This window comes from Geobacillus sp. C56-T3 (assembly GCF_000092445.1).
GTDB lineage: Bacteria > Bacillota > Bacilli > Bacillales > Anoxybacillaceae > Geobacillus > Geobacillus thermoleovorans.
Window position 1 is genome coordinate 2620865 of sequence record NC_014206.1, and the last position, 229255, is coordinate 2850119.

The following is a 229255-nucleotide window of genomic DNA, read 5'->3' on the forward strand; positions in this document are numbered from 1 at the left end:
TCCTGCTTGATTTCCTCGACCGGATGAAGCTCATAAAACGGGCGGATATGGGCAAACAAATACGCTATCACATTCGCCCGCCCCATCCGCACCGTCGTAAGCATAAACGTTCCCTTATCACGGTCGCCGTTTTCCACGTGAACGAGCGGCTTTAAACTTTGCGCGCTTCCCGGCATCGTCACATAATACGGCAGCTTCATAAAAATGAGCAGAAAGGTGAGGGCGGCGCCAAAGAAAAACAGGGCAATATACGTCCGTTTCTTCATTCGTGTGATGGCTCCTTCCACTGTTCGATCGCTTGACGGATCGCTCCCACTTGCTTCCGCGCTTCCTCTTCCCCGCGAGCGATGATTTCCTCAATATCCGTGAACGCCCGCGAGCTATACTGTTCGACTCGCGGCCGGATCATAACGTCTGAGGCGAGCTGACGGTGAGCTACCAGTTCCGCTTGCAAAATATCGAGGCTCTGCCAAATGACATCGGCGATCGACGCAATTTCCGCCTTTGTGTTGAGCGGAGAGACATCGACGGCGATGACAATATCCGCTCCCATCGCTCGGACGACCGACACTGGCACCCGGTCGACGACGCCGCCGTCGACAAGCAGTCTGCCATTCACCTCCGCCGGCACAAAAATGCCGGGAATCGAGATGCTCGCCCGCACCGCCTGGGCTGCTTCCCCTTGCCGAAACACGACTTTCTCCCCTGTCTGCAAATCAGCGGCGACAACAGCCACAGGCGGGGACATCTCCTCGATTCGTTTCCCTTTCGTCAACAAGCGAATAAACTGCGTGATGCGCTCGCCAGCGATCAGCCCCATTTTCGGCACCGTCCAGTCAAGAAAATCGTTGCGTCGAAACGATTGAGCCAACCGATAGAGACGATGGAGGCCATGGCCGCTTGCGTAAAGGACGGCGACGAGCGCGCCGATGCTGCTGCCGGCCAAATAGGAAATCGGAATATGCTCCTCCTCAAGCACTTTCAATACCCCAAGATGGGCGAACCCGCGCGCTCCTCCCGACCCGAGCGCCAATCCGACTTTTGGCGGCACGCCTCCTCCCCCCTTTGTCGCACGCTATCCGCTTTCATCTTATGGTCTAAAACGCCCCCCTATGCTCGTATATTAGGTTATATGAGGTTGTACTACAAGAAACCGCACGGCAAAAAAAGGGGGGGGAAAAGTGAAACAAAATTGGGGGGCGAAATGGAAAACCGTATTGCTCGCTTCCGCCGCCACCTTGTTTGCGTTTTCGCTCATTTGCTATCCAAAACAGTCGCTTGAAGCGTCCATTCGCGGTTTAAATATGTGGTGGGAGGTCGTCTTTCCATCGCTTTTGCCGTTTTTCATCGTCTCGGAGCTGCTCATCAGCTTCGGCGTCGTCAGCTTCCTTGGCGTCTTGCTCGAGCCGCTCATGCGCCCGTTGTTTCGCGTCCCGGGCGTCGGCGGATTCGCCTGGGCCATGGGAATGGCGTCCGGCTACCCGTCTGGAGCCAAGCTGACCGCCCGCCTGTACCAGGAAAAACAGCTGACGACGATTGAAGCCGAACGGCTCTCGTCGTTCACCAATTCATCCAACCCACTTTTTATTTTTGGAGCTGTATCAGCGGGGTTTTTCAACAACCCGCAACTCGGCCTTGTGCTGGCCGTTTCCCACTATTTAGGAAACATTAGCGTTGGGCTGATCATGCGCTTTCACGGCATCCGAAAAGAACAGAGACAATCGAAGCGGCAGCCACGCTCATTTTCGCTCCCGTATGCGCTGCGCACACTGCACCGCACGCGACTGAAAAACGAACAGCCGCTTGGCAAACTTCTTGGCGACGCCGTGCGCTCTTCTGTCCAAACACTGTTAATGATCGGCGGTTTTATTATTCTCTTTTCGGTTATGAATAAACTTCTGTATATGATGCATTTGACCGAACAGCTTGCTCCATTGCTGCGCCATCTGCTCCGCCTTGCCCAGCTGCCGGAGCAGCTTGACATCCCAGTGTTTTCCGGCTTGTTTGAAATTACACTCGGCAGCCAAATGATCAGTCAGACCGATGAGGCGATGCTGATGGAAAAAGCAGTAGCAACAAGCTTCGTCCTCGCTTTCGGCGGTTTTTCCGTCCAAGCGCAAGTCGCCAGCATTCTCGCCGAAGCGAACATCCGCTTTCAGCCGTTTTTCATCGCGCGCTTGCTGCATGGAGTGTTTGCCGCTTCCTTTACATACTTGCTTTGGAAACCGTTGTACATCAAAACAGCCGGCGGGATGCCGACCCACATCCCAGCGTTTCTTCACGCCGCCAAAGACGGCGCTTGGAATGAAGGCTGGCGGTTGCTGCAGCAATACGGGCCGCTCCTGACACTGTTGTTCCTTTGCCTTTATATATGGCTCGTCATCAAGGCGGCCAGTGAATCGCGCGGGCGCTCATAAGACGCTTGAGCGCCCAGCTTTTTGGCAGCAAAAAGCCATCGGGGCGGTTCGCGTCGTCTCGGCCGTGAGCCGCCCTTGACGGCAAAACCGGGCCGGCGCCGACTGCAACGTTCGCTTAAGCGGCTTTCATAAGGAAGCGTCAATCAGCGGCCGTGGACGCAAATTTCCGCTTCAGCGCCTGCTCAACAACCGGGGGCACGAGCTCGGAAATATCGCCGTTGTATTTCGCCACTTCTTTGACGATGCTCGAGCTTAAAAACGCATACTGGCTGTTCGTCATCATAAAAAACGTTTCAATGTTTTCATCAAGAACGCGGTTCATCGACGTAATTTGCATTTCGTATTCGAAATCGGACACAGCGCGCAAGCCGCGCAAAATGGCATTCGCTTTTTTGTTGCGGGCGTAATCAACAAGCAGGCCGTGAAACGCTTCGACATGGACGTTCGGAAGCGTCCGCGTCACCTCACGAAGCAGCTCGATCCGCTCCTCGACAGTAAACAGCGGCTTTTTCGACGAGTTGTTCAACACCGCCACATACACTTGATCAAACACTTTCGCCCCTCGTTTAATAATATCCAAATGCCCGTACGTCACAGGGTCAAAGCTCCCGGGGCAAACCGCAATGCTCGCCATCGCTTCCATCCCCTTCCCATCTATAAATCGTCACACCGGTGATACCGTATGTTTCCCGCTTCCATCGTGTCAGGCCGCCGACCTCCTCCGGCAGCTCCGCCTCCGCCGAGTGTTCAGCGACGACGACGCCGTGCGGTTCCAGCAACTGACGCTCGACGATCGACGACAGCAACGTCGGCCACTGTTTCTCTTTGTACGGCGGATCAAGGAAAATAACCGCAAAGCGGAGGCCGCGCTTCGCTACCGCCTTCAGCGCCCGCTCAGCGTCGTTGCAGTAAATTTCCGCCCGCTTCTCAAGCCCGCAGGCCGCCACGTTTTTTCGGACCGTCTGCACCGCTTTCCTGTCATGATCGACGAAAATGACGCGCTCGATTCCTCGGCTGAGCGCCTCGATGCCCAAGCCGCCGCTGCCAGCAAACAAATCAAGACCGTTGCCGCCTGAGAAATATGGCCCGATCATATTAAATATCGCTTCTTTGACTTTATCGGTCGTCGGCCGCGTCGACATCCCTGGAACCGCTTGCAGACGCCGTCCTTTGCATGTCCCGGAAATGACTCTCATCATCTTCACCCAATTCACCGTTTCAAGGTGCCTTGTCATCCATTTGATTCGTTGTTTTCATGGTAATCTTACCATAAAGTTGATGATCGTCAAACTACGGAATTTTTTCGCCATTCATGTATAGAAATCGGCAAACGGTCCATAATGAGTAATGGCAACACGCTTGACGCGTTGTTGCCAGTGACGGAGAAGACTTACGTTTCCCCATAAGTTCTTCCTCCGGTTTCTCCTCTCCCTTTTCTTTATTCTTTCCGATCCTTGTTCCGCCCTGCGCGGAGGCAAGGAACTGGAAAGGGCCTTGCGGGTTCATTTCCGCAAGGTTTTTTTTGATTGCAATTCGCGAAGACGGCCGGTAAAGTTAAGGGTGGACGATGCTTGCAAGGGGGAACGATTCATGATCCAACGATTTATCGAACTTGGCGAAGGATATTCCGATATATATGAGCTGATTGCATTGGCGAAGGCCAACCGCCATCGTTTATCCGGATTCTTTGTCTTCCATACGGTGAAAAAAGGCCAGGCGGTCGTCTCCTTGGCCGTTGTCCTTCATCCGACGGACCCCGGCGATTTCCAACCACTTTACATTTGCCGTGAAGGCATTCCCGATCCGTCCGTCAAGCCAAACAAACGGTACGAACTATTTATGGAAACCGCAAAGGAGCTGGGCATGGACGTCATTCACCTTGATGTTAAGCCATCGACGATGTTCGCTGAACTCGATTTATATTACCAACATTTGATCGGCATTATGCGGATGAATCGCTTCATCCCGCCGCTGCAGTAAACAAAGAAACAGCGGGCCGAAAAGCCGGTGCCGGCTTTTTTTCGACCCGCTGTTTTCCTTTATCCAAGCGGATACGGGGAGTCTTTTTCCTTCTCCCCTTTCGATTCAAATTCCAGTTTTAAAAATGGGCGGTACGACGGCTCGACCCGCTTGACGAACGGAAGCGAGGCGAGCTTTTTCATTACATGGTCGACTTGCTCCATATCACAATACAGAACAGCATACTTCAGCCGTTTGGAAATGTAATGAATGTTGCCGAACTTGCGCAACTGTTTCCCATATTTCAGCGAATGAAGCCAAACGATAATCCCTTGCCGTTTTGGAAACATAGTCCCTTCCCCTTTTTTATGTGCGGCAGCCGCAGCTTCCGCCCGCCCCGCAGCCACCGGAACAGCCCGCCGACAAAAAGTACGGATTTCCGGTCGGCACTTTCACATGTTCGGACACCGCTTTGCCGATCAGCACGCTGATCTCATCAAGCAACTCTTGCATCACCTTCTCCGCCTCCTTAAAGGCGGCGACCGTCTCATGCAAATCGAGCTCCCGCTTCGCTTCGCGCACTTCTTTCATCACGTCGCGGTAATCAGGATGGTATTTTCCGAAGCGCTGCACTTCTTCGTAGCGCTCCTTCAGCTTGACAAAGCGAGCGATCAGCTGCTGGGCGCGGCGGTCTTGCTTCAGCCGCCAAAAGGCGCGGCGGTATTCGTCCGCCACGTCCGACTCGACAATCATTTTGGCCAACGCTTCTGCTTTATCTAAAATCTCGATGCGCTCGAGAGTCGCAATCTTCACCAAATGGCACCTCCATTATCCATCATACCATGAACGAAAAGAAAATGAAAAGGAAAGAGATAGCAAAGAAGCAAACAAAAAAGGCGATCCAGACTGTGCCGAATCGCCTCTGTCCGCCTTTTAAACGATCGTCGTCATCTCTATCGGATGGCGACGTCAAATTCGTGCGTCATGCCGGTTGCTTTCCCATCATTGTAGACGAGCTCAAGACGGATGGTATGTTTCCCGCTCGGCAAACCGCGCACGATAAAGGCGGCCGTGTATACTTCCGTCATTTTTTGCCCGTTGACATAGACATTAATGTGTCCGCCGCCGCTCCCTTTGCGGAACGGAAAGTGGACGGCAACACATTCAATGAATACGTCACTTCCTTTCACTTCATGCTTCACCTGAAGCGGACCGCCCACTGCTTCGGCGTGAGCGGAGGACGACGGCGCCGGCTCAAAGAAGGCATACGCCGCAAGCAATATGACAACCGCAAACCATGCGAACCACTTTGGCAAAGACATCACTCCCTTTCGAAACTAGTCTTTGCCATTGGCCGCCCGATTAGTCGCGCATGGCTTTAAACATTTGCCACATAAGCGACGCCATTTGCAACGATTGGGAGATTTTTTCCACTTTGTCAGGGATCGTCAGCTCATAGTGACGCAAGGCGGCCAATTGGAACGTCGACAGTTCATGCGGACGGCGGGCAAGGAGCCGGTACCAGCGCGGCTGTTCGCGCAAAAACGCGCGCAACATCGGTGTTCCTTGCACATATTGCCATACATCTTTCCTCATCGCCACCACCCTTTAATCTTTGCGGAACGAAAACGGATGCGCTTCTTTGTTTCTTTGTTCTTGACCGGCCCCTTGAAATTCGGAAAGAATGCTTTGGATCGCCGCGATCGCCTGCTGGACATTCGCCAAATGTTTTTGCACATCGGCTGCATCGATCTGTCCAAGCATAGCCGCGAGCTTATCGAGCCATTTGTTCGTTCCTTTTTCCTCCTCTTTTGCCGCACCGTTTGTTTCCCGATACGGCTCCCATATGTCATCGTCTTCCCCGAACAAATACCAATCCTCATACACTTGTTTCCACGTCTTTTTGCCACTGCGCACCTCTTGGATGATTTTTGGATGTTTTTTCACAAACTGTTTAAACTGTTCAACGGAAGGATGCAGAGGCTTGACCATGGCGGTTCTCATCCCTTTCGTCCACTCATGCCTATCTGCCATATCATATCGCATCCAACAAAGAGAGGTGCGCCCAATTTTTAGAGCGGCGTAAAGAAGTTTTGCGTATAGTAATCGGCGTAGACGCCAACGCCCAAGCGGGTGAACTCTTCGTTCAACATAATGTTCCGATGGTTTTGGCTGTTCAGCCATCCGATGGTCGCCTCAACGCCATCGACTTGATGGGCGGCGATATTTTCCCCGGCAAGCTGGAACGGAATGTGAAGCGCGCCAAGCCGCTTCGATAAATCGCCATACTGCGGCGACTCGTGGGAGAAAAACCGGTGATCATGCATATCTCGGCTATGTTTTTCCGCGGCGGCAGCGGCCTTGTCATCCCACATGAGAGAGGAAAGCCCATGGCGACGGCGGATCAAATTCGTCCAGTCAAAAATTTGCTTCGCGTTGGCCGCATCAACAGCCTGTCGCTTTTCTTCCGACAGCGGCGCGGCCGCCGGCAGGCTGCCGCGGTAAACGAGCTCGTACGGCCGCAACTTGACGAACGTTTCTGCATCCATCAGGCGGATCGCCGCCACCTCGCCGGTAAAGCGGTCAACATACAGCTGAGCGTAGACGCTGCCAACTTTGACAACCGGCCTTGATGAGTAATCTTGTTCAGACAGCTCAAACCGGTATGTCCCGCTGCCTAGCTTAATCTCAATGTTCGATAGCACCGGCATCGTTTGAAAAATCGTCTGCAACCGCTGGCCGACCGCAAACGGTTCAACGTTCACCTTCTCTCCGCCGACAAGGGCGGTGACGACGCGACCGCGCAAGATGCCAATCTGCACGTACGACTCGGGTCGACGGCTGTACACCCACCAGTCATATCCGTAAGCTGACGGGTCGATTCGGTCTGGAGCGCCAAGCAGTTTTTTCGCCTCTTGCGCCGATTGCCCGATCAACGCAACGATGCCGGCCGTCGCCTTCGGCTCTTTCAACATGTATCGATTCGTCTCTGGCTGCTCCGGGGGGCTCGGGGGCGGCGGACTCGGCACAAAATAATACAATCCAATCAAGAAAAACAAAAAAAGGAAAAACCATTTCACACGGCAACTCCCGCTTTCTGCGCAATCTCCTTATTGCCATTATAGCCGTTTTTTAGAGGCAAAAAAAAGAGGACACCCAAAAAGAGCGCTCCTCCTCGAAAGAAGCCGTGTCCGTTGCGTTTGTCAATGGATGGCGTCTTGTTCGGAAATCTCGCTTAACGCACGACCCCCGCGTTCATCAGAATAGCGGTTCGTCGCCAAATCGCCGAGCGAGATGATGCCGACCAAACGCCCGTTTTCTACGACCGGGAGGCGGCGAATTTGGTGACGTGCCATCATATCTGCTGCCTTTTGCACCGAATCGTCCGGGGAAAGCGTGACGAGATCGCGGCTCATCACTTCCGTCACCGCAGTCGAACCGGGACGTTTTTCAGCCATGCCGCGCACGACAATATCGCGGTCGGTAATCATTCCGACAAGGCGGCCGTCATCGACAATCGGAATCGCCCCGACGTTGAAATCGCGCATTTTTACCGCCACTTCGTAGAGATTGTCAAGGGGGGTGCAATATTGCACATCCGTTGACATGACGTCCCGTACCGTTTGCATTCTTCGTCTCTCCTTTCTACCCGTATTGTGCGCCGGATCACACAAAAAAATGCGAGCGAAACGGAAACAATGGCAAACAATTCGTTGAAAAGCAAACCGTTTTCGTACTATTATAAATGAGGGGATGATTTCCTGTTTGGCGCTTTTACATATCTGTGTTGTTAGGAGGAAGAAAGATGAAGTTTGAAAATACCGGACTGGAAAATCAGACGGTCGAACTGTCCCACCTTGATGACATTATGGAGCGCCTCGGCTTTGTCCGCGCGGCGCAATGGGATTATGAACGGGTCACATACGATCGGAAATACGTCGTGAAAGAAGGCACCTACTATTTGCGCGTTCAAGGATACGCCATTGAGGGAGATGTCGATTCGCGCTATGCACTCATTAAGCTGCTCACGCCGATTTTAGGGAAACATTACTATCCACACGGCGTCGAATACGGCGATGATGAACATTTTCCGTCCTCTCTTGTCAGCCAATGCCAAAACGTGTTGGCGCAGGTCAAAAGCGAGCTTGAAAAAATCAAAGAATAATTAAAAAACGCATGAGAGCGCGGTTCTCATGCGTTTTTTTCCGGCATGACAAGCCGTTTGACAACAATGTCGACCGCCTCGGCGACATATGGCGTCATCGCGGCGATCTCCTCGGCAATATGCTGTTGCAGCTGGCGGCAAACTTCCATCACCGGCGCCCCATATCGAATGGACATCTTGACCGTGACGCGGCACCGCTCGCCTTGAGCAACGGTGAGGAACACCTCACAATCGTCAAGAGCGACCTCCGTCTGGCCGCGCACACACATCATGACAATTGTCAACAGCGTCGCCTCTACGGCGCTCCGTTTCCGATAGCGAAACGTGTTCACCGCCTTCTCCTCCCGCTGCACAAAATCACGTCTATACAGGCACGTTGTATTCTATATAGATGCAATTTAAAGCTTTAACATTTTTCGTTTTTACCGGTCATTGCATCCGACTGCCGAGTGACCGAACAACACCGCTTTCAGCCCCATGTATGGGTCTGAGAAGCGGGGGTTTGTTCGGTCGTCCGTCACGCCTTGGCGTGACGGGGGCAAGCCTGCGGCTTGCCCTCGACAGTCGAAACATCGATAAGTGGCTTTTCTATCCAAGATATGTTAAACGTTTTGGTTGCATCTATATATATGCAGCCATCCCTGCCCTTGCTCCTTGCCCGCCGGTTAAAAACCGAGCACCGCCTTGATGAGCGACGTCGTTTGGCCCCCTGGATAGAGGACATAAAGCAGCCAGTAGACGACGACCCCGGTTGAGGCGCTGCCAAACCAAATGATGCTGGTGATCGGCCCAAGCCGACGATGGCGGGCCCTCTTGTCTTTCAATCCCGTCCAAATCGTGACAAGGCCAAATACGGCGCCAACTGTCGCCAGCACAATATGGAAAATAAGAAACAGCGTATAGTACACTTTGACGTTCTCCGGTCCGCCAAAGCTCGTATTGCCGATAAACAACGTCCGCGACATGTAAATGGTGAAAAACAGCAAAGCAAACACCGCTGCCGTCAGCATCACCTTTTTATGCGCTTCGATCCGCCTGCGGCTGATCAAATACCACCCATAAGCAACAAGCAAAGCGCTGATCACGATGCAGCTCGTGCTGATTGTCGGTAAAACGGCCATCGCTTCTCTCCCTTTCTTCTTTGTTCATCGTTTAGCGGCCAACCGCGCTTTACAGTTTGGTCGGCCGCAGCTCCATATCCATGCTTGGCTCTTTCTCCCGCTCCTTCCGATACCATTCGGTGAAGATGAAGAACAGCATCGTCCCGTACACGATTTCCTGGATGATTTTCATCAACACTCCGCCGAGCTGCTGGTCATGGAGCGGGGACATCGATAAAAACATTTGCGGCCCGGTCAAATCAAGCGAAGCCAGCGTCCCTTGAGGAACGCATAGAGCCAGCGCGGCCATCCATGCTTTCGGGTCCGTATACGTCGCATAAAGCGGCGTATCGGTAAAAATGATGAGCGCGCAAGCCGGGGTCAACAGCATGCCGTCAGCGAAAATGTAACCCATTTTTTTTAAGCCGGACAATGTTTGCCACTCAGGAAGTTTATTAACAAGCGGCCACCACATGCAAAACGCGGCAACGAAAATGACCGAGGTAACAAAGGCATGCAGCCACATATTCATTTTTACGGCGTCAAAAATGAATGGAACATGATAAAGCGAAAACAAACCGTTAAACAGCAGCAGCGCCACAATCGGCTTTGTCAACAGCCGAAACACGCGGCGCACCGCTGCGATGCGGAACGCTCGCTCATAAAGCGGCGACGGAATGCCTAAAATAAAGCATTGCGGCACGATCAAATACAGCACTGCCATTTGCACCATATGGGCGGTGAACGTCAAATGGCCCATCAAATCCAACGGAGACCCTTTGCATATATAAAGAAGCGCCATCCCGGTCAAAAAATATGCTTTCTGCTTCCCCGAAACGGCATCACCGAGGCCGAAACGCTGCCGCCATGGCCCGGTGATCCCAATGTACAGCAATGCAACCGCCGCTAACACAAGCAAAAAAAACGGACTCCAAAGGGCGACGGGGCCAAACATTTGCAGCGATTGAAACATACGAATCCCCTCCTGATTGGTCCTTTCCCATTATACTACACGACGCCGCGCCAAGGCTATTGAAAAAAAGGGGAAACCGGCGCAAAACCGATTCCCCCTTTTCTTACCACCAAATGACTGTTGTAAACGCCCAAACAAGTAGAAGCATAACCGCCACACCGCCATAAATAAACATCGCCGGGAATTCGTGGCCTTTATGGCTCATATGCATGAAATAATAAAGCTGGAATGCGACCTGCACGGCGGCTAAAAGCAAAATAAACGGAACGACAAACCAATGGGAAAACTCTTCGTAACCAACGGCGGCGAAGGCAATGAGCGTCAACAAAATCATCAAAACGAATGCAATCATTTGATGGCGCATCTCTTCCGCGTTTTTCCGCCGGCGATACGCCAAATCGACGCGTTCATTTCCTGAATTCGTTTGATTCGCCATACGTTCACCCCACCATTCCCATCAAGTATACAACGGTAAAAATGAACACCCAGACGACGTCGATGAAGTGCCAATACAGGCTTGCGACGTAAAATTTCGGGGCGTTGTATAAATTCAACCCACGCTTAGCGTTGCGAATCATGAGCGTCAAAATCCAAAGCAATCCGAACGCGACGTGGCTTCCGTGCGTGCCAACGAGCGTGTAGAACGCTGAAGCGAAGGCGCTCGTCGTAAACTTATGGCCTTCATGCACATATTCATTGAACTCGTAAATTTCCAAGCCCAAAAAGCCGGCGCCAAGCAAAACGGTAATGCCAAACCAGAGCTGCATCTTTTTAAAGTCAAAGTTTTTCATATGATAAATGGCATACACGCTCGTCAAGCTGCTGGTTAGCAGCAGCATCGTTGCCATGAACACAACCGGCATTTGGAACAGTTCTTCCGCCGAAGGGCCGCCGTTCGTTTTATCTTTCAGCGCCAAATAGGTGGCGAAGAGAGAGGCGAACAGCACCGTCTCTCCGCCTAAAAAGAGCCAGAAGCCGAGAAACTTATTTTTCCCCTCAAGGGTGGCGCGTTCCGGCGCGGCCGGAAACGTCTCGGCCGTCAATTTTTCCTCTGCATGCATCAGGCGTTCGCCCCCTTCTTCTCAAGTTCAAGCACTTCTTCTTTGTGGATGTGGAAGCCGTGATCATCGATCACCGAGCGCAAGAACATCGAACCGAGCGTAATGAGCAGGCCAAGAATGCCGACCGGCAAGCCCCATCCGGCGTCGTTATGATACGTAAAGCCGAAGGCGGCGACAAACAGGCCGAACGCAATGACAAACGGCAAAAACGACGAATTCGGCATATGGATGTCGCCAAGCGGTTCAGCTGGCGTCAATTCTTTTTTGCCTTCCATTTTTTCGAGCCAGAAAGCATCCAAGCCGCGGACAAGCGGTGTTTGCGCAAAGTTGTACACCGGCGGCGGCGAAGCGATCGCCCATTCGAGCGTGCGGCCGTCGCCCCATGCATCGCCCGGCACTTTTTCGCCTTTTGCTGTCGTTACCACAATGTTAATAAGTAAAATAATCGTGGCAACCGCCATAAAGAACGCACCGACCGTACTGACGAAGTTCCCTGTCTCCCATCCTTGGTTTGGCAAGTATGTGAAGACGCGGCGCGGCATTCCTGTTAAACCAAGGAAATGTTGGATAAAGAACGTTAAATGGAAACCGATAAAGAACAGCCAGAATGTCATTTTGCCAAGCGTTTCGTTCAACATGCGGCCAAACATTTTCGGCCACCAGTAATGCGTGCCGGCAAGCAAAGCAAACACAACCCCGCCGACGATGACGTAATGGAAGTGTGCAACGACGAAATAGCTGTCATGGTATTGGTAGTCCGCCGCCGCCGCCGACAGCATAACCCCAGTCACCCCGCCCATGACGAACGACGGGATGAAGGCGACGGCATAATGCATCGGCGTTGTAAACTTGATGCTTCCGCCCCACATCGTAAACAGCCAGTTGAAAATCTTGATACCCGTTGGAACGGCGATCGCCATCGTCGCGACGGCAAAGATGGCGTTCGCAATCGGCCCCATCCCGACCGTGAACATATGGTGCGCCCATACCATGAATCCAAAAAATGCAATCAAAACCGTTGCAAACACCATCGAAGAATAACCAAATAAGCGTTTGCGTGAAAACGTTGCAAAAATTTCCGAGAAAATCCCGAAACAAGGCAAAATGAGAATATACACTTCAGGATGTCCGAAAATCCAGAACAAATGCTCCCATATGATTGTATTGCCGCCGGCCGCTGGGTTAAAGAAGTTGCCGCCAAACAGCCGGTCCATCATCATGAAAATCAAACCGACCGTCAGCGGTGGAAATGCAAACAAGATGAGCGCCGACGTCACAAACGTCGCCCATGTGAACATCGGCATGCGCATAAACGTCATGCCCGGAGCGCGCATGTTGATGATCGTCACCAGAAAGTTAATGGCACCCATGATCGTTCCGAAGCCGGAAATTTGCAGCCCGAGTGTATAAAAGTCGATGCCATGATGCGCTTTTGAGTCAAGCGACAGCGACGCATACGACGTCCAACCAGCGTCCGGTGCGCCGCCTAAAAACCATGAACAGTTCAAAAACAAACCGCCGAAGAAAAACATCCAGAATCCAAGAGCGTTCAAAAACGGGAACGCGACGTCGCGCGCGCCGATCTGCAGCGGCACAACTGCGTTCATAAAGGCGAAAATAAGCGGCATCGCAGCCAAGAAAATCATCGTCGTCCCATGCATCGTCAACACTTCGTTATACAACCCGCCGACAAGGAAATCGTTGTTCGGCTTGGCGAGCTGAATGCGGATGAACAACGCCTCGAGACCGCCGAGCAGGAAGAAAAACCCGCCGGCAATCAAGTACAGATGGGCGATTTTTTTATGGTCGACCGTTGTCAAGTAATCCCACAAAACGGCGCCAACACCCTTTTTGCGCGCGATCGTACTCACGGTGAAACCTCCTTCTCATGCTTTATTCCACTTTTAAGCTCATCAAATATTTCGTCAATGCATCAATTTGCTCTTCCGTCAAGTGGCCATATGTACCCGCCATTTTATTTCCAGGCTTCACGCTGTTCGGGTCTCTCAGCCATTTTTTCAGATTTTCTTCGTTATGCTCCAAAATGCCGGCGATTCGTTCGCGATCGCCAAAGTTCGCCAAGTTCGGCGCCGTGCGCGCTTGCACCGGACGCTTGTCCACAGGCGTCACCGCATGGCAGCCAATACAGCTTTTATTGAAAATCGCTTCCCCTTCTTTGGCGACCGGATCGGTGACAACCGGTTTTTTCGCATTTTGCATCTTTTTCACCCAGGCGTCAAATTGGTCGCGCGGCAACGGCCGAACTTTAAAATCCATCAGCGCATGGGACGGACCGCAAAGTTCCGCACATTTGCCGTAAAAGACGCCGCCGGCTTTATCGGTCGCCTTTTGGTCAAAAACAAGCCAAAATTGGTTTTTGTTGTCGGTGTTCGTATCCATTTTGCCGCCGACCGCCGGAATCCAGAACGAATGTTTGACATCCGACGCAATCAAGTTGAAATACACTTTTTCATTCGTCGGCACGACCAAGTCTTGGCTCGTGATAATGCCGTAATCCGGATATTCAAACTCCCACCAGTATTGGTTGGCGCGAACATTGACGACAACTGTATCCTTATCGCGTTTTTTGTCATTCATCGCCTTCACATCAGCCAGTTTAAACGTTGTCAATACCGTTGGCACCGCCAAAATGAGCAGGAGGATGATCGGAATGACAGTCCAGATAATTTCTAGTTTATGGTTCCCTTCCACTTGCTTCGGGATTTTATTTTCTTCCCCCTTGCGCCGCCGGAAGCGGATGACAACGTAAACGAAGATGATCGCCACGACGACAATGACGAGCACCATGATCGATGTGCTCAACAACATGAGCGAATACTGCATGTCCGCTACTTCACCGGCGGGCTGGAGCGTCGATAAAAACGGCTTGCCGCAGCCGGCGAGCAACAGCGCCATCATCCCGAACAGGGAAAATAAGCGCCAGTTACAGAGCCCCTTGTTCATAGCCTAATCAAACCCCTCTTTCTTTCTTTGATGTGATGGATATATATAAATTCTTTCACTAAAGAAAGAATTTTATCTTAATTCACCAAAGCGTCGCGATGACCATCGCCACGAACAAAATCGTCAAGTAGTTGAGCGAATAGACGAACATCCACTTCGCCCATTTGATGTCATCTTTCATTTTCAAACCCGCCAATCCCAGCAGCAGCCAGCCGACATTGAGCAGCGTGGCCACGACTAAAAATGGAACGCCAAGCGAGAACAAGTAAAACGGCAACGGCAGCAAACATGCCACCCAAACGATGATTTGCCGCTTCGTCATGGCGAATCCATGGACGACCGGCAGCATCGGGATGCCGGCTGCACGGTATTCTTCGCATCGCTTCATCGCCAACGCCAAAAAGTGCGGCGGCTGCCACAAAAACATGATTAAAAACAGGATGAGCGGAACAATATGAAACTCCGGATCGACCGCCGTCCAGCCGATGACCGGCGGCACCGCGCCGGAAATGCTGCCGACAACGGTGTTGATCGTGTAATGGCGCTTCGTCCAAAGCGTGTATAAAAAGACGTATGTCACCATACCGATCAATCCAACGACGGCAGCCGTAACCGTTGTCATAAGCAAGCTCATCTCGCCGATTGCGACAAGACCAATCCCAAGCCAAAGCACCCGCCGCGGATCCATCGTCCCGGTGACGGTCGGGCGTGCTTTCGTTCGCTCCATATATTGATCAATGTCGCGGTCAATGTAGTTGTTGATGGCGCATGAACCCGCAATGACAAGCGCTGCTCCAAACAGTGTGAAAAAGACAAGATGCAGGTTCTCCAAAAAGTGTTCCCCAGTAAAATAAAACGCCAGCCACATTCCGGCGAACGTCGTAATCAAATTGGAATTGACGATTCCGATTTTCACAACAGACGACAACTCTCTCCAAACTGCCTTAACGCTCACATGCGAGCGATGACCGGCATCGGCCGCATCCTGGTGCACCGCTTTCAATTCGGCCATGTCTCCTGTTCCTCCTCGCTGCGCCGCTCCTTGCCCGGCCGGCGCCGTGATGTTGCCTGAAATTCTTTCCAACGCCAAATAGCAAAAACGGGCTGTTTCCTCTTTATATTAAATCACATTTTTTCCTCATCATGTGAACTTTTTTTGAATAATTTGTGTCAAATTTTTGAATGCGCGCACCCAAAACGGCTCATTCGCTTGTCCCATTAATATTTCTAGCAAACTTAATCGACTTATTCAATATGCAAACGTCATTTTGTGTTTCCGGCCGCCATCGTGTAAAATAGATTTGGCTTGGCAGCACGGTTGGCTGCAATAAAATCCATCACTTTACTAATATGGACAAAATCACAGTTTCTCAATACAAGAAGGTGAAGATTTTGCAACGTTCACTCAAATGGTTTGCCTCGGCAACCACGTTGGCAATGTTGTTTGTTTTAATTGGCGGAGCGCTTGTGACCAAAACCGGATCCGGCATGGGGTGCGGCCGATCATGGCCGCTGTGCAACGGCCAATGGGTGCCGGATCACATTACGCCTGAGCTCATCATCGAGCTGAGCCATCGACTCGTTTCCGGCCTTGCCGGCATCATGGTGCTCATCCTTTCCATCTGGTCGTGGAGAGCCATTGGCCATGTGCGGGAGACGAAGTTTTTAGCTGTCATATCGTTTGTCTTTCTCGTCTTGCAAGGGCTGATCGGCGCCGCCGCGGTCGTGTGGGGGCAGTCCGATTTCGTCCTCGCCTTGCATTTCGGCATTTCGCTCATTTCGTTTGCCGCTGTGTTGCTGTTGACGCTATTGATTTTTGAAATCGACAAAACGTTTTCCGCCGCTTCCCTTTCGCTTGACGGCAAAATGCGGTTTCATATTTACGGCATCACCATATACTCATACATCGTCGTCTACACCGGGGCGCTCGTGCGCCATACGAACGCCAGCCTTGCTTGTCCGAGCTGGCCGCTTTGCGCGAAAACGCGCCTCCTCCCGGTTCAGTTTCATGAATGGGTGCAGATGGGTCATCGATTGGCCGCTCTTGTCATCATCATTTGGATCGCTGCTGCCGCCATACACGCCGTGCGCCATTATCGCGAACAGCCGGTCATCTACTACGGATGGCTCATCGCTCTTTTGCTCGTGCTCGCGCAAATGACAACCGGAGCGCTTGTCGTTTTTACGCAGCTGAATTTATACATTGCCTTGGCGCATGCCTTTTTCATTTCCTGCCTGTTCGGTGTGCTCAGCTATTTATTGCTTTTGGCGCTCCGCACCCGCCGCGCGCCGGTAAAAGCCGCCGACCATTCAGCTGGGGAAGCGGCGCCGGCCACGTTGAAATGACGGCCATCCATCCGCAAACAAAAAGGGATGCCCGCAAAAACGTGGGCACCCCTTTTTTTGTTCGGTACAGACCGTTTCATTTGGACAGCTCGATCAGCAAATCACCCGCTTGAATGGCATCGCCGCTTTTGACGTAAATGTCTTTGACAATGCCGGCAAACGGCGCCTGCACCGTCGTTTCCATCTTCATCGCTTCCGTAACCATCAAATGGTCGCCTTTGTCGACTTTTTCCCCTTTCTCCACGAGCACTTTCACAACCGTGCCCGGCATCGTGGCGGCAATGTGGTTCGGATTCGTCCGATCGGCCTTGATGCGCTCAGCGACAGCGGCTTTGATGCTTTCATCGCGGATGATGACTTCGCGCGGCTGGCCGTTCAGCTCGAAGTAAACGACGCGTGTGCCGTCCGCCTGAGGCTGGCCGATGGAGACGAGTTTGACGATGAGCGTTTTCCCGCGCTCAATCTCCACTTCAATTTCCTCGCCGAGGCGCATGCCGTACAGGAACGTCGGTGTATCGAGCACTGAAATATCGCCGTATTTTTCGACCGTTTCGGCATATTCCAAAAACACTTTCGGATAAAGCGCATAGGCAATGGCGTCAAAGTCGGTCACTTCGCGGCCGAGCTTGTCATACAGCTCCCGCTTGATTTGCTCGAAATCAACCGGCTCAAGCAGCTCGCCCGGACGAACGGTGATCGGTTCGCGCCCTTTCAAAATAATGCGCTGCAACTCTTTCGGGAACCCGCCATGCGGCTGGCCTAAATAGCCTTCGAAAAACTCCACGACCGAGTCTGGGAAATTGAGCGTTTCGCCGCGTTCAAAAATGTCTTGCTCCGTCAAATTGTTTTGCACCATGTAAAGCGCCATGTCGCCGACAACTTTCGATGATGGCGTCACTTTGACGATGTCGCCGAACAAGTCGTTGACGCGGCGATACATTTCTTTCACTTCATCCCACCGATCGCCGAGGCCGACCGCTTTTGCCTGCTGCTGCAGGTTGCTGTACTGGCCGCCTGGCATCTCATGCATGTATACTTCCGTATGCGGCGCGTTCATGCCGCTTTCAAACTCCTGATAAAATTTGCGCACGTCTTCCCAATAGCGGGCTAACTGCTCAAGGCCGTAAATATCAACCTCCGGCGCCCGCTCCGTTCCTTCAAGGGCATAGTAGAGCGTATTGGCGCTCGGCTGCGACGTCAAGCCGGCCATCGAGCTGACGGCGACATCGACGATATCGACGCCGGCTTCGATCGCTTTGGCGTACGTGTAAATACCGTTGCCGCTCGTATCGTGCGTATGCAAATGGATCGGAATGCTGACCGTCTCCTTAAGCGCGGAAATGAGCACGTACGCCGCCTGCGGCTTCAACAGACCAGCCATATCCTTAATGCCTAAAATGTGCGCTCCGGCTTGCTCGAGCTCTTTCGCCAAGGCTTTGTAATAATCCAAATTGTACTTCGGCCGATTCGGGTCTAAAATATCGCCCGTATAGCAAATAGCCGCCTCGGCGATTTTGCCGCTTTGCCGGACGGCATCGATCGCCACCGTCATCCCTTTCACCCAGTTTAGGCTGTCGAAAATGCGGAACACATCAATGCCGGCTTGCGCTGATTTGTCGACGAACTCGCGGATGACGTTGTCGGGATAGTTTTTATACCCCACGGCGTTGGCCGACCGAAGCAGCATCTGGAACAGCACGTTTGGAATGCGCTCGCGCAGCTTCAGGAGGCGGTCCCACGGATCTTCTTTCAAAAAGCGGTACGCCACATCAAACGTCGCCCCGCCCCACATCTCAAGCGAGAATAAGTTGGGCAGCAAACGCGCCGTCGGCTCAGCGATCCGCAACAAGTCGATCGTGCGGACGCGGGTCGCCAACAACGACTGATGAGCGTCACGGAACGTCGTATCGGTCAAGAGCACGCGCGGCTGCTCTTGGATCCAGCGAACAAGCCCTTCAGGTCCGCGTTCATCCAAAATTTGCTTCGTTCCCGCTGGGATCGGTTCCGTTTGGCTCACCTTCGGCACGCGCGGTTTGTCAAACACCGGCTTTTTCTTTTTGCCGATGCCAGGGAAGCCGTTGACCGTCACGGTGCCGATGTACGTAAGCATTTTCGTCCCGCGGTCTTTTCGGCGCGGGAATACAAACAATTCCGGCGTCGTATCGATAAATGACGTATCGTATTCCCCCGACAAAAATTTCGGATGCTGAACGACGTTTTCCAAAAACGGAATGTTCGTTTTAATGCCGCGGATGCGGAATTCGCGCAAGTTGCGCAGCATTTTTCTTGCCGCCTGCTCAAACGTCAACGCCCATGTCGACACTTTCACGAGCAGCGAATCGTAATACGGCGTAATGACCGCCCCTTGGAAGCCATTGCCGGCGTCCAAGCGCACGCCAAAACCGCCGCCGGAACGGTACGCCATAATTTTTCCCGTATCCGGCATAAAGTTGTTGAGCGGGTCTTCCGTCGTCACCCGCGACTGAATGGCGTAGCCGTTGATGCGGATGTCTTCCTGCTTTGGAATGCCGACTTCCGGGCTGTGGAGCGAAAATCCGTCGGCGATTAAAATTTGCGACTGGACGATGTCAATCCCGGTGATCATTTCGGTGATCGTATGCTCAACTTGAATGCGCGGATTGACTTCGATGAAATAAAACTCATCTCCGGAGACGAGAAACTCAACCGTGCCAGCGTTGACGTAGCCGACGCTTCTCATGAGCCGGACCGCCGCCTCGCAAATGCGCTTGCGCAGCTCGTCCGACAACGAGACGCTCGGCGCGACTTCCACGACTTTTTGATGGCGGCGCTGCACCGAGCAGTCGCGTTCATAAAGGTGAACGATGTTTCCTTCGTGGTCGCCCAAAATTTGCACTTCAATATGCTTCGGCTTTTCGATCAGCTTTTCAACATAAACGTCATCGCTGCCAAACGCCGCTTTCGCTTCCGACTTGGCCCGCTCAAACGCTTCCTTCACTTCCGACTTCGAGCGGACGATGCGCATGCCCCGGCCGCCGCCGCCAAGCGCCGCTTTAATGATGATCGGGTATCCGTGCGTCTCAGCAAAACGGACGACGTCTTCAAGGCCGCCGACCGGTCCATCGCTGCCCGGGATGACCGGAATGCCCGCCTTCATGGCCGCATGGCGCGCTTTCACTTTATCGCCGAACATATCCAAATGTTCTTCGTTCGGGCCGATGAAAATAATCCCCTCTTCGCGGCACCGTTTGGCAAATTGAATGTTTTCCGACAAAAACCCATAACCCGGGTGGATGGCATCGACATCGTGGGCTTTGGCGATCTCAATGATGCCTTCGATGTCCAAGTAGGCTTCGATCGGCTTTTTCCCTTCCCCGACTAAATACGCCTCATCCGCTTTGTAGCGGTGGTACGATCCGGCGTCTTCCTTCGAATAAATCGCCACGGTGCGGATATCAAGCTCCGTGCAGGCGCGGAAAACGCGAATGGCGATCTCTCCACGGTTGGCTGCCAGCACTTTGCGAATTCGTCTTGTCCTCATTCTGTCCCTCCTCCTTTATTTAATAAAAGTATAAAAGTTTTGCCGATTTGTAAATACACTTTCTAAAAAGTCAGACCTCTTTTCTGTTTGCTGACCATCGTTTTTTCCGCTTTTTTATACCGTTGTTCGTACTTTGCAAACATAGAAATGTTCACCAAAAGACCGAGCGAAGCCATGGTCAGGACAAGCGACGTTCCCCCATAGCTGACGAGCGGCAGCGGCACCCCTGTAATCGGAATAAGGCCAACGACCCCACCAACGTTAATGAACGTTTGAAAGCCGATCATGACGGAGATGCCGATCGCAAGCAGGCTCCCAAACGCATCGTGGGAGCGGCGGGCAATCCAAAGCCCGCGCAGCACGATAAACGCCAATAACCCAAGCGTGAACGCTACACCAAATAAGCCGAGCTCTTCGGCGATGACCGCCATAATAAAATCGGTGTGCGACTCTGGCAGGTAGCCGTATTTTTGAATTCCTTTGCCAAGCCCCACTCCTTTCAGCCCGCCAAGCCCAATCGCCAAATACGAATTCACGAGCTGGTAGCCATCGCCGTTTGCGTATTGAAAGGGGTCCAAAAAACTGTAAAGACGCGATACCCGTTCAGGAGAAAAAATTTTTTTGCCCGCAACCGGGAGCCAAAACGGTGACAGCACCGTCCCGATCAATGTAAAAAAAAGCAGCTGCTTTAGAAGCAACACGAGGCGCAAACCGGACGAAACAATGATGCACATCGCGATGGCAAACACGATCGCCGCCGTTCCGAAGTCAGGCTGTATGGCAATCAGGAAACAAATCACCAATGTATAATAAATGGGGAACAAATTGCTTTTCACCGGCTCAGCCAGCCGCTTTCGCTTGTTGGCGAACGCTGCGGCCAAGTATAAAATCAGACCGAGCTTCGCGAGCTCCGCCGGTTGGATCGAAAGCGTCCCGACGCGAAACCAGCTTGTTGCGTTGTTGGCCGTATGGCCGAGAAAAGCGACGGCGATCAGCATCAATGGAGAAGCAAAAAAGACGAGTTTCACCCATCGCTCCGCCCGCCACACTTTATACGGAATCGCCATCATGATGGCGAACGCGATGAATCCGGCAATCAGCCACAGTTTTTGCCGCTCGTAAAAATAGTCGCTTGGCACTTCAAAGCGGATGACAGCGGTGACCATGCTCGAGCTGTACACCATAATCAATCCGAACAACGACAGCATGATGACCGCGGCGATCAGCGGATAATCATAGCACTTCAATACTTTTTTCCATAATTGTCGTTCCATCGTTCCTCTTCCCTGTGAACATGTATGTACTTAAAATCATTCGCAGCGGCGCGCTGTTTTCCTGCCGAAAAACAGAAAAACTCAAACGATGGTGTGCCAATCGTTTGAGTTGCCTTATATTTTTATCGTACGCGCTTTTTGGCCACGGCCTCGTGCAACGCGGAAAGTTCGCGCTCAAGCCGGTCAAGGAGCGCCTTTCCGTCTTTCGCCTCCACAAGCCCGAGGCGCACCGCAAAATCAATTTCCCGTGACAACCCGAACATTTGCGTGTCAAGCACTTCTTCATACACCGGACATTGCGGCATCGTCAAATGGTCCATTTGCACGCGGATGAGTTGGATGATTTTCTCTGCATCCGCTTGTAAAAGCGCGTACGCCTTCTCCCGATAGCTCATCGATTCGTCCGTCACATCGATCCCTCCGTTCTCTCCCCTATCCTTCTTTACATCTTAACGTGAAACAAGCCATTTTGCAAGTTGAAACCGTTGACAGCAACCGGGCCTGGAACATGACAAGCTCTTTCATTATTATTATACTAAAAACGGTGGGAACATGCAGAGGAGAGGTGTTTCATGAACGATATTATTGTGCTGACAGGAAAGGTGAAGTTTACGATCACGCTTGACCCCGGCGTCTGGATTTTCGACGACCGGAAAGTGGATATGGATGCGTATTTTTCGGAGCCGGCTCCACAGCCGACGGAAGCGGAGCAAGAGGACGAGGAAATCAAAAAGCTGTCGGCATTTTGGGACCGGGAAATTCAAGAGGGCGCGGTTTTTCCGCCGACGTTGAAAACGGAGCGGCGCTTTTTGAAGGAGAAAATCATCACCGGCTCGTTCGGCATGCCGTTCGCCCCATTTTTGCGAAACGCTGAGCCGCATGAAGACGCGTCTGAACTTGTCATTGAGACGGAACATGGAGAAACCGTGATCCCTCTGGAAAAGGCGTACGACCTGATTTTCGCTTTTTCCCAAAACGGAAAACCGTTGCGCGACGACGGTCCGGTGCACATTTATTTTGGCGACGGCTCCAACCGTGAGGCGCCGATTACTCATGTGCGTCGGCTCGTCGTCCGATGACCGGGCGCCCCATGAAGGGGCGGCCCGGTGTTTGAGGTTTTGACGCCTTCAACCGCCTCAAGCGCTTGGAACCTAGATGTTTTCCACAGCGCCCCAGGCGGCGGGCGCCTTTCGAAACGTTCGCGGCGTCGGGCCGCGCGCCTGGCACCCGTTCTTTAACGGCGGATGCTCTGAGGAACGCCTAGCTACAGCAAATCAGCGGCAAGCTGGGCGAGCGCCGAACGCTCCCCTTTGACGAGCCGGATATGACCGGCGATTTTTTGGTCTTTAAACTTTTCGACGACGTACGTCAACCCGTTGTTATATTCATCCAAATACGGATGGTCGATCTGTTCCGGATCGCCCATTAAAATGATTTTGCTTTTCTCCCCGACGCGCGTCAAAATCGTCTTCACTTCATGCTTCGTTAAATTTTGCGCCTCATCAATGATGATAAACTGCTCCGGCAGGCTCCGGCCGCGGATGTACGTGAGCGCCTCCACTTCAATCGAGCTCATGCCGGCTAAAATCGCATCGAGCTCCCCCGGTTTTTTCGTGTTGAACAAGTATTCCAAGTTGTCAAAAATCGGCTGCATCCACGGGCGCAGCTTTTCTTCCTTTTCCCCCGGCAGAAAGCCGAGATCTTTCCCCATCGGCACAATCGGCCGAGCGACGAGCAATTTTTTGTATGTGCGCAAATCTTCCGTTTGCATCAACCCCGCGGCAAGGGCAAGCAACGTCTTGCCCGTTCCGGCTTTGCCGATTAGCGTCACAAGCGGAATGTCGTCGCGCATGAGAAGCTCAAACGCCATCGTCTGCTGCACGTTGCGCGGGCGAATGCCCCATATATGTTCGTGATGGAAGATGAGCTTTTTCACTTTTTTGCCGTTTTGGTCGACAATGCCAATCGCTGACGCCGAGCTGCCAAACGCGTCTTTCATAATAATGAACTGGTTCGGATAAAACGGGTGGTCGGCGATATCGGCGAGCACGAGCTCCCCTTTGTCGTAAAACCGCTGCAGGTGGTCCTTTCCTATGTACAGCTCCAAAAATCCGCTGTAAATATGGTCGACATCAACGACACGGTCGCTTAAAAAGTCTTCTGCCTGCAGCCCGATGGCATCCGCTTTGACGCGCACGAGCGCATCTTTGCTCACCAAAATGACGGAGCGTCCATCTTCCTTCGCCTGCTCTTCAAGCGATAAATTTTTCGCCACCGCCAGAATGCGGTTGTCATTTGTTTTTTCGACAAAAATTTCTTGCAGTTGATGAAACGAACGATGGTTCAACTCAATGCGCAGCGCCCCTCCGTTTTCAAGCGGAATTTTTTCATGCAGCTTGCCGTTTTCGCGCAGACGATCGATGAGCTTTGACACTTGGCGGGCATTTCTACCAATTTCATCCATATACCGCTTTTTCGAATCCACTTCCTCAAGCACGACCGCTGGAATGACGACCTCATTATCCTCAAACGCGAAAATCGAATACGGATCTTGCAACAGCACGTTCGTATCGAGCACGTAAATTTTTTTCCCAAATTCCGCTTCCCCCCATGTGAGTTTTTCACGTTTTTCCGTTGGATGGGAATGGCTGTAATACAACATATGAAAACATGTATAAAGATAGAAGGACATTTGCAAACTAAAGAAAAAAAGTCGAGGTGGCCCATTATGAAGAGAAACTGCTGGCTCGCCGTTTTCTTCCTTCCCCTTTTGATTTTCAGCGGCTGCACGTTTGGAAACGATCATGAAGCGAACGAGCCCAATCGTTCACTCGTGCGCGTCAAAAATACGGTCGATGAACGCGTCGAGAACAAATCCGGGCAAGAGATCGCCCGCCGGCTTGCAGAAATCGCCGACCGTGTTCCAAACGTTCACAATGCCGCCGCGATCGTCGTCGGCAAATATGCCATCGTCGGCATTGACGTCGGCGCCAATATGGATGCCTCTCGCGTCGGCACCATCAAATATTCCGTCGCCGAAGCATTGCAAAAAGATCCGTACGGTGCGAACGCTATTATTGTCGCTGACCCAGATCTTTACACCCGCGTGCGCAACATCGGCCGGCAAATCGATGAGGGGAGGCCGGTGCAAGCGTTCATGAACGAAATCGCCGACATCGTCGGACGAGTGATGCCGGAAGTGCCAAGCGACCTATTTGAAACGACGCCGAAGCCGACCGAAGAAAATGACGGACAGCTGAACGAACGGGAGGAGCGGCAACTGAACGAACAGCAAAACAAGCAATCGAATGAACATTTAAATCGATAAACGGTTTCTGTGTGGGTTATAATGGAACAGAAAGCGCGGCTCATTTCCGAGGAAAGCGGGAGTGAAATGCATTTGAATCAACAAACAATGGCGGGAAATGTGGTATAATGGGAACGAAAGAACACTCTACCATTTCTCGTTTGGATGTATTGAGGTGAACAATGAGAGTCAAATGCGTGCTTTGCGACCAAATCGATACGATCGACGATGAATCGCCGCTCGCCAAGCGGCTGCGCAACCGTCCGATCCACACGTACATGTGCCGCGAATGCCACGACCGCATCACAGAAAAAACGAAACAGCGGCTGGCAACAGGAAAGTTCCGCTTCTATCGCGGCCGCCGCGCAGACGATGATTGGTGATCCCGCAAAAAAAAAAAAAACGGTGCGGAAGAGCGATCGCTTTTCCGCGCCTTTTTGGTTGTCATCATCCATACTTTTCCGGTTCGGCTTCGATCTGCCGCCACATCGCCTCAGCCAGCTCAAGCGGGAAACACGCCGCCCTTGTTTCCCCGCCGCGCACATATTCGACGATGTATTGCCCATTCGTTTCATCTTTGACGGCGTCTACGGCCGTCACACCAAAGTCGTTTTCCAAGATGGCGCGGAAAAACGAGGCCGTATCGCGCGCCGCCGCATCGTGCGGACGGGCTTTGGCGACGATGTGGATCGTCAGCCAGTTATAAAGGGCATCCTGCACGGATTTCATGACTTTTCTCCCTCTTTCGCCTGCTTCAGGCGCACTTTATAAACGATTAATACGAGGGCGGCGACGGCCAATCCTTCTGCCACCGGCAAAAAGACAGCAAAAAAGGTCAAAACCGTGCAGCCAAGCGCCAGCAAAACGTAAATGATGACGTTTTTCAACAGCGGCAGGCGGCGGGCAAAACCGAGTCGATACACAAGTGCGGCAAGCAACAACACTGTCACATACAATAGCCACATACCGCGCTCGGGATGATCGTGCACCTTATAAAGCGAGGCGAAAAACGTGAGCCGTTCGAGCACATTCACACCATTCCCCTCCCGTTCATCCTAATAGCGCCCTTCTCCAAGGCGTTTTCGATTGTTCGCAAACCAAAGACGCGCGCATGGCGCTTCCGGCTATTTCGCCTGCTCAACCGCTTTCTTTTTCTTCTCCGCCTTTTCACGCTCGCTTTTATTCAAGATTTTTTTGCGCAACCGGATCGAGGCTGGCGTCACTTCACAATATTCATCATCATTCAAATACTCGAGCGCTTCTTCAAGCGTCAACAGACGCGGCTTTTTCATCGTCACCGTCTGTTCTTTCGTCGATGAACGCATGTTGGTGACATGTTTTTCGCGGCAAATGTTGACGACCAGGTCGTTTTCGCGGTTATGCTCGCCGACGATCATCCCTTCGTACACCTCAGTGCCCGGCTCAACAAAAATGGTGCCGCGATCCTCAAGTTGCATAATGCTGTAAGCCGTCGCCTTTCCGGTTTCCATCGAGACGAGCACCCCTTGGCGGCGGCCGCCGATTGCGCCAGGCTGCACGGGGGCATAATGGTCAAACGAATGGTTTAAAATTCCATATCCGCGCGTCAACGACATAAATTCACTCCGATAGCCGATCAAGCCACGCGACGGCACAAGGAAGACGAGACGCACTTGCCCGTTGTCGCCGTGCACCATATCGACGAGCTCGCCCTTGCGGCTGCCGAGCGACTCCATGATCGCTCCCGTATATTCCTCCGGGATGTCCATGACGACCCGCTCGATCGGCTCGCACGTGACACCGTCAATCTCTTTTAGAATGACTTCCGGCTTCGATACTTGCAGTTCGTATCCTTCGCGGCGCATGCTTTCAATCAAAATCGCCAAATGAAGCTCCCCGCGGCCGGAGACAATCCACGCATCCGGCGACTCGGTCGGCTCAACGCGCAGACTGACATCCGTCTCCAGCTGGGTGCGAAGCCGCTCCTCCAGCTTTCTCGCCGTCACGTATTTGCCTTCGCGCCCCGCAAACGGGCTGTTGTTGACGAGAAACGTCATTTTGAGCGTCGGCTCATCGATGCGAAGCGGCGGCAGCGGCTCTTGATGATCGGGCGGGCAAACCGTTTCACCGACATTGATGTCCTCCATCCCGGCGACCGCGACGATGTCGCCAGCGTGCGCTTCTTCAATCTCAATCCGCTTCAACCCAATAAAACCAAACAGCTTCGTGACACGAAACATCTTGACGGCACCGTCGCGCTTTAAAAGAGCGACTTGCTGGCCTGTTTTCATCGTGCCGCGGAAAATGCGGCCGATGCCGATGCGTCCGACATATTCATTATAGTCGAGCAACGCCACTTGAAACTGCAACGGTTCGTTGCGGTTGTCCGCCGGCGCCGGAATATGCTCGATGATCGTCTCAAACAAGGCGGTCATGTCACCGTCCTGGCGATCCGGATCGAGGCTTGCCGTCCCGCGCAGCGCCGATGTGTACACGACTGGAAACTCGAGCTGCTCCTCAGAAGCACCAAGTTCGATAAACAGGTCGAGCACCTCATCAACGACTTCCGCCGGCCGAGCAAATTCGCGGTCGATTTTGTTGACGACGACGATCGGCACAAGCTGCTGCTCAAGCGCCTTTTTCAGCACAAACCGCGTCTGCGGCATGCAGCCTTCATACGCATCGACGACAAGCAAGACGCCGTCGACAAGGCGCATGATCCGCTCCACTTCCCCCCCGAAATCAGCGTGTCCCGGCGTATCCAAAATGTTGATGCGCGTTCCTTTATACAAGACAGCCGTGTTTTTGGCCAAAATCGTAATGCCGCGCTCCCGCTCCAGATCGTTGCGGTCAAGCGCCCGCTCCGCGACTTGTTCGTTTTCGCGGAACGTCCCTGACTGCCGAAGCAGCTGATCAACGAGCGTCGTTTTCCCATGGTCGACGTGAGCGATGATCGCGATATTGCGGAGATCGATTCGTTTGTTCGTCAATGTCGGTCACTCCTGTTCGGCAAACTGCTTGTCTATTATATCACAACCGATAGAAAATCGGCATGTTTTCCTGTACACTAGAAAAAGACGCCCACTTTGCCAGAAAGGAGTCAACCCAGTCAACTACCCCCACTTAGCTAACGCTTGAAGTGGGGGCTTGCCACTCCCCAGAAGTGCAAACGGACTTCGTCCTCCTTCCTTGACTTGGGGTTGCATCAGGGGGCAGGTTGACGACTACCCAACGACGCAGGTCATGCCTGCATCGTTACCGATTCTCTCGGTGTGTCTGTTGGCAGTACTTGGCTTCCACACACAACAGACGGACCTACGCTCGATGTTTTACGTTGCAACGTTTCCTGCAACCAACTCCATACATCGAGTAGCAGCTATTGGAGTGCCTTTATTGAACGGTTTTCTCCACGCCTTTATTCTATCATATACAAAAGAAAGGGGGAACGCGCATTCCTCTCCCACTTACTCCCTTTGGTCGTTGAAGTGGGAGTCTCCTGCGCGAAATAGGATGAAACGGATCGAGCCTGTACCGCTGTTGCTCGCCATTCTTGCCGTCGCCGCCATCATGGCGATCGGCGTCTTCATCGCCGAGCAAAGTTTGATCGGCATCGCCGCTTCCACGCTCATCTTTATCGCCGCCATGGGCGCCGGGTTCGCCCATAAAAAACGGACGCGTTGAAAAACGGGACAAGCTGGATGCTTGTCCCGTTTTCGCGATTTCGCGCCTCATCAATCGTGAAGATAGCGCCGCAAAATTTCTTCGTGCACCCCAGGTTTCGCAGCAAGCACCGAATTGCGGCCAAGCAGATCCAGCGGCTTCCCGTCAAGGGTCGTCACCATTCCGCCCGCTTCTTCAATCAAAATCATCCCGCCGGCGAAATCCCACGGCGACAGGCGCGGCGAAATGTAGGCGTCCAAACGGCCGGCGGCAACATACGCGAGCTCAAGCGCCGCTGAACCATACGAGCGCGTGCCGCGCGCCTCTTTCGCCAGCCTCATGAGCGGGCGATGGTCGAGGCGCTTGTTTTCCATGAGCCATGTCCCGTTGATGGCGATGATCGACTCCGCCACTGGCGCGGGCTGCAGGAGGCCGAGCGGCTCCCCGTTCAAAAACACCCCCCGCCCTTTTTGCGCCGCATACAGTTCGTCAAACACGACGTCATACACGTAGCCGAGCTGCCCGATGCCATCTTCAAAAATGCCGATCGATACAGCAAAATGGCGCCGCTGATGAACGAAATTCATCGTGCCGTCGATCGGGTCAATCACCCAAACAACGCCGTCCAAGGCAGCGATCCGGTCGCCAAATCCTTCTTCCCCCAACAGGCGGTGGCTAGGGAACTGGCGGCGGATGTGCTCGGCGAAAAACTGCTCAATGGCGCGGTCAACGTTCGTCACTAAGTCGTTCGGGTTCTCTTTCGCTTCCACCGTCAGCTGTTTGGCAAACGAGGCGCGGATGCGCTTTCCTGCTTCGTCGATCCATTGCCGGGCGTATCGGTCGATTTCTTCCCATTTTTCTGCCATATTGATTCCTCCTGCCTTCGGTTATGTATAGATCGCAACCGGAACGGGGGCGGACACCGCTCAAGAAAAAAACGAACCGGAAAGATGGTTCGCCTTGAATCAGAATCATACTTGAAGGCGCATCAGTTCTTGGCGCAGCTTTTCAAGCCGCCGTTTGCACTCTTTTTTCTTTTCTTCATCGTTTTCCATCATGGCCTCGTACAGCGTCGCTAATTCGTAATCGAGTTCGAGCCGCAACACCGCCATGCGTTTATCTCCATCTGGCCGCTTCAGCGAATTGGCGGTTTTTTTCATATTCGTCCGCACCCCTTTCTCGATCATCCGCTAAACTTCCGGCGCCCGTCACGAATGTGCTGCTTCATTTTGTTTTATATTATATTATGTGGAAAAAGGGGTGTATGCAACTAATTTGTGCGTTTACCCACCGCGCTTCCGTTGTGGCTCGAATTATACCACAGCGATAATCCCAGAGGAACTATGACCATCAATGATTTCTTGTGTTGACCAGTCGTAGGAAAATGGATAGGAATAACCCATTGTTCCACCTCCACCGTTAGTTTGCCCAACGGCGCCGAATTTGTTCCGCCTCTTCCATCATGCGGGCAAACAACTCAGCGACGGACGGAACGTCGTGAATGAGCCCGATCGCCTGCCCGGCCCAAGCGAATCCTTCGTCCACCTTTCCTTCGTAAATGAAGCGCCGGTTCGCTTCTCCGCTAATATATTCTTTTAAATCATCATACGTACCGCCTTGGCGCTCGATTTCCAATATTTTTTCCGCCCAGGCGTTGGCCAGCACCCGCCCTGGCGCCCCGAGCGACCGTTTAATGATGACCGTATCGTTTTCGGTGGCGTTGAGAATCATTTCTTTATATGCGGGATGAGCATGAACGCATTCTTTCGTGGCGATAAACCGCGTTCCCATCTCAATCCCTTCCGCTCCAAGCGCCAATGCCGCCATCAACCCGCGTCCATCGGCGATGCCGCCCGAGGCGATGACCGGAATCGATACGGAGTCAACGACTTTCGGAATGAGGACGAACGTGCCAGTATCGTATTTGCCGAGATGCCCGCCCCCTTCCTGACCGACGACCATCACCGCATCAGCACCGAGCTCCTCTGCTTTCACTGCCTGGCGGACGGCGGCAACGAGCACGAGCTTTTTCACGTTCGTTCCTTTCAATTGTTCAAAAAACGGCGCCGGATTGCCGCCGGTGACCGAAACGACCGGCACCCCCTCATCAAGCGCTGCTTCAAGCATATGAGCAAACGGACGGCCGTGCTGGCCAATGGCGAAATTGACGCCGAACGGCCGATCGGTTTTTTCCTTCACCTTGCGGATTTCCTCGCGCAGTTGCTCCGGTCCATTGAGCGACATCGCCGTAATTTGTCCGAGCCCACCGGCGTTCGAGACCGCTGCGGCCAAATCAGCGTACGCCAAGTAAGCGAGTCCCCCTTGAATGATCGGATATGTAATGCCGAGCAGCTCTGTCACCCTCGTTCTCCATTTCATTTCGATAACGCCCCCTTTTTGTTTTGTCTTTCTTTTATTTCTCTCTTGAACCGCTGTTTTCCTTTTTCAGCGTCCATTCATTTCTTCTTTGCAAACGGAAAAATCCATGCTATAATGCACTTGTTTTATCCTCGAGATAAAGAGGTGTGAAAAACCATTGTCGCAACTCGAGACACCATTGTTTACCGGTTTGTTGGAGCATATGAAAAAAAATCCGGTTCAATTTCACATTCCCGGCCATAAAAAAGGGGCCGGCATGGATCCGGAGTTTCGCGCTTTCATCGGAGACAACGCCTTGGCGATTGATTTAATCAACATCAGCCCGCTCGATGACTTGCACCATCCAAAAGGGATGATCAAACGGGCGCAGGAGCTCGCTGCCGAAGCGTTCGGCGCCGATTATACGTTTTTTTCCGTGCAAGGAACGAGCGGCGCCATCATGACGATGGTCATGTCGGTCGCCGGGCCGGGCGATAAAATCATCGTGCCGCGCAACGTCCATAAATCGGTCATGTCGGCCATTGTCTTTTCTGGAGCGACGCCGATTTTCATTCATCCCGAAATCGACAAGGAGCTTGGCATTTCCCATGGCATTACGCCGCAAGCAGTGGAAAAAGCGCTCCGCCAGCACCCGGACGCCAAAGGGGTGCTCGTCATCAACCCGACGTACTTTGGCATTGCCGGCGATTTGAAAAAAATCGTCGATATCGCCCACTCGTACAACGTTCCGGTGCTTGTCGACGAAGCGCACGGCGTGCACATTCATTTTCATGAGGACTTGCCGCTCTCAGCGATGCAAGCGGGCGCCGATATGGCGGCGACAAGCGTCCATAAGCTCGGCGGATCGCTGACGCAAAGCTCGATTTTGAATGTGCGCGAAGGACTCGTCTCCGCGAAACACGTGCAGGCGATTTTAAGCATGCTGACGACGACTTCAACGTCGTACTTGTTGCTCGCTTCGCTTGATGTCGCCCGCAAACAGTTGGCGACGAAAGGGCGTGAACTCATCGACAAAGCCATTCGACTCGCCGACTGGACGCGCCGGCAAATCAACGAGATTCCATATTTGTACTGCGTCGGCGAAGAGATTTTAGGCACGGAAGCAACGTACGACTACGATCCGACAAAGCTCATCATTTCGGTTAAAGAGCTCGGGCTGACCGGCCATGACGTCGAACGGTGGCTGCGCGAAACGTACAACATTGAAGTCGAGCTTTCCGATTTATACAACATTTTGTGCATCATCACCCCGGGCGATACCGAACGGGAGGCGAGCCTGCTCGTTGAAGCGCTCCGCCGCTTGTCGAAGCAGTTCAGCCATCAGGCAGAGAAAGGGATCAAGCCGAAAGTGCTCCTTCCGGACATCCCTGCCTTGGCCTTGACGCCGCGCGATGCGTTTTACGCCGAAACGGAAGTCGTGCCGTTTCACGAATCGGCCGGCCGAATCATCGCCGAATTTGTGATGGTGTATCCGCCTGGCATTCCAATTTTTATTCCAGGCGAAATCATCACGGAAGAAAACTTGAAGTATATTGAGACGAACTTGGCTGCCGGCCTCCCTGTCCAAGGGCCGGAAGACGACACGCTGCAGACGTTGCGTGTCATTAAGGAATATAAACCGATCCGCTGACCGCACAAGCCGGTTTGCCTGGCTTGTGCTTGTTTGCCAAAAATAAACGGCGCGCATGTGACTTGTCGACATGCGCGCCTCTATCCGTTCCTTTCCCCCATCGGTTTGACCGTTTTATTCTTTTTCTCCGCCCTCATTGTCATGCTCGCAGCAATCACATTTCCCATAAAGCGTTGTCACTTTTTCATCTTCGAAATACGCAATCGTCGCATCACACGTTTGACATACGATCGTGCCCATCCCCAAAACCCCTTTGTGATGATAAATTCGCTTGTTGATTTCATAATAATATATCACATTTCAATTGTCAATCCTAATTTGTATATCACATTTAATAAAAAAGAACTTTTTTGAAACCGTTCTTTTTCCATTTATTGTCCGCCAACATATGGTACAATAAGGATAAAGACGCAATGGAAATGGTGGGAGGGGAAGGAATGATGAACACCGATCTAAAGCTGCCTGCGGGGAAAACGATGACCATCGAGGACGTCAAACAGCTGCTCGAGCGCTACCAGATGGCGCTCAAAAAGACAGGGGAACAGCTTGGTTGGGCGTACGAACAGGCCGCTTTCCCGTATACGGTCCGCATACACGAATCCGTTCTCTACTTGCAAGGCGACGGCCGTTTGTACAAAGGGATGGCGATTTCCGTGCGAACAGCTGGAGAAGAGACATTCATTGACATCGCACTGCCGCCGGGGGCGACGCATGGGGATAAAGGGAAGGCCAATGAATTCAGCAAATGGCTGGCGAAAACGCTCGGCGGTGAACTGCACTTGTTCAGCGGCCGGACGATGGTGTTTGGCAGCGCGTAAACAGCGGGCATTCGACCGCTGTTTTTTATTGAACGGCCTGCCAAATGACATGCTGACCGGCAAAGTACACCGCCGCCGTCCCAATCGTCGTCAGCGCCGCCTTGCGCGTCGCCAAGCCGAGCTGGCGGGCCAGCAAAAACGCGATGTACATAAAGATGCACAGCATCAGCCCGCGGAAAAACAGGCGGTCTCTTCCTGACAGCCACTCGATCAATGAGAAACTGCTCCAAATCATCATCTGCATCAAAAATGCAACGTAAGCTTTCATTTCAACTCCATCTCCCGCTTGTTCTTTACCATAACGATATGAAGCGAGAGCGGAAAATAGTATGGGAAATTGGACAAGAAATGGACCAGGCCGCTTCTTTGGACAAAAGACTGTCGACCGAGCGCAGCAACAGGCGAACATACAGCTGCCGCCGCAGATTCATTTCTTTTCTGCCAATCATCTTGCTTCTGGATGATGTTCCCTGCTTATTGCACCGCAGGAAAAAGGTGCCCCGCTGTGTTTGGGGCACCTTCGTTTTCCGTTACTTCGCAATGATATGAATCGGCGTGCCAAGCGCCACTTCCGCCGCTTCCATGGCGATTTCGCCAAGCGTCGGATGGGCGTGAATCGTCAAGGCGATATCTTCCGCCGTCATGCCGGCTTCAATGGCCAGCCCAAGCTCGGCGATCATATCCGAGGCGTTCGGGCCGATGATTTGCGCTCCAATCACAACGCCGTCTTCTTTGCGGACGACAAGCTTCAGGAAACCGTCCGTATCGTTGAGCGACAGAGCGCGGCCGTTGGCGGCAAACGGGAATTTCGCCGTAATGACGTCGATGCCTTCCTCTTTCGCCTGTTGTTCAAAGTAGCCGACCGAGGCGCATTCCGGATCGGAGAAGACCACAGCCGGAATGGCGATGTAATCCACTACCGACGGATGGCCGGCGATGGCTTCCGCCGCCACTTTCCCTTCATACGACGCTTTATGAGCAAGCGCCGGGCCTGGAACGATGTCGCCGATGGCGAAAATGTTCGGCACGCTTGTCCGGCATTGTTGGTCCACTTCAATCAAGCCGCGGTTCGTCATTTTGATGCCGATTTGTTCAAGACCAAGTTCATCTGTATTCGGTCGGCGGCCGACCGTCACCAACACATAGTCGGCGTCGATCGTTTTCGTTTCGCCGTTCGCCTCATACGTGACCGTCACGCCGTCTGCACGCTCTTCGGCTCCTTTTGCGAGCGCATTCGTCACAACTTCGACCCCTTTGTTCTTCAGACGGCGCTTAATGATGGACACCATTTGCTTTTCAAAGCCGGATAAAATCTCACCGGCCCCTTCAAGAATCGTCACTTTCGCACCAAAATTGGCGTAAGCCGTACCGAGTTCGATGCCGATGTAGCCGCCGCCGATGACAACGAGCGATTTCGGGATTTCCCCGAGGTTGAGCGCACCGGTCGAGTCGAGAATGCGGCCGGAAAACTTGAAGTTCGGCAGCTCGATCGGACGCGAACCGGTGGCCAGAATCGCGTTTTTAAACGTATACGTCTGCGCGCTGTCGCCGTTGACCACGCGCACCGTATTGGCGTCGACGAAGTACGCTTCCCCTTTGACAATGTCAACTTTGTTGCCTTTGAGAAGTCCTTCGACGCCGCCCGTCAATTTTTTGACGATGCTGGCTTTCCATTCTTGCACTTTCGAGAAATCAACCGTGACGTTTTCCGCCTTGATGCCCATCTCGTCGGAATGTTTCGCCTGCTCGTAGCGATGGCTTGCCGAGATGAGCGCCTTGGACGGGATGCAGCCGACGTTTAAGCAGACGCCGCCCAAATTTCCTTTTTCCACAATCGTCACTTTTTGGCCGAGCTGTGCGGCGCGGATGGCGGCGACATAGCCGCCAGGGCCGGCGCCAACGACGAGCGTTTCTGTTTCAATTGCAAAATCGCCAACTACCATCGTTTTACGCCTCCATTAATAATAATTCTGGATCGCTTAACAGCTGCTTGATATGGTTGAGCGCTTTTTGCGCTGTCGCTCCGTCGATCATCCGATGGTCAAAGCTGAGCGAGAGCGCCAAGACCGGAGCAGCGACAATTTCACCGTCGCGGACGATCGGTTTTTCGGCAATGCGGCCGATGCCAAGAATCGCCACTTCTGGATGGTTGATGACCGGCGTAAACCATTGCCCGCCGGCTGAGCCGATGTTCGTGATCGTGCACGATGCGCCTTTCATTTCGTTTGGCATCAGTTTGCCTTCGCGCGCTTTTTCAGCGAGTTCGTTGATTTCCTTCGCCAGCGCGAAAATCGGCTTCCGGTCGGCATGTTTAATGACCGGCACGAGCAACCCTCGATCCGTATCAGCGGCGATGCCGATGTTGTAGTAATGCTTATGAATAATTTCCTCCGTCGCATCGTCGATCGACGTATTCAGCACCGGATATTCACGCAGCGCGGAAACAAGCGCTTTGACGACATACGGCAAGAACGTCAGCTTGATGCCTTTTTCCGCCGCAATGGCCTTGAATTTTTTTCGGTGAGCAACAAGCTTCGTCACATCGGCTTCGTCCATCAGCGTCACGTGCGGGGCCGTATGTTTCGAATGCACCATGGCCTTGGCGATCGCCCGACGGATGCCGCTCATTTTCTCGCGCGTTTCCGGGAATTCGCCTTCCGGCACAACCGGTTTCGCCGCTGGCGCTTGCGGCGCTGCCTTCTCTTCCGCCGCTTGCGGCGTCGGCTCAGCCGCGGCTTTCGCGCCGCCGGCGAGGAAGGCATCAATATCTTCTTTCAAAATGCGGCCGTTTTTCCCCGTGCCTTGGACGAGGCGGATATCGACGCCTTTTTCACGCGCATATTTGCGCACAGACGGCATCGCGATGACGCGGCGGTTCGGGTCGGCTTCCGCTTCGGCCGCCGGTGCGCTCGGAGCAGCGGTCTCAACCATTTCCTTTTTCGACACCGTTTCCGCTTTTTCCTCTTTTTTCACTTCTTCGTGTTCTTGTCCTTTAAACGTCATGTTTTCATAGCCCGGCGCATCGAGCGTAATGAGCGTTTGCCCAACCGTCGCCACCGTTCCTTCCGGGACGAGAATCTCAAGCACTTTCCCCTTGACAGGAGATGGGATCTCGACGACCGCTTTGTCGTTTTGCACTTCGCACAACACGTCGTCTTCGTTCACTTCATCGCCCGGCTTGACGAACCATTTGACGATCTCGCCTTCGTGAATGCCTTCGCCAATGTCCGGCAGCTTAAATTCAAATGCCACTGTAGGTCGACCTCCTATCGTTTGCCGAAAATGAGCGGGGGAAGGCGCTTCGCTCCCCCGGACTTGTCCACATTAGAAGTTGATCACTTTTTTCGCCGTCTCGATCACGTCTTTAAAGTTCGGCAGCCACACCGATTCTGCTTGAGCGAACGGATAGACTGTATCCGGCGCGGCGACGCGCAATACAGGCGCCTCAAGGCTTAAAATCGCGCGCTCGTTAATTTCAGCAACGACGTTGGCGGCGATGCCGGCTTGCCGTTGCGCTTCTTGAACGACGATGGCGCGGCCCGTTTTTTCGACCGAACCAATGATCGTCTCAATATCGAGCGGCTGCACGGTGCGCAAGTCGACGACTTCGGCAGAAATGCCTTCTTTCTCTAATTCTGCCGCCGCCTTTAACGATTCATGCACCATGGCCCCGTACGCGATAATCGTAATGTCTTTTCCTTCACGCTTAATGTCTGCTTTGCCGATCGGAATTGTGTACTCTCCTTCCGGCACCTCTTGTCGGAACGAACGGTACAGTTTCAAATGCTCAAGGAAAATAACCGGGTCGTTGTCGCGGATCGCCGAGATGAGCAATCCTTTCGCATCATACGGCGTCGACGGGATGACGACTTTCAAGCCCGGCTGTTGGGCGACGAGTCCTTCTAAGCTGTCTGAGTGCAATTCTGGCGTATGGACGCCGCCGCCAAACGGCGAACGAATCGTAATCGGAACATGGTAGCGGCCGCCAGTGCGGTAGCGGATGCGCGCCATTTGTCCGCAAATCGCATCCATCGCCTCATAGACGAACCCGAAAAACTGAATTTCCGGCACCGGGCGAAACCCTTGCAAAGCCAAGCCGATCGCCAAACCGCCGATCCCCGATTCGGCCAGCGGCGTATCAAACACGCGTTCTTCGCCAAACTCAGCTTGCAGCCCTTCGGTCACCCGGAATACGCCGCCGTTGACCCCAACGTCTTCGCCAAACACCAGCACGTTCGGATCGTTTCTCATCTCGATGCGCAGCGCATCGGTGATCGCTTGAACCATTGTCATTTGCGCCATGGCTTACTTCGACTCCTTCTCTTTATAAATTTCATACTGCTCTTTTAAGTTCGCCGGCAGCTCTTCGAACATGATGCTGATTAAGTCGGTCACTTTTTGTTTCGGCGTTTCGTCCGCTTTTTTGATCGCTTCCTTGATGTCCTCTTTCGCCTGCTCGATGACGCGGTTTTCTTCCTCTTCGCTCCATAAACCTTTCGCTTCTAAAAACTTGCGGAAGCGGACAAGCGGGTCTTTTTTCGCCCATTCGTTTTCGAGTTCTTTCGAACGATAGCGCGTCGGATCGTCGCCGGACATCGTGTGCGGACCGTAGCGGAAGCAAAGCGTTTCGATGAGCGTCGGCCCTTCGCCGTTAATGGCGCGTTCGCGGGCTGCTTTCACCGCGGCGTAGACCGCAAGCGGATCCATGCCGTCGACTTGAATGCCCGGAATGCCGGCAGCGACCGCTTTTTGCGCCAATGTTTTGGCGACCGTTTGCTTCTCCACTGGCGTCGAGATGGCAAAGCGGTTGTTTTGCACAACAAAGATGGCCGGTGCCTTAAACGCCCCCGCGAAGTTGATCCCTTCATAAAAGTCGCCTTGCGATGTGCCCCCATCGCCGGTATATGTAATGGCCACCGCCTTTTTGCCCCGCATTTTCAAACCGAGCGCCACGCCGGCCGCTTGAATGTATTGAGCCCCGATAATAATTTGCGGCGGCAAGACGTTGACGCCTTCAGGAATTTGATTGCCATGAAAGTGGCCGCGCGAGAACAAAAACGCTTGATAAAGCGGAAGCCCGTGCCAAATGATTTGCGGAACGTCGCGATATCCCGGCAAAATGAAATCTTCTTTCTCAAGCGCAAAATGGCTGGCGATTTGGCTCGCTTCTTGCCCGGCGGTCGGCGCGTAAAACCCGAGTCGGCCTTGGCGGTTCAACGAAATGGAGCGCTGGTCGAGGATGCGCGTATACACCATGCGGCGCATCAGCTCTTTCAGCTGCTCATTGCTTAACTGCGGCATCGCCTCTTCGTTGACGATTTCGCCTTCTTCATTCAAAATTTGAAACGTCGGGAACTGCTCGGCTACTTTCTCGAGCTGCTCCGCAAATCGAAACTGGGAGGTTTTCACACCCATGTTATTCACCTCTGCCTTTCATTAGAAATTTTAGAAATGAGAATACATTCGCCCATATACTATTAATGTACCCAAAATGAAAGAGAAATAAAAAACGGCCGCCATCCGGCGCCAACGCAAGCAACAAAGGCGCCGAAATCTGTTTCACTATTTTTCAAGATTGAATTAGTACAATACGCATTTGCAAGTTTTAGTTTACACGTTCTTGGATCAACCGTCAACGACTTTGATTTCTCATGTTTTTTCGCTTTATCTTTTGGGTGAAATTGGAATTTGTAATATTCCGCCCACAAACTGTTATATTACATTCCTCACCATCTGTACGAGTCCTGTATTATATTTTCACAAAATACAAAACACACAGTGGCTTGACAAGATAATGAAAACGTTTTCTCGAATTTGTCTTATTGTCTTCCTTATACTCGAATAATATATTCGTGCGGTTGCGTTTTTATTTACGATCGATGCTCATTTTGTTAGACTAAACGATAGACAGCGATGCCAAACGTAGGGAGTGAACGAAGCGAATGATCACGATGAAGGACATCATCAAAGAGGGGCATCCGACATTGCGGAAAATCGCCGAACCCGTTCCGTTGCCGCCTTCAGAGGAAGATAAGCGCATTTTGCAAAGCTTGCTTGACTACGTGAAAATGAGCCAAGACCCGGAGCTGGCAGCGAAATACGGCCTGCGGCCCGGCATTGGCCTTGCCGCCCCGCAAATCAACGTCTCAAAGCGGATGATCGCCGTCCATGTCACCGATGAAAACGGGACGCTGTACAGCTACGCCTTGTTCAATCCGAAAATCGTCAGCCATTCCGTCCAGCAATGTTACTTGACGACCGGGGAAGGCTGCCTGTCGGTCGACCGCGACGTGCCGGGGTATGTGCCGCGCTATGCCCGCATCACGGTCACCGGAACGACAATCGACGGCGAAGAAGTCACACTGCGCTTGAAAGGGTTGCCGGCCATCGTCTTCCAACATGAAATCGATCATTTAAACGGCATTATGTTCTATGACCGCATCAACCCCGATGACCCGTTTCAAGTGCCGGACGGAGCGATTCCAATCGGGCGCTAAAAAGCCCGCTGTCAATGGCGAGCGGCCTCGCCGAAAAGGCCAAGGCCGCTTTTTATCGGATGAGCTGCAGCTGTTTCAATCCGTACCAAATGCCTTCCTTATCGACCGGCTTCGTAACGAAGTCGGCGACCCTTTTCACTTCCTCATGGGCGTTGCCCATCGCCACCCCGGTTCCGACGAACGAGAGCATTTCAATATCATTCAATCCATCGCCGAACGCGTACACATCCTTCTTATCGATCCCGAGCTTTTCGATCATCATGCGGATGCCTTCCGCCTTCGAGCCCCCTGCCGGCAGCACATCCGTCGAGACGTCGTGCCAACGGACGAAGCGAAATTCGGGATAGTTGCGCACATACGGTTCTTCTTCCTCGGCGCGGCAAAACAGAAGCGCTTGGTAAATGTCTTTGTTCTCATAATAAAGAGGGTCGACAGGCGGGTGGGCGAATTTTAGGCTCGCCATGCTGACGTGGATGTGCGGATGGTCGCTGATGCTCGCTCTCATTTTCTCCGCATCCATAAAGACGAGCGGATGGCCGTTTTTGTGGGCTTCCTCCGTCAGCGCCCTGACTTTCTCGCGCCGGAGCGGCTGCTTGTATAGCACATTCCCTTCAAAAACGACGTATTGGCCGTTGAAACTGACGAACGAATCGATGCCAAGCTGTTTGCGCACATGCTCAAACATAAACGGAGCGCGTCCGGTGGCGATGGCGACATAAACGCCCGACTGCTTCAGGCGGCGAACCGCTTCGATCGTTGACAGCGGCAGCTGCTTTTGCTCATCAAGAAGCGTGCCGTCGATGTCGAAAAAGACGATTTTTCTGCCCACGTTCACTTCCCCTTGTAAAAAAATTGTTCATTGTTTACCGTACTGAAAAACGCCCGGAATGTCAACCAAGAGGCACGATCTGTTCCATTTTTACCCATGAAAAACAAACCTCCGCCTACATATCATATATAATAGAACATTTACTTTCGCCGCAAAATGAGTACAATAAAAGGTAAGGAGTGATGAAACATGTTGAAAAAGCTGAAAAAAAAGCTGCTTCAACAGTGGAAAGACCTGCTCCGGAAAAAATTGATCGCCTGACCGTTACAACAACAGCCCTTCCATTCGAAGGGCTTCTTTCCCACTTTGGCGAATAAAGCGGGCAACATTCGTCAAAGATGATGCATATCGTCGGCACATCTCACGCCTGTTTTTTGCTTTTGGCAACAAAATACATGAAAAGAACGTTACATTCTTATATAATAGATAGAGCAACCATTGTACGATAAGGAGAGATTTCACGATGATTTTCAAAGTGTTTTACCAAGAAAACGCAGACGAGGTGCCCGTGAGAGAAAAAACGAAAACACTCTACATCGAAGCAGAATCAGAGCGGGATGTACGCCGAAAACTCGAAGGCCGTCCGATCAATATTGAGTATATTCAGCCGTTAGAGGGAGCGCATCTAGAATACGAAAAGAAAAGCCCGAACTTTCAAGTATTGGAGATTTCATCATGAAGCTGTTGACAGACCAGCAAGTTGGCGTTTTTGCCCTCGGCGGACTGGGTGAAATCGGAAAAAATACATACGGCGTACAATTCCAAGACGAAATCATTGTCATTGACGCAGGCATTAAGTTTCCGGAAGATGAGCTGCTTGGGATCGACTATGTCATTCCAGACTACTCCTATTTAGTGAAGCACGCGGACAAAGTGAAAGGACTGTTCATCACCCACGGGCACGAAGACCATATCGGCGGCATTCCGTATTTGCTCCGGCAGGTGAACATCCCGATTTACGGCGGCAAATTAGCGCTTGGGCTGATTCGCAATAAGCTTGAGGAACATGGATTGTTGCGCCAAGCGAAACTCATTGAGATTCGCGAAGACGATGTCATCCGCTTCCAAAAAACGGCCGTCACCTTTTTCCGGACGACACACAGCATTCCGGACAGCTACGGTATTGTTGTGAAAACGCCAGTCGGGCAAATCGTTCACACTGGGGATTTTAAATTCGACTTTACGCCGGTCGGCGAGCCGGCCAATTTGACAAAAATGGCCGAAATTGGGAAAGAAGGAGTTCTTTGCCTGCTGTCGGACAGCACGAACAGCGAGATCCCGCATTTTACGATGTCGGAGCGGCGCGTCGGTGAAAGCATTCACGACATTTTCCGCAAGGTGGAAGGACGCATCATTTTCGCCACATTTGCATCAAACATCCACCGTCTCCAACAGGTGACGGAAGCAGCCGTCGCCAACAACCGAAAAATCGCTGTCTTCGGTCGAAGCATGGAAGCGGCGATTGAGATCGGACAAGACCTCGGCTATATCAAATGTCCGAAAGGCACGTTCGTCGACGCGAACGAAATCAACCGCCTGCCGGCCAACCGGGTGACGATTTTATGCACCGGCAGCCAAGGGGAGCCGATGGCCGCCTTGTCGCGCATCGCCAACGGCACGCACCGGCAAATTCAAATCATCCCAGGCGACACGGTCGTCTTTTCCTCATCGCCGATTCCGGGCAACACGGTGAGCGTCAACCGGACAATCAACATGCTGTACCGCGCCGGCGCAGAAGTCATCCATGGCCCGCTCAACGACATCCATACGTCCGGCCACGGTGGGCAGGAAGAACAAAAATTGATGATCCGGCTGATGAAGCCGAAATATTTCATGCCGATCCACGGCGAATACCGCATGCAAAAAATGCACGCCAAGCTCGCCATCGACTGCGGCGTGCCGGAGGAAAACTGCTTTATTATGGACAACGGCGAAGTGCTTGGCATCAGCGACAAAGAAGCGCGCATCGTCGGCAAGATCCCGTCCGGCTCCGTCTACATCGACGGCAGCGGTGTCGGCGACATCGGCAACATCGTCTTGCGCGACCGCCGCATTTTGTCTGAGGAAGGGCTCGTGATTGTCGTCGTCAGCATCAACATGAAAGAGTTCAAAATCGCCGCCGGCCCGGACATTATTTCTCGCGGCTTCGTCTATATGCGTGAGTCAGGTGACTTAATCAGCGAAGCGCAAGTGTTGATCTCCAAGCATCTCGAAAAAGTGCTGGAACGGAAAACGAACCAATGGTCGGAGATCAAAAACGAAATTACGGAAACGCTCGCTCCGTTCTTGTACGAGCGGACGAAACGGCGGCCAATGATTTTGCCGATCATCATGGAAATCTAAAGAAAAAAGGGCGTCCTTGCAAAAGGATGCCCTTTTTCCGTCATCATCATGCACAGGCCGCCTGCCAGCCGTCAACCGACCACTTTTTCCTCAAACCGGTCAATGTCGCTGTCAGCGCCGATGACGACCAACACGTCGCCTTTGCGGATGATTTCCGAAGCGAGCGGGGAGACGATGACGCTTGCTCCACGCTTGATGGCGACGATGTTGATGCCATAGCGGGCGCGGATGTCAAGCTCCAAAAGCGAATGGCCGTCAAGCCGCTCGCTTGCCACGATTTCGACAATGCTGTATTTGTCCGACAGCTCCAGATAATCTAGGACGTTGTTGGAAATCAAATTGTGAGCGATCCGCTCGCCCATGTCGCGCTCTGGATGCACGATTTGATCAGCGCCGATTTTTTTCAGCACTTTCTCATGGTAATCGTTCGTTGCCTTGACCGTAATATGGTTGACGCCGAGCTCTTTTAAAATCAGGGTCGTCAAAATGCTCGCCTGGATGTTGTCGCCGATCGCGACAATGACATGGTCGAAGTTGCGGATGCCTAAACTTTTCAGCACGTTTTCATCGGTCGTGTCGCCGACGACGGCGTGCGAAGCGATCGACGCAAATTCGTTTACCCGGTCTTCATCAATATCAATGGCCAATACTTCCATCCCTTGTTCGCTCAGCGTCCGGCAGATGCTGCCGCCAAAGCGCCCGAGGCCGATGACGGCGAACTGTTTCTTTTTCATTGACACTCCTCCATCGTTGATCAAGCATTGTTTCTTCCCCTTATTTTAGCAAAAAAGAAAAAGGAACGAAAACGTTCTTCGTTCCTTTTCCACCATTCCCTCACGCTATGCACTTTCGCCATTTCGCCAAAAACGGGCTGCCAGCGCACACAGCCCGAACGTTCGTCATCAGCGAAGTTTTTCTTCGACTTTTTGGCAAATCTCTTCTGCGGTGAGCCCGCTCGCTTCAATGACCGGACCGGACGTCACGATGTTGTGAATGCCGGCGATATTGGCGTCCAGGCCGGTAATGACGCAGCAGTCGCAGCCTCTTGCGTCTTGCTCCCCGCGGAGCGGCACAACGTCATATCCTCGCTCTTTCAACGCTTCCTGTACGTCCGTCAACGATGGCTCAACACCAATTTTCGCCATCACAATCCACCTCCTCACACTCATTAATGTGTGTTGCTAGAGGCGGAACTATACTTCATTCTGCGTTTCCTTTCCATGAAAAATAGTCGATTAAAAACGCGATGGCGCGGTCGATCGCTTCCTCGTTCGGAACCAGTTTTGCATGGTGCAGCCCATATGGCGAATCAACACCGAGCCAAAACATAAATCCAGGAATTTCCGCCAACATATAGCCGAAATCTTCGCCAGTCATCGCTTCTTTGCAACGGATCACATTCACGCCGCCGTGCGCCTTGGCAAACTTCATAAATTCCGCTGTCAGATCCGGATCATTGTACACTTCATGGTACATGGCACCGTAATCGATGGATGCTTCACATTCGTACGCGACTTCAATGCCATGCACGATCGCTTCAATCCGCCGCTTCACCTTCTGCATCGTTGCAGTCGACAGCGTTCGAATCGTTCCTTCGAGCCGGGCGTGCTCCGCAATGACGTTTTGCACCGTCCCGCCGGCAATTTTTCCGATCGTAATGACCGCGCTGTCAAGCGGATCGACGTTGCGGGCGACGATCGACTGCAGCTGCGTCACCAATGCGCAGGCGGCGACGACCATGTCATTCGCTAAATGCGGAAACGCCGCGTGGCCACCTCTTCCCTTCAAATCAATAAACAGCTCGGACGTATTGGCAAACAGCAACCCTTCTTTCGTTGCAATCGTACCGACTGGATATTCCGGCGCAATATGCAAGGCGACGATCATATCCGGCTTCCATTCCCGCATGATGTCGCTTTCTAACATTGGCTTTGCTCCGCCCGGTCCTTCCTCGGCCGGCTGGAACACAAACAGCAAATCATCTTCCAATGGATGATGAGCAAAATGGGTGAGCACGCCAAGAGCGATGCTCATATGCACATCGTGGCCGCACGCGTGCATGTGCCCTTCATGTTTCGACCGATACGGCAAGCCGGTCTCCTCACGAATCGGCAGCCCGTCCATATCGGCGCGGTAGCCGATCGTTTTGCGCGGCGATGTTCCGTTGACTTTGACGAAAATCCCGGTTTTCCACGTCCGGACGTCAAGCCGCTCTTGCGGCAGGGACTGGATATAGCGAAGCAAATATTGCTGCGTCTTAAACTCCTGAAACCCAAGCTCCGGAATTTGATGCAAGTCGCGGCGAATGGCGACAAATGGGCTGATCGCAGACATCGTCTCTCCTCCATGGGTAAAAAAGCTGTCCTCGTGTGAAGGGACAGCTTTTATGATGATTATAATTGGCGAAGCTCCTGCTTAATCTCCGTTTTCGCCCGCGTTTGCTCGTCGATCTGCTTAATGACGCGCGCCGGCACGCCGGCCACGACCGTATACGGCGGCACGTCTTCGACAACAACGGCGCCGGCAGCCACAACCGCTCCTTTGCCGACCGTGACGCCTTCCAAAATAACGGCATTCGCCCCGACGAGCACATCGTCTTCAATGACGACCGGCTTGGCTGATGGCGGCTCGATCACGCCTGCCAACACCGCGCCGGCGCCGATATGGCAGTTTTTCCCGACCGTCGCCCGGCCGCCGAGCACCGCGTTCATGTCGATCATCGTTCCTTCGCCGACGACGGCGCCGATATTGATGACCGCTCCCATCATAATGACGGCGTTGTCGCCGATTTCGACATGGTCGCGGATGATAGCGCCCGGCTCAATGCGCGCCTTGATGCCTTTCAAATCCAAAAGCGGAATGGCCGAGTTGCGGCGGTCGTTCTCGACGACATAGTCCTCGATTTTGTCTTGATTCGCTTCGATTGCCGCTTGAATGTCTTGCCATTCGCCAAACACGACGCCGACGTTGCCGGTAATAAACGTTTTCGCGCTTGAGCCGAAATCGATGCCTTCGAGATCCCCTTTTATGTATACTTTGACTGGTGTCGATTTTTTGCTGTTTTGAATAAACGAAATGATTTCATTGGCGTCCATCATCTTCATGGGCGATATCCTCCTTTACACCTGTATTCTTTTTTACTTTAGCAAAACAGAGATCATTGTGACAAGCACAAATTCATCGAGCAAAATGCTGTAAATATCTTCTCGAAGGCTTGTACTTGCGGAAGTTGCCACGCAGCTTCCGAACTGATCAGCCAAAGCCAGCTGCTCTTGTTATTGCACACGATTACCTTTCTGCTCATTGTTCAGCTTCTTTTCGGCCTAGCTTCCGGCCGCCATTAGGCCTGTGCAGCTGTTTATTCAGTTGCTTCAGTACTTCCCGTCGAGTGAAAATGCCTGCAAAATAGCCGTCGTCATTTTCCACACACACGAACGGATGGTTGACAATAAGCCCCACTGCCTTCATCAGGCTGTCGTCAAGCCGCAGGCGCGGAATGTTTCGGTTCATCACTTCTTCGACCTTCATCGTCTCGAGACGTTCAAATTCGATGCGCTCCAATCCTAAAATTGCATCCATCATCATCGTCATGCTGATGAGCCCGTGAAGCTTATAAGATGTGTCCAATACCGGAATCGCCGAATAGCCGGTTTTCGTCAGGACGAGCAGCGCATGATCCAAATAATTTCCCGGCTGCACATGCGCCACTTTATCCGCCGGAATCAGAAATGGCTTGACAGTCATTTGCATGAATTCATTGTGTTCCCATGTCATGCCGATGTTCCGCCTTTCTTCTGCATCTTCTCCTCTCCACACTGTTATCATACCATAAAAAAGACTATCGCTTCCTGCGATAGCGATAGTGCACAACAATTTTTATCCTTCCTCTTCCTCTGTCAACAGGCGGTCGTATAAACGCAACAGCTGCCGGTACCGGTGTTCATCGACCTCCTTGTCTCCGTTTTCGATATCCGCCAGCTCGGAGCGGATGAGCTCGAGTGCATATTGCTGGCTGAACAAAACGTCAAGCAATAACGCCGCTTCCTCGCCCGACAGCCTTGTCGGCAGCCGCTTCGTCATCTCCATTCCCCCTTTGCCTCTTCCGCTTCCATATATATTCGCCGGCAAAGGAAAAAAGTCATGGAAAAAAACGTCATTTCCAAGCGACCAAAAAACGGTTTTCTCTCCTTAAAGCAGACAGATGCGTGATATTTTGTGCATGGCGGCCATCAAAAAAGGTGTCCCGCCTTGTTGGGACACCTTCCGTTCAATAATATCGAAGCGCCAAATAACCGATGGCAAACACAGCAAGCAAGACGGCGAGCACATACGCAAGCAATATCGGGTTGCGCAAATAGGCATGCTCCTCGACCGTTTTCGGGATCGGCCCGTCAAGCTCTCCTTGCCAGCGCTGCTGGCGGCCGAGACGGACCGTATAGATAAATCCAATCACCGCAATCAATACAGAAAGGACAGATAATACGAAAGTCAGCTGTGCCATACGTTTCACCTCATGCTTACTTTGCCGCAATGAGGCGATTTTATGCAGTCAATAATGGGCGTCATGCTCAAACAAATAGCTGTACGACAAGTCAATAAACAAGTAATGGCGCTCATCGATCGGATACGAATACGTCCGGATCGTTTCCCCTGTTTCAATATCCGTGTATAAATCGGACAAAATCCCTCTTCGGCGCGAGCGCATGCGAATAATGTTTTCCAAAAAATATGGGCGCCAGCTCCAGTTTTTCATATAATATTGCGGCTGAAGCTCCCACCGGCCGCCGCGCTTGAACATATTGCCCGACTGCTGGAAGCCGTCCTCATCACAAACATAAATGCGGAAGCAAACATCGTCGAGCTCGCCGGCCAACAGGGAAATGAGCTCGTTAAAATCGGCGGCTTTTTTGTATTTGCCAAGCAGCGCGCTGATCCGCTGCTGAAACTGCTCAGCAATTTGATACAGCGTTTCAAGCTTTTTCTTTTCCTGCTGGATGAAGCGATGGCACTCTTGGCGGAGCAAGTCTTTCAACAAATCGCGCGGCACAACCTCAGGCGCCGGCTTGGCCAAATAATACCCTTGATAATAGCGGCCGCCATGCCGCCAAGCATACTGAAGCTGAAATGACGTTTCGATGTCCTCATACAGGAGCGTCGCTCCGATTTTGCGCGCCAACAGCGAAATCGAGTGAACGATTTCCTGGTATGCTTGATGAACGGACGTTTTCCGCAATTCACGCAAATCGATTTTTAAAATGTCAGGCGACAAGACGCCGATTCGCTCAAGATGAATGCTATGTTCGGCGATGTTGTCGACCGCCACTTTAACGCCGTATGTACGAAGATATGTCAATAAATGGCTGAGCTGATCGACGTCTCCCTTGAAATGCTGCTCGTTGATTTCCAAAACGATGCGGCTTAGCGCCAACCCTTTCGCTTCGTAGGTGAGAAGCAGCTGCAAAAACGACTCGCCGCGGTCAAGCATCAGCAAGTTGGCATCACGGTTTAAAAAAATGAGCAGCGTTTGATCATCAAGCGACAGAAAATAGTCGAGCGCTTTTTTCGTGATCACATCATCCACTTCGATGCGAAATTCTTCTGGAATGGTTTCATCGTGAAAAAACGGTCCAAGGCTGACCGGCCCTGTTTCCGTTTGAAACCGACCGAGCACTTCATAGCCGACGACCCCATGCTCATCGGCGCTGAAAATCGGTTGATAGTGCGGAATCACTTGCGGCAAGTTGGCCATAACGTCTAATGCATCCATCGTGCCCACCTCATTCCCATCGACCATCTTTGCCTTTATTATAGCATAATTGTCCAATCGTTCCTGACGTAAAAAAGCGGCTCCCCTGACAGCAGGGAATCCGCTTGTGAGAAAAGCCGTTACGTGCAATGAGCCGGTTGCCCGCGATAAATGAAGAAATACCGCCTGCAATCCCTTTTGGGTGAGGACCATCTTGCTTTACGGCAAATTTGATTAAAACGGCCGCCGGTTCAGCCATTGGCCGCCGTCGACTGTGATGCAAGCGCCGTTAATGTAAGCGGCTTCATCCGAAAGCAAAAACGAGGCGACCGCCGCGATTTCTTCCGGCGTCCCGAGCCGCCCGAGCGGCACGCTTTCCAACGTCATCCGCTCTGCTTCCTCTGATTCCCAAAGCCGCTCCGCCCCGCCGGTCCGTTCGATCGGTCCGGGAGCGATCGCATTGACGCGGAAGCCGTACTTTTTCCCCCATTCCACAGCAAGCGTGCGCGTCATTGCCAGCACTCCAGCCTTGGCGCTCGCTGAATGAATGACCCCGGCGCCGGCATGCCAGGCATATGTCGCAACGATGTTGATAATGTTCCCTTTCAAGCCGCGCTGAATCCAGTAGTTGCCGACTTCCCGGCTGCAGTAAAACGTGCCGTTTAACACAATGTTAATGACGCTGTTCCAGCCGTTGATCGACAACTTTTCCGCCGGGCAAATGAAATTGCCCGCCGCATTGTTGATGAGGGCATCGATGCGGCCGAATTCCGCATCAGTCCGCTCCACCATGTGCGCCACTTGTTCCGGGTTGCGCACATCCATCGGGATCGTAAGCACTTTCCCTCCATCCGGCGCGGCGATTTCCCGCTTGGCCTCTTCGAGCGCCTCGGCCCGCCTTCCCGTAATGACGACGTTGGCCCCCTCAGCGACAAACCGCTTCGCCATATATTTCCCCATTCCGCTCGACCCGCCGGTCACAATGATCACTTTTCCGTTCATCCATTTCTCCTCCTATGACTGATTACTCATTCATTTCTATCATATCATAAAATAATGGAATATTCGAACATCATTGTTCTCCTATTGTCCTTCTCCCTCTCTTTTCGTTATAATAAAGCTGCTTGTGAAAGGACGGCGAAACGATGCACCATATCGAAACAACCAAACTAAGCCGGCGCGCCTTTTTGAAAAAGCTGGCGCGCACAAGTTTCAGCGCAGCGCTGATGATGGCGGCCGCCTCTGGCTACGCCCGCTGGATTGAGCCAGCCGAGCTGACCGTGACGCACCATGCGCTGTCGCATCCGCTGATCCCAAAGTCGTTTGCCGGCGTCAAGCTGCTGCAGTTCAGTGATCTCCATCTCGGCCATTATTACGGCTTGGAACGCTTTTACCGCATCATGGGCCGCATCAACGAACTCGGGCCCGATCTCGTCGTATTCACAGGCGATCTGCTCCATGAGGCGAACCGGTATCCGCACGTCGACGCGGTCGCTGAGGCGTTGGCCGGCGTCCGCGCTCCTCTTGGGAAATTTTGCATTTACGGAAACCATGATCACGGCGGCTATGGAACAGATATTTACCGTCGATTGATGGAACGAGCCGGGTTCCGCGTTCTCGTCAATGAGCATGCACTCGTCCGGCGCGGCCACGGGGCGATCGCGATCGCCGGCAGCGACGATATGATGCTCGGACGCCCGGACTGGTCGAAAATGACGAACGGCATTCCGCGGGCGACATATACGATCGCCCTCGTTCATGAGCCGGACGGTGCCATTGAGGCTCGCCGCTTCCCTATTCACGTTCAACTGTCTGGCCATAGCCACGGCGGGCAAATTCAGTTGCCGTTTATCGGACCACTCATTACGCCGCCGTTGTCCGAGCGGTATTATGAAGGGTTTTACCACGTCGGCGGACTCTTGTTGTACGTCAACCGCGGCCTTGGCACGACGCGGGTGCCGCTTCGCTTCTTTGCTCCGCCGGAGTTGACCGTTTTTTCTCTTGCTCCCGGCTAGAAGTAGGACAAACCGGCCAACAACGCTGCTTCCTATGTTATAATAGAAAGAAAAAAGGAGACATGCCGATGAAACCGTTGCAATTGACGGTCGACAATATTGCCAAAGCGATTTTTACCGTCAACCGCCATGCCAAAACAGCATTGAACCCTTCGTTTCTTTATCTTCTGAAGAAAAAAGCGATCGAGAAGCTGCTTGAGGAGGGCAAGGCGAAAAAAGTGGGCCTCCATTTTTCCCGCAATCCGAGATACAGCCAACAACAATCCGACGTGCTTGTCGCCGTCGGCGACTACTACTTCCACATCCCACCGACAAAACAAGATTTCGCCGCCCTTCCACACCTTGGCTCTCTCAACGATTCATACCGCAACCCTCCAGCTCGGATGCCGCTGTCAGAGGCAAAAGCCATTCTCATCGCCTACACCGGACTGAGGGAAAAGCCGGAACAAAAGCCGAAACGGCTGACAAGACCCGTATTTAAACGGCTCGGCGACCGCTATTAAGCGGACGCCGAACCGTGTCCCGGCTTTTCGCTTTGAATTCATCATGTTTTCGTGAATATTCCTCATTTTGTTCGACCACGATCGCTTGGGGAGACATGCACTGATTCGTCAGGCCGAGGCGCAGCCTTTTCGCTCTATTCTCTACCTATGTTTACGCCGACACTCCTTTTCGCTTGATGCTCCCCCATTGCTTTTTCCGGCGAACGGCGTCGATCACCCCTTCACACCGCCACCAGGCTGTAAGCGGCCGGTACCAAAGCGTCTCCGTCAATGAGAAGAAGAAAAGCCGCACTAAATCAGAGACGTTGGGGAACTTCCGCTCCGTCCATTCTTCAAGCAAAACGGCTGCGGCTGACAACAGCGAACCGTACAAAACCGAAACCGTCAGCAAAAGAAGAGCGAATTCGACGTACAAATTTCCGAGGAACAAGGAGCAAACAACGACCATATAGCCGACCAGCTCCACGACCGGGCCAAGCAGTTCAATGAACCAAAAATACGGCAGCGAAAGAAGGCCGATAGAGCCGTACTTCGGATTGAACAGCAACGACCGATGGCGCCATAAACTCTCAAGCAGCCCGCGATGCCAGCGCCGCCGCTGCCTCCGCAAATCCCCATACGTTTCCGGCGCTTCCGTCCAGCAAACCGGGTCGGGGATGTAGATGATTTTTTTCGTCTCGTTTTTTTCCCGCGCCAGTCGATGCAGGCGCACAACGAGTTCCATATCCTCGCCAGCGGTATCGGCATATCCCCCGGCTTCCATCACCCACGGTTTAGAAAAGACGCCGAACGCCCCGGAGACAATCAGCAGCAAGTTGTGTCGGCTTAAGCCGAGACGGCCGAGCAAAAACGCGCGCAAATATTCAATCGTTTGCATAATAACGAGCGGCCGCCGCGACAAACCGACCTTGACGATTTCACCGCGTTCAATCCGACAGCCATTGGCGATGCGAACACTTCCTCCAGAAGCAATGACTTCTCCGTCGGATTCAAGCATCGGTTTCATCACCTTCAAAAACGCGCGCCGCTCCAAAACCGAATCGCCGTCAATCGAGCAAATGTACGGGTAACGGGCGGCGTTGATCCCCGCGTTCAACGCATCCGCTTTCCCGCCGTTTTCTTTATCCAGCACAAACAAATGCGGGTAATCGGGCGACTGGTAAACCGCCTTGATTTCCTTTGCCGCCAGCTGGCGGCGAATGACGCGATAGACCGGCTTCAGATGGAAATGATCGATCAACCGTTCAAGCGTCTTGTCAGTCGACCCATCATTAATGACAATGACTTCATACTGCGGGTATTCGATGGCTAGCAGTGAGCGAACCGAACCAACGATGCCCGCTTCCTCATTATAAGCTGGAACGAGGATCGATATCGGTTTTGCGTAGCTGGCATCGAGCAATTCTTCATACGGCTCCCAATCGTCAAGGCGACGAGTGCGGCGCAAGTGGATGAAGGCGACAACAAGCAAAAACGTATAAAAAATGAGAACAATCGTCATATAAACGAGCACAACATGCCCGACCGTCAAGAGGACCCCCCGCCATGCTTCCACTATCCTCCCTCCCCTTGAAGCCATTGCTTGGCCATGTCGCGAGCGTAACGGTCCGCTGCTGTGCGCGCCGCTGTGCGCAACACGGCCCGACCGCCTGGCAGACGGGCGATGGCCGCCGCTGCTTCAGAACGAACGACAAAGGAACGATCACCTAGCCGCTCATAGAGCAAGGGAAGGAGCCGCTCTTCACGGCATTTTCCCGCAAGACGGGCGGCCATCAGCCGCTCTTGCCAATGGGGCGAGCACAAGTGACGCTCGAGCCTCGCCGCCTCAAGCGGCATGCCGATTTCCGCCATCGCCTTAAGCGCGCGAACACGAAGCTCCAACTCATCTGATGTCAACAACTCCAGCAAAAACGATCGCTCCCTTCGTCGACGGATGCCGATCATATCGATGAACGCGCATTTCCCCGCCCGCGGCAGCTCATCAAATCGCTGTTCCACCTGTCGAAGCAGCCGCTCGCTCATATGGCCAAAAATGACCCGGTACGTAAATTCCGTCAATTCGTACTTCGGCTCGAGCACGTAGGCCACAACTGGGCTATGGTCAAATTGGGCGAAGATAGCCAACAGTTTTGCTTCTTCCCCTCTCGTCACCCGATCGGTGCGGTACAGCCGCTCCATCTCCGGCAGCATCGCCTTCACCTGCAAATCCTCGATCAAAAACAGCGCGTTCATCCGCTCGCTCCAATGACGGCTTGACAGCCTTCGACGCAGCCATCCTTGAAAATGCATCTCCGCCAATGTTCGAATTCGCTCCTGCACTTGCTCCCCTTTCAAGAGTAAAGCAAAATGGTCAAGGAGCTCCATCATCGCTTCACGCTCAAGCGGCGAAGACAGCAAAGGCAACTGCTCCTCTTCACCGAGCAAATAACGAAGCAACGGTAGATGATACCGTTCCTTCAGAGCGCACAGCTGAGCGTGGCGCCGGTTTTCCCGCCGCTTTTGCACAACCAAATAGAGAAACAAGCTTACCAACAGTGCAAGGAAAACGGCCGTTGCAGCCAAGGCGAAAAGCAGCGCCATCATGCATCCAGCTCCTTTAACAGCCGACGCAGCCTCGCTTCAAGTTCAAGCCATTTAAACGGCTTCGTCACATATTCATCCGCTCCTTGTTCAAGCGCATGCACGATATCTCGCTCATCTTGGCGCGACGTCAGCATCATCACCTTGTATGGCTTTCGCTCTTGACGGAGGCGGTTCAACACCTCAAGGCCGTCCATTTTTGGCATCACCCGATCCAAAATGACGACAGATTGCCGCCCGCTTTGATAAAACGGAGATTCGAGAAACGAAAGGCCGTCGCCAAACTCGTAAATGTCTGCTTTCCTCCCCTGCTCATTGACGAGCTTGCGGACAAGATCAGCAATCATCATCCGCACGAGTTCATCGTCGTCTACGATGGCAATCGCCCATCGCCGCCGATCTGTTGATGCTTGGCTTGGGGCCTCATCCGAAAAACCGCTTTTCTCACGCGCCGCCTCTTCGATCCGATTGCCGCCGCCTCGTTTCGCCGCATACAGCGCCTTGTCGGCCAGACGCAGCCAATAGTCAAGCGGCCGATCCGGTTCATCGCACTCAACCAGGCCGGCGGAAAACGTACATGATAGAAGTGCGCCATCCGCCTCGACTTTTTCGGCGGCGAACTGGCGTTGCAGCCGCTCAAGCACTGCACGAGCCTCGCTTTTGGACGTTTTGGCCAGCCAAACGACAAACTCTTCGCCCCCCAAGCGAACGACCGTATCCACTCCACGTGTATGTTGGCGCAAAAAGGCAGCCAGCTTTTGCAATACCGCATCGCCTGCAAGGTGGCCGAAACGGTCATTGACTTGTTTGAAATGGTCCAAATCAAGCAACGCCAAACAGCTTGGCGCTCCGTAACGCTCGAGGTCGCTCCGAAGGCGGGCGTATACCCGCGGCAAATACTTCCGGTTGTACACACCTGTCAATTCGTCAATGAGCACAAGGTCATCGATTTTTCGTTTTTTTTCAATGAGCCGGCGAACGCGAACGAACAGCTCATCTGCCGCTGGGGTGGTGATGACATCATCCGCGCCAAGCTCATAACCTTTCAACCGCCCCTCTTTGCCCTCGTCTCTCCTTACAATGACAACAGGAAGATAGGGGCGCTGTCCGGCGCGCTCAAGCAAAACCGTCAAGTCCGGATTCTCCCACTCTCCCTCCTTCACGCTGACGATGATGCAATCCGGGCTGAGACGAAACATCGACGCGGCCGCCTGCTCAAGGGAGGGAGTCGTCGTGAAACACCATGGCACGGTTTGCAGGGCGCCGCGGACGTAAGCAAAAAACAGGGGATCATTTCCACAGAGGAGAATCGCTGCTTTCGGCCCTTGGCGGTGCGAAGAGGGAATGGTGGCAAAAGCCGCTTCCCCGGCTTCATAGAAGCAGCGAAGGAGAGGAACCATCTCCATCAGCGCCTCCTCCGCTGTCCATTGCCGTTTTGTTTGGCCGTTCAACCGATGAATGAGCCGCTCTGCTTCAGCAGCGATGTCGCTGCGACCAATCACCGCCGCCGTCCGGCCGACAGCATTGAAAAATCGGGCCAATTCCGCACCGTCAAGCGGCGGTCCCGTCCTCCATCGTTCGTATTGTTCATGGATGCGATCCAACAGCGAGGCGACAGATCGATCCATATTCCCTCTCCTTTCGATCATCGTTCCGTTTTCCCCCAGCCGACTGACATCCTCCTTTTTTCCTATTACTAATATAATCGATCCAAGCAAAAAAATTAAAAGAAAAGACGCGCAACAGCCAACAATTTCCCAGCCCCATAAAAAAGCCGCTGCCTTTTTGCAACGGCTTTGTTCAATACAAAAAGTCCAATAGGCGTCGGTCAGCTAAATTCGTGTCAACCGGGCAAACTTCTGCATCACGCCCGTACTGCCACACCCAGACATTCGCGCTGCAAGGCGGGGCAGCCGGCTGATAGCGCGGCGCTTTCTGCTCTTTCGTCGTTCCCGGCCTTGGTGCGGCGCTCCAAATGACCGCCTGCACCGCCACTTGGTTGTTCCGGCTGACCGCCTCGCAATAGGCAGCGGCGAAATCCCCTTTCGTCGGGTCCGCGTACAGCCCCGGCCGGTATCCGGTCGGATAGAGCGTTTCCACCCAAGCAGCGATCCAAGCGGCATCCACAGCGAAAAAGTCTTCGATGTTGGCAAACAGCAGTTTATTTTTCGGAATGCCGAGCCGCCGCGCATGGAACACCGCGTTGCGCGCCGCCACCTGACCGTTCGCATAGCCGACCGCTTCGCGGAAGGCGTTATAAATCGGCAGCACCTTCACGCCATAGTTGCGGATGCGGGCGATCTCGTCGCGTGTCAACCCTTCGGACACGTTCGGCACTTCCGACAAATAACGGCCCCAAAATTTCGGATAGCCAAGCTCCGTCCGCACGCATTGAAACAGCTGATCCGTTACGACTTGCGCCGAGTCGACGCCCCAAATTCCTCTTGCCATCGGTTCCCCTCCTTCGCGCTTACGCTGCCGTCATTATGTAATTATGTATATGAGGGGAACAGCCCGTTTTATACGGCTACTGGCGGCGCTCTCGCTCCTCCTTCGCCCAGTCGCCTTTCAACAACTGAAACCAGCCGTTGCGCTTAAACCAGACGAACATCGTCATGCCGATCACCGCCATGGCGGCCAATACAACAAAGTATCCGTACTTCCAGTGCAATTCAGGCATATAATCAAAGTTCATCCCATAAATGCCGGCAATAAAGGAGAGCGGCATGAAAATGGTCGTAATGGCTGTAAATGTCATCATAATATTGTTCATTCGATTCGAGTTGAGCGATAAATAGCTGTCGCGGATATCCGCGGTAATTTCTCGGTTTGTCTCAATCATTTCCGACAGCTTCAGCAAATGATCATAAATGTCATGAAAGTACAGCTGCCGTTCTTTCATGCGCTGCAGCCGGTCGGAATGGATGATGCGGTACAACAAGTCGCGCATCGGCACGATCGTTCGGCGCAGCTTCGATAAATCGCCGCGGATGTCAAACACTTTTTCAATAATGTCGTGAATCGGTTCATTGTTCGTATTCTCCTCTAAATCGTTCAGCACGTCTTCAATATGGTAAAGCGGTGGAAAATAATCATCCACAAGCTTGTCGATCAGCCGGTACATGACGTGAAACGGCCCCTGCTGAACATCTTCTTCATGCTTCAATCGCTCCCACACCTCGTCGACGGCATGAATCGGCGACTTATGAAACGAAACGATGAAGTTTTGCCCGACAAACAAATCGACTTCCTCAGCCTCCAGCGTCATCCCGGCAATGGCATGAAGCACAACAAACAAGTAGCGGTCATAAAAATCGAGCTTCGGCCGCTGCACATATTCGAGACAGTCTTCAATCGCCAGTGGGTGAAAACGGAAAAAGGAGGCGAGCAGCGCCGATTCCTCATCCGTCGGCTCATGAAAGTCAACCCAATACCATGAGACATCCGGGCTGTTGACAAGCGTTAAGTCAACATCATACAAAATCTCAAATTCTTTTGTCACGACACACGTGCGAATCATCGCCATCACCTTTGCCTTGTTCTCCTCTTATCATAACCGAAAAACTGTTAAGTCCCAACAAAAAACGGGTATAAAAATCATGTAGAGAAAAAATTGACAAAAAATATTTATCTAAATTTTCTTTACATTAGCATCAAAAACGACGATAATATAAGAAAGGGAACTGTTTCGTTCCCATATGGGAGGGACTGAATCATGTACGAAAAACAATACCCGAATGAAGGCGCCGTTTTGTTCAACCAGCCGGAAGAAAAAAGCAGCTACGGGCCGATGGCCGAACAAGTGCTGAAAGAAGCGATCTTCCAGTTTCAAAGAAAAAAACTGATGGAACAAATTGATGAAGCGCTCGCGGCCGGCAACAAGCCGTTGTTTTTCAAGCTTTCCGCCCAATATAACGACCTGTTGAAAAAATACGGCGCGTAAAAGGAGCGAACGAAGTTGGAAAGTGAATCGTCGATGACCAAGTGAGCCCCATTTCCGTTTGTGGGAACCATCCGGACGGAAAGGGGCTCATTTTTGTTTTTTCGTTTTCCTCGCCAATGGTACAATAGAAACAAAAAAGAAAGGTGGACAACCGTGAAACACCTCATTCAACCACGTGTTCAAGCCATTCAGTTATCAGGCATCCGCCAATTTTTCAACCTTGTCGCCGACCGGCCGGGACTTGTTTCCCTGACGATCGGCCAGCCTGATTTCCCAACGCCCGATCATGTCAAAGCAGCCGCTCAGGAGGCGATCGCCGCCGATTTCACGACGTATACAGCGAACGCCGGCCTGCTGGAACTGCGCCAGGCGGCTTGCCAATTCGTCGCTGACAAGTACGGCCTTCGCTACACGCCGGACGAAGTCATCGCCACCGTCGGCGCCAGCCAAGCGCTTGATATCGCATTTCGCACGATTTTGGAGGAAGGGACGGAAGTGCTTCTTCCCGCACCAGTCTATCCCGGCTATGAACCGCTCATCCGCCTGTGCGGAGCGAAACCGGTGTACATCGACACAAGGCCAAACGGTTTCCGTCTGTCGGCTGAGCTCATTGCGCCTTATTTGACGGAAAAGACGCGCTGCCTCGTTCTTCCATACCCATCAAATCCAACCGGGACGGCGCTGTCAGCCGAAGAGCTTGAGAACATCGCTTCCCTTTTGAAAGGACGGCCGATTTGGATCGTTTCCGATGAAATTTACAGCGAGCTCGTTTACCACGGACGCCATCACTCGATCGCCGAGTGGCTGCCGGAGCAGACGATCGTCATCAACGGTTTAAGCAAATCGCACTCCATGACCGGTTGGCGCATCGGGTTTGTCTTCGCTCCAGCGTTCGCCGTTGAACAAATGGTGAAAGTGCACCAATACAGCGTCTCGTGCACGTCATCGATCAGCCAAAAAGCGGCGGTGGAGGCGCTGACCGCCGGCAAAAACGACGCCGAGGTGATGCGCGCCGCCTACGCCGAGCGGCTTGAGTATGCCTACAGTCGTCTCACCGCCATGGGGCTGCCGGTTGAGAAGCCGGATGGAGCCTTTTACTTGTTTCCGTCAATCGCCGCCTTTGGCATGTCTTCGTTTGATTTTGCCCTCGATGTCGTCGAAAACGCCGGCGTCGCCCTCGTTCCCGGCAGCGCCTTTTCTGAATACGGTGAAGGCCATGTCCGCCTGTCGTACGCTTATTCGCTCGATGTGCTCAAAGAAGGGCTTGACCGGCTCGAGCGGTATATCCAAACGAAGCGCCGCAGACCGTAACGGTTTTCAAAAATCGTATCGGTTTAGGCCGCCATGCCCCCATAAGAAAAAGGCTGCTTTTCTTTCGACTTTTGTTCACCATTGGCTTTAGGGGAATATGCAAGAAAAGGGTGTCCCAAAAGGATCGGGACACCCTCTTTCGTCTCTATATATACGCACTGACCGATTCTTCCGCACTATATTTTGTGTCTACCCTGAAGGCAGACAGCCTTTTGGGTCAGCCCCCTCTTCTTTACTTATGGCACAAGCAATAGCTTGCCATGCGTTTTCCGCCCCTGCAGCAGCCGATGCACTTCAGAAGCCTGCTCAAGCGGGTAGACGCCGCCGATCATCAGCTTCAGGCTTCCTTCCTGCACCCACGCGAGCAATTCCCGCAAACTTTGTTCGTACAACGCCCGCTTTTTCATGATTTGCGGCAAGAAAAAGCCGATCACCGACCAGTTTTTCGCCATCAGCCGGACTGGATTGAGACGCGTCATTTCCCCGCTCGCCGCCCCATATACGACCAGGCGGCCGAACGGAGCGAGGCAATCGAGCGTCTGATGAAAGACATCGCCGCCCGCCATTTCCAAAGCGACATCGACGCCGCGCCCACCGGTCGCCTCCATCACGGCCGCAGCCCAGCTGTCTTTTGTATAATCAATGGTGACATCAGCGCCAAGCTGTTTGGCGAGCGCTCGTTTTTCCTCCGTGCTTGCCGTGGCGATGACCATTTTGGCGTCGAACCGTTTCGCCAATTGGACGGCAATCGTCCCAACGCCGCCGGCTGCGGCATGAACGAGCACCGTCTCCCCTTCTTCCAAGCGGCCCATCGTTTTGAGAATATGGTAGGCGCTTAGCCCTTGCACCGGCAAGGCCGCCGCCTGCCGGGCATCCATTCCATCCGGAAGCGGCACGACCGCCCGTTCATCGACGGCGACAAACTCAGCGTAGCCGCCGGATTCGATCAACGCGACGACGCGTTGCCCCGGGAGTACCGTTTGCACCTCCGGACCAACTTCACGGACAACGCCGGCCACTTCCGTCCCAGGTATGAACGGAAGCGGCGTCGGCACAACATAGCGGCCTTCCCGTCGGGCTGTATCCGCATAGTTGACGCCGATCGCTTCAGCTTCAATCACGACTTGCCGCCCCGTGGGTTTCGGACGTTCGCCTTCGCAAACACGCAAGACATCCGGTCCACCGTATTCAACGAATTGGACAAATTTCATGGCGATATCCCCTCTTTCGTTACTTTTGTCGACGCCATATCGCGCAGTTCCGGGCCGAACGGCCCCAGCTCAAGTTTTGGAACGGCAGAAAGCGACCCGTGCCGGTTGATGTAGTCGATTTCTTTTTCCAAGCCGTACGCCGTCATCCAACGGCCGACGCGCGAGGCAGACAACACTTCTTTCGCCTTTCCTTCATCCGAATATTGCCGGTAAAAGAGCCATGCGGCCGTCGCGCTGTCGGACAGCTCCGCCGCGTTGATCCCTTGCTCGATCAAGCAGTGCACAAAGTAGCCGGCGCCATAAAAGTCTTCTAGGCAAAAACGGCCCGACGAGCCGGAACAAATCACAATGATCGTCTCTTCCTGATGTAAACGGCAAATATGCTCGCTGACCGCCGGGCTGTTCAGTAAGCTCGCCGCGTACACCGCACGGGCTGGCTGAGCTCTGCGAATCGCCACCGTGCCATTGGTCGTCGATAGCACGACTGTTTTCCCTGGACAAACCGTTTGCAAAAACAGCGGCGCCGGCGGATGAAAACTGGCGATCGTCCGCCCTTCGTATTCGCCGACGAGCTCATAGCTGCCCTTTGGCAAGCGAAGCGCGATCTCCTTGGCCTCCTCGGCATCGCGCACCGGGATCACCGAACGAGCGCCGGCAGCGAGAACTGCTGTAATCGACGAGGTGGCAAGCAAAACATCGAACACGACAGCCACCTTTCGATCAGCAAGCGCCATCTCATCAATGTCTTCTTTGCGCAGCACGACATGCACTTTTGTCATCACGCCGCCTCACCGTCCTGTCGCCAGCTGCCATGCATGCTCAATGAGCGCTTCGACAAACTGGCCAAAATGGCAAAACCGCTCATCGTTCGTCTGTCCGCGGCGGTAGCGGTAATAAATTTGCTGGCAAATGACCGCTAATTTAAAGTAGGCAAACGTTAAATAAACGTGTATATCGGACACATCACGGCCGCTTTTTTTGGCATATGCCTCAATAAACTGTTCGCGCGTATAAAAACCGGGACGGACGGTGACCGGCGCGCGGCCAAACCCACTTTTAATGAGTGGAGGATCGTCTTCCTCAATCCAATAACTCATGGCCACCGCCAAATCGGCAAGCGGATCCCCGACCGTCGACATCTCCCAATCAAACAGCCCAACCATTTTGGTGATGTCGTCTTTGGCAAACAAAGCGTTATTCAGCTTAAAATCGTAATGGATTACGGTTGCTTCGCGCTGCGGTGGAATATGAGAAGCGAGCCACTTCATCAGCGCCTCGGCTTCCGGAATATCATCCGTCTTGGCCCGCTCATAGCGCTGGATCCATCCGTGCACTTGCCGTTCCATAAACCCATCCGGCTTTACCATCTGAACGAGGCGTGTGTTCGTATAATCAATTTGATGGATACGGACAAGCGTCTCGACCATCGTCTCGGAGATGCCACGGCAAACGTCTTCTGTCGGGATGACGCCATCGGGAAAATCACTGTCAATCACGACGCCATGCCGCCGCTCCATGACGAAAAACGGACTGCCGATCACCGATTCGTCTTCACAAAAATAGAATGGTTTCGGCGCCAACGGGAACAGCGGATGGATTTCAGAAAGCCACGTGCTCTCCCGCTTCATATCGTGCGCTTTCGGCGGCACCGGGCCAAACGGCGGCCGGCGCAGCACCGCCTCCCACTCCCCACAGCGGAGCAAATACGTCAAATTCGACCGACCAGCGGAAAATTGCTGGATCTCGAGCTCCCCATCCGGCATGTCCGGCAGCACCGTGCGCAAAAACTTGGCCAGCTTCCCTGCCGGCAGTTCTTCCCCCTTGCGCACTGGAATAATCGCTGTCATCTCCCTCTCCCCCTTGGTCAACAATTCAAGCGCGCCATTGCCGCCGCACGGACAGCATCCATCGACACACCTCAAACTTGTTTGTCTCTCTTTTCACTCGGCTTTCGAGGCAGACGGCGCGCTCATGCCATCAAGCAGGATCTCCACCATCTGCTTCGCCACCTCGGCATCGGTCAGCTCGCCGTCCGGACGAAACCATTGGTAGCTCCAATTGGCTGCGCCAAGCACCGTCAGCGTCGCGATCGATGGCGACAAATCGCAGCGCAGTTCACCGCTTTTCATTCCTTCCTCAATCAACGACTGCAGCCGATAGCGGAACAAATCGCGCTTTTCTTTTACTTTCTGTAAATGCTCCTCATTCAAATGCTTCATTTCACGAAAAAAAATGCGAGCTTCCCTTCCTTGCCGTTCGACATTATGGATGAGCATGAAGATAATATCATACAGCTTTTCCCGCACCGAGCGCCGTTTGTCGCTTATAATCCGCTCCTCTTCGTCAAGCAGCCTTTCAATGTAGCGAAGGTGAATATCCATCAACAGTTCTTCTTTGCTTGTAAAATAGTAATAAAACGTCCCTTTTGTCACCCCGAGGGCGTCAACGATGTCTTGGATCGATGTTTCGCTGAACCCATTTTGTTCAAACAGCTCAATGCTGGCAGCCATAATTTTCTCCTTCACGTTTTTACACCTCTTGCCTAAAATGTAGTCGCTGCCAGCTATTGTACCATAAAACGGCCAAGCCTGCTTCGGACTTGGCCGAAAGCCGCGCCGTTATTGCGAGCGGGATGCTTCTTCACGCAAGGCGCGGCGCAAAATTTTCCCGACGTTCGTCTTCGGCAGTTCGGCACGGAACTCGACAATGCGCGGCACTTTGTACGCCGCTAAGTTTTTTCGGCAATGGGCAAGAATTTCTTCTTCGCTTGCCTGCATTCCATCTTTTAAAACGATAATCGCCTTCACCGTTTCGCCGCGATACGGATCAGGCACACCAACTGCCGCCGCCTCTTTCACCGCTGGATGTTCGTACAGCACTTCTTCGATTTCACGCGGATAAATGTTATAGCCGCCGGCGATGATCAGATCTTTTTTCCGGTCGACAATCGTCACATACCCTTCCTCGTCAATCGAAGCCAAATCGCCAGTGTACAGCCAGCCGTCGCGCAGCACCGCCGCCGTTTCTTCCGGCATGTTCCAATAGCCTTTCATCACTTGCGGTCCACGGATAATCAGCTCGCCGACTTCGCCTGGCGGCAACTCTTGCGTGCCAGTCGCCACATCGACGACTTTGTACTCGGTCAGCGGCATGCCGATGCCGACCGTGCCCGGCTTGCGCGCCGCAAACGGCGGATTGCAATGCGTCACTGGCGAGGCTTCGGACAAGCCGTATCCTTCAAGGACAACCGCTCCCGTTTTCGCTTCGAAGTCGCGCATCAACTCAAGCGGCATCGGCGCGCTGCCGCTGTTGCACGTTTTGATGCTGTTGATGCCGTATTGCTCGACTCCAGGTGTGTTTGTAATGGCGACATACATGGTCGGCACGCCCGGAAACACCGTTGGCTGTTTATCGCGAATCGTCTCCAACACTTCTTTCAGCTCAAAGCGCGGCAGCAAAATGTTTTCCGCTCCTTGGTAAATGGCCAAGTTCATTCCCGACGTCATCGCGAACACGTGGAACAACGGGATGACAGTTAAATATCGCTCTTTCCCGAACTCAAATGTCCCTTTGAAAAATTCGGCGCATTGCAAGACGTTGGCGAAAATGTTGCGGTGGGTGAGCATCGCTCCTTTTGAGCGCCCTGTCGTCCCGCCAGTATATTGCAGCACAGCGACGTCATGCGTTGGTTCGATCGGCACCGGGCGCACAGCTCCGCTTCCTGCGGCAAGAAATTCGTCAAATGTGACATCTCCTTCAGCCAGCGCAACGGATGGCGGCGCTCCGAAGCTGACGGTGATCGCTTGTTTGACGGCTGTCTCCCCTCTGACCGCGGCAAGGCGCGGATAAAGCGGTTCATAAATGACGATCATCTCCGCTCCGGAATCGTTCAGCAAATACGAGAGTTCACGTTCGACAAGCATCGGATTCACTTGGGTGACGATGGCGCCCGCCTGCAAAATGCCATAGTAAGCGATGACATATTGCGGACAGTTCGGCAGCATAATCGCGACCCGATCCCCTTTTTGCACCCCAAGCGCCTGCAGGCTCGAGGTGAAACGGTTGACTGCTGCAGCGAGCTCGGCATAGGTGATCGTTTGGTCATAAAACGTCAGCGCCGGCTGAGCGCCAAATTCCGCCGCCCGTTCATGCAGTACATCGCATACCGTTTTGTCGGGAATATCCATATAGAACGAAATGTGTTCCGGATAAAGAGACAACGCCCGTTTTTCGCTCATTTGCGTTTCCCCCTTTTTTTATTGTTAAATTCCGGTTGCATGGCTGCCGCCGTCAACGACGAGAAGCGCGCCCGTGACAAAGGCGGACGCCGGGGAAGCGAGAAACAAGACGGCCCCTTTCAAATCATTCTCTCCGCCAAAGCGGCCGAGCGGCGTATGCTCGAGCACTTTTTTCCCAACGCGTTCAAGAACGACTTTTGACATTTTCGTGGGGAAAAAGCCCGGCGCCACCGCGTTGACGCGAATGCCGTGCTTCCCCCATTTGGCTGCTAGGTCCCTCGTAAACGTAATAACCGCCCCTTTGCTCGTGTTGTAGCCGATCGTATTTAAAATGTCCGGGTGCGTGCCGCCAAGGCCAGCGACGGAAGCGATATTGATGATGGAACCGCCGGTTTGTTTGGCGATCATCACCTTGCCGACCGCCTGGCTCATGAGAAACGTGCCGGTAACGTTGACGTTGATCACCTTTTGCCATGCCTCAAGCGGCATTTCCTCGACCGGCGCTCCCCACGTTGCTCCGCTGTTGTTGACTAAAATGTCGATGCCGCCAAACTCTTTGACGGTCGTTTCGACGACATGTTTGACCTCCTCCGGATTCGTCACATCGCACCGCAGCGCCAGCGAACGGACGCCGAGCTGTTCCAGCTTTTCTTTCACTTGCTCGCACGCTTCCACTTTCCGCGAACAAACGACGACGTTCGCCCCGGCTTCGGCAAGACCGACGGCAATTTGCTCGCCGAGCCCGCGCCCACCGCCAGTGACAATGGCGGTTTTCCCCTCGATTTTAAATAAGTCCAACACATGCATATGACCACTTCCTCTCCCTTATTGTTGATATTGCCGCAATTCAAGCTTGGCCACTTGCTCTTTATGCACTTCGTCCGGCCCATCGGCCAGACGGAGCGTGCGCGAGTTCGCCCACATGGCGGCAAGCGGAAAATCGTTGCTCACCCCAGCGGCGCCAAACGCCTGAATGGCACGGTCGATGACCTTCAAAGCGACATTGGGCGCCACCACTTTAATCATCGCAATTTCTTTGCGCGCTGCTTTGTTGCCGACCGTATCCATCATGTACGCCGCCTTTAGCGTCAGCAAGCGCGCCTGCTCGATCTCAATGCGCGACTGGGCGATCCACTCGCGGATCACGCCGTGTTCAGCGAGCGGCTTGCCGAACGCCACCCGCGACTGTACGCGCCGGCACATGAGTTCAAGCGCTCGCTCCGCCGCTCCGATGAGGCGCATGCAATGGTGGATCCGTCCCGGGCCAAGCCGACCTTGAGCGATGGCGAACCCTTTTCCTTCGCCCCAAATGATGTTTTCTTTCGGCACGCGCACATGGTCATACGTAATTTCGGCATGCCCGTGCGGCGCATGGTCAAAGCCGAACACCGGCAGCATCCGTTCGATTTTCACTCCCGGCGTATCGAGCGGAACGATGATCATCGACTGTTGCTCATGTTTTGGCGCATCGGGGTTCGTTTTTCCCATCACGATGGCGACTTTGCAGCGCGGGTCGCCGGCGCCAGACGACCACCATTTCCGCCCGGTGATGACATACTCATCGCCGTCGCGGACGATGGAGGCGCGAATGTTCGTCGCATCACTCGACGCGACATCCGGCTCCGTCATCGAAAAGCAGGAGCGGATTTCCCCGTTCAAGAGCGGGATCAGCCATTTTTTCTTTTGCTCCTCTGTGCCATAGCGGACGAGCACTTCCATATTGCCGGTATCCGGCGCATTGCAGTTGAACACTTCCGGAGCGATGAGCGAACGGCCCATAATTTCGCAAAGCGGCGCGTATTCGACATTCGTTAATCCCGCGCCGTATTCGCTGTCTGGCAAAAACAAATTCCACAGTCCTTCTTTTTTCGCCTTTTCCTTCAATTCTTCCATGATTGGCGGCACGCCCGACCATCTCGACTCTTGTGCGTTCAGCTGCTCCTCATACACCCTCTCGTTCGGATAAATGTAATCCTCCATGAAAGCGCTTAATTTTTTAATCAACTCTTTCACTTTTGGCGAATAAGAAAAGTCCATATGCTCCCCTCCCCTTTATACTAACCGGTTGGTATGTTGTTTCTACTTTTACTATACCTCCACAAGAACAAATATTCAATATTTTTCGATAAATATATCCGAATTTACGCTTTCCATCTCCCCTGCTTCGCTGAGAAGACAGAGAGGATAAAAAAGGGGCGAACAACCGCCCTGCTTACGCCTTAACATACCGCTTGTATAGCGCTTGCGTGCCGCTGTTTTCCTCACCGGCTTGCGCCAACTCTTCGTACAGTTGTTTGGCGAGCGCCAGGCCCGGAAGCGGCAAGTTCATCCGCTCGGCTTCCTCAAGCGCAATTTTCATATCTTTAATGAAATGCTTGACGTAAAACCCAGGAGCAAAATCTCCTGACAACATGCGCGGCGCCAAGTTGCTCAGCGACCAGCTGCCGGCCGCCCCTTTGGCGATGCTTTCAAGCACTTTGAATGGATCAAGACCAGCCCGCTTCGCATACGCCATTGCCTCGCACACCCCAATCATGTTCGTCGCGATGGCAATTTGGTTGCACATTTTCGTATGCTGGCCGGCTCCAGCTCCTCCTTGCCGCACGATGTTCGTACCAAGCCGCTCGAGAATCGGCTTGCACGCCAAAAAGACGTCCTCATCACCGCCGACCATAATCGTCAACGTTCCTTCGCGCGCGCCGATGTCGCCGCCGGACACCGGGGCGTCCAAAGCATGGATGCCCTTTTGCTTGGCCGCCTCGTAAATCGATTGCGCGAGCGTCGGCGTTGACGTCGTCATATCGATGACATATGTTCCCGGCCGCGCATTCTCCAAAATGCCGCCCTCGCCGAAATACACTTGCTCGACATCGCGCGGATCGCCAACCATCGTCATGACGACATCCGCCTCCCGCGCCAAATCAGCAACCGTTTCCTTCCAAACCGCTCCTTCTTGAAGCAAGCCTTCCGCCTTTTCTTTTGTGCGCGTATAGACGAGAAGCGGATAGCCCGCCTTCAGCAAGTGGCGCGCCATGCTTTTCCCCATGACGCCAAGGCCGATGAATCCGATCGTTTTCATCCGGTCTCCCCTCCTGTCGGTTTGCCTTAAATCGCCTTCACCATGCCGCCATCGACAATGAACGCTTGACCAGTAACGTACGAATTCGCTTCGGACAGCAAGAAGACGACGACATTGGCAAACTCTTCCGGGGTTCCGTAGCGGCCGAGCGGAATGGCGCTTTTCATGCGCGCTTCCATTTCTTCTTTCGTAATGCCGAGTTTCTCGGCATTCACTTTGTCCAAAAAGGCGACGCGCTCCGTCGCGATCCGACCAGGAGCCACCGTATTGATTAAAATGCCATCCGGAGCCAGCTCAACAGCAAGCGTTTTCGTCAGCCCAACGATGCCAGTGCGGAACGTGTTGGATAAAATAAGTCCCGGAATCGGCTCTTTAATCGATGATGAGGCGATGTTGACAATTTTTCCTCCCTTTTTCTTTAAGTAAGGGAGCGCTTCGCGAATGAGGCGAATATAGCTCAACAAATTGAGCTCAAACGCATATTGCCAGTCTTCGTCGCTCACCGTTTCAAACGTTCCCGCCGGAGGGCCGCCGGCGTTGTTGACGAGCAAATCGATCGTCCCAAACGTCTCGACCGTTTTGGCGACAAGCTGGCGGATGTCGTCAGCGTTGGTGACATCTGTGCGCGTATAAGCGACGCGTCCCTTATGTAAACTGTTCAATTCTTCCGCCACTTCGTGCAACTTTTCTTCGTTTCGGCTCGTGATCATCACGTTTGCTCCTTCAAGCACAAGCGCCCGGGCGATCGCCTTGCCAAGCCCTTGGCTCGAGGCAGCGACAAGCGCCGTTTTTCCCGCCAATCCAAGTTCCATCGTCATCCCTCCAACAAAAGAATGGTGTTACGTAACCATATTCGCGCTCATTCGTCATTTTCCTTCTTTCGATCAGCGAAAAAAGTGATCCGCTGGGCGGATCACCTCTCTTCGAAAAGCGACTGAAACCGTTTCATCCCTTCCTCGACGTCAAGGCGATCAACGTAAAACGAATTCGGATTGGCAGCCTTCATCGGATCAGCATCAGTCCGCACCCCAATCGCCTCGGCGCCGTCGGCGGTCGAATCGTTGATGACGCTTTCGCGGGCGCCGTCGCGGTAAAACATGTGCGGGTAATCGTTTCGTCCACGCTCTGGCATCAAATTCCCCCCTTTTTTCCGGTAGTGTTCCGTAAGACATGGAAAATCATTCACCGATCAAGGAAAGGCGGAGAAAAAGAAAGAGCCCGCGCATCGCAGGCTCCCCTTTTCCTTCCTAATCAGCTTTCAAGCAGCAAATCTTCCGGATTTTCGATCAAGTCTTTCACCGTTTTTAAGAATCCTACGGCCTCTTTGCCATCGATGATGCGGTGGTCGTATGACAAGGCGACGTACATCATGGGACGGTTTTCGATCCGCTCTTCATCGACGGCGACCGGACGCAATTTGATCGAATGCATCCCTAAAATGCCGACTTGCGGCCCGTTGAGAAGCGGGGTCGACAACAGTGAACCGAACACGCCGCCGTTGGTGATCGTAAACGTACCGCCTTGCAAATCGGCAAGCGACAACTTATTGCTGCGCGCTTTCGTCGCCAATTCGGCAATGTCGCGCTCAATTTCAGCGAAGTTTTTCCGGTCGCAGTCGCGCACAACCGGAACGACAAGCCCTTCGTCCGTCGACACGGCGACGCCGATATCATAATATTTTTTCAACAAAATTTCATCGCCTTGAATTTCCGCGTTGACGTACGGATATTTTTTCAGCGCCGCGACAGCCGCTTTGACGAAAAATGACATAAAGCCAAGGCGGACGTCATGCTCTTCGAAAAATTTATCTTTTTTCCGCTTGCGCAGATCGATGACCGCCGACATGTCAATTTCGTTGAACGTCGTCAACATCGCGGTCGTTTGCGTCACTTCAAGCAGCCGTTTGGCGATCGTTTGCCGACGGCGCGACATTTTTTCGCGGATGACCGGCTTGCCGGCCTCAGCGGCTGGAACGGCAGCCGGCGTCGGCGAGGCTTGCGGAGCCGGCTGCGGGGCGGCGGCCGGTTGTGCGGCAAACGAAGCGACGTCTTGTTTGCGCACGCGCCCAAGCGGATCAGCCGTTGGCACTTGCGTCAAGTCGATTCCTTTTTCACGCGCCATTTTCCGGGCGGCCGGAGAGGCGATTGGCCGCTGGCTCGGCGCCTGGGCAACCGCGACTGGCTGCGGCGCTGGCTGTTCATTGCTGTCGGCCGGCGCGACCGTTTCCGTTTCATCGGCTGTCTGCGGAGCAGCTTGCAAAGCGGCAGTCGGTGCTGCCGCTCCTTCGCCGATAATGGCGATCGCTTGGCCAACCGCAACCGTATCGCCTTCATTGGCAAGCAGCTGTTGCAAAACACCCGACTCTTCCGCCATAATTTCCACGTTCACTTTATCCGTTTCAAGCTCGCAAATCGATTCTCCTTTTTCCACGTAGTCGCCCGGTTTTTTCAGCCATTGGGCGATCGTTCCCTCCGTGATGGATTCTGCTAACTCTGGGACTTTGATCTCAGCCACGTTGATGCCCTCCTCAAATGTTCCGTAGTCATCATTCATGCTTCGTCAATGCACAGCGGATGATGCGCTCTTGCTCTTTTCGGTGGACGACCGGATCGCCTTCCGCCGGGCTGGCCCGCCGGCGCCGCCCAATGTAACTGACATCAACACCCTCTGGAGCCAACGCCCGCAGGCGCGGTTCCATATACAGCCATGCCCCCATGTTTTTCGGTTCTTCTTGCACCCAGACGAGCTCTTTGACGTTCGGATAGCGGGCGATGATGTCTTTCACCGCTTCTTCCGGGAATGGATACAGCTCTTCAATGCGCACGATATGCAGCCAGTCAAGACCTTCCATTTTGCCGATTTGTTCCGCCAAATCGATCATCAATTTTCCGGTGCCAAACACGATGCGTTCCACTTTGCCAGCGTCAGCGCCCAATCCCGGCTGTTCGAGCACCGGCGAGAACGCACCGTCAACGAACGCTTCCGCATCCGACGCTGCCAGCGGATGGCGGAGCAAGCTTTTTGGCGTCATAATGATGAGCGGACGCACTTCTTCTCTTGTCAACAGCGCCGCCTGCCGCCGCAAAATATGGAAATATTGCGCGGCCGTCGATAAGTTGGCAACCGTCCAGTTGTTTTCCGCCGCCAGCTGCAAAAAGCGCTCGACGCGGCCGCTTGAATGTTCAGGGCCTTGCCCTTCGTAGCCGTGCGGCAATAGCATGACAAGCCCGGATTTTTGCCCCCATTTCGCCCGGCCGGATGAAATGAATTGATCAAACATCACTTGCGCCATGTTGGCGAAGTCGCCAAATTGCGCTTCCCAAAGCACGAGCGTCTCCGGCGCGTAAACGTTGTAGCCGTATTCATAGCCGAGCACAGCGGCTTCCGTCAGCGGGCTGTTGTACACGACAAACGACGCTTTGGCGCCGCTGATGTGGTGAAGCGGCACATACTCTTCTCCGGTTTTCACGTCATGGAGCACCAAATGGCGCTGCGCAAACGTGCCGCGCTGCGAATCTTGCCCAGTCAAGCGGATCGGCACGCCGTCTTGCAAAATCGTGGCAAACGCTAAAATTTCCGCGTGCGCCCAATCGACTTTGCCGTTTTGCGCAAACACGCCGCTTCGCCGTTTTAAAATGCGCTCAAGCTTGTTAAAGACGTTGAATCCGTCCGGAAACTGCAGCAATTCTTCGTTCACACGATGGAGCACGTCTTTCGCCACGCCCGTTTTCACTTCCGGCAGCCGATCGACGACCGGTTTGGGCGGATCCATGATGAAATCGAGTTCGTCTTCGTTTTTCGGCACCCGCTCGTAGGCGATTTTCAGCCGTTCGGCCACCTCTTGCTCCATTTCGTCGACTTCCCGCTCGGTGATGATCCCTTTTTCCATCAATTTTTGCGCATACAGCTGGCGTACGGTCGGATGTTGGTTGATGATCGCGTACATCGTCGGGTTCGTCGCCATCGGCTCATCCATTTCATTATGACCGAAGCGGCGGTAACCGATTAGGTCAATGACAAAGTCTTTTTTAAACCGCTGGCGGTAGGCAAACGCCAAGCATGCGGCCGCCAAACAAGCCTCCGGGTCGTCGGCATTGACGTGCACAATCGGCACCTCAAACCCTTTCGCCATATCGGAAGCATACGTCGTCGAGCGTGAATCGTAACTCTCCGTCGTAAAGCCGATCATGTTATTGGCGATGATATGGATCGTCCCGCCGGTCGTATAGCCGCGCAGCTGGCTTAAGTTGAGCGTTTCCGCGACGATCCCTTGTCCCGGGAACGCGGCATCGCCGTGAATCAAGATGGCAAACGACGCATCAGTATTTTGCACCGGCACTCCTGGTTTTGTCCGATCTTCTTGCGCGGCGCGCGTGTAGCCAAGCACAACCGGATTGACCACTTCGAGATGGCTTGGGTTGTTAGCGAGCGTAATCCGCATCGTATGCGCGCTTTTATTGCGAAGGCGGCGCGCCGCCCCTAAGTGGTATTTGACATCGCCCGTCCACCCGTACGTGATCGCCACTGACCCTTCAGACGGAATGAAATTTTTGCTTTCCGCATGCTGAAACTCGGCGAAAATCATTTCGTACGGCTTGCCGAGCACGTGAGCCAGCACGTTCAACCGGCCGCGGTGCGCCATGCCGATGTTGACGGCGTCGATTTCATGTTCGATCGCTTGGCGGACGAGCTCATCCAAAAGCGGCACCATGGAATCAAGCCCTTCGATCGAAAACCGTTTTTGCCCGACATACGTCCGGTGGATGAACTTTTCAAACCCTTCCACTTCCGTCAGGCGGCGCAACAAAGCAACCCGCTCTTTGTTCGCCAAGCTCGGGTAATACGCTCCGGACTCGATTTGCTGAATGAGCCAGTTCCTCTCTTCGAGATTATGTACTTGCGAGAATTCAAACGCGATTTTGTCCGTGTAAATTTTGCGCAAATGCAAGATGGCGTCCCAGCCGTTTTTGACATGCGCCGGAGCGTGCGGGCAAAGAAACGCGACCGGAATGCGCTTTAAATCCTCTTCGGTTAAGTCGTATTCGTCAAGCTCCAAGCGGCGCAGCTTTTTCTCCTTTTTGACAAGCGGATTCGTATCGGCAGCCAGATGGCCATAATGGCGAATGCTGTCCGCCAGCTTGACGGCAGCGACAAGCTTGCTGAAAATCGTCGGCGTCTCCGGCAGCCGGAACGTTTGATGCGTTTTGGCTGTTTCGTCATCCGCAGGAGAAACCGGTTCTTCCAAGACCGGCGCCCCCCACTGTTCAAACAGTTGCTTCAGTTCCGGGTCGATGCTGTTAGGGTCATCGAGGTATTGTTCATACATTTCGATGACATAACCGAGGTTCGGCCCGTAAAACTGGCTCCACGGTTGAGCGTAGTTCGTCTGTTTTGCCATCGTGAAAAAACCTCCACCTTGTTTTCGCATCGTTCGGGCTGGGCAACAGCTATGCATGAAAATCCTCATTTAGCTGCCAGTATCCCCAAACGTACAGCAAAATAACGGTATAAACGTTTTCACTGTTTATTTTAGCACTATCGCCCACTAAAATCGACGAAGAAGCTGAAAAAATTTCACTTATTATCATTGTATGAATAGAAAAAAGATCGTGACTGCACGGCGGCGGAACATTCATGATTTTAAGTAAACGCCGACCGACATTCATCTCCCACTTATTTTTGGACTGCACCCTGTACAAAGCGAAAGTGAAAGTCTCCTATTCGAAAATTATTGAACGCTCTCTTACCTACGCAAACGTTTAGCGGTGGGAGATTCTTTGGAACAACCGCTCCACGACAGGCTTGCCAGCCAAGCCATCCTCGTGTGTCCCACGGTTCCGTTGTCTTACGAAGACAGCAAGCGAAATCCTTCTTTTTTTGGGCGGCGTTAGGGAACATCCTTGATGCTTCATCCCCCACTTACGCACGCGGAAATGGGAGCCTTCTCGGCTAGAGATGATAAAAAAGGCGCCCCGTTGCCGCTAGGACGCCTTCCATTTTTTATGAAATCTTAAACTTCTCCACCAGTTGTTTCAACTGCCGGCTCATTTCGCTTAACGCCTCCGCCGATTCGGTCACCGTCGAAAGCGCCTGCAGTTGATCATCAGCCGAAGCAGCCACTTCTTCCGCCGCTGCCGCTGCTTGTTGGGCGATGGCGGCGATGTTTTGCATCGCCCCGACGACATCGTCTTTGCTCGCGTTCATCCGCTTTGCTTCCTCCATAATCCCAGCAAGCGCATCAGCCACTTGCTCCATCATGCCAGTGATTTTGACAAACGAATCGCCGGTCGTGTGCACCGCTTCCCGCTGTTCGTCGTACGCCTGCTTGGAGCGGCGGACCGCCTCCATCACCAGCCCGGCTTGCTGCTGGATGGCGGCGATCGTCGCGCGGATCATCTCCGTCGCTTTCGCGGATTGTTCGGCCAGCTTGCGCACCTCATCGGCGACAACGGCAAACCCTTTCCCATGCTCGCCAGCCCGCGCCGCCTCGATGCTGGCGTTTAACGCCAGCAAATTCGTCTGTCCGGAAATGGCCGTGATCGTTTGAATGACGCCGTCAATTTCATCCATCTTTTTCACAAGGTCGCTAATGACATTTTCTACTGACTCCAGCTCATGTTTCGCTTCTTCCGATTTTTTCTGCAAAATGTTTAAATGCTCCAAGCCATCGTAGCTCGCGGTTTTCGTTTCATCGGAAAGCGACTCCATGCCAGCCGTCGCATTCGTAACCGCTTCGATTTGCTGCGACAGCGCCGTCGTCCGCTCATTGATCGTATCAAGGCTTCCTGCTTGATCGGTCGTTCCTTTGGCGATTTCGCCGATCGCTTTTGCCACTTGTTCGCTTGTGGCCATCGTTTCTTCGGAGACAGCGCTCAAATGGTCGGCCGAAACGGCCAATTCATTGACCGAGCGGTTCACCTCGCTGATCAGCATCCGCATATGGTCGATCATGTCATTGAAGTGGCGGGCGAGGCGGCCAATCTCATCTTTGGCAGTGACACGCGCGTGCACCGTCAAGTCACCGCCCGCCGCCTTTTCGACTTGCTCTTGCAGCGCCACAATCGGCCTTGTGATCGAGCGTGCTAAGAAATAAACGGCAACAAGCGCCACAATGAGCGCAATAATGGTAATGACAAGCATGTTTGCTCCAAGCGAGCGGCTCATCGCCGATAAGTCCTTTTCTTTATAGACGACGCCGACTTTCCAGCCGAGCTCTGGAATGGTAGTGAAGTACATCACTTTTCGCTCGCCATCTTGCTCATATTCGTGCATTCCTTTTTCATGCTCGAGCATATAGCGGACCGTCGCGTTTTTCGCCATGTTTTTCCCCTTATATTGCGGGTGAACGACCGCCGTCCCCTTCGCGTCAAACAGCACCGGATAGCCGTGATAGCCGACGTCGCTCGCATTGACGATTCTTGTCACCGCATCGAGCGTCATATCGATGCCAATGACCGCAGCAATGCGGCCGTTTTCACTCACTGCTTTGGCCAACGTCACAACGTGCTTGCCGGTAATGGCATCGACATAAGGTTCGGTCCACACGACTTCATCCGGCCGCTTCATCGCTTCTTTATACCACGGGCGGCTCGTCGGATCGTATCCGTCCGGGAGCTCTGTCATCGGCGTGATGTACATTTTCTTCTGCTCAGTGCCAATATAGATGAATTGCACATTCTCATGCAGGCGCAAAAACGTACGGAACTGCTTTTCCAGCCCGGGCCAGGCGCTTTCGTCCCGAACCATTTGCAAAGCCAACGGCGATTCACTGAATTGCACTAAGCTGTTCTCTTCACTTTGAAAACTGTCGCGAATATCGCCGAGCAGTCCGTCAAGCGCCGTCTGCGCCCGTTGCTTCACGTCAGCATCCACCATCTTCCGCATTTGCACAACCCCAACGAGCTGTGTCGCTGCCAATGAAATCACTAACAATAAAGCCATCAAGACGATCAATTTGCTGCGCAATGTCCGGAACACTCGCTATTTCTCCCCTCTGTTTCCTCTTTTTGTCGCACTAATTTTCATTATACAAAGGACGATCGTCCCCCGTCTATAGGAGGACCTTCTTAATTCATACATAACGAATCGACGCACATGAGACAATAAACTAGAGGAAGGTGAATGACAATGGGTGCCATCGAACACGAAGGATATCGATTTGAGATCGAATACAGCGTCCTGTTGCAAAAAGGGGCGCTGCATGTTTACCGCAACGGCAAATTCATCGATGAAATGGAGTTTTCCTTTCGCGGCGAAAAGCCCGATGAACAGCAAATTGAAGCGCTTGTGAGCGAGTATGTCGAGCAAAAAACCTCCGGCCGCTGTTAGTTGTCGGAGGCTTTTCTTGCCATTTTTTCGAGTTTTCAGTTATGATGAGGGTAAAAAAAGCAAGGGGGATCGGCATGTACGATAAACGTTTATACGTCTTTGACGGCAACACCCCGCGCGAAGCGGTCATCCGCAACTATACGAAAGACGACTTTGCTGATCTCATCCGCGTGCAGCAAGAAAGTTTTCCGCCCCCGTTTCCATCGGAGTTATGGTGGAACGAACAACAGCTTCACAACCATGTCACCTTGTTTCCCGAAGGAGCGCTTTGCGTCGAAGTCGGCGGGCGCATCGTCGGATCGATGACTGGCTTGATCGTTGACTTTGATCCAGCCCATACCGATCATACATGGGAAGAGATCACCGACGGCGGCTACATCCGCAACCACCGCCCGGATGGCAACACGCTTTATGTCGTCGACATTTGCGTCTCGCCGCCATACCGGAAGCTCGGCCTCGGCAAGTGGCTCATGCAGTCGATGTATGAAGTCGTCGTCCATCTCGGCCTCGACCGGCTGCTCGGCGGCGGGCGGATGCCTGGCTACCATCGACAGGCGGCTGAACTATCGCCGGAAGCATACATCGACAAAGTGGTTGCTGGCGAGCTGAACGATCCGGTCATTACGTTTTTGCTTCGCTGCGGGCGCACCCCGCTGGCGGTCGTTCACAATTATTTGGAAGATGAGGAATCGCGCAACTATGCCGTCCTGATGGAATGGCGCAATCCATTTAGGCAGATGACAAGAAAAAATTAACAGACACCAAATGACAGGAATTGTCGGCAACGAACGCAAAAAAATAAGGTTCCTCACCACAACGTGTACTTGACAAGCGAGGCTTTTTCTCGTGTCACCATGTAGGAAAATCGTTGATTTACTGATTTTCCTTATGCATGTAAGTAAGACATGATCTGAAACAGTCAAGTACAACTTTTGGTTAAGATCCATTTTCTGTAATTTCCACTCAATCCTAGAAACATGTTAGCTGGATGAAATCGGTTCATCAGTCAGGACCCTTCTTCCGCATACAGACCACGAAGTTGGTAGAATGGAAACAGTCAAATGCTTTCCTTGACGGGTTCCATTCTCCATCGGCGTTAGAGGCGATTGCCCTGCAGTCGCGGGGATGGCCCCGTGTCATCAACACGTTAGCCACGACTTGCCTGCTGTACGGGCATCAGCTGAAAAAGGACGTCATTGACGAAGAAGTGGTGCGCATGGCTGCAGAGGAAATGGGGTATTAGCACGAAAAGGGCCAAATCGGCTTTTTTGTGCTTCCTCTTTTTCATCGGTCCATCAGGCGCGCTGGAAATCTTCATCTGAAAGAGCGTGCAAACGTTCCGAAAGAATGTGCAAAATCCGGAATAATCCGCAAAAATTTTGCACATTATTTCAGAATCCAACTGAAATAATTTGAAAAAGGGATTCTGAAATAATGTGCTAATTTACAGCGAAGTGACCTTTCGATGGAACGACTACTATGAATTTCGTGGAGAAATGGGCGATTGGAGGAGGAAGAGACCCGGACCGCAGCCTCGGCCAAGCCAGCTCGGATCCAACAGGACAAACGGAAGACAGGGCGGTTGTTGGCGGATGTGATGCGTCAAAACATCCCGTATCTTCAGCGGTCATCAGGGACGCCGATGTATCAAGCGCCGTCGGCACTTCAGGATGTTGGTTAGGTGTAAAAAATGGAATACAATATCACCGCCTCAAGATGAGGGATGAGAGTCCGAAAGCGTTTGCGATATTAATTCCTGAAAATGGTTCACTAACCGTCCATTTACAACGTCCGTAGTGAACCAAAAAAAGTTCCCACAAAGTCTTGACTGACTCCGCCAAAGTTGTTAAGTTTAAATCAGGAATATTCAGAAAATATAATGATTTAAATCAGGAATATTCAGAAAATATAATGATAGGGGGGGAGTTAAAAGTGGTGAAACGTCTATCATTATGTTTAGGAGCCTTTCTACTCGGACTAGGATTATTTATTTCGCCTAAAGATGCTTCCGCCCATGATATGGAAGACAATTGGGCCAATAACGACACGATCGGCTATGGATACGAGACAGACGGTGGGTATGTTCTAGCCATTCAACGAATGCTAAAAGATACACCTTGGGGTTATAGTGCAGTCGACGGATATTGGGGTTCTAAAACCTATAATGGAGTGGTTAATTTTCAAAGAAACGAAGGTATAGCGGCCGATGGTATTGTTGGACCTGTTACATGGGAAGAGTTTGAGGATTATCGGGTCTATGTTGGTTATTTAGGTTCTACTCAATATTATGAATGGAACTATAACTTAACCGATAGCTATCCGGCTACCTATTTGCGTGATGCATGTTATGGATGGTATATTGATGTAACAACTAACAATTCCGAGGACTATTGGCATGTTGACCATGATTTTGAAAGATTAACGTACATGTGCTTATAAGGGGAGTTATCATGAAGAAGAAAAATCTCATAATTGGCGGTATTGTAGGAGCAGCACTTGCTGTTGTTATTTCCGGTTTTGTTTCACAAGAAAAAGCAACATCAGCAAATTCCTATCAAAACACGAAAGTGACAGAAGATACAAAAATAAAGGTCGAACGTTTTAATGGAATTGCCCAAGACAAACTGTCGTTTAAAGCCAAAAAACCGACTGTGCTTCCGGAAGATGTGAAAGAACTTGAACCTAAAACAGAGGTAGTTACTCAAGGAGCCAAAAAACTAACGGTTGTCAAACAGGCGTGGGTGGATAAAGACGCTGATAAGAAGTTAAAGTATCAACGAAAAGAATTGTTAATCATTCAATCCGATGATGATGGAACAGTTAAGCCGATGAATGTTCTCTCAAAAGGAGAAAAAATTCAAGTAGCTGGCGTAGATGCATGGTTGATTAAGCGTGGCGAACATGATCCTATTCAATTGATATTTTGGAAAGATGGTCGTTACTTTAATGTCCGAGGTATGAACATTAAAGCCGACAAATTAATCAAGATTGCAGAATCCCTGCAATAATCAAAATCTCGGCTATCTGCCGGGGTTTTTTTATCTTTTTAACATAGTCCCGAAAGAAGTCTCCCGCTTCAAGCGCGTGAAAGGGCATAGCCCAACGATAAGCGGGAGATGAGTGTGAGTAAAATATTTGTGGGCGAAATTCAATATTGAACTGTAGATGAGCAAATTCACTAACATAAATTGACAACCAAACAAAAAAGGAGCTCTTCACCACAAGTTGTACTTGAGATTTTAAGATAGGTATGTATAGGGAAAATAGAGGGTACAAAAAATGCGAATGTTCCTGTATGGTAAAGGTGACCAAACCAACCCATTGGAGGAAAATTCGCATGTACGCTCAGTTTATCAAAGAACTCATCGATTTACCAGATGTTTTGATTCAAAAGGTGCGAAAAGAAGAACGTTGGATTTTCGAACTTTCTCCCACCGAACAATGCCCGTTATGTCCTGTTGGCTTGAAGCGTGCGATCAAAATGACAGGCAAAAAGAAGCAATGGATGCATGGGTATGCTCAACGGATCGGCATCTTTTGGGTGGAACTCCCTGTGGAGCGTAGACGTTGTGGCACGTGTGGCATGACATTCAGCGCGTCTTATCCCCGAATTTCCCCTCGAAGTGTAGCGACGGATGCGTTTCAGCAATGGGTGGCGCAATCTTGCATCGGAACATCCATTCAGGCGGTGGCTCGAATGCTCAAGCTTCCTTACACGACCGTTGAACGTTGGTTTTATACCCATGCCCCTTCCTTCCTATCGAATGACATCCAACCAAAGGCAGTTTGTGTCGATGAGTTTGCGTTTCGAAAAGGACATGACTACGGAGTGGCGGTCATGGATGCCGAAACAGGAGAAGTGTATGCCATTGAAGCAGGAAAGAACGAGGAAGCCATTGGACGTGTGTTGGCTCCTGTGTCTGATTCTGTTCAGTATGTCGTGAGCGATTTGGCTCCAGCGATGAAAAAAGCCATTCAAGGGATGTGTCCGGAAGCGAAGCATGTGGTCGATGATTTTCATGTGATTCAGTTGTTTACAGAAGCGTTGGATCGATGCCGCAAATCCTTAGGAAAAGAGGGCAAGAAACATGGGCATGTTCGGTATGTTTGCCGCTTCTTGACCCAGTGCCTCGAGAAACTCACCGAGGAGGAACGCCAAACGGTGCAGAAGTGGCAGAAAGAGAGCGATTCCTTGCAGGCTGTCTATCAGTCCCTTCAACATTTTCGTTATGTATCCAAAAGCCAAAACGAGCGACAAGCGAAACGTCGTTTGAACGCCTGGGTTCATCGGTATTTGTTTTGTCCTTGTTCTGCTGTTCGGCGCCATCGCAAAAGCACTTGTCAAACGAACAGACGAAATCATATCGTGCATTTTATCCCCTTATTCAAATGGGAAAATGGAGGGAACAAATAACAAGATCAAGCTGATGAAACGTCGGGGATACGGATACCGAAATATCCAGCGTTTTGCACTGCGGGTTCGGCTAGAAACAGCTAACATACTTTCATGACAGGTGCAAGTACAACTTTTGGTGATGAACCAAAAAAGGAATCACCAGCATCGGCCGCGAACTAAGAAAAGGAGAACGACCGACGGAAAGGGATCGCGGCCGATGAAATCGATTTTGTATAGTGATCCGCTTGCTCCTTTGCTTATTCGCAATGAATTGTTTTCCCTGCTGCCAGCGCACATTTCCCGTTTGACCGTCGTTTGCATCGGCAGCAACCGTATCAACGGCGACAGCCTAGGGCCGTTCGTCGGCACGCTGCTTGAAAACGCCTATCCGGATCATCTAACCGTAATCGGCACACTCAGGCAACCTGTCGATGCGACAAACATCCGACGCGTTTCCGAGCAATTGCAAAACGAACACGGAGCATATGTAGTGGCGATCGACAGCATTGTCGGGCCGCAGCCGTTTGTCCATACGATCGCCATCCGCCCTGGCGCCCTTTCCCCTGGCACTGCGCTTGGCAAATCGCTGCCATCGATTGGCGACATCAGCATGATGGGCGTCGTGATGGAAGATACCGCCGATATGAGCGCACTTCCGTACACGAATTTGCACATTGTTTACCAAATGGCGAAAGTCATCGCTTTAGGCCTTTCACTTACGATCCGGCAGCGGTATGGCTATGAATCATCGACACCGCTGTTGGCTTGAACAGAGCGCGGAAACATATGTCTTGCCTTTAAAGGCAAAAAAAGGCGCAGCGGCCGATTCATGCCGCTGCACCTTTCGCTATGATCAAGCCATATGGAACGTTCGTTTGACAAACGACACTACTTCCTCAGCCGTACCAAGCGACAGCACTGTCTCTTTCACGCGGACCGCATCCTCTTTTGACAGCCGCTTCAGCTGGGCGCGCGCCGGCAAAATCGAGGTGGCGCTCATGCTGAACTCATCAAGGCCAAGAGCAAGCAAAATCGGAATGGCGATCGGGTCGCCGGCCATTTCCCCGCACATCCCAACCCATTTCCCTTCGCGGTGAGCGGCGTCAATGACATAGCTGATGAGCCGCAAAATAGCCGGGTTGTACGGTTGATATAGATACGCCACCCTCTCATTCATCCGGTCGGCCGCCATCGTATATTGGATTAAATCGTTTGTGCCGATGCTGAAGAAATCGACTTCCCTGGCAAACTGATCGGCCATGACGGCGGCAGCCGGGATCTCCACCATCATGCCGACTTCAATGTCATCGGCGACCGGGACGCCTTGGCGGAGGAGCGCTTCTTTTTCTTCGAGCAAAATCGCTTTCGCTTGGCGGAATTCATCGAGCGTCGCAATCATCGGGAACATGATTTTCAAATTGCCGTGCACGCTCGCCCGCAGCAAGGCGCGCAGCTGGGTGCGGAACATGTCTTGCATTTCCAGGCAAAGGCGAATGGCTCGAAACCCTAAAAACGGGTTCATCTCTTTTGGCAAGTGTAAATACGGGAGCTCTTTGTCGCCGCCAATGTCAAGCGTACGCACAACGACCGGCTTGCCGCCCATTTGTTCAAGCACCGTTTTGTAAGCCGCAAACTGTTCGTCTTCCGTAGGCAGCTCCGATCGTCCCATGTATAAAAATTCCGTGCGATACAATCCGATCCCTTCTGCCCCGTTGGCCAACGCTCCTTTCACATCGTCCGGCGTGCCGATATTGGCCGCCAGCTCAACGTGCACGCCATCAGCGGTGACCGTCGGTTGATCGACAAGCTTCGCCCATTCCGCTTTTTGCTCCTCATAGCGAGCCCGCTTCTCTTCATAACGCGCAAGCAGCTCCGGGGACGGATTGACGACGACTTGACCGTCGAGCCCATCGACGATGACCATGTCGCCGTTTTTTACTTCCGCCGTTACCGCCTTCGTGCCGACGACAGCCGGAATTTCGAGCGAGCGGGCCATAATGGCCGAGTGCGACGTTCGCCCGCCGATGTCGGTGGCAAATCCTTTCACATATTGGCGGTTCAGCTGCGCCGTATCGGATGGCGTCAAGTCTTCAGCGATGATCACGACTTCCTCAGAAATGAGGCTCGGGTTCGAGATCGTGACGCCAAGCAGATGGGCGAGGACGCGCTTTGTCACATCGCGGATATCGGCGGCCCGCTCTTTCATATACTCATTGTCCATGCCTTCAAACATGGAAATGAAAAACGATGCCGTTTCATGGAGCGCATATTCCGCATTCACTTGTTCTGTTTTGATTTTTTCCTTAATCGGGTTCAGCAGTTCTGGGTCGTCAAGCACAAGCAAGTGGGCGGCAAAAATGGCGGCTTTGTCTTCACCAAGCTTTTCCAAGGCATGCTGTTTGATGGCTTCCAGCTCTTCTTTCGCTTTCGCGACCGCCGCCTCAAGCCGCGCAATTTCCGCCTCGACATCGGTGACCGTTCGTTTTTCGGCCGTCAAATGAGGCGTCTCTAAGCGGTAGGCCTTGGCGATGGCGATGCCGCTTGAAGCGGCGATGCCATGAATCGTCTTTTCCATTATTCCGCAAGGCCTTCCTTTGCCAACGTATCGGTTAACGCCGCCATTGCTTCTGCCGCATCGGCCCCTTCTGCCGTGATTTTGATCGTTGCCCCTTTCGGAATTCCTAACGACATAACGCCCATGATCGATTTCAAGTTCACCGTTTTGCCGTTGTACTCAAGCTGGATTTCGCTGTTGAATTTGCTCGCCGTTTGCACCAAAATCGTCGCCGGACGAGCGTGGATGCCGGAATCAGAAACGACTTTAAACGTTTTTTCTGCCATGTTCATCATTCCCCTTTTCTTCATTTTTTTCTTTGCCATCATATCAAATGCAGGGGCGGGGAGGCAACGGAAAATGCTTGGTCCCGCCCCGCCGCGAATAAGCAGTTTAGCTGATCGTCACAACAGCGTCTTCTCCTCGAGCAACCGGGCCTTGCTTGTTGACGTGAACCGTTTCGCCGGCTTTGAGATTCGTGAAAATCACCGGCGTGACGATCGATGGCGCGTTCTGTTTTACATAATCAAGGTCGACGCGCAAAATCGGCTGCCCTTTTTTCACTTCGTCGCCTTCCTTCACAAGCGCTTCAAACCCTTGGCCGTTCAGCTTCACCGTGTCGATGCCGACGTGGATTAAAATTTCATGCCCGCCGGCCGACTGAATGCCAATGGCGTGCTTCGTCGGAAATACGTTGATGATTTTGCCATCAACCGGAGAGACGACCGTGCCGTCCGTCGGCATGACCGCGAAGCCGTCGCCCATCATTTTTTGCGAAAACACTTGGTCCGGCACTTCAGCGAGCGGAACGACCTCTCCTGACATCGGCGAAGCAATCGTTTCAGACTTCGCGGTTTCTGAAGCCGCTGTTTTCGGTTCTTCTTCCGCACGAGCCGGCGCTTTTCCTTGCATGATGTCTTGAATTTGCCCTTTTAACATATCCGATTTCGGACCGAAAATCGCTTGCACGTTGTTGCCGACTTCAAGCACCCCGGCGGCGCCGAGCGCTTTCAACCGGTCTTTATCGACCCGGCCGATATCATGGACCGAAACGCGCAAACGTGTAATGCATGCGTCCAAATGTTCGATGTTTTCCTTTCCGCCAAGGGCAGCGAGCACTTCATACGGCAGGTCGCCAGCGGCGGCTGCCTCGGCTTTCGGTGCTTCCTCGACCGTTTTTTCCCGGCCCGGCGTCGCCAAATCCCATTTGCGGATCGCAAAGCGGAATCCGAAATAATAAATCACGGCAAACACCAAGCCGACCGGAATCACAAGCCACCATGCCGTCCGGTTTGGCAGAACGCCAAACAGCAAGAAGTCAATGACCCCGCCGGAGAAGGTCATCCCGATTTTGACGTTCAACAGGTGCATGATCATAAACGACAAGCCGGCAAAGACGCAGTGAATGGCAAACAGCGCCGGGGCGACAAACAAGAACGAAAATTCGATCGGTTCGGTAATCCCGGTCAAAAACGATGTCAACGCGGCCGACCCCATGATGCCGGCAACGACTTTTTTGTTTTCCGGTCGCGCTTCATGGTAAATCGCGAGCGCCGCCGCCGGGAGACCGAACATCATAAACGGGAACTTCCCGGTCATGAACGTGCCGGCCGTCAATTTGACCCCGTCTTTCAGTTGCTCGAAAAAGATTTTTTGATCGCCATGGACCACTTGCCCGGCTTTATTGACGTACTCGCCAAATTCAAACCAAAACGGTGCATAGAAAATATGATGCAAACCAAACGGAATGAGCGCCCGTTCGATGACGCCGAAAATAAACGCGGCCAACGTTTTGTTCGCATCGATCATATTGTGCGAAAACGCATTGAGCCCGTGCTGAATCGGCGGCCAAACGAATGTCATGATAATGCCAAGCACGACTGCGGACGCCGCCGTCACGATCGGCACGAACCGCTTGCCAGCGAAAAAGCCGAGATATTGCGGCAGTTCGATATTGAAGTATTTGTTGTACATGTACGCTGCCAAAATCCCGACGATAATCCCCCCAAAGACGCCGGTTTGCAGCGTCGGGATGCCGAGAATGTTGGCGTACGACGGGTCGGCGCCGATCATATCGGAAGTCACGCCCAAGATGACGCTCATCGTCACATTCATAATCAAGTAGCCGATGATCGCCGCCAAGCCCGCGACCCCGTCCCCGCCGGCAAGGCCGATCGCCACACCAACCGCAAACAAGAGCGACAAGTTGGAGAAGACGATGCCGCCCGCTTGCTCCATCACGTTGGAGACGAGCACGACCCAATCGGCTTTTAATGCGGGAATTTTATCCGTGAGCGCCGGGTTTTTCAAGGCGTTGCCAAGCGCCAACAAAATCCCGGCCGCCGGCAAGATCGCCACCGGCAACATGAGCGCTTTCCCGACTTTTTGCAGCGTGCCAAACGCTCGCTTCATCTTCATAACCTCCTTTAGTTTCCTTTTCTTAAGTTTTGCAGCAAACAACCGATTCATGTACCAAAAATGGAGCGGGCGTTTCCGAGGGAGCCGGCGCAATAAAAAAGGCATGACTAAAGAGAGGCAAAAAGAACGCTTACAACAGCGCAAAGATGAATTCGCAGCTGTTGCCGCCTTGTTTGCCCTCTTTACTCATGCCTGATCGAGTCAGTAACACGTAAAGCGAGACAACCTATGCAGTTGTATTGTTCTTTTTCTCCGCCAGCCGTTGCAAATGCAACGTCAAATAGACCGCCTCGGCATCGTCCGCCGGCAGATGAAGCGTTTGCTGCATGACTTTGACCAACTTCCATGCTAGATTATAGCATAATGGATACGCTTCCTTCAAGATTTTCGACAAATTTTTTGGTTCTTCGACTTTTTCGCCTTTTTTCATCCGCTCAATCGCATAGCGCAAGTGACGGACAAACCGCAAATAATGAACGCTCTCGCGGTCGATGTCAACGCCAAGCTGTTGCTCGACGATCTTGACAAGATCAGCAATGAGCTGGGAATATCGATTCGCTTCCGACACGCTTTGTTTGGAAATCGCGCTATGAATATGAAGGGCAATAAAGCCTGCCTCTCCTTCAGGCAGCACAATCCCGAGCTTTTGTTCAATCATGCGGGCCACTTCATTGGCAATTTCATATTCCAACGGATACAAGCTTTTCGTCTCAGCCAAAAACGGGTTTTTGACATCCAATCCTTGTTCAAGCCGCTTTAATGTAAAAGCGATATGGTCCGTCAGCGCCACATGGATGTGCTCGTCGAGCGGCGCGCCCACGCGTTGCTGAATATGTTGAACCACCTCGCTCATGAGGGCGATGAATTCTTCGCTCAATTCCGGAAGCAGCTTTTTGTATTGCTCTTGTTCGCGTTCGTTTTTCAGAACGAAACATTTTTCAACAGCGCTCTTGGCAATCTCGTCCCCCCGTTTTTTGCTGAAGCCGATTCCTTTGCCGAGCAAAACGACTTCGCCATATGCCGGATGGGAAGCGATTAACACGTTATTGTTGAGCGTTTTTTCGACGCGAAACGGCTGTTCCATCAGGCTCCCTCCTTTCCGCACCCATCGTCTGCCGCTAGTCTATGCAAACTAAATTATAAACCGGACGGGCCATCGCTCTCAATGACGTTTTTTGGATGGGACGCCGCTCTTCTCGACATACTAATAAGAGGGCTGGGAGGGAGGAAAGATTTTGCGGGCATACGGCAAGCGGAGCGAAATTGGCCGAAAGGAGGGGATCGCATGTCGAACAAAGGGAGACAAAACAAGGTGAGCCAAGAAGTAGCCAACCCGACCGTCTCCAAGGCGGAGGCAGAAATGGCCAAAGACAGCGTGGATACGGCGAAACAAGCGAAAAAAAATCGCTCGTAACAACAGCAAAGGGCTGCCTCATGAGGCAAGCCCCTTTTCTTCGTTCCCGTATTGGCCTTTTGTTGCCGGCAATCTCCCTTATCGAAGCCATCGGGCTGTCGGATTGAACGCCCTCCCACCTACGCGTACGCTTAGAGGTGGGAGATTCTTGGGAGCACCTGCCCCACGGCGGGTGCATGTGCGCTCACACGTGGAAGTGGGGGTCTTCTCTTCCCAAGATGATAAAGATCACACAAATCGACCTTCAAGGCGCCACCCCCGCCTAACGGCCAATAACGAGTTAGACAGTTTCCCGCGGTGCAGCGCCGAGCTGTTGGCTATATCGTCTGGCGCACCGGATGAAGACGGCTGAAAATCATCTTCAGCAACGGCGGAGTCACGATGGTCGTCACTAATACGACGATGATCATGACCGCAAACATGTCTCCATCAAGCAGGCCGGCTTCCAAGCCGATGCCGGCGATGATGAGCGCCACCTCGCCGCGCGACACCATGCCAGCCCCGACCGCCAGCGAGCTTCCCCACGAAAATCCGGCCCATTTTGCCCCCAGCGCGGCGCCGACAAGCTTTGTCAAAATCGCGAGCGCACTCCAACCGACAATCAGCGGCCAATGCTCGACGATGCCGGAAAAGTCAGCCGCAACCCCGATGGAGGTAAAAAAGACAGGGACAAACAAAGAATAGGCGATCGTTTCCACTTTCTCAAATACTTCTTCCCGATAGTCCGTAAAACTCGCGCCAAGCCCGGCCATATAGGCGCCGATGATCGCCGCCACCCCCATCGCCTCAGCAAAATAGGCAAAGGCAAAACAGATGACCAGCCCGGCCGAGACGACCGCCTCTGTCACACGCAGCGGGGCAAACCACTTTAATACGAGCGGGAGGGCTTTCCAAGCGAGTAAAATGGCGACGGCAAAAAAAACAGCTTTTTTCAGCACGACCGCACCAAGCTCGACGTCGCCGCCGGTCAGGCTTAATAAAAATGCCAAGGCAATGACGACCAGCACGTCGTCGATGACCGCCGCGCCAAGAATCGCTGATCCTTCCTTCGATTGCAGCTGTCCCATCTCTTTAAGCGCCTGCACAGAAATGCTGACGCTTGTCGCCGATAGCAAGAGGCCAAGAAATAGAGCCGTGCCGGTTTCCATGCCGAACGCTGCGCCGGCCGCATACCCGGCGAGCAGCGGAACGAGAATGCCGAGCACTCCGACTGCCACAGCAGCTTTTCCAGTGCGCCGAAACTGATCCATATCCGTCTCAAGGCCGGCTATAAACATAAGCAAAATGACGCCGATTTGACTTAACTCCTGCAAAAGATCGGTATCCTCGATCACACCCAGTACGCTCGGACCAAGCACAATACCGATGAGCAGCTTGCCGAGCACGGCGGGCTGGCCAAGGCGCACGGCCGCATCACCGGCAAGTTTGGCGGCGAACAAAATGACTGCCAGTTGGGCGATGAACATACCATCACATCCTTTTCCCATTATTCCTCCCCAAACTACGTTTATCATGTGCAATAGGTTTCATTTTTAACGGATTTCCGAAAGAAGTCTCCCACTTCAAGCAAAGCTAAGTAGGAATTGTTCCCTGCACGATCGGCAGTTTCGACCCTAAACAACTGAAAGAGAAATTTTACGAACCAAAACGCGCTGTGCACCGACAGGGCCTATGATGATCCGCAAAGCATCGGCCTCTGCCTGCCATGCAACTCGGCTGCCTATCAGCCATCGATTGAGCCGTTAGCCAAAAAAACAGACATCCTCGCTCTGCGTGGACGCCTGTTGTTATGACAGCGCATTTGGCCGGCCGTTTGCGGCTTTGACGCCGCCGGACGGAAACGTCAAATGAACAGTCGTTCCCTTCCCAACCTCGCTTTCGATCCGCATCGTTCCTTTATGTTCTTGAACGATTTTCATGCTTGTCGTCAGCCCGAGCCCCATTCCTTTTTCTTTCAAAGTGAAAAACGGTTCACCGATTTTCTGCAGCCGCTCTTTCGAAATGCCGACGCCGGTGTCGGCAACATCGACATAGATCTTCCCGTCCGCTTCCGCAACGTGGACGTATAAAATTCCGCCATCAGGCATCGCTTCGATGGCATTTTTCATAACGTTCAACAACACTTGAACAATTTGGTTTTGATCGCCGTACACACAAGCTTTCGGAGCGGTGTTATGAACGGAAATGGAAACACTGTTCAACGTCGCCTCATGGCCAATCAAGCTGATGACATACGAAATGGCCTCGTCTAGCAAAAACGGCCGATAATCGTGGCTTTGCGGCTTGGCGAGCACCAGCAGCTCGCTGACAATTTGGTTGATGCGGCCGAGTTCACTTAACATAATGCGCATATAATGATCATTCACTTCGCGCGTTTCTTGCATCATCTGAATAAATCCTTTCATGGAGGTGAGCGGATTGCGGATTTCATGGGCAATGCCGGCAGCCAGCTCGCCAAGGACGGACAGCTTTTCTTTTTTCAAGAGCAACTCCTCGGCAAGCTTTTGCTGGGTAATATCGCGGCCGATCGTCAACAACCCTTTGCGCGCTCCGTTTTCGTCAAAGAGCGGCACTTTAATGACGTCAAACGTCTTCACTTCCCCATCCGGCGTCGCAAACGACTCCTCGCGGCGCGTCACCTTTCCGCTCTCCCACGCCTCGCGGTCTGATGCAATGCACTGCGCAAACGCTTCTTTAAAAAACGGCACAAGCTCGCCAAGCTCGCGGTCCGTCTTCCCGATATAATCGATCTGTTCGAGGCGGTACAGCCGCCGGCCGAAATCGTTGACGCGCAGCCATCGCCCCTCGCTGTCTTTAAAGCAAACGAAATCTGGCATCGAATTGATGAGCGTAAGCAGCTGCTGTTCATTTTCCTCGGTCTTTTCCAGCTGCTCGCGCTTTTTTAACAGCTGGTACAAAAAAATGGCCGAGAGCAAAATAAACACGGCCCCTTTGGCGGCGCCAAGCGCCATATATACATCGCGGCTGATCGACAGCATATTGAGCAGGGTGTCGGTGGCGGCAATCCATAAAATGCTGCCTATGATATATACTGCGATTACTTTTGTTTTGTTGACCACGTTGTCATCGAACCCCTAACATGCAAAGTCGCTGGCGGCCACGGTCGCCCTCTAGGCTACATTTCCCGCGCCCAGCCGAGCAACCGCACGGCCAAGAGGGCGGCGCGCTCATGGTCAAGCCGCTTTTTTAGCGATGCCTCAAGCCGCTCGGCCACCGCCTCCGCCTCTTCCTCATAGGCGAACGAAAATGACCACTCAAGCGCCGGAATGGCAATCACGATATATTCTTCTTTTCGATTTTCGTAAATGTAGACATTAGCCGGAGCTTGTCCGTCCATCACCGGCGTTTTGCGGATTTTCATTTTTCCGTCCCACCTTTTCCTTTCAAGCCGTCCCCATTTTGTTTATTTTAACAAACGCCCGCTCCCTACTCAATATAAATCATTTTCCTTGTCATTCCCCCGTCGATGACCAAATTGACCCCGGTGATAAAATCGTTTTCCTCATCGCATAAATACAGACAAGCGCGGGCGATATCGTCCGGTTTGCCGACGCGGCCGGCCGGGTGCTGCCGGTGGTCAATGTCTCGCAGTTGCCCATAATCGCCCGTTTCAATCCAACCGGGGCTGATGCAATTGACGCGAATGCGATCATCCGCAAACGACACCGCCAGCGCATGGGTCAAAGCGACAAGGCCGCCTTTCGATGCAGCGTACGCCTCGGAATTCGGCTCGGACATGAGCGCCCTTGTCGAGGCAATGTTGACGATTGCTCCGCCTTTTGCATTGCGGCGCATATATTTCGCTGCTTCTCGAGAAGCAAAAAAAGCGCTGCGCAAATTCGTTGACAGCACGTCATCCCACTCCTCAACCGTCAGCTCATACGGCGACTTCCAGCGTGAGACGCCAGCATTGTTGATCAAATAGTCAATGCGGCCGAAGCGGCCGGCAGCTTCTTGTACAAACCGTTCAATATCGTCCACCTTCCGCACATCCGCTGCCGCAAAGATCGCCTTGAACCCGTCCGACTGCAATTGCGCGGCGAACGCTTCACCGTTTTGAATATCGCGGTCGATGATCACGACGTTCGCTCCCTGTTTTGCGAATGCTCTAGCGATCGCCTTGCCGATCCCATTCGCTCCACCGGTGACAATGGCTGTTTTCTGTTCCATGCTCATGTGCAATCTCTTCTCCCTTCCTTTGCTCCGTTTGCTTTCGGGTGGGATCCAACCGAAAGAGGTAGGCTTTATGCATGACCTTCCCTCCTACGATAAGGAACGTTTGTTCTATTCATGACCATTTTATACCTTTCGTTCTTTTGATGCAAGAGAAAGGTGGATGAGGAAAGATACCGATTCATCCCCCACTTGCGCTCACGCATGGAAGTGAGGATTTTCTCATCCCGAGATGTGAAAAAGACCGCCATTCGGCGGTCTTTTTTGGCATCTTACCGATAGGGGCCATACGAGACTGGAAAGCCAGGCGCATACGGGGTTCCTCCGCCATAATATGGAGGCAGCGGAGAAGCAGGATAGCCATACGGCATCACCGGGGCATACGGCTGCGGCGCCATCGGTGGATAGTACAGCGGCGCATACGGATGTGCGCCAGGAACGAAACCTGGTGTTGCACCAGCAGCCATTCCAGACAGCGTGCCAGGAACGGCCACGGGAGCCGTGCTGCCAGCCGGGGGGACGTTTTCTGCATACGGGGCCGTCATGCCATACGGAATAGCGGCGTCATCAGGCGTCATCGGCGGCGTGTTTTCTTTCCCACCCATCGGCCAAACGGAAGCATGGGCCATATTCGGCCCGGCTCCTAAACCGAGCGGCGGCGCCGGCAGCATCATATCGGAGCTGTCCGGACTGTCTGGACTGTCAAGATGGACCGGACTGACAAGCGGCGCTGGCGGCGCAACCGGTGGACACCAATAGCCATAAGGCGTTGCCGGCGGATAATACGCCATCGGCATCACTTGAGTCGGCGTCGCTTCATTTGGCGTCGTTGCCGATAGCGGAGCCATCGGCGGCACGTTATTCTCCATCCACCCGGCTTCATTGTCATGGCCAAAAGAGGTTGAAAACGGACCATTCATATACGGATCCCAATGATTCATTGTTCTCTCCCTTTCTTGCTTATATTCTCGGGGCGCGTACCCACCCATATTGTATGTCGGAACAAGCAAAGGGTGTTTGCCCGGCCAAAATATAGGTATTTAACCCAACAGGCGTCTGTGATACGATAAATAACGGTGACGATGCCGAATCAACGCTTGGGGGGACATGCGATGGATGAAGCACTGGCGGCCAAGCAAATCGATGAATTGCGCAACGGAATCATCTCCGAACTGTTGGTGAAAAAAGAGGACTTCCCTGTTTTTCGCGCCGTGCTCGTCAAACAGCCCGACTTCAAACGATTTCGCGGCATCGCCCAGCGCGGCGGTCATGTTATTTACCACTATATGGATGCTCCGCGCAGCTAAAAGCCCCTCTTCCCATGGCTTCACACCCGGCTTTCCGTCCTGGAAGCCGGGTGTTTTTGCTCGCGGAGAATTTTCCATCCCTCTCTATGAAACTAGTCATTTCAATGCCTGACGCGTTTTTTCCATCATTTCGATAATGACTCATCACGTGATCCTTGTTACTCTAGTAGCGGGTTTGCAAGACAAAAGGAGGGATGTGGATGAAACAAGCAAAAGCATGGGTGACGGCTATGTTGTGCGGCATATTTTTCTTTGCCGGCCATGCCGATGCGGCGACGATCCACACCGTCAAGCGCGGCGACACGCTTTGGAAAATCGCGAAACAATACGGTGTGCCGCTGAAACAACTGCAGCAGACAAATCGCAAAGGCGATTGGCTATATCCTGGTGAAAAACTCGTCATCCCTGATGCCGGCATCACGGCGGCGGAGAAAGATTTGCTCGCTCGCCTCGTCCATGCCGAGGCGAAAGGGGAACCGTACGCCGGGAAAGTGGCCGTGGCAACGGTCGTGCTCAACCGCGTCGACCATCCGGATTTTCCGGATACGATCCGCGCCGTCATTTATGAGCGCTCTGGCGGCCATTATGCATTCACGCCGGTCGCAAACGGATCGATCAACGAACCGGCCGACCGTGAATCATACCGCGCCGTTGAAGAAGCACTTGCTTTTCGCGGTTTAGGAAACGGCTCGCTCTATTTCTATAATCCGAAAACGGCGAAAAGCAAATGGCTGCGCTCGCGTCCAGTGACCGTCGTCATCGGCAACCACGTCTTCGCCAAGTAAAAGAAGGATAGGCTGCCTCAAAAGACCGTTTTCTCCTAAGCGAGGCGCCATATATGGTCTTTTGAGCATATTGGATGCATATATGCACCCATAAGGAAGGTGCCCAAACTCTTTTTCAGGGCACCTTTTTTAAATATTTAGGAAATAAATCTCTTTACTTGCGCATAAAAATAAGGCACACTAGTAAAAAAGCGCCTAATCCCCGCCGACCGGGGAGCGGCGACGGAATCAGGCAAGCCTCGATTCCCGCGGCCGTTCGCTTGAGCGGTCCATCCATCATTTTGATTAAAGGAGAATGATGATGATCAAAAAAGCGAAAGTCGGAGATATTATCGAATTTAAAAATGGGCTACGCGGCATTGTGGAGAAGGTGAATGAAAACTCCGTCATCGTGGATTTAACGTATATGGAAAACTACCGTGAACTCGATTTGCAAGAACGGACAGTCGTCAATCATAAAAACTATAAGATCATCGAATAAAAAAAGAGGCTGCCAAGAGCCTCTTTTTTGTTTACGAAATGCCGGCGAGTTCATCACATTCATAGATATGGACGCCGCTCGTTGCTGACGCCGCCCGGTAAAACATCGCCAAAGCAAGCTGATGGGCGTCAACCGGCTTATACTTTTTCCATTTGCCGACGAACAAAAACGGAAGACGGCATAACAACCACCCGCCTAACGCTTCGCCAAGGCGGAACTCCCGGCGCTTGCCGACGAGCAACGATGGACGGAAAATATGAAGCGATGGGATGGAAAGCCGCTGCAACGCCTCTTCCGTCTCTCCTTTGACTCGCTGGTAGAAAAACGGCGAACAAGGGTTGGCGCCAACCGAAGAGACGGTCAAAAAGCTTTTCACGCGGCACTTTTCCGCCAGCGCCGCGGCGCGCAGCGTATATTCATAATCGACTTGAATGAACTGCTGCTTTGTTTTCGCCTTTTTGCGCGTCGTCCCTAGGCAACAAAACACATCGTCCACATAAAAATATCGTTCGTACGATTCAAGCCGAGCAAAATCGACGACGACTTGCTGCAGCTTTTCATGTTCCACCGGCAGCGGAGTGCGGACGAAAATCGTCACACAGCGGTACAAATCCGACTGCAGCAACAGCTTCAGCAACTCTCCGCCGACCAAACCGCTCGCCCCAAGCAAAAGAGCTGTTCTTCGCTCCAACGCCAAAACCTCCAAGGCAAACATTCATTGTCCATTATATAGGAGTTGGAGCGAAAAAACTACCTCTTTTTTTATCTCTAGCGGTTGTCGACTTTTTCTGGATACAAGTCATGATTGAGCAGCCGGTATTCCGCCATTTTTTCGTATTTCGTCCCCGGGCGCCCCCAGTTGCAGTACGGATCGATGGAAATGCCGCCGCGCGGGGTGAATTTGCCCCACACTTCGATATAGCGCGGTTCCATGACTTTAATCAAATCGTTCATAATGATGTTGACGCAGTCTTCGTGAAAGTCGCCATGATTGCGGAAGCTGAACAAATACAGCTTCAACGATTTGCTTTCGACGCATTTTTTGTCCGGGATGTAGCTGATGTAAATCGTCGCGAAGTCCGGTTGTCCGGTTTTTGGACACAACGTCGTAAACTCCGGACAATTGAACTTCACGAAATAATCCCGGTCAGGATGTTTGTTGTCAAACACTTCAAGAAGATTGGGATTGTACGTGAACGAATACGTTGTCCCTTGATTGCCAAGCAGCGTCAAGTCTTTCAATTCTTCCTCTTTTCTTCCTGCCATTCCTTCATTCCTCCCTCATTATTCATTGCCGGGCGAATCGCCGCACCCCGCTTTACACGCCGCGCTTGTTTCCCCAAAGAAGCGTGTGCAGCTGCGGCAGGATGTGGACGTCTGCCAGCTCCTCCGAATCGGCGGCTTGTTCCACCAGCCATTCCAACCGACTGAGAAGCTTCGCGCGGAGTGCATCCACATCCGAATCGGCCACATCGGCGTTTCCTGTCTGCAAATAAAACGGAACACCTGGGTAGCGGCAGTGCACCTCTTTCGCATACGCCAAATCGGCGTCATCAAAGACGACGACTTTCAAGCTGATGCGCCGCACCCGGCTTTGGTCAGCCTGCAGCCGTTCAATGATTTGATCGAGCGCCGACCAGTCGGTGTTCATCCCCGAGCTTGGCGGCTTCGGGGAAAGGGTGACGTCGTCAATGTCAAGCAGCCAATCCTGCCAACGGCTCCCTTGCGTTTCAACCGCAACCCGCATCCCTTTTTCATGAAGAAGCGCGATGAGCTCCCCAAGAGCCGCAATCAGAAGCGGGTTGCCGCCTGAAATCGTCACGTGGCGGAAGCGGCGGCCGCCAATGGCTTCAAGCCGCCGCCAAATTTCGTCTGCCGTCAGCTGCTCGATCTCGTCTTTCGCTGATCCGTCCCACGTAAACGCCGAATCGCACCAGCGGCAGCGGTAGTCGCAGCCGGCTGTGCGGACGAACATCGTCTTTTGGCCGATCACCATTCCCTCTCCTTGGATGGTCGGACCAAAAATCTCCAACACCGGAATCGTGCGCGCCATTACCGCTCCCCCGCTTTCGGCCGGTAGACGACATAACTTGTCGGCGTTTCGCGGACAAACACTTGCAAACATTTCGGCTTGTGCGGCAGCGTATCCAAATAGCGCTGAATCGTTTCATAAATCGTGCGCGCCACCACTTCCGACGTCGGAAACCGGTTCGGGTCATGACCGTCAAACCAATCGCTATGGTCGTTGAGCAGCGTATGGTCCAGCTTGCGATGAACGAGCTGTTTTAACGTTTGAAAGTTGACTAAAAAACCGCTCTCATCGAGCTCATCGCCGGCGACCGTCACATTGACGATGTACGTGTGACCGTGCACGTTTGCGCAGCTCCCGGCCGCTTCGTGCGGGATGAAATGGGCGGCGGCGATGTGCATATCTTTGTTCAACTCATAGCGGTAATGATGCGCCACCTGCGGATAGAGCTGATGCATCATCGCGGCTCCACCCCCGCTTTTTCCCACAAATATTCATCCAACCCGCGCTTGCGCAACACGCACGCTGGACATTCGCCGCAGCCGTCGGCGATGATGCCGTTATAGCACGTCAGCGTCTTCGTGCGAATGAACTCGAGCGCCCCAAGCTCATCAGCGAGCTTCCACGTCTCCGCTTTCGTCAGCCACATGAGCGGCGTATGAATGACAAATTCGTAATCCATCGCTAAATTCAGCGTGACGTTCAATGATTTGATAAACACATCACGGCAGTCCGGATAGCCGCTGAAATCTGTTTCGCACACTCCAGTCACAATATGGCGCGCGCCCCGCTGTTTGGCGAACACGGCAGCGAATGATAAAAACAATAAATTGCGTCCGTCCACAAACGTCGTCGGCAGCTCACCTTCCTTTTGTTCAATGGCAATGTCGCGCCGCGTCAAGGCGTTCGGCGCCAACTGTCCGAGAAGCGACAAATCAAGCACTGTATGGCGGACGCCAAGCTCGTCAGCGATCGCTTGAGCGACGTCAATTTCCCGGCGGTGGCGCTGGCCGTAGTCAAACGTCACCGCTTCCACTTCACCAAACTGTTTTTTCGCCCAAAACAAACACGTCGTGCTGTCTTGGCCGCCGCTAAAGACGACGACCGCCTTTTCTTCATTCATCTTCATCATGATCAACCTCCTTCTGAATCAGCAGAAGAAGAGGTTTCCAAAACAAAAAAAGGCCATACCCCTAGGATACAGCCGTCCCTAGTTTTTTATAGAGGGTTTTGCTAGAAACCTCTCCCGTACAAGCGTACGGAATTGTGATTCTTCTGTTTTCTCTATTTACTATACCATACTTATGGCTTTTGTTGTAGCGCCTTTTTCACTTTTTCCGCCGTCCATACGTACACATACAGGAGCGGAACATACACCGCGACAAGATAAAACCCTGCCTTCGCTGTCCATTCCGTCAACCGCTCAATATCTGTCTTCTCTTGGAAAAACAGCGTCCCGACAAACAAGCAAGCGAGCAACACTGGAAGCGAACGGCGTTGCTGAACGGCAAACAGCTGTTTGACCACGCGCGTCGCCGCCCAAATAGAGACCGCGATGATCGGGAACACAACGAGTACGTAAATCGAGATGACAATATACTCCATCCGCTCGATAAACGGCACTTCTGGAATTTTGGCAAGCGTCAGCGTCGGCCATGTAATATGCTGGATTTGCTCTTTGTTATAAAACACGACGGAAATGAGGATCAAAACAAAATAAATGAACATCGTAAACGCGTTGGCCGCATGCGCCCACTTTTGCGAGGACGGAGCGTTTTTTAAAAACGGGTAATACATAAGCAGCATTTCAAACCCTAAATATTGCAGCACCATCTCTTTCGATGCTTTTGCCAATTGCCCAAACGAATGGTCGAACACCGGCAATAAGTTCCGGTATTGAGCATACTCAAGCGGAAAGAAAACCATCGGAAAAATCGTCAACAGCGGAATCACCACCCCCCAAACGCATAAGCCGACAACGACGCGAAACCCGCCGGAGACGGCGTAATACGTCAGCAGCAAAAACACGAGGCTGAACTGCCACGCCCCAATCAACGGGAACACCCATACTTTAATGATTTCAATGTATGATTGAAGCACCATAAACGCCGCCAACGCGTAGTAAAAAAGAAGTCCAAGGCTCAGCACCCCGCCGATCCACCGCCCGAAGTACTGTTCATGAAGCGACACGAGGTCTCCGCCTGATGGAGAATGCGACAGCAGCCGATACATCAGCCAAATCAACACGTGCGCCGCCAGCCCGGCCAGCAAGACAGCCATCCAGGCATCCTGCCCCGCCTCTTTCATCAGAGGACGCTGAAAATTGAGTGCCCCGACCCCAACTTGCGTAGCGTGAATGACAAAAAACACAAGAAACGGGGAGATGAGAAACCGTTCCTGAATGGCCTGCTTCATCCTAATCCCTCCTCATGTTCCCCGTCTTATTCGCCAATGCCTGTATGGACGATATCCACCGTTACGTGCGGGCGGATGTCTAGATCCGGGTATTCGCGGTAAAACGCGTCGGAATCCCAATGTCTTGTCACGCTGCGAACAAAATCGCCGATGCCGAGCGGGTCAATCCGTTTTTTCTGAAAATAACGGAATAACCGGCGCATATTATGCTCCAATTCGTTTTGCATTTTTTTCTTCACATCAGCAAACAAATCCTGATCCGGCTGATCGAGCCATGACGGGTAATCCTTCACCGACGCATGGATATGAATGAACACGTCAAGCACATGGCGGCTTCCATCACGCTTCCATTCATATTTCGGCTTCGCCCATAGGTTTTGCAGCATCACCCGATCCTCGCCCTGTTTTCCGCGATTCCCAACCTTCAGCTGGTAGACGCCGTTTTTCGTTTCTCCGAGCAAAATTTTCATTAAAAACGAATCACGCAAACTCACATGCCCGACATATTGGTCGTCGCGAAACAAAGCAACCCCTTCGAGCTTGACGAAATCTCCTTTTTTCTCAAAATACGGCAAAAAAGGGTCGCTCCCCGGGGAAAAATAGCGATACAAAAACAAGTGCAAATTTGTTTTCGGCAAGTTCATCGACTGCTCGTTCTGCTCTACAAGATTCGGCAAATACAACGTATCGCTGAGCGTCGTTTTCGCCGTGATTTTCAGCAACTCCCTAGCGCTTTCTTCCGCTACACCAAGCAGCAAATGGCTGCCGACTTTGTTGTTGCGCGCGAGGCTGTGCGTAATTTGCGTCACCCCCCGCCGAGCAAACTCCTTGCCGAACAAAATAAGGCGCAGCTGTCCTTCCTCAATCGGCAGCGCCGATTTCGACGACAGGCGCGGAATCAAGTCGTAGATCGTCGGCGACGTCGTCGTCAGCATATTCGGCTTTGTCATCGGCCCTTGCTTGAACGTCGGGTACACCGCGGTTCCGGTGTAGCGGCCGTTCTCGAAATCATACCCCATCTGTTGGATAATTTGAATTTCGTCAATCGGCCGCGAACTGACGCAGCCGCCAAGCAACAGCAGCGCACCAATCCATGCGAGCTCACGCCTCATCATGGTCCCCCTTACTCATCAATGTCGCGTTTTTGCTTCGCCGCATTCGGATCATAGCGAAACCGCGACCGCGGGCGAAGAAACATCGGCCGCTCCGCCGTTTCACTGTATGGCAAACGAATGAATGTATCGCGGAAGTTGCGAACACGAAATGGATAAAACGGCAGCAAATACGGATAGCCAAACGACTGCAGCCGCCCTAAATGAACGAGCAGCCCACACACAGCAAAGATGATGCCGATCCCGCCCCAGAACGCGGCGAACAAAATAAATGGAAACCGGATGAACCGAATCGTGTTGGACATTTTGAAAATCGGCGTTGTAAATGAAGCGAGCGCCGCCAACGCGACGACAATCAACAAAATCGTACTCGTCAGCCCGGCATCAACGGTCGCTTGCCCGATGACAATCCCACCGACAATCCCGAGCGTTTGCGCGACTTTCGTCGGCAGCCGCGCCCCGGCCTCGCGCAACAACTCAATCGTAATTTCCAAAAACAGCACCTCGAGCATCGGCGGAAATGGCACGTTCGAGCGTGAATAAATGATCGGTCCAAGCAAGTCTTCGGGGATCATTTCGTAATGATACGTCAGCACCGCCACATAAATCGGCGACGCCAACACCGAAAACGCAACGCCGAAAAACCGAATGAGCCGGAAAAACGTACCGAGCACCCATGGCAAATAATAGTCTTCCGGCGACGTAAAAAAATCGAAAAGAGCGGCGGGGCCAATCACGGCATACGGGGAGCCGTCGCAAAAGATGGCCACCTGACCCGACACAAGCGCATAGATGGCCCGATCGATCCGCTCGGTCGAGATAAAAAGAGGAAACGGCGTCCGTGAATTATCCGCGAGCAGCTGATCCAAAATAGCGTTGTCAAACACCACATCAAAATGAATCGTCTCAAGCCGCTGCGTCACCGTTTGAATGACTTCCGGATTGGCTACGCCGTCGATGTAGGCGATGACCACTTTCGTTTTCGACACCGAGCCGATCGACATTTCCCGAAACACAAGGTTCGGCGTCACCACTTGCCGGCGGATGAGATGCAAATTGACGCCGACGTTTTCGACAAACCCGACTTTCGGTCCCACGACGCTGAATTCGTTTTCCGAATCATTGTTTTCCCGAAGCCCCAAATTTTCAGCCGCGGCGCTCATGAGCGCCGCTTTGTTCGGTTGCTCGCGGAATGTGACAGCGACAAACCCTTTCAGCACCTTCTCTTCAATCAGCGCCGTGTCTTCGCTCACTTCAATGCGCTGAATCGGCACGATTTGCTGCAAATCTTCCAGACGGATGGTCGGATGCCGGGGAACGCCATTTTGCAAATGGCAAAGAATCCGCTCTTGCAGCACTTGCGGATCAACGAGCGAATCGAAATAGTAAATCGACAGTTCCTTGCCCCCAACGATGAACGACAATTCAACAAAATCGCTTGATTGCCGAAGCTTTTCCCAAAGTTGCGAAATGGGCCGCTGAGGGGGGCGTTTTTTCTTTTTTTTCCAAAATGAGAATAAACCCACAAACATCCCCTCGCCTTTCCGTTTACAGCATAGTCTTCCAATCGATCGATATTTTTATGCATCCCCCTTTCATCCTATTGATTCGACAAAATCTTCTATATATTATTGAAAATAGACAAATAGAAAAAGGAGAATCGTCTATGAACAAATTGACGAAACGGCGCCGGGCAAAACAGGCGTTAAAAAAAGTAACAGCAACGGCGGAAGCACTGCGGCGGTCAATCGACCGAACGCGCCCGCTTGAAGAGCAGCTCGATCGCATCCGCGCCTTGTTGGATGAACAGCTTGGCCATGATGAATATTTTGTTCTTGTCGATGAAAACGGATACGGACTCGTTCATACGAACCGCCTCCGTGAAGGGCGGGTGTTTGCCGACCCGGTCGGGCTGGCCGCCGCCCGCACGAACGAGCCGCTCTTGCAAGTATACGAACGCGATACAGGCGAGGTGCTGATTGACGCCAGCTGCCCGTTTTGGACGGAGCCGGGCGGAAGGCGGTTCAATTTGCGGATGGGGCGGCTCATGCACCGTCCGTATTTGCAATGGGTGTTAGCAAGCATCGCCATCGCGCCCGCAGCCGTTGGGCTGGCCGCTTCCATCGCAGGGGCGCCGCCCGTTTTTGCCGCGCTGTGCGCCGCTCTCGTTGGGCTTGGGCTTGGCGCCGCCTGGCATCAGGCCATTGCCGCCCAGCTTCGCCATTGGTACGGCGTTGCCCGCACTGTCTCCTCGGGTCAATTGCAGACAGAAGTGAAAACGACGGGAAAACGGGATGAATTTCATCAAATTGCCTACGAAATCAACAAAATGATTCTCGGCATCCGCACGATCATCAATGAGCTTGGCAAAGCGGCCAAAACGGTGCATGATGTCAGCCATGAGCAACAAATGGAAATGCGCCGCCTCTCTGAATCGTTTGACGAAATCGCCGCCGCCGTCGAAACGTTCCGCGAAGGGGCGAAACAACAAACGACCGCCGTCGAGCAAGCGGGTGACGTCATCGGGCAGATGGTGGAACGCGTGCAACTCATGCGGGCCGCCGTTGAACGCGTCGTAAGGCAAGCGGGCGACGCTTGGTCGTCAGCAGCAGAAGGCATCCGCCTCATTGAGGAAACGAAAACAAACATGGACGCGATGCAGCGCGGCATCGGCGAAATGACTGCCCTCATCGACAAAGCAGCCAATGAAGCAGCGCGCGTTCATGAGATGATCGCCGCCATTCGCACGATCGCCAAACAAACGAACTTGCTCGCCCTAAACGCCTCGATCGAAGCAGCGCGGGCCGGTGAAGCGGGCCGCGGTTTTTCGATCGTCGCCGAAGAAGTCCGAAAGCTCGCTGAAGATACAAACGCGTTCGCCGCTGAAATTTTTGCTTCGCTCGACGCCATGACGAACGCGCTCAAAGAAACGGTGCAAGCTGTACAAGGAAGCGGCCTCCGCGTTGAAACAACGAAAGACTCTCTTTGGAAAACAGGGGAAACGTTCACATCGTTTCAAGGCATGTTCGCCCAACTGAACGACTTGCTTCAGCAAAACGAAGCGTATGTTAACGCCATCACCGCCGACGGCGAGCAGCTCAGCGGACTGATGGGAGACGTACGCACCGTCGCCACCGATTTTTCAAACATGGTGCAAGAAACGGCGGCTGGACTTGAGCAACAAACGCTCGCCCTTCACCAACTAGCGCGGGAAGCCGACACGTTGGCTGCGGCAGCGCGCGATTTAGAAAAAATGATCACCCGCTTCCACTCATAACGAAACAAAGCCCTTTCGTCCCCCCTTCACCAAAGAAACGTCTGGGAACGAAAGGGCTCATTTACCGGCGCGGCAGCTGTCGGCGCCAAAGAAGCCACAAAAGCACAAGACTCATATAACCAAACAGCGGATAGATGAATGACAGCAGCTCCCCGTAATGAAACGGGCTGACCGCCGCAAACAGCAAAACGAGCAGCACGCCCAGCCATTTCCCGCCAAGCGGCGCCCAAACGCGCACTTGGCGTGCAAGTCCAAACATGCCGCCGATGACCGATGTAAAAATTTCTCCGTAAATGACGACGACATAAAGCCAATACAACACAGTAAAAAACGTATGAACGACTTCGGCCATTGGAATATCATAATCGTCCTTGTGTGGAAACGACAGCAGCACCATATGGTTCAACAGCAGCAAAACCGTCAACACCATTCCGCCTAACATCGCTCCGCGCCTCACCGCTCGCTCATCGGTCGCTTCGCGGGCGATGGGGACAAGCACCGCTTGGGCCATCGCCAAGTTAAAGGCCGCATAGGAAAACGGGGACAACATCGCCTTGAGGGAATAGTCCACCGCAGCCATGTCCGGACGGCACAAATCGCCAGCCACGATTGTTTTCACAAAGGCGATGGCGCTGAACAGCACCATCATCGGCGCGACAAACACGTTGACGCCAAACAGCCCTTTGCGGTCAAACAACATGACAAGAAGCGCCAAACCGAGCGTCAGCGTGACGCCCGCCTGCCTCGGCCAGCCGATCTGCTCTTCAAACACGGCACCCGCCCCGGCGATCATCACCGCCGTCACCCCCGCGATCATCGCCGTCATCACAAGCGTCACAAACGGACTCAACATTCTTCCGAACAAATAGCGATTCAATTCATCATATGACGCGGCTCCAATGCGGCGCGCCATCACCATCAGGCGCGCGCCGCCCCATGTGAACAAAACGCCGCTGACCGCCACCCCGATCGTCCCAGCCATTCCGTAGCGGGTAAAAAATTCAATAATTTCCCTGCCAGTCGCAAATCCCGCTCCAATCACCGTGCCGACGTAAACAGCGGCGATTTGCCATGCTTCCGACCATTCCGCTTTCTTCTTCACTGACTGCCCTCTCCTTCTCCTTGTCCGTTGCTTTACTTCTATATATATGTCCGCAGCGGACAAGAAAGACGAGTAGAAAAAAAGGATGCCTCCCTCGGCATCCTTCGTTACTGAACCGTCACTTGTTCGACTTGATGTTCGTGCAGCCCGCCGCTTCCTTCGACGTGCACTTTCACCGAATACGTTCCTTTGTTGGCAAACGTGGTCATTGCTTCGTATTCGCCGTTTCCTTTTTTATCTGCATCAACAAATTCATGCTTGTTGTCCGCCTGCCAAATCTCAAAGCGAACGGTGGCGTTCGTAAACGGCTTCCCATCTTTGGTGAGGTGAACGGTCAATGCCGCCGGTTTTCCGGCTTCGAACGAACGGGACGACAGGGAAATGGCGACGGCGCCATGATGGTTTTCTTCAGCACTGCCTTGGGAATTTTCGCGCGCACCGTCGGCCGTCGCCGCCTGTTCCGGGGTGCCGGCGACAATATCTTTTTTCGGCATGTTATGCATATCGCGCGCCGTCACATGGGCGACGACCGAATATGTTCCCGCTTGGGTAAACGTTTTTTCCACCGAGTAACGGCCATTGCCGTCATGCTTCGCTTCAAGCATTTCCCGCTCGTCGCTTCCATGCTTCCATACTTCAAACTTGACTTCGTTCGCATCGTCCACTTTTTCACCGCCGTACGTCACGACACAGGCGAGCTTGGTCGGTTTGTTCAAATCGATGTGATCCGGCGCATCGATTTTCACGTCAAGCACGGCCGGCGTCTCGGCTTGCTTGTTGTGATTTGTACAAGCAGCCATGATCATCATCCCCAAAAGTACAACAGCAAACGCGAAACCAACATGTCTTCTCATCTTCACCTTTCTCCTTTTTCCTTCAAATTCATGATCATCGTCAGCACCAAAGACGGAGTCTTTTCCGCCTCTTTTTCTGTTTTTCACTTTATCATAGCTTTGCCGCACCTACATTAGTATTCACCATTTTTTCAAAAACATTTCATCGTTATCACAATTTTTTTGTACAAAACACTTGAAAGTTAAAAAAGGTCAAAGTATAATAAAGTTAGAAGGTCAAAGAAAGTCAAAGTCAAAACCTGAATAATGGAAAAGGGGGTATGCCTCATGCGCTGCCAAGCATGCCAACAACGTGAAGCAACGGTGTTTGTCAACTTGCAATGGAACGGTGAAAAACAACAACTTCACCTGTGCCATGAATGCTATGAAAAACAAAAACAACAATTGTCGATTCCGATGATGAACTTCGGCTTTTCGCCGTTTTCCTTTGATGACTTCTTTACTAGCCCGTTCACAGCCGCCAACGCGGGGATGAGCTCGCCAGAAACGATGGCGAAACGCCCGCAAAGCCATAGCGGCGGATTTTTGGATCAGTTTGGCCGCAACTTGACGCAAATGGCCAAAGCGGGCTTGATCGATCCGGTCATCGGCCGCGACAAAGAAATCGCACGCGTCATGGAAATTTTAAACCGCCGCAACAAAAACAACCCGGTGTTGATTGGGGAGCCAGGCGTCGGGAAAACGGCCATCGTTGAAGGGCTTGCGCTGAAAATTGCCGAAGGGCAAGTGCCAGAAAAACTGTTGAACAAAGAAGTGTACTTGCTTGACGTCGCTTCGCTTGTTGCCAACACCGGCATCCGCGGCCAATTTGAAGAGCGGATGAAACGGCTCATCGCCGAACTGCAAGAGCGGAAAAACATCATCTTGTTCATTGACGAAATCCATCTGCTCGTCGGTGCTGGAGCCGCTGAAGGCTCGATGGACGCGGGCAACATTTTAAAACCGGCGCTTGCCCGCGGCGAGCTGCAAGTCGTTGGGGCGACGACACTCAAAGAATACCGGCAAATTGAAAAAGACGCGGCTCTTGAGCGCCGCTTCCAACCGGTCATCGTCCACGAGCCGACCGTTGAGGAAGCGATCGCCATCTTAAAAGGCATTCAGCCAAAATATGAACAATTCCATCATGTCCGCTATACGGACGAAGCGATCGAAGCGTGCGTGAAATTGTCGCACCGCTACATTCAAGACCGCTTCCTCCCGGACAAGGCGATCGACTTGCTTGACGAGGCCGGCTCGAAAGCGAACTTGCGCCTCGGCCCGACCGATGAAAAACAACTGCAAGAGCGGTTGATCCAAATCGCGAAAGAAAAAGAACAAGCGGCGAAAGAGGAAAACTATGAACTGGCGGCGAAACTGCGCGCTGAAGAGCTGAAGCTTGAGAAACAACTCGAGCAAGGCGTCACCCAAGAACGCCCAACAGTCGATGCCGCCGACATCGAGCAAATCATTGCCGAGAAAACCGGCATCCCGGTCGGCAAACTGCAAGCCGATGAAAAAGAAAAAATGAAACATCTCGAAGAAAACTTGGCGAAAAAAGTGATCGGCCAAGCGGAAGCGGTGAAAAAAGTCGCGAAAGCCATTCGCCGCAGCCGCGCCGGCTTGAAAGCGAAACACCGCCCGATCGGTTCGTTCTTGTTCGTCGGCCCGACCGGCGTCGGGAAAACGGAGCTCGCCAAAACGCTCGCCGAGGAGCTGTTTGGCACAAAAGACGCCATGATTCGCCTCGATATGAGCGAATACATGGAGAAACATTCCGTCTCGAAGCTGATCGGTTCGCCGCCGGGCTATGTCGGCTTTGAAGAAGCCGGCCAGCTGACGGAAAAAGTGCGCCGCAACCCATACAGCATCATCTTGCTTGACGAGATTGAAAAAGCGCACCCGGATGTGCAGCACATCTTCCTGCAAATTTTGGAAGACGGCCGCTTAACCGACAGCCAAGGCCGCACCGTCAGCTTCAAAGACACGGTCATCATTGCGACAAGCAACGCCGGCGCAACCGATAAAAAAATCACCGTCGGCTTTGAAAAAGAGGGAAACGGGCAAACAAGCGTCCTTGACTCGCTCAGCGCCTACTTCAAGCCGGAATTTTTGAACCGCTTCGACGCCATCATCGAGTTCAAGCCGCTCGAAAAAGCGCACTTGCTTGAGATCGTCGACCTGATGCTCGCTGACGTCAAAGCAGCGATGCGCGAACAAGGCATTGAACTCGAAGTGACCGAAACGGCGAAAGAAAAACTGGCCGAACTCGGCTACCATCCGGCCTTCGGCGCCCGCCCGCTCCGCCGCGTCATCCAAGAGCATGTCGAAGACAATATCGCTGACTGCCTGCTTGACGCGGATCAATCGGTGCGCGCAATCCGCATCGACGTTGAAGGGGACGCCATTGTGGCGAAAATCGAATCATAACTTACAACAGAGGATCCGCCGAACATGAATTTTGGTTTCGGCGGATCTTTTTTCCGATAGACCGTTTATCAAATCGATTTTTCACCTCGATTAAGTCAAGTCAAGCGTACTTTCAGTGAAAGGGAAATATTTTATAAAATATTTCTTTTGGAAATATTATTGACACTTACTTTTTTTTTTGCTAAAAATAAGTTATAAATTCTAAATATTGGATCTTCACCACAAAGTGTGCTTGACAAAGAAAGAAGATGATGATAATGGAAACCAAAATTGCACTTCTCCCTTTTTATTCCACATCCTTCTTAGGGCAACATTGCTATCATGTTTGCCTTTAAAAGTCAAGTACATCTTTTGGTGATGAACCTAAATATTAGGAGGGATTGTGATGTTCAAAAGAAAGATGATCCAAACCATTAGTCCGCTTCTTTTGGCCGCATCGCTTTCTCTTACTCCATTTCATAAGACAGAAGCTGAAATCAATCCGACCTATATCCCTTATGATGGATATGAATACGTTCACAGCACAGATACAAGAGGGCTGACCATTTATTGGACCCATACCCATGTAAACAACAAATCGACTACTGACACAGTTTCCCACACAGTCAAGAGAGAAGCGTATGCAACCGCTACTGTTTCTTCGTCGTCCACATTTAACGAGATGGTCCTGGAAGTAGGAATTAGTACGGAAGTCAGTTTAGGAGCGCGGGTGGAGAAAACAACAACTGTTACTTGGACGATCCCTCCTTATTCCACCTATACCCTTCGATATGGAAGCCGTTGGGTGAAAGCGACCGGCAAAGAAAATTACTACAGCAGAGGAACCCTCATCAGCTCAAAAACCGTCAGCGGACAATGGACATATGAGGGATATTCTGACAGCATTAAACAAAACTAAACATTCATGAATGGTGATTTTATGAGCAAAAAATTTTTCCATTCCCTTTTCATCTTCTTTCTCTTGCTGGCGGCGTGCGAACGCGGACACGACCCTGCTCCTGTTGCGCCGCATCCGGTGGAGAAAGCGAAGCAGGAACATAAACAAGCGGAGACGGAACAGAAGCCGCTATCGTTGGAACAGAAATTTCTCCCCCCTCATTTTCTAGTCAATCAATTTATTGCAAAGGCGACAAGTCGATCAATCGAGCTGACGATTCATTACACCATCTCGGAACAGCTGTACCGTTTGCTTGAACAGTATCAAGATTACTATTTCGTCATTCAATATCCAGAGGAACTCTCTCGCCTGACCCATGTTGATCATTCCAACGCGCTTAAAGGCCCTTTGCCGACAAACGGGCGACTGTCGTATGCCATCACGATTACTTCCACCTGGGCAACCGATATCCCCGAGGGCCTGGTAGATCGAATCAATCATGGAGACTTGCGGTATAATCTTCTTATTTTGGACAAGGAACGGTTCCCCGTGCATATTTTCAACGATGTTCAATGGTACCAATCGTTCGATCCAACCAAAGGATCCAACGTCATTTCAGAAGACGATGGTGCAAGAAAATGACGGCCGTTCGGTCAAACTTTTTCGACGACCGCATGTCTGTTTCTTGAGGTCAAACTCTTTCGCACGAATAAAAGATTTTCGCTGTAAAAAGGGCGGCCGCCATCGCCCCTTTTTCTTTTCCGCCTTTTCTCCAGAGCGAAAAGATTTTGCTATAATGAAGAAAAACGCAAGGGGGCATCGCGATTGCCAAACGAAATGGAGACGATCATCATTCAGACGCTCCGCCCGGCTCTTCACCCGTTCGTCATCTACCTGTTCGGTTCAGCCGCCCGTGGGACGATGCGCTCGGACAGTGATGTCGATATCGCCTTTGTCAGCGACGGCGAACCGCATGATCCGTATGAGCTGTTTCGGCTCGCCGGGGAGTTGGCTGACAAGTTAGGGCGCGATGTCGATCTTGTCGATTTGCGCCAAGCCAGCACCGTGTTTCAAGCGCAAGTCGTCTCAAGCGCAAAGGTGATCGATTGTGGCGACGAACGGAAACGAATGGAGTTTGAAATGAAAACGTTGAAAATGTATGCAAAGCTGAATGAAGAGAGGGAGCCGGTGTTAAAACGAATTGCGGAAAGTGGGTCGGTGTATGAAAAATGATGTAAACTTGGGCGTTGTCTGAACCAGAAATGGATGAGGACGCCAACGACCCAAGAATCCCACGGCTTTAGCCGTGTGGAGTGTCAAGCCAAGAAAAACAGCTAAGCCGACTCCCCGTGCGGAAGCCGGCCGTCTAGCGCCGCAAACCGTTCATCAGCACGCGGATCGTCCGTTCCATTTCCGCCTCATCGTCCCAATTGTGGTCAGGCAAAAGGAGAAAACGGGCGGCCAAAAAGCCGGCGAGCGATGTGATCGTCAGGCGGATGACCGAATCGACCGGCAGCTCGGCCAACTCCCCTTTCTCTTGAAAATGGCGGACAATGCGGGCAAATTTTGGATACACGTGCTCTGTAAACACGCGTTGAAAACATTGTTTAATCTCGGAATGAAAGGCGAGCTCCTGCCAAAGCACGCGAATCGCCGGCAAATACTTTTTCACAAAGGCGTAGCGATTGGAAAACACCGCGCGCAAAAACTGTTCGTACGTCTCATATTCGTTGTCAAACACTTCGCGGACGAATTCTTTCGCCAAAAATGGGGCGACGGACTGAAACAATGTCGGCGTGACGATGGCCAACAGCAAGTCTTTTTTCGTCTTATAATGGCGGAAGATCGTCCCTTCCGCCACCCCGGCCTTTTTGGCGATTTCGCTCGTCGAGGTCGCCGCATAGCCTTTTTCGGCAAACATTTCAATGGCGGCTTCCAAAATTTTTAGCTGCTTTTCACTGAACTGCTCTTTCCTGCCGCCTATTTGCAGCAGCTCTTGAATCCATGGATGCTCACTCATGGCTATACTCCTTACAGCTTGCGGTATTTTTTCAGCGCTACTACATTTAATAGCATAAACAGCAACGTAAAGCCAAGCAACACGTACACATCCACGGCGATGGCGCCCAAGCCCTCTCCGCGCACCATAATATCGCGCAGCGCGTCCGCCCCGTATGTGAGCGGCATGATGACGCTCAGCGAGCGAAGCCATTCTTCCATCGTGTCAAGATTGAACAAGCCGGAGAAAAACACTTGCGGCACGACGACAAGCGGGATAAACTGCACCATTTGCAGCTCGTTGTTGGCGAACGCCGACAGCAGCATCCCAAGCGCAAGCGCCGTCATCGCCAGCAAAAACGTAATGAGCAGCACATACCAAAACGAACCTTCCATCATCATGTCCAGGACATCAATGGCAAACCATGAAATTAAGCTTGCCTGAATCGTCGTAAACAACCCGAACCCGATCATGTAGCCGGCGACCATTTCCCAGCGCCTGAGCGGCGTCGCCATCAGCCGTTCGATCGTCCCGTTCGTCCGCTCGCGCAAAAATGACACTCCGGCAATCAAAAAGACGAAAAAGAAGACGAAAAAGCCGATCAACACGGGGCCGAAATAATCGAATGACGCCATGTCGCTTGACCCGTGCCAATACGTGGTTTTCAGCTGAAACGGGGGTTTTGGCGCCATGGACTGAAACGCCTTTTGCACCGCGGCCATCACCGCCTGGTTGGCAGTCGGGTCGCTTCCTTCCAGCGTGACGTGCAGAGCGCTTCCGTTCATGTCAAGCCATGCGTCAATGTCTTGATCGTCCAGCTGCTTTCGCGCTTGTTTAACCGACAGCTCTTTCACTTTCGCCCCTGCTTCTTTCAACTTGTCCACAACCGCCTCAGGCACGTGTTCGCTGACGGCAATGGCTGGTTTGTATTCTTCTCCATTAAACACCAAATCCATTAACAACAAGACGAACATCGGCGCGACAATCATGAGCGCCAACGTGCGCTTGTCGCGGAAAAACTGGCGGATGATGCGGACGACAATGGCCAACACTCTCATCGACGGACACCTCCAAACGTCAAAAACGCTTGCTCAATCGTTTCCGCCCCTGCTTCCTGTTTCAATTCATCCGGACGGCCGACGGCGATCAGACGGCCTTCGCGAATCATGCCAAGCCGCCTGCACTTTTCCGCTTCATCCATCACATGGGTCGTGACGACAATGGTTGTGCCGCGCTGGCGAATCCGCTCAAGCTCCGCCCAAATCGATTGGCGCAGAACCGGATCGATGCCGACCGTCGGCTCATCCAAAATGAGCACGTCCGGTTCATGAAGCAAGGCGATCGCCAGCGACAGCCGGCGCTTCATCCCTCCTGAATATTGGTGCACCGGCTTTTTTCGATCATTCGTTAAGTTGACAAGCGCCAGCATGTCATCGATCCGCTCTTTTTGTTTTTTCCCTCGCAACCCGTAGATGGAAGCAAAAAATTGCATGTTCTCCAGCGCGGTCAATTCTCCGTACAGGGCATCCGACTGGGCCATAAAGCCGATCCGCTTCATGACGCCAAGATTGGGCATATTCACGCCCAGCACGCGAATCGTCCCTTCACTCGCTTGATCAATACCGGCGATCATGCGCACCAACGTCGTCTTGCCCGCCCCCGACGGGCCGAGCAGGCCGAAAATTTCTCCCGCGCGGACATCCAACGACACATCGTCGATGACCACTTTTTTTCCAAACCGCTTGGAGACACGCTCGACTTGAATACATGGATTGGCGGTCATTGTTTTTCTCCCCTTTACATAGTAGTGAGCAATCACTCATTTATAGTATAATGAAGATAAACTCTTTTGTATAGTGAGTAATCACTCACAAAATGGATTTTTTAAGCTGCCGACGGTTCGGCAGCCCACCTACTGTTCCATCAATTGGACGTCTCGCCAGCCGTAGCACCACTCCCATAACGCTTTCCCTCCGATTTCCACCCTTTCCTCGGCCACTTTTTCACCGCCAAGCCGTTCGTAAAAACCGCGTGACGGATTGTCGGCAAGCACCCAGACGACCAGCGAATGAATGCCTTTTTGCGCCAAATGGCGGGTCAACGCTTGAACGAGCTGCCGGCCGAGCCCTTTTCCTTGCACCTCTTTAAGCAAATAAATGGCATAGAGCTCCCCGTCATACTTCGCTATCGGACCGTCGGCTACCCGATTTGGTCCGCCGGAGACAAATCCAACGACGCGCCCGTTTTCCTCGGCGACAAACACAGAATGACCCGATTGGCTGAGCACCTTCTCCCATAAGGGTTGTTTTTCTCCCACTGACAACGTCTCCAAGTACGCGTCCGGCACAATGCCGCTGTATGTCGTCTTCCAACTTTCGACGTGGACCGAAGCGATGGCCGGTGCGTCGGCCCATGTGGCTTTACGTATCATCGTTTTCCCCCTTTTCCCCAGTTTGATAGAAGTTTTCAAATTGAACGCTCTCCCACCTACGCTTGAGCTTTGAGGTGGGAGATTCTTGGGAACACCCGCCCCACAGCAGGCTGTCAACCAAGCCATCCCCGCCCACTTCCGCTCACGCGTGGAAGTGGGGGTCTTCTCGGCGAAAGATGATAAAGAAAAGCAGGGCGGTGCCGTTCCCGCCCGCCTTCTTTGCTTCTTTTTACAAGGCTTTGTCATCGACGCTGTCCAACCACCGCTCGATATGGCCGACGACCGAAGCGACCGCCCCGTCAGCAAACGGCGACTGTAGGTTGGCGCTTTTGACGAGCTCGGTAAACGGCCGGCTGCCGCCCAATCGACAAAGCGCCACATAGTCGCGCCACGCCGAAGCCCGGTCGTCTTGCGCCCGCTTCCAAAACTGGAACGCGCACACTTGCGCGAGGGTGTAGTCGATGTAATAAAACGGGTCGGTGTAAATGTGCCCTTGCCGCTGCCAAAATCCGCCGCGCTCAAGGTAGTCATGGCCGGCGTAGTCTCTTGTCGGCAAATACGCTTTTTCGATGTTGCGCCAGACACTCTTCCGCTCAGCCGGCGTCATATCCGGGTTCTCGTAGACCGCGTGCTGAAATTCATCGACCGCAACGCCGTACGGCAAAAACAAAAGCGCGTCGCTCAAATGGGCGAACCGGTATTTGTCGGCGTCTTCGCCGAAAAAGAGCTCCATCCACGGCCATGTGAAAAACTCCATGCTCATCGAGTGGATTTCACACGCCTCAAGCGTCGGCCAGTTGTATTCCGGAATGTCGTAATGGCGGCTCTCATACACTTGGAACGCATGCCCAGCTTCATGGGTGAGCACATCAATGTCGCCGGACGTCCCGGTAAAGTTCGAGAAAATAAACGGCGCCTTATAGTCATCGATATAGGTGCAATAGCCGCCGCCCGCCTTTCCTTTTTTGGCAACGAGGTCCATCAATTCATGTTCGACCATATAGCGGAAAAACTCGCCTGTTTCCGGCGACAGCTCTTCATACATTTGCCGGCCGTTTTGGACGATCCAATCGGCATCCCCTTTTGGCGTCGGATTGCCGGTCGGGAACATAAACGGCTCGTCATAATAGTAAAGCTTCTCCACCTGAATCCGTTGCCGCTGGCGCTCTCGCAGCTTTGCTGCGAGTGGGACGATGTGCGTTTTCACTTGTCGGCGGTAGCCTGCGACCATGTCGGCATTGTAATCCGTTCGGCCTAAACGGGCATAGCCGAGTTCCACAAAGTTTTGGAAACCGAGCTTGCGAGCAATCGCCGTGCGGACGTGGACAAGCTCATCATACAATTCATCGAGTTCTTTTTCATAGTCCGTGAAAAACGAAAATCGTGCCTCACTCGCCCGTTGGCGCATCGCGCGGTCCGGCGACTCAACAAACGGCTGCAGCTGCGCGAGCGTCCGCTCTTCCCCTTCAAACATGATTTTCGCCGATGCGATGAGCTTCGTATATTCGCTTGCCAGCTTGTTTTCTTTTTGCAAGTCCTCTACAATCGCCGGTGCGTATGTTTTCAGCTGTGTTTCGGCCAACGCAAACAGCTGTTTCCCCCACACTTGTTCCAATTCAGCGCGGAACGGCGAGGAAACAAGCGCGCGGTAATAATCGTTGACAAGCCCCTTGACGACTGGCTCCATTTCGTCGAAAAAGTCTTGCTCTTTTTTATAAAATTCATCGTTCGTATCGATCGTATGGCGAATATGGCAAAGGTTCGCCATCGTACTGTAGCGGCGGCGCAGCTCATTGATCCGCTTCATCGCCTCGTGTTGCAAGGTGGCGCTCCCCGCACGGCGGAACGAATCAAGCGCTTCTTGAAACGATGCCTGCAATTGAGCGATGTCCGGCCGCTCATAACGAAACTCAGAAAACTTCATGCTCATCCCCTTCTTTTTTCACGGAATATGATGATGGGAAAAGATCCATCCCCAGTGAAATGAACCTTTTCCATGTTTCACCGACCAATTGTATATTCGTCGAACTTCAAAAATATCCTCCTTTTCCAACTCCTTAAATACAATTCCATTTTACCCCACAAAAACAATACAAAGCAATGATCATGTCTGGTATGTAGAGGAGAGTGTCCATGAAAATCCAATGTCTTGACTCACTCTTCCAACCAAAAGATATTGACGGTTTTTGTCGAATTGAGTAATATAATGTCGGCAACCATATACCCCCTCTCCACTTTAGCCATTTACATCGGCATCAGCTTTTTGGTGATGGGCGTCTTGCCGCAACGCGAACTGATTCAATCGGAAAAACCGCTCGTTGATGCCATCATTGCCATCGTCGGACCGGCGGGCGGCTACGTGTTGGCTGGCCTTGGGCTGATCAGCTTGCTCGGTTCGACGCTCGGCTGGATTTTGTTGAGCGCCGAAGTGCCGTACCAGGCAGCCAAACAAGGGATGTTTTTGCCGGTTTTTTTGAAGGAAAACAAAAAAGGGGCGCCGAGCTTCTCGCTCACATTGTCAAACGCCCTGGCGCAATTGTTCATTTTCTCGACCATTTCCAACTCGATAGCAACGGCGTTTGACTTCGTCATTTACATCGCCACGCTCGCTTATCTCGTTCCATATTTGATTGCTTCCGTCTTCCAGCTGAAGCTCACGCTCACTGGGGAAACGTATGCGGCAGGACGGGAGCGGCTCGCTGACGGCATCGTTGCGGCGCTGGCGACCATCTATTCCGTCTGGGTCGTCATTGCCGGGACGGCGGATATGAAAACGTTCCTGCTGGGCGTTGCCTTGCTGGCAAGCGGCGTGATCTTCTACCCGCAGGTGAAAAAGTCAGCGCAACAGGCAAATGAAAAACAAAAACTGTCGGCATAGCCAAAAAACGGACGCCTATCGTTTGGGCGTTCGTTTTTTTCTGTTTTGGGGCAGGATCTTTTCTTTCGTAAGACGAAATATACAATGTAGTTCCATTTTACTTAAAAGAAAGAGGGGGCCCACTGATGAACAACAACGAACACCCGACGAAACGCCGCGGCATGACGACGGAAGATTTGCTTCGCCTTCGCTCGGTGCGCGACCCGCACTACGCGCCGGACGGGACGCGCGCCGTGTTTGTGGAAAAATCGATTGATGAGGAAAAACAATACCGCTCCCATTTATGGCTATGGGCGGCAGACGGCTCCGTCCGTCAATGGACGTTCGGCCGCTGGCGCGACATGAAGCCGCGTTTTTCCCCAAGAGGTGAAATGATCGCCTTTTTATCCGACCGCTCCGGACGCACACAGCTTTGGCTTTTGCCCGCCAATGGCGGTGAGGCGCGCCAACTGACGTTTTTCAAAAACGGTGTGCGCGATTACGTTTGGTCGCCGGACGGGACGTTTCTCATCGCCCTAACGACGCTTGGCGACGAAGAAACGATCGAAGACCGAGAAGAGCAGAAAACGGCGGAACAAAAACCGGCCGATTCGAAGCCGCGCGTTGTGGAACGGCTCTATTACAAATCAGACGCGTCGGGTTTTCTTGACGGCAAGCAGGACGTGCTGGTGCGCATCGATGCGGCATCAGGAAAAAACGAAGCGTTGACGGGCCGCGAGGAAGAAATCGGTTCGTTTGCGATTTCGCCCGATGGACGGACGCTCGCCTTTGTCGCCAACCGAAACGAGGATCCGGACACCACCTTTACCCGCGACATTGTGTTGCTTGATCTCGAGTCGAAAGCGGAAACGAACTTGACGAACGGATGCGGCACATTCGCTTCGCTCGCCTGGTCGCCGGACGGAACGAAGCTCGCCGCCATCGGCCATGATCTTGCTTATCTCGGGGCTACGCTTCACCGGCTTTACGTCTTTGAGCCGGAACGTGGAACGAAGCGGGTGTTGACCGCCGATTGGGACGTCCATCTCGGCGATGCCATGGTCGGCGACACACACGCTGATGCGAAAGGGCCGGGACCGATTTGGGCGAGCGACGGAAGCGGCCTGTATGTCACCGCCTCGGAGCGCGGACGCGTCAACTTGTATTTCGTTCCGCTCGACGGCCCGATCGTTCCGGTGATCGAAGGCGATTTTCATCTATACGGATTCACCGTCCATCCGAATGGACGGCAAGCTGTCGCCGCCATCAGCTCGCCTACGTCCGTTGGCGATTTATATGCGGTCTCACTTGCGGATGGAACGAAAACACGGCTTACGCGTGCCAATGAAGCGCTCGAAAACGAAGTGGTGTTCGCCGATGCCGAACCGTTTACGTATCGATCGGCGGATGGTTGGGAGATTCAAGGCTGGATCATGAAGCCGCCCGGGCTTGGCGAAGGGAAAAAGGCGCCGCTTGTCGTCGAAATTCACGGCGGGCCGCATGCGATGTATGGATTTACGTTTTTCCATGAATTGCAGCTGCTCGCTTCATCCGGTTATGCCGTGCTGTTTACGAACCCGCGCGGCAGCCACGGATACGGCCAGTCGTTTGTCAATGCCGTGCGCGGCGACTATGGCGGCATGGATTATGAAGACATTATGGCTGGCGTCGACGCCGCGATCAGCAAGTTCGACTTCATTGACGAGACACGGCTTGGCGTCACTGGCGGCAGCTACGGCGGGTTTATGACCAATTGGATCGTCGGGCATACCGACCGGTTCAAAGCGGCTGTCACCCAGCGTTCCATTTCCAACTGGCTCAGTTTCTCCGGAGTGAGTGACATCGGCTACTTTTTCACGAAATGGGAAGTCGGCTGCGACATCTGGGAAGACGCAGAGCGGCTTTGGCATCATTCACCGCTCAAATACGTCCAAAACATGCGCACACCGCTCTTAATCTTGCATAGCGAGCGCGATTACCGCTGCCCGATCGAGCAGGCGGAACAGCTGTTTATCGCATTGAAACAACTCGGGCGGGAAACGAAACTTGTCCGCTTTCCGGACGCCAATCACGACTTGTCGCGCACCGGCAACCCGGTGCTCCGGCTTGAGCGGCTTCGCCATATTGTCGGTTGGTTTGATCATTATTTGAAAGGACCACTTGGTTAATTGCCATGCACGCACTCGTCATCGGTGGGACAGGCATGTTGGCTGATGTGTCGCTTTGGCTTGTGCGGAAAGGATATCATGTGTCCGTCATCGCCCGCCGCCGCGCACGGATGAAGCAGCTCATCGACCGCACTGGACAGATGGCATCCATCACCCCGCTTCTTGTCGATTATCGCGATCAAAAAACGCTATGTTCTTTGATTTGCCAAACGATCAGAAAAAATGGAACATTTGATCTGATCATCGCGTGGGTGCATACGGATGGAAAGCAGGCGTTGCCCACTGTCATCGAAAAAAATAGCGGACATCCCGGCCCTTGGCGGCTGTTTCACGTGCTTGGCAGCCGCGCCGATCCAACCGAGATGAAACAGAAACTCTGTTTGCCTGCCGCTTGCCTGTACCGGCAAGTTCAGCTCGGCTTTGTTGTGGAAGAACGTAGTTCGCGCTGGCTCACCCATCAAGAAATCAGCGGCGGCGTCATGGACGCCATCTGGCGTGATGCGCCGTTTCATCTTGTCGGCACACTAGAGCCATCCAAGAAACGCCCGCGTTAACGGAAAGCGCCCTCTCGGGACGAACGAGAGGGCGCATTGTCTCCCATTGCTGCGGATGACTTCACGACGGAAGCAGTTCGACATAATCGCCGGTTTTCAAGCCAGCCGCGTTCGCTTCATCCGTGTCAATGTGCATATCTAAAGCAAAATCTTCGCTGACGCGGACGATGACTTCATTGAAAATGAGCGCCCGTTCCCCTTGTGTTTTCACTTTCACGACTTGTTTGTCGCGGACGCCAAACGTTTCCGCATCTTTCGGCGTCATATGAATGTGCCGCTTGGCAATGATCACCCCTTTGTCGACGGTCACCGTCCCCTTCGGCCCGTGAATCGTAATGCCTGGCGTTCCGTCAATATCGCCGGATAAGCGGACCGGGGGCGCGACGCCGAGCTTGAAGCTGTCGGTTTTCGAAATTTCAAGCTGCGTCAGCGAACGGACCGGTCCGAGGACGCGGACGTTTTCAATTTTCCCTTTCGGCCCTTCGACCGTCACCGTTTCCTTGGCGGCGAACTGTCCGGGCTGCGACAACGGCTTGAGCACCGTCAGCTCGGCGCCTTCGCCAAACAGCGCCGCCATATGCTCTTTCGATAAATGAATGTGGCGGTTGGACACCCCAACAGGAATCATCAATGGTGATCTCTCCTTTTTCTTGCAGTGTTATGTTCTTTATATAACGTATCCATTTTCGGAAAAATTAAAGAGACTGACGCGAGGTCAGTCTCTGCTTTTTGCGCCGTAGCCTAATTTTTTCAGCAACACGATGGCCTGTTCCTTTTCTTCCGGCGTCAGGGCCGCCACCGTTTCATGGATGGTCTCGGCATGTTCGGGAAACACGCGCTGGATGAACTGCCGGCCGCTGTCGGTGATCGACGCATACGTCACGCGGCGATCCCGCTCACAGGCGCGGCGGATGATCAAGCCTTTATTTTCAAGCTTGTCGATGACATACGTGATGCTGCCGCTGGCGAGCAAAATTTTTTCCCCGATTTGCTGGAGCGGCTGATCGCCTTTATGGTAAAGCAGTTCGAGCACCGCAAATTCGGTCGGATTCACGCCGAACGATTGAATCGACTTGTTTACTTGGTCGCTGACCGACCGATATGCCCGCGATAACACGATGAATAATTTTAATGACTGCTGCAACGCCTGTTCCTTTTGTTCCATAGCATCCAACCCTTTAAAGTTGACATTTTCTTACTTTCATTATACTGGAACAGCGAATTCCCGGGCAACCGTTTTTTGTTTGCGATGATGCATTTTCCTGGTTCACGGCTTTTCCTTCGGCTATGATAAATTTATTATAATGTCGGCGCTTGGGCGACTGTCACATTCCGCTGAATGATGCATATGTGAAGAAGGAGAAAAGATGTCAGGGAGGGAAGTGGATGAACCAAGTGTTGGTTGGAAGCGTGCTTTCCGCCTTGTCCACCGGGCTTGGCGCCGTGCCGATTTTGTTTATGGCCAAATCGCTCACCCACCGGTGGCGTGACGTGCTGCTGGCCTTTTCCGCCGGCATTATGATGGCGGCTTCGATGCTGAGCCTCATCCCAGAAGCATTGCGGTCCGGTGGCTTTTGGGCGCTTGTAATCGGGCTGGCGGCGGGGGTGCTCGTGTTAACGCTGCTTGAGATGACCGTTCCCCATATCGACTTGGAGCATACGAAAAGCGGCTTGCAATTTGATGAAAAGGCGATGCTCATCATTGCCGCCATCGCCTTGCACAATTTGCCTGAAGGGCTGTCGGTCGGGGTAAGCTACGCCTCGGACAGCGCTTCGCAAATCGGCAATTTGATCGCCTTGGCCATCGGTTTGCAAAATGCGCCGGAAGGATTTTTAGTCGCCTTGTTTTTAGTCAATCAACAAATCGGCCGCTTCCAAGCGTTTTTCATCGCCACGTTGACCGGTGCGGTGGAAATCGTCACATCGCTGCTTGGTTTTTACTTAACCTCCCTTTTTCGTGAGCTCGTTCCGTACGGGCTGGCGTTCGCCGCGGGGGCGATGCTGTTTATCATTTACAAAGAGCTCATTCCCGAAAGCCATGGCGATGGAAATGAACGGACATCGACGTATGCGTTTATTGTCGGCATTTTGTTTATGATTTTTCTAACACAATCGTTTTAACGGAAACAACCCCGCCGCCTGTATATAAGCAGCGGGGCGTTCGTTGCTATTGGACGGCTTCCTCTTTTTCTTCATATGGATGAGCGACCCAGCCGGACGGGTCGATAAACAAGCGCACCGCAACGACCCGACGGTCATCCATGAGCGTAAAGTAATGCGGATTCCCTTCCGGCACGGAAATGACGTCGCCGGCTTCAAGCTCTACATCAAAATAGCCGGTTTCTTTGTCGCCTTTGATGATGAAAATGCCATGGCCGGCTGTAATAGCGCGCACTTCATCTTCCGTATGGATGTGCACCTGTTCAAATTTTTTCAGCAGTTCATCCAAGTTCGGCGTCGCGTCGGACAGAGCGACGATATCCCACGTTTTGTAGCCGCGGCGCGCCGCCAAATCTTCAATTTCATCTTTGAACGCCGCTAAAATTTCATTTTTTTCTTCATCGGTGAGCACGTATTTGTCACGCAAATGCTCCGGCAGTTTCGTGATGTCCCAATGTTCATACAACACCCCTTGACTGTTCAAAAACGCGCGCACATTGTCTTCTCCTTCAATCACTTGACCCGTTTTTCTCACTTTGATGACGGCCATTGTTCACATCCTCCTTTGGAAAAATGTATATGGATTAGCCAACCGGCAGGCCGGCCCGCTGCAAAAGCAGCCGCTTCACCTGCCAGCGGAACAAAAACTCCCATGCCTCCAAATGTTTTTTCGCTTCAAACGCTGTACGCCCCCAGACCGTGATGCCGTGGTTTTGGATCAACACCGCGCCGGCGTCGCCATGGATATAGTTCGCAAACTCCCGAGCGAGCGTCGGAATGTCGGCGTAATTGTCAATGATCGGGATGCGCACTGCGGCATTTTCCTCCCAAATGCCGAACGCCTTGATGATTTCCTGGCCGGAAAAGACCGCTTCCCCGTTTTGCGCATACAGTTCAGAAATCAAGTTGTTGTCGACAGTATGAACGTGCAAGACGCAGCCGGCATTCGTCCGTCCGTAAATTTCCGCGTGCAAGAGCGTCTCGGCCGAGGGCTTCAAGTTTGTTTCCTCCGCCGGTTTTCCGGCGGCGTCAACGAGCAGAAAATCCTCGTCTGTTTGCTTCCGCTTATCCTTGCCGCTCGCTGTCACCAAAAACGTCAATGGGTCGTCCGTCACCTTGATCGACAAATTGCCGCTTGTCGCGAAAAACCAGTCGCGGGCGGCGAGCTCGGCTTTCACTTCCGCGAGCTCGTTCCACTTTTTCACGACGATGCTCATACGATCACCTCCATTCGCTGCAACGCATCAATCACGTCAAAAAACGTCGCAAACGGCGAATGCGGCAAGCCGAGCTCTTGGCATTTTTGGAGCAGAAAATCGCGCGCCAGCACGTAATCCGCTTGCTTCGCCACCGCTAAATCCGTAATCGAATCGCCAATGACGACATGGTATCCGTCCGGGCGGGCAAGCTTGCGAAGGAGCGATGGCTTGCAGCAGCCGCAGCCGTTTTGGCATTCAACGTCGCACGCATGCGGCCATGTAATGCAAATGGTCTCGCCGCTGAAATCAGAGCCGTTGCAAAAAATGCGCTCCGGTTCAATGAGCCCTTCAAGCAGCGGATAGACGAAAAAGTCGATGCCGCCGCTGACGATATAAAGCGGGATTCCCCGCTCTTTCGTAAACGCGACAAACTCTCGGAATCCCGCGCGCAACCGAGCGGTGCGCCGCAGGAAATCCACAATTTCATCCTTCAACGTGGACGGAAGGAGGGAAAACATCTTCCCGACTCCTTCCTGAACAGAAATGCGCTCAGCGAGAATGTCGTCTTTTAACGCCTCCCACTCCGGCGGGGCGAACTGTTTCATAATCGCGATGATGTTGTCGTTTTCCGTAATGGTGCCGTCAAAATCACAAAAGAGAACGAGCTGTTTCGTCATGCTTCCACCTCAACGACGCCCCAGCGGTCGATCGCTTTTTGCAGCGCTTCGTTTTCTGCTGCCGCCGCACGCAACGGACGGCCGGCCAGCACCGCGTCGATCGCCGCGCGAAACGCCCGTCCGCCACCGATCGCCCCGTCCGGATGGCCGTGGATGCCGCCGCCGGCGTTGACGATGCTGTCAAGGCCGAAATCGCGGACAAGGAGCGGCACCAATCCCGGGTGAATGCCGGCCGACGGAACCGGAAATGCCCGAGCGAACGGCTCTTGGTCGTCGGTGAGCGCCCTTGCGATGCCAAGCGCCTGATCACGCTCCAAGGCGACGCTGCCATACGGCGACGGGAACAGGACAAAGTCGGCGCCGGCGAGCCGCAAAAGCTTTCCAAGCCAAAGCGAAGGAGCCACCCCATAAAACTCCGACGGCGTAACGGCGCCGCTGAACGCCGGGTGAGCCATAATCGGCACCGCAATCTCCTCGTCTTCACGCAACGCTTGCAGCACATCAAGCCCATAAGCGAAGACGTTAAACAACAGCACATCAGCGCCAAGCTCGGCGGCTCGTTTCGCTTTGTCCTTTAACGCAAACGTTTTACCGGTCAAGTTGACGGCATACAACGTCCGCTTGCCCGTTTGTTCGTACACTTCCTGAAGCGCCGTCTTGCCCTCGGTGATCCGCTTTTCAAACGGAAGAAGTTCGCTGTCAAACAAAATTTCGTCATCTTTCACCAAGTCAACGCCGCCGAGCGCCTGTTTTTTCAATTCCGACGTCAAATACGCCAAATCGCGGCCGATCATGCCTTTAAAAATGCTCATCAACAATGGGCGGTTATGGACTCCGACTTTCTCGCGAATGCCGGCGATGCCAAAGCGCGGCCCGGGAAACTGCCGCTTCCATTCATCTGGAAACTCTAAATCAAGTAGCCGCACTTCACCGTCGAGCGACAGCTTGCCGAACGTCGTGACCAACAATGCCGGCAAATCGGCGCTGAAGTTGACTGTCGGGTAGGCGATTTTGACGATCGCCCGCTTCAGCCGCTTGCCGAAATACGCGTTTACCCGCTCGCTTTCGCCAAGCTCTTCGATCGCAACGACTTCCCCTTTATGTTTGCGGAGCTGCTCTTGCTCTAATGCCGGCAAGTCCGTCCATGTGCCAACCGTCAAGCCGAGCGCGATCCCTTCCGCCTTTTTCCGAATGTCTGTTTCATCATGAAGCAAATACGTTGCCATCACTGCACTCATCGTTCATCCCTCTCAATCTCGAAATAAAAACGCCTCTTCATAAGAAGAGGCGTCACTCATCCATGGCGCTCTTCTTATCTCTCAGCGTTTCCGCTGCAAGAATTAGCACCGTGCTTGGCGCGCGCCAAGCCGGTTGCCGGGCTTCATTGGGCTCGTCCCTCCGCCTGCTCTTGATAAGAAAGCCTGCTCGTTTATGCACTTGTCAAACAATTGGCAAATTTACTTTGAATTATGACATCACCGATTGGCGTTGTCAATCATTTTTCAAAAATTTTTTTCGAACAATCCAAGGCGGCCGATCCGCTCCGCTGCTTCGCGAAGCCGCGCTTCATCGGTCAAGAGGCCGACGCGCACATACCCTTCGCCGTGCTCGCCGAACCCGATGCCTGGGGCGACGGCGACATGCGCCCGCTCAAGCAGCATGTCGGCAAACTCAGCGGATGATATGCCTTTTGGCAGCGGAAGCCAGGCGAAAAACGACCCCGATGGCGCCTGCACCTCCCAGCCGGCCTCGCAGAGCGCAGCGATGAACGCATTGCGGCGCGCCTCATACAATGCGACCAGCTCCGTGACACAATCTTGCGGACCAAGGAGCGCCGCGGCGGCCGCTTCCTGGATGGCGCCGAACAAGCTGACATACAAATGATCCTGCAAAAGCTCAAGCGCCCGAATAATCCGCTCGTTGCCGACGGCAAACGCCACACGCCAGCCGGCCATATTGTATGTTTTCGAAAACGTATAAATTTCGACGCCGACGTCTTTCGCCCCATCGACTTCCAGGAAGCTGACCGGTTTCCGGCCGTCAAAGCCGATCGCCCCATAAGCGAAATCGTGCACGACGGCAATGCCGTACTTAGCGGCAAACGCCACCGTCTCCGCGAAAAATTCCTTTGTCGCCGTCGCGCCGGTCGGATTGTTCGGATAGTTTAAAAACATGAGCTTCGCTCGGTCGGCCACTGCCGCCGGAATGGCTTCATAGTCCGGCAAAAAACCGTTTTCCGCAACAAGCGGCATCATTTCCATCCGCGCGCGGGCAAGCGCGATCCCCGACCAATAGTCCGGATAGCCCGGGTCCGGGACAAGCACCACATCGCCCGGGTTGACGAGGCAAAGCGGCAGTTCGACAAGCCCGGCCTTGCCGCCGAACAAAATGGCGACTTCGCGGTCTGGATCGATGTTCACCCCGTATTCACGCGCGTAAAACGCGGCGATGGCTTCTTTCAAAAAGAAGTAGCCTTGAAACGGCGAATATTTATGGTATTTCGGATTGACCGCCGCCCGCTGCATCGCCTCAACGATATGCTTTGGCGTCGGCTGATCCGGGTTGCCTTGCCCTAAATTGATCACGTCGCATCCGGCCTTGATTTTCTCCCCGACTTTTGCGACAAGCGAGGCGAAAAATTGCTTTGGCAGCTGCTCAAGCAACTCGGAAAAAGGAATTTCCATCGTCATCGCCCACACCTTCTTAAAAAATTCTTGAAATTCTAGTGCAACATCATATATCGTAAAAAGCAAAATGTAAAGCAAAATTTTTTCGAGGTGAAAACTCATGACGATCCGCATCGCCTGCCTCCAGCTTGATATTGCGTTTGGCGACCCCAACGAAAACGAACGGCGCTCGGAAAGCGCCATTGAATCGGCCGTCAAGGACGGCGCGAATATCATCGTGCTGCCGGAATTATGGACGACCGGCTACGATTTGACGCGCCTAGATGAGATTGCCGACGAAGGCGCCGAACGGGCGAAAGCGTTCGCCTCCCGCCTAGCGCAAGCACACAGCATCCATCTCGTCGCCGGCTCGGTCGCTAAAAAAACAACAACCGGCGTGACGAACACGATGATCGTGGCCGACCGGAACGGTCAAATCGTCGGCGAATATAGCAAACTCCATCTGTTCCAATTGATGAATGAACATTTGTATTTGCAGCCGGGAAGCAGCTTAGGCTTGTTTTCGCTCGACGGGCTTTCATGCGCCGGGGTCATTTGCTATGACATCCGCTTTCCGGAGTGGATTCGCGCCCATGCTTTGGCTGGGGCGGAAGTGCTGTTTGTCGTCGCCGAATGGCCGCTTCCCCGCCTGCACCATTGGCGGACGCTCTTGATGGCGCGGGCGATTGAAAACCAATGCTACGTCGTCGCCTGCAACCGGGCTGGCCGCGACCCGAACAACGTCTTTGCCGGCCATTCGCTCGTCATCGACCCATGGGGCGAAGTGATCGCCGAGGCGGACGAGAAGCCGGGCATTCTCTCGGCCGACATCGATCCCGCGCTCGTTGCGGACGTCCGCGCGCGCATCCCGGTGTTTGCCGACCGCCGGCCGCACGACTATGAAACGGCAAAAAATTTTTTCAAAACGTATTGACAATCGATTGGCCGACCATGTATCATTCGAATCAAACAACCAAACAATTGATAACATCGTGAAAATTGCAAAAACTGAATACACGAAGTCAGTACTCTTATCAAGAGTTGGCTGAGGGAATTGGCCCAATGAAGCCCAGCAACCGACCGTAATACTATCGTGAGATAGGGCGCACGCCAAGGGCGGCGCCGGAAGCGTCATGCTTCCGCAGGGCACGGTGCTAAGTCCAACAGAAAGACCGATGTCTTTCTGAAAGATAAGAGGCGCGAAGAACGAATGAATCTTCAAGCCTCTTTCCGTATGCGAAAGAGGCTTTTTCATTTGCCGGAAACGCCGAGTTTTAGCGCGCGTCAGAACCGGCATTTGAAAACGAGCGAAATGAAAAAAGGGGGAACAAGGCAATGACCACTGTTCAAACATCGGTTTACGAACCGCTGACCGAACCGAAGGCGGTATCTCTCGCTGTCCGCCTCGGCTTATTCCGCGACGGGGCGCCTCTTGCATGCCGCGAGATCGGCGACGGGAACTTGAACCTTGTTTTTCATATCGTCGATCAAGAAACGAAACAAGGCGTCATCATCAAACAAGCGTTGCCGTACGCCAAAGTGGTCGGCGAAAGCTGGCCGCTCACGTTAAAGCGCGCTGTCATTGAAAGCAACGCGCTGCGCACGTTTGCGAGCTACGTGCCGCAATACGTGCCGAAAGTCTACTATTCTGACGAATCGCTCGCCATTACGGTGATGGAAGACTTATCCCGTTTGCAAATCGCCCGCAAAGGGCTGATCGAAGGGAAAACGTATCCGCTTTTGTCCCAGCATATCGGCGAGTTTGTCGCCAAAACGGCGTTTTATACGTCTGACTTCGGCATGAACCAGCAAGAGAAAAAGAAATTGGCGCAAAGCTTCGTCAATCCCGAACTGTGCAAAATTACCGAAGACCTCGTCTTCACCGACCCGTTTTTTGACCACGAAACGAACAACTTTGAAAACGAATTGCGCCCAGACGTTGAAGCGCTTTGGCGCGATGACCGCTTGCACCTAGAAGCAGCAAAGCTGAAGCGCAAGTTTTTAACCGAAGCCGATGTGCTCTTGCATGGCGATTTGCATACCGGCAGCATTTTCGTAAGCGCCGACGAAACGAAAGTGATCGACCCGGAATTCGCCTTTTACGGTCCGATCGGGTTTGACCTTGGCCAATTTTTCGCCAATTTGCTGTTAAATGCGTTGTCCCGCTCTGAATTAGAGCGCCAACCGCTCTTTGACCACATTGACCGGACATGGGACGTCTTTGCGTCCGTGTTCTCAAACCTTTGGCGCACCGAGAGCGTGGAAACGTACGCCGCGACGCCGGGCTTGCTCGAGGACGTGCTCCGGCACGCGTTCATCGACGCCGTCGGCTTTGCCGGCTGCGAAGTCATCCGCCGGACGATCGGCCTCGCCCATGTGGCGGACCTTGACGGCATCGAGCACAAAGATGAACGGCTTGTTGCCAAACGGCATGCCCTCCGTCTCGGCCGCCGCTTGATCATTGAGCGCCGCGTGTTCACCGGAACGGAAGACTTCCGCCGCCTGTTTGCCGAAACGGAACAATAATGCCATACAATCGTCCGGGTCTCGACGCAAGCTGCGCGGCGCTGACCCGGACAAACGAAAAAAAGAGAAAGGAAGATGGCGATGAGCACCTTTGCCATCCCACGCTCCGTTGAATGGCGCGAGACGCATGTGACGATTTTAAACCAGCAAAAGCTTCCATCCATCATCGAATATATCGACTTGCACACTCTGGAAGACGTCTATGAGGCGATTGCCACGCTGAAAGTGCGCGGCGCGCCGGCGATCGGCATCACCGCCGCCTATGGCCTGGCGCTTGCCGCACTGGGCTATGACACCAAATCGCTCGATGAATTCCGCCGCCGCTTGAAACGAGATCGTGACTACCTAGCCAGTGTCCGGCCGACCGCCGTCAACTTGTTTTGGGCGCTCGATCGGCTCGTCACCGCTGCGGCCGACGCCCTTTCCGTCAACGAGGCAAAAACGGCGCTCATCCATGAGGCGATCCGCATTCAAGTGGAAGATGAGGATGTGTGCCGCCGCATCGGCGAATACGCGTTGTCGCTCTTTCGTCCGGGCGATCGGGTGATGACGATCTGCAACGCCGGCTCGATCGCCACCGCCCGCTACGGAACGGCGCTCGCCCCGTTTTATTTGGCGAAAGAAAAAGGAATCGAGCTATCCGTTTACGCCCTTGAGACACGTCCCGTTTTGCAAGGGGCGCGCCTGACCGCTTGGGAACTGATGCAAGCGGGCGTTGATGTGACGCTCATCACCGACAACATGGCAGCGCAAACGATCAAAGCGAAACAGATCAGTGCCATCATCGTCGGCGCCGACCGGATCGCGCGAAACGGCGATACGGCGAACAAAATCGGTACGTTCGGCCTCGCCCTGCTCGCAAAGTCGTTTGACATTCCGTTTTATGTCGCCGCGCCGCTGTCCACGATCGATTTGACGACGAAAACAGGTGCGGACATCCCGATCGAAGAACGCCATCCGGATGAAGTGACCCACATCGCCGGCGTGCGCATCGCCCCGGAAGGCGTCAACGTATACAATCCGGCGTTTGACGTAACGCCAAACGAACTCATTACCGCGATCATTACCGAAAAAGGCATCATTCGCGGCAATTACAACGCAACGCTGCCATCATTATTCACAAAGGAGGAGCAACATGAAACGATTTAAGGCCTTATCTTCCCTTTTTCTTCTTTTCTTTGCCGTGTTCTCCATCTTGGCTGGCTGCACACACGAGCAAGATGCCGTGAGCTCCAAGCCAGCCAACGGAGCCAAGACCACGAACAACAAAACGGAAACGACATCCAGCCACTCGACGGCAACAAGCGACGAGCAAGCGGCCATTCCCGAAAAGTTGAAAAAGCCGGTGAAAATCGCCGCCATTATGCAACTGTCCATCGGCACGTTCTCATCGCAATACATCGCCGGCGTCAAAGAACAAGTGCAAAAATTCGGCGGCGAGGTGCAAATTTACAACGCCGACAACGATTTAACCAAAATGGCATCGTACGTTGAGACGGCCATTACACAAAATGTGGACGCCATTTTGCTTGATCACGGCCGCGCCGATGCGCTCGAAGGCCCGGTGAAAAAAGCCGTCGCCAAAGGCATTCCAGTTGTAGCGTTTGACAACGATTTGAACATTCCCGGCGTCACCGTCATCGACCAAGACGACTACAGCCTCGCCTGGAAAACATTAAAAACGCTCGCAGAAGACTTAAACGGGGAAGGCAACATCGTCACGATTTGGGTCGGCGGCTTTACCCCGATGGAACGCCGCCATGTCATTTATGACGCGTTCAAAAAACGCTATCCGAACATTAAAGAAATCGCCAAGTTCGGCACGGCGAGCGCCAACACAGCTTTGGACACACAAACGCAAATGGAAGCGATTTTGAAAAAATACCCGAACAAAGGCGACATTGACGCTGTCTTCGCAACTTGGGACGAGTTCGCCAAAGGGGCGACGCGCGCCATCGAGCAAGCCGGGCGCACGGAAATTAAAGTGTATGGCATCGATTTGAGCGATGAAGACTTGCAAATGATCCAAAAACCAAACAGCCCATGGGTGGCGACAACGGCGACCGACCCAGCCGAAGTCGGCCGCGTCCAAGTGCGGTTCGCGTATCAAAAAATCGCCGGAGAAAAAACGCCGAACATTTACTCGCTTGAGCCGCATTTAGTGAAACGGTCCGATCTTCCGGACAAACAAGTGTCGATGAATGAGCTTTCGCAATACATTCCGGGCTGGGGGCAATCCAATGTCGCCATCTCGCCGTGGATGAAAACGTTGGAAGCCCAGGTGAACAAAAAATGAACGGGTTGTCAATGCGGGGCATTGAAAAATCGTTTGGCGCCGTGCGCGTGCTTGACGGCGTGGACTTCGACGTTCGTCCTGGCGAAGTCCACGCCCTTTTAGGCATGAACGGCGCCGGCAAAAGCACGCTCATGAACATTTTGGCCGGCGCCATTCCGCCTGACGCTGGTACGATCACGATCGACGGTACGATATACACGTTTTCATCGCCGCGCGAAGCAAAACAAGCCGGCATCGGCCTCGTCGTTCAAGAAGTTGACACAGCGCTCTTTCCCGGCTTGCCGATTTACGAAAATGTAGCGGCGGACGAGTTCGTCCATGTGAAGCAACGGCCGATTCGCTCGCTGCGTCAAGAAAAAGAGCGGGCCGCCGCCCTGCTTCGCCGCGTCGGCCTGTCGTTGCCGCCGACGAAATTGGCTCGCGACTGCTCGCTCCATGAAAAGCAGCTGATTGTGCTCGCCAAAGTGCTGTCATCCAACGCGCGCTATATCATCCTAGACGAACCGACGGCCGCCTTAAGCGAGGCGGAAACAAGGCGTCTGTTTGCCATCATCAATGAACTGAAGCAGCAAGGCGTCGGCTTTATTTACATCTCTCATAAGCTGAAAGAAGTTCAGGAGATCGCCGACCGGCTGACGATTTTGCGCGACGGCCGCGTCGTCTATCACGGAGGCGCCCGCAGCCTGCCGCTTGAGGACATCATCCTTCATATGACTGGAACGAAGCGGACCGCCGCCGCGAAACAAGCACGCACATACAGAAGCGACATCGCGTTTGCCGCCCGCGGAATGTTGATCGACAAAACCGGGACAACAGTCGACCTATACGCCCACCGCGGCGAAATCGTCGGCATCGCTGGCCTCGTCGGCGCCGGCAAGACGGAGCTTGCCGAAAGCCTCATCGCCCACCGGAACACATCCGGCGAGTGGGAAATTGATGGCAGACGCTATGTGTTCTCATCGCCTTATGAAGCCATCGACGCCGGCCTTTGCCTCATCCCGGAAGAACGGCGCAAACAAGGGTTGTTTTTGCCCGAGTCAGTGAAAACGAACTTGACCGTCCGCCTTCTTTCCCGCCTGTCGCGCTGGCAATGGATCAGCCGGGCGAAAGAAGCGGCTGAAGCCGACGGGCTCGTCCGCTCGCTAGGTGTTCATCCGCCGTCAAGCGCCACGGCCGTCCGCCACTTAAGTGGCGGCAACCAGCAAAAAGTCGTCATCGGCAAATGGCTCAACACAAACGCACGCGTCTTTTTGTTTGACGAACCGACCAAAGGGATCGACGTCCATGCGAAGCAGGACGTGTTTGCCATCATCCGCTCCCTTGCCGATGAAGGAAAAACGGTGCTGTACTTTTCCAGCGAATTTCAAGAGCTGCTTGACATTTGCGACACCATCTACGTGATGGTCGACGGCCGGCTGCTCGCCCGCCTGCCGGCCGCTGAACTGACGTATGAACAGCTTGTTTACTATTGCAGCGGAGGTGAGATCCATGAACCAGCCGGCTGTTTCCACAGCGCCGTCGAAAAAAACGGCGCCGTCCATTCTTGAATGGTTGTATAAACACGGCACCTTGCTGGCCATTCTTGCCGTTATCGCCTACTTCGGCATCACGCAAGACCGATTTTTTACGTATGAAAACTTCAGTGACATTTTGCGGTCCATTTCGATCGTGACGCTCGTGGCAATCGGCATTACGTTTTCGCTCATCGTCGATGGCTTCGATTTGTCTGTCGGCTCGACGGTGAGCCTAGCGACGATCGCGAGCGCAGCGGCGCTCGTCCTGTACCGCCAAGAAATTTTCATCACCCTGCTCGTGCCGCTGTTGCTCGGCATTGCTGTCGGGCTCTTGAACTCGTTGTTGATCGTCAAATTCAAATTGCCCGATTTGCTCGCGACGTTGGCGACGATGTACGCCATTAACGGCGTGCAGCTCACCTATACGAAAGGGTTTTCGATCTACAACGACATGCCGCTGCCCGATGGCGGCACGGCGCCGGGCAAATTCATTCCTTCCTTTTTGTTTATCGGCCAGGGAGAGCTGTTCGGCGTACCGTTTTCTGTCTTGCTTATGCTGTTTGTCGTCATTGCCGCTCATCTGTTTTTAACGTACACGAAACCCGGCCGCCTCTTTTATTTGACCGGGGAAAACCGCGAGGCGGCAAGGCTCTCAGGCATCCCGGTCAACCGCTATCGGACATATGCATACGTCATCAGCGGGTTTTTTGCGGCCTTAGGCGGCATCGTCCTTGCCTCGCGCATCGGCACCGGGCAAGTGTCGGCCGGCGCCTCTCTTTTAATGGACAGCGTCGCCGCCGCTTACATCGGCTTTTCCGTCTTTGGCGCCGGCAAGCCGAACGTCATCGGCACATTGTTCGGCTCGATTTTAATGGGCGTGTTGCTGAACGGCTTGACGATGATGAACGTTCCGTATTACGCCCAAGACATTATAAAAGGCGCCATTTTAGTCGGCGCCCTCGCCTTGTCGCATTGGCAAAAAAAATAACGCCCGATCTCTGCCCCCGTGGATGTCGCCACTGGGGCAGACGCGTTTTTCTAGGCAAGCCGTCAGCCTCTTTTTCCGCCTGCTTCATTGCAGCATCCGCATACAACGCCTTCCAAACTCTTTGCCTGTTCCACGAACGCAAGAGCGTCATCTACTTGACACTCCACACGCCTAAAGGGCGTGGGATTCTTGGGTCGTTCGCGTCCTCATCCATTTCTGGTTCAGACAACGCAAAAGCTTCAGGGGTGTGTCATCACCCTGTCCCATCGGGTTACGATGTACCCCAATGGGCGGCGCACCTGTGACCAGTGCGCTAGGTTAGGCGACAAAGCCCGAAATCGCTTTGGCGATGTTGATCGCGCCATTCAAGTCGGCGTGGAGGGTGTATCCGCATTGTTTACACTGAAAGTGGATGCCATTACGATTTCCCTTTTCCCGATGTCCGCATTTACACGTTTGGCTCGTGTAGGTCGGCTTCACCCACTCCACCCGAATGCCCGCCATTTCCGCTTTATAGGCAATCATCGTTTGCAGTTGGTGGAACGCCCAAGCATGAAGGCTTCGTCCTGCTTCTTTGGCCGATTTTGCCCGCTTGCGAATCCCTGTCAACGCTTCCATCCGAATCACGCCAACACCGTTGGCGAGCGCAACATTCACGATTTGACGGCTGATTTTGTGGTTGACATCCTTCATCCAACGGGATTCTTTACGGCCGATTTTGCGAATCATCTGGAGCTTCTTCGCTTTGCCCAACGTTCGCCGCAAAGCCGCATATCGTCGACGAATGAAGGCGCATTGGTTCCCTTTGAAAAACAACGATTTCGTTCCCACGCTGGCCACGGCGATATAGCGAAGCCCAAGGTCAACCCCCATCACCTTTGTTTCGTGCCGCGGCTTGACTTCAAAGGTGATCGCGATCGCCAAGTACCATTTCTTTCGCTTTTTGTAGAGCTTGGCTGCCCCTTGTTTGGCGGTTCCATTGATCAGCCGATTCAGCCATGCTTCTTGATAGGGGCGCGTGACGACCGGCACGCCAATTCTCTTCTCCAGTGTAGGGAAGGAAACCGTGTAGAACGCTCCTTTCTTTTCCACCTTCACGTTTTGATTGTTAAAGCAACACCAGAATGTTCGAAACTTCTTTGTTTTCTGGTTTTTCTTTTGGGACTTCACTTCTCGAATCGTTTGATTCACGACGGCGGAAGGAAACCGCTGCGACGAAAACTCCTTAAAAATTTTGCTCGTTGCTTGATTCAGTTCGGGATGATTCAACAGCCAATTCGCAAACGCTGTATTCACTTCTGTCATCCGTTCATACATGTCTTGTTTGACTTTCGTTGGGTTGTGCAGCTCCAGCTTTAGTGTGATGGTCGGCATGGATTCACCTCCTTGTGGCGATTACAGGATGCCATTTTTTCAGGATCATTCAATATGAAGAAAGCGACTCGCTTTCATCCCACCCCTAAAGGAGTGGGCTTTCTCGCTCGCGGGTCTGTAAGCGGCGCTCAAGCTCCAACAGCTTCGCCTTCACATCGGTGCGGCTTCCGGCATAGCCAATGAGAGCGCCGTTTTTGCCGACAACACGGTGGCACGGAACGAGAATCGACAGTTCATTCGCCCGGTTTGCCTGGCCGACGGCGCGCACCGCTTTCGGGCGGCCGATTTGCGCGGCGATGTCAGCGTATGTCGCCGTCTCGCCGTATGGGATGCGGCAAAGCGCCGCCCACACCTCTTCTTGGAAGGCTGTTCCCTTCCACTTCAGCGGCAAGTCAAATGCTTGGCGTCGACCGTGGAAATACTCATCCAGCTGCCTAAGCGCGCGTTCAAGAAGCGGCGACCAGCTTTTGACAGCCGGATGTTCGCCGGCGAACGCGCGCCATTCTTCTGGAAACAGCTCGACTTTGACAATCGCGTCGCCGTCGGAGGCGACGTAAATGTCGCCGAGCAGCTCTGAGCGGTATACTGCATATTCAATCGTCATCGTCGTCCTCTCTTTCCATTCGTTCGATCGGCAACGTGATATGGAACGTCGTGCCGACGCCGACTTCGCTTTCCACTTCAATTTTCCCTTGGTGCTCTTCTATGATTTTATAGCTGACCATCAAGCCGAGGCCGGTGCCGCGTTCTTTCGTCGTATAAAACGGCTCGCCAAGCTTTTTGATTTTATCTTTTGGAATGCCGCATCCTTGGTCGGTGATGGAGATGCGCACATAGCACCCGGCGCGGGTGATGCGCACCGTAATGTCCCCGCCTTTTGGCATCACTTCGATGGCGTTTTTCAAAATATTGATGAACACTTGCTTCAACTGATTCGGCTCGCAATACACCGGCGGCAGCCCGCGCTCGAAGTCGGCGATGATTTGCACGTTGTGCATCATCGCTTGGGCGCTGATCAAATCGATCGTGTCTTGCATAATTTTGCAGATATCATTTTGTTTGTACTGCACCGCCTGGGGCTTCGCCAGGACCAGAAACTCGGTGATGATCGACTCAATCCGTTTCAATTCCGACATAATGACATTAAAATACATCGAATAGTCGCCGTCAATGCTTCCTTGCAACAGCTGAATGAAACCCTTTAGCGCCGTCATCGGATTGCGGATTTCATGGGCGATGCCGGCGGCCAATTCCCCGACGACGTTGAGCGTATCCGACTTGCGCAGCTGCAGCTCCATCTCCTTGCGCTCGGTCACATCGCGCAGCATCATCATCCCGACGCCGGGAATCACTTCCTTTTTCAGTGAAAACTCAATAATTCTCCCTTTTCCCTCGTCGAAAAATTCGACCTCGCCGCTCGCTTCGCCGGTGCGTTGGCATTGTTGAAGCAGCTTATTGAGCTGGCGGCGCGCCCGCTCCGGAACGAGCTCGACCACCATTCGGCCAAGCAGCGCCTCCTTTTCGACGGAAAAAATGCCGCAGACAACCGGATTGGCGTCGATGATCCGATGCTTGGCATCCCAAAGCAAAATACCATCCATCGCATGATCGAAAATGCTCCGGAACTTTTGCTCGCTTTCGCGCAGCTCGCGCTCGATTTTCCGCCGCTCGCTCACATTGCGGAAAATCGTCAAGTGGTACCCGTCGATCGCTCCTTTTTTCATTGTGAACTCGAGCTGCTTATCCTCACCGTTCGGCATATGAAACGTCAGCTCGTCACGGATTTCCCCTTTGCGCCGGAACTCGCTGAAAATGCGTTTCACCTTTTCGTCCCCATAGTCGACAAAATCAAACAAATTGCGGCGCACAAGCAAATTCAAGGGCAGCTCAAACGTCCGGCTCGCCGCCGGATTGGCGTTCAATATGTAGCCAAAATCGTCCCAAATGAGGATCGCCTCATGCGCTTGTTCGAAAATAGCCCGGAACCGTTCTTCGCTTTTTTGCAACTTGATTTCCATATTTTTTCTTTCTGTCACATCGCGCATAATGGCCATGTAAAACCCGCTATAGACGTTGGAAGTCGCCGTCAGCTCAAACATTTTCACCGTTCCGTCCGGGCGGACAAGCGACAACTCGCCTTTGGCCGTTCCCTTTTCTTTCACTTCCGCGAGCAGCCGAGCGAACTCATTGGCGCATTCGCGGGCGACGAACTGCTGAAACGACAAATTGAGCAGTTTTCCTTTTTCCAAGTTCAAGCTCATCGAAAACGCCGGATTGACATCGATAAACCGCCCAAATTCATCGAAAATGACGATGCCGTCAACGGCGCGGTTGAATACGTCGCGAAACAAAAACTCATGAATGATGCGTTCGCGCTCAAGCGCCTTATGGGCTGAGATGTCGCGCATCATGACAAGGTCAAATTCGTCGAACACATCCTTTTTCATCGAAAATTCCACATGCTTCACTTTGCCGTCCGGCAGTTTGATGAGCAGTTCATCGCTGAACGAACCAAACTTTTGCAGCATCGAGCGCTGAAACAGCAAAATATCGGGCGGCACAAGTTCGAGGAACGAAGAAAACGAATGGCCGATCAACGAAAACTTATCCATCTCAAACAGCTTGCACGCCGCTTCGTTCACATCGACAAATTCACCGTTTTTATTTAAAATCACGATCGCATCGAGCGACCGCTCAAAAATGATCGAATAACTGTTCAACCGCTCTTTTAACCGCCGATTTTCCTCTTCAAGCGACCGCACATCCGGCGATGCATTTTGTTCTTCCCGAGGAGAAAGGCTTTGGGCCATATCCATCTCTCCTTGTCTATTCAAACCATTCAACGAAATATATATTCGATGTGGAAAAATTTACTCCTCCCTTGATTTACGAAGATTTTTTAAAATTCTTTTCCACAATGTTCGACAAGTTTTTCTGCTTTTTCATTTGGCTAAACTGCATGATAGTCAACTCTCCCCCCTCGCTTAAAGCCAAATGAAAGCTTCCAATTGCATCTATAAATTATAGACAAAGGAGTTTTGCTGCTATATTATAGACAAAGGGGTTTTGTTGCGATGAACATCGTCTGTGCGACATTGAACGCCAAATACATTCATATGAATTTAGCCATCCGCTATTTAAAAGCATACGCTCAGCCCGAATTTGACGTCAAGCTTGTTGAGTATACGATCAAAGACCCGGTGCTGAACATTGTGACAGATTTGTACCAACGCCGTCCGGATGTCATCGGCTTCAGCTGCTACATTTGGAACATTGAAGAAACGATCAAAGTCGTCAAGCTGTTGAAAAAAGCAGCGCCGAATATTGTCATCGTCGCCGGCGGACCGGAAGTGTCGTACGATGTGCGTGAATGGATGGAGCGGGTGCCGGAATTGGATTTTATCGTCATCGGTGAAGGGGAAGAAACGTTTAAACAGCTGCTCTTTGCCTTAGAAGGCCGCAAAGAAGTGGCAGATGTCGCAGGGCTGGCGTTTCGCGATGGAGACCGCATCGTCATGAATCCACAACGGAACAAGCTCCGCCTTGCTGATATGCCGTCGCCGTTTCGCTTTCCGGAAGACATCCCACATCTTCCGAACCGGATCATCTATGTGGAGACAAGCCGCGGCTGCCCGTTCAGCTGCCAATTTTGCCTGTCCTCGATTGAAGTAGGTGTCCGCTATTTTGACCGTGAAAAAATCAAGGATGATTTGCGCTATTTAATGAAGCACGGAGCGCGGACGATCAAGTTCGTCGACCGGACGTTCAACATCAGCCGCAGCTATGCAATGGACATGTTTCGCTTTTTAATTGACGAACATGTACCGGGAACGGTATTTCAGTTTGAAATTACCGCCGACATTATGCGCCCGGAGGTCATCGAGTTTTTAAACAAGGAGGCGCCGCCCGGGCTGTTCCGCTTTGAAATCGGCGTCCAGTCGACAAACGACGAAGTGAACCGTCTCATTATGCGCAAGCAAAACTTCGCAAAACTTTCGCGAACGGTGACGATGATTAAAGAAGGCGGGAAAATCGCCCAGCATTTGGATTTGATCGCCGGTCTGCCCGAAGAAGACTACAACTCGTTCCGAAAGACGTTTAACGACGTGTTCGCCCTTCGCCCGGAAGAACTGCAGCTTGGCTTTTTGAAACTGCTGCGCGGCACTGGGTTGCGCCTGCGCGCCGAGGAGTACGGCTATGTGTATATGGACCATGCGCCATACGAAGTGCTCGCCAACAACGTCTTGTCGTTTGATGACGTCATCCGCATCAAGCAAGTGGAAGACGTGCTCGAAAAGTATTGGAACGCCCATCGAATGGACGAAACGATCGAGTACTTGGTGACCGATGTGTTCCCATCGCCGTTTGACTTTTTCCAGCAATTTGGCACGTATTGGGATGAGCGCGGCTGGGCGCGCATTGGCCATCAGCTTGAGGATTTATTCCGCCGCCTGCATGAGTTTTTACGTACGTGTACGCCAGAGGCCCTGCCTGTCGCCGAATCGCTCATGAAATACGACTACTTGCGCAACCAAAAATACAAACCGCGCAAGCCGTGGTGGGAAGAAAAAACGGAGAAAACGACGCGCACGACCGTCTACCGCGCGCTGCTTGAGCGCCCCGAGGCGCTTGGGGAGGACTTTGCCGCCCTCGGGCTCGGGGAAAAGGAATTGTTTAAACATACGGTCGTTGAAATCGTGCCGGTCGATGTCGGCCGCTATATCGCCGCGAAGCAGCTCTCGTTTGCGCCAACGGCCATCGTCGCCTATTTCGACCCGTCTGGCACAGGAGCTACAGTCTTTTCTGCACCGCTTTCCACCCTGTTTGCGTCATCCGCATCGGCTTGAACGCCCAAGCGAAAAAGAGCGCTGTTTCCAGCGCTCTTCTTTGTCCACCCACCGATCCAATCCCATCAAAACGGCGGCCTCACCGCGGCGGCTCTTTTTGTTTTGTCTCCTTCTCCTTTGCTTGCTTTTGCTCCTCGATCAGCCAAAACGGCTGATCACGAGCGAAATCGCCCCATTCAAACGCCATTTCTTCATTCGTTCGAGCGGGCCGCTCCTTATGCTCTTTACCCATCGCCGCCTCCTTGTCTCCCTTTTTTCGAATTGCGGTTCGCACCGCGGATCATGTCCTCCTCGCCGGCATATTGTGCCGCAAATTCGGTATCCGGCAAACTTTCCGTTGGCGTTTTATTGTTGTTTTTCGCTGCATCAAATTTCACTTTTCGCTTCATCATCGTTTCGTCTCCTCCTCATCAACCGTTTTCCGCTCATAAGCGACAAGCACAATTTCTTCTCCTGTTTCTTCACGCAGCCGCTGTTCGAGTTGCTGGAGCTGGCGAAGCGCCCCGTCATGAAGACGAGCGACTGGAAATGCGACGTTGGCCACACCCATCCTCCTTTCGCATTTTTTCTTATCATGCCTCGTTCAGGTGCGTTTTATCATAGTTCCGAAAGAAGACTCCCACTTCAAGCAAAGCGAAGCGGGAGTAGTTCACGCGTCTCCATAGCCGGTACATCTCCCGTCTGTCATCATCTGATCCAGAGGCTTTCATTCGGCAAGAAAGAGGGAAATTGAAAACGCCCCACTGTCCCATATTTCCCTTCATGACAGCTTTTCTCACAGCTTTTCTCTTTGAGCATGTTCTGGATGAATGAGCCAAACAGCCATGCTACCGGCGATCAGTGCTAGTGCGCTGAGCACCAAAAGAAGCCAACTTGCACCATTTTTCATCAGCCATGCCGCCAGCGGCGGCCCGGCGGCCATGCCGATAAATCGAAGTGAACTGTAAAATGACGTCACCGTCCCACGCTCGCTTCTCTCAATTCCTTCCGTAATCAGCGCATCCAAGCATGGAAGCGCGGCGCCAATGCCGATGCCGGCAGCCGAAAACAACGCCATCCAAACAGAGAGAGACGGATGAAACGAAATGATGGCCAACGATGCAGCTGACAAGAGGCAACCGGCGACCGCTCCCCATTTCATCCGTTTTTTCCGGCCGCCAATCGCTTTCCCAGCGGCAAATGAGGCGAGGCAGAGCGCTCCGAGCGGGATGGCGAGCATCCATCCTTTCTTGATTCCGTCAATGCGATAAACGTCTTCAAGACGGTTGGAAAGAAAAAACAAAAAGGCAAATAACACGAGCATCAATAAACCACCGATCATAAAAACACCAACAAGCCAGCGCCCTTCGCGGCGGAAAATTGCCGCCACCGCTGCGGCAAAATCCCGAAACGGCTGCGGCTGCTCCCGCCGCACTGACGCTTGGACGGACCAAATCATCAGTGCCGCTGACAGCAGACAAAAGACGGGAAACGAAAAAAACGGCAAAAACCAAACAATCCCGGCCAGCATCGCCCCGAGAATCGGGCTCAACACTTTGCCAAACGTATTCGCCGTTTCAACCACTCCCAACCAGCGGCTCGCCTCATCATCATCCGGAAACAAATCACCAACAAGCGGCAAAACGATCGGAAACGCCCCTGCCGCCCCGAGCCCTTGCAGCATGCGCCCGGCGATCATCCAGCCGTACGGGTCGCTCACCCGCCAAGCAGCCCATCCCGCCAGCCCCCCTCCCGCGGCCGCCAGCAACAGGCTTGGAATGATGACCATTTTTCTCCCGATGCGGTCGCTTATATATCCGGCCAGCGGAATGAACAAAATCGCCACAACGGAATACATCGTGATCAGCAGGCTCGACTGCAGCGGCGTGATGCCGAGATGCCGTTCCATCGCCGGCAGCACCGGGATGAGCATCGAATTGCCCAGCGTCATGACAAGCGGAATCGAGGCAAGCGCAGCGACCGCCCACCCCCGACCGGCCTGCCTCCCTGCCGGTTTTGGCAGCTGCACCGTCCATTCCATCGCCTCGGTCCCTTTCCTGTGAAGTCGATATTTCCACCTATATGATGCGCGTTTTTTTCACGGATATGCCGCACGAAAAAAGGCTGCCGCCAAAGGAGGACAACCCCCCGTTTGGCGAACAGCCTCTTCTTCTTGATATGATCGATAAACTACCGTGCAAAACACCTATTATTTCCCGCCTGTGAACGAAATTCCTTTGATAAAGTAGCGGTTGAAAAAGGCGTAAATGACCAACACCGGCAGCGTAAACACCATGGATGCCGCCATAATGTAGTTCCAATAGCTGATGTACTGTCCTTTGAAGCTGTTGAGGCCAAGCGGCAGCGTAAACAGCTGCGGATCGGACAAAGTAATGAGCGGGCGCATGAAATCGTTCCACGAACCCATGAAGACGAAAATGGCTTGAGCCGCCAGAGCCGGACGGGCAAGCGGCAATACGATTCGGAAAAAGATCCCGAACCGCCCGAGGCCGTCAAGCTCCGCGGCCTCTTCCAATTCTTTCGGGAAGTTGATAAAAAACTGCCGCATCATGAAAATAAACGTAGCGTTCACCATCGTCGGCACGATCATCCCTTGATACGAGTTCAGCCAGCCGAGCTGTTTCAAAATCAAATAGTTTGGAATCATCGTCACTTGCGCTGGAATCATCAAGACAGCCAAAATGATCAAAAACAGCGGTTTTCTGCCGGGAAATTGCAGTCGGGCCAACGCATAGCCAGCCATAGAGTTGAACAATAAATTCAGCACTGTCACAGTTCCCGCAACCACGACACTGTTTAGCAGCCAGCGCGGAAATAGCTCCTGTTCGACAAAAATCTGCTTATAATTATCAAGCGTAAACTTTTTCGGAATAAAGGACATGGTTCCGCTCACAATTTCTTCAAGTGTCTTAAACGACGAGGACAGCGCCCATAAAAACGGAATCATCGTAATCACGGCATATGTGATCAAGATCGCATACAGCAGAAACTTTCCAATGCCCATTTTCTTTTTCATCCATGTTCATCCCCTTAATAAAGAGACTCTTCTTTTGACAACTTCCGTTGCAACAATGTCGCGATGAAAATCAAAAGCGCTAACGCAAATGCAAGCGCAGCGGCATATCCCATTGTCCCTAATGTTTTAAATGCATATTGGTAAATCAAAAGCACAACCGTCAACGTCGAGTTGTTCGGACCGCCGGAACCACCCGAGAAAATATACGATTGGTCAAACAGCTGGAATGTCCCAATCAGCCCCATGATCACGACAAATGAGGTCACCGGCCGCAAATAGGGAACGGTTATATGCCAAAACTTTTGCCAGGCGCTGGCTCCGTCCAGCTCCGCTGCTTCATACAATGAATCAGGGACATCTTGCAGCGCGGCGAGATAAATGACCATAAAATACGGTGCTGTCGCCCAAATGTTCATGATCATAATGGCATTCAATGCTACATCGGGATCGCCGATCCAGTTATATGTCGGCAAACCAACCGCTTTCAATACGTGATTGATAAGTCCATTTTGGTTGTACATCCACATGAAAATGAGCGTCAGCACGGCCGAGGACGTCAACGTCGGCAAAAAGTACACAATGCGGAAAAACTTTTGTCCCTTGAGCCCTGCATTTAATGTCGCCGCTAATACAAGCGCTAAAATGGTCTGGCAGGGAACGACAATGACGACATATTTCAGCGTGTTCCATAACGCGATTTTGGCCCGAGTATCATCGGCCATGCGCTTGAAATTGTCCAACCCGACGAACTCAAACGAAGTCGTACCCAACAATTGCACTTTGTGAAAGGCCAGAAAAATCGCAAACAAAATCGGGCCGATAATAAAAAGAAGCAGCACAAATAAAGTAGGAGACAAAAACAGGTAGCTTGCCCCCGCTTCGCGCCACATTCGCTTCGTTGACATTCTTTTCATCTTATTCCCTCTCCTTGCCGAGAATCGAAAATCGCTATTCCTCTCTTTCTAACGCAGCCGAAAACAGCTGCGGTTAGAAAGAAAGGAACAGCTCCCTGGCAGAGCATGCCCCATCTGCCAGGGGCTGATTCGCCTTATTTGCTCTCGATTTCGCTATTCGCCGTTTTTTGCGCTTCTTTCAATGCCTCAGCAAGCGGACGTTCACCGAGGAAAGCGCTGACAAATTGGTTATTGAAGTTGTTCATAATAATCGGCAAGTTCGTTCCGTTTTGCCATACAGTTGCATACGATGCTCCAGCGACTAATGGCGCCCGCAACGGATCTTTGTCAAATCCCAATTCAGCAGCGACCGATTTCCGCGTCGGCAAAGCATACCCCTTGCTCGTCCATGTTTTCATGCCTTCTTTGCCAGTCAAATACGAGATGAGCTCCCAAGCCGCTTCTTTCTTTTTCGAGTCTTTGTTCATGACATAAGCCACTGTGTACGCCATCGTCGCCTTTTTGCCATTGATCATTGGAACTTCCGCTGTACCGAATTCTAAATTCGGGAACGTGTCTTGTAAAAATGGAATCGCCCAGTTCCCTTCAATCACCATAGCGGCTTTGCCTTGCCCGAACATCTCGCCGCCCCATGTGGCCCCAACTTCATTGGGTTGGGCCGCCGACTTATCTTTTAAGTGCATATCAACGATCGGCTGGAGCGCCTCGACGACTTTCGGATCGGCGAAGCTCGCTTTATTATCCGTCACAACTTTGCCGCCTTTGGATTCAGCAATGTAGTATAAGCGAGCCAGTTCCGGTGCAACGCCAAATCCGTATACTTGCTTCCCTTTTGTCAGCTTTTTCGCCACTTCCCGCAGTTCATCCCAAGTTTTTGGGACTTCAACGCCTGCTTCTTCGAACATCTTTTTATTGTAAAACAGTGCTAGCGTCGAATAGTCTTTCGGGAATCCGTAAATTTTCCCGTCTTTCCCTTTAAACGCATCAAGCATCGGCTTTTCAAAATCGTTAATGTCAAAATCGTCCGTTACATATTTGTCAAGCGGCTCAAGCGCCCCTGTTTCAATCAGAGCTGGGGCTTCAAATGCATCAAGGTAAAACACATCCGGCCCTTGCCCACCCGCTAAACGGGTTTTGATGACATCCATATACTGGTCGGCAATGACTTCATACTTGACCTTAATATTGGGATATTTTTTTTCAAAATCATCCAGTGTTTGTTTCAACAACTTTTGTTCAGTTGGATTGCCGCCCCAGCCAGCCAACGTCACTTCTACTTTTTCTCCTGCTTTGCCTCCCCCATTCGTTTGCTCCGCTTTCTCTCCTCCGCTGCAGCCAGCCAAAAGGCTGCCGAACAGCACTGATGCTGCGCCAACTGTTGCCAGCCATTTTTTCATCTCCATCAAAACCTCCCTTTTTTTATCAATGAAATATTTTATATAACAAGGAAAGGAAGACCTTTCCTTGTTATGGTTGAATGATGAGGTCCCAGCCTGTCGTGTTTTCGTCAATATGAACACGGCAGCCTTGATGTTCACGCATCACCGTCAGTGATAAGCGCCCGGAGCCAATCGCGATATTCTCGACTTTCAGCATATTCATGGAATCAAGTAAAGTCGGTGATAAAGAAATGCTTTGCTCGATGGCATTAGGGAACAAGCCTAACAGCGCTTGGACAAACACCAATGGCGTCCCAGCCGCCCATGCTTGCGGCGAGCAGGCGACAGGATAGCGGACCGGTTTTCCCTCTGACCGGCTGTAGCCGCAAAACAACTCCGGCAAGCGATCATACTCAAAATGCATCGATGCTTCCATGAGTCCTTCAATGACCGTCTTTGCCTCGCGCCGCCGCCCCAGTTTGCTTAAGCCAAGCAAAATGAGGCTGTTGTCATGCGGCCAAATGCTTCCATTATGATAGCTCATCGGGTTATATCCCGCTTCTCCTTCGCCCATCGTCCGGATGCCGTAACCCGAAAACATTTTTTCCGAAAGAAGGGTGTCAATGACGGCATCCGCCCGCCTTCTTTCGAGCATTCCTGAAAACAGCACATGACCTGGGTTCGATGTAATCGTTCTGACAGGGGCTTTGTTTTCATCTAACGCAAGAGCATAAAATTTCCGATCTTCCATCCAAAACTGTTCTTCAAAGCGCTTTTTCAAAGCTTCCGCCTGCGTTCGAAGCGCTTCTGCTTTTTCCACTTCCTGAAGCTGTTCGAAAATGTCGGCAAGCCCCATTTTGGCGTGATAAACGTAGCCTTGGACTTCAACAAGGGCGATCGGCGCGCGGGCATACTCGCCGTTTTCGTGCACAATCGAATCGCCTGAATCTTTCCATCCCTGATTGGCAATCCCCTTGCTCGATTCCTGGAAATACTCGACAAATAAATCGCCGTCGCGGTCGCCATACCGGTCAATCCAATGGAGCGCCGCATCAATGTTTAGTCGAAGCTGCCGGACGAGATCGAAGTTGCCGGTCCATTTGACATACTCCACCAACAGAACTAAAAAGAGCGGCGTCGCATCGATCGTTCCGTAATAAGGGGTAAACGGAATTTGATTCGTATTGGCCAACTCACCGAATCGGATTTCATGCATGATTTTTCCAGGCTGTTCATCGCGCCACGGGTCTACTTTCGTTCCCTGATAGCGGGCCATTGTCAACAACGTGCCTTTGGCTATTTCATGGTTGAACGGGAGCAGCTGCAAGGCCGCAATCAAACTGTCCCGGCCGAAGGGAACGCCAAACCACGGAAGTCCGGCCACCGGAAATGGCCCACAGCCAAGATCCGTAAGCAGCACCCGCAAATCCCCAATGCCCCGGCGGACTAAACGCTCAAACTGTCGTTCGTCCGTGATGACGTTCGCTGTTTCCCTTTCCCAACGCTGATAGGATTCTTGCAATCGTTGAAGCGCCTGTTCAGGCGGAATGACCTCCACTCTGCCTGTTTTGCCGATGATTGGTTCGACCATCAACGTAACCGTCTGCTCTTCCGCCCGGTCGAGCGCAAAGTCAAAAACAATTTCTCCATGTTCCTTAACGGTTTTCTCCTCTCGATCCCAGCTGACCTTCGTTGCCCGTTCCACTCCGTCGGCTCCCTCGTAATGGAACGTGAGCGAACGTTTTCCAATGGTCTGGCCTGTCCGCTTTCCCACCTCTCCTGTCTGAAAGCCGCGAACGATAAACATATCGGCAAAATCGGCATCCATGTGCACGCTGATTTCCAATTGCACCGGCTTGGGATGATAATTTTTCAGCTTAATGGTTTCATAGAGCACACCCGCATAAATAAATCGTTTGCGCTCAATTTCGACGGATTCGCGCCACAAAATCAGCTCTCCGTCCCGTTCAATATGAGGGTTTGTCAATAAAATGGTAGCGACATAATTTTGTGCCGCATCAGACGCCAGCAGCACGGGTTCTTCCCCATTGATGCGCAAACTCCATTTGCTCAAAAAACGGGTGTCTTTTGTATACAGCCCTAATCCGTACGGATGATGTTCAGGGATATTCCCGTCTTGATCCGTCAATAAAAACACATCGTTTTCTTTAATCACTCGATAATCCATGTTGCTTCCCCCTGATTCTAGGTTGTCATCATCGGCTCAACAGCACGATGTCTTTTCTGCGTCAATTATGCTTTACAAGCGAATTCCAAAACGTTTTCATTCATGATTCAAAAAAATCTGTCTTCATGACACCACAACAATCCGAAACGTTTTGGATCATAACTGAAACTGGCTCAGGGCGGTGAAAAAAGCCCTCATCCATCTTTTTTCACCGTCGACCCCCGTATTTTCAGTTCTGTTTCCAGAATCTTGACATGGGACTGAGCGTTGCCTTCCAGCATATCAATCAACAGCTTGGCGGCCTCATATCCCATAGCAAATTTGTCTTGGGCGATGGTGGAGAGTGCAGGCGATGAATAGGACGCTAAAATAATGTCATCGTAGCCAATCACGGCCACATCGTCCGGAACCCGCTTTCCAAGCTGTTTTACTGCCTTGATGACACCTAGCGCCATTAAATCGCTTGCACAAAAGAAAGCCGTAATTTCTGGATATTGCTGAAGCAACCTCAATGCCTCCCGCTCCGAGATTTCTTCGCGGAACGCTCCATTGGCAATCCAATATTCGCGTACGGGCAAACCTGCTTCAATCAACGCCTCCTTGAATCCTTTCACCCGCTGTTCGCTCACAAATGCGTATTCATATCCATTGATCATCGCGATCCGTTTATGCCCGAGCTCAATTAAATGACGCACCGCTTTTTTCGCACCGAGCACATTGTCCGTTGTCACATAGCCAACGGTTTTGGACTCGATGGGAATATCAATCAGGACACATGGAATTTCGCTTTCCACGACCTCATGCAAATACGGGTCATCCGTACGAATCCCTTGCAAAATCGCCCCATCGACGCGCCGCTCCCGACAAAGCTGTGTATACGTTTTTTCTCTTTGCTTGGTCGATGTCGTGCTGAACAGCACCATATCATAATCGACTTCACTGACATACTCATTGACGCCGGCCAGCACCTCAAAGGTAAAATTATCCTTGGCACTTTCCCTTGTTAATCCAGAAACGAGCAGCCCGATCGTCTTCGATTTATTCATGACAAGCCCGCGCGCCAGTGTATTGGGGCTGTAGTTCAACTGCTTCGCGATATCCATGATTTTTTGTCTCGTTTTTTCATTCACATCGGAATAGCCGTTCAGCGCGCGTGAAACCGTCGTAATCGAAACTCCCGCTGCCTTGGCAATATCTTTAATGGTTGTCACTGCCATTCCTCCAAAACGTTTTCGGTCATCTGCTCGTTTTCATTATAAACAATAACCGAAAACGTTTGCAATCTTTTTTTTAATGAAAAATTCCTCCTTTAATTCCCAACCATATCTCTTTGTTAGATCGTCCATACTAATCATACCTCATCAAAAAAACCATCAAGGAGGAATTTCATATGGCTCGTTCAAGCAACAAACTGCTTGTTCCAGGCATCGAACAAGCGTTGGAACAAATCAAATACGAAATCGCCCAAGAGTTTGGCGTACAGCTCGGGGCTGGCACGGTTTCCCGCGCCAACGGCTCCGTCGGCGGAGAAATTACGAAACGGCTTGTCGCCCAAGCGCAAAGCGAACTGGCAGGCCGAAAAACGGAATAAAGCCGAGCGGAATCACTCGGCTTTTTTCGTTTTGGCATCCATCGCTTTCGAATGGCGGTGGGCGTCGGCTGGGCGGCGATCTTTCTTTTTCTTTTTTCACATCGAAGAAATTCCCCTTCCGGCGTCAATACCGTGACGAACTCTTCACCTAACTCCAGCACAATTCCCTTTTTCACAATGAAAGCACCCCTTTTATCACCATGAACCGAGAAGTCCCCACTTCCATGCGTGAGCGTAAGTGGGGGATGAATTGGGATTTGCCGTCGCTCTTCCTCTTGCTTCCACAGAACAGAAGGTGTAAAATGGATAGTGATAGAACACACGTTCCTGTATGTAGGAGGGAAGATCATGCATAGAGCCTACCGCTTTCGGTTGTATCCCACCTCAACACAAGCGAAGCTCATCAACCAAACGATCGGGTGCTGCCGATTTGTGTACAACCACTTTTTGGCCGAGTGGAATGAGGCGTATGAAACCACCGGAAGAGGGCTCGGCTACAACGAATGTTCCAAAAAGCTGACGGCATTGAAACAAACGATCCCGTGGCTGAAGACTCCCGATTCGACCGCCTTGCAAAACGCGTTGCAACAGCTGGCCGAGGCGTTTGACCGGTTCTTCGAGGGAACGGCGAACGCTCCCCGCTTCAAAAGCAAAAAACATCCGAACCAATCGTACACCGCTCAGTGCAACTATCCCAAGAACGGACGACCCACGATCGAAGTGGACGGCCATCGCTTGAAGCTTCCCAAGCTCGGATGGGTGAAGTTCGCCAAAAGCCGTGAGGTTCAAGGCCGCATCCTCTCGGCCACCATTCGTCGCAATCGAACAGGGAAGTATTTCGTCTCCATCCTCGTGGAAACGGACATTCCCCCATTGCCCAAACCGACAAGAAAGTGGGCGTCGATTTGGGGTTGAAACAGATCGTGGTGCTTTCCACAGGCGAAAGATCGAACACCCCCGGTATTGGCGCCGGTATGAAGAAAAGCTCGCCTACTGGCAGCGGGTGATGGCTCGTCGGAAGCCGGGCGGTTCGAACTGGGAGAAAGCCCGTTTGAAAGTGGCCAAGCTTCATGAAAAAATCGCCAACTGCCGGAACGATTTCCTGCACAAACTGTCCACCCGCCTCATCCGCGAAAACCAAGTGGTGTGCGTGGAGGACTTGCGTGTTAGGAACATGCAAAAGAACCGCAAGCTGGCCAAATCCATTTCTGATTCCGCGTGGGGGCGTTTTCTCAACATGCTTGAGTATAAAGCGACATGGTACGGGCGGACGGTGGTTCGTGTTGCGTACACGTTTCCCTCGAGTCAATTGTGCTCGTGCTGCGGGCACCGGCAGGTTGAGGTGAAGTCGCTCGGCATCCGCGAGTGGGTGTGCCCGAGCTGCGGGGCCGAACATGACCGGGACCACAACGCCGCTTGGAATATCCTGAATGAAGGGCTTCGTTTGCTGTCGTTGTAAGACAGCACAACCGTGGGACGCACGGGGATGGCTTGGTCGACAGCCTGCCGTGGGGCGGGTGTTCCCAAGAATCTCCCATCTCGAAATACGGGCGGGAGAGCGTTCAAATAGTCCTTTAGGTAAATGTAATCGCCTGCCAAAATAACCGCGACCGCAATAATGTATTTTCTATTTCTCTCAATCGTCTTGCGGCTGACCAACGCCATCGTTTCCAGCTGTTTGATTGGCAGCTGCTTTTTTCGAAACAACAGGGCGAGCCATTCCTCGTTCGCCACAAGCAACTCGGCGACGCGAATGGCATTGAGGCGGGCGTCTTTATGTTTTGGCAATTGTTCGACTAAATCGTGAAAATGAAAAAGTGGTGAAACGCGGTGTTGCCGAAAAGTTTGACGAAATGGAAAAAGGGGCTGTTTCCCCATTGGGACAGCCCCTTTTTCATTGTTTGGCCGCTCATCCGGCCTTTTCTTCCGTCCGTGCCATTTCATTCAGCTCACTATGCTTGCGGCCGTAGATAAAGTAAATCACTAAACCGATCAGCAGCCACGAGACAAAACCGATCCATGTCGTCGCCGGAAGCTGAAGAACGAGGTAGCCGCAGAATAAGACAGCCAAAATCGGGATGACTGGGACAAACGGAACGCGGAATGCCCGCTTTAAGTCCGGCTGCGTTTTACGCAACACCAACACGCCGATCGAGACGGTGATAAAGGCAAAGAGCGTGCCGATGTTCGTCAGTTCCGCCAATTTGTTGAGCGGAATGATGCCGGCGAATACCGCTACAGCCGCTCCCGTCAGCCACGTATTGACATACGGCACTTGGCGCGTCGGGCTGATGCGAGCAAACACTTTCGGCAGCAAACCGTCGCGGCTGATGGCGTAGAAAAGACGCGTCTGCCCATACATCATCACAAGGAGCACGGTCGTAATGCCGGCGATCGCCCCGAGCGAAATAAAGCCCGCCACCCAGTCTTGGTGGATATAGTTTAACGCAAACGCCACTGGGTTTTTCACGTTGAGCTGCTCGTACGGAACGATGCCTGTCAATACGAGCGAAACCGCGATATACAACAATGTGCACACAAGCAACGAGACGATGATGCCAATTGGCATATCGCGCTGCGGATTGCGCACTTCCTCCGCCGCCGTCGACACCGCATCAAAGCCAATGTAAGCGAAAAACACCGTCGCCGCGCCGGTCGCTACGCCAGAGAAGCCATACGGCATAAACGGCGTCCAGTTTTCCGGTTTGACGTACCAAACACCGACCGCCAAAAAGAGCAGCACGACCGCCACTTTAATGGCAACGATCACCGCATTAAAACGAGCCGATTTTTTCGCCCCTAAATTCAACAAAAACGTAATGAACAGGACGATGATAATCGCTGGCAAATCGATGAACGTTCCTTTCGCCGGATCATACGCACTCGTCAGCGCCTTTGGCAGTTCGATGCCAAAACCGGAAAGCAACCCCTGGAAATAGCCGGACCAACCGACGGCGACCGCCGACGAAGCAACCCCGTATTCCAAAATCAAATCCCATCCCAAAATCCAAGCGATGAGCTCACCAAACGTGGCATAGCTGTAAGTGTAAGCGCTCCCCGACACTGGCACAGTTGAGGCAAATTCTGCGTAGCAAAGCGCCGCAAACACACACGCCAACCCAGACAAAACGAACGAAAGAACGAGAGCCGGACCAGCATGTTCCGCCGCCGCCACCCCAGTCAAGACGAAAATGCCTGTCCCGATAATGGCGCCGATGCCGAGCATCGTTAAATCAAATGCGCCTAACTCTTTTCGCAGCGAGGCTCCTTTTGCCCCCGATTCTTTCATGAGCAACTGAATCGGTTTTTTACGAAACAAATTCATAGATGTCTCCCCTTGTCGTTTTTTGTAGAAAATTGTTGAATTTTATTGTCGAATACAGTTGTCATTCTACATGATCCTTGTTTTTTTGTAAAGTGCGAAAATAAGAAAAACAGCAAAAAATTTTTTCCGTTTTGTGCGGCAAAGCAAAAAATAGTTTTTAAAAATAATAAAAAATATCAATTTACAAACTTTTCAGATAAACGTATAATGAATGTGTGACAAATTTGTGTCAAGAAAGGGGGATTCACATCCGCCGCTTGCGGAAGAACATTCCATTACTCTTTTTGAAAACGCTTTAATACAAACAAGGAGGGATCACGATGGCAGTGAAAAAGGAATCGTTGGCCGGACAGGGAGGCATCAACTATGAAGCCATCGCCCAATCCGCTTCGTTTCGCGAACTCATTCAGGCGAAGAAGCGGTTTATCATCCCGGCAACCATCTTTTTCTCCGTCTTTTACTTCGCTCTTCCGGTGTTGACGTCCTACTCGAAAGCGTTGAATGCGCCGGCGGTCGGGCCGGTCAGCTGGGCTTGGCTGTTTGCCTTTGCGCAATTTATCATGACATGGGCCTTATGCATCCTTTATTCGAAACGCGCAGCACAATTTGATGCCATCGTCGAGCAAGTGAAGCAAGAAGCGAAGGAAGGAGGAAACGCCTAATGCACGGGTTGGCCTTTTTCCTCTTTCTCATCATCGTCGCCTTGACGCTCGTCATTACGTACTACGCCTCCAAGCGCACGAAAACAACGAGCGAATTTTACACCGCTGACAGCAGCCTCACCGGCTGGCAAAACGGGCTCGCCATCGCCGGCGACTATATGTCCGCCGCCTCTTTTCTCGGCATTGCCGGCATGATCGCGCTGACGGGATTTGACGGTTTCTTTTACAGCATCGGCTTCCTTGTCGCTTATCTTGTCGTCTTGTACATCGTTGCCGAGCCGCTTCGCAACCTCGGCAAATACACGATGGCCGATATGATCGCCGCCCGTTTTGATGATAAGAAAGTGCGCGGCGTCGCGGCGTTAAATACGATCGCCATCTCGATCTTCTATATGATCGCCCAGCTCGTCGGCGCCGGCGGCCTCATCAAGCTTCTGTTGGGTCTAGACTACGTTTATTCTGTCTTGATCGTCGGCGTTTTGATGACGGTGTACGTCGTCTTCGGCGGCATGACGGCAACGAGCTGGGTGCAAATCGTCAAAGCCGTCTTATTGATGGTCGGTACGTTTATCATTTCCATCATCGTCTTTGCTAAATTCGATTTCAGCATCGCCAAAATGTTCCATGAAGTCAAAACCGCGACACCGCTTGGCGAAGCGTTTTTAAACCCGGGCAACAAGTTTAAAGACCCGCTCGATACGATTTCCTTAAACTTGGCGCTCGTGTTGGGGACGGCCGGGCTGCCGCACATTTTAATCCGCTTCTTTACGGTCAAAGACGCCCCGACTGCGCGCAAATCGGTCGTTTATGCAACATGGATCATTGGGCTTTTCTACGTCATGACGATCTTTTTAGGGTTTGGCGCCGCCGCGTTCGTCGGCTATGACAAAATCGTCGCCGCCAACCCGGCCGGCAATATGGCTGCCCCGCTGTTGGCAGAAGCCCTTGGCGGAGATTTCTTGTTCGCTTTCGTCTCTGCCGTAGCGTTTGCGACCATTTTGGCCGTTGTCGCCGGGCTTGTTCTGTCAGCCGCTTCGGCGTTTGCCCATGACTTTTACAGCCATATTTTGCGGCGCGGCCAAGCGACGGAAAAAGAACAAATGCTCGCCGCCCGCTGGGCGTCGGTCGGCGTTTCCGTATTATCGATTTTGTTGGCGCTGTTCGCGCAAAAAATGAACGTCGCGTTCCTTGTATCACTGGCATTTGCGGTCGCCGCAAGCGCCAACTTGCCGACGATCGTATTCACCATTTTCTGGCGCCGCTTTAACACGACTGGAGCGATTACGGGGATGCTTGTCGGTCTGATCAGCGCCTTAGTGCTCGTCTTCTTCAGCCCGAACGTCTGGTCGCCGCAGCCAGGTGCCGCCATTTTCGTCGGCGAACCGCTCTTTAAGCTCGCCAACCCGGGCATCATCTCGATTCCGCTCGGCTTTGTCGGCGCCATCGTCGGCACGCTCGTCTCGTCGAAAAAAGCGGACGAAAAGAAATATACGGAAATTGTCGTCAAAGCGAACACCGGGATCGGGCGCGTATAACGCTACGAAGAAGGGGCTGGCCCAAAACGCGAGCACGTTTTGGACCAGCCCCAATTAGCATTATAACAGTTTGTATAGGTAATATTCATTGACAAATTCCCCATTCACTCTTAACGATTGAACCCTCTCGCCTTCTAATACGAACCCCATCTTCCTATATAAGTTGAACGCCTTATCGTTCCCTTTCATGACCGTAAGTCCTAATCTCGAAATTCCAACTTCCTTTGCCCACTCAAACGCTTTGTTGAATAGTTTAGTGGCAATGCCCTGTCCTTGATAGTCTTCAAGAACTCCCAAAACAACATTGGCAGAATGTCGATTTCGTTTTACATCGCCTCCTATGACAGCAAGGAACCCGACAAGCTTGTTTTCAGTTTCAGCAACAAAGATCATTTTATTCGGTTCAAACAACATTCTTTCAATCGATTTACTTTGTTGTTCAACCGTTGTTTGCCGTTCGCCAGGCTCAAATAACATAAAACCAGATTCATCAATTTTTTTGCACAACTCCAAGAAATTTTCCGCATCGCGAACTTCAATCGGTCTTATCATCATTTTTTCTTTCTCCCTTTTATCATCCTTTATGCCGTCGCCGTACGATGAAACACCTTCGCAAACTGCGTATACCGCTCCACTTGGCGGCGGTCGACTTCATAGCCGATGCCCGGGGCGTTCGGCACGCGGATCAAGCCGCCTTGCACCTCGACTTCCGGTGTGATAATATCCCGCTCCCAATAATGGGACGACGCGGCGGTGTCGCCGGGAAGCGCGAAGTTTTCCAACGTCGTGATCGCGATATTGTGGGCGCGCCCGACCCCTGCTTCCAGCATCCCCCCGCACCAGACCGAAACGCCGCGCTCAGCGCAAAGATCGTGGATGCGCTTCGCCTCCCAAAGCCCGCCGACGCGCCCGATTTTGATGTTGATGATGCGGCAGCTGCCAAGGTCAAGCGCCTTGCGCGCATCGTCATAGGAACGAATGCTTTCATCAAGGCAAATCGGCGTCTGAAGAAGCGGCTGTAGCCGGGCGTGATCGACAAGATCGTCAGCGGCGAGCGGCTGTTCGATCATCATCAGCCCAAATTCATCGAGCGCCTGAAGCCGCTTGGCGTCAGCGAACGTATACGCCGAATTGGCATCCGCCATGAGCGGCACGTCGGGAAACGCGCGCCGCACGTCGCGAATGACATCAACATCCCATCCCGGTTTGATCTTCACTTTGATCCGCCGGTACCCTTGCGCCACATACCGTTCCATCACCTGGAGCAGATCGGCAACCGTCGGCTGGATGCCGATGCTGACGCCGACTTCAATTTCTTTTTTCGTTCCCCCGAGAGCTTGACAAAGCGGGACGCCGAGCCGCTTGGCGTACAAATCCCATACCGCTCCCTCAAGCGCCGCTTTCGCCATGTTGTTTTGGCGGATGGCGGCAAAGCGCTCTGGCAATTCCGCTGGATGCCTAAGCGGCTTCGAAAACAAGAGCGGCACGAGAAACTCTTCAAGCATATGCCAGTTCGTTTTCACCGTTTCCTCGCTGTACCACGGGGCGGAAAACGCGACCGATTCGCCCCAGCCGGAAACGCCGTCGCAATCCACGGCTTCCACTAAAATAAACTCTTTCGTTTGAAACGTGCCGAAGCTCGTTGTAAACGGCGCCTTCAACTCCATTTGCAAATGGCGCAATATGACGTACTCGATGTTGATCGCCATTCCTCTTCCCCTTTCTGCTGCCATCGTTCACTCCGCCGCTTCCATATGTAATAAAGCACCCCTTCCTCCAGGCGGCGCCAAGCATCGAAGACAATCCATCCTTCCGCAAGCAGCCGCTGAAACAGCGCGCGTGTCGCCAGCCGCCACTCAAGCGCCAGCGCGAAATCCCGCTCTTTCAGCTGCGGAAAGTCAAGTGGAACAGCAGTCAACAGCAACGGCGCCGCTGTTTCATCGATGTCTCTCGGCACCGGGCGCAACAGGCCGTCAGCCCTTTGACTTGCCTCGAGCACCGTCAGACTTCTGGCCTTGAGAAGATCAGCTTTAGCCAAGCTCCGCTCCCCGGTCGGACGCTCATCAAGCCGCCATTCGACAATGAAGCGGTCGGACGGAAGTTGACCGTTCAACGCGTCATTCATTTCGCCGTAGCAGTTTTCCACATACTCGACGCCAAGGGCCCCAAGCTTCGCCAAGTTCAAATAGCCGTTGCGGCTTTGCAACGGGTCATACGTCCAGCGGATGACTCGATAACCGCGCCGCCGCGCTTCTTCCGCCTGTTTCATTTTCAAGCGATAGCCGAGGCCACGATCACGAAACGATTCAGCAATCCCCATCATATGGGAACAAAGATACACTTCCCCATTTCGAAACCCAGGAAAGCTGTAGACAAAGCCGACAAGCTTCCCGTCCGCATACGCCCCGATGATAATGCCCCCGTTTTTCGCCGCCGTCAGCGTTTGATGGAGCGGAACCGGCGCCGTTTTCCAAATCTCCTCCTCAAGCCTGGCCATCTCTTTCAACTGTTCGATCGTCTCAATGATTTGCAGCGACAGAGGCACGCTCGTTCTCCCCCTGCGGCGCAAACGTCGCAAACGTGTTCATCACAACCCGCGCCAAAATTTCCACGCCGGAAAGCAAATCATCGCGCCGGAACGTCATGTTCGGGTGATGGAGCCCTGGACGCAAGTCGCAGCCCAATCCGAGCATCGTTGTTTTCAGCTCCGGTTTTTTAAAGGAATAAAAATGGAAATCCTCTCCTCCCGACGTCACGACCGGCGGAACGCATTTTTCCGTCCCCAAAGTCGTGATAATCGCCTCCTCCATCAGCCGCACAGCATCTGGATCAGGATCAGCGGCGACGATGCGCGTCCGCTCAACAAGCTCAATATCAGCTCCGTAAATCGCAGCGACCCCGTTGATCACATGGCGCAGCCCCTCGACGAGCCGCTCCATCGCCTCGTTCGTTTGCGCCCGCAAATCAAGGGCAAATTCCGCGTAGTCCGGGATCGTGTTCGCATCTTTTTCACCGGCGTGAAACTTCGTCATTTTGATCGACGCTGGCACTTGTGGATCGATATGAATTTTGCCGAGCTCCTGCACGATGGCGCTGCCGACTTCAATGACGTTGACGCCTAAATGCGGCCGCGCGGCATGCGCCGCCACGCCGCGAATCCGCCCCTCGATGCATTGCGCCGCTCCGTGAATGATCGCCGGAGACGCATAACCGCCTTTTACCTCTTGAATTGGGCGCAAATGAACGCCGTACAAAAACGTTAGGCCATCAGCCGCTCCTTTTTCGATCATCTTCAGCGCCCCCGTGCCTTTTTCCTCAGCCGGCTGGAACAAAAACCGCAGCGTCCCCGGCGGCTCATAGCCGATGCGGCGAAGCAGTTTCGCCACCCCGAGCACGATCGTCATGTGGGCATCATGCCCGCACGCATGGTTCGGCTGCCAAACGCCGTTCACTTCTTGCCAAAGGGCGTCCATATCGCTGCGCACCCCAACCGTAAACGGCCCGGCGCCGATTTCCGCCACCACACCCGGGCAATCGGCAAACGTCCGCACCCGATACCCTTCGCGCTCCAACTCTCGGCGGAGAAATTCAGTCGTTTGCCACTCTTCCCAACTGATTTCTGGATGGCGATGAAGGTGATCGAAAATCTCCCATAGCTCCGCTTTCATCTGCTGAACAATTTCTTTCATCCCGCTCTCCCCCGCTGGTTGAAGTCGATAGAAAAAACATCGTTATATCCATTATAATATTCAAGCAAATAAATACAACGATAGGCAAATGATTGGAAAAAACAACTACACGCAGTTAAGGGCGGCGCTTTACCAGTTGGTTGACGACCTCAGAAAAAATGAGCCCCATCGCAATCGCCCCAGAAATCATGAACGCTTTTGCCGCTAGTGAAATCGCCGCATTGTAATCGTTCATGACAACATGGCGCATTGCCTCAAACGCTGTTCCGCCCGGCACAAGGGGAATAATGCCAGAGACGATAAAAATCGTCGCCGGCGTTCGATAGCGGCGGGCGAACCCGTTGCTTAAAAAAGCGACGAAAAACGCCGCTGCAAACGTGGCGGCGACACCGTCCATCCCCGACCGGGCGGCGGCCATATACATCGCCCAGCCGCTCATGCCGACAAATCCGCTGTGCGGCAGCAATCGTTTCGGAATATTGAAAATGACGCCAAACAGCGATGACGCCACAAAGCTAAGCAACAGCTGCACAATCATTATCGGTACTCCCTGCTAACGAATCGATAAAATAAAGGCAATGCCGGTGCCGATCGCAAACGCGGTTAAAAACGCCTCAGCACCGCGCGACAAACCGGCGATCAAATGGCCGGCCATTAAATCGCGCACCGCATTGGTAATCGCCAGCCCCGGCACGAGCGGCATCACCGAGCCAATCATCGTGTTTCCTACGTCTCCGACAAATCCGGCCCTTTCCATCAACAGCACGATCCCACCGGCGACAAAAGCGGCAAAAAATTCAGCGAAGAACCGGATTTTCACGAACCGATGCATCATTTCAAAACACCAAAACGCCATTCCACCAGAAAGAAGGGAAGGGAGAAAATGATTCATGCCGCCTAACAGCGAGGCAAAACAAGCGCTCGCCGCCGCTGCGGCAGCAGTTTGCTGCCAAAGCGGATAACCGAGTGGCTGCTGCTGAACGCGTTCCAGTTCTTTGCGCGCTCCGTCGAGCGACAGTTCGCCGCTGCTGATGCGGCGGGAAATGTGATTGACAAGCGCCACCTTGGATAAATCGGTCGAACGCTCGGAAATGCGAATAAACCTTGTTACATTCGTTCCCTCAACGGAAAACATAATGCCCGTTGGGGTCACATAGCTGTGAGAGCGGGAAACACCGAACGAAGCGGCGATGCGCCCCATCGTATCTTCCACCCGGTACGTCTCCCCACCGCTTTCAAGCATCAATTTTCCCGCTAATAAACAAACATCAACAATGTCATCCACCCGCTCCGTCATGACCGGTTTGCTCCTTTCGTTTTCGCCCGGCATGGCATTGGCCGGTGCACCCTTATCCCGTTAGCCCCACTAGGCGCTCATCGCAAAAACAAACTCCCACCAAACGGATTGGCAGGAGCCGCCTTGGATATCGTCTTTGCCAAACTTGTTTCCATTATATCAAATAGGCGGCTGACCGCCAAACCGTGAAGGGAATCTCACCGTTTCCCTTTCTTTCCTATTTTTCTGCTTCTTTCGCCTGATTTTTCGCGCCTCTACAGTCGAAAAAAGGCGCGCCAACGGCGAAATCGTTATAGCGAAGCAGCAAGCAGCGTTCCGCTCCTCTGTCTCTGTTTCACAACCTTGGAAACAAACAGCCAAACCGCAGGTGAAAAACGACCATTCGCCGGCCCATGGAAAACAAGACAATGAGAAAAAAAATGGAAAATAAGTTTAAGCAATGGCTGTTTCCAAAACACGCTGGAAACAGCCTCTTCCTTTGACTATGCAGCGCGGCCGTTCCTTTTTTCCCTCTTCCAAAATGCCTCTGCGGCAGTATACGAGTGAATCACTCACCTCGTTTTCACGCCAATGACCCGCAAACGCCCCGGCTCAATCCAAGCGAATACTTCCCCTTCTCCTGCATCCTCGCCATCCGCGTGGATCAGGACAGGAGCGGCAGGGCGGATGCGCACGTTCCGACCAGTAAACACGCAAACTTCTTTCATTCGTACATGCCCGCCCCAAAATACGGTTAAAAACAGCGCAAGAATTTTCCAACGCGGCATCGGCCCGACGACCGTCACATGAAGCAAGCCGTCATCGGCCCGGACGGACGGAGCGATGCGCATTCCCCCACCGTAGTATGGGTGATTCGAAGCCGTTGCCAGCCAGGCCTTCAAAAACGAATAATTCTGTCCATCCACACAAATATCAAGGTCAACCGGTTGATAGCGAAACAACTCTCTTACTAAATAAAACACATAAATGAACGAACCGAGTCCAAAACGATTCAGCCTCCCTTTCCATTTTGAACGGTTGGCCATGCGGGCGATATGGGCGTCAAAACCGCAGCCGATGCTGTTGGCAAACACGCCGTCGGGCACGGCGCTGCTGGCAAAACGGCCGAGATCGAAAGCCAAATCCTTGCCGGATCGAACGTCACTCAACAGCCGTTGGAGCGCCTGTTTCGGTTTTCGGGCAAGACGGAAACCGCGGACAAAGTCGTTTCCCGTTCCGGCGGGGATGCAGCCAATCGCAACGTGCGGAAACGAACCCGCTCCGTTCACCACTTCATGCACGGTCCCATCGCCCCCGACCGCCGCAATCACCGTCGGCTCGACGCTTTCCTCGCCGATTCGTCGGGCGATTTCCTTTCCTTCTCCCTTTCGGCTCGTCCAATATGCCTGATAGGCGATTCCTTCCCGATCCAGCAGCGGTTGCAGCTGCTTCCAAATGGACACGGACCGGCCGTTTTTGGCGGCTGGATTGATAATGAAATAAAGGTTCATCCTCTTCCCCCATTCATAACCCCTTTTCTTACCTATTTGCGGTTTGTTTCATTTTTCCTCTCGTCGAAATGAGAAAAATCCGAACCCGCAAACCGGATTCGGATCCCTCCGTCATTCCTCGCCAATAATTTTGACTTCTAATTCCAGATCGACCCCGAATTTTTCTTTCACTGTTTTGCGCACCATTTCGATCGTCGCAATGTAATCGGCAGCGGTCGCATTGTTTTTGTTAATAATGAATCCTGCATGCTTCGTCGACACTTCCGCACCGCCGAATCCTTTTCCCTGAAGGCCGCTGTCTTGGATGAGCTTGCCGGCAAAATAGCCCGGCGGACGCTTAAACACGCTTCCGACCGACGGATACTCAAGCGGCTGTTTCGATTCGCGCTGAAATGTTAAATCATCCATTTTCGCCTTGATTTGTGCATAGTCGCCCGGCCGGAGCGCAAAGACGACTTCAAGCACAATATCATGCGTCCGGCTGATAATGCTTGTTCGATATCCAAGCTCCAGCTCCTCGTTTTTCAGCGTTTTCAACTCACCGGAGAGCGTCGCCACTTTGACATGGTCAAGCACATCTTTCACTTCACCGCCGTACGCTCCGGCGTTCATCATAATCGCCCCGCCGACCGATCCCGGAATGCCGCAGGCAAACTCCAACCCGGTGAGGTGCTGTTCCAACGCAAACCGCGACACCGCTTTAATATCCGCCCCGCTTTGTGCGATCACGTTGTTTCCTTCACGCCAAATGCGGTTTAAATGCCTAAGCTGCATGACAATGCCGCGCAGCCCGCCATCGCGGATGATGACGTTCGAACCGTTGCCAAGAAGCGTAAACGGCAGGCCGTACTCTTCTTTCAACCGCAACACCTCAATGACCTGCTCGTACGTCTCCGGCCAGACGAGAAAATCGGCCTTGCCGCCGATCCGCACCAGTGTATGGTTTTTCATCGGCTCATCGCGAAGGACATTTCGTTCTCCACAAATCTCTACGAGTCTTTGATAAATCTGTTCCGCATGTTCCATCGTTCTGTCACCTTCTTTACTTCTTCCGTGCCGCTTGGCGGCATTCATTCCACATCGTTTCCATTATCGCTGGAATCGCGTCGCATATCAAGTGGGCAATGTTCCTTATTCTGTTTTATTCCGGACCAGGAGAAAAGGTGACGTTCGAAAACAGCTCGGCAGCCCGATCGACTTTTCCGCCGCCGCCAACGCCGCCCAGCAGTGCGCGCTGCTCGAGGACGATTTGATTTTCAATGGTTCAACTGAATTTGATGTGCCGGGCATTATGAACGTCAAAGGAAAAATCGCCCACATTCGCAGCGATTGGATGAAATCGGGCAACGCCTTTACTGACGTCGTCGAAGCACGCAACAAGCTGCTTCAGCTCGGCCATACCGGCCCATACGCGCTCGTCTTGTCGCCGGAATTGTATGCGTTGATCCACCGCGTCCATGAAGGAACGCACGTGCTTGAAATTGAGCACATCCGCGAGCTGATGACCGCCGGCATTTACCAAACTCCGGTCATTAAAGGCAAACGCGGCGTCGTCATTGACACCGGCCGGCAAAACATCGACCTCGCTGTCGCGGCCGACATGCAAACTGCGTTTTTAGACACAGAAAATATGAACTACCTATTCCGCGTCTATGAGTCCGTCGTACCGCGCATCAAACGTCCAAGCGCCATCTGCACGCTCGAGGATCCGAACGAGTCAGCATGAGCAGCGCCTGATCCGGAGAAGCGGCACGCGGGCTTCCCTTGCCATCAAACAGCAAGAACGGCATATGGCCAGCGATCCGCGCCATGAAAACGAGGCACAGCAAATTCCCTTTAACGAAAACGCGCCCGGACGATAGGGGAGATCGCCGGGCGGTTTCTTGATTTTCCCATTAAGCGGTGCGGGCCGTTTGTCCTTGAACGTTGGAGACGAGCAGCGACAATTCGGGGCTGAGCGCCTCAACACCGATGTCATCGATAATCATTTTCGCTTCCCGCCAAAAATGAACGGTATAACTGCCTTCATAAATCTCAAAGAGGCGTTTTAAATAGCGCCGCTTGTTGTTGATGGCTTCCCGTTTATAAGCGGCGTTGTTCAGCTCACGAATTTTTTTATGTTCAGGCGCAGAGATGACGCTGATGTCATGAACGTTGACGATGAGCCGTTCCCCTTGTTCGGTCACAAAACCGACCGAATAGTATTGGGCGCCTAGTTGATCGATATGAACGATGCAGACGTTTCGATATTCTTCGCCGGAACGGAGGCGGAGAAGCGCCGCTTCCACCGCGCCGCCGACTTTTCGCTCGTTGGCCAAAATCGCTTTCATATCGCGCAGTCCGTTCATCGGAATGCCCATGGTGTCTCCCCCTTGTCCCTAGCCAAGATGGCGTTTTCGCAATTCCTTTTACTATTATGATACCAATCATTCACTCGGATGTAAATGAGATTCATTTTCAAACTAACCATGTAATTTAAAGGAGATGTGTAAAAAAATGGGTAAAACATTCACGGTCGGCTCACTGAAGCCTGCCGTCCGGTCATCGGAGCGCCCCATTTCTGCCGCGCCGCCTAAGCCCGATGGGCCGTCCGCCGTGCGGCCGTCTGTCATTCAAATCGAACAAAAAGGGAAAACGTTCACCGTGCAGCCAGCCCCCGGCGTTTCGCTTCTTGACGCCGCCCTAGGAGGCTGGTGATTTAGTACAAAATACTGCTAGTTCCAGCTATTTCTCAATTAGAAAAACCTTGCGAAATCAGCCTTCTTTTTTGGCGAAATGCCGCTGATTTGCTCGTGACAGCCGTTTTTCACCGGCCTTCTAGGACAAGGTGTTCTGCTCGATCACAAATGCAAAAAAGGAACGTGTGGCCGTTGCATGGTCACCGTTCTGGCCGGCGCTCACCTTCTCGCTCCGAAAACGCGGCGCGAGCGCGAAAAAACGGATCAACCAGCCAAACGGCTTGCCTGCCAAGCACAAATCCAATAAGCCGAGCGCTATTTTAGCACGATCGGCTTATTTTTTCCCATGCAACCGCTCCCACCTACTTTCTCTCATTGCCTGACTCTTTACGCCATGGTATGATGGTGAGAAATACAAAAAACGGAGGGGATGCCTATGAGAACGGTCACCTTAACCGACGTCTTTGCCCATCCGATTGCGCAAAAATATTTAAAACGATCCGGCCTCGCCCACGCCATCACCGCGGCGTACCATGCCTACCACCTTGCCCTCCGCCACGGAGTGAACGTCGACTTGGCGACAAAAGCGGCACTGCTTCATGATATCGGCCATTACACATGGTACAAAAACGGCCGTTGGGACTACGAACAATACCGGCAAAACGACATCCATGCCATCAAAGGGGCCGAGCGCGCCCATAAGCTGCTGATCCGCCTTGGCGAACATCCGCAAAACGCTAAGGAAATTGCCCTGGCGATTTTGCTTCATACCGATTCCTACCTTCCAGAAGGAGAATGGAAACGAACGCCGCTTCAAGCCATCGTCAAATGGGCCGACGAAGCCGACGAGGAGCCCGGCGGCCGCCACCATTATCGAACGATCAGCGACGACTTAGCGTGGAAAAAAATCCGCCAGCTCGACGAACTCGTCAGCCGTCAGCACGGAAAAGAGCGGCTCGGGGATATTGTTTGACCGCTTGCCTTGATGTCGCCATTCCCCTTGAACAGACGCGAAACATCGCCACGAACAATGTATGCTCTGAACGGAAACAGCTCACCCTTTCATCAGGTGGGCTGCTCGCGCGCCAGCGACACAGAACGATACACACCATCGAATGCCCTCTTATATCCTCATCGTCCACTCACGCTTTAAGACTGCTTGGCACCATCTGTCCCGCCAAAACGCCCGCTGCCGTTCTTCCCAAAAAAAAAAAAAAACGGCAAGCCTTGGAGCACCGCCGCAACGCACCGTTTTCCTGCACTTACCGCTCTCTTCTCCGTAAATGTTCAATATGACGCCGCACCCGCTCGGTGTAATGCGTGCTTAAAAGAGATGCCCCTTCATCAAGAATAATCGAAGCGTACGATTCGCTTGGCGCGATTTCATCCAACTGTTTCTCGACGACAACGTACGTGAGGGCGGAAACAAGCTGTCCGTTACACTGCACATCGACGTATTCACGACGGTGCACGCCGGCTGGGACGCCCTCGCGCCAATCAAGTTCCGTCACATAGCGCGCCGGAATTTTGTACAGCACGCCTTCGACCCGGTCGCCCGGAGAAGGGACGATATCTGCGACCCCTCCTTGCCGACCGCGAGAATACCGGGTGAACGCCAACCGGTGATCGTCAAGCACCGCTCGGCCCATCACCTCAAAATGCGGGACAGTGCGGCGAAAATCGCGTTCTCTCATGCAAGAGCCATAGGCAAAGTACATCACTTCATCTTTGGAATGGAGAAACACCATCCAATCACCTCCAAAAACTTGTTCGGCGTGTTGCTCAAGCCACTCTTTTCGTTCTGATGGGTACACGTACGTGTAACACGTGTACTTCTCGCCATCAGCATCTATGGCGGTCACGGTGATCCGTTCATAATGGTTAGGCTGCTCCGGACCGCGATACCCCTCAAGCTGGTCGAGTATGGCAAGCGCCGTTTCCGGATCACTGAGTTCGAACACTTCGCCGTGCACCGTTCCTCTTCCGTCCACCATGGCCGGATAGCCGTATGGCAAATGAAACAGCATCCCTTTTACCGTTGCCTTGTGTGCGGACTGCACATACTGGGCAATCAGCCGGTGATTGTGCCCACCTTGCCGAAGTGTTCCGTATACAAATATGTTGATCGTTTCCATTTTTGTTCCTCCTCTATACTTGAGATACATAATTTGATGGTCTTTCATTGATAGATCGCTAGCAACAAAAAGGTTGGAAAGTCTCCCGGGCATGGCAGGCAGCCATTCTGCCCGGGGAACAGCACCGTCAACGGATCGGCCAGCTTCCTCTTTCCACCGTTCGATTGGCCCACACATTCCAATAGCGATGATAGCGAGAAAGGCAAACTTCCATATCCATCTTGTATTGTTTCAGCACATCCAAATGGCCGTTCAGCGAGGAATCATCAAAAATGGTGAACGCCACTTTATAGTCGGTGTCTATCTGTCGGCAGAGTGCATGCAGCTCACGAAGGCTGTTCATGTCAATGTCCTCATACAATTGAAAACGCCCGCTCTCTTTCGCTTCAATGAACGGTCTTGCCTTTTCTTGGATAACGGGGTCATTGAGGACATAGTACGCCATCATGAGCAGTCCGTCCTCGAGCATATGCTCAAGCGTCGGAATCCACACTTTTTTCTTGAACGGTTTCGCGTGTTTAGACGAGAAAAGATTTTTCGGGACTAAAATCCATGCCGGTGCGCTGTTCTCCGATAAAAACAGATAATGAGTCGGGTTAATGCCGCCGTGGTGCGGATGCCCCTTTCCAATCAACAATTGTGCCGTCAATGTCGCCATTGCGAACCCCTCCTTCGGTTTTGTTCATTACAATGGCATCATACAAAAAAATGGTCACCTGCATGGTGACCATTTCCATGGGTGTTTCTCAGATGATATATTCATAATCATCCCGGGAAACAATAATGCGGTAAGGAATCTCGCATTCCCAACGATATCCCCTTCCCCTTACATTGACAATAATCTCCGTCACGGGTTTGGAAAAACACGGTTTCAATTTTTTCCGCAACTTATTCATCATTTTTTTCACGACGTCGTCCCTCACATCGCCCCCATCCCCCCAAACTTCCGTCCGGATGGCATCGTGTTCTTTGACGTTCGGCGCCACCTTCAGCAAACATTGAAGCAATTTGACGAGTCGATCGGACAATTCAACCGAATCGCAAGGGCCGTGCAACACAGCGCCTCTCCGCATATCCAAAATGACATACTGATCGTCTTCCTCAGCCAATTTGCAAGCTTCTTCGTATGTAATATAGGAATGTTTATTTTTTTCGATTAATAGAAACTGAGGATCCTCTTCCTCCACGTCCGTTTTTTTTCGCACATTCACTTGCAAACGGACGTTGTCAATTTCCGTGCGGTACAAACGTTCGCTGTCCTTTTTCTTCGCTTCATCGAGCAAGCGAAGCGCCGTTTCCGGGTCGCCAAGCTGGTTATAGGCGATGGCGCTTGAACAGAGCGCGCGAATATAATGGTACGGTTCAAGGTGTTTGCTTGTTGACTGCAAAACGAGCTGGAATTGACGAATCGCCTCCTTCCAACGCCCGTCATACAGCTCGAGATGCCCCCAATGGTAGCGGCAAACCGGATCGCCCGGGTCAAACCGGAGAGCTTGTTCAAACAATTTCCGAGCCTTTCGATAATTTTCTTTCCTTAATTTGATATCGCGGCCGTAATCGCGCAACAGTTGCGCAAACCATATCTTCAACTTCGTATTTTCCGGCTCCAACTGAGAGAAACGTTGGAAAATCACTTCTCCCCGTCTCAGCCATTGATCATCGTCATCGTGCTCCTCTTCGACGAGCCACTGATTCAATTGCTCGCGCAGCCGTTCGATTTCCTGTTTTTTCCCCACTTCTCCCGTCCCCTTTCGCATTCAAAAGCAAGTTTTTTCTCATTATACCAAGGTAAGGCGCCCAAGCCTACCGTCCGACAACAAGCCGCAACATCTCTTTTCCTTTTCTCTTCCCCATTGTATAATGCAGCGAGAATCCCTCCGTTAATCATGTTTTCCGGCAAAAAACCGCGTTGGACGATGCCCCAACGCGGTTTTCCTTACAGCTCATCAAACCCATTATCCACTTGCACTTTCGTATATTGGCGCGGTTTTTGCTCGAAGAAGTCTGATTTGCCGAGGTCGACTTCTTCATACGCTTTAATCCAGCGGAGCGGGTTCGTCCGATAGCCGTCAAACGGGCGGTCAAAACCGAGCTGATGAGCGCGGACGTTGGCGTAAAACTTAATGTACGCTTCCAAATCAGCCAAGTCGATGCCATCGATGTCATTCCCGATGATTTCCCCGGCCCATTCGATTTCCAGCTCAGCCGCTTTCGTAAACGTTTCACGGACAAAATCGGAAAGCTCCGGCGTCCGATACTCCGGGTATTCGTTCAACACTTCTTTGAAAATTTTCGCAAACAAATCAACATGAATGTGCTCGTCGCGGTTGATGTAATTGATCATCGTGCTCGTCGCCACCATTTTTTGCTGGCGCGCAAGGTTGTAGAAGAACGCAAACCCTGAGTAGAAAAACAGTCCTTCTAAAATGACGTCAAAAACGATGGAGCGCAACAAGTTTTCCACATTCGGCTCTTCCGCAAACGCCTTGTAGCCGTTCGTCACAAAATCGTTCCGCTTGCGCAGCGTCGGTTCGTTCCGCCAAAAGTCGAATACTTCATCTTGCTTCGCTTTCGGCACAAGGCTCGAGAGCACGTACGAATAGGAATGGTTGTGAATGACTTCCTGCTGGGCGAGCATGATCATGAGCGCATTGATGCTCGGGTCCGTAATGTAATCAGCGACGCGCCCAGCGTAGTCGGTTTGGATGCTGTCAAGCAGCGCCAAGAGTCCGATGATTTTCAAAAACGCATCCTGCTCGCGGTCGGTCAGCTGCGGAAACTGCTTCACATCTTGCGACATATTGATTTCAAACGGCGTCCAAAAGTTGGCGAGCATTCGCTTATATTTCGCATACGCCCATGGGTAGGCGATATCGTCCCAGTTCAACACATTCGAGCAGCGGCCGTTGATGATGCCCGTCGAACGGTTCGGCGCCTCTGGATCCATAATCGGCCGTTTGACTAAGCTGATCGTCATTGTGTCGATTCCTTCCTTTCTCTTTCAAGTATCGTGATGCGCGACCAACCGCGGACGCCCCTCCCGCACAAGGAAGGGAAAGCCCGACCAAAGGCGTTTGTTGCGCCCCTTGGTCAGCTCGCGCAAGAATCGCACTCTTCGATCGTCCCCGATGTCGAACGCACGTAATACGTCGTTTTCAACCCCGACTTCCACGCCGTCAAATGCAAATCGAGCAACTCTTTTGCCTTAATCGTGTTCATGACGTAGAAGTTAAAGGAGATGGCTTGGTCGATATGGCGCTGGCGGGCGGCGTTTTGCTTGATGCTCCAACGTTGGTCGATATGGTACGCCGATTTGTAATACCATGTCGTCTGTTCGTTTAAATCCGGCACCGTAACGGGAATCTTATAATCTTTCTTTTCCTCGGCGTATACTTTTAAGAAAATGGGATCAATGCTCGCCGTGCTGCCAGCGATGATCGACGTCGATGCGTTCGGGGCGATGGCCATGATATAGCCGTTGCGCATCCCGTAGCGGGCCACATCTTGCTTCAGCCGATCCCAATCGAGTTCACCGTGGCTTTCGTAGCCGCGCCGCTCAAAATAAGCGCCCGTCTGCCAGTCCGACCCCGGAAACGCCGGGTAGCTCCCTTTCTCTTTGGCGAGCTCCATGCTCGCTTGAATCGCCAAATACGCGATCGTTTCATACAGCTCGTCGGCATAGCGGACCGCTTCCTCCGACTCCCAGCGAATGCCTTTTAACGCCAAAAGATGATGCCAGCCAAAGGTTCCAAGCCCGACAGCGCGGTATTTTTCGTTCGTCAGGCCGGCCTGCAGCACCGGAATATTGTTTAAATCAATGACATTATCGAGCATCCGCATTTGAATCGGGATGAGCCGCGCCAAAACCCCATCGGTCACCGCCCGCGCCAAGTTGATCGACGATAAATTGCAGACGACAAAATCGCCTGGTATTTTTTCGATGATGATCATCCCGTCTTTTACATATTGCCGCTTCATCACCGTTGGGCTTTGGTTTTGCGCGATTTCCGTGCAAAGGTTGCTGCAGTAGATCATCCCGAGATGGCGATTCGGATTTTGCCGGTTCACTTCATCGCGGTAAAACATAAACGGCGTCCCCGACTCGAGCTGGCTGCGCATGATGCTTTTCATCACTTCGATCGCCGGCACTTTTTCTTTCGACAGCCTTGGTTCGTTGACGCATTGCCAGTATTTCTCGCGGAAACTCCCGCACCCTTTTTCCTCATCATAAAAATCTTCCAAGCTAAACCCCATCACCTTCCGCACTTCATGCGGATCAAACAAATACCAGTCGCCGCGCTGTTCGACTTGCTCCATGAACAAATCAGGGATGCAAACGCCGGTGAACAAATCATGCGTCCGCAGCCGTTCGTCACCGTTGTTGAGCCGCGCATCGAGAAACGCAAAAATGTCTTTATGCCATACATCCAAATAGACGGAAATGGCCCCTTTTCGCTGTCCCAACTGATCGACGCTCACCGCTGTATTGTTCAACTGCTTCATCCACGGGATGACGCCGGAGGAGACCCCTTTAAACCCTTTGATGTCGCTGCCGCGCGAACGGATTTTGCCTAAATAGACGCCGATGCCGCCGCCCGATTTCGACAAATTGGCGATGTCGGTGTTGCTGTCATAAATCCCTTGCAAGCTGTCATCGACCGTGTCGACAAAGCAGCTCGACAGCTGGCCGTATGACTTCCCGGCATTGGCAAGCGTCGGCGTCGCCACGGTCATGTATAAGTTGCTTAACGCCCAATACGCTTCCTTCACGAGCTCAAGGCGCCGCTTAGGTGGTTCATTCGCCATTAGCGTCATGGCGATGACCAAAAACCGCTCCTGCGGCAATTCATACAGCCGCCGCTCATAATCGCGGGCCAAATACCGGTCAGCGAGCGTGCGCAGCCCGATGTACGTAAACAGCTTGTCCTTCTCCGGATCAAGAAACGCACCGATGGCATCAATTTCTTCTTTCGTATAACGTTCAAGCAAGAACGGGCTGTACACCCCTTGTTCTGTCAGCGCAACAAGCAGCGAGTAGAAATCGCCATACCGCTCGCGCTCGTCATACCCACGCTGCCGCGCCGCTTCACGGTACAATTGCCGCAAATACAGCCGGGCGCACACAAATGTCCAGTCCGGCTCATCTTCATCAATGTAAGAAAGTCCTTCCAAAATAGCCGTTTGGTGCAGCTGTTCTACCGTGACGGACTCCTTTCGACTGAGAAGCTGCCAAACACGCTCGACGTATTCATCAAGCGACAGACGGCCGAATCCAGCGGCGGCTTGCCCAATCAGCGACGCAAACTCTTCACGTGAAAAAGAAACCGGCTTCCCTTGGTCATCGATGATGATCATTTTCGTCAATGCGGTCATTCGTTTCCCCACTCCTTCAATAAAAAATCCGCTCGGGCAGGCGAGCGGATGAAACGACAGACGGAAAAAAGGCATACGAAACCCTTTTTCTTTTCCCCTATCGTTTCATCTTCTCACACCCCGAAGAACATGAAACGTTCCAAGCAAGGCAGGTCTCCTGACTCGTGCATCGTCCTACTTTGGGGCCTTCCCAGCGGCGCGCCGAATGGCTCTTGCCGCCAGTGGCCATCCCATTTCGTCCGCACATACAGTTGCGGGGGCAGTTCCGGATTCACACCGGATTCCCTATTAAGTCCTGATGGACACCATTGCTTGGCGCAACGATATATAGTTGTTTAAAAAATAGAACAAAACAATATATAGTAGATGATCATCCTGATGGAACAAGCATATACCAAAACCGGGAGAATTGCAAGAGTGGGCGAATCAAATTTTCTCTTCCTCAAAAAATCATTCCGTTGTTCACATTCTGTTCATAAAAGCATGCTACGATTCACCATGTACGAGAATCATACGAAGGAGGGGGACACAAAATGGGATACAGACCCCAAATCTCACCCGCCCATCAAGAGTGGGCAGTGGAAACACACGAATTGGTGAAAACCTTTGGCGACCACCGGGCCGTGGACGGTCTCAATTTGCGTGTGCGCGCGGGCACCATCTATGGTGTGCTGGGCCCCAATGGAGCCGGCAAGACAACGACAATCCGAATGTTAGCGACGTTATTGCGCCCGGACGCCGGTTCCGCCCAAATTTTTGGGTACGACGTCGTCAAACAACCGCAAGTCGTCCGGCAATTGATTGGTGTCACCGGTCAATACGCCTCTGTTGACGAAACGCTCAGCGCAACAGAGAATCTAATGATCTTTTCTAGGCTTCTGGGACTGAGCCGAACAGAAGCAAGGCGAAAAACAAGCGAATTATTGGAGGAATTTGGTTTGACAGAAGCAGCCAAGCGCCCATTGAAACATTTCTCTGGCGGTATGCGCCGGCGTCTGGATCTCGCCGCCAGCCTCATTGCCCAGCCGCCGCTCATTTTTCTTGACGAACCGACCACCGGACTCGACCCGCGCACGCGCAATCAAATGTGGGAAACGATCCGGCGCTTGGTGAATATGGGAACAACGGTGCTGCTGACAACCCAATATTTACAAGAAGCGGACGAATTGGCAGACCGCATCGCCGTAATTGATCACGGCCGAGTCGTCGCTGAAGGGACACCCGATGAACTCAAGGCGTCCATCGGTCAATCGTCATTGCAAGTCAAGCTGCAACATCCTGGAGAGATCGAAACGGCCAAGCGCATCATTGAGCGCGTTCTCCATGTTCGGCCGACGGTATCCTTAGAAACCGGGAACATCACGGCGCCGATGGCCGATCCAGACCATGTGACGGACCTGCTTGTCGCTTTGCGTCAAGAGGGCATCCACTTAACCGAGTTAAGTGTGCAAAAACCAACCCTCGATGAGGTCTTTCTGACCATTACCGGCCATGGAGTGGAAAAACGTGCAGATGAATCCAATGATGTAAGGGAGGAAGCGATGAGATGAAACCAGTGTCTCCTCAATTGGAGGTCAAACGCCAACAGAAAAACCGTACAAGCGTTTCCCAAGCTGTACGAAATTCGCTGACGATGGCCTATCGTGGTTTGTTGAAGGTGCGGCGCACACCCGAACAATTATTTGACGTCACTTTTCAGCCGATTATCTTCACCTTGATGTTTACCTACATCTTTGGTGGAGCCATCGCGGGGAATGTTCATAACTACTTGCCCATGATCATTCCCGGCATTCTCATCCAAACGTTGATCGGGGCTTCCGTCACTTCAGGAGTTCAACTTCGCGATGATATGGATAAAGGCGTGTTCGACCGCTTTAAATCGCTGCCGATCGCCCGCATCGCTCCGTTGGCTGGGGCGTTATTAGCCGATGTAGTCCGCTATGTCATCGCCACCACCCTGACGTTTGTCATGGGATTTCTTATCGGCTACCGTCCGGAAGGAGGGATCGCCAGTGTGGCGCTTGCGGGCGTTTTCGCCATTGGATGCGCGTGGGCCGTCAGCTGGATCTTTGCCTTCTTCGGCGTCATTGCCCGTCATGCGGCCGCTGTACAGGGAATCTCCATGCTGGCGTTGTTCCCACTGATGTTTGTATCGAATGCGTTCGTGCCGGTCAAGACGATGCCCGATTGGCTACAATGGATTGCCAAAGTCAATCCCATTTCCCATATGATCGCGGCCGTCCGCGAGTTGACGAATCACGGAACGATAGGCACCGATTTCGTCCTCTCCTTGCTCGGCGCGGCAGCCATTGTTGCGATCTTTGCTCCGATCACCGTTCGTGTCTATATGCGCCGCGCATAACCACTGGGGATGTCCGCGATGAGCATCCCCGCTTCTCCAATGAATATTAAAAATCAAACCCATCGTTTCATTATCTGCTGTCACGACGAAATTATAAACGAACCAGCTTCAACATTGACGAAGGCCAAGCAAAAGCGACACAATGGAAAATAGCATGAAAGGACAATGAAAGGGGATGACGATGACACGAATTTTAATCGTCGATGATGACGCGCATATCCGCGAACTCGTCAGCCACTTTTTAAACTTAGAAGGATTTACAATCCATGAGGCGGCTAACGGAAAAGAAGCACTTGACGTATTGGAAACAGTGAAAGTGGATTTGGTCATTATGGATATTATGATGCCGGAAATGGATGGTTGGGAGCTATGTCGCGAACTGCGCGACTACGACGATGTCCCCATTTTAATGTTGACGGCCAAAGGGGAAACAAGACAGAAGGTGAAAGGATTCGAGCTCGGGGCGGACGATTATCTTGTCAAACCGTTCGACCCACTTGAGCTCGTCGCCCGGGTCAAAGCATTGCTCAAACGGTATCGAATCGCTACATCGCAAATCGTACAAATAGGCCGTTTATCGTTAAACCGCAAGACGTACGAATGCCGTTTGGGAGACCAAGAGATCTTCTTGCCGCCGAAAGAATTTGAACTGCTTTTTAAATTGGCCAGCTATCCGGGCAAAACGTTTACACGCGACGAGTTGATTGAACAGATCTGGGGCTACGATTATGATGGGGATGAACGAACAGTGGATGTGCATATCAAACGATTGCGCGAACGGTTTGCCCAACCAGATTCTCCATTTTCCATCCGCACGATTCGCGGGCTCGGCTATCGGTTGGAGGCACAGTCATGAAACGATTGCGATTTGTGCTTAAATCCATCTTGACGGTTATCGCTGTAATGTCCATCGTCTCTCTCTTTTGGACTGCGGCATATTTCATCACAGAAGCGCTCTACACCCAATTCGCTTGGCGGCCGCACCCGCTCGTTCGTCAAATCATTTCATCGATCCTCGGCTTTTTGCTGTTCGGGATGACTATGAGCGCGATCAGTCCTTTTTTGCGAAAGCGCGAAAAAGTATTTTGGCAACACTTAATAGATGCCATTAATCGAATCGCCAAAGGCGATTTTCGAGTAAATCTCCAGGCTGACTGGGGCGGACGGAATCATCCGTTTGCCGAACTCGTGACACGCATTAACGACATGGCCGCGAATTTGCAGGCCATGGAAGAAATGCGGCAAGAATTTATTTCTAATGTGTCTCATGAGATCGGCTCTCCGCTCACATCGATCCGCGGGTTCGCCCGAGCGCTCAAAAACGAGGACCTAAGCCGTGAACAGCGGTTGCATTATCTCGACATTATTGAAACGGAGTGCGTCCGTTTGTCGAAGTTAAGTGAGAATTTGCTGCGGTTGGCGATGTTAGACTCCGATCACTACCCGTTTCATCCCACATCCTATCGCTTGGACACACAGCTGCAAACACTCATTCTTCACTGCGAGCCACAGTGGGCGGAAAAAGAATTGAACATGTGTGTCCTGTTTGAGAAAGTCATCATTACAGCCGATGAAGATTTGCTTAGCCAAGTATGGCTGAACTTGATCCATAATGCGATTAAATTTACACCGAAAGGGGGAACCATCACCATCCAGCTACAACGCCGCGGTGAACAAGCCATCGTCACCGTTTCCGATACAGGGCCAGGAATCAACGAACATGACCAGCTCCGCATTTTTGAACGATTTTATAAGGCCGATAAATCCCGCCATCGCGCCGCAGGGGGTAGCGGGCTCGGGTTGTCGATCGCCAAGAAGATTGTCGATATCCATCATGGAATCATCTCCGTGCAGAGCCAGCCGGGAGAAGGAGCGACTTTTACGGTGGAACTCCCCGTTCATGGCCCGGTTTCTTAGCCCTCTCCATTCCCTATGACAAAAACAAACGAGCAGCATGTTCTTCCTTTTGGTGAAACGCCCATTTCGCGACATTGCTCTCGTCATCTAGAAGGTTGTGATGGAATAGAAAACTTTGGTTGAGCGGGAGGATTTCTAAAATGGTGAAACCTTACGAAATCGTTTTTTGTCTGAACAAAAAAACAGACCATGTTCAAGGAAATCATGGTTTTTCACCACCCTCTAAAACAATGGGTTCCTGTTTCGAATATCAAAACGGGCTGAATTCCTTCACTTGAAAGTCAGCCTCTTTCAATCAAGAGATGAACAAACGTCCCGGCTGAGCCCCGGGACGCTTCATCGTTCGTTTCCCTGCTACGCCTCCAAAACAGACGCTGGCCGCTTCTCGCTTTGTGCGGATGGAGCAAAATCGTACTTCTTTTCCACATAGACTTGATGCCAAACCATAAACGCCAAGACCGTCCACAGCTTGCGGCTATGATCCGCCTTGTGGCGGGCATGTTCATCCAGCAGCCGATAGAGCACGTCCTTATGGAACAGATGATCGGTTTCGCTTTCGTTGATGAGCTGTCTCGCCCAGTCATACATTTCGTTTTTCAGCCAGTGGCGAATCGGCACGGGAAACCCTAATTTTTTCCGGTTTAACACATGATCCGGTACGATGCCCTCAGCCGCTTTGCGCAAAATATATTTCGTCGTGCCGTTGGCTGTTTTCATGTCAGGGGCGATTTGCCTAGCAACCTCAAATACCTTTTTGTCTAAAAAGGGAACGCGCAGCTCAAGCGAATGGGCCATCGTCATTTTGTCCGCTTTGACTAAAATATCGCCCCTTAGCCATGTATGAATATCAATATACTGCATCCGGTTGACGGGTGGGTAATGGAGCGTTTCGCGGTAAAAAGGAGCCGTCACCGCCGTATATTCGCGCCCCTCTTGGTACGTTTTGAGCAACGCCGCTTTTTCCTTTTCGCTATAGATTTTCGCATTGCCGACATACCGTTCTTCAAGCGGCGTCGTTCCGCGCTCCAAAAAGCTTTTTCCTTTCATTCCGTCCGGAAGCATCTTCGCGATCACCCGCAACACCGCTTTTACGATGTTTGGCATGCGCGCAAACAGCCGCAACGACTCTGGTTCGCGGTAAATGTTGTAGCCGCCAAACAGCTCGTCCGCCCCCTCGCCGGAAAGCACAACCGTGACATGCTTTCTCGCCTCACGAGCGACAAAATACAGCGGCACAGCCGCAGGATCGGCAAGCGGATCGTCCATATGCCACATAATTTTCGGCAACTCTTCCATATACTCCTGCGGTGAGATGACATAGCTAATGTTGTCTACCCCAAGCTTCTCTGCGGTTTCTTTTGCGACATCGATTTCGCTGAACCCTTCCCGCTCAAACCCCACGGAAAATGTCTTCAGGTGCGGATGGAATTGTTTCGCGATGGCGACGATGAACGATGAATCAATGCCTCCCGACAAAAACGCACCGACCGGCACATCGCTGCGCATATGGACGTTGACCGAATCAAACAGCGCATCGCGGATTTTCTTTACAAGCTCCTCTTCCGATTGGCGAATGGGCTCGAAGGATGCCTTCCAATAACGATGAATGGTGAGCGGTTTTCCGACTTTTTTCTTGAGATAATGCCCCGGCTCCAGCTTGTAAATGCCGGCCGACATCGTCAGCGGCTCAGGGACATATTGGAACGTTAAATAATGCTGCAGGGAATCACCGTTTGGCGATTCCTGTCTGAGGGCCAGCAAGATGCTTTTCTTTTCCGAAGCGAAAAACGTGCAGTCTCCTTGCTCCGCATAAAAAAACGGCTTAATGCCGAACGGATCGCGCGCCGCAAACACCGTTTTCTCTTGCTTGTCCCAAATGACAAACGCAAACATCCCGCGCAGCTTTTCGACCGCTTTTTCTTTTTCCGCGCTGTAAAGGGCAACAATCACCTCGGTATCCGAATGCGTCGCAAACGAATATCCTTTCGCCGCCAGCTCTTCCCGCAATTCAATATAGTTGTAAATTTCCCCGTTAAAAATGATCCAATATCGATCGTTTTCATAAGACAGCGGCTGATGTCCCGCCTCCAGATCGATGATGCTCAAACGCCGAAAACCAAAACTCACGTAGTCATCAAAAAAATACCCCTCATCGTCGGGGCCGCGATGCGTAATCAGGCGGTTCATCTCTACTAACGTTGTTTTCCATGTTTGCTCAATCGCTCTTGGGCGATCATGAATACAGCCAATAAAACCGCACATGGCGATGATTGTCCCCCCACTTTGCTAAGAAGAATCCAAAAACAACACCAAAAACCTTTTTGTTTAAAACTAAAATGATTTATACAAAGACACTTTCATTCTATCGTACACAACATCAAGTTTCAAAAACAATCTGTTTCCATTTTTTCAGGAAAACTGCTTGCAAGATTTTCAGTTCCTCATAATATTAACGATAAAGTATGGAGAAAGTGTGAATTTCACCATTTTTGCACATCGATCTGTTACTATAAAAACACACACGTGTTATAAAGGAGTTGAGAATGGCTTGTTAGCGTTTATCCTTTTTTTGACTTTTCTCATCGTTTCCCTTTGTTTTGTTCTCTTGAGAAGACCTCTAAACGGGAGGATGGATCAACTGTCGCTCGGATTGTATATTTCCTGTTTCTTGCTATTGGCCGCCTCATTATCCTATTATGCAAGTTCGGCCCAGACAGGCGATGCCATCAAAGCCTTCATACAGAACAGAAACAGCAGAGAAACCAATCCGTCCCCCAGCAATCAAGCAAAGGAGGCGAATCGATCAGTTGCCTCTTCAAAGAAACAAGCGCTAAGGACATCCGTCCTGATTGACGCCCCCCTTTTGTCTCAGCTTCCGGAACTGCCGAGGGGATGCGAAGTAACCAGCTTGGCCATGCTCTTGAATCATGCCGGCATTCGCGTCGATAAGATGACGTTGGCGAAACAAATCAAGAAAAATCCTACTCCGTATCAAGTGCGAAATGGCCAAGTGTTTTACGGCCACCCAAATGAAGGGTTTGTCGGCGATATGTATACGTTATCGAAGCCTGGATACGGCGTGTACCATAAGCCGATCAAGCAGTTGGCTGAGCGGTACTTGCCTAACCAAATCATCGACTTAACAGGGCAATCGTTTGAGAACATCTATACATACTTGGCCAAAGGCACACCGGTTTGGGTGATCACCAACACCACCTTTCGTCCTCTTCCTCCCTCTGCCTTTCGGGAATGGCAAACCCCGCAAGGCCCGATCAAAATCACGTACCGGGAACACGCGGTGCTCATTACGGGATACGATGAGCAGTACATTTATTTCAATGATCCATTGACCGCTGTCAAAAACCAAAAAGCGCCGAAACAAGACTTTATCGACGCTTGGGTTCAAATGGGACGGCAGGCGATTACCTACCACCGTTAGACATCGGTGAATCCGAATCGCTTGCCTTTTTTTACATTTCAGTTGAACGATTTTCTCCATACATTTTGCACATCTATTTTTTATCATATCATTGCATCTCCCACTACAAGCTTAAGGAGGGAAAACGACATGAAAAAATGGCTGCTTGGCGCCATTTTCGCAGGAGTAGCAGCGATTGGCGCAGCTTGCTCAAATCCATCTTCCATGCAGGGACACGACATGTCCGGCATGAATATGGAAAAAGAAAATACTTCCGCTGAAACGAGCAAGCAGCAATTGCCTTTAGCAACCAATACAGAAGTATTATCCGAGAAAGAAATTCACCTTACTGCGAAGGAAGCGTTATTACCCATTAATGGTCAAATCAAACTCCCGGTATACACGTATAATGGATCCGTGCCTGGTGCACAAATCCGCGTGAAGCAAGGAGACAAAGTAAAAATCGTAGTAAAAAATGAATTGCCGGAACCGACAACGATTCACTGGCACGGCTACCCTGTTCCAAATAACCAAGATGGAGTACCGGGTGTCACGATGGACGCCATTAAACCGGGTGAAACGTTTACGTATGAATTTACAGCAACCGTGCCGGGAACGTATTGGTATCATTCCCATCAAAAAAGCGCCGAGCAAGTGGACAAGGGATTATACGGTACATTAATCGTAGAACCGAAAAATGAAGAAAAAGTCGATCGAGATTACACGCTTGTATTAGATGAATGGATGAGCGACCCGGACGCCGAAAGCCATATGGACATGAATATGAGCAGCATGAACCATAGCCATATGGGACATGGAAATAGTTCCGATGGCCAACAAATGGATATGAGCAGCATGGGACATAATATGAATATGTACGATATTTTCACGATTAACGGAAAAAGCGGAGCGGCTATTGAACCGTTAAAAGTGAAAAAAGGCGAAAAAGTGCGACTTCGTCTTGTCAATGCAGGGTACATGTCCCACAAGCTTCATTTGCATGGACATGAGTTTAAAATTGTCGCAACGGACGGCCAACCGTTAAAGAACCCGCAACCAATCAAAGATGAACTGTTGAATATCGCTCCGGGTGAGCGCTACGACATTGAGTTTATCGCCAATAACCCGGGTGAATGGCTGCTGGAATGCCACGGCAATATGAAAGGCACCGATGGCATGAAAGTGAAAATTCAATACGAAGGACAAGCAAACAATACGGACAAAGCAAATGCAAAAGAAAACCTCCCTGTCGTGGATATGACAACATATGGAAAATATGAAACAGGTCCATTTACGTTAGACCAAAAATATGATGTAGAGTATACAATGGATTTAGGAACGGCCATGGGCAAAAATGGCATGATTTTCACGATTAATGGGAAAACGTATCCTGACACAGCGCCTATTCATGTGAAGACAGGAGATTTCGTAAAAGTAAAAATCGTGAACAACTCGCCGATGGATGTACATCCGATGCATTTACACGGCCATTTCTTCCAAGTGTTAAGCAAAAACGGCAAGCCGGTCACAGGCTCTCCATTGATAAAGGATTCCTTAAATGTAAACCCTGGTGAAGAATATGTCGTCGCGTTTAAAGCGGATAATCCGGGAAATTGGATGTTCCATTGCCATGACTTGCACCATGCTTCAGCGGGAATGGTGACAGAAGTCAAATATACCGACTACAAATCGGACTATACTCCAGATCCGAATGACACAACCAATAAAGGTGAATAAAAAAGCTCAAGGGGCTGACCCAAAACACAAATGCGTTTTGGGTCAGCTCCTCTTTCCTTATTACCATGTATAGGTGTGAACCACCCGCCACCTACGCTTCGCTTAGAGGGCTGACGATTTAGTGAAAAATGCTGGCTGATCCTAGTCGTTTTTCCATTTGTCTGAAGCAGCCAAAATATCTTGCAAAAAGACGCTAGGATCCCTCTGCATACTTAACACTCCTTAAAATAGTTGGCTTTAATCCTGGTTTGATATCATCTACAATCACTAAATCCACTGGTTTTTGAAAATGATCTTCCAAACTCAGTTTCAACTCCATATAATGATCAAACGTCACCGCATTATCCATAAATTCTACCAACACATCAATGTCACTTGATTCCCTTTGTTCCCCCCGACTGTACGAGCCAAATAACCCGATTCGCTTCACACCATACTTTTTCTTCCACAAATCTAAACATTTCGACATTTCATTAAGGATGTCTTGTTGTGATAGCAAATAAATCCCCCCTTTTTCCGCGCCTGTTATTTTCATTATAACATCTCGCTTTCTCGATATTCTTCAAGAAGAGAAAAAACTTTCCCCAGCCGAGAACTCGTTTAGGCGATGACAATGTCCCGTTACGCTCTGGATAAAAAAGTGCCCCGTCATCACTTCGGGGCACCTTCCGTATGTTATTTCACATCATATCCTTGCTCTTCAATCGCTTCTTTCAGTTTTTCTACGCTGACCTTTGTTTCATCATACTCCACATCGACAGTTCCTTCTTGCAAATGCACTTCTACACGGCTGACGCCATCCAACGCTTGAAGGGCATTGGTCACCGCCGCTTTGCAATGTCCGCATGTCATTCCTTGTACTTGTAATGTAATCGTCATCATCCATTCCTCCTTAAATGTTTATATTTTCACGCGTTTCAAACGAAGCGCGTTGGTCACAACGGATACAGAGCTAAATGCCATCGCTGCCCCCGCGATCCATGGTTCCAATAATCCGAAAGCGGCGACCGGAATGCCAATCGTATTATAAAACAACGCCCAGAACAGATTTTGCCGAATGTTTTTCATCGTTTGGCGGCTCAACTCAATGGCTTTCGGGATATGGCGCAAATCGCCGCCGACCAAGGTCACGTCCGCGGTCTCGATGGCGACATCAGCTCCCGTGCCAATCGCCATCCCAATATCCGCTTTCGCAAGAGCTGGAGCGTCATTAATTCCATCACCGACCATCGCCACTCGTTTCCCTTGCTTTTGCAATTCCTCGACGATGTTCGCTTTGTCTTCCGGAAGCATCTCTGCATAGACATGATCGATACTGACTTGTTTAGCGATCGCTTCCGCTGTCCGTTGATTGTCCCCTGTTGCCATATAGACATCGATACCCATTTGTTTTAATGTTTGAATTGCTTCTTTGGAGCTTTCTTTTACCGTATCCGCGACAGCAATGATGCCGGCAAGCTGTCCATCGATGGCAACGAGCATCACTGTTTTCCCTTGTTTTTCAAGCTCTACCATTTTATCTTCATGCACAGAAATCGCTACAGAGCGTTCCTTCATCAATTTTCGCGTCCCAATAAGGATGCTTTTTCCGTCAATGACAGCTTCAATTCCGTGGCCGGTAATGGCGGAGAAGTGCTCCAATGGCTTCATCGAAATCGCTTGTTTCTTCCCGTATTCAACAATCGCATGAGCCAGCGGATGCTCCGAAGCGCTCTCGGCGGAAACCGCATAATCGAGCATGTCCTCGCGGAAGGCCAGCACATCGGTGACTTCCGGTTTTCCTTTTGTCACGGTTCCTGTTTTATCGAGTAATACGGCATTGATTTGATGCGTTCTCTCTAGGTACTCACCTCCTTTAAAGAGAATTCCCTGTTCTGCCCCTTTGCCGGTGCCGACCATAATCGATGTCGGTGTGGCCAAACCGAGCGCACAAGGGCACGCGATGACAAGAACGGCGATGGCCGCCTCAAGCGCTTTCGCCAAATCACCCGGCGCAGCAAAGAAGTACCAGATCATAAATGCAACAACCGCAATTCCGACAACAATTGGTACGAAAATACCCGAAATGACATCTGCCATCCGCTGAATCGGAGCTTTCGAACCTTGCGCCTCTTCGACGATTTTAATGATATTGGCAAGTGCTGTATCTTTTCCTACTTTTTCTGCTCGAATGGTCAGCACCCCATTTGTATTAATGGTCGCTCCGATCACATAGTCGCCTTCCTTCTTATCAACCGGAATCGATTCACCGGTAATCATCGATTCGTCTACGGAAGAGGCGCCGGAGATGACTGTACCGTCCACCGGGATTTTTTCTCCTGGCTTGACAAGGATCGTATCGCCGATCACCACTTCCTCGAGCGGAACTTTTATTTCTTCCCCATTACGGATGACAGTAGCTTCCTTTGCCTGCAGGCTGACTAGCTTCGAGATCGCTTCGGTTGTTCGCCCTTTCGCAAGAGCCTCAAAGTATTTGCCGACAAGCACAAGCGTAATCAAGACGGCGCTTGTTTCAAAATACAGTCTCGGCATATAGTCAGGATTCCCAAGTGTCCGAAAAGCTTCGTACAAGCTGTAAACGTACGCGGCCGATGTTCCAAGCGCCACTAGGACGTCCATGTTCGCGCTCTTGTTTCGCAACGCCCGGTACGCCCCGACATAGAAAGGACCGCCGATGTAGAACTGAACAGGTGTAGCTAAAAGAAGCTGAAACCACGGATTCATCAAGAGCTGCGGCATCGGCAAGCCAATAGCAAACGGCATATGAGCCAGCATCGTATAAAGCAGCGGCAACGATAAGATGATAGAAATGGCAAGTTGCCGTTGTTTTTGTTTCAGCCGCTCTTCTTTCCGGCCAGCATCGTCTTGTTCTTCGTTTCGAATTTGCCCCTTATACCCAAGCTTTTTGATTTTCTCTAAAATGTCTTCGACAGATGCAACACCCTCCTTGTATTCGACCACCGCGCTGTTTGTCGCCAAGTTGACAGCAGCGCTTGTCACACCTTCCATCCGATTCAACCCTTTTTCAATCCGCGTCGCACAGGCCGCACATGTCATTCCTTCAATATCAAGCGTCACTTTTTCCGTCGCAACGCCATACCCCAAATTCTCAATTTTCGTTTCGATATCGGCGATCGTTTGCTTCGATGGATCGTATTGAATCGTTGCTTTTTCCATGGCCAAATTGACATGGGCTTTGACGCCGTCCATCTTATTCAATACTTTCTCAATCCGATTGGCGCACGCGGCGCATGTCATGCCGGTCACCTTCAGCGTCACGGTTTTCGGCTCTCCCATTTCCCTTTCCCTCCCTTACTTCGAAAATTGTTTCATCACATCCATCAATTCGCGAATCGATTCGTCTTCGCTCCCTTCACGGATCGCTTTCGCCACGCAATGGCTCACGTGGCGTTCAATCAGCTGCAGCCCGACTTGGTTCAACGCCGCTCTGATCGCTGAAATTTGCACTAAAATATCGATGCAATACCGATTGTCCTCCACCATTTTTTGCACACCGCGCACTTGTCCTTCGATGCGCTTCAAGCGCTTGATAATGCGTTCGATTTCCTGTTCTGTTCGTGGAACCATTTTCTTATCCACATGATGATCTTCATAATGGTTCATCAAACATCACCTCTTTTAATTACATTATACGGGTAATGGGTATAATGTGCAACAAGGATGTCCTGTACTCAAGGGACGAAAGAGGCACCATCTCATTCTGTAAGCAAGATAAACTTAAAAACAAAACAAGGCGTGGCCACAATTGAAACAGGAAACGGAGCACATGAGATCGTCACAAGCCCGGATGACAAGTATGTTTTCGTTACAAGTATGTTCGACAACACCGTGAGCGTCATTGATCAAGAACAAGACAAAGTAATCCAAACGGTTCAAGTAGGCGAAATGCCCAACGGGATCAGCATCATGCCGTAAAGGAAAAAGCAGCAGGTTGGACGTTCCAGCCTGCTGCTTTTCTGCGGAATAACGGATTTTCATTTTTCCCTTTTCCTCGGGCTCAGTACGGCAATATACACATTGCCATCTTGAATATAAGCGTCAAATGTATCTAACGGTCTTGGCGGTGGCCCCCCTACATTGATACCGTATTCGTCATATTGCCCTGCGTGGCACGGACATAAAAAGCGGATGCCTGTTTTCTGCATGTTCTCCTCAGCATCTCCAACGGTACACCCTAGATGGGTGCAAATCGGGGACATAATGAGTAAAGAACCATCTTCATTTTTGTTAATGTAGACAAACCCTTCCCTTTCCTGTTTGGTCCATGCATCTTTTATGGTGACTTTATACGGCACCTTTTTAGGGAATTCTCCCTTTTCTAATTCGCTTAGAGGACCGAGATTGGCCATTGAACTTGTATTGACTGTTTTCTTATCGTTGCTGCAGGCAATACCGAAACAGCCAGCAGTCCAGCCGCCCCCTTTAACGACCTGCTAAGAAACTCTCGTCGATTCAACATAAGATTTCCCCTCCTTGCCTCCTCTAATAGTAGGGAGGTGCGTGAAATAAGAGGCGAATCGATCAGCATTTATCGCGCAATGCGAGTTTTACTGCAAAATACACGACCAATCCAATGGCAAGCAAATTAAGAAACCAGCCGAGAATGCCAAACCCCATCATCCCCCAGCCACTCATCATCCCGCTCATCATCCTCATCACCTCCTCCATGATCTAAAAATCATTCTCACCTATCGCTAACCATTTATGTCATAATTTCGCCTGACTTGAATGAAAAATCTAATTGGAACTCCAAGCACCCTTTTCCGCATCTTTAGCATTTGTCAATACTCCCATTCACACTTGATGCAGCCAAAAATTGATCCACAACGTTTTCATCCTCTCCCCTTTTGCTTTACTTTCAGAATAGAGAAAAAGTGTGGAGAAAATATTGATAAAAACCTACAAATATTTGTCAAGGCTTTCACAAAAGTTCATTTCCCTTTTAGTCGCCACGCCTTCTATTGGTCAAAACAAATGCCGAGAAGATCTCGGCAGCCAATCATCTTATGAAACTTTCGCAAATCCAACCATACCAGATTCTTTATGCCCTGGAACCGTACAATAAAATCGAAACACACCGCGTTCGATTGGTATGAACGTCACCTCGGCTGTTTTCCCCGGCAAGGAATGAACATGAACTGTAAATTATCATTTTATTTCAGCACAAAACGCCCATTTTTTTTGCACATTCTTTCAGAAAGCCCTCTCCCCTTTTCTGAAGGAATGTGCTAATTTTTTTGTGAATTGTTTCGGACGAAGATTTCCATTCGTTTCAAGGAGAGGGGGGAGGAAGTGTGATCCAGTTTCACGACTTTGGCATTGACATTCAAACGTATACGGATCGTGGGAAAGGGAACGATTTTCCTGACGTGAGCCAATGCCCCCACTGTCCATCCCGCCGCCCCTTGCATCGTCACGGATACTACCAACGCTATGCGTTGACGGCAGAGGGGGAGTATCGCCTTTGGATCGCACGATACGCTCGCGAGAGTGCCGCAAAACCGTGAGTGTGCTGCCTTCTTTCCTCCTCCCGTATGTTCAATATACACGATCGGTCATCTGGCAAGCGGTCAAAGCATGGTTCGAAACGCCAAGGCGAGGAGCGAAGACCAAACAGGTTGTTTTTCCCACCAAGGAGGTCATCTTATTTTATGTCCGACGATTTTTACGGAATCTTTCCCGCTTGCATCACGCGGCGGTGAGAAGGTGGGGATCATCGGCCCTGTAGGGAACGCAAGAACGGAACGGGCGGTCTGGTGGATGCAGACCTTGGAGGGACGGGGGGTGGGCTCGATCATCCAAGACCTGTGGACAAACGAGAGGTGGCATCCGTTTGCGGATCAAATGGTTTCCTAATATCCCTCCTAACACCAAAAATGGAGATGATTGATGTTCCCACAAACCCTTCCTCTCGACGAATCTCGAGCCGTTTCGTAAGATAGGAGGCAGAGGGACCGGGACGGTCCAACATCACAGGGAGACAGGGAGGAGATCCGGATGGATGAATCGATGAGACACGACATCGCGCTGTTTCGGTACGGGCTGATCGCTCCGTTGGTGAATGGCCAGGTGGAGCCCAAAGCGTATTTGAATGAAGTGGGCGGGCGAGTGCATTCGATTCCTCATCAAGGGGACAAACCCATTGCGGCGAAGACGATTCTGGATTGGTGCGCCCGATACAAAAAAGGGGGCTTCGACGCCTTGAAGCCGAGGCGCCGTTCGGACCGCGGCCGCTCCAGACGTCTGTCCCCCGATGATGAGGATCATATTCTAGCATTGAGGAAGGAACATCCCACCATGCCCGTGACCCTATTCTACGAACAACTCACCAAGCAGGGGGACATTCCCACCACCCTCTCATACTTTACTATATACCGACTGTTGAAAAAACACAACCTGGTGGGAAAAGAAATCTTGCCGATGCCGGAGCGAAAGCGTTTTGCGTATGACCAGATCAATGAGCTATGGCAAGGGGACTTATCCCATGGACCCACGATTCGCGTCCATGGGAAAGCCCAGAAAACGTTTTTGATCGCCTATATCGATGACTGCTCGCGGTTGGTGCCGTATGTATAGTTTCCCTTCGGAGAAGTTTGACGGGCTGCGGATCGTCACAAAGGAAGCGGTGCTTCGTTGCGGGAAGCCGAAGCGCATTTACTCGGACAATGGGAAAATTTATCGATCCGAGGTGCTGCAGTATGCGTGCGCCGAGATGGGGATTACACTCATCCACACTCAGCCGTATGACCCGCAAAGCAAGGGAAAAATCGAACGGTTCTTCCGCACCGTACAGACACGGTTTTATCCACTGTTGGAGCTGAATCCGCCGAAATCGCTTGACGAGTTGAACGAGCGTTTTTGGAAGTGGCTTGAAGAAGAGTATCATCGAAAGCCTCACGCCTCGCTGGATGGGAAAACGCCGCATGAGGTGTTTCAGTCCCAAGTGGAACGAGTGGTGTGGATCGAAGACATCGATTGGCTGGACGCGATTTTTCTGAAACGGGAGCACCGCAAGGTGAAAGCCGATGGCACGATCACCCTGAATAAACAGCTATACGAAGTGCCGCCTCGGTTCATTGGGCAATCGATTGAGCTCCGCTATGACGAACGAGGCGTCTATGTGTACGAAGATGGCAAACGGGTGGCGGAAGCCATTCGGGTGCGTTTGGAGGATAACGCCTATGTGAAGCGCCACCGGTCGCCGTTTGCGGCGGTTTCGGCGAAGGAGGGCGAACAGGATGTATAAAACGTTTTATTCCCTCTCGCGGGAGCCGTTTGCGAAAGAAACCGACCCGTCCGAGGCGTATCAAGGGGCGGCGTTTCAAGAAGCGCTGCGGGCGCTGGAGTACGTGAAGCGAACGCGGGGAATCGGGCTGTTGATCGGAGAGCCGGGGGCGGGCAAGACGTTCGCCCTTCGGGCGTGGAAGGAATCGTTGTCCCCTTCTTTGTATCATGTGGTCTACTTCCCGTTATCGACCGGAGGCGTGATGGATTTTTACCGCGGTCTGGCCCTTGGGTTGGGGGAAGAACCGAAATACCGCAAGGTGGACCTCTTCCGCCAAATCCAGCAGGCGATCGAGCGATTGCATCATGAACGGCGGATCACGCCGGTGTTCATTTTGGACGAGATGCATTTGGCCAAGGATGCCTTTTTACAAGACATCGCCATCTTGTTCAACTTTGAGATGGATTCGACCAACCCATTTGTCTTGATTTTGGCCGGGCTGCCCCATTTACAGGGGAAGCTGCGGCTCAATCAGCACCGCCCTCTCGACCAGCGGATCATCATGCGATGCCGGATGGGGCCGCTGGAGAAGGAAGAGGTGGCGGGCTACATCGAGCATCGGATGAAACAGGCCGGGGCGAAGCATCCGATCTTCACCCCATCGGCGTTAGAGGCGATTGTCCTGCAATCACGTGGTTGGCCCCGTGTCATCAACACGTTGGCCACGACGTGCCTGCTGTACGGGCATCAGCTGAAAAAGGACGTCATTGACGAAGAAGTGGTGCGCATGGGCTGCAGAGGAAATGGGGTATTAGCACGAAAGGGGCCAAATCGGCCTCTTTTGTGCTTTCTCTTTTCCATCGGTCCATCAGGCGCGCTGGAAATTCTTCATCTGAAAGAGCGTGCAAACGTTCCGAAAGAATGTGCAAAATCCGCAATAATCCGCAAAAACTTTGCGCATTATTTCGGAATCCATCTGAAATAATTTGAAAAAGGGATTCTGAAATAATGTGCTAATTTACACTCAAACGCCTATTATCACGCCCAATGTAAAAGATGCGCCATTTCGGGTTCTCAAAAACGGGGTAAAACAATTTCACTTGCGGGCGGAACCGGTCGTGCATGAGTTGGTAAACGGAATTAAAATCCGCGGGTATGGATACAACGGAAGTATTCCCGGGCCGACGATTCTTGTCAATCAAGGGGACTATGTTCAAATTACAGTCGAAAACCGTTTGCCAGAAGCGACATCCGTCCATTGGCACGGATTAATTGTTTCCAACCGAATGGACGGCGTACCCGGCCCTGGGGGCAGCCCGATGATCCAACCGGGGGAAAGTTTTACGTATGAATTTCGCATCCAACAGTCAGGAACGTTTATGTACCACAGCCATGTCCATGATGCAAAACAAGAGTTAATGGGATTAGCAGGCATGCTTATTTCGCGCGGCATATACGAAGAACCTGTGGACCGCGATTATGTTCTGTTGCTTCAAGAGTGGGCTGTGCAGATGGAGATGCATCAGCAAACTAGCAGCCATCCAATGAATGATCATCCTTCCAAACAATCGGCTTCAAATATATATGACATCGATCCAATGTCAATGATGTTTAATTTTTTCACAATTAACGGCAAAGCCTATCCTGATACCGCTCCTTTATTCGTCCGATATGGCGAACGCGTCCGTATTCGCCTTGGCAATGTAAGTATGGATTCTCATCCGATGCATTTTCACGGGCATGATTTTATTGTCACCGCCGTTGATGGAAATCCGATTCCTATGATGGCAAGATTAAAACGAAACACGATTAATGTAGCGCCAGGAGAAACATGGAACATCGAATTTTTGGCCAACAACCCGGGAAATTGGGTCTTTCACTGTCATAAACCTCACCATACGACGAACGCACATGCAATGGGGGGAATGGGCGGCATGCTTACGGTGATTCGCTATGCGAGGTTGTTTTCGTAGCCGACGACCGGATGCCATAAGTGATAAATCGTGTGCTCGAGCCGCTTATAATGGCCGCACAACGTATTCACGGCGCTGCTAAACGCATCATCCTCCCCTCCCCATCCGGAAAACCGTTCATCAAATCCGCCAACCGCCAAAAAATGCTCGCGGGGGATGACGTTGAATCCGCCAACATAAGTGAACGGTGACGTATGAATGATGTCAAAGTCCGTCACCTCAACCGGCCACGTCGGGGGGAGGGGGCACTTACGAGATGTTTGGAGTTTTCCTCGGAGATTCCGACGATCTTCCGGAAAGGGATGACCCATGGCGCATCCCTCATCACTTCGGGATCGCAAAAAATATCGCCCTCGACAATCACGAATATGTCTCGGGTCGCCTGTTTGGCCGCCAAATTAATCGCCCGCGCCCGGTTAAACGGCTCATCGGCAGAAACCCCGACGCAAATTTCCACTTCGGGAATCATCATTTCGTAAAAGGTTTTAATCCAATTGAAATTGATATCCCGAATCCCATTATCAGGTTTGTACGGAATCAGAATCGATATACACTCAAACAATCACACCACCTCCTTAACGGTCAACATCCAAGCGCTTATGCCGATGGGAGCGGTAAAGGTTGTGCATAACGGTCGTTTGTTGCTGCTACAATAACCAATATGATCCACTCCTTTTGTCTCATATTTGTTCTCCATTCGTCGCAATGACGGTTTGATACCAATCAAACGACTTTTTCTTTTTCCGCTCCAATGTCCCGCTGCCATCATCATGTCTATCGACGTAAATCAACCCGTACCGTTTCGAAAACTCGCCAGTTGACGCGCTTACTAAATCGATGCAGCCCCATACGAGATAGCCGAGCAAGTCGACGCCATCGGCGATCGCTTCGCGCGCAGCTTCAATATGCCGACGCAAATAATCGATCCGATAATCGTCGTGAATCGAGCCGTCTTCTTCCACTTTGTCATACGCTCCCAGCCCATTTTCTACAATAAAAAGCGGCACGCGATATCGATCATACAACCGGTTTAAAATGATGCGCAACCCTGTAGGGTCGATTTCCCATCCCCAGTCGCTCGCTTTCAGGAATGGATTTTTCACTCCATCAAAAACATTGCCAAAAATCCGCTCATCATCCGTTTTATCTTTTTTCTGCGTCACGGACATATAGTAGCTTAAGCCAATGTAGTCGACCGTATGCTCCTTGATCAGTTCAAGATCCCCTTCGCGAATATCGAGTTTCACCCCGCGCTCATCGAATACGCGCTGGATAAAGGGCGGATACTCGCCGCGCACTTGAACGTCGGCGCAAAAGAAATTTAACAGCCGCTCCTCTTCAAGCGCATGCATGACGTTTTCCGGATTGCAGTCGTACGGGTACACCGGGGCGGCGAGAATCATGCAGCCGATTTTTGCGTCAGGAATGATCTCGCGGCACGCCTTCACCGCTAGGCTGCTGGCGACAAACTGATGATGGAACGCTTGAAACAGCTCCTGGTACTTCGTCTCTTCGCTTTCCGGCACAAACCCCATGCTCATGAGCGGAAAATGGAGCGCGCCGTTAATTTCGTTAAACGTCATCCAATATTTCACTTTCTCCTTGTAACGCTCAAAAATCGCTCTCGCGTAACGTTCAAACAACGCCACGAGCTCCCGGTTGCGCCAGCCGCCATATTCTTTCGCCAAATGGAGCGGCATTTCATAGTGGGAAATCGTCACGACGGGCTCAATCCCGTATTTATGTAACTCATCGAACACCTGATCATAGAAGACAATCCCTTCTTCATTCGGTTCCGATTCCGTGCCGTTCGGGAAGATGCGCGTCCACGCAATCGACAGGCGAAACGCTTTAAACCCCATTTCCGCAAACAAGGCAATATCCTCTTTATACCGATGGTAAAAGTCAATCGCTTCATGGTTTGGGTAATTATATTTTTCTTTGTCGATTTCAAAGGTAAAACCTGGTTCTTTCAATAATTTTAGTCGTTCTTTCCCGCCGGGAAGAACATCCGCAATACTCAAGCCTTTATTCCCTTCATTCCATCCACCTTCAATTTGATTGGCAGCCGTCGCCCCTCCCCATAAAAATCCTTCTGGAAACTTTTTATTCATCGGTTTATTCCTCCTTCTCTATATGCGCATAATAAACAAGGAGAGCACCTCCCCAGTGCTCCCCCTCATTAGTTTACCACAAATAACTTTGCTAGCCTAGCAATAGAAAGTTTACACACTCGCTTCCTTTGCACGTTTATTTTTCAACATTCGTTTTTCAAAATAGTAAGTAGGGATGATGATCGCGGCCCAAATGACAAAGTAGGTAAGTAGGGCGAGTAGCGGGTTGTTGCTTCCCCGTTCTTTACGGAATTTTCCGTCCCGTATCTCTCCGTCCGGCGGCGTTGGCATTGTTCCAGCCGTTTTTTCATCAAATGATGGGGCGTTTTGTTCAGCAAATTTCGGTTTGAAATCCCCTTCTCTGGGCTTGACGTTTAATGAAATCCAATACATTCCGCCGGCTAAGACAGCAAGCGACAGCACAGCAGAGGCAATAACGCCCTTTCTCCATTTTCCTTCTTTCGATTTAAACGCCTTTTTACAAGTACTCATAATCCATTGCCAATGTACGCCAATATGAAGACCTACTAATGCGAGCGTCATATTGGCGGAAAGGTCGTGAATCCCGCGAACAAAGTGGTTGCCTTCGATGGCAAGATTCGGAAAAACGACTCGCGAAATCAAAATTCCGGATACAATGACCGTTGTCATCGAAATAAGCAGCAAGATGTTTAATAAAAAACTGAACCGTGTTTTTCGCGGGAGTTCCAGAGCAAAAATTTTTTTCATCGTGTTGATCACCCAGCGATAATTCAACCCGATATGAATAAGAATAGCTACTGCTATTACTAAACCGGCCATTTCATGAAACGGCAACCCGTTGAACACCCTTGGATTCATTAACAACACAAACGTAATCGCCATGGACAAGTCGAGCACCATTTTCACATAATTCTTTCTCAATCTGCTTCCCCCTTACATCGAAATGACTGCTGCATAATGTCAAGAATGTGATCGATTTATTACTTTACTGGAGGAAGGTGAAATTTAGGTGAAATACGAAAAACCTGAATCCGTGACAAATTCATTTGGATCATGACTTGATAGGCATCTCATATAACCTGTCTGCCTTTCAGTTGTAGTTGGTGGAACGGCTCTTTGCGAGAGAAGAGGGGGATTTTCATGCCCGGGTGGAGGGCAAAAGTTGCCCATGGATCTTTTCCTTGAATCACCGAAAAACAGGAGATGAATGGATTGGCGTTAACCGAAACCCATGATAAACTAAGCGTATATTCAAACAAAGTTTGGAGGGACAACCTTGGATCAGTTGCTATACGTGTTCGTAAAAGTAGTGGAAAAAGGAAACTTCACGAAAACAGCTGAGGAGCTGCATATGACACAGCCTGCTGTCAGCCAGCACATCCAAACCCTAGAGCGATTATTCGATACGAAACTTCTGTACAGGACAAACAAGTACGTCAAATTGAATAAAGCCGGCGAAATTGTTTATCACTATGCGAAAGAAATACTCGGACTGTATACACGCATGAATCAACTGCTTGATGATTTAATGAATCGAGCCAGCGGAGAGCTGTCAATTGGGGCCAGCTACACGTATGGCGAGTATGTTCTTCCACAGATGATCGCAAAATTGCATCAACACTATCCACTCATCAAACCAACCATCACGATCGGGAACTCGAATGAAATTGTTGAAATGGTGCGCGGCCATCAGCTGGATGTGGGGATTATCGAAATGGATATCGAACCGAAAAATGTATATATTGAACCATTTGCCCAAGATCAAATGGTTGTCGTTGCTTCTGCTCATCATCCGTATGCCCAAAAAGAGACGGTGCAGATGGAAGACCTCCGCAACGCCACATGGATTGTTCGTGAAACAGGATCTGGAACAAGAAAAGCAACGGACGAATTTTTTCTCAAACACAACTTCTTTCCGTCTTCCATCATGGAATTCGGCAGTACACAGCTCATTAAAGAAGCGGTAGAAGCTGGTTTGGGGCTGACCTTTCTCTCTCTCTGGACGATAAAAAAAGAACTTTCATTTGGTACGTTAAAAATCATCCCGATCAATGATGAACCATTTTTTCGCCACTTTTCTCTCGTTACACCGAAAACTCCGTTTTATACAAAAGCCATGGAACTGTTTTTAACCATAGTACGTACTCACCAACCTTCAATCAGCCATTCACCACGACCACCATCTCCCTAATAAAAAGACGACCGGCAGCGTTTGCGGGCCGTCTTTTTCCTTGAACGTTAAGCGATAAAAAAAGATAAAAAAGACAATAAAAGAGACACAATACACATGGCAAGAAGAGGACGCAATCCGTTTGTCCGCAATTTTCGTAAATCAACATTCAATCCAAGGCCGACCATCGCCGCCGTCAAAAGAAATGAGGTGAAGGAAGAGATATAGCTCAAGACGTTTTGAGAAACAAGAATGGCGTTTCCAAGCACATAACTACCAAGTAAACTCATCATGATAAATCCAAGCAAAAACCAAGGAAATTCTACTTTCGTTTCTCCTCTCTCTTGGCCACCGTCTTTTTTTCTTCTCCAATAAATGAGGGCAAAACTGAGCGGCACAAGCCAAAGCACTCTTCCTAACTTTGCCAGCAACGCCATAGCCAATGCATCCTGCCCAGCTGGAGCGCTCGCTAACGCGACGTGGGCAATTTCATGCAAACTCATCCCGCTCCAAATCCCGTAATGTAAAGACGAAATGGGCAAAACAGGTCGAAGCAGTGTATACGCGATCGAAAACACCGTTCCGACAAGCGCAATCATTCCGATGGAGATGGCGGTTTCGTCGTCGTCCGACTGCAAAATGGGAGAAACAGCGGCAATCGCAGCCGCCCCGCATACCCCCGTCCCGATGCCCAACAATAAAGATAAAGAAGGGCTTGCTTTCAACATGTTGCCAAGCCAAATCATCATGAAAATAGCCAATATAATGACCGCTGCATCACGAATGACAAGCCCCCATCCTTGATGAATCAAAACATCCATATTCAACTTTAGACCAAATAACATAATGGCCAATCGCAACAAATATTTTGAAACAAATTGGATGCCCGGTTGAATCGCTTCTGGATAGCCAAACAGCTGCCGATACATCACAGCAAGCAAAATGGCGCAAGCGAGCGAACCTAAATGATCCAGTCCAGGTATGGAGGCCAATGCCATTCCAGTGACGGCCACCGAAAACGTAAAGGCTACTCCTCCTAACCAAAAACGTTTACTTTTTTCATGGGCAGTCGAATATGGCCAAACAGCCATCTTTCGCTTCTCCACTCTAATCCCCCCTATTGGTATCACATAACTGTTTTTATCATATGTCCCTTCTATCAATAAGTAAAATAATAGTTTATTATTTTTATAATAAGAAATCACTTATTATAAATCCCTAAAAGTGATAAACGAGAAACTAATATTTTGATTAACGAAGAGGCAGATCCTCCCGTTCCCTCAAAACGCCGCCATGATCATTGACATGAACTTTCCAACTTCGCCCACGAGGCTGCAATCAATCAAATGAAAACGGAGAAAAAGCTTGTTCAAAACGTAGTTTTCTTTCCCCACTCCACGTTGTATAATCAAAAAAGAGGAGGTGAACAAGCATGGAACGCGATACGGTTGTGAAAGAAGTCGTCGAGGCGCTGAAAATATTCTCCCGCGACATTCGCACCCAAATTGATGAAATGGGAAGCCAGCTGAGAGCGGAAATCCAAGACACTGCTAATCAGCTAAGAGCAGAAATCCAAGACACCGCTAATCAGTTGAGAGCGGAAATGCAAGAAACGGCCAACCAGCTGAGAGCGGAGATGCAGCAATTTCGCGCCGAGGTGAACGAGCGGTTCGACCGACTCGAACAAAAATTCGCTGGCTTGCGCGTGGAGCTGACCGAAACGCAAGAAACCGTCCATTTCCTCGCGTCCAAAACCATCCAGCATGAGAAGAAACTCCACCATCTTGCCAAACAGCTTGAATCCATTCGCTAGTTTTCCTTTATCTGAAAACCGCGTTTGACTGCGAGTCAAGCGCGGCTTTGATTTTTGCATCTCGACTTCTTCGATCTCCGATCAAATCCCCCCTGCCCGGCCGCGCACGAAGGCGGAAGAGAAGCTGACGATTTATCCGTCATCATGAACACAATGGTTTCCAATACGCAGCCAAAACTCTGTCCCCGGACAAAACGCCAAAAACAGAGAACGCACGCCGATAAAGTATGATGGAGCTTTTGCGTGCATAATTGCTGCTCCTTTTGACGCACAATATAAATACGAAAGAATCCTTTTCATGATTTGAGGGAGGAATCATCCATGTCATTTTTGTGGAGCTTGATTGTCGGGGGCGTCATCGGTTGGCTCGCAGGTCTTCTAACAGGCCGCGATATTCCCGGCGGAATCATCGGCAACATCATCGCTGGGTTCATCGGCGCTTGGCTTGGCACAGCGCTGCTCGGCAACTGGGGGCCGACCATCGGTGGATTTAACATCATCCCAGCCCTGATCGGTTCCGTTATCCTCATTTTGCTTGCAAGTTTTGTCATTCGCAGATGGCACAGGACGGCGTGATTCCAAAAACCTTAGGATCGCAATGGATTCCGCTTATGCAAGACTTAGAGCGCAATCTTTCATCTCCAAATTCATGCTCACACATGAAGGAACCGGGCCCTTCTCAGCCCGGTTTTACAAGTTCGTCATTTAGTTCGATATAATTGAAAATCGTCCAGCGTTCCACTGTTCAGCGATGCCAATTGAAAATGATCCAGCCCCCATCTAAAGACAAACTAAAAGCCATCACACTCATCCCCCGCTCCATCCGTTCGATCCATTATAGAACCCCAATTAGGAACAATACACTATTTATGAATTCCTCTTTTGTTACTATAATGATGGATATGTTTGACAAAGAATGGAGAGGAGGAGCACTCATTGAAAACCTTGAAGCTAGGAACAAAGATCAATATTTTGTTTTTTTGCATCATCGTTCTACTAACCGCTGTTTTGACGGCTGCTGCCATCATCCAAATCAAAGAGGGAATCCAAAAAGAAACGCTTGAAAGAGTCAAATCCAGTCTTTCCTTGGCCTATCGCTATCTTGACGAAAAATATGAAGGGAGTTGGATTGTAAAAGACGGAGCGCTTTATAAAGGAAGCGAGAAAATCAATGGCAACAATCAACTCGTTGACGAAATCGGAAACCTAACGGGCGGAACGGCAACGATCTTTCAAAATGAAACACGGGTTGCCACCAACATTATCGTGAACCATCGACGGGCTGTTGGCACAACCGCGCCGCCAGAAGTCGTGGAACAAGTGTTAAAGAAAGGGAACACCTTCTTCCGTGAAGTGAATATTTTACATCAATGGTATCAAGCTGCATATATGCCGATCAAAAACGATCGCGGAGAAATTATCGGGATGTTTTATGTTGGGATTCCCCAAACATATGTGGACACAGCCGTGTCTTCCCTTTTGAAAACATTGGTCCTTTCTGCAGTCATCATATTCGTGATTGCATCAGCAGCCGCAATATGGTTCTCGCGTCTCATCCATGCTCGATTGGCCGCCGTCTCTAGCGCCCTCCAGCGAGCAGGGAATGGAGACTTTACGGTTGCCATCAACGACAGAACTCGTGATGAAATTGGACAAATTGTCGAAAGCTATAACAAAATGAAAGACGATCTTTCTCAAATGCTGACCCGAGTCGCGGATGCATCAGAGCAAGTCGCCACGGCTGCAGAGGAACTGACAGCGAGCGCGGAGCAAACAGCCTTGTCAACGGAACAAGTTTCTGTCGGCATCCAAGAAGTCGCCAGCAGAGCGGACAGCCAAAGCAGCCAAACCGATGAAATCGCCGCCGCCATGGAGCAAATGACGCAGGGCGTCTCGCAAATCGCGGAGCGCACGACAGCCATCGCCCACTTGTCCGTTCATATGACAAACTTAGCCGAAGACGGAAAAACATCGGTAGAAAAAAATGCCAAGCAGATGCAGGACATTCATCAAGCGGTGCTCCGGTCAGAACAACTGATTCACACGTTGCAAGAGCGGTCAAAAGAAATCGAAGCGGTCGTCCACACGATTCATCAAATCGCGGAGCAGACGAATCTCCTTTCCTTAAACGCCGCCATAGAGGCGGCGAGAGCGGGAGAACATGGGGCGGGATTTGCCGTCGTGGCCGATGAAGTGAGAAAATTGGCCGAACAAACGCAAGCAGCGACAAAACAAATTACCCATTTGTTGTCCAGCATCCATCAAGATGTAGAGAACACATCAACGAGCATGGAAGATGTGATGCAAAATGTTCAAGACGGCATCGATGCTTCACAAGAAACAGCAGAGAAATTCAACACAATTTTAGCAAACTCGAAAACAATCTCAGCCCAATTGGAAGACGTATCAGCATCCGTACAGCAGCTTTCAGCAGGCATACAAGAACTGGATTCAGCCGTTGCTGAACTAGCCGCTGCAGCCGAAAAGACGATGGAGACGTCCAAAACAATGGCCCATTCCGCCGAAGAGCAACTCGCTTCCATGGAAGAGATTGCGTCAGCAGCCGCTTCATTGGCGAATGTATCAGAAACGTTGCAAGAAATGGTGCAAAAGTTTACGATTGCACCAAAACACTCCCTTGATTCAAACGGGTAAAACAAAACATGTATATGTTTTACATTCCACCTTGTTAATCATTTGATCATTCTGATTCAACCGGGTTCGACAGTGGCCGGGCAGACAAAATGCCTCTCATCCTTTGAGACAGAAAGGTTGGGAGGCATTTCAGCCTGCCTCGTGATGATTCAGATGGCTATGTTGAAAGAAAGTTTCAGCCCCAAATCTGTAAAGCACTGCGCTTATTTGACCGTCAGTTTGGTTCATGAGCAACTGAAATCGTTCTGCGTGCTTCCACAATCCTTTGCAGCTCTTCAATAGATAAATTCCCCCGATGCAACATCGCATGGCAATTTGGACAGACTGGACGCAGATCGTCAAATGGGTTCACCGTGTATTGTTCGCCGATCTCACTCAGTGGAATGAGATGATGAACTTCGATAAATCCTTTCCCGATTTCGCCATAAACTTCTTCAAAGTCAAATTGGCAGACGACACAACGGTAGCCGTACTTTTGCAGGCAAAGCCTGCGCGCTCTTGCATTTCGTTCATACCGATTAACAGCAACCAGTTTTTTGCCGCCCTCACGCAGTGCAACATCCTCGAGCTCGCTTGGCAATAGCGCATCTTCTTGACGATCTATATCTTGCTGCTCGTACCGCCGCACCGCTTCGCACAACTCAGAGCGCAATTGCCAAGTGTACCTTCCTGGGTGCTCTTCTCCCAAAAATGGAATGTGCCACCACCTTATTTTCCCTCCTTTTTCCATCGGAAACTGCACGTCCGGGTGTTTTCGAACAATGCGTTTTCCCAGCCTTCCTATTTGAGCGTTGAAAGGGGAATGGCTCGCTTTGTTTAAAACGCGCGCTAACTCTTTTCCCGATGCGCGGCAATCTGGGAAATAATATAAGGTTCGAATCAACTCCACATCCTCTTCATGGAAAACACTTCGATCGTTTAGCATGGACAGCCATTGATCCGCTGATATCGCCAACGGCTCGTCATAAATTTTCATCGTCATCCTCCACAACGCAAAATCATGATTCGATCAAGCGAACAGCGTCACCGCTGTCCGCTTGACGAGAGCAGCGCTTCTTTGACCAACTCCATCGCGTGTCCATCGTTCAGGTCATTCGTCCCCAACTCACCGCGGAAGGCTTTCTGGAGAACGGATTGTTTTAATAAATCGAGCTTTTCCTCCACTGCCAAAACGAGTTGTTTTTCGTTCTCTAATTTTTCTAATAAGTTGTCGAGTTTCTCGGCGATGCGTTTTTGTTCGTTTAGGGGAGGCAGTGGAAAAGCGATTGCTTCTAACGTGCTTTTTCTAATTGATGGCACTGCAGTAGCTTGAGAATATTTGTAAAAATCTTCTTTAAGAGACCAGTATAATAAAAGTTTATTGTCAAGTATATTCTCATTAGATTTAAACCCCATTAAGTTGTTATCAATACATGCTGGCTTCGGAACTAAACCGCGTCTATTCAGTCTTATAGCTTCTCCAATTTTAGCAAACAGAATAGTGTCTTTTGGAACTTTTTTTGCTTTTAACTTGACTCTTATTTCTTCAGAAATAGTATTTTCTTCACTATAAATATAGTAATTAGAATCAGTATCTTTAAGATTCCCTACTTTATAAAATGGGATTTCTAAATCATTATATCCTTGATACTGATTCGGAAATGCTGAGCCACTAAAAAAATCAACCAAATGTTTTAAACGAACCCACACCCAATTCCCCGGCACCTCATAAGGCCATTGTTCTTTCGGAATAACGTCTTTTTCACTTAGATCATCGGATGTTTCCAATATACTTTTCTCGCTCGGGTCATTTGTCCCTAATTGCCCTTTAAACGCCTTCTCCAACATGACCGCCCGCCGCTGTTCGATCGACTCCTTCACTTCTCCAATCAGCCGCTTCGCTTCGTCGATTTTCGCAAACAGCCGCTCGATTTTATCGGCGATGCGTTTTTGTTCGTTTAGGGGGGGCAAGGCGATCGGATACGCCTCTAAGAAAAACTTAGGGACGCGTTGCTGGCCTACTGCACCGGCCATTACATTTTTCGCTTGCTTTCGAAACCGTTCAGACCGAACTAGATAATAGATATAACGATTATCAACTGTTTTAGGAGTTCGAATGACATAAAACTCTGTAGAACCGAAACCAAATCCATTTAATAACCCTTCGGTAATGACGCTATTGCCGTTTTCCATACAAGGGGTGATTTTTGCAAATAATATATCGTTTTCTTCAAAATACGTGTACCCCTTTTTGACAGAACGAAAAGGTCGTTCCTCCAAATAAGCAATCTTTCCCTCTACCGGATCAACCGCACTCATTGGGAGAAAACTGCAAATATGATCATCACCATACGCCAGTTTAGGCTTAGGTGGATTAATCTTCACGATACGCCCCAACCTCACCCACACCCAATTCCCCGGCACTTCGTACGGCTGCTCGTCTTTGGGCACGAGCGCTTCTTCGAGCAGCTGTTCCATCGATTTTGGTTTGGCCTTGCTCATCGTTCTGACACCTCGAGTCGTTCAGCGACGTGGAGCATTTCGGTTTTGGCCGGTTCGTAGCGGGTCGGGTGTTCGGCCGCTTTCAGTTCGGCAATGACTTCATTGAGCAGCGAGATGGCGAGCTCTAATTTCTCCACCGCTTCTTCAGCCGAGTCGATCGGGTCGGGCAAGTTGTCGTACACGGACAGCGATTCGTCGGCGATGAGACCGATGTCGAGGCTGTCGCCTTTTTTGGCGATGTCGTCGCGGGTGAAGACGTTCCACCGTTCATCGTCGACTTGATGGCGGTCTTCGGCGGTGTAGGCTTTCATAAATCCGGCGAAATGGTCTTTCGTCAGCGGATTGCGCTTGCCAAACGACGGCATGTTCGTGCGAAGATCGTACACCCATACTTCTTTCGTGTTGCCCGTGTCTGTTTCCCCGCGGGTGAAGAACAAGACGTTCGTTTTCACCCCTTGGGCGTAGAAAATGCCGGTCGGCAAGCGCAAGATCGTATGGACGTTGCATTTGTCCATCAAGTCGCGGCGGATGTCGGCGCCGACGCCGCCTTCAAACAGCACGTTGTCGGGCACAACGACCGCGGCGCGCGCCTTGCCGTTTGGTCTGAGCGCCCGATAAATGTGCTGGAGGAAGTTCAGCTGCTTGTTTGACGTCATAAACGTAAAGTCGGTCCGTGTCGCCCGTTCCCCGCCTTTTTTTGTGCCAAACGGCGGGTTTGTCAAAATGACGTCATACCCTTTCAGCTGTTCGCCAAGGGGAGAGAGCGTGTCGCCAAGCAAAATGTCGCCGTGCACATCATGCAAGAGGGCGTTCATGACCGCGAGGCGGTGCGTGTCGCGGACGAGCTCGACCCCGGAGAACGCTTCATATTTCTGGAACCGAATTTCTTCTTCCGATAAATCAAAATAGTCGTCCGTTTTCGCCCGGACGTGGCGGCTGGCGGCGATCATAAAGCCGAACGTCCCCGCCGCCGGGTCGTGGCAGCGCTCGCCGGGCTTCGGGTCAACGAGTTCGACGATGACGTCAATCAGCACGCGGGGGGTGAAATATTGCCCCGCGCCTGATTTCAATTCGCTCGCGTTTTTCTCGAGCAGCCCTTCGTACAAGGCGCCGAGCCCTTCTTCTTTCGCGTTGTACCAGTCAAGGGCGTCGATGGTGCGGATGATTTTTTCCAAGTTTTTCGGCTCACGGATGTTGGATGTCGCGTCGGTGTAAATTTGCCTTAACAGTTCGTTCTCTTCCTGCCCAAGCGCCATGAGCAGCTGTTGGTAATACGTTTTCAGCTCGATTCCATCCTTTTTGGCGAGCACGTCCCAACGGTATGGCTCGGGGATGATGTATTCTTGCCCGGTTTCTTTCATCATTTTCAAAAACAGCAAATACGTCAGCTCGGTGACATATTGGTGGTACGTGATGCCGTCGTCGCGCAAGACGTTGCACAAGTTCCACAGCTTTTGGACAATTTCTCGGTTGTTCATCTCTAGGCTTGCTCCTTCTTGGCGTAGTTGTACAAGTTTTCATTAATTTCGCGCACGATTTGCGGCAATTGACCGCCGAAAATATTGTTCAGCTGCTTAAAGCCGCCGTGGCTTTTAAACGGTTCGTAGTCAAACGCTTTTTCCGGGTCGGGATGGAGGACATATTCTTGCAGCAGCTGTTTTTCGATCCGCTCAAGCCATTTCTTTTGCAGCGGCGGCCATGGTTTCATCCGGTAAATGGCGTTCATGGCGCGGCGAATTCGTTCTTCATGACTGATGAGCGGGTCGCCGAGCGCCTGTTGGCGGATGAAGGCGATAATGTCGGCGGCGATGTCCTCATTTTTCGCCTCCCGCCATGCCGCCTGCAGTTTTTTCTCGGAAAAGCCTCTTCGGTCAAGTTCCAATCGCAGTTGTTTCAACTCTTCCCTCGTCAGTTCGGACGGCCGCTGGCAGACAATCATCAGCGCCGGGATTTTATTCATGTTCGTGCGGATAAATTCACCGAACGCCTCTAAATAGTCGTCCGGTTTTTCCGCATTGCCGTAGCCTCGTTTGACGCCAAGCAGCTTGTCTTCATGGTGGGAAATGTATTGCTTGCGCTCGCGGTACCGGTTTTCGTCCAAATAGCGGAACATCGATTTATATTCTTTCAGCCCGTCTTTCAGTTCATCAGACGGCAGCGATTTCAGCCAGTCGATGAATTCATCGACCGTTTTTCCGCCGGAAAGCACGCGGAAATCTTCGTGTTGCCTGTCGGACCACGTCCGCTTTTTCCGTTGCATCTTCGCAATGATTTGTTCTTTTTGGTATTCCAGATGGGCGGTCTGTTCAAGCTGTTCGAGTTCATCGAACAGCTCCGTCAGCGTCGCCTGCGGGCGGGCGACGACCGGTTTCATGCTTGTATACGGCTTTAACGTTTCGTAAATGCCGACGGCGTCAAAGATGTTGAAATGGTCTTTCCCAATCTCATCGCACCGCCTTGTCGCCCGGCCGAGCATTTGTTCATACAAAATGCGCGAGCGAACGCGGCGCAAAAAGACGAGGTTCGTAATCGCCGGCACATCGACCCCTGTCGTTAACAAATCGACCGTCACCGCGATTGTCGGGTATTTTTCGTTTTTAAACCTGCGGATCGCTCCTGACGGGTCTTTGATCGATCCGGTGATTTTCATGACCGCATTGTCATCGAACTCTCCGTATACGCGCGCAAATTCTTCTTTCAGCAGTCGGACGACGAGATCAGCGTGATCGTCCGTCGCGGCAAAAATGAGCGTCTTCCCTTCATCATCCGGAGCGATATAGTTGACGAGCTCGCGAATGATGACGCGGTTAAAGCTTTCCGTCACGACTTTCGTGTTAAAGTGCGAAACATCAATGTTCAGTTCATCCTCCAAATACTCTTGCGACACCGTATGGGATACGGTGTCGTAGACATCAACCGTCTCTCCTTTCCCCCACGTAATCCCTTCCCGTTTCAGCACCGTATCAAACTGATACGGCGGCTCATGGTCGACCAAATAGCCGTCGATGACCGCCTCGCGATACGAATACGTAAACACGGGCGGGCCGAAAATGTCCGTCGTATGCAAGGCGGGCGTCGCGGTCAAACCGATGCGGACGGCATCGAAGTAATCGAGCACTTGCCGATACTTGCTTACATAATCGCGATGGTCTTTAAACTCCAGCTCGATTTCGTTCATTTCTTTATCCAACGTATAGCCGCGGTGGGCTTCGTCGACGATGATGCAGTCATACTGGTCAATCGGCGGAACGTCTTCGGGACGGTCGTTGTAAAAAATGCGCTTCAACATTCCTTGAACGGTGGCGATATGCACTTTCGTCTCCAGATCGGGCTTTTGGTCGTACAGCGACTGCAAACCGTAAATCTCGGCAAACGTCTGAAAGTGCTCCATTCGGCTTTCTTTAAACGCCGCTTCCGCTTGTTCGGCGAGCGCTTTTCGGTCAACGAGAAACAAAATGCGCCGAAACCGTTTCGCTTTGAGCAAGCGGTAAATCAAGCCGATCGCCATGCGCGTTTTTCCCGTTCCCGTCGCCATGGCGACAAGCACGCTCCGGCGCTTGTCTTCAAGCGCTCGCTCAACAGCCTGAATCGCCCGCACTTGGTACGGCCGCAGTTTCAAATAATCGAACGTCTCATCGCGCAGCCGCTGTTCGGATCGTTCAATGTCTTGTTCCAGCAGCTGTTTCAACCCGTCCGGCGTATACCAGCCTTGCAGCGTGCGCGGATGGTTCGTCGATTTCCGGGCGTCCAAAAACCAAATGCCGGACTTTTGTTCAAGCTGTTTCACGTACGGACGGCCGTTGGTGGCGAACAAAAATGGAACGAAATACTCCCCCCACGGCTCGTGAATCACTTCTTGCCCATGGCGCACAACGAGACGGGCGTATTGTTTTGCCTGTTCGATATCGGCGGGGATGTCTTTGCTTGCGCGTTTCGCTTCAATGAGGCCGACCAGCTCCAAGCCGATAAAAAGAGCATAATCGGCAACCCCGTGCCGAAGCGGCCATTCGGCAATCGCCAAATTCCGCCCCTTCTCTGGCCGCGCGCCTTTGGCAAAGCGCAGTTTTTCCGAATCAGCCTCCCAGCCAGCCGCCCGCAGCTGTTCATCGATGATGAGGCGCGTCTCTGCCTCAGTCAGTTCGAAATTCGCCACCGCCCGCCGCGAATAGTCACGCCGCTTTTGTTTTTCCTCGGCACTCGTATACAGCCCCGTCTCGCGGATGTGCGAAAGCTCCGCTTCCAAGTCGGCAAGCCGCTGTTTATACGATTCGATGAGCCGATTCAGTTCATCCGTCGATTCAGACGATGACGGCAGCGGCTCTCGATACTGGGGAGCTTCGAACGACCAGTCGCCGTACACTTCCATAAACCATACAGCTAGGCGAAACGCCATGTGCAATAGCGTCTTTGCCTCATGCACGTCCCCATAATTGGGATCATGCACCGCTTGATTGCCTTTTAAGCGGATCATCGTGAAGATGTCATATATCTCTTTTGGGATGATTTGTTCATACAGCAGCACCTTGAGGCGGTCTTGCTGATCGGTGCCGCGCTCTTCGCGAATGCCTTCGAACGCCAATATGTATTTCGTCATCGCCTCGGCCAACTTGCGCAGCTCGCTGATCGCCACGTTTGGGTTTTGATGCACATGCCGCTCGGCCGTCTCCCCTACCCGGGCAAGCACATCCCATTTTCCTTCTAGAAATTGAAAGTTATGCGCCATGTCCATCCCTCATCTTCGTCTCTTTTGCAACTTTCTTCTTTTGCCATTATCATATCATGAAAAAAAGCCCGCTGAAAACGGGCTGTTTGTGTTCACCGGCAGAGCAATAAAATTCGCAGTGTCATTGCTGATGTGAGAATCAACTTGCGATGGCAAAGAAAGAGCAACGCCAATGAAACATCTTTTAACCAATTCGAAATCTTTGATTGCTCATGATTTCATCAATCATCTCATCTATGTCATCCTTACGTTTCCCACTAGTATCCAAAAGATGCTTTCGATCGAATCCTGATGCATGGAACTCATTCAGCAAAATGAGGCAGCGTTCCCCCATTTGTTGCTCGGGAGGCCTCATCTCATCCCTTTGACTTAACGTTTTCCCATCTGCCCACAAAACAACATACATAACCGTTACGTTTAAATCCTTTACATTTTCATACAACCATATCGCTTCTTGGGGAAAGGCAATATAATCCACTACCACATCATTGCCGTATTTTACAAAATTTCTTACAAGACTTAGAATATTATCCCAAATTAATGAAAGCTCTTCTTTGCTTTCCCACGGTTTTTTCCGTCCATTGATATGCATATGGCTGATGTCATCGCCGGAAATATACGCACTACGCTCCAACTTGTTCGCCAATTCTGTTGAGATTGTTGATTTGCCAACCCCAGCGGGGCCTGATATGACATAGACTGCGCTTGTTTGATGATTTTTCATACGCATCCCTTTTTACCTGCTCAATATAGTTTTATTACCCGTGGCAATAAAAACGACAACATAAACAAAAAATCCCTTGGAGCCTTCCAGCTCAAGGGATTTCGCTCGATGATTCCGACTGGGCTCGAACCAGCGACCTCCACTCTGTCAAAATAGAAAGGGGGAAAACAAGTGAGTTAAATGCATAAAATGAGTTAAATCGCATTAAAATGCGTCTTGTGTCAAGGCCGATTACTTTTCCCCAAAATCGCCAGTTTAAAATTCCCCGGAAGGCCCTCATTGATCATTCTGATTTCTTATTGGAACTTTTTTCAAAATCAATGATTTTCCGGATCTTCACCACAAAGTGTGCTTGACAAAGAAAGAAGATGATGATAGTGGAAACCAAAATTGCACTTCTCCCTTTTTATTCCACATCCTTCTTAGGGCAACATTGCTATTATGTTTGCCTTTAAAAGTCAAGTACATCTTTTGGTGATGAACCGATTTTCCTCCCTCTAGAAATGTTGATTTATCAAGGCTTTTCGGCCCCTCAGGGGTGTCCAAAAAATATTTTTCGACAAAATCCCTTACATCCTTTTTCAGTTTTGTGGATATCTTACAGACCTAGGGTGCGCTTCGCGGCCACGGCTGGGGATATTTTCCTTCCGTGGGGAGAAGCGTATTCGATGCACCCTTTGGATCTCCGCGTCGCTGATGAGGACGAACCCTCCCATGTCTCCGGGCGTCTTCGCGCCAACATTCCCTCGTTCGGTCTCGTCATCAGGCGGAGGCCGGCCAAGCTCCTTTGGGGACTCAAGGTCGAATGGATAAAATCACGCCAGCTTCTCCGGTGTCATCCTGTTGTCCAACGATTCTTCCGTTCGCAGGGGGAGGCCTTAGGCCGCCCGTTGCACCTGGGACAAGACGTCCTGTTTCATTCGCTCCGCGTCAAAGGCTTGTTTCTTCGTACAAATCGCAAACAGCACATTCAACAGCTTCCGGCATAATGCGACGATGGACTGCTTTCCGGTCAGCGGATTGACGGGGCGGGTCGTGTAATACTCATGCAGCTCGCGAAACGCCTCGTTGTGCCGGATCAGCGGAATCATCGCCCGAAACAGCACCGATCGCAGCCGTTTCCGTCCCCGTTTGGAGATGTGCTTTTGCCCTTTGCGCTGGCCGGAGGAGTTCTCTTTGAGCGTCAGGCCCGCCAACTTCACCAATTGACGCGGGTCCCGATAGTGGGCGAAGCTGCCGATCTCCGCCAGCAGATCGATGATCGTGGCGTCTCCCAACCCGTCGACCGTTTTCAGCCATTGATACTCCATCGTCGTTTGAACCAACGCCTTCAACTCGGCGTCCAACGCGGCGATCTCAGCCTCCAATTGGCGGTATCGGCGGACGAGCGCGGCGATTTCAAACCGGGCCATCGTCGTCCCTTCCGTCACCCCAATCGAGTCCTTCGCGGCGTCGATCAACGCCTGAATTTTGGCCTTCTGCGGGCATTTCAGCCCTTCGCTTTGCCGGTACACCTCGATGAGCTCCTCGGCGGATCGGCTGGCCATATCGGCCGGAAGCGGCGTCCACTCCAGCACCGAAAGCGCCGTTTTCCCCAGGTCGCGAAACACCGTCCAAAACTCCGGAAAATACCGGTCGGTCCAGCGGACGATCGCGTTTTTCACCGCCGTCTGTTCCTTGCGGAGCTTCTCTTTGAGCGTGCTCCCGACGCGCAAATCGGCTTCGATCTCGTGCAGCAGCCGGGGGACGAGGAATCGTCCGTCTTTCGCCAGTCTGGCGATGACCAGGGCGTCTTTGGCGTCATGTTTCGTCGGCAGGTTGTCATCGAGTTCTTTCGACCGGCACACATGCGCCGGGTTGACCATGACCAACGGGATCCCGTGCTCCTCGAGGAAGTAGGCCAGGTTCAACCAGTAGTGCCCGGTCGGCTCCACCGCGACGATCACCTGCGGCTTTCCGAACGCTTGCATCGCCTCCTGAATCGCTTCATACAGCTGGCGAAAGCCCTCTTTCGACTGGAAGATCGGGAACGATTTGCGAAGCACACGCCCCCGGTCATCCACGAAGCAGGCGTAGTGGGTTCGTTTCGCGATATCGATGCCCACGACAAGCGTTTGTTCGGTGACTTGATCAATTTTATAGTTTTGTGTACAATTCATCTGAAGTCCTCCTTGGTATGGTGAGTGATGTGTTTGACACCCCTGCATCATACCAAGAGGGCTTTTTTTGATCAAGTCCCCGGAAAAGCTCCTAACGGGAATGCTCCTTTAGGTTGAAAATAATAAAATACCCGTGGTGCTAGATAAAACTCAGACAAGCATAAAAATAGCCCTTGCTGGCGGATCTCCAGTAGAATGAAAGTGTCACCCAACATTCGAAAGGAGAGATCCCCCATGCAAGAGCACTTTCATTTTCCTACAGATCGAGCCAAACTTCAAAAACAATATGCCGCTATTTTCTGTTTTGTTTCTGCCCAACTGTCGTTGATTCAAATGTATCTTCATCGCCGCAACCGTCACTTGGTCAAGCAAGAAGACGAAGTGGTCATGGCGGTTCACCTTTTGGGGAAGCTGCTGGGCTTTTCTTCCGAACGAGCCTGGCATCTCTTTGTCACGGGAAATTTGTTCACAAACGGCTCGTTTCTTGAACGCTCCCGATACAACCGCCGCTGCCGAGCGCTTGGCTTCGCGGTCAAATGGATTCGTCATGAACTAGCCAAACGTGGCCAACACCATGCTAGACATTGTCGACAGTTTGCCTCTTCCGTTGTGCCATCCCGCGAGAATGCAGCGCGTCAAGCGATTTCGAGGGATCGCGGATATGGGGTATTGTGCTTCCAAAAAGCAATGGTACTACGGTTTCAAGCTGCATCTTCAAGTGACCAATCAAGGGCTGGCCATGGGCTATGTCGTGACGGAAGCGTCCTGCCACGACGTCAAAGCGGCTGAAACGGTGATGACTCAAATCCCTCATCCCTACAACTTTGGAGACAAAGGGTACATCAGCCGCGCTCTTCGAGAAAAGCTGTATGAAGAACACCAAGCCGCGTTCTGGACACCGTCTCGACACAATCAAAAGCACGGCCCATCGAAGACATGGGAAGAATGGATCAGGAAAAAACGCAAAGTCATCGAGACGGTGTTTTCGATTCTCGTAGACCAATACCGGATCACCGACATTCGAGCGAATTCCATTGCCGGGTTTGAAGTGGCACTCGATGGCATCTTGGTGGCTTATTCCTTGGTCACACTAGGGCTGGTTGAGCGCTGACGCTCAACTAGCACCACGGGTTATACTAATTCACTTATTCAATCCTTTACATTCCATCATCGTTTATATCATACAATAGCACCTCGAACTCAAGTTCGAGGTGCTTGATAATGACCTGTGAGGGATTTGAACCCCCGACCCCTTCCCTGTCAAGGAAGTGCTCTCCCACTGAGCTAACAGGTCGTATCGCTATCGAACACATCTTTCATTATATAGACGAGCATACAGGTTGTCAACAACTTTTTTTAAAAATCGTTGTTCATGATGAAAAAAGAGAATCCTTCTTCAAATATCATGCATTCGAACGATTGAAGCAAGAGTGGAACACGGGGACGGGGAATCTTCGCCTTGAGCTGCTGTTTCGTGCAAGCTCGTTTCAAACGGCTGTCTGGCAACGAAGTCGAATATAGCAATTGACGCCTAGGCAGACGAGTAGCCAATACGGAAGAAAACACCTAACAACTTAGTCATCGTATTTTTTCTACATTCTGATTGTTCTATCAAGCGAGAATTAGTATATTAGAAATAAGCCCATAGTCTTAGAAGAAAGGCGGAAAAACATGTATCGTTCATTCGTGCACCAGTTGTTGCGTCATTATGTTACCGGCTCAGCGATTGCGGTGATGGGCGTCGGCTCGACGTTAATGTTGACGACGCTCGCCATCTCATGGGAAGAAGCGAAATGGCTGATTGGCATTTTGTTGTTCTCAGCCATGGTCATGGGAGCGGCCGAGTGGATCGTTTTTCGCCGTGACTTGGCGCCGATTCGCCGTTTTTTTGCCGTCAAAGAGCCGGACGAGAGGTTGGCCGCAAAGGCCCTGGAACAAACGCGCCGCTTGCCGTTATTGGCGGTTCGCCGCATTTTAGGCCCGCATCTGTTTGGATTGTCAATTCCCGGCATGGGGCTGACGGCTTTATGCATCCACTACCGTGTCCTATCTCTTCCCTATCGATACATTTTGTACGCCTTTATCGGCGCCATTTTGATTGCGTCGCTCCATGCGTTGATTGAATTTTTCTTGACAACGAAGGCGTGCCGGCCGCTGATGGCGCATTTGCTTACGAAGGCTGGCAAGATCGATGAAAGGCATCCGCCGCTTCCCGTGTCACTCAAAACAAAATTGCAGCTGACGGTCTTGTTCAGCAGCACGTTTCCTGTTTTATTGTTCAGCTTAGCGACGGAAATCAAATGGTCGCTCGCCGGACCGAGTGCATCCCACTGGTCATACTGGCCGTGGGCAGCCGTGATTTTGCTGTTTTCGATCGCATTTTCCGTTTTCTTGACTCGCCTGTTGGTTGACGAAATCAACGAGCCGGTCAGCGTACTGTTAACTCATATGAAACGGGCGGAAAACGAAATATATGAGCTGATCGCTCACAATGTCTATACGGACGAATTTGCGTATTTGCTTCGCGGATTCAATCATATGATCGATGCTGTGCATCGGCGTGATCGAACGAACAAAGAACTGCTCAACAGTTTCATCACCGTCTTGACAGCGGCGCTTGACGCTCGCGATCCTTATACAGCGGGACACTCGCTGCGCGTGGCCCGTTACGCGCTCGCGATTGGGGAAAAGCTTTCCCTTCCGGATGAACAGCTGGATGCCTTGTATCGCTCCGCTCTGCTGCATGACATTGGAAAGATCGGCATTCCAGACGCCATTTTGCTGAAAGACGGAAAATTAAGCGATGACGAATTTGCCTGGATCAAAAAGCACCCTGCCCTTGGGGAGGCCATTTTGCGAGAAGTCAGGCCGATCGAACCGATCGAACCGCTTTTGCCCGGCATTCGCTCCCATCACGAACGCATCGATGGCAAGGGATATCCGGATGGCTTAGCAGGCGACGACATTCCGTTGTTTGGCAAAATCATCGCCGTGGCCGATGCATTTGACGCCATGACTTCGGATCGTCCGTACCGAAAAGGCATGGATATTCGCCAAGCGGCGGACATCTTGAGAAAAGGAAAGGGAACGCAGTGGGACAGCGAACTCGTCGACCTTTTTTTGAAACACTTACAAGAGGAGAAGCTGTTGTCAACCTCAGCGGCATCTTGAACCGCCCGCCGAGCTTGGAAGGCTTGGCGGGCTGATTGCTATGTCGTTGAAACCGACGGCCGCTCTTTCACGAACGACAGCGCCTGCTCGAAATCGCGGATCAAATCGTTCACATCCTCAAGCCCGACGCTCAGCCGCAGCAAGCCGTCGGTAATGCCGCGGCGGAGCCGCTCTTCTTTTGGCATGGCCGCATGCGACATTTTCGCCGGGTGCGATAAAATCGACTCGACCGCCCCAAGGCTGACAGCAAACACCGGCAGGCGGACGTTTCGGACGAACGTCCGAGCCGCTTCTTCATCGGCTAAGCGGAACGACAGCACAGCGCCAAACCCGGCCGCCTGATGGCGCTGGATGTCATGGCCTGGGTGGTGCGAAAGCCCCGGATAATACACTTTTTCGACCTTTGAATGACAAGCCAAATACTTGGCGATGGCGGCCGCTGATTCAGACGACTGCTTCAGCCGAACGTGGAGCGTTTTTAATCCCCGCAGCACAAGCCACGCATCTTGGACGCCAAGGACGGCGCCAAACGCGTTTTGCAGTTTGTACAATTCTTTTCCCAATTCTTCATCTTTCACCACCGCCAATCCTGCGACGACGTCGCTATGGCCGGCTAAAAATTTCGTGGCGCTGTGAAGGACGACATCGACTCCAAGATCAAGCGGCCGCTGCAGCGCCGGCGTCATGAACGTATTATCCAAGAATGTCAAACAGCCATGCGCCTTCGCCAACTTGACGACGCCTTGAATATCGGTCACTTTTAACAATGGATTGGACGGCGTTTCCATATAAATGACTTTCGTGTTCGGCCGGATGTTTTCCGCCACTGCGTTTAAATCGGTCATATCGACAAACGTATATTCAATGCCAAAGCGGCCGAGCACCTCCGTAACCATCCGGTACGTGCCGCCATAGACGTCTTCGGTCACAAGCACGTGGTCGCCTTTTGAGAGAAGCAAAAACGCCGTTGAAATAGCCGCCATACCAGAGGCGAACGCAAACCCGCGCGTTCCGCCTTCTAACGCCGCGATCGTTTCCTCAAGCGCCTCGCGCGTCGGGTTGCTGGAGCGGCTGTAGTCGTATTTGCCGAATGAATCGAAATCGAACTGATGGAACGTGGAGGCGTGCTGGATCGGCACGCTCACCGCCCCCGTTTCGCGGTCGACTTTCCATTCGTTATGGAGCAGTTTCGTCGAAAACGCCCATTCCTGTTCCATCGCTTACACCTCTTTCATGTTTTTCAATGCCTGCGCCAAATCGGCGATCAAATCGTCAGCGTGCTCAATGCCGACCGAGAAACGGAGCAGCCGGTTGCAAATACCGTTTTGGATGCGGATTTCCTCAGGAATGTCCGCATGCGTCTGCGTCGCCGGGTACGTAATAAAGCTTTCGACTCCGCCCAGGCTTTCCGCGAACGTAATGAGGCGCAAGCTTTTTAAAAACCCGTTCACCCACTTTTCATCGGCAATCCGGAACGACAGCATCCCGCCTCTCCCCGGATACAACACATCGGTGACATCTTCATGTTCGCGCAAAAAGCCGCTGATGCGCCTGGCGTTTTCTTCATGCTGGCGCATCCGCAGCGCCAGCGTTTTCATCCCGCGAATCAACAGCCACGAATCAAACGGCGACAAAACCGCGCCGATGGCGTTCTGATACTCGGCCAGGCGCTGACAGAGCTCCTCGCCCTTGGCGACGACAAGGCCAGCCAACACGTCGTTATGGCCGCCTAAATATTTCGTGGCGCTGTGGATGACAATATCGGCGCCTTGTTCGATCGGGCGTTGAAGCACCGGTGTATAAAACGTGTTGTCAACGATCAACAAAAGCCCATGCCGCTTGGCGAACTCGGAGACAGCGCGGATATCGGTCTCATGCATAAGCGGGTTCGTCGGTGTTTCCAGGAAAATCGCTTTCGTTTTTTCGGTGATACACGCTTCCACCTCAGCGAGATCAGTAAAATCGACATAATGGAATCCAAGACCGTACTTGCGCCAGCCGCGCTCAAACAGGCGGTACGTGCCGCCGTAAAGGTCGGCCGATACGAGAAACTCGTCTCCGCTCTCAAACAAGGCGAGCACCGTCTGAATGGCGGCCATGCCGGAGCTGAACGCATAGCCTTGGTCGCCGCCTTCCAGTCTCGCGATCGCTTCTTCGACGATTTTGCGCGTCGGGTTGCCGGTGCGGATGTAGTCAAACCCGGTCGACTCTCCGATGCCGGCATGGCGGTAGGCGGTGGAAAAATAAACCGGCGGGTTGACCGTCCCCGTCACTGTTTCGCTCCGGTTGCCAATTTGCGCTAACAACGTCTCCAGTTTCTCCATCTCATCTCTCTCCTTCTGCTGAAAATTCCATCATGGATCAACGGCCGACTACTTGACGCCCAATGAAGCGCCGCTGTCTGTCGGGCAACGGCCGAGCGCCTTGGTCCTAGACCGCCTCGCGGTTGATGGGAGCGGCCGCTTGAGTAAATAAAAAAAGTCTTCTAAGAAGAAGACTTTTCCATACGCACATGGTCATGCTTCTTCTTATCTGCCGAATTGAATGCTCAATTCGCTGGATTTAGCACCTGGCCGCCGGGCGGCTGGTTGCTGAAGCTTCATTGGGCCAGTTCCCTCCGCTTCTCTTGATAAGAATGAGACGCGTATTCAATTTTTCTAATTTTAATAAAAAATGTAGCGCATTCCCCCCGTTTTTGCAAGCCATTTTTTTGTGAATGGCACGATTCGGCAAATTCGCAAAAAATTCGAGCCCTTCGTTAACATCTTTTGGCGCAAATATGTTACAATAACAGATGAACTTACGCTTTCATGGAGGATGGTCATGGCGACAGCAACAGGAACGATGCGCGACTGCAAGTTGTACAGCGGAGAGCTGCAAGAAGAAATCGAACTGCTCGTCTACTTGCCAAGCAATTTTTCGCCGCTTTACAAATATTCTTTATTAATCGCGCAAGATGGCAAAGATTATTTTATGTATGGAAAAATGAAAACCGTCATCGAAACGCTGATGGCAGAAGGAACAATCGACCGGACGATCGTCGTCGGCATCCCGTATCGGAACGTCAACGACCGCTACGAGAAATACCACCCGGAAGGCCGAAAGCACGAAGCATACCTTCGTTTTTTAGCCCATGAACTCGTCCCGTTTTTGGACCGCGAACTGCCGACATACCAAATGGGCAAAGGCCGGGCGCTGATCGGCGATTCGCTCGGCGGAACGGTGTCGCTTCTAGCCGGGTTGTTGTATCCGCATACATTTGGGAAAATCGCCATGCAGTCCCCCTATATCGATGACTCGGTATTGGCGCGCATCCGCTCATTCCGCGATCCATCGCTCCTTTCGCTTTACCATTCTGTTGGCACAGAGGAAACAGCGGTGAAAACGACGGATGGCCATGTGCGCGATTTTATCACCCCGAATCGAATGGCGCGGGACTTGTTTATGGAAAAACGGTTTGCTTATACGTACCATGAGTTCGAAGGCGGTCATGCGTGGACGTATTGGCAGCCGGATGTACCCCGGGCCGTAGCCGCTGTTTTATCGTTATAGGACAAAACGGAGCAACTTCAAAGATGTCGAAGCCGCCGCATTCAATTCCGTGCGTTTCCTGCGCGTGGAAAAAGAACTGGTTCAAGGAGGGAAAACAAAATGAAGTACGGCATTGTGATCTTTCCGCCAAAACGGATTCAGGACTTCGCCAACTCGTACCGGAAACGGTACGACAGCCATTACGCCCTCATCCCGCCGCATATTACGCTGAAATACCCATTTGAAGCGGATGAGGAGCAAATAAAAAAAATGGCGAAAGAGTTGCGCCGCATTGCGGCGGAAACACCTCCCATTCCGATCAAAGTGACCAAATTCAGCTCGTTTTACCCGACAAGCAACATCATTTATTTGAAGGTGGAACCAAACGACGTGCTCGAGCGCCTTCATGAACAACTGCACAGCGGCTTGTTCGCCGGAAAGCCGGAGTTTGTGTTCGTGCCTCACATTACGATCGGCCGCGATTTGCCGGGCGCAGAATATGCGGACGTCTACAGCCAGCTGAAGCTGCAAGATGTGCACTTCGAGGAGACCGTCGACCGCTTCCATCTTCTCTATCAGCTGGAAAACGGCTCGTGGACCGTCTATGAAACGTTTATCGTCGGAGGAAAGGAAACGGTCTGAGATGAACATTGCGATTGGCACAACGCAAGATCGCGCTTTGTACGAAGACGCCTTGCGCGTCCGCCGGCTCGTATTCATTGAGGAGCAAAACGTGCCGGAAGACGAGGAAATCGACGCATTCGAGGACGACTCGTTCCACCTCGTCCTGTATGATGGCCAAACACCGGTCGGTGCTGGGCGGCTCCGTTTCATTGACGAAGGCGTCGGCAAAATCGAGCGCATTTGCGTCCTGCCGTCCTACCGCGGCCGCGGCGCCGGACGGATGGTGATGGAAGCGATCGAACAGCTGGCGAAAACAAAAGGGGCGAAAACGGCGAAACTGAACGCCCAGACGCACGCGGAACCGTTTTACAAAAAGCTCGGCTACACGACCGTCTCCGGCGTCTTTATGGACGCCGGCATCCCACATGTGACAATGGTGAAATCGCTCGAATAACCAGCTGAGCGTTCCTCGCCTACATTGCATCAAGTGCTGGGGGATTTCTAGAAGGCCGGTGATTTAATGAAAAAGGCGGCTCATCCCAACTCTTTTTCAGTTAAAGAAGCCTTGTCAGATCTGTTCTCCTTTCTGATCAAATATCGCCGGTTTAAGCAAAAACTAGTTTTTCACCAGCCTTCTAGAAGGCCGTTGAAAAACAACAGATTCGCTCGATTTGTGAGAAATCGCAAGGAATGAAGTGATGACCTTGCAAGGTTTTTCAATTTGAGAAACACTGTTGGAGAGCAGTATTTCCCCTTAAATCACCGGCCTCCTAGACACCTTTTTTGCATGAGCAAAGAGGATAAAAAAGGGAGCTGTGCGCACGCAAGCTCCCTTTTGCTTACTTTTTGTTGTTCAACATATTGGCGATCGTGTTCAAATCAATTTGTTTGCCGTTATGGACGATCGCCTTGACGATTTGATCCTCAAGTTCTTTTGGCACTTTCCGGTTGGCAATTTGCGCCACCCGCTTCACCACTTGGCGCACCGTTTTTTCATCGCTGAAATTGGCGTTTTGCAGTGAGTTGGCGAGCTCAAAAACGTCTTTCATATTGACACCTGTTTTCTTTTCGATGTTTTTAAAAAATTGCTGATCCATCGTTCCGCCTCCTTCTCCCTGCTATATCGTATGATGCTCCCGCCTCCGCGTGCATCAAATTAGGGAAAGAAAAATACGAGCCGCTCCGTGGCGCCGAAACGGCCCGTATCCCATTCGCTTTTTCCGTTAGGCGACAAATGCCGCGCCGACAATAATCAACAAAATGAACAACACGACAATCAGCACAAAGCCACCGCCATAGCCACCGCCATAGCCGTAGCCGTAAGGATAACCATAACCGCAGAAGCCCATCATAATGTGCACCTCCTTCTCCGTTTACTGTATCGTATTCACCGGCTTAGCGGGGCGTATGGGCGCAAAGGCCATTTTGTCATCCAAATCGGCGGAACAGCTCGGCAAATTCCCGCTCCTTCTTCGCAAACCATTGCTCGATGTAGTCTAAGTTGCCTTGCACACTTTTTAAAAATCCATTGTTCAATTTTTCGATTTCTTGCAGCTGTTTGTTAAAGTCCTTTCCCCATTGTTCAAACAGGCGGATGAACGTTTCATGCCCTTCTTTGCGCGACGCAACCCAACCTTCGAGCGCCTTTTCCAGTTCTTTGCTCACACTTTCCCCCCCTTTCTTAACTGTTGTATGCAAAAACGACTGCCCGAGGTGAAGGCATCCCCGTTCTTTTTTTGCCTCGCCATATGATAAAGTAAAGATGAATGGCAACATGAAAGGGAGGGAACGAACGTGAAAAACATTGAAACGACTGAACAATTCCAAGCTGCCATTTCCGGCGGCAAACCGGCCATCGTCAAATTTTATGCGACTTGGTGTCCAGACTGCGTGCGCCTCAATATGTTCATCGATGACATCGTTCGCGACTATGGACAATATGATTGGTTTGAAATCGACCGTGACCAGTTTCCGGAACTTGGCGAGAAATACCAGGTACTTGGCATCCCGAGCCTGCTTGTCTTCCGCAACGGAAAAAAAATTGCTCATCTGCACAGCGCTGACGCCAAAACGCCGGAAGAGGTGCGCGCCTTTTTGCAGTCTCTGCCGGAGTAAGGCTGGGCGGCGCCCTTGCGTCGCCAGAGAAGAAGGGCAACAAAAAGAGGCTGTCCGAGAAGGAAGTTTTCCTTCCCGGACAGCCATGCGAATGAACAGACAGCTCCTTATGGATCGCCGATTGTGGAAACGGAAGCCGTCAATATTCGATTTCGTCGTAGTCTTTCGGCTGGCGCGTCAGCTGCGGGCTGTCAAACATCAATTCAATCGAAATTTCCTCATCGGTCGTCCGCATCCGCTCGGAGCGGTCGTTCGTTTTCAATTGGATTTGAATTTCCTCATCCGTCGTTTTTGTCCGTTTGTCTTCCATCGTCTTTTCCTCCTGTGTCATCAGTTTCGCAAGAGCGGTTCGACTTTTTGCACAAGCTCTGCCATTTTTGCGGCGTTTCGTTCATACAGCGCCTTCGCCTCTTCGGAATTTGTCTGCAGCGCATACAGCTCCAGATCAGCCTGCACTTTTTTCATCGCGGCCAAGAGCAGCTTTTTCTCTTGCGGCTCGGCAATTTGGATCTTATCATCGTACAAATCGATCGTCAGCTGTCCGTATGAATCGACTTGGGCGAGAAACACATTTTCAATCGCCGCTCCTTGTTTGTCAAGCTGTTCCTTCAGCCAGCCGCGGCCAAGCCCCATCGTAGCGAGCGGCTCATCCAAAATCATGCCGTCCATAATGACCGTTTGCGGCTCTTTTTCCCGCGGCGGGTTTGGGAACACATCCCCGACGGTGAGCGGCTGCTTTTCCCGCTTCAGCAACACGTTCAAGTCGCCGTTTGGCTCAAGCACCGCAAACTCGACGTCGGCGACGCGGAACACATCTTTTTTGCGCAGCTGTTCGAGCAGCTCGTCAACCGTATATTTCTCCCGTTTCAAGTTTTCCTCTAAAATTTTGCCGTTTTTAATAAAAACCGTGGAATTGCCCTCGACAAAATCGCGAAATTTCTTGTTGCGCAGCGAGAGACGAGCGACAGCCACTGGAAACAGCGACCAAATCAAAATGCTGGTGATGCCTTCTTGCAACGAAATTCCTAAATCGACCGACATCGTTCCAGCGATATCGCCGACGGTAATGCCGACGATGTATTCAAAAAACGACAATTTTGATAATTGCTTTTTGCCGAGAATGCGGGTGATCACAAACAACCCGATTAAAATGCAAATCGAACGAATGGCGGTTTCTAACCATATAGGCATCGATCATGCTCCTTACTTTCCGTGGTATTGCGGCTCTTCGAACTCGAGCCGGCCGATCCGGTCTTTGATGTCCGCGATGATCTCCTCTGTCGCAAGCATCGCTTCATGAAACGTCCGTTGCGCCGTTTCATCCTGGGAAGTGAGCGCCAGCTGTTGCAGCCCAGCGTGAATGCCTTTTAAGCTCGCCAACGTTTGTTTCACCTGCGAAGCAACGGTCATGGAAGATCCCTCCTATCCTTTCGGGCGGAACAAGAGCGCCCCGATAAACCCAAAGACGATCGCCGCGGAGATGCCGGCGCTCGTCACTTCAAACATGCCGGTCAATACGCCGATAATGCCGTGTTTTTCCGCCTCTTGCATCGCGCCGTGAACGAGCGCGTTTCCAAAGCTCGTAATCGGAATCGTCGCCCCGGCGCCGGCAAAATCAATGAGTGGCTCATACAAACCGAATCCATCCAAAATCGCCCCGACGACGACGAGAATCGTCAACGTATGCGCAGGTGTCAGTTTAAACACATCCATCAAAATTTGCCCGATCACGCAAATCAGCCCGCCGACGACAAACGCCCAAAAAAACATAGCCAACACGCTACGCCTCACCTCCATACTCGATTGCCACCGCGTGGGCGATGCATGGAATCGTCTCGTTTTGCTGGAACGATAGCGGCGACAATAGCGCTCCTGTCGCGACTGCCAAAATGCGCTTCAGCTCGCCGCGCCGCATCCGTTTGATGAGATGCCCGTAAACGACAACGGCGGAACAAGCCGCCCCACTTGCGCCGGACAAAACCGGCTGCCCATCGCGGTAAATGAGCAGCCCGCAATCTTGGTAGCACTCTTCATCGATGTCAATGCCGTGCTGACGCAGCAAGTCAAGGGAGACTTGGCGTCCGATTCGCCCTAGATCGCCGGTGACGATCAAATCGTAATACGATGCATCGATTTGCATGTCGCGCAAATGCGCCTCAATCGTATCGACCGCCGCCGGCGCCATCGCTCCACCCATGTTGAACGGGTCGGCAAGCCCCATATCCACAACGCGGCCGATCGTCGCCGCGGTCACGCGCGGCCCGTCCCCTTTCGGGCTGACGATCGCCACGCCAGCTCCCGTTACTGTCCACTGCGCCGTCGGCGGCTTTTGCCCGCCGTATTCCGTCGGGTAACGAAACTGTTTTTCGACGGCAGCATTGTGGCTTGAGGCTCCGGTTAATATATAATCTGCCCCGCCGTAGTTGGTAATAAAAGCGCTTAGCGCCAGCCCTTCCATCGAAGTGGAACAGGCGCCAAAAACACCGAGATACGGCATGCCGAGCGTTCGGGCAGCAAAGCTTGTCGGGGTCATTTGGTTGATCAAGTCGCCGGCGATGAGAAATTGCACTTTTTCTTTCTCTAGGCCGGCTTTTTCCATCGCCTGAAACGCTGCTTCTTCCATGAGCACGCGGTGCGCCTTCTCGTACGACTCCTCTCCGAGCCATAAATCTTCGTGAAGAAGATCAAAGTCTTCCGCGAGGCGGCCGTTCGCCTCAAACGGCCCGCCGACCGCCGCTGTTGTGATGATTGCCGGCTTGTTCGCAAACACCCATGTGCGGTGCCCTTTCAGCATTACAATCCCCCCCACTGGGTCGCAATCGTTTTGACAAGGGCGATAACAAAGGCGGCAAACGTACCGAACAAGATGACCGATCCGGCGAGCTTGAACATGTTCGAGCCGACGCCTAACACAAATCCTTCCGTCCGGTGCTCAATCGCCGCCGAGATGACGGCGTTGCCAAACCCTGTCACCGGCACGGCGCTTCCCGCCCCAGCGAATTGGGCGATCCGGTCATAAACGCCAAGCCCAGTTAAAATCATCGACAAAAAGACCATCGTCGCCACCGTCGGATTGCCTGCCGTTTGCTCGGTGAAATCAAAGAAGTACATATAGAAATAAGAGACTGCCTGCCCGATCGTGCAAATGATTCCGCCAACGAGAAACGCGCAAACACAGTTGCGAACGATAGGGCGCTTCGTTTCCCGCTCTTTTTCGAATAAATGATATTCCTGCTGAACCGGGGTCAGCTTTTTCCGTTTTTCATTCGCCATAATGACACCTCTTATGTTTGCTCTTTGCTTAGCTTTTCAATGCGCCTGATTTCCCGATTGACTTTTCGTTCATCCCAGCGTCGATTGTCCATGTTGGCTTTTAATTCCTTCGTCTTCCAAAAAATTTTCAAATCGCTCGAGGAAACAACATCATAGCCAGGAAACAGGTCGCGCAGTTTTTGGTCAATGTCTTTCTCAATTTGTTTTCGACTCCACCGCTTCATATGGGGAATTTGATAAGCAATGAGCAACCGATCCTCGCTGTTGACCGCCACCACGTCCCGAACATCGTCGCGCCCGCGCAAATAGCTGGCCGCCCGCTCGGCCGGACCTTGGTTCAGCTCCGCATGTTTCGCCGTCCCGGACGTTTGGGTTCTCAGCAGGTTTGCCCCTTGCAGCGATTGTTTTTGTTCCGTTTCTTCTTTGGCGCAGCCGCCGACCGCGATCATCGCAACGACGGCCGCCAACCACCATTTTTTCATCTTCATCAACCCATTCGTTTTTATGTATTTCCGCCAAGTCGGGAAAGGTTGGCGTGCTGTGCCAACCTTTCCGCCTGAACCATCCCATTCGCTTCAGCGAAGGTTATTGTTGTTTATATTGTGGCTCTTCGTTTTGAATTTCTTGCATGCGCGAGTTCACCAAATCAATGACCGCCTGCGTTTGTTGGGCAGCTTGTTGGTAAAGCTGTTTCGCGGCTTGGTTTTCGGTTTGCAAAGCAAACGTTTCGAAGCTCGCTTGAGCCGATTTTAACCCCGCCAATGTTTGTTTCACTTGTGTTGCAACCGTCATGATTCATGTCCTCCTTATATGGTGTAAGATTGGTGGTGACAATGTTTAGAATGGTTTTTCGCCGCCAAATTATAATTGTCATTTTCTGCAAAACGTTCTGCCGCCTTTCCAGCCTTTCCGGGCACGAAAAGGGCGCCTTCTGCAGGCGCCCATACGGTTTACGACTTGTTATCAACTTTATCGGAATAACCGCGGCCGAGCGACGGGTTGTTTAAAATACCGGCCATCACCAAAATGCTTAAGAAGGCATGGTACAGTTGTTCATATTTGCCAAGATCAATGTCGACGCCGAATGTCTCAAGCGCAATCACGACAAACGATCCGATTGCCAGCCAAAGCCCGTAATTTTTAAAACGCTCCACCGTTTGCGTCCCCCATTTGCTTTATGGCTAGATCCACGAGAACGGTCTCCGTTCTCCTTCGTTTCGATCATGGCCTCCTTCACCATGTTCTTCCTTATCCCGGTCCCGCACATCTTCAACGGCTTCCATTTCCGTATCATCGCGGTGCGGGAACAACCACGGATCGCGGATGCGGCCGCGCGGCATAATGACGATGTCATCGGCATGAATGATCAATTTATCGACATGAATCACTTTCGCTTTTTTCCGATCCGACATGCCCTTCCCCCCTTCCTTTCGCCTAGTTGCACTGTTAGACTATGCAAGGAGGCGAAGCGAAGTATAGGCATCTCTCACGGATTTCCGTTATTTCTTCTTGATGACGGCTGGCCGACCGCATCCGCATCCGCTCGGACGCCGCACAGGCTGCGTTGTCGAAGAAAGCACCCTTGTCACCGGTTTCGACGGAGTTGGCTTCTTCATTCCTCATCCCTCCATCCCGAAAAAGTGTAGCCCTCGCCGATCAACTATTTGCAAACTCTTCTCCAGTCAGAGCAATATAAAGCAAAGTTCAACGGCGAGAGGAAAAGCGAGCGGCTACTGCTATTGTATGGCTTGGCGAGCCAAGGGTGTCTCTCATTTTTCGTTTCGCTCCGGGTGTGGCATGATGGCATTTTCTTGCCTCAGTGTGCGGAAAAACCAGCTGTCCGGCCGTTCGTCCTCATCCGTCTTGCCCGTTTTTTCGCTCCATGGCGATTGCAGCAGCTGGCGGCGAAGCTCGTCATTTTCCTTCGCCAGCTGTTTGAGCTGCTCGTAGCGCTTGGCGCTTTGGTAAGCCAGTTCCTTTAACACAATGTTTTCGGCTTCCACCTCTTTCAGCCGGCGCTCCAGTTCAGCCATTCGCTCAGCGAGCCGCTGTTCACCCATCCCCCTTCTCTCTGCGTTCATCGCCCCGTGTTTGTCTTTCATCATTCGACATCTCCCCCTTTGATTCATCGTTGTCTGCACCCACCAGCAAAAAATCCGCATCTGTCCCAACACATTTACCTAAGCCGTTCCATAGTATACAGTAGTCCCAAACCACCAGGCGTTGGGGAACAAATGAACGATAGGAGGAACGAAGAAAATGGGTCATCATCACCGTCGCGATACAGAAAGAGTATGCATCAGAACGCGCAAAATTTACGACTGGGTGACGCGCCAAGTCGATGTGCCATTGCGAAGCTTCAGCGGCGAGGATTTGGAAGCGATTTTCCCGATGGACCACTGCCGGCGGGAAGGAACAATTTGCGATTTTTTGGGAGCGCAACATACAACCCCGCAACACTTGACGATCCGCTGCTTCCTGACAGACGCCGACGGAAACCCGATCGACTCGGTCGTTGACCAGGACGCATTGATTTGCCAGGAAATTACGCAGCCAAACGGCCGGCAGTCCGTAAACGTCACCCTTCCTTCTGGGGAAACGGTGACGTTGCAAAAAGTCAAAGCGCTCATCAAAGGGCATGTCGTCGTGCAAATTGTCAGCCCAGCCGGCACGGTCATTTGCCAATCGAAGCCAATTCCGTTCGCTACAGCACAAACGTTCATCTTGTGCGCCCCGGAAGGCACGCAGCTCAACTGCCATATTTCGTTCTTCGAATGCGACACGAGCCTAGTCTGCACAGACAACTTTGCACAACTTGATGTTTCCATCACCTTATGCCTTGAAGTCCAAGTGGAAGCTGATGTCAAAATCGAAGTCGAAGCTCGTTTCTGCCAACCGCGCGAAGAATTGGCCGAAGCCGTGCTTTGCCCGACAACCAAATTCCCGCCGCAATGCCCGGACGTATTCCCGGCCATGTAGCGTCCTGCACCGTTCAGGCTGTTGTTCCAACAACAGCCTTTTTTATATGGCATGCACCCGCAATGGATACATAAGATGAGAATGGAAGGGGTGGAAACCGTATGAAAAACAAAAACGACCAACATCTCCGTCTGCAGCAACAAATCATCCACTACCGGTCAGAAGCAGCCTCATGCCGGCAACAAGTGCAGCAACTGGAGGCCGAGTTGGCCAAGGAAAAAATGCGCAGCGCCTATTTGAAAGAGAAGCTGCGTGAAGCAGAAACAACCAACGTTGAAACGTACAAGAAAAAAATCGCCGCCTTGGAACGCCAGCTTCTGTTGTGTGAAATTGCACTGGAAGAAACGCGATATAACACCTCAAAAGAGACACAGACACCAGCGTTTGAACGAGCTGCTGCCGTGTCAGCGTTGTTTCACTATTCTGTCGTCGTTCCGACGCATCTTGATGAGGAGGAGCTGACCATCATCGGCGATTTCATCATTCGCAATCACGGAACAGCGCCGCTTCACCATTTGATTGTCTGTCTCCGCCTTTCGCCTCCAAAAACGGCGGTGCTCAGCGGGAAAATTGTTTTGCCAAACAGCGGACGGGCCGAGCAGGAAGCGCTGATCTCCAATAGCGCGGAAAGCTGGACGTTCACCCAAGAAAACTGGCGGGAAAAAGTGCGGCAAAGCGGGGAATACTGGCTTGCCCCGCTTTATGACGCCCCGCTTGAACCAGGCGAGGAGCGGCGCTTTTCCCAGTTTGAAATCACTGTTCCCCCGTCCAGCAATGCCCGCTCATTGACGGTTGATGGATTCGTGTATTGCGCAGAACTGCCAAAGGGCGTTCCTGCCGCCAACCATATTGCCATTCAATGGTGACCCGCTCGTTTTCCGCCTTCATGCCGACCAGCGGCGCACCTGCTGTTTGGGCCGGCCGTTTTGGGCCGGCTCCGCTATTTCCTATTTCAAACAATAGGAGTTGGACGTTTCCTTTCATCAACGTCATCCCGACAAGCTGCGCTGCTGTTTTTGCATCACCGGCTGACGACGGCTTGACGACTTCCATCCACACCGCCAGCCATTCCTTCAGCGAACGTTGCCCAACCAGCATCAGCGGTTCGCTGTCCATTTTTTGACCAAAACGACGCCCGCCGGCATCCCTCATTGGCTGTGTCATGATCTCAATAGCCGCCTTTCTCCTTACGACAGCCATTTACTGACGATCGTCTCCATGATCGCCGCCCCGCCGGCAATCGCTAGAAGCATAATGAGCGGCTCAAAAACATTCGGCCAAAGCATTAGGCCAGTATAACAAAACGCCGCACACCAGATCCCCGTGCACCAGTAGCAGCTCAGCAGTTCGCCAAACCAGCGACGCAGCCCGCCTCCCTTGAAAGAAAGAAATGCTTGTTTGCTTCCGTCTGGAAGTTCCTGCTCCGTCCATTCGTGAAATGGACGGCGAATCCAGGCGGTGATCGCATCATATACAATCAGCCGTGTCAGGCGAAAGCTGGCTAAACAAAGAAGGACAAATGAAAATGGATCGTCCATGCTCCCCTCCCCCTTTCCGTCGGTCATGACCGCTAAAAAACCGATTACCTCTCCGTCGTTCCAACTTGGCAGCCAGTGAATTCTCTTTGACGCGGACGTTTGCCCAAACGCTCTCCTAAGCCAATCATATGATGGAGTATAGGTTTTTAACACAAGGGACAAGAAAGGAGGCGACGCGATGTACCATGTCTTTTTCAACCGACGCCCAACCCGACCCCGCCTTCCCCGTGCTCTTTACGAACAGCTGGCCGCGCTTCCACTCAACACTGAGGTTAACGTGCACACCACCAACGAGACGCATTACAATGCGCTTTTTCTCGGCTTCGAGCCGCGGACGAACAACGTCTCACTGTTGGTTGACCGCTTTTATAAAGACGGGGGGCGCTCCCTTGCGATCGATGCAACCACAATCACCGCAATCGATCTCCCTGTTTCCATGCGGCCGGCTTCATCCGCTGATTCGGATGACGAGGAAGAATAACCAAGAAAGAAAGCACAGCCGGCTGACGCCAACCAGCGCGGTCGGCGCTTATTTTTTTGGCGGCGCCGTTTTCTCATTGACTAGTGCGCTTGTCCATACATTCTCTTCTCGTATTACATACACTTTTACTAATCGACAATGGATGCTAGGAGGAACTGATCTTGGCTTCGAAACGATCTCGCTTGTTGTTTGACATTTTAAGCCGTTACGACCTGACTGGAACTGAAGTCGATATCATGAAGGAACTGAAAAAAGAAAAAGTATGGCTTGTGCGAAACAAAAAAACGAGGGAACGGTACGTGCTGAAACGGCTGAGCGAAGACAAAACGAATTTTCCGATTTTGCTTCATTCAAAGCTGTACCAAGAAGGATTTCATGTCCCAAAAATCTTCCAAACGAAAACAGACCAATATTACATCCACCGAAAAGGCCATTACTACTATTTGATGGACTACATCGTCCCAAGCGGAACGAAGCCCTCTTTCCAACAACGGATCGAAGGGCTCGCCCGCTTTCATGCTCACAGTCTGTTTGCCGATTGGATCGGCCCCTGCCCTTCATCGTTTCCGGAGCCGAAAGACGTGCTGAGCGCACATCGGCAAAAAGCAGCACAGTTAGAGGAGCAGGCAAAGGCCATCGATCATGGTGACACTCTTTCTCATATAATGGAACAGATGGCCCGGATCGCTAATCAAAGTTATGCATGGCTTGAAAAAAGCAATCTAGCTGATTTTTGCCGCACAGCGAAAGAACGAAAGGCCATTTGCCACGGGGATTACAACAGCAACAACCTTTTATTGGCGGAAAACCACGAAGTCATCATGATCGACTTTGACCTCGCCTACTATGGTCTTCCGCTTGATGATTTTCGCTTTTTGCTTATTTCTTTGACGAAAAACCCGAAAAACGATGCGGTAAAACGAACGGAGCTACTATTTGACCTTTATTTCTCCGTTTGTTCCCTGTATGCTCCATACAAAAGTGTCTATTTGGCTGATGCCATGTTTCCGCACGTGTTTTACAGCGAAACGGTCGGCCAAGAAAAGCAAAAGCGGGCGGTAAACAGCCCAGCGTCCTTGAACTTGCTCACCCGCCTCGCCGAACAGGAAATAAAAAAATTCGCATTCTTGTCCGATTTTTTCAAAAGCGAGGGATAGAGAAAAATGAAACAAACGATCGCCCACTTTCTTCATGAAAAAATGAAAATCAATCAACGTTTTATTTACAACCAAATGGTTCATTTAAAAAAATACCGCCCGATCATGATCGGGTCATTCGCCGATGACGGCAGCCATCCGTTTCCTCTCATCAACTATTATCACCTCAACGACATCGACGATTTCGGCCGCTTCGCCAAAGAACAAAATATTGTCGCCATTCACGCTCACCATGGAAAGCATGCCGTCGAAATTCTTCCGCTTTGCATCGCCCATCGCATTCCGCTTGTCGTCAGCATCCGCGGCCGCGATGGATCGGCGAAATATCAAAGCTTGCGGCGCAATCAAAAACGGTACAATTTGCTCAAACAGCACGGGGCGCTCTTTCTTCCTGTCTGCCGCTATCTTGCCAATGAACTGACCACACTAGGCTTTCCGCCGGAAAAAATCCAAGTTCTCTACGGCGGCATCGAGCTCGATTTATTTCCGTACCGAGAGCGGACGATTCCTGAGAACGGAGACATCATCATTCTCTCAATCGGCCGGCTCGTCGAGAAAAAAGGCTTTTTAACGCTCGTGCGCGCCTTTTGGCGCGTGCATGCGGTTCATCCGCGCTGCCGCCTCCGCATCATCGGCAGCGGCAAAGAGGAAGAAAACATCCGCCGGCTTGTCAGCGAGCTGAAGCTCGATCCGTTTGTCGACCTGCTGGGTGCCATGGATGCCGCTTCAATCGCCCGCGAAATGGAACGCGCCCATCTATTTTGCCTGGCGAGCGAGACCGCTTCTGATGGAGACATCGAAGGCATCCCCAACGTGTTGAAAGAGGCGATGGCAAGCGGACTGCCGGTCGTCTCAACGAATCACGCCGGCATCCCCGAATTGATCGAACACAAACGCACCGGCTATCTCGCACCAGAAAGAGACGATCTTGAGCTGGCGAACGGCATTCGCTTTTTTCTGGAACATCCGGAACGAATTCCATCCTTCACGAAAAAAGCGCGCAAAGTGATTGAACAGCGGTTTGATATCACGAAACAAATCAAGGTGCAGGAGCGGTTGTATGATGAGTTCATCAAAAGGGGCTGACCCAAAAGGCTGTCTGCCTTCAGGATAGACACAAAATATATTGTGAAAGAAGCGGTCAGTGCGTATATATAGAGACGAAAGAGGGTGTCCCGATCTTTTTGGGACACCCCCTTTGTTGCTTAATTCTTACCCTTTCCTTTCCAAACAGTAGAAAGGTTGTCCGACGAAAATAGGCCGCACCATTTCCAGCGTTTTAGGCGCTTGCCATGTAGCAAACCACGCTTGTCTGTTAATACGCTATAAAAGCCGGAGATTTCACGAAGGAGGCCTATTAGCATGAACATCTGCATCATTGGCGCTGGCTACGTCGGACTAACCACCGCTGCCGTCCTTGCTGAACTTGGGCATGAAGTGCATTGCATTGATCATGATGAACGGAAAATCCGCCTGCTCAATAACGGGGAAGTTCCGTTTTATGAGCCAGGGCTCGAAGAATTGATTGTCAAAAACTATAATGATCTGACGTTCAGCGGCCGCTGGGATGATATCAAACGGGCGGCCGTCGTTGTCATTTGTGTCGGCACCCCGCCGCGGCCCGACGGCAGCACCGATTTGCGCTATATTGAAGCGGTGCTCGACCGCTTGGCAACGACGATCAAATCGTACAAAACGATCGTCACGAAAAGCACCGTCCCTCCGGGGACGAATGAATGGATGCGTGCCGAGCTCATCCGCAAAGGAGTGAAACCGCAGTTGTTCCGCATCGTATCCAACCCAGAGTTTTTGCGGGAAGGGTCGGCTGTCTACGATATGTTTCACCCAGACAAAATCGTCGTCGGACTCGAACCGGATGATGACCAATCGCTTGCCGTCATGCAGGCGGTGTATGCCGGCATCAATGCCCCTTACCTCACAACGAGCCTGACCGGCGCGGAACTGATCAAATACGCCGCCAACGCGTTTTTGGCGACCAAAATTTCCTTTATTAACGAAATGGCGCGCATCTGTGACGCGTTTGCCGTCGATGTCAATGACATCGCCCGCGGGATCGGCCTCGACCCGCGCATCGGCCCACACTTTTTGCGGGCCGGCCTCGGCTATGGTGGCTCCTGTTTTCCAAAGGACGTCAAAGCGCTCGAACATGCGGCGCGCTCGCGCCAAGTGGAGCCGCATTTGCTGAAGGCAGTGCAGACCGTCAATGCCACCCAGCTTGACGTTTGCTTCCAAAAACTCAATGAGCAACTTGCCCCATTGACGGACAAAAAGATCGCCGTGCTTGGCATCTCCTTCAAGCCGAATACAGACGATACGCGTTTTTCCCCCGCTGAAGCGCTCATCCGCCGATTGAGTGAAAACGGCTGTACGGTTGCCGCCTACGACCCGAAGGCAACGCTCTCGGAGCCGCTCGCCCGTGTCACACAAGTCCAGTCGGTGCACGAAGCGATCCAAGGGGCGGATGGCTTGGTCATCGCCACCGATTGGGACGAATTCCGCACGCTTGACTGGGGGCAAGTGAAAGCGGCGATGAATGGGACGCTCGTGTTTGACGGTCGAAACTGTTTGGATCGCCATGCAGTCGAACAAAGCGGTTTGCGCTACATGGGGGTGGGGCGCCCGTGAACATTCTCGTCACCGGGGCGGCCGGATTTATCGGCTCCCATTTATGCGAAAAACTGCTCGAAAACGACGAGCATCATGTGATTGGCGTCGACGGCTTTCTCGGACCGACGCCGGCGCCGCTAAAAGCGAAGAACATTGCCCATTTGCAGTCTCATCCACGGTTTACCTTTCTTGAACTGGATTTGTTGACAGCCGATTTGCCGTCCTTGCTGCAAAACGTCGAAGCGGTCTACCACTTAGCCGGCATGCCCGGTGTGCGAACGAGCTGGGGGACAGAGTTTGCCGCCTATGCTGCACACAACATTTCCGCTACCCAGCGGTTGCTTGAGGCATGCAAAGGCCGGCCGCTCAAACGGTTCATCTACGCTTCGACCTCATCCGTCTACGGCGAGCGGAGCGGCCCGTTGTCGGAAACGCTTGAACCGGCCCCGCTCTCCCCATATGGCATTACGAAGCTCACCGGCGAACATTTATGCCGCGTTTATTTTCGCGAGTTCGCCGTACCGATCGTCATTTTGCGCTATTTCACCGTCTATGGCCCGCGCCAGCGCCCGGACATGTCGTTTCACCGCTTCATCCGCCAGCTGCTCGCTGGACAACCGCTCACCGTGTTCGGCGACGGAACACAATCGCGCGATTTCACCTATATTTCTGACTGCGTTGATGGAACGATCGCCGCGCTCGAGCGGGATGGCGTCATTGGAGAAACGATCAATATCGGCGGAAAAGAACGAGCATCGGTCAATGAGGTGATCCGTCTGCTGGAAACGCTGACGGGAAAACAAGCGATCATTCAGTATACCCCCGCCGCCCGCGGAGAGCCGAAACAAACGTGGGCCGACTTGACAAAAGCGGAGCGGCTGCTCGGGTACAAGCCGGTTGTAACGCTTGAGGGCGGCCTACAAAAAGAGATCGAATACATCCGTTCGCTGTATGAGGGTG

General features: G+C 51.9%; 227 protein-coding genes, 1 tRNA gene, 13 pseudogenes and 4 riboswitches (2 of these 245 cut by a window edge). Of the genes and pseudogenes, 83 read left to right on the top strand and 158 right to left on the bottom strand.

Going from position 1 to position 229255, the window contains the following annotated elements:
* Together GC56T3_RS12910 and GC56T3_RS12915 are read right to left on the bottom strand one after the other, a co-directional pair.
* Positions 1–266: the 5' portion of a SepM family pheromone-processing serine protease gene (locus tag GC56T3_RS12910; RefSeq protein ID WP_011230602.1), read on the bottom strand. The gene continues 754 nt to the left of window position 1, outside the view; 266 of the gene's 1020 nt are visible here — the first part of the coding sequence; the start codon lies at positions 264–266; its stop codon lies off the left edge, out of view.
* Positions 263–1051, bottom strand: a complete 789-nt coding sequence (locus tag GC56T3_RS12915; protein WP_013145863.1) for a patatin-like phospholipase family protein — start codon at positions 1049–1051, stop codon at positions 263–265. Before GC56T3_RS12915 ends, GC56T3_RS12910 begins: the two co-directional genes overlap by 4 nt.
* Before the next feature lie 130 nt (positions 1052–1181).
* Between GC56T3_RS12915 and ylbJ the strand changes: the two genes are divergently transcribed.
* Positions 1182–2417 carry a sporulation integral membrane protein YlbJ gene (ylbJ, locus tag GC56T3_RS12920; RefSeq protein ID WP_013145864.1) on the top strand — a complete coding sequence of 412 codons (1236 nt, stop codon included), beginning with the start codon at positions 1182–1184 and terminating at the stop codon, positions 2415–2417.
* A 139-nt stretch (positions 2418–2556) separates the two neighbouring features.
* Here ylbJ and coaD read toward each other — a convergent pair whose 3' ends face one another.
* Together coaD and rsmD are read right to left on the bottom strand one after the other, a co-directional pair.
* A complete protein-coding gene (gene coaD, locus GC56T3_RS12925; protein WP_013145865.1) occupies positions 2557–3051 on the bottom strand; it encodes a pantetheine-phosphate adenylyltransferase in 495 nt (164 codons plus the stop codon).
* Positions 3017–3613, bottom strand: a complete 597-nt coding sequence (rsmD, locus tag GC56T3_RS12930; RefSeq protein WP_041468821.1) for a 16S rRNA (guanine(966)-N(2))-methyltransferase RsmD — start codon at positions 3611–3613, stop codon at positions 3017–3019. Before rsmD ends, coaD begins: the two co-directional genes overlap by 35 nt.
* Positions 3614–4007: 394 nt before the next feature.
* Here rsmD and GC56T3_RS12935 point away from each other — a divergent pair, with 394 nt between their 5' ends.
* Complete coding sequence (locus GC56T3_RS12935) at positions 4008–4397, top strand: hypothetical protein (protein ID WP_013145867.1); 390 nt, start codon at positions 4008–4010, stop codon at positions 4395–4397.
* A gap of 59 nt (positions 4398–4456) precedes the next feature.
* On the opposite strand, the gene GC56T3_RS12940 is transcribed toward GC56T3_RS12935, so the two are convergent.
* From GC56T3_RS12940 to GC56T3_RS12970, 7 genes are all read right to left on the bottom strand, one after another.
* A complete protein-coding gene (locus GC56T3_RS12940; protein ID WP_011230596.1) occupies positions 4457–4726 on the bottom strand; it encodes a YlbG family protein in 270 nt (89 codons plus the stop codon).
* Positions 4727–4742: 16 nt separating this feature from the next.
* Positions 4743–5189 (bottom strand): YlbF family regulator, encoded by a 447-nt coding sequence (locus GC56T3_RS12945; protein WP_013145868.1) that lies wholly within the window; start codon positions 5187–5189, stop codon positions 4743–4745.
* A gap of 140 nt (positions 5190–5329) precedes the next feature.
* On the bottom strand, positions 5330–5698 hold the full coding sequence (locus GC56T3_RS12950) for a hypothetical protein (protein WP_013145869.1): 369 nt from the start codon (positions 5696–5698) through the stop codon (positions 5330–5332).
* 40 nt (positions 5699–5738) lie between these two features.
* Positions 5739–5972 (bottom strand): YlbE-like family protein, encoded by a 234-nt coding sequence (locus GC56T3_RS12955; RefSeq protein WP_013145870.1) that lies wholly within the window; start codon positions 5970–5972, stop codon positions 5739–5741.
* 12 nt (positions 5973–5984) lie between these two features.
* Complete coding sequence (locus GC56T3_RS12960) at positions 5985–6368, bottom strand: YlbD family protein (RefSeq protein WP_013145871.1); 384 nt, start codon at positions 6366–6368, stop codon at positions 5985–5987.
* A gap of 80 nt (positions 6369–6448) precedes the next feature.
* Positions 6449–7456: a CAP domain-containing protein gene (locus GC56T3_RS12965; RefSeq protein WP_013145872.1), complete on the bottom strand. Its 1008-nt coding sequence runs from the start codon at positions 7454–7456 to the stop codon at positions 6449–6451.
* Positions 7457–7579: 123 nt separating this feature from the next.
* Complete coding sequence (locus GC56T3_RS12970) at positions 7580–8005, bottom strand: CBS domain-containing protein (RefSeq protein ID WP_013145873.1); 426 nt, start codon at positions 8003–8005, stop codon at positions 7580–7582.
* A 176-nt stretch (positions 8006–8181) separates the two neighbouring features.
* Between GC56T3_RS12970 and GC56T3_RS12975 the strand changes: the two genes are divergently transcribed.
* Positions 8182–8541, top strand: a complete 360-nt coding sequence (locus tag GC56T3_RS12975) for a YugN family protein (protein WP_013145874.1) — start codon at positions 8182–8184, stop codon at positions 8539–8541.
* 26 nt (positions 8542–8567) lie between these two features.
* Here the strand turns inward: GC56T3_RS12975 and GC56T3_RS12980 are convergent, their stop codons facing one another.
* The 8 genes from GC56T3_RS12980 to cyoE all read right to left on the bottom strand — a co-directional run bounded on the left by GC56T3_RS12980 (position 8568) and on the right by cyoE (position 15651).
* On the bottom strand, positions 8568–8873 hold the full coding sequence (locus tag GC56T3_RS12980) for an Asp23/Gls24 family envelope stress response protein (RefSeq protein WP_013145875.1): 306 nt from the start codon (positions 8871–8873) through the stop codon (positions 8568–8570).
* Between the two features lie 333 nt (positions 8874–9206).
* Entirely contained in the window at positions 9207–9662 is a 456-nt protein-coding gene (locus GC56T3_RS12985) for a DUF420 domain-containing protein (RefSeq protein WP_011230587.1), read from the bottom strand.
* 49 nt (positions 9663–9711) lie between these two features.
* A complete protein-coding gene (ctaG, locus tag GC56T3_RS12990; protein ID WP_013145876.1) occupies positions 9712–10614 on the bottom strand; it encodes a cytochrome c oxidase assembly factor CtaG in 903 nt (300 codons plus the stop codon).
* 103 nt (positions 10615–10717) lie between these two features.
* Entirely contained in the window at positions 10718–11050 is a 333-nt protein-coding gene (gene ctaF, locus GC56T3_RS12995; RefSeq protein ID WP_013145877.1) for a cytochrome c oxidase subunit IVB, read from the bottom strand.
* A 4-nt stretch (positions 11051–11054) separates the two neighbouring features.
* Positions 11055–11675, bottom strand: coding sequence for a cytochrome c oxidase subunit III (ctaE, locus tag GC56T3_RS13000; RefSeq protein WP_011230584.1), 621 nt, complete (start codon positions 11673–11675; stop codon positions 11055–11057).
* Positions 11675–13546: a cytochrome c oxidase subunit I gene (ctaD, locus tag GC56T3_RS13005; RefSeq protein ID WP_013145878.1), complete on the bottom strand. Its 1872-nt coding sequence runs from the start codon at positions 13544–13546 to the stop codon at positions 11675–11677. Before ctaD ends, ctaE begins: the two co-directional genes overlap by 1 nt.
* Positions 13547–13568: 22 nt before the next feature.
* Positions 13569–14639: a cytochrome c oxidase subunit II gene (coxB, locus tag GC56T3_RS13010; protein ID WP_013145879.1), complete on the bottom strand. Its 1071-nt coding sequence runs from the start codon at positions 14637–14639 to the stop codon at positions 13569–13571.
* An 82-nt stretch (positions 14640–14721) separates the two neighbouring features.
* Complete coding sequence (cyoE, locus tag GC56T3_RS13015; RefSeq protein WP_013145880.1) at positions 14722–15651, bottom strand: heme o synthase; 930 nt, start codon at positions 15649–15651, stop codon at positions 14722–14724.
* A gap of 380 nt (positions 15652–16031) precedes the next feature.
* On the opposite strand from cyoE, the gene GC56T3_RS13020 reads away from it, so the two are divergent.
* Complete coding sequence (locus GC56T3_RS13020; RefSeq protein ID WP_013145881.1) at positions 16032–16985, top strand: heme A synthase; 954 nt, start codon at positions 16032–16034, stop codon at positions 16983–16985.
* Positions 16986–17061: 76 nt separating this feature from the next.
* Here GC56T3_RS13020 and pyc read toward each other — a convergent pair whose 3' ends face one another.
* The 3 genes from pyc to GC56T3_RS13035 all read right to left on the bottom strand — a co-directional run bounded on the left by pyc (position 17062) and on the right by GC56T3_RS13035 (position 22189).
* A complete protein-coding gene (gene pyc, locus GC56T3_RS13025) occupies positions 17062–20505 on the bottom strand; it encodes a pyruvate carboxylase (RefSeq protein WP_013145882.1) in 3444 nt (1147 codons plus the stop codon).
* Positions 20506–20567: 62 nt separating this feature from the next.
* Positions 20568–21779 (bottom strand): putative lipid II flippase FtsW, encoded by a 1212-nt coding sequence (gene ftsW, locus GC56T3_RS13030; protein ID WP_013145883.1) that lies wholly within the window; start codon positions 21777–21779, stop codon positions 20568–20570.
* Positions 21780–21901: 122 nt separating this feature from the next.
* The gene (locus GC56T3_RS13035) at positions 21902–22189 is read right to left on the bottom strand and encodes a YlaN family protein (RefSeq protein ID WP_013145884.1); all 288 of its coding nucleotides are present in this window, start codon (positions 22187–22189) and stop codon (positions 21902–21904) included.
* 162 nt (positions 22190–22351) lie between these two features.
* On the opposite strand from GC56T3_RS13035, the gene GC56T3_RS13040 reads away from it, so the two are divergent.
* Positions 22352–22858: a hypothetical protein gene (locus tag GC56T3_RS13040; protein ID WP_011230576.1), complete on the top strand. Its 507-nt coding sequence runs from the start codon at positions 22352–22354 to the stop codon at positions 22856–22858.
* A 185-nt stretch (positions 22859–23043) separates the two neighbouring features.
* Here the strand turns inward: GC56T3_RS13040 and GC56T3_RS13045 are convergent, their stop codons facing one another.
* Positions 23044–24441 (bottom strand): PhoH family protein, encoded by a 1398-nt coding sequence (locus GC56T3_RS13045; RefSeq protein WP_013145885.1) that lies wholly within the window; start codon positions 24439–24441, stop codon positions 23044–23046.
* A gap of 66 nt (positions 24442–24507) precedes the next feature.
* On the opposite strand from GC56T3_RS13045, the gene GC56T3_RS13050 reads away from it, so the two are divergent.
* Positions 24508–25107 carry a YhcN/YlaJ family sporulation lipoprotein gene (locus GC56T3_RS13050; RefSeq protein ID WP_013145886.1) on the top strand — a complete coding sequence of 200 codons (600 nt, stop codon included), beginning with the start codon at positions 24508–24510 and terminating at the stop codon, positions 25105–25107.
* Between the two features lie 161 nt (positions 25108–25268).
* Positions 25269–25469 (top strand): YlaI family protein, encoded by a 201-nt coding sequence (locus GC56T3_RS13055; RefSeq protein ID WP_013145887.1) that lies wholly within the window; start codon positions 25269–25271, stop codon positions 25467–25469.
* A 64-nt stretch (positions 25470–25533) separates the two neighbouring features.
* Here the strand turns inward: GC56T3_RS13055 and GC56T3_RS13060 are convergent, their stop codons facing one another.
* The 3 genes from GC56T3_RS13060 to typA all read right to left on the bottom strand — a co-directional run bounded on the left by GC56T3_RS13060 (position 25534) and on the right by typA (position 28055).
* Positions 25534–25815, bottom strand: coding sequence for a hypothetical protein (locus tag GC56T3_RS13060; RefSeq protein WP_013145888.1), 282 nt, complete (start codon positions 25813–25815; stop codon positions 25534–25536).
* Entirely contained in the window at positions 25812–26120 is a 309-nt protein-coding gene (locus GC56T3_RS13065; RefSeq protein ID WP_013145889.1) for a YlaH-like family protein, read from the bottom strand. The genes GC56T3_RS13060 and GC56T3_RS13065 overlap by 4 nt, the downstream gene beginning before the upstream one ends.
* A gap of 90 nt (positions 26121–26210) precedes the next feature.
* On the bottom strand, positions 26211–28055 hold the full coding sequence (typA, locus tag GC56T3_RS13070; RefSeq protein WP_013145890.1) for a translational GTPase TypA: 1845 nt from the start codon (positions 28053–28055) through the stop codon (positions 26211–26213).
* Between the two features lie 520 nt (positions 28056–28575).
* Between typA and GC56T3_RS19705 the strand changes: the two genes are divergently transcribed.
* The gene (locus GC56T3_RS19705) at positions 28576–28746 is read left to right on the top strand and encodes a DUF5325 family protein (RefSeq protein ID WP_011230569.1); all 171 of its coding nucleotides are present in this window, start codon (positions 28576–28578) and stop codon (positions 28744–28746) included.
* 50 nt (positions 28747–28796) lie between these two features.
* Here GC56T3_RS19705 and GC56T3_RS13075 read toward each other — a convergent pair whose 3' ends face one another.
* From GC56T3_RS13075 to GC56T3_RS13085, 3 genes are all read right to left on the bottom strand, one after another.
* Positions 28797–29591 carry an inositol monophosphatase family protein gene (locus tag GC56T3_RS13075; protein WP_013145892.1) on the bottom strand — a complete coding sequence of 265 codons (795 nt, stop codon included), beginning with the start codon at positions 29589–29591 and terminating at the stop codon, positions 28797–28799.
* 105 nt (positions 29592–29696) lie between these two features.
* Positions 29697–29912, bottom strand: a complete 216-nt coding sequence (locus GC56T3_RS13080) for a hypothetical protein (RefSeq protein WP_013145893.1) — start codon at positions 29910–29912, stop codon at positions 29697–29699.
* Between the two features lie 232 nt (positions 29913–30144).
* On the bottom strand, positions 30145–31104 hold the full coding sequence (locus GC56T3_RS13085; protein WP_013145894.1) for a nitronate monooxygenase family protein: 960 nt from the start codon (positions 31102–31104) through the stop codon (positions 30145–30147).
* A 157-nt stretch (positions 31105–31261) separates the two neighbouring features.
* Here GC56T3_RS13085 and GC56T3_RS13090 point away from each other — a divergent pair, with 157 nt between their 5' ends.
* Positions 31262–32734, top strand: a complete 1473-nt coding sequence (locus tag GC56T3_RS13090) for an aminotransferase class I/II-fold pyridoxal phosphate-dependent enzyme (RefSeq protein ID WP_011230565.1) — start codon at positions 31262–31264, stop codon at positions 32732–32734.
* Between the two features lie 114 nt (positions 32735–32848).
* On the opposite strand, the gene GC56T3_RS13095 is transcribed toward GC56T3_RS13090, so the two are convergent.
* A complete protein-coding gene (locus GC56T3_RS13095; protein ID WP_011230564.1) occupies positions 32849–32974 on the bottom strand; it encodes a GapA-binding peptide SR1P in 126 nt (41 codons plus the stop codon).
* Positions 32975–33171: 197 nt separating this feature from the next.
* On the opposite strand from GC56T3_RS13095, the gene GC56T3_RS13100 reads away from it, so the two are divergent.
* Positions 33172–33552 carry a DUF1885 family protein gene (locus GC56T3_RS13100; protein WP_013145895.1) on the top strand — a complete coding sequence of 127 codons (381 nt, stop codon included), beginning with the start codon at positions 33172–33174 and terminating at the stop codon, positions 33550–33552.
* Positions 33553–33577: 25 nt separating this feature from the next.
* Here the strand turns inward: GC56T3_RS13100 and GC56T3_RS13105 are convergent, their stop codons facing one another.
* From GC56T3_RS13105 to pdhA, 5 genes are all read right to left on the bottom strand, one after another.
* Positions 33578–33820, bottom strand: a complete 243-nt coding sequence (locus GC56T3_RS13105) for a hypothetical protein (protein ID WP_011230562.1) — start codon at positions 33818–33820, stop codon at positions 33578–33580.
* A gap of 262 nt (positions 33821–34082) precedes the next feature.
* Positions 34083–35495 carry a dihydrolipoyl dehydrogenase gene (lpdA, locus tag GC56T3_RS13110; protein ID WP_013145896.1) on the bottom strand — a complete coding sequence of 471 codons (1413 nt, stop codon included), beginning with the start codon at positions 35493–35495 and terminating at the stop codon, positions 34083–34085.
* A 4-nt stretch (positions 35496–35499) separates the two neighbouring features.
* A complete protein-coding gene (locus tag GC56T3_RS13115) occupies positions 35500–36804 on the bottom strand; it encodes a dihydrolipoamide acetyltransferase family protein (protein WP_013145897.1) in 1305 nt (434 codons plus the stop codon).
* A 72-nt stretch (positions 36805–36876) separates the two neighbouring features.
* The gene (gene pdhB / locus GC56T3_RS13120) at positions 36877–37854 is read right to left on the bottom strand and encodes a pyruvate dehydrogenase complex E1 component subunit beta (protein WP_011230559.1); all 978 of its coding nucleotides are present in this window, start codon (positions 37852–37854) and stop codon (positions 36877–36879) included.
* 3 nt (positions 37855–37857) lie between these two features.
* Positions 37858–38967 (bottom strand): pyruvate dehydrogenase (acetyl-transferring) E1 component subunit alpha, encoded by a 1110-nt coding sequence (gene pdhA / locus GC56T3_RS13125; protein WP_013145898.1) that lies wholly within the window; start codon positions 38965–38967, stop codon positions 37858–37860.
* A 527-nt stretch (positions 38968–39494) separates the two neighbouring features.
* Between pdhA and def the strand changes: the two genes are divergently transcribed.
* Positions 39495–40049 (top strand): peptide deformylase, encoded by a 555-nt coding sequence (gene def, locus GC56T3_RS13130; RefSeq protein WP_011230557.1) that lies wholly within the window; start codon positions 39495–39497, stop codon positions 40047–40049.
* A gap of 52 nt (positions 40050–40101) precedes the next feature.
* On the opposite strand, the gene GC56T3_RS13135 is transcribed toward def, so the two are convergent.
* Positions 40102–40884 (bottom strand): Cof-type HAD-IIB family hydrolase, encoded by a 783-nt coding sequence (locus GC56T3_RS13135; RefSeq protein WP_013145899.1) that lies wholly within the window; start codon positions 40882–40884, stop codon positions 40102–40104.
* Positions 40885–41060: 176 nt separating this feature from the next.
* Between GC56T3_RS13135 and GC56T3_RS20200 the strand changes: the two genes are divergently transcribed.
* The 3 genes from GC56T3_RS20200 to rnjA all read left to right on the top strand — a co-directional run bounded on the left by GC56T3_RS20200 (position 41061) and on the right by rnjA (position 43221).
* Positions 41061–41195 carry a hypothetical protein gene (locus tag GC56T3_RS20200; RefSeq protein ID WP_014195339.1) on the top strand — a complete coding sequence of 45 codons (135 nt, stop codon included), beginning with the start codon at positions 41061–41063 and terminating at the stop codon, positions 41193–41195.
* Positions 41196–41341: 146 nt separating this feature from the next.
* Positions 41342–41557 (top strand): DNA-dependent RNA polymerase subunit epsilon, encoded by a 216-nt coding sequence (locus GC56T3_RS13140; RefSeq protein ID WP_013145900.1) that lies wholly within the window; start codon positions 41342–41344, stop codon positions 41555–41557.
* Complete coding sequence (gene rnjA / locus GC56T3_RS13145; RefSeq protein ID WP_011230553.1) at positions 41554–43221, top strand: ribonuclease J1; 1668 nt, start codon at positions 41554–41556, stop codon at positions 43219–43221. The genes GC56T3_RS13140 and rnjA overlap by 4 nt, the downstream gene beginning before the upstream one ends.
* 71 nt (positions 43222–43292) lie before the next feature.
* On the opposite strand, the gene GC56T3_RS13150 is transcribed toward rnjA, so the two are convergent.
* From GC56T3_RS13150 to fadH, 9 genes are all read right to left on the bottom strand, one after another.
* Positions 43293–43955 (bottom strand): TrkA family potassium uptake protein, encoded by a 663-nt coding sequence (locus GC56T3_RS13150; RefSeq protein ID WP_013145901.1) that lies wholly within the window; start codon positions 43953–43955, stop codon positions 43293–43295.
* Between the two features lie 168 nt (positions 43956–44123).
* Complete coding sequence (locus tag GC56T3_RS13155) at positions 44124–44366, bottom strand: YkuS family protein (RefSeq protein ID WP_011230551.1); 243 nt, start codon at positions 44364–44366, stop codon at positions 44124–44126.
* A gap of 55 nt (positions 44367–44421) precedes the next feature.
* Positions 44422–45555, bottom strand: coding sequence for an N-acetyldiaminopimelate deacetylase (locus GC56T3_RS13160; protein ID WP_013145902.1), 1134 nt, complete (start codon positions 45553–45555; stop codon positions 44422–44424).
* A 59-nt stretch (positions 45556–45614) separates the two neighbouring features.
* On the bottom strand, positions 45615–46325 hold the full coding sequence (dapD, locus tag GC56T3_RS13165; protein ID WP_011230549.1) for a 2,3,4,5-tetrahydropyridine-2,6-dicarboxylate N-acetyltransferase: 711 nt from the start codon (positions 46323–46325) through the stop codon (positions 45615–45617).
* A 196-nt stretch (positions 46326–46521) separates the two neighbouring features.
* Positions 46522–46995, bottom strand: a complete 474-nt coding sequence (cbpB, locus tag GC56T3_RS13170; RefSeq protein WP_011230548.1) for a cyclic-di-AMP-binding protein CbpB — start codon at positions 46993–46995, stop codon at positions 46522–46524.
* 102 nt (positions 46996–47097) lie between these two features.
* The gene (gene abbA / locus GC56T3_RS13175) at positions 47098–47301 is read right to left on the bottom strand and encodes an antirepressor AbbA (protein WP_013145903.1); all 204 of its coding nucleotides are present in this window, start codon (positions 47299–47301) and stop codon (positions 47098–47100) included.
* A gap of 187 nt (positions 47302–47488) precedes the next feature.
* Entirely contained in the window at positions 47489–47722 is a 234-nt protein-coding gene (locus tag GC56T3_RS13180) for a hypothetical protein (RefSeq protein ID WP_013145904.1), read from the bottom strand.
* 48 nt (positions 47723–47770) lie between these two features.
* Positions 47771–48988 (bottom strand): EAL-associated domain-containing protein, encoded by a 1218-nt coding sequence (locus tag GC56T3_RS13185; RefSeq protein ID WP_013145905.1) that lies wholly within the window; start codon positions 48986–48988, stop codon positions 47771–47773.
* A 213-nt stretch (positions 48989–49201) separates the two neighbouring features.
* On the bottom strand, positions 49202–49969 hold the full coding sequence (gene fadH / locus GC56T3_RS13190) for a 2,4-dienoyl-CoA reductase (RefSeq protein WP_013145906.1): 768 nt from the start codon (positions 49967–49969) through the stop codon (positions 49202–49204).
* A gap of 143 nt (positions 49970–50112) precedes the next feature.
* On the opposite strand from fadH, the gene GC56T3_RS13195 reads away from it, so the two are divergent.
* Both GC56T3_RS13195 and GC56T3_RS13200 read left to right on the top strand, forming a co-directional pair.
* Positions 50113–50982, top strand: a complete 870-nt coding sequence (locus GC56T3_RS13195; RefSeq protein WP_013145907.1) for a metallophosphoesterase — start codon at positions 50113–50115, stop codon at positions 50980–50982.
* A 68-nt stretch (positions 50983–51050) separates the two neighbouring features.
* Positions 51051–51485: a YkyB family protein gene (locus tag GC56T3_RS13200; protein ID WP_013145908.1), complete on the top strand. Its 435-nt coding sequence runs from the start codon at positions 51051–51053 to the stop codon at positions 51483–51485.
* Between the two features lie 151 nt (positions 51486–51636).
* On the opposite strand, the gene GC56T3_RS13205 is transcribed toward GC56T3_RS13200, so the two are convergent.
* From GC56T3_RS13205 to corA, 5 genes are all read right to left on the bottom strand, one after another.
* Positions 51637–53064: a glycosyltransferase gene (locus tag GC56T3_RS13205; protein WP_083778786.1), complete on the bottom strand. Its 1428-nt coding sequence runs from the start codon at positions 53062–53064 to the stop codon at positions 51637–51639.
* Positions 53040–54068 carry a HEAT repeat domain-containing protein gene (locus GC56T3_RS13210; RefSeq protein ID WP_013145910.1) on the bottom strand — a complete coding sequence of 343 codons (1029 nt, stop codon included), beginning with the start codon at positions 54066–54068 and terminating at the stop codon, positions 53040–53042. The genes GC56T3_RS13205 and GC56T3_RS13210 overlap by 25 nt, the downstream gene beginning before the upstream one ends.
* The gene (locus GC56T3_RS13215; protein ID WP_013145911.1) at positions 54065–55693 is read right to left on the bottom strand and encodes a diguanylate cyclase; all 1629 of its coding nucleotides are present in this window, start codon (positions 55691–55693) and stop codon (positions 54065–54067) included. Before GC56T3_RS13215 ends, GC56T3_RS13210 begins: the two co-directional genes overlap by 4 nt.
* A gap of 172 nt (positions 55694–55865) precedes the next feature.
* A complete protein-coding gene (locus GC56T3_RS13220) occupies positions 55866–56516 on the bottom strand; it encodes a glycoside hydrolase domain-containing protein (RefSeq protein WP_013145912.1) in 651 nt (216 codons plus the stop codon).
* A gap of 76 nt (positions 56517–56592) precedes the next feature.
* Positions 56593–57591 (bottom strand): magnesium/cobalt transporter CorA, encoded by a 999-nt coding sequence (gene corA / locus GC56T3_RS13225; RefSeq protein WP_041468507.1) that lies wholly within the window; start codon positions 57589–57591, stop codon positions 56593–56595.
* A 189-nt stretch (positions 57592–57780) separates the two neighbouring features.
* Here corA and GC56T3_RS13230 point away from each other — a divergent pair, with 189 nt between their 5' ends.
* Together GC56T3_RS13230 and GC56T3_RS13235 are read left to right on the top strand one after the other, a co-directional pair.
* A complete protein-coding gene (locus GC56T3_RS13230; RefSeq protein ID WP_011230536.1) occupies positions 57781–58008 on the top strand; it encodes an IDEAL domain-containing protein in 228 nt (75 codons plus the stop codon).
* Positions 58009–58161: 153 nt separating this feature from the next.
* Positions 58162–59319, top strand: coding sequence for an aminotransferase A (locus GC56T3_RS13235; RefSeq protein WP_013145914.1), 1158 nt, complete (start codon positions 58162–58164; stop codon positions 59317–59319).
* Positions 59320–59555: 236 nt separating this feature from the next.
* Here GC56T3_RS13235 and GC56T3_RS13240 read toward each other — a convergent pair whose 3' ends face one another.
* The 13 genes and pseudogenes from GC56T3_RS13240 to GC56T3_RS13300 all read right to left on the bottom strand — a co-directional run bounded on the left by GC56T3_RS13240 (position 59556) and on the right by GC56T3_RS13300 (position 75824).
* Positions 59556–60530 carry an NADPH:quinone oxidoreductase family protein gene (locus GC56T3_RS13240; RefSeq protein ID WP_013145915.1) on the bottom strand — a complete coding sequence of 325 codons (975 nt, stop codon included), beginning with the start codon at positions 60528–60530 and terminating at the stop codon, positions 59556–59558.
* Complete coding sequence (locus GC56T3_RS13245) at positions 60527–61309, bottom strand: 2-phosphosulfolactate phosphatase (protein WP_013145916.1); 783 nt, start codon at positions 61307–61309, stop codon at positions 60527–60529. Before GC56T3_RS13245 ends, GC56T3_RS13240 begins: the two co-directional genes overlap by 4 nt.
* 9 nt (positions 61310–61318) lie before the next feature.
* The gene (locus tag GC56T3_RS13250) at positions 61319–62377 is read right to left on the bottom strand and encodes a phosphotransferase family protein (protein WP_013145917.1); all 1059 of its coding nucleotides are present in this window, start codon (positions 62375–62377) and stop codon (positions 61319–61321) included.
* A gap of 93 nt (positions 62378–62470) precedes the next feature.
* Positions 62471–63040 (bottom strand): TetR/AcrR family transcriptional regulator, encoded by a 570-nt coding sequence (locus GC56T3_RS13255; protein ID WP_013145918.1) that lies wholly within the window; start codon positions 63038–63040, stop codon positions 62471–62473.
* Between the two features lie 108 nt (positions 63041–63148).
* Positions 63149–64768: a long-chain fatty acid--CoA ligase gene (locus tag GC56T3_RS13260; RefSeq protein ID WP_013145919.1), complete on the bottom strand. Its 1620-nt coding sequence runs from the start codon at positions 64766–64768 to the stop codon at positions 63149–63151.
* 24 nt (positions 64769–64792) lie between these two features.
* Positions 64793–65575, bottom strand: coding sequence for an SDR family oxidoreductase (locus GC56T3_RS13265; RefSeq protein ID WP_013145920.1), 783 nt, complete (start codon positions 65573–65575; stop codon positions 64793–64795).
* Between the two features lie 18 nt (positions 65576–65593).
* A complete protein-coding gene (locus GC56T3_RS13270) occupies positions 65594–66805 on the bottom strand; it encodes an acyl-CoA dehydrogenase (RefSeq protein ID WP_013145921.1) in 1212 nt (403 codons plus the stop codon).
* 175 nt (positions 66806–66980) lie between these two features.
* Positions 66981–67859, bottom strand: a pseudogene (locus GC56T3_RS13275) (NAD(P)-dependent oxidoreductase); the annotation flags it as partial.
* 14 nt (positions 67860–67873) lie between these two features.
* Entirely contained in the window at positions 67874–68659 is a 786-nt protein-coding gene (locus GC56T3_RS13280; protein WP_013145923.1) for an SDR family oxidoreductase, read from the bottom strand.
* A 101-nt stretch (positions 68660–68760) separates the two neighbouring features.
* Positions 68761–68979 carry a hypothetical protein gene (locus GC56T3_RS13285; protein ID WP_013145924.1) on the bottom strand — a complete coding sequence of 73 codons (219 nt, stop codon included), beginning with the start codon at positions 68977–68979 and terminating at the stop codon, positions 68761–68763.
* Between the two features lie 119 nt (positions 68980–69098).
* Positions 69099–70361 carry a 2-oxoglutarate dehydrogenase complex dihydrolipoyllysine-residue succinyltransferase gene (odhB, locus tag GC56T3_RS13290; protein WP_013145925.1) on the bottom strand — a complete coding sequence of 421 codons (1263 nt, stop codon included), beginning with the start codon at positions 70359–70361 and terminating at the stop codon, positions 69099–69101.
* Between the two features lie 31 nt (positions 70362–70392).
* A complete protein-coding gene (locus tag GC56T3_RS13295; RefSeq protein ID WP_013145926.1) occupies positions 70393–73245 on the bottom strand; it encodes a 2-oxoglutarate dehydrogenase E1 component in 2853 nt (950 codons plus the stop codon).
* A gap of 602 nt (positions 73246–73847) precedes the next feature.
* Positions 73848–75824 carry a methyl-accepting chemotaxis protein gene (locus GC56T3_RS13300; RefSeq protein WP_013145928.1) on the bottom strand — a complete coding sequence of 659 codons (1977 nt, stop codon included), beginning with the start codon at positions 75822–75824 and terminating at the stop codon, positions 73848–73850.
* 150 nt (positions 75825–75974) lie between these two features.
* Between GC56T3_RS13300 and GC56T3_RS13305 the strand changes: the two genes are divergently transcribed.
* The 8 genes and pseudogenes from GC56T3_RS13305 to yyaC all read left to right on the top strand — a co-directional run bounded on the left by GC56T3_RS13305 (position 75975) and on the right by yyaC (position 81340).
* Positions 75975–76175: a YbxH family protein gene (locus tag GC56T3_RS13305; protein WP_041468512.1), complete on the top strand. Its 201-nt coding sequence runs from the start codon at positions 75975–75977 to the stop codon at positions 76173–76175.
* A 74-nt stretch (positions 76176–76249) separates the two neighbouring features.
* A complete protein-coding gene (locus GC56T3_RS13310) occupies positions 76250–76930 on the top strand; it encodes a GNAT family N-acetyltransferase (protein WP_013145930.1) in 681 nt (226 codons plus the stop codon).
* 329 nt (positions 76931–77259) lie between these two features.
* Positions 77260–77418 (top strand): annotated as a pseudogene (locus GC56T3_RS13315) (AAA family ATPase); the annotation flags it as partial.
* Between the two features lie 249 nt (positions 77419–77667).
* Positions 77668–77856, top strand: a pseudogene (locus tag GC56T3_RS19400) (ISLre2 family transposase); the annotation flags it as partial.
* Positions 77857–78110: 254 nt separating this feature from the next.
* Complete coding sequence (locus tag GC56T3_RS13320; protein WP_227456654.1) at positions 78111–78614, top strand: peptidoglycan-binding protein; 504 nt, start codon at positions 78111–78113, stop codon at positions 78612–78614.
* A gap of 11 nt (positions 78615–78625) precedes the next feature.
* Positions 78626–79183: a DUF4367 domain-containing protein gene (locus tag GC56T3_RS13325; RefSeq protein ID WP_013145932.1), complete on the top strand. Its 558-nt coding sequence runs from the start codon at positions 78626–78628 to the stop codon at positions 79181–79183.
* 329 nt (positions 79184–79512) lie between these two features.
* A pseudogene (locus GC56T3_RS13330) lies at positions 79513–80686 on the top strand (ISL3 family transposase).
* Between the two features lie 102 nt (positions 80687–80788).
* Positions 80789–81340, top strand: coding sequence for a spore protease YyaC (gene yyaC, locus GC56T3_RS13335; RefSeq protein ID WP_011230498.1), 552 nt, complete (start codon positions 80789–80791; stop codon positions 81338–81340).
* Between the two features lie 84 nt (positions 81341–81424).
* On the opposite strand, the gene ptsP is transcribed toward yyaC, so the two are convergent.
* From ptsP to glcT, 4 genes are all read right to left on the bottom strand, one after another.
* The gene (gene ptsP, locus GC56T3_RS13340; RefSeq protein WP_013145933.1) at positions 81425–83146 is read right to left on the bottom strand and encodes a phosphoenolpyruvate--protein phosphotransferase; all 1722 of its coding nucleotides are present in this window, start codon (positions 83144–83146) and stop codon (positions 81425–81427) included.
* Entirely contained in the window at positions 83146–83412 is a 267-nt protein-coding gene (locus tag GC56T3_RS13345) for a phosphocarrier protein HPr (protein WP_011230496.1), read from the bottom strand. The genes ptsP and GC56T3_RS13345 overlap by 1 nt, the downstream gene beginning before the upstream one ends.
* Positions 83413–83518: 106 nt before the next feature.
* Positions 83519–85537: a glucose-specific PTS transporter subunit IIBC gene (gene ptsG / locus GC56T3_RS13350; protein ID WP_013145934.1), complete on the bottom strand. Its 2019-nt coding sequence runs from the start codon at positions 85535–85537 to the stop codon at positions 83519–83521.
* Positions 85538–85769: 232 nt separating this feature from the next.
* Positions 85770–86627: a glucose PTS transporter transcription antiterminator GlcT gene (gene glcT, locus GC56T3_RS13355; protein WP_013145935.1), complete on the bottom strand. Its 858-nt coding sequence runs from the start codon at positions 86625–86627 to the stop codon at positions 85770–85772.
* 201 nt (positions 86628–86828) lie between these two features.
* Between glcT and GC56T3_RS20205 the strand changes: the two genes are divergently transcribed.
* Positions 86829–86957 (top strand): hypothetical protein, encoded by a 129-nt coding sequence (locus tag GC56T3_RS20205; protein WP_013145936.1) that lies wholly within the window; start codon positions 86829–86831, stop codon positions 86955–86957.
* A gap of 317 nt (positions 86958–87274) precedes the next feature.
* On the opposite strand, the gene GC56T3_RS13360 is transcribed toward GC56T3_RS20205, so the two are convergent.
* The 5 genes from GC56T3_RS13360 to GC56T3_RS13380 form a co-directional block, all read right to left on the bottom strand.
* Positions 87275–88423 (bottom strand): cation:proton antiporter, encoded by a 1149-nt coding sequence (locus GC56T3_RS13360; protein ID WP_013145937.1) that lies wholly within the window; start codon positions 88421–88423, stop codon positions 87275–87277.
* Positions 88424–88744: 321 nt separating this feature from the next.
* Positions 88745–90037: an ATP-binding protein gene (locus GC56T3_RS13365; protein WP_013145938.1), complete on the bottom strand. Its 1293-nt coding sequence runs from the start codon at positions 90035–90037 to the stop codon at positions 88745–88747.
* 56 nt (positions 90038–90093) lie between these two features.
* Entirely contained in the window at positions 90094–90339 is a 246-nt protein-coding gene (locus tag GC56T3_RS13370; protein ID WP_011230486.1) for a YueH family protein, read from the bottom strand.
* A gap of 65 nt (positions 90340–90404) precedes the next feature.
* Positions 90405–91154: an SDR family NAD(P)-dependent oxidoreductase gene (locus GC56T3_RS13375; protein ID WP_041468515.1), complete on the bottom strand. Its 750-nt coding sequence runs from the start codon at positions 91152–91154 to the stop codon at positions 90405–90407.
* A 269-nt stretch (positions 91155–91423) separates the two neighbouring features.
* On the bottom strand, positions 91424–92092 hold the full coding sequence (locus GC56T3_RS13380; protein ID WP_013145940.1) for a hypothetical protein: 669 nt from the start codon (positions 92090–92092) through the stop codon (positions 91424–91426).
* A 171-nt stretch (positions 92093–92263) separates the two neighbouring features.
* Here GC56T3_RS13380 and GC56T3_RS13385 point away from each other — a divergent pair, with 171 nt between their 5' ends.
* The 3 genes from GC56T3_RS13385 to GC56T3_RS13395 all read left to right on the top strand — a co-directional run bounded on the left by GC56T3_RS13385 (position 92264) and on the right by GC56T3_RS13395 (position 93724).
* Complete coding sequence (locus tag GC56T3_RS13385) at positions 92264–92458, top strand: hypothetical protein (RefSeq protein WP_011230483.1); 195 nt, start codon at positions 92264–92266, stop codon at positions 92456–92458.
* Positions 92459–92658: 200 nt separating this feature from the next.
* The gene (locus GC56T3_RS13390) at positions 92659–93243 is read left to right on the top strand and encodes a cell wall hydrolase (RefSeq protein WP_013145941.1); all 585 of its coding nucleotides are present in this window, start codon (positions 92659–92661) and stop codon (positions 93241–93243) included.
* Between the two features lie 301 nt (positions 93244–93544).
* Positions 93545–93724: a DUF2187 family protein gene (locus GC56T3_RS13395; RefSeq protein ID WP_013145942.1), complete on the top strand. Its 180-nt coding sequence runs from the start codon at positions 93545–93547 to the stop codon at positions 93722–93724.
* A gap of 31 nt (positions 93725–93755) precedes the next feature.
* On the opposite strand, the gene GC56T3_RS13400 is transcribed toward GC56T3_RS13395, so the two are convergent.
* The 8 genes from GC56T3_RS13400 to GC56T3_RS13435 all read right to left on the bottom strand — a co-directional run bounded on the left by GC56T3_RS13400 (position 93756) and on the right by GC56T3_RS13435 (position 100806).
* A complete protein-coding gene (locus GC56T3_RS13400; protein WP_013145943.1) occupies positions 93756–94439 on the bottom strand; it encodes an NAD(P)H-binding protein in 684 nt (227 codons plus the stop codon).
* Positions 94440–94492: 53 nt separating this feature from the next.
* The gene (gene queF / locus GC56T3_RS13405; RefSeq protein WP_011230479.1) at positions 94493–94990 is read right to left on the bottom strand and encodes a preQ(1) synthase; all 498 of its coding nucleotides are present in this window, start codon (positions 94988–94990) and stop codon (positions 94493–94495) included.
* A 52-nt stretch (positions 94991–95042) separates the two neighbouring features.
* Complete coding sequence (gene queE / locus GC56T3_RS13410) at positions 95043–95777, bottom strand: 7-carboxy-7-deazaguanine synthase QueE (RefSeq protein ID WP_013145944.1); 735 nt, start codon at positions 95775–95777, stop codon at positions 95043–95045.
* Positions 95777–96214, bottom strand: coding sequence for a 6-carboxytetrahydropterin synthase QueD (gene queD / locus GC56T3_RS13415; RefSeq protein WP_011230477.1), 438 nt, complete (start codon positions 96212–96214; stop codon positions 95777–95779). Before queD ends, queE begins: the two co-directional genes overlap by 1 nt.
* Positions 96211–96876, bottom strand: a complete 666-nt coding sequence (gene queC / locus GC56T3_RS13420; protein ID WP_193568262.1) for a 7-cyano-7-deazaguanine synthase QueC — start codon at positions 96874–96876, stop codon at positions 96211–96213. Before queC ends, queD begins: the two co-directional genes overlap by 4 nt.
* Positions 96877–97055: 179 nt before the next feature.
* Positions 97056–98168 carry a GerAB/ArcD/ProY family transporter gene (locus GC56T3_RS13425; protein WP_013145946.1) on the bottom strand — a complete coding sequence of 371 codons (1113 nt, stop codon included), beginning with the start codon at positions 98166–98168 and terminating at the stop codon, positions 97056–97058.
* A 26-nt stretch (positions 98169–98194) separates the two neighbouring features.
* Positions 98195–99280: a Ger(x)C family spore germination protein gene (locus GC56T3_RS13430; RefSeq protein ID WP_013145947.1), complete on the bottom strand. Its 1086-nt coding sequence runs from the start codon at positions 99278–99280 to the stop codon at positions 98195–98197.
* Positions 99281–99291: 11 nt separating this feature from the next.
* Entirely contained in the window at positions 99292–100806 is a 1515-nt protein-coding gene (locus GC56T3_RS13435; RefSeq protein WP_013145948.1) for a spore germination protein, read from the bottom strand.
* Between the two features lie 140 nt (positions 100807–100946).
* Between GC56T3_RS13435 and GC56T3_RS13440 the strand changes: the two genes are divergently transcribed.
* Positions 100947–102557 carry a methyl-accepting chemotaxis protein gene (locus GC56T3_RS13440; RefSeq protein ID WP_013145949.1) on the top strand — a complete coding sequence of 537 codons (1611 nt, stop codon included), beginning with the start codon at positions 100947–100949 and terminating at the stop codon, positions 102555–102557.
* 61 nt (positions 102558–102618) lie between these two features.
* On the opposite strand, the gene GC56T3_RS13445 is transcribed toward GC56T3_RS13440, so the two are convergent.
* Positions 102619–103659 (bottom strand): membrane protein, encoded by a 1041-nt coding sequence (locus GC56T3_RS13445; protein WP_013145950.1) that lies wholly within the window; start codon positions 103657–103659, stop codon positions 102619–102621.
* Between the two features lie 107 nt (positions 103660–103766).
* Positions 103767–104513, bottom strand: a complete 747-nt coding sequence (locus GC56T3_RS13450) for a FixH family protein (protein ID WP_013145951.1) — start codon at positions 104511–104513, stop codon at positions 103767–103769.
* Positions 104514–104780: 267 nt separating this feature from the next.
* Here GC56T3_RS13450 and GC56T3_RS13455 point away from each other — a divergent pair, with 267 nt between their 5' ends.
* From GC56T3_RS13455 to GC56T3_RS13470, 4 genes are all read left to right on the top strand, one after another.
* Positions 104781–106919, top strand: a complete 2139-nt coding sequence (locus tag GC56T3_RS13455) for an ATP-dependent Clp protease ATP-binding subunit (protein WP_013145952.1) — start codon at positions 104781–104783, stop codon at positions 106917–106919.
* A 385-nt stretch (positions 106920–107304) separates the two neighbouring features.
* On the top strand, positions 107305–107817 hold the full coding sequence (locus GC56T3_RS13460; RefSeq protein WP_013145953.1) for a hypothetical protein: 513 nt from the start codon (positions 107305–107307) through the stop codon (positions 107815–107817).
* A gap of 21 nt (positions 107818–107838) precedes the next feature.
* Positions 107839–108438: a hypothetical protein gene (locus tag GC56T3_RS13465; protein ID WP_013145954.1), complete on the top strand. Its 600-nt coding sequence runs from the start codon at positions 107839–107841 to the stop codon at positions 108436–108438.
* A gap of 183 nt (positions 108439–108621) precedes the next feature.
* Positions 108622–109029, top strand: coding sequence for a nucleotidyltransferase domain-containing protein (locus GC56T3_RS13470; RefSeq protein WP_013145955.1), 408 nt, complete (start codon positions 108622–108624; stop codon positions 109027–109029).
* 133 nt (positions 109030–109162) lie between these two features.
* On the opposite strand, the gene GC56T3_RS13475 is transcribed toward GC56T3_RS13470, so the two are convergent.
* From GC56T3_RS13475 to GC56T3_RS13495, 5 genes are all read right to left on the bottom strand, one after another.
* Positions 109163–109816, bottom strand: a complete 654-nt coding sequence (locus GC56T3_RS13475; protein ID WP_013145956.1) for a TetR/AcrR family transcriptional regulator — start codon at positions 109814–109816, stop codon at positions 109163–109165.
* Positions 109817–109827: 11 nt separating this feature from the next.
* A complete protein-coding gene (locus GC56T3_RS13480; protein WP_013145957.1) occupies positions 109828–110853 on the bottom strand; it encodes an ABC transporter permease in 1026 nt (341 codons plus the stop codon).
* Positions 110850–111578 carry an ABC transporter ATP-binding protein gene (locus tag GC56T3_RS13485; protein WP_013145958.1) on the bottom strand — a complete coding sequence of 243 codons (729 nt, stop codon included), beginning with the start codon at positions 111576–111578 and terminating at the stop codon, positions 110850–110852. The genes GC56T3_RS13480 and GC56T3_RS13485 overlap by 4 nt, the downstream gene beginning before the upstream one ends.
* 129 nt (positions 111579–111707) lie before the next feature.
* Positions 111708–112226: a GNAT family N-acetyltransferase gene (locus GC56T3_RS13490; protein ID WP_013145959.1), complete on the bottom strand. Its 519-nt coding sequence runs from the start codon at positions 112224–112226 to the stop codon at positions 111708–111710.
* A gap of 229 nt (positions 112227–112455) precedes the next feature.
* Positions 112456–114150, bottom strand: a complete 1695-nt coding sequence (locus GC56T3_RS13495; RefSeq protein WP_013145960.1) for a M3 family oligoendopeptidase — start codon at positions 114148–114150, stop codon at positions 112456–112458.
* Positions 114151–114453: 303 nt separating this feature from the next.
* Here GC56T3_RS13495 and GC56T3_RS13500 point away from each other — a divergent pair.
* The 3 genes and pseudogenes from GC56T3_RS13500 to GC56T3_RS13510 form a co-directional block, all read left to right on the top strand.
* A pseudogene (locus GC56T3_RS13500) lies at positions 114454–115104 on the top strand (APC family permease); the annotation flags it as partial.
* A 125-nt stretch (positions 115105–115229) separates the two neighbouring features.
* Positions 115230–117251 carry a S9 family peptidase gene (locus tag GC56T3_RS13505; protein WP_013145961.1) on the top strand — a complete coding sequence of 674 codons (2022 nt, stop codon included), beginning with the start codon at positions 115230–115232 and terminating at the stop codon, positions 117249–117251.
* A gap of 5 nt (positions 117252–117256) precedes the next feature.
* Positions 117257–117805, top strand: coding sequence for a short-chain dehydrogenase (locus tag GC56T3_RS13510; protein ID WP_013145962.1), 549 nt, complete (start codon positions 117257–117259; stop codon positions 117803–117805).
* Between the two features lie 61 nt (positions 117806–117866).
* On the opposite strand, the gene GC56T3_RS13515 is transcribed toward GC56T3_RS13510, so the two are convergent.
* Positions 117867–118433 carry a phosphate propanoyltransferase gene (locus GC56T3_RS13515; RefSeq protein WP_013145963.1) on the bottom strand — a complete coding sequence of 189 codons (567 nt, stop codon included), beginning with the start codon at positions 118431–118433 and terminating at the stop codon, positions 117867–117869.
* A gap of 87 nt (positions 118434–118520) precedes the next feature.
* Complete coding sequence (locus GC56T3_RS13520) at positions 118521–118970, bottom strand: MarR family winged helix-turn-helix transcriptional regulator (RefSeq protein WP_013145964.1); 450 nt, start codon at positions 118968–118970, stop codon at positions 118521–118523.
* 221 nt (positions 118971–119191) lie between these two features.
* Here GC56T3_RS13520 and GC56T3_RS13525 point away from each other — a divergent pair, with 221 nt between their 5' ends.
* Entirely contained in the window at positions 119192–119926 is a 735-nt protein-coding gene (locus GC56T3_RS13525; protein WP_013145965.1) for a ZIP family metal transporter, read from the top strand.
* Between the two features lie 46 nt (positions 119927–119972).
* Here GC56T3_RS13525 and GC56T3_RS13530 read toward each other — a convergent pair whose 3' ends face one another.
* From GC56T3_RS13530 to GC56T3_RS13550, 5 genes are all read right to left on the bottom strand, one after another.
* Complete coding sequence (locus GC56T3_RS13530; protein WP_013145966.1) at positions 119973–120515, bottom strand: acireductone dioxygenase; 543 nt, start codon at positions 120513–120515, stop codon at positions 119973–119975.
* A 34-nt stretch (positions 120516–120549) separates the two neighbouring features.
* A complete protein-coding gene (locus GC56T3_RS13535) occupies positions 120550–121182 on the bottom strand; it encodes a methylthioribulose 1-phosphate dehydratase (RefSeq protein ID WP_013145967.1) in 633 nt (210 codons plus the stop codon).
* Positions 121179–121841, bottom strand: coding sequence for a 2-hydroxy-3-keto-5-methylthiopentenyl-1-phosphate phosphatase (mtnX, locus tag GC56T3_RS13540; protein ID WP_013145968.1), 663 nt, complete (start codon positions 121839–121841; stop codon positions 121179–121181). Before mtnX ends, GC56T3_RS13535 begins: the two co-directional genes overlap by 4 nt.
* Complete coding sequence (mtnW, locus tag GC56T3_RS13545; RefSeq protein ID WP_013145969.1) at positions 121838–123079, bottom strand: 2,3-diketo-5-methylthiopentyl-1-phosphate enolase; 1242 nt, start codon at positions 123077–123079, stop codon at positions 121838–121840. The genes mtnX and mtnW overlap by 4 nt, the downstream gene beginning before the upstream one ends.
* Before the next feature lie 71 nt (positions 123080–123150).
* A riboswitch (SAM riboswitch) is annotated at positions 123151–123259 on the bottom strand.
* Positions 123260–123343: 84 nt separating this feature from the next.
* Positions 123344–124531, bottom strand: coding sequence for a pyridoxal phosphate-dependent aminotransferase (locus tag GC56T3_RS13550; protein WP_013145970.1), 1188 nt, complete (start codon positions 124529–124531; stop codon positions 123344–123346).
* A gap of 97 nt (positions 124532–124628) precedes the next feature.
* Between GC56T3_RS13550 and GC56T3_RS13555 the strand changes: the two genes are divergently transcribed.
* From GC56T3_RS13555 to GC56T3_RS13580, 6 genes are all read left to right on the top strand, one after another.
* Positions 124629–125441, top strand: a complete 813-nt coding sequence (locus GC56T3_RS13555; protein ID WP_013145971.1) for a carbon-nitrogen family hydrolase — start codon at positions 124629–124631, stop codon at positions 125439–125441.
* A gap of 94 nt (positions 125442–125535) precedes the next feature.
* A riboswitch (SAM riboswitch) is annotated at positions 125536–125704 on the top strand.
* Positions 125705–125842: 138 nt separating this feature from the next.
* On the top strand, positions 125843–127033 hold the full coding sequence (gene mtnK / locus GC56T3_RS13560; RefSeq protein WP_013145972.1) for an S-methyl-5-thioribose kinase: 1191 nt from the start codon (positions 125843–125845) through the stop codon (positions 127031–127033).
* Between the two features lie 81 nt (positions 127034–127114).
* Positions 127115–128182, top strand: a complete 1068-nt coding sequence (gene mtnA, locus GC56T3_RS13565) for an S-methyl-5-thioribose-1-phosphate isomerase (RefSeq protein WP_013145973.1) — start codon at positions 127115–127117, stop codon at positions 128180–128182.
* Positions 128169–129329: a sugar ABC transporter substrate-binding protein gene (locus GC56T3_RS13570; RefSeq protein ID WP_011230449.1), complete on the top strand. Its 1161-nt coding sequence runs from the start codon at positions 128169–128171 to the stop codon at positions 129327–129329. The genes mtnA and GC56T3_RS13570 overlap by 14 nt, the downstream gene beginning before the upstream one ends.
* Positions 129326–130876, top strand: coding sequence for a sugar ABC transporter ATP-binding protein (locus GC56T3_RS13575; protein ID WP_013145974.1), 1551 nt, complete (start codon positions 129326–129328; stop codon positions 130874–130876). Before GC56T3_RS13570 ends, GC56T3_RS13575 begins: the two co-directional genes overlap by 4 nt.
* Complete coding sequence (locus GC56T3_RS13580) at positions 130818–131831, top strand: ABC transporter permease (protein WP_013145975.1); 1014 nt, start codon at positions 130818–130820, stop codon at positions 131829–131831. The genes GC56T3_RS13575 and GC56T3_RS13580 overlap by 59 nt, the downstream gene beginning before the upstream one ends.
* Before the next feature lie 318 nt (positions 131832–132149).
* Here GC56T3_RS13580 and GC56T3_RS13585 read toward each other — a convergent pair whose 3' ends face one another.
* From GC56T3_RS13585 to GC56T3_RS13595, 3 genes are all read right to left on the bottom strand, one after another.
* Positions 132150–133205: an RNA-guided endonuclease TnpB family protein gene (locus GC56T3_RS13585; RefSeq protein WP_041468519.1), complete on the bottom strand. Its 1056-nt coding sequence runs from the start codon at positions 133203–133205 to the stop codon at positions 132150–132152.
* An 85-nt stretch (positions 133206–133290) separates the two neighbouring features.
* Positions 133291–133809: a methylated-DNA--[protein]-cysteine S-methyltransferase gene (locus GC56T3_RS13590; protein ID WP_013145976.1), complete on the bottom strand. Its 519-nt coding sequence runs from the start codon at positions 133807–133809 to the stop codon at positions 133291–133293.
* Positions 133799–136015: a PAS domain-containing sensor histidine kinase gene (locus GC56T3_RS13595; RefSeq protein WP_011230445.1), complete on the bottom strand. Its 2217-nt coding sequence runs from the start codon at positions 136013–136015 to the stop codon at positions 133799–133801. Before GC56T3_RS13595 ends, GC56T3_RS13590 begins: the two co-directional genes overlap by 11 nt.
* Before the next feature lie 264 nt (positions 136016–136279).
* Here GC56T3_RS13595 and GC56T3_RS13600 point away from each other — a divergent pair, with 264 nt between their 5' ends.
* Positions 136280–138052, top strand: coding sequence for a B12-binding domain-containing radical SAM protein (locus GC56T3_RS13600; protein WP_013145977.1), 1773 nt, complete (start codon positions 136280–136282; stop codon positions 138050–138052).
* Positions 138053–138131: 79 nt separating this feature from the next.
* Here GC56T3_RS13600 and GC56T3_RS19710 read toward each other — a convergent pair whose 3' ends face one another.
* The 9 genes from GC56T3_RS19710 to GC56T3_RS13640 all read right to left on the bottom strand — a co-directional run bounded on the left by GC56T3_RS19710 (position 138132) and on the right by GC56T3_RS13640 (position 146760).
* Positions 138132–138284 (bottom strand): hypothetical protein, encoded by a 153-nt coding sequence (locus tag GC56T3_RS19710; protein WP_013145978.1) that lies wholly within the window; start codon positions 138282–138284, stop codon positions 138132–138134.
* A complete protein-coding gene (locus GC56T3_RS19715) occupies positions 138277–138444 on the bottom strand; it encodes a hypothetical protein (RefSeq protein WP_011230441.1) in 168 nt (55 codons plus the stop codon). Before GC56T3_RS19715 ends, GC56T3_RS19710 begins: the two co-directional genes overlap by 8 nt.
* Positions 138441–138596 (bottom strand): hypothetical protein, encoded by a 156-nt coding sequence (locus GC56T3_RS19720; RefSeq protein ID WP_013145979.1) that lies wholly within the window; start codon positions 138594–138596, stop codon positions 138441–138443. The genes GC56T3_RS19715 and GC56T3_RS19720 overlap by 4 nt, the downstream gene beginning before the upstream one ends.
* Positions 138597–138827: 231 nt before the next feature.
* Complete coding sequence (locus GC56T3_RS13615) at positions 138828–140072, bottom strand: MFS transporter (RefSeq protein WP_013145981.1); 1245 nt, start codon at positions 140070–140072, stop codon at positions 138828–138830.
* A gap of 168 nt (positions 140073–140240) precedes the next feature.
* A complete protein-coding gene (locus tag GC56T3_RS13620; RefSeq protein WP_013145982.1) occupies positions 140241–141068 on the bottom strand; it encodes a carbohydrate ABC transporter permease in 828 nt (275 codons plus the stop codon).
* Positions 141069–141082: 14 nt separating this feature from the next.
* Complete coding sequence (locus tag GC56T3_RS13625; RefSeq protein WP_013145983.1) at positions 141083–141982, bottom strand: carbohydrate ABC transporter permease; 900 nt, start codon at positions 141980–141982, stop codon at positions 141083–141085.
* A 134-nt stretch (positions 141983–142116) separates the two neighbouring features.
* Positions 142117–143385, bottom strand: coding sequence for an ABC transporter substrate-binding protein (locus GC56T3_RS13630; protein WP_013145984.1), 1269 nt, complete (start codon positions 143383–143385; stop codon positions 142117–142119).
* A gap of 64 nt (positions 143386–143449) precedes the next feature.
* Positions 143450–145549: an amylo-alpha-1,6-glucosidase gene (locus GC56T3_RS13635; RefSeq protein ID WP_013145985.1), complete on the bottom strand. Its 2100-nt coding sequence runs from the start codon at positions 145547–145549 to the stop codon at positions 143450–143452.
* Positions 145550–145743: 194 nt separating this feature from the next.
* Positions 145744–146760: a LacI family DNA-binding transcriptional regulator gene (locus GC56T3_RS13640; protein ID WP_013145986.1), complete on the bottom strand. Its 1017-nt coding sequence runs from the start codon at positions 146758–146760 to the stop codon at positions 145744–145746.
* A 179-nt stretch (positions 146761–146939) separates the two neighbouring features.
* Between GC56T3_RS13640 and GC56T3_RS13645 the strand changes: the two genes are divergently transcribed.
* Complete coding sequence (locus tag GC56T3_RS13645; protein WP_013145987.1) at positions 146940–147140, top strand: alpha/beta-type small acid-soluble spore protein; 201 nt, start codon at positions 146940–146942, stop codon at positions 147138–147140.
* Between the two features lie 348 nt (positions 147141–147488).
* Positions 147489–148599, top strand: a pseudogene (tnpB, locus tag GC56T3_RS13650) (IS200/IS605 family element RNA-guided endonuclease TnpB).
* A gap of 95 nt (positions 148600–148694) precedes the next feature.
* Here tnpB and GC56T3_RS20025 read toward each other — a convergent pair.
* Both GC56T3_RS20025 and GC56T3_RS13655 read right to left on the bottom strand, forming a co-directional pair.
* Positions 148695–148952, bottom strand: a pseudogene (locus GC56T3_RS20025) (RNA polymerase subunit sigma); the annotation flags it as partial.
* 97 nt (positions 148953–149049) lie between these two features.
* Positions 149050–150465: an amino acid permease gene (locus tag GC56T3_RS13655; RefSeq protein ID WP_013145988.1), complete on the bottom strand. Its 1416-nt coding sequence runs from the start codon at positions 150463–150465 to the stop codon at positions 149050–149052.
* Between the two features lie 320 nt (positions 150466–150785).
* On the opposite strand from GC56T3_RS13655, the gene GC56T3_RS13660 reads away from it, so the two are divergent.
* Together GC56T3_RS13660 and GC56T3_RS13665 are read left to right on the top strand one after the other, a co-directional pair.
* Positions 150786–151127: a DUF485 domain-containing protein gene (locus GC56T3_RS13660; protein WP_013145989.1), complete on the top strand. Its 342-nt coding sequence runs from the start codon at positions 150786–150788 to the stop codon at positions 151125–151127.
* The gene (locus GC56T3_RS13665; protein ID WP_013145990.1) at positions 151127–152662 is read left to right on the top strand and encodes a cation acetate symporter; all 1536 of its coding nucleotides are present in this window, start codon (positions 151127–151129) and stop codon (positions 152660–152662) included. The genes GC56T3_RS13660 and GC56T3_RS13665 overlap by 1 nt, the downstream gene beginning before the upstream one ends.
* Before the next feature lie 60 nt (positions 152663–152722).
* On the opposite strand, the gene GC56T3_RS13670 is transcribed toward GC56T3_RS13665, so the two are convergent.
* From GC56T3_RS13670 to murB, 8 genes are all read right to left on the bottom strand, one after another.
* Positions 152723–153217, bottom strand: a complete 495-nt coding sequence (locus tag GC56T3_RS13670) for a GNAT family N-acetyltransferase (protein ID WP_013145991.1) — start codon at positions 153215–153217, stop codon at positions 152723–152725.
* 26 nt (positions 153218–153243) lie between these two features.
* On the bottom strand, positions 153244–154371 hold the full coding sequence (gene menC / locus GC56T3_RS13675; RefSeq protein WP_013145992.1) for an o-succinylbenzoate synthase: 1128 nt from the start codon (positions 154369–154371) through the stop codon (positions 153244–153246).
* Positions 154320–155207 carry a GNAT family N-acetyltransferase gene (locus tag GC56T3_RS13680; protein ID WP_013145993.1) on the bottom strand — a complete coding sequence of 296 codons (888 nt, stop codon included), beginning with the start codon at positions 155205–155207 and terminating at the stop codon, positions 154320–154322. The genes menC and GC56T3_RS13680 overlap by 52 nt, the downstream gene beginning before the upstream one ends.
* Complete coding sequence (locus tag GC56T3_RS13685) at positions 155182–156351, bottom strand: M20 peptidase aminoacylase family protein (RefSeq protein ID WP_013145994.1); 1170 nt, start codon at positions 156349–156351, stop codon at positions 155182–155184. The genes GC56T3_RS13680 and GC56T3_RS13685 overlap by 26 nt, the downstream gene beginning before the upstream one ends.
* Before the next feature lie 115 nt (positions 156352–156466).
* The gene (locus GC56T3_RS13690; RefSeq protein ID WP_013145995.1) at positions 156467–156889 is read right to left on the bottom strand and encodes a threonine/serine exporter family protein; all 423 of its coding nucleotides are present in this window, start codon (positions 156887–156889) and stop codon (positions 156467–156469) included.
* Between the two features lie 15 nt (positions 156890–156904).
* Positions 156905–157648, bottom strand: coding sequence for a threonine/serine exporter family protein (locus tag GC56T3_RS13695; protein ID WP_013145996.1), 744 nt, complete (start codon positions 157646–157648; stop codon positions 156905–156907).
* Between the two features lie 551 nt (positions 157649–158199).
* Entirely contained in the window at positions 158200–159138 is a 939-nt protein-coding gene (locus tag GC56T3_RS13700; protein ID WP_013145997.1) for a diacylglycerol kinase family protein, read from the bottom strand.
* 111 nt (positions 159139–159249) lie between these two features.
* Entirely contained in the window at positions 159250–160164 is a 915-nt protein-coding gene (gene murB, locus GC56T3_RS13705; protein WP_013145998.1) for a UDP-N-acetylmuramate dehydrogenase, read from the bottom strand.
* Between the two features lie 148 nt (positions 160165–160312).
* On the opposite strand from murB, the pseudogene GC56T3_RS13710 reads away from it, so the two are divergent.
* A pseudogene (locus GC56T3_RS13710) lies at positions 160313–160864 on the top strand (family 1 encapsulin nanocompartment shell protein); the annotation flags it as partial.
* Between the two features lie 169 nt (positions 160865–161033).
* Here the strand turns inward: GC56T3_RS13710 and GC56T3_RS13715 are convergent.
* Positions 161034–161498 (bottom strand): hypothetical protein, encoded by a 465-nt coding sequence (locus GC56T3_RS13715; protein ID WP_011230416.1) that lies wholly within the window; start codon positions 161496–161498, stop codon positions 161034–161036.
* Between the two features lie 136 nt (positions 161499–161634).
* Here GC56T3_RS13715 and GC56T3_RS13720 point away from each other — a divergent pair, with 136 nt between their 5' ends.
* The 3 genes from GC56T3_RS13720 to GC56T3_RS13725 all read left to right on the top strand — a co-directional run bounded on the left by GC56T3_RS13720 (position 161635) and on the right by GC56T3_RS13725 (position 162789).
* The gene (locus GC56T3_RS13720; protein ID WP_227456655.1) at positions 161635–161835 is read left to right on the top strand and encodes a hypothetical protein; all 201 of its coding nucleotides are present in this window, start codon (positions 161635–161637) and stop codon (positions 161833–161835) included.
* Positions 161836–161970: 135 nt separating this feature from the next.
* Positions 161971–162123 carry a 2Fe-2S iron-sulfur cluster-binding protein gene (locus GC56T3_RS18140; RefSeq protein ID WP_049775753.1) on the top strand — a complete coding sequence of 51 codons (153 nt, stop codon included), beginning with the start codon at positions 161971–161973 and terminating at the stop codon, positions 162121–162123.
* 129 nt (positions 162124–162252) lie between these two features.
* Complete coding sequence (locus GC56T3_RS13725) at positions 162253–162789, top strand: HD domain-containing protein (RefSeq protein WP_013146000.1); 537 nt, start codon at positions 162253–162255, stop codon at positions 162787–162789.
* A gap of 289 nt (positions 162790–163078) precedes the next feature.
* Here GC56T3_RS13725 and GC56T3_RS13730 read toward each other — a convergent pair whose 3' ends face one another.
* From GC56T3_RS13730 to GC56T3_RS13755, 5 genes are all read right to left on the bottom strand, one after another.
* The gene (locus GC56T3_RS13730; protein WP_013146001.1) at positions 163079–163951 is read right to left on the bottom strand and encodes a gamma-glutamylcyclotransferase; all 873 of its coding nucleotides are present in this window, start codon (positions 163949–163951) and stop codon (positions 163079–163081) included.
* A 127-nt stretch (positions 163952–164078) separates the two neighbouring features.
* Complete coding sequence (locus tag GC56T3_RS20030; protein WP_013146002.1) at positions 164079–164609, bottom strand: hypothetical protein; 531 nt, start codon at positions 164607–164609, stop codon at positions 164079–164081.
* Positions 164610–164697: 88 nt separating this feature from the next.
* Positions 164698–165687 carry a helix-turn-helix domain-containing protein gene (locus tag GC56T3_RS18845; RefSeq protein ID WP_013146003.1) on the bottom strand — a complete coding sequence of 330 codons (990 nt, stop codon included), beginning with the start codon at positions 165685–165687 and terminating at the stop codon, positions 164698–164700.
* A gap of 200 nt (positions 165688–165887) precedes the next feature.
* Complete coding sequence (locus GC56T3_RS13750) at positions 165888–166928, bottom strand: ribonucleotide-diphosphate reductase subunit beta (RefSeq protein ID WP_013146004.1); 1041 nt, start codon at positions 166926–166928, stop codon at positions 165888–165890.
* 113 nt (positions 166929–167041) lie between these two features.
* Positions 167042–169399, bottom strand: a complete 2358-nt coding sequence (locus GC56T3_RS13755) for a ribonucleoside-diphosphate reductase subunit alpha (protein WP_013146005.1) — start codon at positions 169397–169399, stop codon at positions 167042–167044.
* A gap of 54 nt (positions 169400–169453) precedes the next feature.
* Positions 169454–169649, bottom strand: a riboswitch (cobalamin riboswitch).
* 208 nt (positions 169650–169857) lie between these two features.
* Between GC56T3_RS13755 and GC56T3_RS13760 the strand changes: the two genes are divergently transcribed.
* The 4 genes from GC56T3_RS13760 (at position 169858) to GC56T3_RS13775 (ending at position 173603) form a co-directional block, all read left to right on the top strand.
* On the top strand, positions 169858–170874 hold the full coding sequence (locus tag GC56T3_RS13760; RefSeq protein WP_011230411.1) for an ATP-binding cassette domain-containing protein: 1017 nt from the start codon (positions 169858–169860) through the stop codon (positions 170872–170874).
* On the top strand, positions 170871–171686 hold the full coding sequence (locus tag GC56T3_RS13765) for an ABC transporter permease (RefSeq protein WP_011230410.1): 816 nt from the start codon (positions 170871–170873) through the stop codon (positions 171684–171686). Before GC56T3_RS13760 ends, GC56T3_RS13765 begins: the two co-directional genes overlap by 4 nt.
* A 181-nt stretch (positions 171687–171867) precedes the next feature.
* Positions 171868–172542, top strand: coding sequence for a response regulator transcription factor (locus GC56T3_RS13770; RefSeq protein ID WP_011230409.1), 675 nt, complete (start codon positions 171868–171870; stop codon positions 172540–172542).
* Positions 172539–173603, top strand: coding sequence for a cell wall metabolism sensor histidine kinase WalK (locus tag GC56T3_RS13775; RefSeq protein WP_011230408.1), 1065 nt, complete (start codon positions 172539–172541; stop codon positions 173601–173603). Before GC56T3_RS13770 ends, GC56T3_RS13775 begins: the two co-directional genes overlap by 4 nt.
* A gap of 354 nt (positions 173604–173957) precedes the next feature.
* On the opposite strand, the gene asnB is transcribed toward GC56T3_RS13775, so the two are convergent.
* A complete protein-coding gene (asnB, locus tag GC56T3_RS13780) occupies positions 173958–175865 on the bottom strand; it encodes an asparagine synthase (glutamine-hydrolyzing) (protein WP_013146008.1) in 1908 nt (635 codons plus the stop codon).
* Positions 175866–176151: 286 nt separating this feature from the next.
* Here asnB and GC56T3_RS13785 point away from each other — a divergent pair, with 286 nt between their 5' ends.
* Entirely contained in the window at positions 176152–177042 is an 891-nt protein-coding gene (locus GC56T3_RS13785) for a C39 family peptidase (protein WP_013146009.1), read from the top strand.
* A gap of 129 nt (positions 177043–177171) precedes the next feature.
* The gene (locus GC56T3_RS13790; protein ID WP_013146010.1) at positions 177172–178758 is read left to right on the top strand and encodes a multicopper oxidase family protein; all 1587 of its coding nucleotides are present in this window, start codon (positions 177172–177174) and stop codon (positions 178756–178758) included.
* A 193-nt stretch (positions 178759–178951) separates the two neighbouring features.
* Here GC56T3_RS13790 and GC56T3_RS13795 read toward each other — a convergent pair whose 3' ends face one another.
* From GC56T3_RS13795 to GC56T3_RS13810, 4 genes are all read right to left on the bottom strand, one after another.
* Positions 178952–179293 carry a nucleotidyltransferase family protein gene (locus tag GC56T3_RS13795; RefSeq protein WP_013146011.1) on the bottom strand — a complete coding sequence of 114 codons (342 nt, stop codon included), beginning with the start codon at positions 179291–179293 and terminating at the stop codon, positions 178952–178954.
* Positions 179294–179433: 140 nt separating this feature from the next.
* Complete coding sequence (gene copZ / locus GC56T3_RS13800) at positions 179434–179637, bottom strand: copper chaperone CopZ (protein ID WP_011230404.1); 204 nt, start codon at positions 179635–179637, stop codon at positions 179434–179436.
* A gap of 21 nt (positions 179638–179658) precedes the next feature.
* Positions 179659–182055 carry a heavy metal translocating P-type ATPase gene (locus GC56T3_RS13805; RefSeq protein WP_013146013.1) on the bottom strand — a complete coding sequence of 799 codons (2397 nt, stop codon included), beginning with the start codon at positions 182053–182055 and terminating at the stop codon, positions 179659–179661.
* Positions 182056–182070: 15 nt separating this feature from the next.
* The gene (locus GC56T3_RS13810; RefSeq protein ID WP_013146014.1) at positions 182071–182382 is read right to left on the bottom strand and encodes a metal-sensing transcriptional repressor; all 312 of its coding nucleotides are present in this window, start codon (positions 182380–182382) and stop codon (positions 182071–182073) included.
* Between the two features lie 57 nt (positions 182383–182439).
* Between GC56T3_RS13810 and GC56T3_RS13815 the strand changes: the two genes are divergently transcribed.
* Positions 182440–182694 carry a YncE family protein gene (locus GC56T3_RS13815; RefSeq protein WP_041468523.1) on the top strand — a complete coding sequence of 85 codons (255 nt, stop codon included), beginning with the start codon at positions 182440–182442 and terminating at the stop codon, positions 182692–182694.
* A gap of 59 nt (positions 182695–182753) precedes the next feature.
* Here the strand turns inward: GC56T3_RS13815 and GC56T3_RS13820 are convergent, their stop codons facing one another.
* From GC56T3_RS13820 to GC56T3_RS19410, 3 genes and pseudogenes are all read right to left on the bottom strand, one after another.
* Positions 182754–183074 carry a ubiquinol-cytochrome c reductase iron-sulfur subunit gene (locus GC56T3_RS13820; protein WP_230982743.1) on the bottom strand — a complete coding sequence of 107 codons (321 nt, stop codon included), beginning with the start codon at positions 183072–183074 and terminating at the stop codon, positions 182754–182756.
* Between the two features lie 226 nt (positions 183075–183300).
* Positions 183301–183429 (bottom strand): hypothetical protein, encoded by a 129-nt coding sequence (locus GC56T3_RS20210; RefSeq protein WP_013146016.1) that lies wholly within the window; start codon positions 183427–183429, stop codon positions 183301–183303.
* A 354-nt stretch (positions 183430–183783) separates the two neighbouring features.
* A pseudogene (locus GC56T3_RS19410) lies at positions 183784–183918 on the bottom strand (plastocyanin/azurin family copper-binding protein); the annotation flags it as partial.
* 155 nt (positions 183919–184073) lie between these two features.
* On the opposite strand from GC56T3_RS19410, the pseudogene GC56T3_RS13825 reads away from it, so the two are divergent.
* The 4 genes and pseudogenes from GC56T3_RS13825 (at position 184074) to GC56T3_RS13840 (ending at position 187977) form a co-directional block, all read left to right on the top strand.
* Positions 184074–184635 (top strand): annotated as a pseudogene (locus GC56T3_RS13825) (DUF6431 domain-containing protein).
* Positions 184636–184776: 141 nt separating this feature from the next.
* Positions 184777–186025: pseudogene (locus GC56T3_RS13830) on the top strand (IS481 family transposase).
* A pseudogene (locus tag GC56T3_RS13835) lies at positions 186018–186819 on the top strand (ExeA family protein). Before GC56T3_RS13830 ends, GC56T3_RS13835 begins: the two co-directional pseudogenes overlap by 8 nt.
* Positions 186820–187014: 195 nt before the next feature.
* Positions 187015–187977, top strand: a complete 963-nt coding sequence (locus GC56T3_RS13840) for a multicopper oxidase family protein (protein WP_013146017.1) — start codon at positions 187015–187017, stop codon at positions 187975–187977.
* Here the strand turns inward: GC56T3_RS13840 and GC56T3_RS18145 are convergent.
* A complete protein-coding gene (locus GC56T3_RS18145; protein ID WP_013146018.1) occupies positions 187956–188195 on the bottom strand; it encodes a galactosyltransferase-related protein in 240 nt (79 codons plus the stop codon). The genes GC56T3_RS13840 and GC56T3_RS18145 overlap by 22 nt on opposite strands.
* 38 nt (positions 188196–188233) lie before the next feature.
* On the opposite strand from GC56T3_RS18145, the gene GC56T3_RS19725 reads away from it, so the two are divergent.
* The gene (locus GC56T3_RS19725; protein ID WP_193568244.1) at positions 188234–188608 is read left to right on the top strand and encodes a hypothetical protein; all 375 of its coding nucleotides are present in this window, start codon (positions 188234–188236) and stop codon (positions 188606–188608) included.
* Positions 188609–188657: 49 nt separating this feature from the next.
* Here the strand turns inward: GC56T3_RS19725 and GC56T3_RS13850 are convergent, their stop codons facing one another.
* Positions 188658–190091 carry a glycoside hydrolase family 1 protein gene (locus GC56T3_RS13850; protein ID WP_013146020.1) on the bottom strand — a complete coding sequence of 478 codons (1434 nt, stop codon included), beginning with the start codon at positions 190089–190091 and terminating at the stop codon, positions 188658–188660.
* 111 nt (positions 190092–190202) lie between these two features.
* The gene (locus tag GC56T3_RS13855) at positions 190203–190994 is read right to left on the bottom strand and encodes a DUF4405 domain-containing protein (RefSeq protein ID WP_013146021.1); all 792 of its coding nucleotides are present in this window, start codon (positions 190992–190994) and stop codon (positions 190203–190205) included.
* A gap of 355 nt (positions 190995–191349) precedes the next feature.
* Here GC56T3_RS13855 and GC56T3_RS13860 point away from each other — a divergent pair, with 355 nt between their 5' ends.
* Positions 191350–192264 carry a LysR family transcriptional regulator gene (locus tag GC56T3_RS13860; RefSeq protein WP_013146022.1) on the top strand — a complete coding sequence of 305 codons (915 nt, stop codon included), beginning with the start codon at positions 191350–191352 and terminating at the stop codon, positions 192262–192264.
* Positions 192265–192311: 47 nt separating this feature from the next.
* On the opposite strand, the gene GC56T3_RS13865 is transcribed toward GC56T3_RS13860, so the two are convergent.
* Positions 192312–193334 (bottom strand): YeiH family protein, encoded by a 1023-nt coding sequence (locus GC56T3_RS13865; RefSeq protein ID WP_013146023.1) that lies wholly within the window; start codon positions 193332–193334, stop codon positions 192312–192314.
* Between the two features lie 341 nt (positions 193335–193675).
* On the opposite strand from GC56T3_RS13865, the gene GC56T3_RS13870 reads away from it, so the two are divergent.
* The 3 genes from GC56T3_RS13870 to GC56T3_RS13880 all read left to right on the top strand — a co-directional run bounded on the left by GC56T3_RS13870 (position 193676) and on the right by GC56T3_RS13880 (position 196711).
* Positions 193676–194056 (top strand): hypothetical protein, encoded by a 381-nt coding sequence (locus GC56T3_RS13870; RefSeq protein ID WP_013146024.1) that lies wholly within the window; start codon positions 193676–193678, stop codon positions 194054–194056.
* Positions 194057–194377: 321 nt separating this feature from the next.
* Positions 194378–194632 (top strand): GlsB/YeaQ/YmgE family stress response membrane protein, encoded by a 255-nt coding sequence (locus GC56T3_RS13875; protein ID WP_013146025.1) that lies wholly within the window; start codon positions 194378–194380, stop codon positions 194630–194632.
* A gap of 360 nt (positions 194633–194992) precedes the next feature.
* Entirely contained in the window at positions 194993–196711 is a 1719-nt protein-coding gene (locus GC56T3_RS13880; RefSeq protein WP_013146026.1) for a methyl-accepting chemotaxis protein, read from the top strand.
* Between the two features lie 214 nt (positions 196712–196925).
* Here GC56T3_RS13880 and GC56T3_RS18855 read toward each other — a convergent pair whose 3' ends face one another.
* The 6 genes from GC56T3_RS18855 to GC56T3_RS13910 form a co-directional block, all read right to left on the bottom strand.
* The gene (locus GC56T3_RS18855; RefSeq protein WP_013146027.1) at positions 196926–197687 is read right to left on the bottom strand and encodes an HNH endonuclease; all 762 of its coding nucleotides are present in this window, start codon (positions 197685–197687) and stop codon (positions 196926–196928) included.
* Positions 197688–197734: 47 nt separating this feature from the next.
* Entirely contained in the window at positions 197735–199192 is a 1458-nt protein-coding gene (locus GC56T3_RS13890) for a restriction endonuclease subunit S (RefSeq protein WP_013146028.1), read from the bottom strand.
* Positions 199189–200670, bottom strand: coding sequence for a type I restriction-modification system subunit M (locus tag GC56T3_RS13895; protein ID WP_013146029.1), 1482 nt, complete (start codon positions 200668–200670; stop codon positions 199189–199191). The genes GC56T3_RS13890 and GC56T3_RS13895 overlap by 4 nt, the downstream gene beginning before the upstream one ends.
* Positions 200671–200672: 2 nt before the next feature.
* A complete protein-coding gene (gene hsdR / locus GC56T3_RS13900; RefSeq protein ID WP_013146030.1) occupies positions 200673–203915 on the bottom strand; it encodes a type I restriction-modification system endonuclease in 3243 nt (1080 codons plus the stop codon).
* Positions 203916–204099: 184 nt separating this feature from the next.
* On the bottom strand, positions 204100–204645 hold the full coding sequence (locus tag GC56T3_RS13905; RefSeq protein WP_013146031.1) for an AAA family ATPase: 546 nt from the start codon (positions 204643–204645) through the stop codon (positions 204100–204102).
* 872 nt (positions 204646–205517) lie between these two features.
* Positions 205518–206798, bottom strand: a complete 1281-nt coding sequence (locus GC56T3_RS13910; RefSeq protein WP_041468208.1) for an IS110 family transposase — start codon at positions 206796–206798, stop codon at positions 205518–205520.
* Positions 206799–207032: 234 nt separating this feature from the next.
* Here GC56T3_RS13910 and GC56T3_RS13915 point away from each other — a divergent pair.
* Positions 207033–207909, top strand: a pseudogene (locus GC56T3_RS13915) (IS982 family transposase).
* A 111-nt stretch (positions 207910–208020) separates the two neighbouring features.
* On the opposite strand, the gene GC56T3_RS13920 reads toward GC56T3_RS13915, so the two are convergent.
* Positions 208021–208092, bottom strand: a tRNA-Val gene (locus GC56T3_RS13920).
* 377 nt (positions 208093–208469) lie between these two features.
* Between GC56T3_RS13920 and GC56T3_RS13925 the strand changes: the two genes are divergently transcribed.
* Positions 208470–209969, top strand: a complete 1500-nt coding sequence (locus GC56T3_RS13925) for an HD-GYP domain-containing protein (protein ID WP_013146032.1) — start codon at positions 208470–208472, stop codon at positions 209967–209969.
* Positions 209970–210007: 38 nt separating this feature from the next.
* Here the strand turns inward: GC56T3_RS13925 and metC are convergent, their stop codons facing one another.
* Together metC and GC56T3_RS13935 are read right to left on the bottom strand one after the other, a co-directional pair.
* Positions 210008–211186: a cystathionine beta-lyase gene (gene metC / locus GC56T3_RS13930; protein WP_013146033.1), complete on the bottom strand. Its 1179-nt coding sequence runs from the start codon at positions 211184–211186 to the stop codon at positions 210008–210010.
* A 3-nt stretch (positions 211187–211189) separates the two neighbouring features.
* Complete coding sequence (locus GC56T3_RS13935; RefSeq protein WP_013146034.1) at positions 211190–212293, bottom strand: methionine biosynthesis PLP-dependent protein; 1104 nt, start codon at positions 212291–212293, stop codon at positions 211190–211192.
* 201 nt (positions 212294–212494) lie between these two features.
* A riboswitch (SAM riboswitch) is annotated at positions 212495–212605 on the bottom strand.
* Between the two features lie 187 nt (positions 212606–212792).
* On the opposite strand from GC56T3_RS13935, the gene GC56T3_RS13940 reads away from it, so the two are divergent.
* From GC56T3_RS13940 to GC56T3_RS13950, 3 genes are all read left to right on the top strand, one after another.
* Entirely contained in the window at positions 212793–213521 is a 729-nt protein-coding gene (locus tag GC56T3_RS13940) for an esterase family protein (RefSeq protein WP_013146035.1), read from the top strand.
* A 99-nt stretch (positions 213522–213620) separates the two neighbouring features.
* Complete coding sequence (locus GC56T3_RS13945; RefSeq protein ID WP_011230365.1) at positions 213621–214142, top strand: YjcG family protein; 522 nt, start codon at positions 213621–213623, stop codon at positions 214140–214142.
* A gap of 1 nt (position 214143) precedes the next feature.
* Positions 214144–214578 (top strand): GNAT family N-acetyltransferase, encoded by a 435-nt coding sequence (locus GC56T3_RS13950; protein ID WP_013146036.1) that lies wholly within the window; start codon positions 214144–214146, stop codon positions 214576–214578.
* Between the two features lie 385 nt (positions 214579–214963).
* Here GC56T3_RS13950 and GC56T3_RS13955 read toward each other — a convergent pair whose 3' ends face one another.
* The 3 genes from GC56T3_RS13955 to GC56T3_RS13960 all read right to left on the bottom strand — a co-directional run bounded on the left by GC56T3_RS13955 (position 214964) and on the right by GC56T3_RS13960 (position 215789).
* Positions 214964–215221, bottom strand: a complete 258-nt coding sequence (locus GC56T3_RS13955) for a stage VI sporulation protein F (protein WP_013146037.1) — start codon at positions 215219–215221, stop codon at positions 214964–214966.
* Between the two features lie 126 nt (positions 215222–215347).
* Positions 215348–215476, bottom strand: a complete 129-nt coding sequence (locus GC56T3_RS18865) for a YjcZ family sporulation protein (RefSeq protein ID WP_013146038.1) — start codon at positions 215474–215476, stop codon at positions 215348–215350.
* 76 nt (positions 215477–215552) lie between these two features.
* On the bottom strand, positions 215553–215789 hold the full coding sequence (locus GC56T3_RS13960) for a hypothetical protein (protein WP_011230361.1): 237 nt from the start codon (positions 215787–215789) through the stop codon (positions 215553–215555).
* Positions 215790–215918: 129 nt separating this feature from the next.
* Here GC56T3_RS13960 and GC56T3_RS13965 point away from each other — a divergent pair, with 129 nt between their 5' ends.
* Entirely contained in the window at positions 215919–216239 is a 321-nt protein-coding gene (locus GC56T3_RS13965; protein WP_013146039.1) for a thioredoxin family protein, read from the top strand.
* A 139-nt stretch (positions 216240–216378) separates the two neighbouring features.
* Here the strand turns inward: GC56T3_RS13965 and GC56T3_RS19730 are convergent, their stop codons facing one another.
* The 11 genes from GC56T3_RS19730 to GC56T3_RS14015 all read right to left on the bottom strand — a co-directional run bounded on the left by GC56T3_RS19730 (position 216379) and on the right by GC56T3_RS14015 (position 221617).
* Positions 216379–216549 carry a hypothetical protein gene (locus tag GC56T3_RS19730; RefSeq protein ID WP_013146040.1) on the bottom strand — a complete coding sequence of 57 codons (171 nt, stop codon included), beginning with the start codon at positions 216547–216549 and terminating at the stop codon, positions 216379–216381.
* Positions 216550–216569: 20 nt separating this feature from the next.
* Positions 216570–217430: a DUF421 domain-containing protein gene (locus tag GC56T3_RS13970; RefSeq protein ID WP_013146041.1), complete on the bottom strand. Its 861-nt coding sequence runs from the start codon at positions 217428–217430 to the stop codon at positions 216570–216572.
* 12 nt (positions 217431–217442) lie between these two features.
* Positions 217443–217649 carry a DUF1657 domain-containing protein gene (locus tag GC56T3_RS13975; RefSeq protein ID WP_011230357.1) on the bottom strand — a complete coding sequence of 69 codons (207 nt, stop codon included), beginning with the start codon at positions 217647–217649 and terminating at the stop codon, positions 217443–217445.
* A 12-nt stretch (positions 217650–217661) separates the two neighbouring features.
* Positions 217662–218018: a stage V sporulation protein AE gene (gene spoVAE, locus GC56T3_RS13980; RefSeq protein ID WP_013146042.1), complete on the bottom strand. Its 357-nt coding sequence runs from the start codon at positions 218016–218018 to the stop codon at positions 217662–217664.
* 1 nt (position 218019) lies between these two features.
* Positions 218020–219033, bottom strand: a complete 1014-nt coding sequence (gene spoVAD / locus GC56T3_RS13985; protein WP_013146043.1) for a stage V sporulation protein AD — start codon at positions 219031–219033, stop codon at positions 218020–218022.
* Positions 219033–219512, bottom strand: coding sequence for a stage V sporulation protein AC (spoVAC, locus tag GC56T3_RS13990; protein WP_013146044.1), 480 nt, complete (start codon positions 219510–219512; stop codon positions 219033–219035). Before spoVAC ends, spoVAD begins: the two co-directional genes overlap by 1 nt.
* 11 nt (positions 219513–219523) lie before the next feature.
* On the bottom strand, positions 219524–220000 hold the full coding sequence (locus GC56T3_RS13995; RefSeq protein ID WP_013146045.1) for a YhcN/YlaJ family sporulation lipoprotein: 477 nt from the start codon (positions 219998–220000) through the stop codon (positions 219524–219526).
* Positions 220001–220097: 97 nt separating this feature from the next.
* Positions 220098–220304: a DUF1657 domain-containing protein gene (locus GC56T3_RS14000; RefSeq protein WP_011230352.1), complete on the bottom strand. Its 207-nt coding sequence runs from the start codon at positions 220302–220304 to the stop codon at positions 220098–220100.
* 158 nt (positions 220305–220462) lie between these two features.
* Entirely contained in the window at positions 220463–220666 is a 204-nt protein-coding gene (locus GC56T3_RS14005) for a hypothetical protein (RefSeq protein WP_013146046.1), read from the bottom strand.
* 27 nt (positions 220667–220693) lie between these two features.
* Positions 220694–220924: a hypothetical protein gene (locus GC56T3_RS14010; RefSeq protein WP_011230350.1), complete on the bottom strand. Its 231-nt coding sequence runs from the start codon at positions 220922–220924 to the stop codon at positions 220694–220696.
* Positions 220925–221281: 357 nt separating this feature from the next.
* Positions 221282–221617 carry a spore coat protein gene (locus GC56T3_RS14015; RefSeq protein ID WP_013146047.1) on the bottom strand — a complete coding sequence of 112 codons (336 nt, stop codon included), beginning with the start codon at positions 221615–221617 and terminating at the stop codon, positions 221282–221284.
* 154 nt (positions 221618–221771) lie between these two features.
* Between GC56T3_RS14015 and GC56T3_RS14020 the strand changes: the two genes are divergently transcribed.
* Positions 221772–222491, top strand: a complete 720-nt coding sequence (locus tag GC56T3_RS14020; protein WP_013146048.1) for a hypothetical protein — start codon at positions 221772–221774, stop codon at positions 222489–222491.
* A 101-nt stretch (positions 222492–222592) separates the two neighbouring features.
* Positions 222593–223357 carry a hypothetical protein gene (locus GC56T3_RS14025; protein ID WP_013146049.1) on the top strand — a complete coding sequence of 255 codons (765 nt, stop codon included), beginning with the start codon at positions 222593–222595 and terminating at the stop codon, positions 223355–223357.
* A gap of 321 nt (positions 223358–223678) precedes the next feature.
* On the opposite strand, the gene GC56T3_RS14030 is transcribed toward GC56T3_RS14025, so the two are convergent.
* The gene (locus GC56T3_RS14030; RefSeq protein WP_013146050.1) at positions 223679–224029 is read right to left on the bottom strand and encodes a DUF1360 domain-containing protein; all 351 of its coding nucleotides are present in this window, start codon (positions 224027–224029) and stop codon (positions 223679–223681) included.
* 178 nt (positions 224030–224207) lie between these two features.
* Between GC56T3_RS14030 and GC56T3_RS14035 the strand changes: the two genes are divergently transcribed.
* From GC56T3_RS14035 to GC56T3_RS14055, 5 genes are all read left to right on the top strand, one after another.
* Positions 224208–224510 (top strand): hypothetical protein, encoded by a 303-nt coding sequence (locus GC56T3_RS14035; RefSeq protein ID WP_013146051.1) that lies wholly within the window; start codon positions 224208–224210, stop codon positions 224508–224510.
* 161 nt (positions 224511–224671) lie between these two features.
* Entirely contained in the window at positions 224672–225667 is a 996-nt protein-coding gene (locus GC56T3_RS14040; RefSeq protein ID WP_013146052.1) for an aminoglycoside phosphotransferase family protein, read from the top strand.
* A gap of 6 nt (positions 225668–225673) precedes the next feature.
* Entirely contained in the window at positions 225674–226753 is a 1080-nt protein-coding gene (locus GC56T3_RS14045; protein ID WP_013146053.1) for a glycosyltransferase, read from the top strand.
* A gap of 276 nt (positions 226754–227029) precedes the next feature.
* Positions 227030–228313 carry a UDP-glucose/GDP-mannose dehydrogenase family protein gene (locus GC56T3_RS14050; protein ID WP_013146054.1) on the top strand — a complete coding sequence of 428 codons (1284 nt, stop codon included), beginning with the start codon at positions 227030–227032 and terminating at the stop codon, positions 228311–228313.
* Positions 228310–229255, top strand: the 5' portion of a protein-coding gene (locus tag GC56T3_RS14055; protein WP_013146055.1) for an NAD(P)-dependent oxidoreductase. It continues 11 nt past the right edge of the window; 946 of the gene's 957 nt are visible here — the first part of the coding sequence; its start codon is at positions 228310–228312; the stop codon falls past the right edge of the window. Before GC56T3_RS14050 ends, GC56T3_RS14055 begins: the two co-directional genes overlap by 4 nt.

Coding starts and splice junctions, on each gene's coding strand:
- coaD (WP_013145865.1), bottom strand. CDS start 3,051: ATGGCGAGCATTGCGGTTTGCCCCGGGAGCTTTGACCCTGTGACGTAC.
- rsmD (WP_041468821.1), bottom strand. CDS start 3,613: ATGAGAGTCATTTCCGGGACATGCAAAGGACGGCGTCTGCAAGCGGTT.
- GC56T3_RS12935 (WP_013145867.1), top strand. CDS start 4,008: ATGATCCAACGATTTATCGAACTTGGCGAAGGATATTCCGATATATAT.
- GC56T3_RS12940 (WP_011230596.1), bottom strand. CDS start 4,726: ATGTTTCCAAAACGGCAAGGGATTATCGTTTGGCTTCATTCGCTGAAA.
- GC56T3_RS12950 (WP_013145869.1), bottom strand. CDS start 5,698: ATGTCTTTGCCAAAGTGGTTCGCATGGTTTGCGGTTGTCATATTGCTT.
- GC56T3_RS12955 (WP_013145870.1), bottom strand. CDS start 5,972: ATGAGGAAAGATGTATGGCAATATGTGCAAGGAACACCGATGTTGCGC.
- GC56T3_RS12960 (WP_013145871.1), bottom strand. CDS start 6,368: ATGGTCAAGCCTCTGCATCCTTCCGTTGAACAGTTTAAACAGTTTGTG.
- GC56T3_RS12970 (WP_013145873.1), bottom strand. CDS start 8,005: ATGCAAACGGTACGGGACGTCATGTCAACGGATGTGCAATATTGCACC.
- GC56T3_RS12975 (WP_013145874.1), top strand. CDS start 8,182: ATGAAGTTTGAAAATACCGGACTGGAAAATCAGACGGTCGAACTGTCC.
- GC56T3_RS12985 (WP_011230587.1), bottom strand. CDS start 9,662: ATGGCCGTTTTACCGACAATCAGCACGAGCTGCATCGTGATCAGCGCT.
- ctaG (WP_013145876.1), bottom strand. CDS start 10,614: ATGTTTCAATCGCTGCAAATGTTTGGCCCCGTCGCCCTTTGGAGTCCG.
- ctaF (WP_013145877.1), bottom strand. CDS start 11,050: ATGGCGAATCAAACGAATTCAGGAAATGAACGCGTCGATTTGGCGTAT.
- ctaE (WP_011230584.1), bottom strand. CDS start 11,675: ATGCATGCAGAGGAAAAATTGACGGCCGAGACGTTTCCGGCCGCGCCG.
- coxB (WP_013145879.1), bottom strand. CDS start 14,639: ATGAACAAGGGGCTCTGTAACTGGCGCTTATTTTCCCTGTTCGGGATG.
- cyoE (WP_013145880.1), bottom strand. CDS start 15,651: ATGGCCGAATTGAAAGCGGTGCACCAGGATGCGGCCGATGCCGGTCAT.
- pyc (WP_013145882.1), bottom strand. CDS start 20,505: ATGAGGACAAGACGAATTCGCAAAGTGCTGGCAGCCAACCGTGGAGAG.
- ftsW (WP_013145883.1), bottom strand. CDS start 21,779: ATGGAACGACAATTATGGAAAAAAGTATTGAAGTGCTATGATTATCCG.
- GC56T3_RS13040 (WP_011230576.1), top strand. CDS start 22,352: ATGAACGATATTATTGTGCTGACAGGAAAGGTGAAGTTTACGATCACG.
- GC56T3_RS13045 (WP_013145885.1), bottom strand. CDS start 24,441: ATGTTGTATTACAGCCATTCCCATCCAACGGAAAAACGTGAAAAACTC.
- GC56T3_RS13050 (WP_013145886.1), top strand. CDS start 24,508: ATGAAGAGAAACTGCTGGCTCGCCGTTTTCTTCCTTCCCCTTTTGATT.
- GC56T3_RS13055 (WP_013145887.1), top strand. CDS start 25,269: ATGAGAGTCAAATGCGTGCTTTGCGACCAAATCGATACGATCGACGAT.
- GC56T3_RS13060 (WP_013145888.1), bottom strand. CDS start 25,815: ATGAAATCCGTGCAGGATGCCCTTTATAACTGGCTGACGATCCACATC.
- GC56T3_RS19705 (WP_011230569.1), top strand. CDS start 28,576: ATGAAACGGATCGAGCCTGTACCGCTGTTGCTCGCCATTCTTGCCGTC.
- GC56T3_RS13075 (WP_013145892.1), bottom strand. CDS start 29,591: ATGGCAGAAAAATGGGAAGAAATCGACCGATACGCCCGGCAATGGATC.
- GC56T3_RS13080 (WP_013145893.1), bottom strand. CDS start 29,912: ATGATCGAGAAAGGGGTGCGGACGAATATGAAAAAAACCGCCAATTCG.
- GC56T3_RS13085 (WP_013145894.1), bottom strand. CDS start 31,104: ATGAAATGGAGAACGAGGGTGACAGAGCTGCTCGGCATTACATATCCG.
- GC56T3_RS13095 (WP_011230564.1), bottom strand. CDS start 32,974: ATGGGCACGATCGTATGTCAAACGTGTGATGCGACGATTGCGTATTTC.
- GC56T3_RS13100 (WP_013145895.1), top strand. CDS start 33,172: ATGATGAACACCGATCTAAAGCTGCCTGCGGGGAAAACGATGACCATC.
- GC56T3_RS13105 (WP_011230562.1), bottom strand. CDS start 33,820: ATGAAAGCTTACGTTGCATTTTTGATGCAGATGATGATTTGGAGCAGT.
- lpdA (WP_013145896.1), bottom strand. CDS start 35,495: ATGGTAGTTGGCGATTTTGCAATTGAAACAGAAACGCTCGTCGTTGGC.
- pdhB (WP_011230559.1), bottom strand. CDS start 37,854: ATGGCGCAAATGACAATGGTTCAAGCGATCACCGATGCGCTGCGCATC.
- pdhA (WP_013145898.1), bottom strand. CDS start 38,967: ATGGGTGTGAAAACCTCCCAGTTTCGATTTGCGGAGCAGCTCGAGAAA.
- def (WP_011230557.1), top strand. CDS start 39,495: ATGATCACGATGAAGGACATCATCAAAGAGGGGCATCCGACATTGCGG.
- GC56T3_RS20200 (WP_014195339.1), top strand. CDS start 41,061: ATGAAACATGTTGAAAAAGCTGAAAAAAAAGCTGCTTCAACAGTGGAA.
- GC56T3_RS13140 (WP_013145900.1), top strand. CDS start 41,342: ATGATTTTCAAAGTGTTTTACCAAGAAAACGCAGACGAGGTGCCCGTG.
- rnjA (WP_011230553.1), top strand. CDS start 41,554: ATGAAGCTGTTGACAGACCAGCAAGTTGGCGTTTTTGCCCTCGGCGGA.
- GC56T3_RS13150 (WP_013145901.1), bottom strand. CDS start 43,955: ATGAAAAAGAAACAGTTCGCCGTCATCGGCCTCGGGCGCTTTGGCGGC.
- GC56T3_RS13155 (WP_011230551.1), bottom strand. CDS start 44,366: ATGGCGAAAATTGGTGTTGAGCCATCGTTGACGGACGTACAGGAAGCG.
- GC56T3_RS13160 (WP_013145902.1), bottom strand. CDS start 45,555: ATGTCTGCGATCAGCCCATTTGTCGCCATTCGCCGCGACTTGCATCAA.
- dapD (WP_011230549.1), bottom strand. CDS start 46,325: ATGAAGATGATGGACGCCAATGAAATCATTTCGTTTATTCAAAACAGC.
- cbpB (WP_011230548.1), bottom strand. CDS start 46,995: ATGACATGGGAACACAATGAATTCATGCAAATGACTGTCAAGCCATTT.
- abbA (WP_013145903.1), bottom strand. CDS start 47,301: ATGACGAAGCGGCTGCCGACAAGGCTGTCGGGCGAGGAAGCGGCGTTA.
- GC56T3_RS13180 (WP_013145904.1), bottom strand. CDS start 47,722: ATGGCACAGCTGACTTTCGTATTATCTGTCCTTTCTGTATTGATTGCG.
- GC56T3_RS13185 (WP_013145905.1), bottom strand. CDS start 48,988: ATGGATGCATTAGACGTTATGGCCAACTTGCCGCAAGTGATTCCGCAC.
- fadH (WP_013145906.1), bottom strand. CDS start 49,969: ATGAACGGAAAAGTGATCATTGTGACCGGCGGGTCGAGCGGAATGGGG.
- GC56T3_RS13195 (WP_013145907.1), top strand. CDS start 50,113: ATGCACCATATCGAAACAACCAAACTAAGCCGGCGCGCCTTTTTGAAA.
- GC56T3_RS13200 (WP_013145908.1), top strand. CDS start 51,051: ATGAAACCGTTGCAATTGACGGTCGACAATATTGCCAAAGCGATTTTT.
- GC56T3_RS13205 (WP_083778786.1), bottom strand. CDS start 53,064: ATGGCTTCAAGGGGAGGGAGGATAGTGGAAGCATGGCGGGGGGTCCTC.
- GC56T3_RS13210 (WP_013145910.1), bottom strand. CDS start 54,068: ATGATGGCGCTGCTTTTCGCCTTGGCTGCAACGGCCGTTTTCCTTGCA.
- GC56T3_RS13215 (WP_013145911.1), bottom strand. CDS start 55,693: ATGGATCGATCTGTCGCCTCGCTGTTGGATCGCATCCATGAACAATAC.
- GC56T3_RS13220 (WP_013145912.1), bottom strand. CDS start 56,516: ATGGCAAGAGGAATTTGGGGCGTCGACTCGGCGCAAGTCGTAACGGAT.
- corA (WP_041468507.1), bottom strand. CDS start 57,591: ATGGCGATGATTCGCACGTGTGTCGTGACAAAAGAATTTGAGATTTTG.
- GC56T3_RS13230 (WP_011230536.1), top strand. CDS start 57,781: ATGTACGAAAAACAATACCCGAATGAAGGCGCCGTTTTGTTCAACCAG.
- GC56T3_RS13240 (WP_013145915.1), bottom strand. CDS start 60,530: ATGAAATTTGTCCAATTCGTTGAATACGGTGGACCGGATGTCTTGCGT.
- GC56T3_RS13245 (WP_013145916.1), bottom strand. CDS start 61,309: ATGACAAAAGTGCATGTCGTGCTGCGCAAAGAAGACATTGATGAGATG.
- GC56T3_RS13250 (WP_013145917.1), bottom strand. CDS start 62,377: ATGACAGCGATTATTCCAGTGCGCAAGGGGGAAGAACTGCCGGCAGGG.
- GC56T3_RS13255 (WP_013145918.1), bottom strand. CDS start 63,040: ATGGCTGCCAGCATTGAGCTGTTTGAACAAAATGGGTTCAGCGAAACA.
- GC56T3_RS13260 (WP_013145919.1), bottom strand. CDS start 64,768: ATGAGCGAAAAACGGGCGTTGTCTCTTTATCCGGAACACATTTCGTTC.
- GC56T3_RS13265 (WP_013145920.1), bottom strand. CDS start 65,575: ATGCATGTGTTGGACTTATTTAAAATCGAGGGGAAAACCGCCATTGTC.
- GC56T3_RS13270 (WP_013145921.1), bottom strand. CDS start 66,805: ATGGACTTTTCTTATTCGCCAAAAGTGAAAGAGTTGATTAAAAAATTA.
- GC56T3_RS13280 (WP_013145923.1), bottom strand. CDS start 68,659: ATGGAACTTGGATTGGCGGGAAAAACGGCGCTTGTCGCTGCCTCGAGC.
- GC56T3_RS13285 (WP_013145924.1), bottom strand. CDS start 68,979: ATGCCAGAGCGTGGACGAAACGATTACCCGCACATGTTTTACCGCGAC.
- GC56T3_RS13295 (WP_013145926.1), bottom strand. CDS start 73,245: ATGGCAAAACAGACGAACTACGCTCAACCGTGGAGCCAGTTTTACGGG.
- GC56T3_RS13305 (WP_041468512.1), top strand. CDS start 75,975: ATGGGTGCCATCGAACACGAAGGATATCGATTTGAGATCGAATACAGC.
- GC56T3_RS13310 (WP_013145930.1), top strand. CDS start 76,250: ATGTACGATAAACGTTTATACGTCTTTGACGGCAACACCCCGCGCGAA.
- GC56T3_RS13325 (WP_013145932.1), top strand. CDS start 78,626: ATGAAGAAGAAAAATCTCATAATTGGCGGTATTGTAGGAGCAGCACTT.
- yyaC (WP_011230498.1), top strand. CDS start 80,789: ATGAAATCGATTTTGTATAGTGATCCGCTTGCTCCTTTGCTTATTCGC.
- ptsP (WP_013145933.1), bottom strand. CDS start 83,146: ATGGAAAAGACGATTCATGGCATCGCCGCTTCAAGCGGCATCGCCATC.
- GC56T3_RS13345 (WP_011230496.1), bottom strand. CDS start 83,412: ATGGCAGAAAAAACGTTTAAAGTCGTTTCTGATTCCGGCATCCACGCT.
- ptsG (WP_013145934.1), bottom strand. CDS start 85,537: ATGAAGCGAGCGTTTGGCACGCTGCAAAAAGTCGGGAAAGCGCTCATG.
- glcT (WP_013145935.1), bottom strand. CDS start 86,627: ATGGAACAGCCGTTTCGCGTCGAAAAAACGCTCAACAATAACGTGTTA.
- GC56T3_RS20205 (WP_013145936.1), top strand. CDS start 86,829: ATGTCGAACAAAGGGAGACAAAACAAGGTGAGCCAAGAAGTAGCCAAC.
- GC56T3_RS13360 (WP_013145937.1), bottom strand. CDS start 88,423: ATGTTCATCGCCCAACTGGCAGTCATTTTGTTCGCCGCCAAACTTGCC.
- GC56T3_RS13370 (WP_011230486.1), bottom strand. CDS start 90,339: ATGAAAATCCGCAAAACGCCGGTGATGGACGGACAAGCTCCGGCTAAT.
- GC56T3_RS13375 (WP_041468515.1), bottom strand. CDS start 91,154: ATGAGCATGGAACAGAAAACAGCCATTGTCACCGGTGGAGCGAATGGG.
- GC56T3_RS13380 (WP_013145940.1), bottom strand. CDS start 92,092: ATGAATCATTGGGATCCGTATATGAATGGTCCGTTTTCAACCTCTTTT.
- GC56T3_RS13385 (WP_011230483.1), top strand. CDS start 92,264: ATGGATGAAGCACTGGCGGCCAAGCAAATCGATGAATTGCGCAACGGA.
- GC56T3_RS13390 (WP_013145941.1), top strand. CDS start 92,659: ATGAAACAAGCAAAAGCATGGGTGACGGCTATGTTGTGCGGCATATTT.
- GC56T3_RS13395 (WP_013145942.1), top strand. CDS start 93,545: ATGATCAAAAAAGCGAAAGTCGGAGATATTATCGAATTTAAAAATGGG.
- GC56T3_RS13400 (WP_013145943.1), bottom strand. CDS start 94,439: ATGTTTGCCTTGGAGGTTTTGGCGTTGGAGCGAAGAACAGCTCTTTTG.
- queF (WP_011230479.1), bottom strand. CDS start 94,990: ATGGCAGGAAGAAAAGAGGAAGAATTGAAAGACTTGACGCTGCTTGGC.
- queE (WP_013145944.1), bottom strand. CDS start 95,777: ATGGCGCGCACGATTCCGGTGTTGGAGATTTTTGGTCCGACCATCCAA.
- queD (WP_011230477.1), bottom strand. CDS start 96,214: ATGATGCATCAGCTCTATCCGCAGGTGGCGCATCATTACCGCTATGAG.
- queC (WP_193568262.1), bottom strand. CDS start 96,876: ATGAATGAAGAAAAGGCGGTCGTCGTCTTTAGCGGCGGCCAAGACAGC.
- GC56T3_RS13425 (WP_013145946.1), bottom strand. CDS start 98,168: ATGAAGCAGGCCATTCAGGAACGGTTTCTCATCTCCCCGTTTCTTGTG.
- GC56T3_RS13430 (WP_013145947.1), bottom strand. CDS start 99,280: ATGAGGCGTGAGCTCGCATGGATTGGTGCGCTGCTGTTGCTTGGCGGC.
- GC56T3_RS13440 (WP_013145949.1), top strand. CDS start 100,947: ATGAACAAATTGACGAAACGGCGCCGGGCAAAACAGGCGTTAAAAAAA.
- GC56T3_RS13450 (WP_013145951.1), bottom strand. CDS start 104,513: ATGAGAAGACATGTTGGTTTCGCGTTTGCTGTTGTACTTTTGGGGATG.
- GC56T3_RS13455 (WP_013145952.1), top strand. CDS start 104,781: ATGCGCTGCCAAGCATGCCAACAACGTGAAGCAACGGTGTTTGTCAAC.
- GC56T3_RS13460 (WP_013145953.1), top strand. CDS start 107,305: ATGTTCAAAAGAAAGATGATCCAAACCATTAGTCCGCTTCTTTTGGCC.
- GC56T3_RS13465 (WP_013145954.1), top strand. CDS start 107,839: ATGAGCAAAAAATTTTTCCATTCCCTTTTCATCTTCTTTCTCTTGCTG.
- GC56T3_RS13475 (WP_013145956.1), bottom strand. CDS start 109,816: ATGAGTGAGCATCCATGGATTCAAGAGCTGCTGCAAATAGGCGGCAGG.
- GC56T3_RS13480 (WP_013145957.1), bottom strand. CDS start 110,853: ATGAGAGTGTTGGCCATTGTCGTCCGCATCATCCGCCAGTTTTTCCGC.
- GC56T3_RS13485 (WP_013145958.1), bottom strand. CDS start 111,578: ATGACCGCCAATCCATGTATTCAAGTCGAGCGTGTCTCCAAGCGGTTT.
- GC56T3_RS13490 (WP_013145959.1), bottom strand. CDS start 112,226: ATGATACGTAAAGCCACATGGGCCGACGCACCGGCCATCGCTTCGGTC.
- GC56T3_RS13495 (WP_013145960.1), bottom strand. CDS start 114,150: ATGAAGTTTTCTGAGTTTCGTTATGAGCGGCCGGACATCGCTCAATTG.
- GC56T3_RS13505 (WP_013145961.1), top strand. CDS start 115,230: ATGAACAACAACGAACACCCGACGAAACGCCGCGGCATGACGACGGAA.
- GC56T3_RS13510 (WP_013145962.1), top strand. CDS start 117,257: ATGCACGCACTCGTCATCGGTGGGACAGGCATGTTGGCTGATGTGTCG.
- GC56T3_RS13515 (WP_013145963.1), bottom strand. CDS start 118,433: ATGATTCCTGTTGGGGTGTCCAACCGCCACATTCATTTATCGAAAGAG.
- GC56T3_RS13520 (WP_013145964.1), bottom strand. CDS start 118,970: ATGGAACAAAAGGAACAGGCGTTGCAGCAGTCATTAAAATTATTCATC.
- GC56T3_RS13525 (WP_013145965.1), top strand. CDS start 119,192: ATGAACCAAGTGTTGGTTGGAAGCGTGCTTTCCGCCTTGTCCACCGGG.
- GC56T3_RS13530 (WP_013145966.1), bottom strand. CDS start 120,515: ATGGCCGTCATCAAAGTGAGAAAAACGGGTCAAGTGATTGAAGGAGAA.
- GC56T3_RS13535 (WP_013145967.1), bottom strand. CDS start 121,182: ATGAGCATCGTCGTGAAAAAGTGGAACGAGCTCGCGGAAGTGAAAGCC.
- mtnX (WP_013145968.1), bottom strand. CDS start 121,841: ATGACGAAACAGCTCGTTCTCTTTTGTGATTTTGACGGCACCATTACG.
- mtnW (WP_013145969.1), bottom strand. CDS start 123,079: ATGAGTGCAGTGATGGCAACGTATTTGCTTCATGATGAAACAGACATT.
- GC56T3_RS13550 (WP_013145970.1), bottom strand. CDS start 124,531: ATGACGATGGAAATTCCTTTTTCCGAGTTGCTTGAGCAGCTGCCAAAG.
- GC56T3_RS13555 (WP_013145971.1), top strand. CDS start 124,629: ATGACGATCCGCATCGCCTGCCTCCAGCTTGATATTGCGTTTGGCGAC.
- mtnK (WP_013145972.1), top strand. CDS start 125,843: ATGACCACTGTTCAAACATCGGTTTACGAACCGCTGACCGAACCGAAG.
- mtnA (WP_013145973.1), top strand. CDS start 127,115: ATGAGCACCTTTGCCATCCCACGCTCCGTTGAATGGCGCGAGACGCAT.
- GC56T3_RS13570 (WP_011230449.1), top strand. CDS start 128,169: ATGAAACGATTTAAGGCCTTATCTTCCCTTTTTCTTCTTTTCTTTGCC.
- GC56T3_RS13575 (WP_013145974.1), top strand. CDS start 129,326: ATGAACGGGTTGTCAATGCGGGGCATTGAAAAATCGTTTGGCGCCGTG.
- GC56T3_RS13580 (WP_013145975.1), top strand. CDS start 130,818: ATGAACCAGCCGGCTGTTTCCACAGCGCCGTCGAAAAAAACGGCGCCG.
- GC56T3_RS13585 (WP_041468519.1), bottom strand. CDS start 133,205: ATGCCGACCATCACACTAAAGCTGGAGCTGCACAACCCAACGAAAGTC.
- GC56T3_RS13590 (WP_013145976.1), bottom strand. CDS start 133,809: ATGACGATTGAATATGCAGTATACCGCTCAGAGCTGCTCGGCGACATT.
- GC56T3_RS13595 (WP_011230445.1), bottom strand. CDS start 136,015: ATGGCCCAAAGCCTTTCTCCTCGGGAAGAACAAAATGCATCGCCGGAT.
- GC56T3_RS13600 (WP_013145977.1), top strand. CDS start 136,280: ATGAACATCGTCTGTGCGACATTGAACGCCAAATACATTCATATGAAT.
- GC56T3_RS19710 (WP_013145978.1), bottom strand. CDS start 138,284: ATGGGTAAAGAGCATAAGGAGCGGCCCGCTCGAACGAATGAAGAAATG.
- GC56T3_RS19715 (WP_011230441.1), bottom strand. CDS start 138,444: ATGATGAAGCGAAAAGTGAAATTTGATGCAGCGAAAAACAACAATAAA.
- GC56T3_RS13615 (WP_013145981.1), bottom strand. CDS start 140,072: ATGGAATGGACGGTGCAGCTGCCAAAACCGGCAGGGAGGCAGGCCGGT.
- GC56T3_RS13620 (WP_013145982.1), bottom strand. CDS start 141,068: ATGAAAAAGAAAATGGGCATTGGAAAGTTTCTGCTGTATGCGATCTTG.
- GC56T3_RS13625 (WP_013145983.1), bottom strand. CDS start 141,982: ATGAAAAGAATGTCAACGAAGCGAATGTGGCGCGAAGCGGGGGCAAGC.
- GC56T3_RS13630 (WP_013145984.1), bottom strand. CDS start 143,385: ATGGAGATGAAAAAATGGCTGGCAACAGTTGGCGCAGCATCAGTGCTG.
- GC56T3_RS13635 (WP_013145985.1), bottom strand. CDS start 145,549: ATGGATTATCGAGTGATTAAAGAAAACGATGTGTTTTTATTGACGGAT.
- GC56T3_RS13645 (WP_013145987.1), top strand. CDS start 146,940: ATGGCTCGTTCAAGCAACAAACTGCTTGTTCCAGGCATCGAACAAGCG.
- GC56T3_RS13655 (WP_013145988.1), bottom strand. CDS start 150,465: ATGAATTTGTTTCGTAAAAAACCGATTCAGTTGCTCATGAAAGAATCG.
- GC56T3_RS13660 (WP_013145989.1), top strand. CDS start 150,786: ATGGCAGTGAAAAAGGAATCGTTGGCCGGACAGGGAGGCATCAACTAT.
- GC56T3_RS13665 (WP_013145990.1), top strand. CDS start 151,127: ATGCACGGGTTGGCCTTTTTCCTCTTTCTCATCATCGTCGCCTTGACG.
- GC56T3_RS13670 (WP_013145991.1), bottom strand. CDS start 153,217: ATGATGATAAGACCGATTGAAGTTCGCGATGCGGAAAATTTCTTGGAG.
- menC (WP_013145992.1), bottom strand. CDS start 154,371: ATGGCGATCAACATCGAGTACGTCATATTGCGCCATTTGCAAATGGAG.
- GC56T3_RS13685 (WP_013145994.1), bottom strand. CDS start 156,351: ATGAAAGAAATTGTTCAGCAGATGAAAGCGGAGCTATGGGAGATTTTC.
- GC56T3_RS13690 (WP_013145995.1), bottom strand. CDS start 156,889: ATGATTGTGCAGCTGTTGCTTAGCTTTGTGGCGTCATCGCTGTTTGGC.
- GC56T3_RS13695 (WP_013145996.1), bottom strand. CDS start 157,648: ATGACGGAGCGGGTGGATGACATTGTTGATGTTTGTTTATTAGCGGGA.
- GC56T3_RS13700 (WP_013145997.1), bottom strand. CDS start 159,138: ATGAACCTTTATTTCATTATCAATCCAGCCGCCAAAAACGGCCGGTCC.
- murB (WP_013145998.1), bottom strand. CDS start 160,164: ATGGAACATGCGGAACAGATTTATCAAAGACTCGTAGAGATTTGTGGA.
- GC56T3_RS13715 (WP_011230416.1), bottom strand. CDS start 161,498: ATGGGCATTCCGATGAACGGACTGCGCGATATGAAAGCGATTTTGGCC.
- GC56T3_RS13720 (WP_227456655.1), top strand. CDS start 161,635: ATGGGTAAAACATTCACGGTCGGCTCACTGAAGCCTGCCGTCCGGTCA.
- GC56T3_RS13725 (WP_013146000.1), top strand. CDS start 162,253: ATGAGAACGGTCACCTTAACCGACGTCTTTGCCCATCCGATTGCGCAA.
- GC56T3_RS13730 (WP_013146001.1), bottom strand. CDS start 163,951: ATGGAAACGATCAACATATTTGTATACGGAACACTTCGGCAAGGTGGG.
- GC56T3_RS20030 (WP_013146002.1), bottom strand. CDS start 164,609: ATGGCGACATTGACGGCACAATTGTTGATTGGAAAGGGGCATCCGCAC.
- GC56T3_RS13750 (WP_013146004.1), bottom strand. CDS start 166,928: ATGACGATCAGCTTAGTCAAACGGCCGATTATGGATCCAGAGGCGCCG.
- GC56T3_RS13755 (WP_013146005.1), bottom strand. CDS start 169,399: ATGCCTTTTTTCCGTCTGTCGTTTCATCCGCTCGCCTGCCCGAGCGGA.
- GC56T3_RS13760 (WP_011230411.1), top strand. CDS start 169,858: ATGGGATACAGACCCCAAATCTCACCCGCCCATCAAGAGTGGGCAGTG.
- GC56T3_RS13765 (WP_011230410.1), top strand. CDS start 170,871: ATGAAACCAGTGTCTCCTCAATTGGAGGTCAAACGCCAACAGAAAAAC.
- GC56T3_RS13770 (WP_011230409.1), top strand. CDS start 171,868: ATGACACGAATTTTAATCGTCGATGATGACGCGCATATCCGCGAACTC.
- GC56T3_RS13775 (WP_011230408.1), top strand. CDS start 172,539: ATGAAACGATTGCGATTTGTGCTTAAATCCATCTTGACGGTTATCGCT.
- asnB (WP_013146008.1), bottom strand. CDS start 175,865: ATGTGCGGTTTTATTGGCTGTATTCATGATCGCCCAAGAGCGATTGAG.
- GC56T3_RS13790 (WP_013146010.1), top strand. CDS start 177,172: ATGAAAAAATGGCTGCTTGGCGCCATTTTCGCAGGAGTAGCAGCGATT.
- GC56T3_RS13795 (WP_013146011.1), bottom strand. CDS start 179,293: ATGAAAATAACAGGCGCGGAAAAAGGGGGGATTTATTTGCTATCACAA.
- copZ (WP_011230404.1), bottom strand. CDS start 179,637: ATGACGATTACATTACAAGTACAAGGAATGACATGCGGACATTGCAAA.
- GC56T3_RS13805 (WP_013146013.1), bottom strand. CDS start 182,055: ATGGGAGAGCCGAAAACCGTGACGCTGAAGGTGACCGGCATGACATGC.
- GC56T3_RS13810 (WP_013146014.1), bottom strand. CDS start 182,382: ATGAACCATTATGAAGATCATCATGTGGATAAGAAAATGGTTCCACGA.
- GC56T3_RS13815 (WP_041468523.1), top strand. CDS start 182,440: ATGTCCTGTACTCAAGGGACGAAAGAGGCACCATCTCATTCTGTAAGC.
- GC56T3_RS20210 (WP_013146016.1), bottom strand. CDS start 183,429: ATGATGAGCGGGATGATGAGTGGCTGGGGGATGATGGGGTTTGGCATT.
- GC56T3_RS19725 (WP_193568244.1), top strand. CDS start 188,234: ATGTTTGGAGTTTTCCTCGGAGATTCCGACGATCTTCCGGAAAGGGAT.
- GC56T3_RS13850 (WP_013146020.1), bottom strand. CDS start 190,091: ATGAATAAAAAGTTTCCAGAAGGATTTTTATGGGGAGGGGCGACGGCT.
- GC56T3_RS13865 (WP_013146023.1), bottom strand. CDS start 193,334: ATGGCTGTTTGGCCATATTCGACTGCCCATGAAAAAAGTAAACGTTTT.
- GC56T3_RS13870 (WP_013146024.1), top strand. CDS start 193,676: ATGGAACGCGATACGGTTGTGAAAGAAGTCGTCGAGGCGCTGAAAATA.
- GC56T3_RS13875 (WP_013146025.1), top strand. CDS start 194,378: ATGTCATTTTTGTGGAGCTTGATTGTCGGGGGCGTCATCGGTTGGCTC.
- GC56T3_RS18855 (WP_013146027.1), bottom strand. CDS start 197,687: ATGAAAATTTATGACGAGCCGTTGGCGATATCAGCGGATCAATGGCTG.
- GC56T3_RS13890 (WP_013146028.1), bottom strand. CDS start 199,192: ATGAGCAAGGCCAAACCAAAATCGATGGAACAGCTGCTCGAAGAAGCG.
- GC56T3_RS13895 (WP_013146029.1), bottom strand. CDS start 200,670: ATGAACAACCGAGAAATTGTCCAAAAGCTGTGGAACTTGTGCAACGTC.
- hsdR (WP_013146030.1), bottom strand. CDS start 203,915: ATGGCGCATAACTTTCAATTTCTAGAAGGAAAATGGGATGTGCTTGCC.
- GC56T3_RS13905 (WP_013146031.1), bottom strand. CDS start 204,645: ATGCGTATGAAAAATCATCAAACAAGCGCAGTCTATGTCATATCAGGC.
- GC56T3_RS13910 (WP_041468208.1), bottom strand. CDS start 206,798: ATGAATTGTACACAAAACTATAAAATTGATCAAGTCACCGAACAAACG.
- GC56T3_RS13925 (WP_013146032.1), top strand. CDS start 208,470: ATGTATCGTTCATTCGTGCACCAGTTGTTGCGTCATTATGTTACCGGC.
- metC (WP_013146033.1), bottom strand. CDS start 211,186: ATGGAACAGGAATGGGCGTTTTCGACGAAACTGCTCCATAACGAATGG.
- GC56T3_RS13935 (WP_013146034.1), bottom strand. CDS start 212,293: ATGGAGAAACTGGAGACGTTGTTAGCGCAAATTGGCAACCGGAGCGAA.
- GC56T3_RS13940 (WP_013146035.1), top strand. CDS start 212,793: ATGGCGACAGCAACAGGAACGATGCGCGACTGCAAGTTGTACAGCGGA.
- GC56T3_RS13945 (WP_011230365.1), top strand. CDS start 213,621: ATGAAGTACGGCATTGTGATCTTTCCGCCAAAACGGATTCAGGACTTC.
- GC56T3_RS13950 (WP_013146036.1), top strand. CDS start 214,144: ATGAACATTGCGATTGGCACAACGCAAGATCGCGCTTTGTACGAAGAC.
- GC56T3_RS13955 (WP_013146037.1), bottom strand. CDS start 215,221: ATGGATCAGCAATTTTTTAAAAACATCGAAAAGAAAACAGGTGTCAAT.
- GC56T3_RS18865 (WP_013146038.1), bottom strand. CDS start 215,476: ATGATGGGCTTCTGCGGTTATGGTTATCCTTACGGCTACGGCTATGGC.
- GC56T3_RS19730 (WP_013146040.1), bottom strand. CDS start 216,549: ATGGAAGACAAACGGACAAAAACGACGGATGAGGAAATTCAAATCCAA.
- GC56T3_RS13970 (WP_013146041.1), bottom strand. CDS start 217,430: ATGCCTATATGGTTAGAAACCGCCATTCGTTCGATTTGCATTTTAATC.
- GC56T3_RS13975 (WP_011230357.1), bottom strand. CDS start 217,649: ATGACCGTTGCTTCGCAGGTGAAACAAACGTTGGCGAGCTTAAAAGGC.
- spoVAD (WP_013146043.1), bottom strand. CDS start 219,033: ATGCTGAAAGGGCACCGCACATGGGTGTTTGCGAACAAGCCGGCAATC.
- spoVAC (WP_013146044.1), bottom strand. CDS start 219,512: ATGGCGAATGAAAAACGGAAAAAGCTGACCCCGGTTCAGCAGGAATAT.
- GC56T3_RS13995 (WP_013146045.1), bottom strand. CDS start 220,000: ATGAAGATGAAAAAATGGTGGTTGGCGGCCGTCGTTGCGATGATCGCG.
- GC56T3_RS14000 (WP_011230352.1), bottom strand. CDS start 220,304: ATGACGGTTGCAACACAAGTGAAACAAACATTGGCGGGGTTAAAATCG.
- GC56T3_RS14010 (WP_011230350.1), bottom strand. CDS start 220,924: ATGTCGGATCGGAAAAAAGCGAAAGTGATTCATGTCGATAAATTGATC.
- GC56T3_RS14015 (WP_013146047.1), bottom strand. CDS start 221,617: ATGATGAAAGACAAACACGGGGCGATGAACGCAGAGAGAAGGGGGATG.
- GC56T3_RS14020 (WP_013146048.1), top strand. CDS start 221,772: ATGGGTCATCATCACCGTCGCGATACAGAAAGAGTATGCATCAGAACG.
- GC56T3_RS14025 (WP_013146049.1), top strand. CDS start 222,593: ATGAAAAACAAAAACGACCAACATCTCCGTCTGCAGCAACAAATCATC.
- GC56T3_RS14030 (WP_013146050.1), bottom strand. CDS start 224,029: ATGGACGATCCATTTTCATTTGTCCTTCTTTGTTTAGCCAGCTTTCGC.
- GC56T3_RS14035 (WP_013146051.1), top strand. CDS start 224,208: ATGTACCATGTCTTTTTCAACCGACGCCCAACCCGACCCCGCCTTCCC.
- GC56T3_RS14045 (WP_013146053.1), top strand. CDS start 225,674: ATGAAACAAACGATCGCCCACTTTCTTCATGAAAAAATGAAAATCAAT.
- GC56T3_RS14050 (WP_013146054.1), top strand. CDS start 227,030: ATGAACATCTGCATCATTGGCGCTGGCTACGTCGGACTAACCACCGCT.